A 227,087-nucleotide genomic window follows, 5' to 3' on the forward strand; every position below is an offset into this window, starting at 1 on the left:
TGAACGCCGAAGGCCATCTGCGGCTGCTGGTCGATGAAGATCAGCTGGCTGTTCTGGGGGGTCAGGACTTCGAGTTTAGACATGGTCTCTCTCCTCTTTCAGTGGTTGGCAAGCGGGGCATCGGTGCCCGGCCTTGGCCGGTATGTGGTGAACTGGTTTGGTGAGAACAGGTGTAGCCGACCGGATTTCGCTGCTGAATTGCAATAATAATTCCGATTGAATTGCGGAAAATGAAATAATTGGTGACGGCCTGCGGTCTTGTGCATACCCCGCGGTCAAGGCGGCAGCCGACCGGGCGTGGAGATGGCGGCGACCCGATTCGTCGTGTGCGGCCAAGCGGATGCCGCGTGCGGTTGTTCGATAGAGGCGCGTCGGGTTGCGCGCCATACCCGGCGTCGCGCACCGTCAAAACGCAGTGCTTCTGCGTCTTTTCCGATGTATACTTCAGGATAAGCGGGGAAAATGGAGGTAAGCCAATGAACAGGCTAACGATCATTGCCTTGTCCATGGCGTCGGCGCTGACCAGCGTTTCGCCGGCCATGGCATTTCCCACAGCAGCGGACGTCCCGAAGATCGAGACGACGCAAGCGCAAATGGTTCAGTACAGACGCTATGGTGGCGGTTACCGCGGTGGCTACCGTGGCGGTTACCGTGGCGGTTACAATCACGGGCACCACAACGGTGGCGACGACGATTGGGCTTGGGCGCTCGGCGGACTGGCCCTCGGTACGATCATCGGTGGAGCGCTGGCGCAGCCCTATTATGGCTCGGGCTACTACGATCAGGGCTATTATAATCAAGGCTATTATAACCAAGGCTATTACGGCGGCCCGACCTACTATCGCCCGCGTTATTATGCGCCACGCTATTACCGGCAGACCTATTATGGCGGCAACGCGCATACGAGCTGGTGCTATGCCCGCTACCGGTCCTACAGGGCTTACGACGACACGTTCCAGCCCTATTACGGTCCGCGGCAGATTTGCATCTCGCCCTACTGACGGGTCCTAGGTCTTCGAGAGAAGGCCAATACTTGACGAATATAGGCCTATACCCTAAATCTACACCCAACGTCAGGTTTAGGTGAGTGCCATTTGTCGTCCCTCATGCAGATCGGAGAACTGTCGGAACGTGCAGGCGTCAGCCACCGCACGATCCACTATTACGAGCGCCTCGGGCTGGTGAAGCCGGCCGAGCGTGAGGGCACGGGTTATCGCTACTATGACGAAGTCGCGGTCAAACGGCTGGAAAAGATCGCCACACTCAAGCGGCTCGGCCTGAGCCTCGACGAGATCGCCGCCGTCATCGACCTCTATTTCGAGGATGCAAGCGGCATCAGGGGTAAGGAGAGGGTGCTGGAAATCCTGCAGGCCCAGCTCGTCAACGCCAATGCCCAGCTTGATGAACTCACAGCATTCAAACGCGACCTGGAAAGCAACATTACCCGCATGCACGCGCTGATCGCGGAAGCGAAGCGGACCTAGAGCAGAGCGGGCCGGGACAATCGCGTCACCAATCTACACGTAACGTCAGGTTACATATTCCCAGACTTGACCCCAAACCAACCGAAGGAGTTTTGACATGCCTCGCATACGTCCCCTCATTGCGCTCGCTGCTCTCGGTCTCGTCTTCTGGCCGACCGCGGACGGCATTGCCTTTGCGGAAACGCAGAAGGGAAAGTCCATGACCGCGGCAACGCTTTCGGCGCAGTCTGTGGCGACCACTATCAGAACAGTCATGCCGGTCGGCTACGATGAGGTCGCTCGACGCCCTGTCACTCTGGACCGTCAAGGCGCCGAACTTGTGCGTTATCAGCGAACGGACGGCCGCAACGCGGCGCTTGGTGGCGAGCATTTCAGCACCGTCATCGCCGCGGATGGCCGGCTCAAGGGTTTCGCTCGGATCGACGTCGCTCTGGTCGGCGGTCAACTGCCGACGCGCGAGGAAACGCACGCGATCGCCATGGATTTCCTGCGCGACGCGGCGCCCGATCTCCTGCCGGTGCTGAAGATCAGCTGGATCGAACCCCATGACGAGCCGCTGCGGGTCGCCCGCAATGGGCGCACGGAAGACCTGACCCTGACGGGCATGAAGGTCAAGATGCGGAACACGGCCGATGGCCTCTGGATGTGGGTCATCGTCGGCGCGGACCGCAAGGTCATGGTGTTCGAGCGTGACATCAGCTGGATCACATTCCCGGGCCATCGCGGCACGGAGAAGTGGCTTCACGACTCGTGGCTCGTCGAAAACGGACACGATATTGACCGAAGCTGACCGTCGTCCTCCAATCAGCGGGGAGCAGTTGCCGGCAGGGCGTTCCTGATCCGGCTGCCTGAACCAGAGGGTAGCCGGCGGCGGCGATATCGGAGTTGATCCTGTGCAGGTCGCAAACGAGGTCGATGAAGAGCGCATCGCCTTTCGCATCGGCCGCCGCTTCGATGCGCTCGTGACCAAGATGCCGGCGGACGACCTCATGCTCCAGTTAAGCGCGCGAAACCGGTCTCTGATGACGATCTTTCCGTGTGTGATGTCCGCGCGGATACAACTTCGGGCTTCTTCTTCCGAAAGAATCCTTGCAAGGCGGCGCAAACCGTCTTTGTCGCGGTGCAGCCGATCGGCTGCCGCTTCGGGGGCCGCTGTTCAAGTTCGATCTGCCGACGTAGTGTCCGCGCATTGATTTGCAGGGCAGGACGGAATGACGACGATCACGATGAACGAAGCGCTCGACCGCGCCGGTACGGGACCCTATCAGTACCGCTTGATCGGCATCTTCGGCTTGGTCTGGGCGGCCGATGCTATGCAGGTTCTGGCCGTTGGTTTCACGGCAGCCTCCATCGCCACGACGTTCGGTCTGACGGTTCCGCAGGCACTGCAGACCGGTACCCTGTTCTTTCTCGGCATGCTGATCGGAGCGGTTGGTTTTGGGCGGCTTGCCGATCGCATCGGTCGGCGGCGGGTGCTGATCGTCACCGTGGCCTGCGATGCCATCTTCGGCATGCTGTCGATCTTTGCACCCAGCTTCGGCGTCCTTTTGTTCCTGCGTTTCCTTACGGGTGCTGCAGTCGGCGGTACCCTCCCGGTCGACTACGCCATGATGTCGGAGTTCCTGCCCGCCCGAAGCCGCGGTCGCTGGCTCGTCATGCTCGAAGGGTTCTGGGCCGTGGGAACGCTGATCGTGGCCGTGGCGGCATGGCTCGTTGCGCTCGCGGAACTCACGGACGCATGGCGCTACATTTTCGCGGTCACGGCCATCCCGGCGGTGCTCGGCCTCGGCCTCCGCTTCCTCGTTCCGGAGTCGCCGCTCTATCTACTTCGTGCGGGCAAGGCTGCCGAGGCAAAAGCCATCGTCAACCGGATGCTCGTCGCCAATCGTCACCCTCAGCTCGAAACGACCGTATCGATCGCGCTTCCTGCGGCCTCACCGAGTGCCGGCATCTTCTCTGGGAATCTGCGCCGCCGCAGTCTTCTGATCTTGGCCGTGTGGTTCCTCGTCTCCGTGTCCTACTACGGCGTCTTCACCTGGATGCCGCCGCGGCTCGCGGGTGAAGGCTTCGGCTTCGTCCGCGGTTATGGTTTTCTCGTTCTCATCGCCTTGGCGCAAATCCCAGGCTACGCGCTCGCCGCCTATGGCGTCGAGACATGGGGACGCCGGCCGACGCTGGTCGGCTTTTGTCTTCTCTCCGCCTTGAGCTGCCTGCTTTTCGTCGTGGCAGATGGGGCGACGATCATCGCGGCGTCGCTGCTCATCATGAGTTTTGCGCTGCTCGGCACCTGGGGCGCGCTCTACGCCTATACGCCGGAGCTCTATCCGACGGAGTCGCGAGCGACCGGAATGGGTGCGGCGGGCGGCATGGCGCGCCTCGGCGGTCTGCTCGCTCCTTCCTTGATCGGCATTCTGGTGGTCCAGAGCTTCGGGCTTGCAATCGGCACCTTTGCGGGTCTGCTGCTGGCGGCTGCGATAGCGGCCTGCCTGATCGACGCGGAAACCCGTCTTGCGTCGCTGACGTGAGAACCGCGGACGAATGCGCCAACGCTCCTACTGCATGTTTCCTTTAATCGTAGCCGGTTAAAGGAAACATGCAGCAATTCAAAGTGCTACAGCGACCTTTGCGCGTCTGATAGGACGCGCGGCGCTGTAGTGAAGAAAGCGTTAATCACAGAGGCGAGGAAATGGAAGCTCTGCCAAGGTGTTGCGGCAAGATCGGCCTGTGCACAACCGGTGGATAGAATGCGGACAACTCGGGGAGCGATGACGCCGGGCTTTCTGATCGAGAAAACCGCTCTAGCATGCACATGCGGCCGATCCCACGGTCGCTAGTGTAGCAGCTATATCATCGGGGCCGGTGCATTGCGCCGGTCCCGATCCTCTATCCAGATCTTTCTTCGGCCGCAGGCGCCGTTCCGCCATGTTGTATCACGCCGCGCTAACCGGGCGCGGGTGAGGGGCACCGCTTGGGCTTGCTCGTGTGCGGTGCACGCATAGCTGCATTGCACAATAATTGTTTTCCAGATGGTCAAAAATCAGGCATAAAGCACACAGCTGATGCACATGGCGGTTCTCCTCCCAATACCGCCGCAGCAGCTGTTCCCCTCTGGAGGTTTTTGACCTTCACACCTTATGGGCCGCGGTCTTCCGTCGGCCCTTTTTTCTTTTCTGGCTACACCGCTTTTCCCCATTCAATCCGCCCCGCAGGCGCTGTTGATGTGCCGCGCCAATTGCGTTTCGTCAAAGCGCGTTCTGTAATGCCCTCGTCCTGGAGGGGTGGAGGCAGAGCGCGTGGAACCGACACATTTGTTCGAGTTGGTGATTGGCATGTTTGTGGCGATCATCGCGCTGCACTATGTCGGCGACAGGTTCGGGTTGCCGCCTTCCGTCGCACTGCTGGCCGGCGGCGCACTGCTCGCTTTTGTGCCGGGCCTGCCGACGATCGCGGTGGACCCCGATCTGGTGCTCGTCATTTTCCTGCCGCCGCTGCTGCTCGACGGCGCATGGACGATCGCCGTCGGCCGGCTGCGCCGGCATCTGATCGGCATCGCGTCGCTGGCGATCGGCGCGGTGTTCTTCACCTGTGCCGTGGTCGCCGTGGTCACGCATCTGCTTTTCCCCTCGCTCCCCTGGGCCGCCTGCGCGGCGCTTGGGGCGATCGTGTCGCCGCCCGACGCGGTCTCGGCCCGTGCCGTGCTGCAGCGTGTGCAGCTGCCGCGGCGGCTGCAGATCCTGCTCGAAGGGGAAAGCCTGCTCAATGACGCGAGCGGGCTGGTGCTCTTCCGCTTCGCGATTGCCGCCGGCGTCACCGGGGCCTTCAGCGCGAGCGAAGCGGTCGGCAGCTTTTTCGTGCTGGCCATCGGCGGCGCCCTTGTCGGTACCGCCATCGGTACGGCCTGGGTCCTGCTTGCGCGCCGTCTTGGCGACGAATACCTCATCATCGCCGCCACGGCCCTGCTGTCCTGGACCTCGTACCTGCTTGGCGAGTTCCTGCATGTTTCAGGCGTCATTGCCACCGTCACCACCGGCCTAATCGCAAGCTGGCACCAGCACACCGTACTCACGGCGGCCACGCGCATGCGCGGCTCGTCGTTCTGGACCGTCATCGTCTTCCTGATGGAGGCCGCCGTCTTCATTCTGATCGGCCTGTCGCTTCGCGGCGTCGTCGAGCGCGGAGGCGGCTTCGATGTCGTCGCCGCCACCATGTGGTGGCCAGTCCTCGCAATTCTCGTCGCGCTCGCCGTCGCGCGCTTTGCCTGGGTGTTTGGCTCGGATTTCGCCATCCGCCTCGGCAATGCCCTTGGGATGGAGCGCTATCGGCCACTTGGCGCGCGCGCGGCAACGGTGGTCTCCTGGGCCGGCGTGCGCGGTGTGGTCACGCTGGCCTTGGCCCTCAGCATACCGGAGGGCTTCCCGGGTCGCGACTTCATCCTGGTAACGTCCTTTGCCATCATTCTGGGGACCGTGCTCGTCCAGGGCACCACGCTCGGGCGGGTGATCGCATGGGCTGGGCTCGTCGAGCCACCATCGGAAAAGGCGCGTCTCAGCATGAGCCAGGCCGAGGCGGCCATGGCACAGGCGCAACTCGTGACCATTCAGAGCCGGGCCTATGACGACGGAGGCTCCCTCATCCATCCGCAACTGCTCGACAGGTATCAGCGTCGGGCGGTGTCGATCGTCGATTATGCCGAGCGCACGGAGCACTACACGCCCATTCTTCACGCCCATTTCGACGTCGTGCTCGAAGCGGTCGCAACCGGACGGCGCGAACTCATCCGGCTTCATCGCGCCGGCGAGATCGACGACGAGACGCTGCACGAATTGGAACGGGATCTCGACCTTGAAGAATTGAGCGCGCTCGCCGCCAAGGCGTGAGAAGCGCTCCGACGGGCAGGGAACAAAGCGCGTGGGTTATTGCTGATGCTGCTTTATCTCAGGCAAACCGGATCGCGTTTCGGGCGCGGGCCTTGGCCGCTTCTTCTTCGCGGTTGCGCGGCGGCTGTGACGTTTCGAGTGAATCGAGCAGTTCCCGGGCGCAGGCCGCGATCGAGTTGACTGCGTGCTCGAAGGCCGCCTCGTTGCGCTTGGCCGGTTTGGTCGTTCCGCTCAGTTTGCGCACGAACTGCAACGCGGCGTCATGGATCTCCGCGTCCGTGGCCGGCGGCTCGAAATTGAACAGGGGTTTTATATTTCGGCACATGACGGGCTCCCAGTCCTCTTCATCTCGCTCCTGTTGAGGTCCGGATCTTAATGCCCGTTCCCCATTGGCGGAAGACCTTTGCCGTCCCTCTCCTGCAATCCGACTGTTGGGCGCCTCCTGTCAGGCGGCTCCGTCAGGAGCTCCTGCCGTTCGATGCCAAGCGCACGCCGGCCGCGCGTCCGCCGCTCGGCACCACGACGATCTGCTTGACCTTGCCTTGTTTGAAGGCGGTCAGGAAACGCGGATAGTCGGCGAAGGCGACGCAGCCATGGGATTCCGCGCGCTTGCCGCGCAGCAGATAGCTGTGGGTCAGGAAGCCGTCACGGCCGTGTTTGTTCTTTCCGTCGATCGGCAGCATGCGGATCGCCTCGACCCCATGGAAGCGCGTCTCGCGCATCTTGAGATTGTAGATGTGCGGCGGGGTCGGCCCGGTCATCTTGACACCCACGTAGCGCGGATTATCGGCCATCTTGCCGATGCCGGAATGGGCCTCGAGCACGCTGCCATCGGGCATGTAAACCTTGGCCGCGGTGATGTCGTAGACGGCGACGCCATTTCCTGCCTTCGCTCCGCTGCCGAAAATGTTGCGCAGCGCCTGGCCGAAGCCGGTGCCGGAACTGTTTTCCGTCGGATCTTCCGGCCGGGCATAGGCGAGCTTCGGCTTTGCCGGCGTTTCGCGTTCGCCGGTCTTCCCGGTCTCTTCGGTCTTTGGCGCAGCCTCGACTTCGGCCTGCTTGGCCTCAGGTTTCTCGGTTTCGGCAACAGGCTTCTGCACTTGTTCTGTGCGCGGGCGGAACTGCGGCATGGGGCCGACAGACGGCGTGTCCTCATGGCTCGGCAGTGCGGCGGTGTCGTCAGCTGCGTCCGGTTCCGGCTGTTCGGCGAGATCGTCCTCGGGCGGCGCGGTCAGCACGGCGGAAAACGCGCTGCCTTCCACTTGGCTCTGAGAGGGGGTGGCATAGGCGAGCTGGACCGCCGGCTTGTCGGCGAAACCGCCGGTCATCGGGGCGAAGCGTTCCGACGCGGGCACGCTCATCGTTGCGGCCTGGTGGGGAGATTGCGCGGAAGCGGAGGGGGCGGAATTGCTGGCGAGCTTTTCCGACGCCAATACCGCTTGCTTCACCGCCGCCGCAAGGCGCGCGCTCTTGCCGAGCATTTCGGCATCTCTCGGGAATTCGGGACCGCGCGCGAACCTCGCTTCGCTGGGCGTCAGGCTCGCGACCATGGCCGGCTGCGCCGCAGCGGCGGCGACGAGCCGCGTCGCCTGGTTGACCCTGGCGTGCTTGTCCCAGGCGCGCTCTTTTGTCTTCTCGGCCAAATGGAGTTGCGGTTTGGGCAGCAGGCGGCCCGAACCATGCGCGAAGGAACTGTTCATCGCGACCATACCGACAAGCGACCACGCAGCCGCGCCGACAAGAGCGGTGCCGCAGCAGGTGATCAGCAATGGACGCAACAGACGATTCAAAGACTGTGGGCGAATGATCTTACTCAACAACGCAAATCAACCCAGAAATTCACGCAAAAGGCCCTCAGGCCGGCGAGCGACCACCGCTGCGCGACTTCCGGATTGTCCCCTTCTTGACGACTGATGGACAAAAGATGGAGAAGTATGGTTAAATTTTGCTTTCCAGGCGGCGAAAATCAGCATTTTTTCGACGCCCGCCTCAAATCGGCGAGCGAGCCCGCTCGTAGAGGTGGCTAAGGCGCTTCAGGGCCGTCCACCGCGTGCGAGATGCTCGAACAGGCTGAGCGCGGGTGGCGTCAGCTGTCCGTCACTGCGGACGCACACCGACAGCCGGCGCACGGCCCATTTTTCGTGAAGGCGAATGACCGCTATCTGAGCGGGCCGGCGGCATCGGCGGGCCGCTTTTTCCGGCACGATGCCGATCCCCACGCCAGCGCCGGCCATGCGGCAGATATCATCGAAGGTGCGCAGTTTCACGCGCAGCTTGAGCCTGGCACCGAGCTTCGCCGCCTGCCCCTCGATGTGATCCTGCAAGGCGCCGCCCGCAAGGCCGATGAAGCGTTCATCGAGAAGATCGGCGAAGCGGACCTGCGTTCTCTCGACGATCGGATGGTCGTGCCGGGCCACCACGACGAGCCGGTCGGTTGCGAAGGGGCTGAGCGTCAAGCCGCTTGTCTCCACCGCGTCCGAAAGAATGCCGATCTCGGCGAAGCCGGCAGCGACGCTCCTTGATATCTCGATGCTTTGCCGCTCCTTCAGGTCGATGTCGATCTGCGGGTTGGTTGCCATCCAGGCGGCGAGCCTTTCAAGAATGAACTCGGTCATCGCTGCCGTGTTGGCGAGGACGCGAACGGTGGCGCGCACCCCCTTCGCATAGGCTCCCAGTTCACTGCGCATCTGCACCGTCTGGCGCATGATCATGCGCGCATGGTGGACGAGCGCCTCGCCCGCCTCCGTCGGAGTGACACCGCGTCGCCCCCTCGTGAGCAGGGTAACGTCGCCCGCTGCCTCCATGGCGCGCAGCCGTTCGCTTGCCGCCGGAAGAGAAAGCCCAACCTCCAGCGCGCCATGGGTGATGCTGCCGGCATCCACGACGGCGAGAAACAGGCGAAGATCATTGAGGTCGAAGGGCATTCTGCAAGAATAATCGACAAACAGCCTTCGGACCAGCCGAAGTCTGTGATCTGGACTTCCGCATTGTCTATGCCGCCGAACCGGTTATGCCGGTCACATGTTCGATGCGTCGTTTTCTTTTCTGTTGGCCGTGGCCGCGACATTTTTCGTCGCCGGCCTCGTCAAGGGCGTGACCGGAATGGGCCTGCCGACCGTGGCGATGGGCGTGCTGGGTGCGCTCATTTCACCGGTCGCGGCGGCAAGTCTGCTGGTTGTTCCGTCCTTCGTGACCAATGTCTGGCAGCTTCTGGCGGGACCCGGCATTCTGTCGCTCGCGCGAAGGTTCTGGCTGATGATGGTGGCGATTGTCGCCGGAACACTGCTCGGCTCCGCATGGCTGGTCGGCGGTGAAACGCGGCTGACCACCGCTGCGCTCGGGGCCGCGCTCGTCATCTATTCCGGCTACGCGCTGCTTGCTCGGCCGTTCCGTATAGCTGAGCGACAGGAACGGTGGCTCTCGCCGATTGTCGGAACGCTGACCGGCGTGATGACCGGCTGCACCGGGGTCTTCGTCATTCCAGCCGTGCCCTATCTGCAGGCCCTTGGCCTTGCGAAAGACGACCTCGTGCAGGTGTTGGGGCTTTCCTTCACCGTTTCGACCATCGCATTGGCGGCCGGGCTTGGCGCCCAGGGTATCTTTCAGGCCGAAACCCTTGCACTTTCCGTGATTGCCGTCGTCCCAGCGCTCGTTGGAATGTGGGCGGGGCAACGGTTGCGCGGCAGAGTGAGCGCGCAGGCGTTCCGCCGCGGTTTCCTGTTCTGCCTGTTCCTCCTGGGCGCGGAGATGGCTCTGAGACCCGTGTTTTGAAACCGAGGCATGGTTGAACTTGCCAGGCCCCGCGTCGCGCCGCTTATCCCGCCCCACTGCATGTTTCCTTTAATCGTAGCCGGTTAAAGGACAAAAACATGCAGCAATTCGAAGTGCTACAGCGACCTTTGCGCGTCTGATAAGACGCGCGGCGCTGTAGTCGGCAACCGGTAGATTTCGGTCTGTTCCGTCCGACCGGAAAGGCAGTGTTTGCCAAGCGGCGCGAGGTCGGAGCGGCCTTCGGTCAGGAAATCGACGGTTTCACCGCTCAGGAGCACGACGATCTCTTCGCTCGGAGCCACCGACTTGCCGAGCTGCTCCATGCGGTTGCACACATTCACCGCATCGCCGACGATCGTATAGGCGGACCGCCCGCTCATGCCGATATTGCCGGAGACGACCGGACCGGAATGGACGCCGATGCGCACTCTGAGGGGAGCTAGCCCCTGCCGGCGCCGGTCCGCATTGTCCTTGGCGACCGCAAGCGCAATGGCGCGGGCCGCGCGCATGGCGCGATCGGCATGATCCGGCTGGTCGTCCGGAGCACCCCAGAACGCCATCACGCAATCGCCGATGAACTTGTCGATCGTGCCGCCCTCGTCCTCGATGCATTGGCCGAGCAGATCGAAATGCCTGTTCAGGAGTGCGGCGACTTCGGCAGCGGTGGTCTTTTCGGCCGTGGCGGTGAAATCGACCACGTCGGTAAACATGATGGTCACCGTTCGCTGCGTCGAGACGAGATCTCCGCTTCCCAGCAGATGGCGCACCAGTTTCTTCGGCACGTAGGTTTCGAGCCAGCGCAGCCCAGTCAACATCGTATTGTAGGCGCGCGCCTGTTCGTTCAACTCCGTGAACAGGCTGCCGGGCAGGGGGTGAAGAGCCGCGAAGTCGAGCATGCCAACGGCACGGACCTCTCGCGCCATGCTGGTGACCGGGCGAACGATCAGGCGACTGACCACCCATGCGATGACGATCGCCGCGAGAAGCACCACGAGACCGGCTACGCCGGCACGCAGCAGGTCGGAAATCGGCTTCTCCAGCGATTCGATCGGTACCTCGACGCCGACGATCAGAGGAGCGGGTGCGTAGCCGCTGACCTCGCGGGTGAGAATGACACGACCCTTGTCCCCCACCTCCACGACACGTGCTTCCAGCGCCGAGTCGTGGAAGGTTTCGGGTTCGCCGTCCCACAATGCGGCAAGGAACGGATCGCCAAGTTCGCCAAGCTTCGGCAGCCGGTGCTCTGCGGACAGGAGCGGATGGCCCGATGCCATCATCGGATGGGCGAGCACTTGGTCGCGGCCGTAAAGGACGAAGGGTGTGGTTCCGGGATTCGAGACGGCGATCTGGCGCAGGAAGTCTGAAATGGCATCGACCGTGATCGTTGCCCTGAAGACGCCGGAAAACTGGTCGCCGGCGCTTGCCGGCTGCTGCAGGTTTGTGACCGACGTGCGTATCGCCGGATCTGGAACGAAGTAGACCGGCCCCCATTCGGCCTTGCCGCTACGGCGCGCCTCGTCGATCTCCGTACGCTCGTTGTCGGTCCTGATCGTGTCGGCGAAGGAAAAGACGCCCTTGGAGCCTTGAGTCACACCGAAGATTTCGCCATTTGGCTTGACGAAGGAGAGCACGCGCACCTGCGGGGTCGCCGCGAGCGCGCCGGTCATCACCCGCTCCAGGGCCAGCGTGTCGGTCGGATCGAGGCGCCCGGCCCCGACTTCCTTTGCCAGGAACGCCAGCTGGTCCTCAACCGGGGCGAAGCGGCTGCCGATTTTCGTCTGGACCGCGTCGAGGCCAAGATGGGCCGATTGGGCGAGCAATTCGCGCGTCGAACCGGCCGACATGTACCAGACGACGGAGAGGATGACGGCGGCTGTCAGTGCCACCAGTGCCGCCATCACGATCGCCAGCGTGCGCGACAGGGAGATGGTTCGCTTTCGTGTGTCGGCGTCGGTCGGCCCGGTTGTCTGCAAAAGACATGCCCCAAGTTGGAAACGGCGCCACATACGTCGTGGCGCGCGTAAGGATGATAGTTCTTCTAACGATTCCTGCCCTTTTTCCAAGCAGACCGGGGTCCGGTTCGGTAGGCGAAGGCTGCGACGTGATGTGCATCGCAATCGAGCGCTTTTGTGACGCCGGCGCGGAAAGTAGTCACGCCTGACGGCCGGCACGCCCCGGTTCCAGGGCGTTGCGGCGGGACGCGGTCACTGATCCTCGGCGAGCCGCCGGCTGATGGGCGCGAACTCCGGTGTCGACTTACGCGGCGTCGTGTCGCGCTCATTGGCTTCCATCTGCTGCCAATATTTCCAGCCGACGGTCTTCGAGCCGAGCTCGTAGTCCATGCCATCCCAGGCATCTTCCCGGAAGCTGTAGAAGGCCCAGTGCAGATCGTCCTTGTCGAGCGCGGTCAACACGTGCTCGAGATAGGTATTGCAGCCCGACCAGCGGCGCATGCAGCCAAATTCGCCGGCGACGAGGCGGTTGAGCGGCACGCCCTTGTCCTTGGCCCATTGTACAGGCTTTGCGAGATAAGCGGCCACCCGCGCCCTGTCCCAGGTCTCATCGCCTTCGCCAAAGGGCACCTTGCCCGGGTAGGCATAGGGCTTGTCGCGCCTCATGTTCGGCGCGCTCGTTGCCGCGTAGGGCTCGTACATATGAAAGCTATAGAGCACCTTCTGGTCCGTGAGCCCCGATGGCCAGTAGGAAAACGCATCGGCCGCCGCATACCAGCCGGCATCCGCCATGATGGGGGTCGCCGGATCGACCTCGCGGATCGCAGCGATGACCGTTTCGTAGAAGGCTTTGAGATCCGAGGCGCTGCCTTGCTTGCCGTCGTACCAGGCCTGCATCGCCTGCGGATCGGCGTGCTCGGCAAGGCCATTGTTCTTTTCCGGTGCCGGCTCGTTGACGATGTTGTAGGCGGCGACGGCCGGGTGGGCCTTCAGTTCGCGCGCCAGATCCCGCCAGAAGCTTGCCGTCTGGTCCCACCAGGCCTTGTCCCGCCAAAGCCGGCCGTCGAACTTGTTGCAGTTGTTCTGGGCCCAGCGCATGCCCGGCAGCGACAGCGGCGCGATCACAACCTTGAGGCCCGCCTTGTCGGCGTCGTCGAGCGCCTGCCTGAGCGTCTTCAGATCGGCGGCAGGGATACCGTCGTATTTGTCCGCATCGCCGATCAGGTAGTCGCGTTCGGCCGGTTTCCATTTGTCGTAGGAGAGGCGCACCCAGGTGGCGCCGTAGCCTGCCAGCGCCTTGAAATAGGCCTCGTCCGGCGGCAGCCGGTTGAAGCTGTTGCCGCCATGCTGGGGCTTGTCCCAGAACGTCATGAGATCGGCTGCATTGGCCGAGCCGGCGAGGCTGAATGCGAAGAGGGTGGCGGCAATCAGGCGCATGAATCGGTCCTTCGGGCTCTGGTTTAAGTGCCGCTAACCTACTGGCGGATCGCATCGCCGGTGTTCCCCAGGGAACAGTGCCAGATTTTGTCGGCTTGCAACGGTTCGATCGTATGCTCGTCCCGCGGCGTGACATGGGTGGGGCGCGAGATTACGGGCGGCTGAATGTTTCGGCGAGAAAATCAAGAAACGCCCGGATCTTCGGCGCGACGTGCTGTCGGGACGGATAGATGGCGTAGAGCGTGGTTTCGACCGTCTCCCAGTCGGAGAGTACGCGTTGCAGTCGACCGCTCTTCAGGTCGTCTTCGACATAGGGACGGGGTATCAGGCTGACACCGAAGCCGGCGCGCAGCGCATCGCGCACGGCAAGGCTTGATGTCACCGAATAGCGAGCCTTTACGGCCACCTTCTCCGTTCGGCTGCCCTTGCGAAACTCCCATAAGTCCGCATGGCCGGAGAGACTGAAGCGGACACAGTTGTGCGACTTCAAGTCGGCAGGCTCCAGGGGTTCGCCATGGGCCTCGAAATAGGCGGGTGCGGCGCAGACGACGTGCGGCATGCCCGCGAGTTTCCTGGCGATCAGACTCGAATCCTCCAGCTTGTCGCTGCCGCGAATGGCGAGATCGAATCCCTCCCGGACGATATCGACGCGCCTGTCATCGAGATGCAGGTCGAGCTTGAGGTCCGGGTAGCGGGACAGGAACTCGGGGATGACGAATGAAAGCCGCATTAGCGTCACGGTCATCGGAGCGGCGACGCGCAACGTCCCGCCCGGCGTCTGCCGGGCGGGCGAGAGTGCTGCGTCGGCATCCTTCAATGCATCCAGTCCGCGCACGACATGCTCGAGATAGAGTTTCCCCTCGTCGGTCAGCGCCATGCGTCGCGTGGTCCGGTTGATGAGCCGCGCGCCGACGCTGGCTTCGAGTTCGGCAACGTTCTTGCTGATCGCGGCCGGCGATAGGCTGAGCTTGCGCCCGGCCTCTGCGAAGCTGCCGAGTTCGGCCACATGGCGGAAGACCCGGAGGGCGGTGTAGCGGTCCACGATAATTTTCCATTGGTGAATTATGTCTTGTGATACGGCCATATTATCAATGGAAGGTGAATTCAATACGGTCGGTCCGACAGACATTCGATCGGATCGGAAGAATGACACATCCCATGATCGCCCTCATCGAACAGCGCGTGTCCGCCAATCGGTTCGATGCGACCCATGAACTGGCAGACGCGGAAATCGAACAGCTGGTGCGTCTCGCGACCCGCGCACCGACGGCCTACAATCTTCAGAACTGGCGGTTCATCGCCGTGCGCACGCCGGAAGGAAAAGCCAGGCTGCGCAATGTGGCGCACGGGCAAGCCAAGGTCTCGGAAGCTGCCGTGACCTTCATTGTCTGCGGCCTGCTGCCCGATTACCAGACGCTGCCTGCAAGGCTGCGCCTTTTCGTCGAGACCGGCTACATGCCAACCGAAATGGTCTCCGGTTGGCAGGAGGCGGTGCGCGCCCAATATGCCGATGCCAAGGTTGCCCGCGACGAGGCCATGCGTTCGGCCAGTCTCGGCGCCGCGACCTTGATCTATGCCGCCGAGGCTTTGGGATTGGCGACGGGCCCTTTGGGCGGGTTCGATGCCGAGGGCGTCGCCCGGGAGTTCAACCTTGGGCCGGGCGAATTGCCGGCAATGCTTCTCGCGGTTGGCCGTGCCGTTCCCGGAAACTGGCCGCAAAAGCCCCGCAGGCCGCTTGGCGAGGTTCTTCACTTCTCATGAAAACAGGCGTTTCCGATATCGCCCTGACGGCGATTGCTCCCGTCATCTGGGGCAGCACCTATATCGTTGCCACCGAGTTTCTGCAGGGCTTCTCGCCGCTGACGGTCGCCCTGTTGCGGGCATTGCCGGCCGGGTTGCTACTCCTCCTGATCGTCCGGCGATTGCCGCACGGCATCTGGTGGTTTCGCGCCATTGCACTCGGCGCTCTCAACATCTCGATCTTTCTGAGCATGCTGTTCGTCGCGGCCTACCGCCTTCCCGGCGGCGTCGCGGCAACTGTCGCGGCGGTCCAGCCTTTGATCGTCGTTTTCATAGCAGCGCTCCTCCTGAAGGCGCCGATCCGTCCGGTGTCCCTCGTCGCGGCCATTGTCGGCATTATCGGCGTCGCGCTGCTGGTGTTGACGCAAGCCGCGCTGGACGAGATCGGCATTGCCGCAGGCCTCGCCGGCGCCGTTTCCATGGCCTTCGGCAACGTCCTGGCGCGAAAGTGGAAGTCGCCGGAATCGCTGCTCACATCCACGGCATGGCAGCTGGCGGCCGGTGGCTTGCTCCTCGTCCCCGTGGCCCTTGCCTTCGAGCCGGCGGTGCCATTCTCGACCGTTCCCAACCTGCTTGCTCTCGCCTGGCTGAGCCTGATCGGCGCGGCGCTGACCTATGTTCTTTGGTTTCGCGGCATCGCACGGCTGGAATCGGCGGCAGTGTCAGCACTTCTCTTCCTGAGCCCGCTGACGGCTGTCCTGCTCGGGTGGGTGTTCCTGGGGCAGTCTTTGAGTGTGCTCCAGATTGTCGGCGTCCTTTTGGTCATCGGCAGCATCTGGCTCAGCCAACGCGTTTCCGCTCGATCGTAAACGGCGCGTTGGAAAGCGACGATCCCGGCCTATACTCCCTGGCGTGCGGAGGGGCGGGTGTCGTGAAAATCGGAGTGTTCGGTGCCGGCGCGGTCGGCGGTTTTGTCGGCGGATGCCTTTTGGCCGGTGGAGCAGAGGTGATCTTTGTCGGCCGGGCGGCGCGCGGTGCCGCTTGGCGAAAGGACGGGTTGCGCCTGTCCGACCTGGATGGGCGTGACGATTTCGTCGCGCCCGAGCGGATCGTTTACTCCGACACGGCTTCCTCCCTGGCGGATTGCGATCTCGTCCTCCTGACGGTCAAATCCGGGCAGACGGGCGGTGCCGCGACCGAGCTCTCTTCGGTGCTGCGCTCCGGCATCCCGGTCCTCAGTCTGCAGAACGGTGTGAGCAACAGCGTCACCCTGCAGACCTTGCTGCCGTCCGCAAGGATCCTGCGGGGCATGGTTCCCTTCAACGTGACGACCCCCGGCCCCGCCCATCTGCATCGTGCGACGGAAGGCAATATAGCCGTCGCGGATGACCCGGTTACGGCCGCCGCCGCACCGTTCTTCACGGCTGCGGGACTGCCTCTCGACCTGCGTCGTGACATGGAAGAGGTGCAATGGGCGAAGCTGCTGATGAACCTCAACAACGCAATCAATGCGCTCTCCGGATTGCCCTTGCGCGCGCAGCTCCAGACACGGGGCTTTCGTCTTTGCCTGGCGCTCGCCCAGCGGGAGGCATTGGCGCTGCTCGCCGCTGAGGGACGCCTTCGGCCGGCGCGCCTGACACCGCTGCCACCGGGTTGGTTGCCGTCCGTTCTCAGCCTGCCGGATGCCCTGTTCCGTGCCATTGCCGGTCGCATGCTGAAGATCGACGCCACGGCGCGCTCCTCGATGGCCGACGACCTTGCCGCCGGCCGCTTCCCCGAAGTGGATTGGATCAACGGTGCGGTCGTCGCGCTCGCCGCCAAGCTCGGCCGTCGGGCGCCGGTGAATGAGCGGCTTTGCACGCTGGTCAAAGACGCGGCCGCCTCCAGGCGCAAGACATGGGAGGCAGATGCGCTGCTTGCCGAGCTCAGGCAGAACGTGCGCTCAGGATAGAAGGGTACCGGCTTGCGTCTCGTGGGCGCCGGATGTTTTCACACAAAGCCGCTTGTCGCGCGTTAAAACTTGAGAGCGTCGCCCGGGAACCGGCCCCGTCAATTCAGCAATCGGACCAGCGCCAGCGCAACCCCCGGGGAAACCGTGACGATGACCAGCCTGATGAGGTCGGCGATCACGAACGGCATCACGCCTCGGTAAGTCTGCGCTATCGGCACGTCGGTCGCCAACTTGTTGATGATGAAGACATTGAGGCCGATCGGCGGGGCGGAGAGGCCAATGCCGACGACGATCAGGACGAGAATGCCGAACCAGATGGCGACGTCGTCCGGCGGCATGCCGAGGTCGAGCGTCATGACGATCGGGATGAAGACGGGAAGGGTCAGCAGGATCATCGCCAGCTCGTCCATGACGGCGCCGAGCACGATGTAGATCAGCAGCATGCCGCACACGACGGCGTAGGGCGGCAGCCCGGACTCCCCGATCATCGAGGCAAGCATCATCGGCATTTGGGTCAGCGCCAGGAACGCGCCGAAGACCTCCGCCCCGAGAAGGATCAGGAAGATCATCCCGCTGGTTTCAGCCGTCTGTAGCAGCGCGTTCTTCAAGGCGGCGGGGCTCAATGTCCGTTGCAGCAGGCCGATCGCGAGCGTCACCGCGGCACCGACCGCAGCACCTTCGGTCGGCGTAAACACTTCCCCATAGATGCCGCCGACGACCGTGACCGCAACGGCGGCGGCCGGAACGACGGCGAAATCGGCGGCGAGCAGAAGCAGGCCGAAGATTGCCAGCAATATCGCGCCGACGGTTCCGAGCGAACCCAACAGCCAGCCGACAGTACCGCCGACAAGCAAGACCAGCCCCCCCGGCCGCGCCCAGAACGGACGGAGCGTCTTTGCGACCTCGACGACCGTCACCGGCGGCGCGAGATGGGGCTTGCGCCGAACGACCACGGCGATGGCGATCAGATAGAACGCCGCTGCCAGCAATCCCGGCACCAGGGCGGCCTGGAACAGCTTGGCGATGTTCTGCTCGGCGGTGATCGCATAGATCACCAGAATGACCGAGGGCGGAATGAGGATGCCGAGCGTGCCGCCGGCAGCGATCGTCCCGGTGCCAAGCCCGGCATCGACCCGCGCCCGGCGCAGTTCCGGCAGTGCCGCGCGCCCGAAGGTTGCGGTCGTTGCGACCGAAGAGCCGCAGATCGCGCCGAAGCCCGTGCAGGCCGCGATCACCGCCATCGGCATTCCGCCCTTGAACCGTCCGAGCCTCCGCTCGGCCACCCGGAACATGGTCGCGGCGATACCCGATTGTTCGGCAAGCGCGCCCATCAGGATGAAGAGGGGAATGACGGACAGCGTGTAGCTGGCAAACTGGCTGTAGGTGTTGGTCTGCAGGTAATAGACCAGAGCGTGCGGTCCGGAGAGACAGGCATAGCCGGCGGCGCCGACCGCGAGCATGGCGAGCGCGATCGGCATTCTGATGGCGATCAGGACCAGCATGGCGGCGAAGCCCAGGCAGGCAATGGCAAAACCGCTCATCGAGGAGCTCCGATCTTGAGAATGGCCACGGACAGCCCGATGACGGATGCGAGCGCCGCCAGCGCGGCGCAGGTCAGATAGACCGGCCAGATCGGCCAGGGCAGCTGGATCAGAGTCGTTCCGTACAGACGCGCCTCCAGACCGCCGGTGAGAAGGCCCCAGGCGAAGAATGCCAGGCAGGCGGCCAGCACGAGGTCCCAGGCACCGTCGATGACCCGCGTGACGCGTGACGGAAGAGCGAGCGTAAAGGTATCGACGGCAATGTGTCCGTTGCGCGCCTGGGTGTAGCCGAGGAACGAAAAGACCGCGACACCGATCGCGACCTCCACCAGTTCGTAGTCGGCCGGCACCGGCCGATTGAAGAGCCAGCGGCCGAGGACGCTGATCGTCACCAATGCGGCTGCGAGGCAGACGAGCGTTCCGCCTATGAGTGCCAATCCGGCCGCGAGGCGCTCGACCCCGCGTCGGCGCGGCACATTCACCACGCCCTCGTGCATTGCTTGTTCCGTCATCCTGGCCTCGAGCTCTTGAACGGTCCGATGCGCCCGGGTTCAGGCGCCTACTGCATAATTCCTTAAATCGGCATCGCTTTAAGGACAAAATTATGCAGCAAATCTAAAGTGTTACAGCGGCCGTAGCGCGTCTTAAACGACGCGCGGCGCTGTAAGGCTGGCAGCGCCTTTCAGGCGTTCGCGTATTTCTGAACGAGCCCCTGGGCGGCATCGATCAGCGCCTGGCCGTCGAGGTCCTTGGCTTTCATGTCCTCGATCCATTTGTCGTGGACGGGCTTGGTCGCCGCGACCCACGTCGCCTTCTCATCCTCGCTGATGGCACTGATCGTTCCGCTTCCGGATGCTTCGATCGCGGCACGGACTTCGGCGCCGACGCTGTCCCACATTTCGCCGGCCCTCTTGGCGAAGGTCATGCCGCTGTTGGCGTCGAGCACAGCCTTCAGATCGGCCGGCAGCGCCTCATACTTGCTCTTGTTCATCGCCAGGAAGAACGTCGCCGTATAAAGCGTCGGGGAACCCGGGATTTCCGTATGGAACTTGGTAAGCTCGTTCACCTTGATGGAGGGCACCACTTCCCAGGGGATGACGCAGCCGTCGATCGCGCGCTGGGCCAGCGCTTCCGGCACCTGCGGGATGGGCATTCCGACCGGGGTCGCGCCCAGCGCTGCCAATGCCTCACCGGCAAGGCGGGTCGGATTCCGTAGTTTCAGGCCGACCAGATCGGCACCGGACTTCACTTCCTTGTTGGTGTGGATCAATCCGTGGTCGTGAGCCCAGAAGCACAGCAATTGCGTGTCGGCGGTTTCCTTCAGGACATGCGTCTGCCCGTATTCCTGGCACGCCTGGGCGTTGACGATCGCTTCCTTCGCCGCAACGAAAGGAAGTTCGAAAACCTCGGTGGAGGGGAAGCGCCCGGGCGTGTTGCCGGGTAGGGTCCAGACGATATCGACGACGCCGTTGGCCGCCTGATCGTAAAGCTGCGGCGGCTTTCCGCCGAGCTGCATGGCCGGAAAGATATCGACCTTGATCGCGCCCTTGCTCTGCTCCTCCAAGGTTTTCGCCCATGGAGTCAACAGCCGCTGGTGGACGTTCGATGCCGGTGGAAGGAAGTGGTGCAGCTTCAGCGTGACTGCGCTCTGGGCGCGCGCAGCACCTGTTCGCAGGACGAGAGGCGCCGCAAGCATGGCGCCAGCGGCTTTAATAAGGCTCCGTCGGTTCAGTATCATAGATCCCTCCCAATGATCCGTTTCGATCCACCCGGAAACAGGGCATGCCTGTGTCGCTTCACGTCAACTCAAATGACGGCGATCCGACGGTGATGCAGGCCCTCCTCGGTGGCTTGAATGTTCCTCGCTCCTCATCGGGAACATTCAATCCATTAACATGTTAAGTTTATTTTGAAAAGACTGTCAAGCGACGTCGCGCGATGGGTCCGGGCGCTGATCGGGCCGTCCACGCCGCGGCTCTGGGCTTGCACCTTGGCTATCGAAGAGCAGCCGATCGCGGTCTGGTCGAGGACGCGAATTGTCCCCCACGCCGCTCGGCGTGGAGGACAATTCTCTGTGGGATCGACCCGTTGATCTACCTCTCGAGAGGGCGTCTCAATCGTCGTCGGACGAGGAGTTCGACGACGAATTCGAGGAAGAGTTCGAGGAGGAGTTGCTGGAGCTGTTCGAACTGGAGTTGCTCGACGAATTGGAACTGCTGTTCGAGCTGGAGTTCCGCGAGGAGTTCGACGAGCTATTGGAACTGCGGTTGGAACTCCAGCTTCCGCGTCCATCGTCGTTCCGGCTGTAGCGCGCGTGGCTTGATTTGCCGTTGCCGGTCGCCTTCTGCAGGAAGCGGGTGACCGGGTCGTCGGCGATGGCAGGTGCAGGTGCTGCCGCGCCAACCACCAGGAATGCACTCAGAACTGCGAGAACCTTTTTCATGATGTTTCTCCATTGCGGGGACAGTCTCGTTGACTGCAAGGGAGGAACGTCGGACGAACGTGGTTATTCCCAAGAAAACAAAATTATTTCAATGTTATAGCTCGTGAACATTCGGGCATGGAGTGCCGCCGCCGTTGCGTGGCGCAGCGGCGTCGAAACGTCGTCGGCAGGCTGGGGTTACCGCTGTGCACGGACGAACTTTCTGTACCAGCCGTCCGAAGCGAGCGTCTTGCGCAGGATCGTCTTGCGGACCGTGCCCTCCGTCTCATTTTCGCTGCGAATATCCGCGTCGAGATCGGAAGCATCGCGGCGGAACGGAATCACCTGAACGATGGGCGTTCCGCGTTCCAGCACATGCAGGCCGTCCTCGCCCGTGGCGAAGAATGGGAAGTGGATTTCCGATTGGTAGCTGTCCGTATTGATGATCGGCGGCCATTTTGTTCTGTTCGCCTATCTCGCGCCCTATATCACCGACCGCGTCGGTCTCGGCCAAACGGAACTCGTTCTGGCATTTGTCGCCTTCGGCGTGGCAGGTGTCAGCGGAGGCTATCTTGGTGGCTGGCTGGCGGATTCCGCGACACTGCGCCGGGCGATCGTCATCACGCCTCTCGCCTATCTGCTGGCCCTGCTGATGATGCCGGCTGCCTCATCGACGCCCTGGACCTTCATTGCCGCCATGATGGTGTGGGGCTGCATCAGCTGGATGATCTCGCCGGTGGTGCAGAGTTTCCTGCTGGCGGCAGGACCCGATACGGCGGAAGCAGGGATCGGCCTCAATCTGTCCGCCATGCATGTCGGTGTCGCCCTCGGTACGGCCCTCGGTGGGCTCACGCTGGCGGCCGTGCCGCCGCAAGCGCTGCCGCTGGCGGGAGCCGCACGACCGGCCTTGTTCCGAGCAAACCGAGCCCGGTTGTTAGCCGGGCAAAGGGACCGGCAGGAGGTTCCGAAATTTCAAGGAAAAATTGAAGTTCCGCCCTTGAACCGCGAAAATCGAGATCCCATTTCTCCGCCAACCCGCTGGTCCGGGCCCTCTGGCGAGAGCTTCGGCACTCTTGCGATGTCGGACCTTATTCCGACACCATGTGCCGTATGAGGACCGTCTGTGGACCTTTCCTTCATGTCTGTGGAGTGGCTGGGAACGCCGCTCTGGATGTGGGCGAGCTTTTTCGCCCTCGTCATCGCCATCCTGTCGTTCGACCTTGGGATTCTCCATAAGGAGAACAAGGAGATCGGCGTTCGCGAGAGCGTCAAGCTTTCCTCTTTCTACATCGCGCTCGGCCTGACCTTCGGCGGCTTCGTGTGGTGGTACCTAGGCTCCGAATCCGGACTCGCCTATATGACGGGCTTCGTGGTCGAAAAGACGCTGGCGCTCGATAACGTCTTCGTCATCGCCCTGATCTTTTCCTTCTTCGCCGTGCCCCGCATTTATCAGCACCGGGTCCTCTTCTGGGGCATTCTCGGCGTCATCGTGCTGCGCGCGATCATGATCGGCGTCGGCGCGACGCTGGTCGCTGAGTTCGCCTGGGTTCTCTATATCTTCGCGGCGTTCCTCATCATCACCGGTATCAAGATGCTGGTCATGAAGGAGGCCGAGCCCGACGTTTCGAACAATATGCTGGTCCGCTTCATGCGCAACCGCTTCAACGTCACTGAAGACCATCATGGCGAGCGCTTCTTCGTGAAGCTCGTAAACCCGAAGACCGGCAAGATGACCTGGTTCATAACGCCCCTCTTCATGGCGCTGGTCATGGTCGAAGTCGCGGACGTGATCTTCGCTGTCGACTCGGTTCCCGCGATCTTCGCGATCACCACCGACCCCTTCATCGTCTATACGTCGAACATCTTCGCGATCCTCGGCCTGCGCGCCCTCTATTTTGCCCTTGCCGCGATGATCCATCGCTTCCGCTACCTGAAGCCTGCGCTCGCCGTCGTCCTGATCTTCATCGGCTCGAAGATCTTCGTCGCCGACCTGTTGGGGCTTGAGAAATTCCCGGCGGCGCTCTCGCTCGGCGTCACCTTCGCGATCATTGCCGCCGGCGTGGTCTGGAGCCTCGTGAAGACGCGCGAAGAACAACAGCCCGCTTAACACCGCTTCGGTAAGTCCAAGAACAGCGAAGGCGGCGCTCCGTGAGGGGCGCCGCCTTTTTCTATGGGAGTGGCAAAGACCGGTGAATGAGGTCAGTCACGGTCCGAATTCATGGATCCGCAGTGTGACGGTGCCTTCCAGAGTTTCGCCGGGCGCCAGTCTGGCGAGACCGCCGCTCTCGGGCTGGCGATGTGCGTTGGGCCGATGGCTCATCGGCTCGAAGCAGAAGAAGTCGGCGTCGGTGGAGGGAGAGTAGAGGACGAAGAAGCGAAAGCTCTCGTCTGCATCGAGCGAAAGCGCAAGGCCGGTTTCCGGCCACTCGATGCGCATCTTTCGATCCCAGCCTTCGAAGGCATTGTTCAGCCAGCCAGGCGGAAGTGGCGTGCCGGAGGTAAAGTCCAGATCCCGAGGAACTGACTTCATCGCGCCCGGCAGGTGGTTCTCCCGTTCCGTCCAGTAACGGCCGGCATAGGCAAAAAGGCGCATTCCCGGCGTGCGCGGAAAATAGGGATGGAGGCCCAATCCATAGGGGAGCGCCTGCGCGGCCCGGTTGGTGACAGTGAGCGTAAGGGTCAGCTTCGCACCGTCGATCGTCATCGTCTGCACCGCCTCATAGGCGAAGGGCGTGGCCGCGTTTGCCTCCTGCCGGTAATGCAGCGCAAGCGAATGACGGTCCTGGTGAAGGATCGACCAACGCCGAAGCCAGCCGTCGCCGTGGAGCACCAGCGGGTCGGACGTATTGGGGGTGAGCGTGTAATCGCGACCTTCGAAGTGGAAGCCATTATCCTCGATGCGGTTACCGAAGGGCACCAGCGGAAAACACGCTTCGGCGCCGAACACCTGGGAGGCGAGACCCGGCGCCGACGTCGGCGCGAGCACCGGGATGCCGCGCCAGCGGGCCGAGAGGATGGCGCCGCCGAGCGGACTCACCTCGACGGTGAGCCCTTCGTCATTCTCGAAGACGAGGATGTCTTCCGCCATTTGCTAGCTGCGGCGGCCGGCGGCGGCCGAGCGGAGATTGTCGAGCAGCACGGCGAGCAGAAGGATCAGACCGCGCACGACATATTGGTAGAAGGCCTGGATGTTGAGTAGGTTCATGACGTTTTCGGCGATGCCCATGATCAGCACGCCGACGATAACGCCGGTCATCGCCGCACGGCCGCCCGCAAGCGAAACGCCGCCGAGTACGCAGGCCGAGATGACCGAGAGTTCGAGACCCGTTGCCGCATTCGGCTGGCCCGAGGTGATGCGCGAGGCGAGCAGCACACCGGCGACGGCGCAGACGAGGCCCTGCAGCGCGAAGATCCAGATGCGCATGTTCGAAACATTGACGCCGGCGAGCCGCGAAGCCTCGGGGTTGCCGCCGATCGCCAGCGTGTTCTTGCCGAAGACGGTGCGGTTCAAGACGAAGCCGAAGACGAGGAAGAACGCGCCCATCACCCAGATCGGCGTCGGGATGCCGAGGAACTTCGACAGCGCCAGCTGGTAGAAGCTTGGATCGTTGATGCCGACGGCGCGGCCGTCGGACGCGATCAGCGCGAAACCGCGCACGATCTGCATGGTGGCAAGCGTCGTGATCAGTGCGTTGATGCGGAAGTGGGCGATGACAACGCCATTGACGAGACCGACAAACCCACCGCACAGCAGCGCGGCAACGAGGCCGATAAGGATCGAGCCCGAAGCGTTCGACGCCATGACGGCGGCCATGCCGGAAAAGGCGACGGTGGAGCCGACCGAGAGATCGAAGTCGCGCGAGGCGAGGCAGAACATCATCGTGCAGGCGACGATGCCAATGGTGACGACCGATTGCAGCAGGCCCAGCATGTTGCGCTCGGTCAGGAAGTTCGGAACTGTCAGCGCCACGATCGCAAACGCAACGGCGAAGATGACGACGAGACCCTGTTCGCCGAGAAGAAGTTTTTTCAAGGAAGTCATGACGGCTGAGCCTGCTCGGTTGGAACATCGGGAAGGGCGGCGGCGAGGATGCCGCGTTCGTCGAAATCTTCGCGCGCGATATCGGCGGCGATCCGGCCCTGGCACATGACGAGGATGCGGTCGGTGATGCCCATCACCTCGGGCAGCTCGCTGGAAATGACGACGATCGCCATGCCCTGAGCCGCGAGTTCGTAGAGGATCTCGTAGATCTCGGATTTCGCGCCGACATCGATGCCGCGTGTCGGTTCGTCGATGATTAGGACCCTTACGCCCTGTTCGGACAGCCAGCGGCCAAGGATGACCTTCTGCTGGTTGCCGCCGGAGAGATTGATGATGTCCTGCTTGCGCGATGGCGTGCGCACCCGAAGCTTGGCGATGAAGCGGTCGGCGAGCTCCGCTTCTTTCTTCAGGTCGAGGATGCCGAATGGCGAGAAGTGCCGGCGCGACGAGATCGCCATGTTCTCTTCAATGCTGCGCCCCTGGACGATACCGTCGAACTTGCGGTCCTCCGGGCACAGCACCATGCCGGCGCGGATCGATCGCGGCGGGCTGTCGGCTGGCACGATTGCGCCGTCGATGGTGACCGTGCCGCCGTAGCGCACGTCAGCTCCGTAGACGAGCCGGGTCATCTCGCTGCGGCCGGCGCCGATCAAGCCGAAGAAGCCGAGAATCTCGCCGCGCCGGACGGAAAAGCTCAAGGGCGTTTTCAGTTTCGGGCCAGAGATGTTTTCGACGCGCAGGCGCTCAGTCCCGAGCTGACGGGCCCGCCAGCCCCAGATGTTGGAGATCTCGCGACCAACCATTTCAGCGATGATCTGATCGCGTGTCACCTTGGAAATATCGGGATGATGGGCGGCAAGCTTGCCGTCGCGCAGCACCGTCAGGCTGTCGCAGAGCCGGAAGATCTCGTCGAGACGGTGGGACACGTAAAGGATCACCGTGCCGTTCGAACGCAGGCGCTCGATGAGCGCAAAGAGGATTTCGCTTTCACGCGACGACAGCGACGATGTCGGCTCGTCGAGCGCGATGACGCGCGCGTCGAGCATGACCGCCTTGGCGATCTCGACCATCTGACGTTCGCCGATCGAAAGCGAGGCGATCTTGGCCGACGGATCGACGTCGATGCCGATTTCGGAGAGTTTCTCGCCGACAACGCGGATCAGCTGGCGGCGATCGATCACCCCACCCTTGCCGGGGAAGTGGCCGAGCCAGAGGTTTTCTGCAACCGTCAGCTCAGGAACGAGCTGCAATTCCTGATGGATGACGATCACGCCGGCACGAAAGGCGTCGCGCACGGAACGATAGCTCTGCGCCGCGCCGTCGATGCGGATCTCTCCCTGGTCGGCCGCCTGGTCGCCGGACAGCAATCGGATGAGCGTCGACTTGCCAGCGCCGTTCTCGCCCATGAGCCCATGGACGGCACCCTTGCGCACGGAAAACGAAACGTCCGACAGCGCCTGGACGCCGGGATAGCCCTTGGAGATCGACTGGAATTGAAGAAAGTCTTGCATGTGCGGCTCCGATACGGAACGCCCGGCGGGATCAGCCGCCGGGCCGATGGTGTCGCAAGCAGCGATTACTCGATGCCGAGGTCCTTGCGCACGGCTTCGTAATTGTCGCGCAGCGCCAGTTGGCCGGCGGTCAGGGTCAGCTTTTCCGGCTCCTTGCCGTTGGCGATCCACTCAAACATGTTGAGCGCGGTTTCATAGCCGTGACGCTTCGGCGAGATGATGACGGTGCCGAAGAAGCCAGTGGCTGCGGGCTTCTTGAACTCGTTGATCGCCGAATCCGCACCTCCGATGCCGACGCCGATCATGCTGTCGGCGGAGATGCCAACCGTTTCGGTTGCGCGCACGGCGCCGAGCACCGCTTCGTCATTGAGGCCGATCGCGACCCATTTCTTGATGCCGGCATTCTTGTTGAGCACGATCGTCGAGGCGTTCAGTGCTGCCTCCGTATCGGTCTTTGCCTGCGGCGCGTCGAAGATGTTGGCTTCCGGGAAGCCGTTGGCCTTGAGCACCGAGAGCGCGCCCTCGACACGATCGACCGCCGTCGGCAGCTGGTCGTAGGAAACGCGGATCGCGCCGACATCCTTCATGTCCCAGCCACGCTTCTTGACCTCGTCGACGATCGCCTGGCCCACGGCCTCGCCGATCTTCGTCGCCGAAATGCCCATATGCGGGACGTCTTCGATCGGGCTGCCATCGGCGTTGACCAGCCGGTCGTCGACGGTCATCAGCTTGAGCTCGTTGGCGGCGGCCTTGGCGACGATGCCGGGGCCGAGCTTGACGTCAGGCGTGCAGACGATGAAGCCCTGCGCACCCTGGGCGCCGAGGTTGTCGATCGCCGATTGCACCTTCTCGCCGTCTTCGGCGCCGATCTTCACCAGCGTGAAGCCTTTTTCCTTGGCGGCGACGTCGGCGAACTTCCATTCGTCCTGGAACCACGGTTCTTCCGGCTGCTTGACGATGAAGCCGATCTTGACGTCGGCAGCAAACGCTGAGGTTGCCGTGAGCACGGCGACGGTACCAGCCAGAATGGCTGCCTTGATAAAGCGCATGATCTCTCTCCCTGGTGAACTGCCTCCTGCAGTGAGCATTTGTGTATGATGAATCATCATATTCGTCAATTGCCTTTGTATGATGAATGCGATAGTGATGTATAACGATAGCAACGTGCTTTGGCGCGTTGTCGCGTCCCGGCGTCTGCGCTAAGCAACGGTCGGGAGACGCGCGGGGAGGAGATGGTGGTGGAACAGCACGAACAGGGAAGCGGCATGGAGGAGCGCGGGCAGCGCCGCCCACGCGTCCAGAAGAACGTGACGCGAGCGATCGCCTCGGACATTTGCGCCGACGTCTTTCCGGTCGGCTCGTTCCTGCCGCGCGAAAACGACCTTTGCGAACGCTATGGCGTCAGCCGAACCGTCATCCGCGAAACCTTGAAGGTGCTGGAATCGAAGGGCATGGTGCGTGGTCGCTCGCGGGTCGGAACCGTCGTCTGCAACAAGGACGAGTGGAACATCCTCGATTCGCAGGTTCTTGAATGGATCGGCGAGCGCATCTTCGAATTCGACCTGTTGAACTGCATTCTGGAGGCCCGCCGGGCGATCGAGCCGGCGGCGGCGGAGTTTGCCGCCGAACGGGCCACGGTCCAGGAGATCGCCGATCTCGAGCGCGCCTGGCAGGCGATGCGTGACGGCGAACGCGATCTCGTCGGCTTCACCGATGCCGACGTCGCCTTTCACACCTGTCTGCTCAAGGCCAGCCACAACCAGGTTTTTCTGCAACTCGTCGGCATCATCCAGGCGGCGCTGAAGTTCTCGCTGCATGCTTCCAACGAGGTTGCCGAGCGCCGCGACGAGGCGATCGACATCCATGGCGAACTGGTCGAGGCGCTGCGCCTGCGCGACAAGGCGCGGGCGCGCGACTGTTCCACGCGCATGCTGGATCTTGCGGCGCGCGACCTCAAGGTCGCCGTCGAACGTCACCGGCCCGCCCTTTCGGCGCGCTGAAACCTTCCTCAGGCGGCAGTCGCCGCCTTGCTCCACCCGGCGGATATCGCACCATGAAGATCACCAAGCTCACCACCTATATCGTTCCGCCACGCTGGCTGTTTCTGAAGATCGAAACCGACGAGGGCATCGTCGGCTGGGGCGAGCCGGTCGTCGAAGGCCGTGCCCTGACGGTGGAAGCGGCGGTCAACGAGCTCTCGGACTACCTAATCGGCAAGGATCCGCTGCTGATCGAGGACCATTGGCAGGTCATGTATCGTGGCGGCTTCTACCGCGGCGGGGCGGTCCACATGTCAGCACTTGCCGGCATCGACCAGGCGCTCTGGGACATCAAGGGCAAGGCCTACGGTCAGCCGATCCATGCGCTGCTTGGCGGCCAGGTGCGCGACCGCATCAAGGTCTATTCCTGGATCGGCGGCGACCGTCCGTCCGACGTCGCCAACAATGCGCGCGATGTCGTTGCCCGCGGCTTCAAGGCGATCAAGCTCAATGGTTGCGAGGAGATGCAGATCGTCGACACCTGGGAGAAGGTGGAAAAGGCGGTTGAGATCATCGCGACGATCCGCGAGGCGATCGGTCCGCATATCGGCATCGGCGTCGATTTCCACGGCCGCGTGCACCGGCCGATGGCCAAGGTGCTGGCCAAGGAATTGCAGCCCTTCAACCTGATGTTCATCGAAGAACCGGTGCTTTCGGAAAACCGAGAGGCACTGAAGGAAATCGCCAACCATTGCTCGACGCCGATCGCGCTTGGTGAGCGGCTCTATTCGCGCTGGGATTTCAAGTCCGTGCTTTCGGATGGTTATGTCGACATCCTGCAGCCCGACCTTTCGCACGCCGGCGGCATCACCGAGTGCCGCAAGATCGCGGCGATGGCGGAGGCCTACGACGTGGCGCTGGCGCCGCATTGCCCGCTGGGACCGATCGCGCTTGCCGCCTGCCTTCAGGTCGACGCCGTCAGCTACAACGCCTTCATCCAGGAGCAGAGCCTCGGCATCCACTACAACACCGGCAATGACATTCTCGACTACATCTCGAACAAGGAAGTGTTCCACTACGCGGATGGGTTCGTCTCGATCCCGCAGGGACCTGGCCTCGGCATCGAGGTGGATGAGCAATATGTCATCGAGCGGGCGAAGGAAGGCCATCGCTGGCGCAACCCGATTTGGCGCCATGCCGACGGCAGCGTCGCCGAGTGGTGAGGAGGGCGGAGATGGCGGGTCGTCTTGAGGGAAAACGCGTCGTCGTGACCGGCGCGGCACAGGGGATCGGCCTTGCCATTGCCGAGACCTTCCTTGCGGAAGGAGCGAGCCTGTTTCTTCTCGACCGCGACGGCGATCTGCTGGCGAGAGAGGCTGAGCGGCTTCGTGCCGCCGGCGGAACGGTCGGCCACACGACGGCCGACATCTCGGATGCGGAAGCGATCGAACAAGCGGTCGCTGCGGCCGCCCGCGAGGTCGGCCAGCCGAATGCGCTCGTCAACAATGCCGGCGTCAACGTGTTCTTCGAGCCGCTGAAACTCTCGGACGCCGACTGGCAGCGCTGCTTCGACATCAACCTCAAGGGCGCCTGGAACTGCAGCAAGGCCGTGCTGCCCGGCATGATCGCGGCCGGCGGCGGCGTCATTCTCAACATCGCCTCGACCCACGCCTTCACCATCATCCCGCACACTTTCCCCTATCCCGTCGCCAAGCATGCGCTTCTGGGCATGACCAAGGCTCTGGGGCTGGAATATGCCGGGCAGGGCGTGCGTGTGAATGCGCTGGCACCAGGCTACGTGCGGACGCAGAAGGCCGTGGAATACTGGAACTCGTTTCCCGACCCGGCCGCGGCGGAAGCGGAAACGATGAAGCTGCATCCCGGCGGTCGCATCGCGACGCCGGAGGAAATCGCCAAGGCCGCCCTCTTCATGATTTCGGACGAGTGCCCCTTCATGAACGCCACCTGCCTGACGGTCGATGGCGGGGTCAGCGTGCTACATCATCCCGCCTGACGGGGCCAGGTGGCGGCTGATTGCTACCGCGCGCTCCATTTCATAAGCTGGAGCCTGAATCGGCAATGGATCGAGCCCCGATGAGATACCCAGGACGGAGACTGCCTTTCACCGTAGAAGTCGGCAACCCCGCGGAGCCTTCGCCGCTGTCCGTGTCACATCTAACACAGGGCGGCATCGTTCTTATCGGAGGCGGGCGGTCATCGCGTACGCATGAACTCCGCCAAGAGATTGCCTTTGTTGACGAAGGCAAATTATGAGAGAACGAAGACCTCTATTCCAAGCTGATCGATCTCAATTCGAAAGGGATCCCATTTCAATCTCAACCGAAGGAGATGGAATCGCCGGATCTGCTAATGGCCTGGTGGCAAGAGATCGGAAAGTTCGAAGGGAGCTTCAGGGAGATTTCGTGGCGTAGTCCAGATCGGTGGCTCATCACAACTATTGAGCCTCCAGTCAGTGGAATCCGTGGCTGGTCTGGCCCCAAACCTTTCGGACATTGAGTTTTGGTCAAAGCCTATCGCGTGCCAGCAAGACGGCGCCTTGCTCGAACGAACATCTTTCAGGCCGTCCACGACCCTGACAGGGACGCCTCAGTAGCTTCCATCATCGGCATTTTCGCGACTTGCAAAGGAAGACCGCTTAGGCGAGCGGGCCGTGGTATACATCGTTCCTTGCCGGTCCTGCCAGCATCGTGAACCCCATCCTCACTTCCACATGGAACGCATCCGGGCGCCGACATCGATGCGGATCTGCTTGGCGCTGCGTTCGCCGGCGGCCGCCGACATCTTCGGCCAGTTCGTCGTCTCGAAGAACTGCAGCAGCGTCGCCGGAATGAAGCGGGTCCGCGATGCATAGACGTGTCGGTCGCCCTGGCTGTTCTGGCCGTAGGTGAAGAACCTTTGTGGCGTCACCAGTGCCAGGTGGTCGCGCGCCCGCGTCATGCCGACATAGAGCAGCCGCCGCTCCTCTTCGAGCTCGGCTGTCGTACCGACACCAAGATCGGATGGGATGCAGCCGTCGACGACATTGAGCATGAAGACCGAGCGCCATTCCTGTCCCTTGGCAGAATGAATGGTCGACAGGATCAGATAGTCCTCGTCGAGCAGGGGCACGCCCGCCTGGTCGCTGGTGGCATCGGGCGGATCGAGCGTCAGTTCGGTCAGGAAACGCTCGCGGTTCTGGTAGCCGCCGGCAATCTGCTCGAGCTGCACGAGATCGGCCTTGCGTGTTTCGGGGTCTTCGTGAATGCGGTCGAGGTGCGGTTCGTACCAGGCGCGCGCCGTCGCGATTTCTCCCGGCCATCCCGTGTCGACCTTGCGCAGAGCGGAAACGAGATCGACGAAGTTGGCCCAATCCTCTCCGGTCTTGGGTGGCGCCGGGATTTCCGCGAGCGCTGCGAGCGGTTCGGGATCGGCGGCGATCGCGTCGAGGATCTTGCCTGCCGTCTGCGGACCGATCCCGGGCAGCATCTGCAGCAGCCGGAAGCCGGCGACACGGTCACGCGGGTTCTGCGCGAACCGCAAGGTTGCCAGCAGATCCTTGACATGGGCGCTGTCGAGGAACTTGAGACCGCCGAATTTCACAAAGGGAATGTTGCGACGGGTGAGCTCGACTTCGAGGGTGCCGCTGTGGTTGGCGGAGCGAAACAGCACCGCTTGCTGCTTCAGCGCTATGCCGACCTCGCGGTTGGCGAGAACCTGCTCCACGATATAGGCGGCCTGGTCCGCCTCGTCCTTGACGGTGACAAGCTGTGGGCGCTGCTCCGACTGCCTGTCCGTCCAGAGGTTCTTGGTGAACCGTTCCCGCGCAAGCCCGATGACGCCGTTGGCGGCAGCGAGGATCGGCTGGGTCGAGCGATAGTTTTGATCGAGCGTGATGACGTCGGCCGGCTCCGGCGAAAACGCGTTCGGGAAATCGAGGATGTTGCGGACCGTCGCGGCCCGGAAGGAATAGATCGACTGGGCGTCGTCTCCGACGACGGTCAAACCATGGCCCTCGGGCTTGAGCGACAGCAGGATCGAGGCCTGAAGGCGGTTCGTGTCCTGATATTCGTCGACCAGGATATGATCGAAACGGCTGCTGATATCCTGCGCCAGCTCCGCGTCGGAAACCATCTGGGCCCAGTAGAGCAGGAGATCGTCGTAATCGAGCACGTTCTGCGCCTGCTTTGCCTCTACATAGCCGGCAAACAGTTCCTTCAGTTGCTGTTCCCAGCTCACGGCCCAGGGATACGCGGTCTTCAAGACGTCGATGATCGAGCTTTCCGAGTTCACGACGCGCGAATAGATCGCAAGGCACGTGCCCTTTGTCGGGAAGCGGCTTTCCATCTTGGAGAAGCCGAGCTCATGGCGGACGAGGTTCATGAGATCGGCGCTGTCTTCGCGATCATGGATGGTGAAATCCGCGCCAAGGCCGATCTGTTCGGCATAGATCCGCAGGATCCGCGCGCCGATCCCGTGGAACGTGCCGGCCCAGGAAAGCGCGTCCGTCATGACGGCGGCATTGTCGCCGAGCACCTGGCGGCAGATGCGTCCGACCCGGCGCATCATCTCAGCGGCGGCACGGCGGGAAAAGGTCATCAGCAGAATGCGGCGCGGATCGGCACCATTGACGATCAGATGCCCCACCCTGTGGGCGAGCGTGTTCGTCTTGCCCGAGCCGGCACCCGCGATAATCAGCAGAGGGCCGCCGGCCTGGCCTTGCGGCAATCCCACACCATGCACCACCGCCTGGCGCTGGCGGTCATTCAGTTTTTCGAGATAGGCGGCGCTCATACGTGTCCAGGCGTTGTCAGCAAGATTCCCAAAATCTTCGTTCCGTTTCATCTCCTTGAAAGAATTCACGGATTCCGCTTCACGGTCTCATACTCTTCGCGCGAAGCAGATGACTCGGAACAAAAATGGAACGTATCAGTTTCGATTGCCGCTGGAAACCCGGCAGGCCGGGCTTTCACCAGGCTGCTATGCCGCAGAAATATCCGGAACATCGAGGAGCGGAGCCGTGGACGGCCGGAATTTCGATTCAAGAGGGAGATCCGGGGCTATTGGTCACCGTGTTCGAAAACCTTCGACTTGGCCCTCGGGCGCCGAACAAGCCAACCCGTCGATGTTTAGATTGCCCGGGCCACGACCTGCGCAGCGACCGACACCAACAAGGTTGCCAGAGCGACGGCCGTGCCAAATCGTGCGATCTTCATGCGGCGCCCGCGTGCGCCATTCCAATCATAACCCATCGTGCTCTCCCATGGGCATCATGCCATGGGCCCGATGGTGAGCAAACTTCGTAACGGGGGAGTAAATTTAAGACTGCTACTTCTGCGGGCGGATCTCGTGCCCTTGATAGGTGATAGGCAGCATCTCCCGCGCGCCGCCCGCGCAGGAGATGATCGAGCGCGGTTACACGCTCTTGCGCGTGACGAAGCGGGTTTCCAAATAGGCTTCGATCGCCTCGGAGCCGCCCTCCGTTCCGTAGCCGGAATCCTTGATGCCGCCGAAGGGCACTTCAGGCAGTGCCAGGCCGAGATGGTTGATCGAGATCATTCCGCTCTCGACTTCGTTTGCGAGGCGATGGGCGCTTCGCTCGGAGCCGGTGAAGGCGTAGGCCGCAAGTCCGAACGGCAGGCGGTTGGCCTCGTTGATCGCCTCATCGAGCTCGTTGAAGCGGTTGATGATGGAAACGGGGCCGAAGGGTTCGTCGTTCATGATGCGGGCGCTGAGCGGCACGTCGGCAAGCACCGTCGGCTCGAAGAAATAGCCCCGGTTGCCGATGCGATGGCCGCCGGTTGCCAACCGGCCGCCATGCTCCACGGCGTCGGCGACCAGGCTTTCGATCGCCGGGATGCGCCGCTCGTTGGCAAGCGGCCCCATGTCGATGCCAGTCTCAAGGCCGTTGCCGACCTTGATCTTCCGCGACGCGGCGACAAAACCTTCAAGGAACTGGTCTGCCACCCGTTCCTGCACCAGGAAGCGGGTCGGCGACACGCAGACCTGGCCGGCGTTGCGATACTTGCTGCCGGACATGATCGCGACGGCCTGCTCGATGTCGGCGTCCTCGGTGACGATGACCGGGGCGTGGCCGCCGAGTTCCATCGTCGCGCGCTTCATGTGCTGGCCGGCGAGTGCTGCCAGCATCTTGCCGACCGGGGTCGAGCCGGTGAAGGACATCTTGCGGATTACCGGATGCGAGATCAGATACTCCGAGATGACCGCCGGCACGCCATAGACGAGGTTGACGACGCCTGCGGGAATGCCAGCATCGACGAAGCACCGGATCAGTTCGGCCGGCGATGCCGGTGTTTCCTCGGGCGCCTTGACGATGATCGAGCATCCCGTGGTCAGTGCGGCGGACAGCTTGCGTACGACCTGGTTGATCGGGAAATTCCAGGGCGTGAAAGCGGCGACCGGGCCGACGGGCAGCTTGACGGTCATCTGGGTGACATCGGGCGTGCGCGGCGGAATGATCTGGCCATAGGCGCGCTTTCCTTCCTCGGCAAACCACTCGATGATTTCGGCGGCGCTGAGGATTTCGCCCTTGGACTGGGCCAGCGGCTTGCCCTGTTCCCGCGTCATCAGCCAGGCGATGTCGCCGGCACGCTCGCGCAGCAGCGCCGCTGCCGTTCGCATGACCTTTGCCCGGTCGAAAGCCGAGGTCGCCCCCCAGACCTGGAAGCCTTTTTGGGCGGCGTTCAGCGCTTCATCCAGATCCGCCACTTCTGCCCAGGCCACCTGGCCAATCGTTTCCTCGGTGGACGGGTCGATGACGGGAATAGTCTTGCCCGCGCGCGCCGGCCGCCAGGTGCCGTCGATATGAAGGAGGATATCCGGATACTGGGTCATGGGGGAACCTTTGAAGATTGACGTCTATCGCTTCGAGTGCAGGACGCCCCGGTGGGGAAGTGTGAAGGAGCGCGATGCCGATCAGTTGGGCGCTTCCGCCGACAATATCAAGACGCGATTTGTCAGGAATACGCGTGTCGACCCGGATGCCCTGCGGCGGCTGGCGATAAGGCCGACCCGGGATGAAGACCTCCGACCATCGGACCAGACGGTGAACGTCGGTCCTTCTAAGAGACGGACATCACGGCCGCGTCAGCAGCATCGAGATGCCCTGTCCGACGCCGATGCACATGGTGGCGATCGCACGCTTCGCACCTTGCTGCTCAAGCTCCAGTGCTGCCGTCAGCGCGAGGCGTGCCCCTGACATGCCAAGCGGATGGCCGAGCGCGATGGCGCCGCCATTCGGATTGACGTGGGGCGCATCGTCGGCCAGCCCGAGCTGCCGCATGCAGGCGAGCGCCTGTGCTGCGAAGGCTTCGTTCAGTTCGACGATATCGATGTCGCCAATTGTGAGGTTCAGGCGCTCCAGGAGCTTGCGGGTCGAAAAGATAGGGCCAATGCCCATGATGCGTGGCGGAACCCCTGCCGTCGCCATCCCGTCGACCCGGGCGAGCGGTTGGAGGCCATAGCGTTCGACCGCGCGGCGCGAGGCAAGGATGAGAGCGGCTGCGCCGTCGTTGACGCCAGAGGCATTGCCGGCGGTAACCGAGCCGTTGGCGCCGAAGGGCGTCGACAGGCTGGCAAGCTTCTCGATCGTCGTTTCGCGCGGGTGTTCGTCGTGCTCGACGCGCGTCGTCTCGCCCTTGCGCCCCTTGATCGCATAGGGGGCGATTTCGCGCGCGAAACGCCCGCTCTTCTGCGCAGCCGCCGCGCGAGCCTGGCTGCGCAGCGCAAAGCCGTCCTGGTCTTCGCGCGAGATCGAAAACTCGACCGCAACGTTTTCTGCGGTCTCCGGCATGGAGTCGATGCCGTATTGGGTTTTCATGACAGGATTGACGAAGCGCCAGCCGATCGTCGTGTCATGGATTTCGGTGCCACGCTGGAACGGGCTTTCGGCCTTGGGCATGACGAAGGGCGCGCGCGACATGCTTTCGACGCCGCCGGCGACGATGATCTCGGCTTCACCCAGCCGGATCGCGCGGGCGGCATAGCCGACGGCGTCTAGCCCGGAACCGCACAGCCGGTTGATCGTCGTTCCGGCAACCGTGTCCGGTAGCCCGGCGAGCAAGGCGGCCATGCGGGCGACATTGCGGTTGTCCTCGCCCGCCTGGTTGGCGCAGCCAAGAACAACCTCATCGATCGCCTCAATCGGAACGGACGAAACGCGCGCCAGTGCCTCGCGGATTACGTGGGCCGCGAGATCGTCCGGACGTGCGCTCGACAGAGCGCCGCCATAGCGACCGATGGGCGTGCGGACGCCGCCGACGATGAAGGCTTCACCCATGGGATTTGTCCTTGCCTTGCTCGGCTGTGAACATCGGCCCGCCCTTGTGCGCGGGAAAGCCGTAGCCGTTGATCATCACCAGATCGATGTCGCCGGGACGTGCCGCGATTCCTTCGGCCAGCAGGGCCGTTCCCTCGTCGGCCATCGCTTTCAGAAGCCGGCTCACGATCTCGTCCGCGGTGAAATCGCGCGGCGTGATGTTCTTCACCGCTCTTGCGGCTTCGATGACCGCAGTGACCTCGGGATCGACGGCCCGTTTGCCATCGGAATAGGCGTACCAACCACGGCCGCTCTTGCGACCGAGACGCCCCGCTTCGCAAAGCCTGTCGGCGATTTCGACATAGCGTGCGGCAGGATCCCGCGTCGCCGCCTGTCGCTTGCGGCGCGCCCAGGCGATCTCGAGCCCGGCCATATCGTTGACGGCGAAGATCCCCATCGGAAAGCCATAGGCCTCGAGCGCGGCATCGATCTCCTCCGGCAGTGCTCCATCCTCCAGCATGAACTCTGCCTCGCGGCGATAGGCGGAGAAAATGCGGTTGCCGATGAAGCCTTCGGTGACGCCTGAAACGACGGGCAGCTTGCCGAGACGTTTGACGAAGGCAAGCGCACTTGCCAGCACGTCCGGTGTGGTCTTGGTGCAGTTGACGACTTCGACAAGCCGCATGACGTTGGCGGGCGAGAAGAAGTGCAAGCCTACGACCCGCGACGGAGCGGCTGTCGCGGCGGCAATCGCATCGGGATCGAGGTAGCTCGTGTTGGTCGCGAGGATGGCGCCGGGTGCGACGATGCCGTCGAGCCTCTGAAACAGCTCTGTCTTAACCTGGAGATCGTCGAAGACCGCTTCGATGACGAGGTCGGCATTCGCGAGATCTCCGGCTTCGGCGGTCGTCTGCAGCCGCGCCAGGCAGCCGTCGCGGCCGGCCGCAGTCAGCCGTCCGGAGCGCAGGGTCTTGTCGAGCGTCTCGGCGACCCGTGCCCGCCCACTGGCGGCGGCTTCTTCCGTCTGCTCCAGCGCGACCACGCGATAGCCGGAGGTGAGGGCGGAGACGGCGATGCCGGAACCCATCAACCCGGTGCCGACGACACCGACGGTCTCGATCCGGCGCGGCAATACCTTGTCGAGCCCCTCGACCTTGCCGGCGGCTCGCTCGGCAAAGAAAACATGCCTGAGCGCAGCGGACTCGGTGGAATCGCGCAAGCGCAGGAAGGTCGCGCGCTCCTCGGTCAGTCCTTGTTTCAGGTCGAGCTCGCCGGCTGCCTTGACGAGACGAACGGCCTCCCCGGGGGCGGCCTGGCCGCGCGCCTTCGCCAGAACTTTTGCTTCCGCCGTGCTGACGGAAGCGGCGTCTGCCGCCGGAACGGCGATCATGCCCGTCCGGCGGAGCGGCTTGCCGGTCTGTTCCTCCACGAAAGCCAGTGCGGCACCTACGGGATCGGCGGCAACGCTGTCGGCAAGGCCAAGCGTCACGGCTTCGGCGGCCTTGACGGCACGCCCGGTTCCGATGAGGTCGATCGCCGCGACGATACCGATCAGACGCGGAAGGCGCTGCGTCCCGCCCGCGCCCGGGACGAGGCCGAGTTTGACTTCGGGGAGGCCGAATGATGCCTTCTCGCCGGCGATACGGCCGTGGCAGGCGAGCGCCACTTCGCAGCCGCCGCCAAGCGCCGCGCCGTTGACGGCAGCGACGACCGGCTTCTCAAACGCCTCGATGCGGTCGATCACGTCCGGAAGCGTCGGTTCGACCGCCGGCTTGCCGAACTCCCTGATGTCGGCGCCACCAATGAAGGTGCTGCCGGCGCCCGTGATGACCACGCCCCTAATCGTGGGGAGACTGGCCGCATGGTCGAGCGCCGCCACCAGGCCGGAGCGCACATGCGAAGAGAGCGCATTGACGGGCGCATTGTCGATGGTGACGACGAGTACGTCGTCTTCAACAAGTGCGGAAACGCTCTCCGAAAATCGGACCTCGGACATGGTGGCAGCCTCAGTCGGGGATGACGGCCGTGGCCTGGATCTCGATCTTGGCGCGGTCCTCGACGAGCGCCACGACCTGCATCGCCGCCATGGCCGGGAAATGCCGGCCGATGATGTCGCGATAGGCCTGGCCGATGCCGCGCAGATTGCCGATATATTCCTGCTTGTCGGTGAAGTACCAGGTCATCGTGGTGATGTGTTGCGGCTCCGCGCCGCCGGCGGCGAGCACAGCGACGACGTTCTTCAGCGTCTGGCGCACTTGCTCGACGAAATCGTCGGTCTCGAACTCGGATTGCGCGTTCCAGCCGATCTGGCCGCCGACAAAAACAGTGCGGCCCGTTGCAGCCACGCCGTTGGCATAGCCGATGGGTTTTGCCCAACCTTCAGGTTGCAGGATGGTGTGCATGGGTCGTCTCCAGATGTTGTGTCAGCGCAGCACGGATATCATCCGGCCACGCGTGAGAAGCGTGATTGTCGAGCGAGGTGGCAACGACCCGCTGGTTCGCCGTCCAGAGCAAGGCATCTCTTGCCGAGACCGTATGCTCCATGTCGAGCGACGAGCGGCCGATACCTCTGACCACGAGGGTGAAATCAAGTTCGTCGCCCTGAAAGCCCGGGCGAATGAAGGTGAGATCGAGGCGCACTGTCGGCACGCCGATCCGCCGCTCGTCGTTCATCGTCTTCCAGGGAAAGCCGAGCGACGCGAAGAAGTCCTCCGTCACCCCGACAAGGATGTTGAGGTAGGACGGGAAGTAGGCGATCCCTGAGGGGTCGCAGTCTCCGAAGCGCAGCGGTCTCTTGGTCGTGAACATCGACGCCGGACCTCAGTTGGCGAAGGCGGCGATGCCGGTGATGGCACGGCCAAGGATCAGCGCGTGGATGTCATGCGTGCCCTCATAGGTGTTGACCACTTCGAGGTTGACGAGGTGACGAGCCACCGGAAATTCGTCCGAAATGCCGTTGCCGCCGAGCATGTCGCGGGCGGTTCTGGCGATTTCCAGCGCCTTGCCGCAGGAATTGCGCTTGAGGATCGAGGTCAGCTCGACCGGCGGGTTGCCTTCGTCCTTCATGCGGCCGAGGCGCAGGCAGCCCTGCAGGCCAAGGGCAATTTCCGTCGCCATGTCCGCGAGCTTCTTCTGGATCAACTGGTTGGCGGCAAGCGGTCGGCCGAACTGCTTGCGGTCGATCACGTATTGCCGCGCCGTCGCGTAGCAGGACTCAGCCGCACCAAGGGCGCCCCAGGCGATGCCGAAGCGCGCGGAGTTGAGGCAGGTGAAGGGACCTTTCAGCCCGGTCACATCGGGCAGCATGTTTTCTTCCGGCACGAAGACCTCGTCCATGACGATCTGGCCGGTAATCGATGCCCTCAAGCCCACCTTGCCGTGGATCGCCGGTGCGCTGAGCCCCTTCCATCCCTTTTCGAGAATGAAGCCGCGGATCAGACCATCTGATGTCTTCGCCCAGACGACGAAGACATCTGCGATCGGCGCATTCGAGATCCAGGTCTTGGAGCCGGAAAGCAGATAGCCGCCATCGACCTTGGTGGCCTTGGTGATCATCGAGCCGGGATCGGAACCATGATCGGGCTCGGTGAGGCCGAAGCAGCCGATTTTCGTGCCGGCAATCAGTCCCGGCAGGTATTTGCGTTTCTGGTCCTCGCTGCCGAAGGTATAGATCGGCACGATCACCAGCGACGACTGGACGCTCATCATCGAACGGTAGCCGCTGTCGACCCGCTCGATCTCGCGGGCGATCAGGCCGTAGGAGACGTAATTCAGTCCGGCCCCGCCATATTCCTCGGAGACCATCGGGCCAAGCAGACCGAGCTCGCCCATCTCGGCAAAGATCGACGGGTCGGTCTTTTCATGGCGGAAGGCCTCCTGCACACGGGGCGCAAGCCGGTCTTCGGCATAGCCCTCGGCGGTGTGCCGCACCATGCGTTCTTCTTCGGTCAACTGCGCATCCAGGTTGAATGGATCCTGCCAGTCGAATGACGCCTTCGAACCATGCATGTTCGACATCCCCCTCGTTATCGTCCCGTGCCTTTCATCAGCTCGCGGCCGATGATGAGCTTTTGAACCTCGGTCGCGCCCTCGTAGATCCGCAATGCCCGGATCTCGCGATAGAGCCGCTCGGTGATTTCGCCGACGCGCACGCCGCGGCCGCCGAAGAGCTGCAGCGCCTGGTCGATGACCCATTGTGCATTCTCGGTCGCCGTCATCTTGGCCATGGCCGCTTCCCGCGTGGTCGGCCGCTTCTGCACGTCGCGCTGCCATGCCGTGCGGCAGGTCAGAAGGGCGGCTGCGTCGATCGCAGTCGCCATCTCGCCGAGCGTGCTTTGTGCCGTTGGCAGATCGGCAAGGGTCGCGCCGAACATCTTGCGGTTCTTTGCATGCGCCAAGGCCTCGTCGAGCGCCCGGCGGGCAAAGCCGATCGCGGCGGCAGCGACGGACGGGCGGAAGATGTCGAGCGTGCGCATGGCGATCTTGAAGCCTTCGCCCGGACTGCCGAGAAGCTGTGCGGCCGGGATGCGGCAATTGTCGAAGCGAAGCCGAGCAAGCGGATGCGGCGCAATGGTCTCGATGCGCTCGGCGATCGTGAAACCCGGCGTATCGGCAAAGACCACGAAGGCGGAAATGCCGCGTGTGCCGGGCGCCTCGCCGGTGCGGGCAAAGACGGTGTAGACGTCGGCGATGCCGCCGTTCGAAATCCAGGTCTTTTCGCCATCGAGGACGAAGTGATCGCCGTCCCGCCGCGCGGAACAGGCCATCGCCGCGACGTCCGAGCCCGCGTCGGGTTCGGACAGCGCAAAGGCGGAGATCCACTCGCCGCGGGCGACCTTGGGCAGAACGGCCTGCTTTAGCGCCTCGGAGCCAGAAAGGCTGATCGCGCCGGTGCCAAGTCCCTGCATGGCGAAGGCGAAGTCGGCAAGGCCGTCGGTATAGGCAAGCGTCTCGCGGATGAGGCAGAGCGACCGGCTATCGATCTCCTCGCTGGCACCGCCAAATGCCTTCGGCACGCAATGGCGAAGCACGCCTGCGGCGCCAAGGACGCTGACGAGGTGTTTGCAGGCAGCATCGACATTTGCATGATCGATTTCGCCGAGGCCGCCACGGGATACGAAGTCATCCAGCTCCGCGGCAAGCGCACGATGGCCATCGTCGAAGAACGGCCAGTCGAGATGGTCGCGGGTTGGTGGGCGCAAAGCCGTGTCATGGGAACTCATGCTCAATTCCCTTTGAATTCCGGCTTCGCCTTGGCGGCAAAGGCCTCGAAGGCGCGGCGGAAATCGCCGGTCGCCATGCAGATCGCCTGGGCCTGGGCTTCCGATTCGATCAGCTGGTCGATGCCCATCGCCCATTCCTGGTCGAGCATCTTCTTGGTCATCGCATGGGCGAACCAGGGGCCATCAGCGATGGTTCGTGCGAACTTCTGCGCTTCTGCAAGCAGGGACGGACGCTCGTGCAGGGCGTTGTAGAAGCCCCAGGCGTGGCCCTCGGTCGCGGTCATGACCCGGCCGGTGAAGAGCAGTTCGGCGGCGCGGCCCTGGCCGATGATGCGGGGAAGAATGCCGCAGGCGCCCATGTCAGCACCCGCGAGCCCAACGCGCGTGAAGAGAAAGGCCGTCTTCGCTTCGGGCGTCGCGACGCGGAAATCTGAAGCCATCGCCAAGATAGCCCCGGCGCCGGCGCAGATGCCGTCGACGGCCGCGATCACGGGCTGGGGGCAGGCACGGATCTGGCGCACCAGTTCGCCGGTCATGCGGGTGAAATCCAAGAGATCCGGCATCGACATGCGCGTCAGCGGCTCGATGATCTCGAAGACGTCGCCGCCGGAGGAGAAGTTGTCGCCGGCGCCGGTCAGCACCACGGCGCGCACGTCGCTGGCGCGGGCAAGCGACCGGAAGAGATCGCAAAGCTCCTCGTAGCTCTCGAAGGTCAGCGGGTTCTTCTTTTCCGGACGGTTGAGCGTGATTGTTGCGACCCGGCCGTCCGCGTCCGTTTCGAACAGGAAGTGCTTGGCCTTGTGGCCCTCAAAGGCGCGCTTCTTGGTCTGCATCGGGTTTGTCATCTCTATCCTCCGAGAACTTCGCCGCCGGCAACAGCGATCGCCTGGCCGGTGATTGCGGTCGACTTCTCCGACACCAGCCAGGAGACGGTGTCTGCCACCTCATCCGGGGTCACCAGGCGCCCTTGCGGATTGGAACGGGCAAGGCTGGCGCGCGCTTCGTCACGCGAGCGGCCGGTCTTTTCGCTGATGGTATTGACGGCGCCGTCGATCAGCGGCGTGTCGGTGAAGCCCGGGCAGACGGCATTGACGGTCACGTCGGTGCGGGCAAGCTCGAGCGCCAGCGCACGCGTCAGGCCGATGACGCCGTGCTTCGAGGCGCAATAGGCGGAAACATAGGCATAGCCGGTGAGGCCCGCTGTGCTCGCAACGTTGACGATGCGGCCGTTGCCGGCGCGGCGCACGGAGGCAAGGGCCGCCTGCGTCACCAGAAAGACGCCCGTCAGATTGATGGTCAAGACCCGCTGCCACAGCGCGAAGTCGGTTTTCTCGAATGGCGCCGAGGGCGCTTCGCCGGCGCAATTGACGAGAACGGCGATGTCTCCGGCCTCCGCAATCGCGGCTACGATACCGCGTTCGACGGCCTCCGGATCGGTCACGTCGAACCCGGCGCACACGTGTGCTTCGCCGCCTGATGAGACGATTTCCGTTCGCACGGTTTCAAGCGGACCGGCGCGTCGCCCGGCCAGGCTGACGACATGGCCGTCGGCGGCAAGCGCCAGCGCGATCGCCTTGCCGATTCCGCTTCCCGCGCCTGTGACAAGGGCGTGCCTCTTGCTCATGGCTTGCCCGCCGTCGTTGCCGCACGCGCCAGATTGTTCACATATTGCGCGCGGGCGGAGTGGTACTGCTTCGGCCAGGGCTGATCGTCATAGCCGATCTTTGCCGCTTCATGCATGACGAAGGATGGGTCGGCCAGATGCGGGCGGGCAATCGCGCAGAGGTCGGCGCGACCGGCAGCGATGATGGAGTTGGCGTGGTCGGCCTCGGATATGGCCCCGACGGCGATGGTCGCAACCTGGATCTCGTTGCGGATCTTGTCGGAAAACGGTGTCTGGAACAGGCGGCCGTAGACCGGCTTTTCTTCCTTCACCACCTGACCGGAGGAGCAGTCGATCATGTCGGCGCCGGCCTCCTTGAACAGGCGGGCAAAGATTGCCGCGTCCTCGGGCGTGTTGCCGCCCTCGTGCCAGTCATGCGTCGACAGGCGCACCGACATCGGCCTGTCCTCGGGCCACGCATTGCGAACCGCATGGAACACTTCGAGGGGGAAACGGGCGCGGGCCGCATGGTCGCCGCCATACTCGTCCGTGCGACGATTGGTGAGCGGCGACAGGAAACTCGACAGCAGGTAGCCGTGCGCCACGTGCAGTTCGAGGATGTCGAAGCCAAGATCGCGGGCGCGCTCTGTGGCCTGCACGAAGTCGGCGACGACGCGGCCCATATCCGCCCGCGTCATTTCGCGCGGCGTGTCCGAATGCTTGAGGTAGGGCAGGGCTGAGGCCGAAATCAGCGGCCAGGCGCCTTCGCTCAGGGGCTGGTCGATGCCTTCCCAGGGCACCCTGGTCGCACCCTTGCGCCCCGCGTGGCCGAGCTGGATGCCGATTTTCGCCGGCGTCTGGTGGTGTACGAAGTCGACAATGCGCTTGAAGGCCAACGCCTGCTCGTCGTTCCAGAGGCCAAGGCACCCGGGCGTGATGCGGGCATCGGCCGATACGCAGGTCATTTCCGGAAAAACGAGAGCGGCGCCCCCCATGGCGCGCGCGCCCAGATGCACCAGGTGAAAATCGTTCGGCACGCCATCGGTCGCCGAATACATCGCCATCGGCGAAACGACGATGCGGTTCTTCAGCGTCAGGCCGCGGAGCTTGAACGGCGTGAACATCGGAGGCGGGACCGTGCCGTTTGCGGCCGGCTCGACGCCGGCGCGTTCGGCGAACCAGCGCTCGAAGCCTTCGAGCCAGTCCTTGTCGCGCAGGCGGAGGTTCTCATGGCTGATGCGCTGCGAGCGGGTCAGCATCGAATACATGAACTGCTCGGGCTCCAGCGTGTCGGCATAACGCGTGCCGACGACTTCGAACCACTCCATGGCATTGCGGGCCGCGTTCTGGATGCGGGCGACATCGACCCGGCGCACTTCCTCGTAAGCGCTAAGCACCGCGGGAATATTGGCCTTGTCGTGGCCGAGAATGTCGAATTGGCGGGTGAGCTCGATGGCGTCGTCGATCGCAAGCTTGGTGCCTGAGCCGATGGCGAAATGGGCCGTATGGGCGCTGTCGCCCATCAGAACGACGTGGCTGCGGCCGTTGAAGTGGCTCCACTTCTCGCAGATCAGCCGACCGAAATTCAGCCAGGCCGAGCCACGCAAATGGCGCGCATTGGTCATCAGCTTGTGGCCGTCGAGGGTCCCGGCAAAGAGCTTCTCGCAGAACGCGATCGACTGATCCTGGTCCATCTGGTCGAGGCCATGGGCCCTAAAGACGTCATCGGTGGTCTCGACAATGAAGGTCGAGGTGTTTTCGTCGAAACGGTAGATGTGCGCCTGGAACCAGCCATGTTCGGTGCGCTGGAAATCGAAGGTGAAGGCGTCGAACTGCTTGTTCGTGCCGAGCCAGACATAGCGGTTCGGCCGAACGACCATATCGGGCTGGAAGACGTCGGCGTATCTGTTGCGGATCTTGGAATTGACGCCATCGGAGGCGATGATCAGATCCGCGTCGGCGAACTGCTCGTCGCTCTCGACATCCTGCTCGAACACCAGTTCGACGCCGAGTTCGAGGCAGCGCTCCTGAAGGATGTTGAGCATCTTCTTGCGGCCGATGCCGACGAAGCCGTGGCCGGTCGTCCTGATCTTGCGACCCTTGAAGACCAGTTCGATATCGTCCCAATGGTTGAAGGAGATCTCGATCGCCTCGGCCGTCTCCGGATCCCATTGGCGCATCGATTGCATGGTTGCGTCCGAGAAGACGACGCCCCAGCCGAAGGTGTCGAAGGCGCGGTTCCGCTCGACCACGGTTACGTGGTGTTGCGGGTGCTGGCGCTTCATCAGCAGCGCGAAATAGAGCCCGGCTGGCCCGCCACCGATACAGACGATCCGCATGTCGTTCTCCTCCCGAGTTCCGGCTGCGTGTGTCGCTGTCGAGATGCCGTTGGCCGTCATCCCGGACTGCTGGGAACAAGGTGGACTCGTTCGGGAGAAATTTCAAGCTTAAAATTGTTTTGGGTGGACGTGATGCCTATACGCGCGTTCAGACGACGGCGCGTGGTCATCACGCCGCTCTATGCTCTTGCGAAAAGGGAAGAGGTCTTGCGCCTCAGGAGTTGCGGGCCAGGGAAGCGATAACGGACCGCTTGAGCTTGGCAAGCTCGTCCATCAGTACGCCACCGTCCTGCGGTGAAACACCCGCGAACAAGTCGGAGATCCAATCGGCATGGGTTGCTGCCATCTTCTCGAATTCGGCGCGGCCGAAGGGGGTCAACGCGATGACCTGCACGCGGCGATCCGTCGGGAGCGTCGTGCGGCTGATGTGGCCGCTCTCGGTCAAGCGCTCCACCAGCACCGTAATGTTGCCGGGCGAAACCATCATGCGCTTCGAAACTTCACCCAGCACCATGCCATCGGGGGCGCGTTCGAGCTGGGCCATCAGGTCGAAGCGCGGCAAGGTCGAATCGAATTCTTCCCGGAGCCGGCGACGGATCTCGCTCTCGACCAGCGTCGAACAGGTCAGCAGGCGCAGCCAGAGCCTGAGCTCGGCGCGGTGATCGCCTGGAGCTTCGAGCGCCTTGGTCTCGCCATCCACCCATTCCGGCGAAGTATCGAACTTGTCTTCACCCATCATTGCAAACGCCCGCTTCTTTTCCTGCGCCTTGGCAGGCACTTCCCTGTCTCTTTGCTTTTAGAGACGTTTCCGGCTCTTGGACAGGCTGTCACGCGCCGTCATTTGGACGCATGCCGCGGCAACGGCGGTGAACGGCCGCTATCTTCGGACTGGTCGTAGACATTGACCGTAAAGCCGATGTGGTCGGTCATCAGCTTTCGGGCGCGGTCGACGTCGCGGTCGAATGCGGCCTCCATCAATTCCGTATGATGCTCTATCGCCATCGCGTCTTGCAAGGCGGCGACTGCTTCCTCGTAGCCCTCGCTCATCCCCGCGGCAGCGCGCAGTGTGGGGGCAAGGCTCAGGAAACGGTGGTGGCGGCGGAGCTGGTCGGAGATCGTCGCCTGGAAGCGAGAAAGCCAGCTCGATCTCGCCGCACCGATCAGGGCGGTGTGGAAGGCGGCATGCTTCTCGTCCCACTCGTCGATCTCGCTTTCGGAGACGTTTTCGACGGCAATCTTGCAGCGCGACAAGCGATAGTGGGCGGTGACGACGGCGGACTCCCATGCGCTGTCGCCATTTTCGATCGACTCGACGAGCAGCGGAAGTTCGACGACCAGTCGCGCCCGGGTGAGGTCGTCGAGCGCCTCTCGCGAGACCGGCGCGACGGCAAAGCCGCGATTGCTGATCGCGGTGACAAGACCCTCCGCTTCCAGCCGCGACAGCGCTTCGCGCAGAGGCGTCCAGCCGATCCCGTAGCTTTCGCGCAGCGCGCTCAGCTTCATCGGCGCGCCGGGCTGCAGCCGCGTCGCCAGAATGTCGCGGCGAAGCAACCGGTAGGCCGATTCGGTTTTGGTCGACTGTTCGTGGTCTTGCATCAAGTTCCCTTAACGCCCGCATCGGATCGACACAAATATATATAGTTCTGCGGCTCAGTTGAAAATATATATATTTGTTTGACAAGACCTCCGACCGTCGCCATCATCCACGCACGCCGCCGAGGAGGGCGGTAACGCTCGTCAAATTCTGGGAGGGATTATGAGCAGGCTTAAGAGCACTTGGCTTTCGGGGTTGGTCGTCGCCGGCGCAATGGCGTGGGGACTGGGAACGGCTGCCGCTGATCCGATCCGCATCGGCATCGCCAATTTCGGCGAACATCCGCAATTGAGCGCGTCGATCGCCGGCTTCAAGAAGGCGCTGGCCGAAAACGGCTTCGTCGAAGGCACCGACGTCGTCTACACCGAGAGCCACACCAATTTCGACGCCTCGCTCGTTCCGCAGATGATTGCCAAGCTGCAGGCCGAACAGCCGAAACTGATCTATACGATCACCACGCCGGTCTCGCAGATCGCCAAGAAGGCGCTCGCCGGCTCCGGCATTCCGGTCGTCTTCTCCGCCGTCACCGATCCGGTGGCCGCAAAGCTGGTTCCGTCCTGGGAGGCCGGTGACGAGGGCATGACCGGTGCGACGGACCTTCAGGATGTGGCCGCCGTGATGGCCTTTACCCGCAAGCTGCTGCCGGATGCCAAGCGCTTCGGCGTGCCCTACAATCCGGGCGAGGCGAACGACACGGCGCTGCTCGACAAGATCAAGGAAGCCGCACCCGCCGCCGGCTTCGAGGTCGTCGCCGTCGGCGTCGACAACGTCAACGACATCCAGCAGCGCATCGCTTCCTTCGCCGGCAAGGCCGACGTGATCTACACGCCTGCATCCAATCTGCTGCAGCCGGCCATCGGCGCCGTTTCTGCGGCGGCACGCCAGGCAGAGATCCCGATCGTCAACTCCGACGACGGCGCCGTCCGCGATGGTGTCGTGCCGGCAAGCTTTGCCGTCAACTACGAGCAGGTCGGTGTCAATGCCGGCAAGATCGCTGCGGAGATCCTCAAGGGCAAGGACCCGAAGACGATCGCACCGTCGCGCCCGAGCTATGAAGACCACGCGCCGCTGATCTCGAAAAAGGCAACGGCCGCCTTCGGCATCGAAGTGCCGGCATCGCTCGCCACCGACTGCAGCTGCGTCGTCGACTGATCTCCAATTGGTCTCAACAGTGACGGCGCCAGGAGTGCCGTCACTCCACGGATAGGGGGAGCCAATGCTGGAAATCAGATCGGCCCGCAAGGTTTTCTACAAGGGGCAGGCAGACGAGAAGGTCGCGCTCGACGGCCTCAAACTCAGCCTCGCCACAGGCGAATTCGGTGTCGTCATCGGCTCGAACGGCGCCGGCAAGAGCAGCATGCTCAACGCCATCTCTGGCGCGCTCGTGCTCGATAGCGGCCAGGTCGTCATCAATGGCGACGACGTGACGGCCATGCCCGTCCACAAGCGTGCCATGCGGCTTGCCCGCGTATTTCAGGACCCGATGCGCGGCACCGCCGCCAGCATGACGGTGGCGGAAAACATGCTGCTCGCCGAACTGCGCAGCAACAAGCGCACCCTGCGCCGCGGGCTCAATGCGACGCGGCTTGCCACCTACAAGGAACGGCTGTCGCTGCTGGGCCTTGGTCTCGAAAACCGTCTCGACACACGGGTGGAGCTTCTGTCCGGCGGACAGCGGCAGTCGCTGTCGCTGATCATGGCGGTCGGCGGTGAGCCGGAGCTGCTGCTGCTCGACGAGCATACCGCAGCACTTGATCCGCGCACCGCCGATATCGTCATGCAGGCGACGATCCGCGCGGTCGAGGCCCTGAAGCTGACGACGCTGATGGTGACACACAACATGCAGCATGCGGTGGATTTCGGCCACAAGGTGATCATGCTCGATGCCGGGCGGGTGCGTCTCGAAATCGATGGCAAGGAAAAGGCGCAGACGACCGTGCCGGATCTGATCGGCCATTTCTCCGTCAAAACCGACCGCATGTTCCTGGCGAGCTGACGATCATGGATATTCTTCAAAACACCATCGCGAGCTTCGTCTCGCTCGTTCCCGTCACCCTGGCGCAGAGCCTGATCCTCGCTTTCGTCGTGCTCGGGATCATGATCCCGTTCCGCATGCTGAGCTTCCCGGATCTGACCAGCGAAGGCGCGTTTCCGCTCGGCGGCTGCGTCTGCGGCGTGTTGATGGCGGCGGGCATGTCGCCGCTCGCCGCGATCGCCATCGCGCTCGTCGCCGGCTTCGTCGCCGGCTGCTGCACGGCTTTCATCCATCTCAGGTTCCGGATCCACACCCTGCTTGCCGGCATCCTGATGATGACGATGCTTTATTCGATCAATCTCAGGATCATGGGCCGGTCGAACCTCTCGGTCTTCGGCGCAACGACGGTTTTTGACTGGGCGCCGGGACTGCAGCCGGGATTCCCGGCCAGCAAGATCGTCGTTGCCGGTTTGATCGCGCTCGTCGTCTTCATCCTGCTCTACCATTTCTTCCGCACTGAGAAGGGCACCGCGGTCCGCGCCGTCGGCGCCAACCCTGATATGGCGGAAGCGCAAGGCATCAACGTCTGGCTGGCGACGATCGGCGGCGTCGGTCTTGCAGGCGCGTTTTCCGCAGGCAGCGGCGCGCTGATGGTGCAGTCGCAGGGCTTTGCCGACGTCAACATGGGCCTCGGCATCCTGATCAACGGCCTTGCGGCGCTGATGATCGGCGAGGCGATCGTCGGCAAGCAAAGCGTGCTGCGCCAGCTCGCGGCCCCCTTTGTCGGTGCGATCGTCTACTATCAGCTCGTCTCCTTCTGCCTGGCAGCCGGTATGCCCCCGCCGGACCTGAAACTTGCGACCGGCCTGTTCGTTCTCGCCATGCTGGCTCTTCCGAGCCTCAAGCGAAGCCGCGGACCGGCACCCGCCCGCGAAACCGTTCGCGAATAGATGAGGACCACCTTCATGAATGCAGTTCCTGATTTTGCTGCGATCGAGGCGATGGATGCCGCCGATGTGCTGCGTCCGATGCGCGAGCGGTTCATCCTGCCGCCGAACCTCATCTATCTCGACGGCAACTCGCTTGGCGTCGCCTCGACCGCCGCTTTCGACGAACTTCGAAAGGCCGCGACCGAGGAATGGGGCCAGGATCTCATCCGCAGCTGGAACACGGCCGGGTGGTTCGAGATGCCGCTGGCGCTCGGCGACCGGGTCGGGCGCTTGATCGGGGCGGCCGCCGGCCAGACTGTCGTTTGCGATACGACGTCGATCAACATCTACAAGGCCCTGCATGCGGCCATGGCGCTCCGCCCTGATCGTTCTGTCATCGTCAGCGAAGGCGGCAGCTTCCCGACGGATCTCTACATGGCCGAAGGCGTGGTTTCGACGCGTCCCGGCGCCTCGCTGCGCCTCGAAGGTGTCGATGCGCCCGACATCGAGGACCTGATCGACGGCAGCGTTGCCGTGGTTCTCGTCAATCACGTGAACTACAAGTCCGGCGAGTTGCGCGACATGGCGGCGCTGACGCGCAAGGCGCACGAGCATGGCGCGCTGGTCATCTGGGACCTCTGCCATACGGCCGGCGCCCTGCCTGTTGATCTCGACGGCGCCAACGTCGATTTCGCCGTCGGCTGCACCTACAAGTACCTGAACGGCGGCCCCGGCGCGCCCGCCTTCATCTATGCCGCGACCCGTCACCACGGCGATATCCGCCAACCGCTCACCGGCTGGTGGGGTCATGCCCGCCCCTTCGCCTTCGAAAAGCGCTATGCGGCCGGCGAGGGCATCCGTCGTTTCCTCTGCGGCACGCAGCCGATCCTGTCGCTGCGGGCGCTGAAGGGCGCGCTCGATGTCTGGGACGAGGTCGACATGGCGCACCTGCGCGAAAAGAGCATCCGGCTCACCGATCTCTTCATCACGCTCGTCGAGGCGAAGTGCGGCGCTTACGGGTTGGAGCTCGAGAGCCCGCGCGACGGGACAAAACGCGGCAGCCAGGTGTCGTTCAGCCATCCGAACAGCTACGAGATCATGCAGGCGCTCATTGCCCGCGGCGTCATCGGCGATTTCCGTGCGCCGACGACGATGCGTTTCGGCTTCACGCCGCTCTATGTGAGTTATGCCGACGTTTGGAGGGCGGTCGAGATTCTGGAAGAGATCCTCAGCACCGGCGCCTGGCAGGACGCGCGCTTTGCTGTCCGGGCCGCCGTGACCTGATTGATGGCACCTAAGAACTGCGGGCGGCATTTCGCCCGCAGCGTCTTGTTCAGACGCTGACTGAAGTCGCCGCCCGCAGCGGATTCGTTCAGAGCCGCTGTGCCCGAAGGTGAGAGGACGGCTAACGGGGGACTTTCGCAATGACGACTGCAGCACGGCGCCCGACACTGGATGAAATTGCCGAGGCTCGCGGCCGCATCGCGCCCCACTTCGCGCGAACCCCGCTGGTGCGGCTCGACCTCGGCGTTCCCGACCGGCAGATCTTCCTGAAACTCGAGACCCTTTCACCGATCGGCGCCTTCAAGCTCCGTCCCGCCTTGAACGCCGTATTGTCACGCGATCCGGCCGATCTGCAAAACGGCGTGGCGGTCACCAGTTCCGGCAACATGGCTTACGGCATGGCCTGGGCCGCGCGTCTCATCGGCGTGCCGATGGTTGCCTACATGTACCACGGCGCGCCGCAGACCAAGATCGACGGCGTGCGCGAGCTTGGCGGCGAGGTGCGCTTCGTCACCCAGGAGACTTGGTGGGACTACATTACCGATGCGGCCCGTCCGGATGCGCCGGAACTGCTGATCAATCCGGTGACCGACCAAGCGGTGCTCGCCGGCAACGGCTCCATCGGCATGGAAATCATCGAGGACCTGCCCGATGTCGACGTGGTGCTCACCTCCTATGGCGGCGGCAGCATGACGACTGGGGTCGCAAGCGCCGTCAAGGCCATTTCCGACCGTTGCCGTGTCTTCGCGGTCGAGGATGACAGCGCCGCTCCGGTTTCGGCCGCACTTGCGGCCGGACGGATCGTGACGATCGAGACCCGCCCGTCGTTCATCAAGAGCATCGGAGCGCCATCGCTGGTGCCGCAGCTTTGGCCGGTCGCACGGGACCTGATCGATGGGGCGATCGCCGTCAGCCCCGCAGATGTGACCGATGCGATGCGGCTCCTGTTCAGGAAGGCCAAGATCGTTGCGGAGGGCGCAGGGGCTGCCTCGCTCGCCGCCGCGATCGCGCGGCCGGATCTCAAAGGAAACATTGTCTGCGTCATTTCGGGCGGCAACATCGACGCGGCTGCCTATTCGACGGTACTGGGCGGCGGCATTCCCTCGGCCTGAACGGCAATCTCAGACGCCGAGATAACGGTCCTGAAGCGCCGGTGTCAGCGCTGCCGGCGATCCTTCGAACACCGTCGCACCCTTTTCCAGGACGAAGCAGCGGTCGGCGACGGGCAGCAATTCCGAAAGCGTCTTGTCGACAACGAGGATCGATTGGCCGGCCGCCTTCAGTGTGCGGATCGCCGACCAGATGTCCTGCCGGATCACCGGTGCCAGCCCCTCGGTTGCTTCGTCGAGAATGAGCAGGCTGGGATTGGTCATCAGCGCCCGGCCGATGGCAAGCATCTGCTGCTCACCGCCCGAAAGCGTGTTGGCATATTGGTCGCGTCGTTCGCCGAGGCGGGGAAAGAGGGAGACAACCTTCTCGAATGTCCACTCGCTGCCGCGGGCCGTGGCAACCAGGTTCTCCATGACGGTGAGATTGGGGAAGCAGCGCCGCCCTTCGGGCACGAGGCCGAGGCCGAGTTTCGCTATCCGGTGCGGTCGCATGCCCGAGATCGCCTTGCCGGCGAAGCTGATCGCGCCTGAGCGCGGGCGCACGAGGCCGAGGATCGAGTTGATCGTCGTCGTCTTGCCCATGCCGTTGCGGCCCATGAGCGCGACCACTTCGCCCTCCCGCACATCGAGATTGACGCCGAAGAGCGCCTGCGATGCGCCGTAGAAGGTTTCGAGACCTTTCAGTTCGAGCAGGCTCACGCGGCTTCTCCCAGATAGGCGCGGCGAACGTCCGGATCGCTGCGGATTTCATCGACAGTGCCGGTTGCGATGATGCGACCATAAACGAGCACAGATATACGATCCGCAAGCGCAAAGACCGCGTCCATGTCGTGTTCCACCAAGAGCATCGGCGCTTCGTAGCGCAAGCCGTCGAGGAACGTCGTCAGCCGCTTCGAGCCTTCCGGCCCCATGCCGGCCATCGGTTCATCGAAGAGAAACGCCTTCGGCGAAAGCGCCAGCGCGATGGCGATTTCGAGTTGCCGGCGTTCGCCATGCGAGAGTTCCGCCGCCGGCACATGGGCGCGGGCGGCGAGGTCCACACGCTCGAGCATTGCCATTGCCGGCTCGGTCAGGTCCCTATCGCTGGTGACCTGGCGGAAGAAACGGAAGCTGCTGCCTTGCCGCGCCTGCACCGCCAGCATGACGTTGCGAAGCGCTGAGAACTCCTGCGCCAGCGAGGAAATCTGGAAGCTGCGTGCCAGACCGAGCCTGGCGCGGGCGGCCATGTCGAGCCCGCCGATATCCTCGCCGAGAAAGCGGATGCTGCCGCTGTCGGCCTTGAGCGAACCGGCGATCTGGTGGATCAGCGTGCTTTTTCCCGCACCGTTCGGACCGATCAGCGCATGGATCTGTCCCGGTTGAAGCTCGAGGCTGACCCCGTCGGTCGCCTTGAGCGCGCCGAAGGATTTGCGGAGATCGCGGATTTCGAGAACAGGCTCAGACATGGCGCGGCTTTCCGGAGAGGAGCCCCAGCAATCCGCCGCGGGCAAAAAGCACGATACCGAGCAGGATGAGGCCGAGGAAGAACTGCCAGCGCTCGGTGATGCCGCCGAGCACATATTCGAAGAAGACGAAGATCATCGCGCCGGCAACGGGCCCGAACAGCCGCCCCTTGCCGCCGAGGATGATCAGCACGATCAGTTCGCCCGACATGTGCCAGGAGAGCATCGAGGGGCCAACGAAGCGGTTGAGGTCGGCATAGAGCGCGCCGGCAAATCCGGTGATCATGGCCGAGGCGGCAAAGGCGACGAGCCTGATATTGAAGGGTGCGATGCCGACTGCGGCAAGGCGCGTTCCGTTTTGCCTGGCTGCCTGCAGCGCGCTGCCGAAGCGCGAACCCTCGACCACGCGGAACAGGAGAAGTGCGGCCATGAGTGCAGCGTAGCAAATGAGGAAATAGGGCAGGGGCTTGGCGGTGTTGACGCCGGGAAAGGCGTTGCGCATCGACATCGACAGGCCATCTTCGCCGCCATAGGCCGGCCAGGAGATCGCGAAATAGTAGATCATCTGCGCGAAGGCGAGCGTGATCATGATGAAATAGACGCCTGATGTGCGCAGGCTGATCGCGCCGATCGGTAGCGCGATGAGGCCGGCGACCGCCACGGCCGCTATCCAGATGAGCGGCATCGACGTTGTCGCCGGAATGCCGGCAAACAGCGGCTCGCCATTGAAGGCGTGGGTGGCGAGGATGCCGGCGACATAGCCGCCAAGGCCGAAGAAGGCTGCGTGGCCGAAGGACAGCAGCCCGCCGAGCCCGAGCGCCAGGTTGAGGCCGACGGCGGCAAGCGCCAGGACGACGACGCGGGTCGCGAGCGTCACATAGAAGGGTTCGCCCATGCCGGCGGCCAGAAGCGGTGCGCCGAGAAGCAGAAGGGCAAGCAGCAGGTTGACGGTGGTTTCGCGGCTCATCTTGACCTCACGACTGTGCCGCAAACAGGCCGCTCGGCCTGAAGGCGAGGATGAGGGCCATGACCACATAGATCAGCATCGAGGCGAGCGCCGCGCCAATCGTAGTCGCCTGCGATGCGGGCATGGTGAGCGCCAGAACCGAGGGGAGCAGGAAGCGGCCCATCGTGTCGACAACGCCGACAATCACCGCGCCGACGAGCGCGCCCTTGATGGAGCCGATGCCGCCGATAACGATGACGACGAAGGCGAGGATGAGCACTGGCTCGCCCATTCCGACCTGCACGGACTGCAGCGCACCGACGAGGGCGCCAGCAAGCCCGGCGAGTGCTGCGCCGAGCGCGAAGACGACCGTATAAAGCGTGCCGATGTCGACGCCGAGCGCGCCGATCATCTCGCGGTCGGATTCGCCCGCGCGGATACGCATGCCAAGCCGCGTCCTGGCGATCAGCAGATAGAGAGCGATGGCAACCGCGATGCCGACGCCGATGATCGCCAGGCGGTAGAGCTGGTATTGGCCGCCGCCCGGGAGCGGCACCGCGCCCTGCAGCAAGGGCGGTATGTCGAGGTAAAGCGGAAAGGAGCCAAAGAGCCAGCGTGCGCCTTCGGACAGGATCAGGATCAGCGCGAAGGTGGCGAGCACCTGGTCGAGATGGTCACGATCATAGAGCCTGCGGATGACGGCAACCTCGATAATCGCGCCGACACCGGCGGCGGCGGCAAGGCTGGCGATCAGGCCGATCCAGAAGGAGCCGGTCGCGGCAGCGACCGTCGCGCAGGCGAAGGCGCCGATCATGTAGAGCGAGCCGTGGGCAAGGTTGATCAGGCCCATGACCCCGAAAATCAGGGTCAGGCCAGCGGCCATCAGAAACAGCATCACACCGAGCTGGAGCCCGTTGAGCAGTTGTTCGATCAGGAGTGCGGTGAACAAGAGACCGGTCCAAGCTTCATATCAGGAGGACATGGATCATCGACCGGATGCCGGCATCAGGGCCGGGCACCCGGGCGATAACAGGTGCCGAGGCACTACATGCCGCACTTGTCGGCGTAGGCGTCCTTGTGGTCTTCGAAGGCCGTGGCGATGATCTTGTTGGTCAACACGCCATCGTCTTCCTTCACCACCTCACGAACGTAGATGTTCTGGATCGGGTGGTTGTTGTTGTTGAAGGTGAACTTGCCGCGCACCGACTTGAAATCGGCCGCCTTGAGCGCCACGCGGAAGGCGTCCTTGTCCTTGACATCAGCCTTCGAAAGGGCGGCGAGGATCAGGTTTGCCGTATCCCAGCTTTGCGCGGCATAGATCGAGGGCAGGCGCTTGTACTCGGCCTTGAACGCTTCGACGAACTTCTTGTTGGCTTCGTTGTCGAGATCCTTGGACCAGGTCGCGGAGTTCTTGACGCCAAGCGCCGCGTCGCCGATCGCCGGCAGGACGTCCTGGCTGAAGGAGAAGCCCGGGCCCATGACCGGGATGTTCACGCCCGACTGGGCATATTGCTTCATGAAGGCGATGCCCATGCCGCCGGGCAGGAAGAAATAGACTGTGTCGGCGCCGGAGGCGCGGATCTGGGCGATTTCGGCGGCATAGTCCGTCTGGCCGACCTGCGTGTAGATCTCGCCGGCAAGAGCGCCCTTGTAGTAGCGCTTGAAGCCGGTCAGCGCGTCCTTGCCGGCCGGATAGTTGGGCGCCAGGATGAAGGCGTTCTTGTAGTCCTTGTTGGCGTATTGCCCCATCGCCTCATGGAAATTGTCGTTCTGGTAGGCGACGTTGAAATAGTTCGGGTTGCAGTTCGCACCGGCCAGTGCCGAAGGACCGGCATTCGGTGAGAGATAGATCACGTCCTGCGCGACCGCGTTCGGCACGACCGCCATCGCGAGATTCGACCAGATGATGCCCGTCATCAGGTCGACTTTGTCGCCCTGGATCATCTTCTCGGCGATCTGAACCGCAAGTTCCGGCTTCTGGGCATCGTCCTCGATCACCAGCTCCACGTCCTTGTTGCCCGATTGCTTGATCGCCAGCGTGAATGCGTCGCGCATGTCGATGCCGAGGCCGGCGCCGCCGCCCGAAAGCGTGGTAATGACGCCGATCTTCACCGGCTCGGCATGGGCAAGGCTCGACGTTGCAAGCGAGAGGCCAAAAAGGCTCGCTGCCAGAATGCGGTTCATGCTGTTCTCCTCCTAATAGGTTCCCTTATGAGTTGTGTTCTATCAGAGACCCGTGCGCACGTGCCAGAGCTCGGGGAAGAGTTCGACTTCGAGCATCTTCTTGAGATAGGACGCGCCGGATGTGCCCCCGGTTCCGCGCTTCATGCCGATGATGCGCTCGACCGTCGTGACGTGGTTGAAGCGCCATCGGCGGAAATAGTCCTCGAAATCGACCAGCTTCTCGGCGAGTTCATAGAGCATCCAGTAGCGTTCGGGATCGCGGTAGACCGTCTGCCAGGCGGCAAAAACCTTGTCGCTTTCCACGCGCGTTTCGCGCCAATCGGTCTTGCTCGCTTCGTCCCCGATATCGAAGCCGTTGCGCGAAAGAAGCCGGATCGCTTCGTCGTAGAGCGACGGCGCGGCCAGGATCGCCTCGAGCTTTTCCATGATGTCGGGACGGTGCGCATGCGGGCCGAGCATGGAGACGTTGCGGTTGCCGGCGAGAAATTCGATCGCCCGGTATTGCCACGACTGGAAGCCGGAGGATTGGCCGAGCGATTCGCGGAACGTGGTGTATTCGCTGGGCGTCATCGTGCGCAGCACGTCCCAGGCGCTGTTCAACTGCTCGAAGATGCGTGCGACCCGCGTCAGCATCTTGAACGCCGGTTCCAGCCGGTCGTCACGGATCGAGCGCACCGCCGCGTTGATCTCGTGCAGCGCCAGCTTCATCCAGAGCTCCGACGTCTGATGCTGGATGATGAACAACATCTCGTCGTGGGCCTTCGAGAGCGGCTCCTGTGCGTCCAGCACCTTCTCCAGCATCAGGTAGTCGCTGTAGGACATGCGTCCCTTGAACGACATCTGGGCGCCTTCTTTCGAAGGATCGTATGATTTGCTCATGTTCTTAGTTCTCCGAGCGCAATCGGAACCGCTGGATCTTGCCCGTGGCTGTCTTCGGCAGGCTGTCCAGGAATTTGACCGATCGCGGATATTTGTAAGGCGCGATCGTCGCCTTCACATGATCCTGCAGGCGCTTGATCGTCGCGTCGTCGGCCGAGACGCCTGAAATCAGCACGACATAGGCTTCGACGATCTGGCCGCGTTCGGCATCGGGGGCACCGACGACGGCGCATTCCGCGACTTCCGGGTGCGAGATCAACGCCGCCTCGACCTCGGGGCCGGCGATGTTGTAGCCGGCGGTAACGATCATGTCGTCCGAGCGGGCGGCGAAATGGAAGAAGCCGTCTTCGTCCTGGTAGAAGGCGTCGCCGGTCAGGTTCCAGCCGTCGCGGACATAATCGCGCTGGCGGGCGTCGGCCATATAGCGGCAGCCGGTCGGGCCGCGCACTGCGAGCTTTCCGACCGTGCCGCGGGGAACCTCTTGCATCTCATCGTCGACGATCCGCGCTTCGTAGCCACCGACCGGCTTGCCGGTCGAGGCGGCCTTGCGGTCTTCGAAGCGGTTGGAAATGAAGATGTGCAGCATCTCGGTCGCGCCGATGCCGTCGAGGATCGGCTTGCCGGTTTTTTCCGTCCACTCCTCGAAGACGGGCCCCGGCAGCGTTTCACCCGCCGAGATCGCTACCCGGAGCGACGAAAGGTCGGCGCCGTTGTCCATCGCCTTCATCATCGCCCGATAGGCGGTGGGAGCGGTGAACGAGATCGTTGCTTTGTACTTCTCGATGATCTCCACCATGTTGGCGGGCGTTGCGTGCTCAAGCAGCGTTGCCGCCGCGCCGAAACGCAAGGGGAAGATCGCAAGGCCGCCAAGACCGAAGGTGAAGGCGAGCGGCGGCGAGCCGACGAAGATATCGTCCGGCGTGACGCCCAGCACTTCTCTCGCATAGCCATCGGCAATCACCAGGAGATCGCGGTGGAAGTGCATGGTTGCCTTCGGGACCCCCGTCGTGCCCGAGGTGAAACCGAGAAGGGCGACGTCGTCACGACCGGTGTGTACCGCTTCGAAGACCACAGACTTGTCGAGCGCAATCCGGTCGAGTTCGGCGTCGTGGTTTGCTGTCCCGTCGAAGCCGATGACCTGCTTCAGGTAGTGACTGTCCTTGGCGCAGGCGATCATCTCGTCCATCAGACGTGTGTCGCAGAGCGCCAGGCTGACCTCTGCCTTGTCGACGATCTTGGTCAGTTCGCCTGCACGGAGCATCGGCATCGTATTGACGACGACGGCGCCGGCTTTGGTGGCCGCCAGCCAGCAGGCGACCATGGCCGGATTGTTGGCGGAGCGGATGAGCACACGGTGGCCGGGCTTCACGCCGTAGTTTTCGACGAGGGCATGGGCGAGCCTGTTCGTCCAGTCGGACAGCTCCTTGTAGGTTCGCCGGCGCCCGTTGCCGATCAGCGCGGTATGGTCGCCAAAACCCTTGGCGACCATGGCGTCCGTCAATTCGACGGCGGCGTTGAGACGGTCCGGGTAGTCGAAGCCTTCGAGAAGGAATTCCGGCCATTCTTCCGGTGGCGGCAGATGGTCGCGGGTGAACGTATCGACGTGCGAAGTCGGTCCAAGCATGTGGCGGCTGTTCCCTTGTTCAGATTCTGCCCGTTGCCCAGGCATTTTCAAAGCCGGCTAAAGTTCTTGTAGTCGCGCGGAGCTCTGCCGTACGAACGGACGCCAAGCCTCGCCGCATCGTCGTCGATGGGGGCATGCCGTCGCCAGGGCGGCTCCAGTGATCGTGATGGGCACAGCGAGACCTCCACTTCTCGGCTGAACATGGGGCAGCATCGCACCAGTCCAAAATTATTTCAAGCCTAAAGTTTTTTTGAATGACGCATTGCGTTTCTCGATGGGGCAGGCGATTTCTATGCCTGGGGAGACATCGAAGGGAGGATTGCATCGATGCTGGAACACCGTGTTTCCGATTGGAACGACGCCTATGCCAATGGCGTGAACATTGCGCGGGGCGACCGGTGGCCGCAGGCATGGGTTGGGCCGGCGGAGACATTCCGCAACGCGCTTTCGGCATCAGGGCTGGCGAAGCTCGACCTTGCCTATGGCGAGCGATCCAGAAATCGCATGGACCTGTTCTTCCCCGATGGCGCGGCCAAAGGCCTTGTCGTCTTCGTGCACGGTGGATTCTGGCTGCAGCTCGACAAGAGCTTCTGGTCGCATCTCGCCGCAGGCGCTGTCGCCAGCGGTTACGCCGTCGCGATGCCATCCTACACGCTCTGCCCGGAGATCCGTATCGCCGGGATCGTCGAGGAGGTCGCCGCGGCAATCGGTGAGGCAGCAAAGCTGGTCGAAGGGCCGCTGATGCTGACGGGTCATTCGGCTGGCGGCCATCTCGTCAGCCGGATGATCACGGCGACCGCGCCGCTTTCGCCGGATGTCCAGGGGCGGATCCGCAACGTCGTCTCGATCTCGGGCGTGCATGATCTGCGACCGATCATGTCGACCGGGATGAACGAGAAGCTTGCGATTGACGAGGCGGAGGCTCTTTCGCAAAGCCCGGCGCTGCTGCGGCCGATGCGAGATGCCCGCATCACCTGCTGGGTCGGCGGCGGCGAGCGCGCGGAGTTCCTGCGCCAGAATGCCCTGCTTGCCAATATCTGGACGGGACTGGGTGCAACCACGGCCGCCATCGTCGAACCGGACAGGCACCACTTCAACGTCATCGACGGCCTTGCCGACGCCGGGCATCCGCTGACGCGAACCCTGCTTTCGGTGTGAGCGCGGTGCTGGACCGAGGGGTCGGGTGGTTGCGAAGACCGGGTCACCCTGCCGGCCCTCCCCCGCGATGTCACCAAGGGGCGCCATAACACCCTAGGGTTATTGGCATCGCCCTCGGTTTCCCCGACGCTTCCGGTCTGTTCGTTGGAGGAGGGGAACATGACACAAAACATTAAACTCGTTCGAACCCTTGGTCTGTGGTCGGTGGTGCTGTTCGGGCTTGCCTATATGACGCCGATGATCGTGTTCGGCACGTTCGGGGCGCTGGCCTCGGCAAGCCAGGGCACGACGGCGATGGCCTATTTCATCGCGGCGCTCGCGATTTTCCTGACGGCTGCGAGCTATGGGATCATGGCGAAGGTCTATCCGGTCGCCGGATCCGCCTACACCTACGCCCGCAAGTCGCTGAATTCCGGTGCGGGCTTCCTCGTCGGCTGGGCCGTCCTGCTCGACTATTTCTTCCTGCCGATGGTGATCTGGCTGATCGGCGCCGCCTACCTGGGCTCCGCCTTCCCGGCCGTTCCGGCCTGGCTGTGGATCGTCGGCTTCATTGTGCTGACGACAGCCGTAAACGTCATCGGCATCGCTTTCGCCAACCGGGTGAACGTCGTCCTGATGCTGGTGCAGCTCACCGTGCTGATTGCCTTCGTCGCGCTGGCAGCGCGCTATGTGGTTGCCATCAATGGCGTCGGTGGGCTTGCGTCGGCGCGGCCATTCTTTGAAGCGAATGTGCCGTTCAGCGCTTCGGTTGCCGGTGCGGCAATCGCGGCCTATTCTTTCCTGGGTTTCGATGCCGTCTCGACACTCACGGAGGAGACGCGTGACCCAACCCGCACGATGCCGAAGGCGATCATGATCATCGCTGTGATCGGCGGGATCATCTTCACCGGTTCGGCCTATGTGACGCAGCTCGCCCATCCCGGCGGCGAATTTACCTCTGTCGATTCCGCTGCGTCGGAGATCGCTCTGATGATCGGCGGCGACCTGTTCGTGACCCTGTTCCTCGCCACGCTCGTTGTTGCCCAGTTCACCTCGGGGCTTGCGGCACAGGCGAGCGTCGGTCGGCTGCTTTTCGCCATGGGCCGCGACGGGGTGTTGCCGATGGGGATCTTCGGCAAGCTGCATGAGAAATGGCGCACGCCGGTGTTCAACCTCGTGCTCGTCGGCATCGTCGGCCTGCTTGCGCTTACGCTCGACGTGACCACCTCGACGTCCTTCATCAATTTCGGCGCATTCCTCGCCTTCACCGCCGTCAATGTCTCGGTGATCGCACTCTATCTGCAGGGCAATGCAATCGTGCGGCCGCTGGGCGCGCTGCTGGGGCTTGTCGTTCCGGTTGTCGGTGCGGTCTGTGACCTATTCCTGCTTTGGAATCTCGATGGCCACGCCAAGCTTCTGGGTATCATCTGGCTGGCCATTGGGGTGTGCTACCTCGCCTACCTCACCCGGTTCTTCCAGTCAGCACCGCCGGAAGTCGAGTTCGTCGAATGATCAGCGGCGGCTGAGGAAGAGATGGAAGAGCTCCGCCTGGCTGGAAATGGAGAGCTTGGCATAGGCCTGGCGACGATGGACCTTGACCGTATTCGGCGAGAGGCCGAGCGTCGCGGCGATGGAATAGGTCGAGTGACCCTTGAGGATCAGGGTCACGATCTCCAGCTCCCGTTTCGAAAGCAACGGGTGGCTGATCGTCGCTGCGGCATCGTCCTCATCACGCGGCGGGTCGAACCGCGCGCGCCAGTGCCGTTCGGCGAGCGCCCGCACGATCGGCGCAGCGCTTTCCAGCCGGCCGATGTCACGGCGGGAGAAGCCGGGCACGTCACCGATGCGCGAGAGCGACAGCACCGCATCGACATGCGGAAGCTTCAGAATGAAGCCGATCTCGTCGACGATCCCGGTCGCCTGGTAGTGGCGGCGGAAGTATTCCGTCTCGGTGAAACGGTCCGGCGCCAACCGCCGCATCACCAGGACGCCGCCGTCGCGTTTTGCGTTGCGGACGGCATCGTAGAACGGGTCGAGGATATAGGCGCCGTCAAGGTAGTGATCCACGATGGTGAGGCGGTCGCCGACGATGCGCTCGTTGTGGAGATCGAAGGCCTTGCCGCCTGGCGAATAGGCAAAGCCGTTCATCATCTCGAAGGCGACGAGTTGCCGAAGCGCGCGCTCCAGGGTTTCCGGGAAACCGGGCTCGCCGAGGTTCGATATGGCCTCTGCGAGCCCGGCGTTCCAAGCATCGATATAGGCGCTCGCTCCGCCGGATGTTGCTGCCACGTCCATTCCCCACCTGTCGAAGACAAGACCTAGCACGGAGTCCGCAGTCATGCAGACGGTTTCTCGCGCCCTTGCGCCCACGCATCCGCTCGACCTTCCCGCAACGGAGATCGCTGCCGGCATCCGCGCCCGCCATTTTTCCGCCGAAGCGGTCGTTGCCGAATCGCTCCGCCGCGCGAAAGTCGTCAATCAGGCGCTGAACGCATTCACGCTGCTGCGGGAGGAGGCCGCAATCGCATCGGCGCGGGCGGCTGACGAACGCGTCGCAACTGGTGGCGACACGCCCACTCTTCTCGGCGTCCCCTTCGCCGCCAAGGATCTGACACCGACCAAGGGCGATCTCACCACGCTCGGCTCCTGGACGCGTGGGAATTGGATTCCAACGGAGACGGCGCTGTGCATCGGGCGGCTGGAGGCTGCCGGCGCGATCCTGATCGGCAAGACGACGACGCCGGAGTTCGCCCATTCCAGTTTCACATCGAGCCCACGCTGGGGCGTAACCCGCAACCCCTGGAACCCGGAGCGAACCTCCGGCGGCTCCTCCGGCGGCTCCGCGGTCGCCGTCGCGACCGGCGTGGTTCCCTTCGCCGAAGGCACGGACATGGGCGGGTCGGTGCGCATTCCCGCGGCACTTTCGGGTGCCGTCGGCCTCAAACCCAGCCTTGGTCGAATTCCCATGACCATCCTGCCGAGCGTATTCGATAACATATCCCATTTCGGCCCGCTGGCGCGGACCGTCAGCGACGCCATCGCCTTCATGGCCGCAACTGCCGGCCCGGATGATGCGGATATCGCCTCGTTGCCGCTCTCCTTCGCGGCCGACCGGGCAAGAGCAGGCTCACTTGTGGGCCGACGCTTCGCCCTTTCGCTGGATCTTGGCTACTACAGCGTCGATGCCTCCGTGCAAGCCGCGATCCTTGCGGCGGTCGAGCAGCTTCGTGCGGCTGGCGCCACGGTGGAACCCGTGGACATCGGCTGGTCCCGCGCCGTCAACGACCAATGGTACGATCTCTGGTGCGTGTTCATGGCCGCATTTTTCGGTGACGCGATCGATGGCTACCAGGAGCGCATGGACCCGATCGTCGTCGAGCTCATCGAACGCGGACTTGGCATGAATGCCACAGTCCACAAACGGGTGGAACTGCTCCGGACCGCGATGTGGCGTGATCTCGCCGTCATCCTTGCCCGCTACGATGCGCTGCTCTGCCCGACATGCGCGGTCACGGCCCCCTCGACTGACGCGGACGACAACGACTACATTGCCGACACGCAGGACGGGCGTTTTCGCGGGTTGGACATGACCTGCCCGTTCAACCTGCTGCCGCAGTGTCCAGCCCTGTCGGTGCCGGTCGGTCTCGCCAATGATGGCCTGCCAGTCGGCCTGCAGATCGTCGGCCGCCGCTATGCCGATGAAGAGGTGCTGTCGCTTGGCGGCGCGATCGAGAGCGTGTTGCAGGCTTCGGGTTTTGCGGTCGGCCGGGCGGAACGGTGGCGCTGGTAACGTGCGCGCCGCCTACGATCGGCTGGCTCCGCCCCCTCAAAGCAGCAGGAGCTTCTTCAGCACCGAAAAGACTTCCACGGCTTGCTTTTCGGCGATGTCTCATCGGGCGATGAGCTGGAAATAATTAATCAAAATCAATTGCTTGATTATTGTTGCGCCGGCGTGTTCCGCGAATGCGAAGCTCGGTATCGAAGAATCCGCCGATCGCCCGAGAGGTGCTCACCTCGCACTGCCCGGCCAACGAGCCACACCATGAGCGGGTGTCAGCGAATGAAGATCAGCGCCATGCCGAGGACGACGAGGGCAGCACCGGTCCAGGCGCCGGCGGCAGGCCGTTCGCCCGTCCTCAGCCACAGCATCGGCAGGATCATCACTGGCGAGGTCGCCGACAATGTCGATACGATGCCCACCTTGCCGCCCGAGAGCGCGAAGAGCAGCAGCGTCATCCCCATGCCAAGAGCGAGGACCCCGGTCAACGCGGTCATTGCGGCAACCTTCAGGGTCAGCGGCGCCCTCGGCTTGACCGATGGAATGGGCAGCTGGATCAGGATGCTCAGGCAGAAGGCCGCAATGCCGACGCGCAGCATGGAGGCGACAAAAGGATCGATGCCGGCGGCCATGACCGGTCGCACGATAATCGAGCCGATCGCCTGGCCGGTGGCGGCGCCGAGCCCAAGCAAGACGCCGATCCAAAGCGGCCCCTTGACCTTTTCCCATTCGTGCATCTGCGCCCGGCGCTTGCCGAAGAGAATGGCGAGGAACACGCCGGTGGCCGTCAGCGCGATGCCTCCAACCGCGGTTGGTGACAGCGCTTCGCCAAGCACCAGCCAGCCGAGCAAGGCGGCGATCGGCGCGTTGAGGGCGAAGAGGATGCCGGAGCGGCGCGGGCCGAGCCGGTTGAGCGCGGCAAAGAGCAGCGTGTCGCCGATGAAAATGCCGATCAAGCCGGACAAAAGCAGCGGCGTGACGCTTGTCGCATCCAGCTCACGCCACGCCCCAGTGGCGAGCACATAGATTGCCAGAAGTCCCGTGACGAAGATCTGCCGAAGACGGTTGAAGGCGGGTGCGCCGAGATGGCCGGCCGGTCCGGCCGAGATCAACCCCGTCAGGGCCCAGCAGGTCGCGGCCCCCAGCGCGGCGAGTTCATGAATTGGCATGATATTCCGATCGGTAGACTGCGGCCCCGAAGGAGCTCTCCTCGGCCTTCGTTAAAGCTTGAGCGAGCGGCATTCGTCCAGCGCTTTTTCAGCCGCATCAACAGGGCGCTTCGCGCCGGGCGGCGGATAGTGCAGCAGCGCTCATCATGGTCGTCTGGTGCCCACAGGCGATATGTCCATGGGGCCACGCGCCGACGTTGATTCCGAATGAATTTTTCAGCACTTTTCGCCAGGCGATTGGAACGCCTGAAGGCGCCTGCCGTTAGGTTGGACATCAAAGGAATCCGCCATGAAAAAGCTCCTGATTGCCCTTCTGGTCTTCGGCGCGCTCGCGGCCGCTGGTGGCCTGAGCCTCGGCTATCTGTCGCGACGGGAGGCAACGGTGCCGATTGAAAAGACCTACGGTCCCGATCCGGTTCTGGTCGAACCAAAGGTGGAGCTCGTGCCATCCGTCAGTGTCGCGGAAGCCACGCCCTGGCCTGCAGGCATGATGCCATCGGCCGCGCCAGGCCTTGCCGCTAAGGAATTTGCGGGCGGCTTCGATCATCCCCGCTGGCTTCACGTGCTGCCGAATGGCGATGTGCTGGTCGCAGAAAGCAATGCGCCACCCCAACCCGACCCCGGCTTTTCGGTGCGGGCCTTTGCTGCTCAGCTCATCCAGGGCAGGGCCGGCGCCCGAAGTGAGAGCGCCAATCGCATATCGTTGTTGCGCGACGCGGACGGTGACGGTGTGGCGGAAACGAAAACGCCCTTCATCACCGGGCTCAATTCACCGTTCGGCATGACATTGGTTGGCGGCAAGCTCTACGTAGCCAATGCCGATGCGATCGTGGCCTTTCCCTATCAGCAAGGCGCGACCGAGATTACGGCACCCGCGGAGAAGATCGTCAACCTGCCGGCAGGCCGCAACCACCACTGGACGAAGGACGTCATCGCCAGCCTGGACGGGACCAAGCTTTATGTCACGGTCGGCTCCAATTCCAACGTCGGCGAAAACGGCATGGAAGAGGAAAGGGGACGCGCCGCCGTGCACGAGATCGACCTTTCCACCCGGCAGATGCGGCCGTTCGCATCCGGACTTCGCAATCCCAACGGCCTCTCATGGCAGCCGGATAGCGGTGAGCTGTGGGTTGCCGTCAACGAGCGCGACGAGCTCGGGCCCGATCTCGTTCCCGATTACATGACCTCCGTCAAGGACGGCGCCTTCTACGGCTGGCCCTATAGCTGGTACGGGCAGCATGTCGACGAGCGGGTGAAGCCGCAGAAACCCGAACTGGTGGCGCGCGCGATCAAGCCGGACTATGCGCTCGGCCCCCACACCGCCTCGCTGGGCCTGACCTTCAACACCGGCGACCTGTTCGGCCCGGAGATGAAGAATGGCGCCTTCGTAGGCCAGCATGGCTCGTGGAACCGGATCCCGCGCAGCGGCTACAAGGTCATCTTCGTGCCTTTCAGCAACGGCAAGCCGTCCGGCCCGCCGCGGGATATCCTGACGGGTTTCCTGACCGACGACGGCAAGGCGCTCGGCCGTCCGGTCGGCGTCGCCAGCGCCCGTGATGGCGCGCTGCTCGTCGCCGACGATGTCGGCAACAAGGTGTGGCGGGTCGCGCCTGCGCGGTGAGCGATCTCGCGGTGCAGGGGCATTGGGGCTTTTGTGCAACTATTTGGTTGCGCATCTGTCCGATCCCTATACTTGCAACCAAGTCGTTGCACGAAAGGAAAGCATCATGAGCTCATTCGATCGTATCGAGAAGGCAATCTTGCTGCGCGCGCCCATTGAGCGCGTCTGGCGGGCGATAACCGATGTCTCGGAATTCGGGCAGTGGTTCGGCGTAAAGCTGAACGAGCCGTTTGCTCCGGGGCGGGCGATAACCGGCTCATTCAAGGGAGAGTTCAACGCGCAGGATATCGCCAAGTACCAGGCTTCGATCGGTCTGGAGCCGGCACCGATCCGCCAACCCGAGCCGAATGCCGTTTTTTGCACCGTCGAGGAAATGGATGCGCCGCGGCTTTTCAGCTTTCGCTGGATACCCTATGGCCTCGATGCCGAATGCGATCCCGCGCGGGAACCGACGACACTCGTGGAATTCCGGCTGGAAGCCGTTGCCGGGGACACACGGCTGACCGTCACGGAATCCGGTTTCGAAGGCGTGCCGGCGCATCGGCGCAAGCGCGCATTTCTCATGAATGATGGTGGCTGGAGCGCCCAGATTGAAAACATCAAGCGCCATGTCGAACACGCCTGAACGGGAACTGGCGGGCGTCTTCGCCGCACTCGGTGATACGACCCGTCTTGCGCTGATCACGCGGCTTTTGGCGGCCGGTGCCCTGACGGCAACCGCGCTGTCCGAGGGGCAGGCAATCACCCGGCAGGCGATCGTGAAGCACCTGCAGGTGTTGGTAGCGGCAAGGCTGGTGGTGCATGAGCGTCACGGCAAGGAGGTCCTCTACGCGGTCGATCCGCGCCGTCTCGAAGAGGCGCGCGCGTTCCTGACGGCGATCGCAGAGGGCTGGGACAAGGCGCTTGGCCGGCTCAAGTCGCTTGTCGAGGCGCCGTGACGCGAGACACCCAACCGCGCTGGGCCGCTCGGCTGCGGTTCGATGGTTGCCGACGGCCTTAGCCTTGGATACTTTTTCGCGGACGGACCGCCTGCCGACACGCGCGGCGAGCGCCTTGCCTCGGTGCGCGAAGGCTATTTCGCGCCGATCAAGGTCGAGAGCCCCCACTCGGGTCGCTCCTCGCACTTGCCCGTGATCGGTCCAATCGGCCGCTCCAGCAGGCTTGAAATCGAAACGCCCCGCTACAGTTGTTTCCTTTTGGTCACCGGGCGTGGGACCAATTTCACAAGCGGATTCGTGATCGCAGCCTTTGGCGGTGGTCCCGGTAGATCGCTGGCCGGGACCCGGAGTGCAGACATGAGGCAGAGTTCGTCCGGCGTCGATAGCTCCTGGATCAAGAAGGCGGATGAACTGGCGGCTCTGTTTCAGTTCACGGATGCGCTCTATCGTGCCAATTCGCTCGCCGACATTTTCGATGCCACGTTCGATGCGATCGAGCGAGCGTTGCGCTGCAGCCGCGCCTCCATCCTGCTTTTCGACCCTGCGGGGGTGATGCGTTTCGTCGCGTCACGCGGGCTCTCGGAAAGCTATCGCCGGGCCGTCGACGGTCACTCGCCGTGGAGGCCCGGTGACCGCGAAGCCACCCCGATTTTCGTCAGCGACATAGAACTTGCCGAAGAGCCCCAGGCGCTCAAGGACACCATAAGGGGCGAGGGGATCCGCGCGCTCGCCTTTATTCCCTTGACCGCCAACGGCGTGGTCATTGGAAAGTTCATGACCTATCGCGAAGTCGTGCACGTCTTCACGGAGGAGGAGGCCGTCCTTTCGCTGACAATCGCTCGGCAACTGGGCTTCAGCATCGAGCGCAGACGGACCGAGGAGGCGCACCAGCGTGCCGAGGAGGGACTTCGCCGCAGCAACGAGCGGCTGCGGATCATCCTCGACAGCGCCAGCGAGTATGCGATCATTACGCTAGACGGTGCCGGACGGATCGCAAGCTGGAACAGTGGGGCCGAACGGCTGCTTGGCTATCGCGACACCGAGATCCTCGGTCAGCCGGGCGGCATTTTCTTCAGTCCGCACGACCGCGCGTCGGATGTCCCCGAACAGGAAATGCGAACCGCGCGCGAGGAGGGCCGCGCGACCAACGAACGCTGGCACTATCGCAAGGATGGATCCCGTTTCTGGGGCTCCGGCGTCATGCTTCCCGTCGAGGAGAGCGGACAGGACCGCTATCTCAAGATCTTCCGGGATCGAACCAAGGAGCGCAGGGCGGATAAGCGCCAGAAGCTGCTGATCGGTGAGCTCAACCATCGTGTGAAGAACACGCTGGCGACCGTGCAGTCCCTTGCCGAACAGACATTGAAAAGTGCCGATGAGCCGGAAGCCTTTGCCGAAGCGTTCAACGGCCGACTGCTTGCTCTTGCCGGGGCACACGACCTGCTGACCCGCGAGGCATGGCAGGCGGTGTACCTGAACGACATCGCCCAGGCGGTTCTCGCAGCCTGGATCGAAGACGGGCGCGTGGCTCTCCACGGGCCTGCGATCCGCATCAGCCCGAAACAGGCCCTGCCGCTTTCGATGGCGTTCAACGAATTGCTGACCAATGCGATCAAATACGGTTCTCTATCGAGCCCCGGTGGCCGTGTTGCGCTGTCATGGCAATGTAGAGACGTGTGCACGGTCCGGTGGGAAGAGCGCGGAGGACCGCTGGCATCGCCGCCTCAGCGGCAGGGTTTTGGGCTGCGCGTTCTCAACCGCGGCCTCGCCAACGAACTGGGACACCCCGTCGATCTCCGGTTCGAGCCGGAAGGTGTCACCTGCACGATCGGGATGGACTTCGTCGACGGTGAGCGCGCCGGCATGGACCAGAAGGAGGAATGACCATGTCTGGGATGTTGGCGGGACGCCGGATACTTGTCGTTGAAGACGAGATGCTGGTGGCCATGTCGATCGAGGACACCTTGGTCGATGCCGGCGGCGAAGTGATTGGTCCTGCGCCAACCGTCGGGCGGGCATTGGGGTTGCTGCAGGAGGAGACGAAAATCGATGCCGTCGTGCTGGACATGAATCTCCAGGGGCACAGCGGGCTCCCGGTCGCCGACGCATGCGATGAAAGATCGATCCCCTTTCTCATATTGAGCGGCTATGGCGACACGGCCCTGAACGGCACGCACCATGCGGCCCCGATCCTTTCCAAGCCCTTCGCGAGTGCGGTGCTGGTGGAGACGCTCAAGACGCTTTTCGGAGGCAACCGCGCGTGACGGGCCCGGGTCGTACCCGGTTGGTGACACCTGCATCGATTGCGTACAGCCGGGATAAGGAACCGCATTTCATCTCGCGGAGTTTGTTCGTTGGACCCAAATGCATCGGGTGGTCCAATGTGTCGGGTGGATTGTGATCATGAACGCGGAACGCTGGATTCATATTTGCGTCGACATGCAGCGAATGTTCAACGAGGAGACGCCGTGGCAGGTGGATTGGATGGCGACGATCTCCGACCAGGTGGTGGCAGTCGCGAGCCGCTTTCCTGATCGCACCATTTTCACCCGGTTCGTCCCGCCACATTCGCCGGCAGAAATGCCGGGCAGGTGGCGATCCTACTATGAAAAATGGCCGATGATGACCGCGACACGGCTCGATCCGGGACTGGTTGATCTCCTTCCTCCCTTGCAGCGCCTGGTGCCGCCCGCCCGTGTTCTCGACAAACGCACCTATTCCCCCTGGCTAAGCGGCAAGCTGGAAAGCCTGCTCGCTCATCAGGACGTCGGAACGATCGTGGTGACTGGCGGCGAGACGGATGTCTGCGTGCTGGCGACCGCGCTCGGAGCGATCGATCTTGGCTACAGGGTGATCTTGTTGAAGGACGCCGTCTGCAGCTCGGTCGATCTGACGCACAACGCCGCGCTCGACCTTCTCGGCAATCGCTTTTCGGCTCAGCTGGAGATCGCGACGACCGATGAGTGGCTTGCGCAGGCGCGGACCTAGAGCGCCGTGCGTTCAAGTGAACGCACAAAGGATGCTCTAGACGCCGCATTTCAAGCCATGCTTGGTTCCCTCTCCGGCGATGCCCGGCTGGCCATCAGACCCATGAGACCGACGCCGATGATCGCTGCCGCATAGATATCGGTCGTGAGCTGGTAGCCCACCGCCTTCGCCAGAAAGCCGGCCAGAATCGCCGGCAGACTGAACGCCAGATAGCTCTGGATGTAGATGGTGGACAGCAGCCCGGCCCGCTCCTCGGCTTTTGCCAGCGGCATGACCGAGCCGAGCGTGGCGAGGAAGCTCGTACCGAAACCCATGCCGGTGAGAAGCGTGCCGACGATCAGGACGGGCACATAGGCGAGATGGGTTCCGGCGACCACGGTCAACATGCCGAAGGTCGTGCTCAAGACGCCGAAGGTCAGGTTCGCCTGAGGGCTGCGGGCACGGCGAAGGAAGACGCCGAACGCGCCGGCGGCCATCAGCGCCGCGACCACGGCGCCCCCAGTGAGCGGGTTCTTGCTTCCCGTGGTGGCGGCGACAAGCGAGGGCATGAGCGAGAGGTAAAAACCCCCAAGCGCCCAGTTCGCGATGTTTACGGGGGTGACGAGCGCCAGCGGCCGTTTGGCGCGCTGCGGAATGGCAATCCGCGGCATGAGCGAGGACAGTGCTCCGGGGCGACGCGATCCGGTCTCAGGGATCAGCCAGATCGCCGCCGCCTGGACTATGAAGCCGACGAACAGCAGCACATAGATGAGATGCAGCGGAAAGGGGCCATATTGGATCAGCGCGCTGGTGCCGAGCGCCCCGACGGCCAGGCCGATCAACGGTGAGAGTGAGTTGACCAGCTGTCCTCGGGCGTGGTCGACATCGACGAGCGCCGCGCCGATCGAAGCGCCGGCAACGCCGGTCGCAAGGCCCTGCACGATGCGTGCTGCGATCAGCCAGCCGGTTCCGTCGGCAAGGACGAACAGGGCCATTGCCGCCATCTCGACGAGCAGCGCTGCGAAAATCACCGGCTTGCGCCCGAGATGATCCGAGATCGAACCGGCGACCAGCAATGCCACGAGAAGTGCGAAGGCATAGACCGCGAAAATAACGGTCATCTCCACCGGGCTGGCGGCGAAGTTCTCCTGGTAGAAGCGGTAAAGCGGGGTTGGGGCCGAGGAGGCGCCGAAGAATGTCGCGAGCGTGACGGCGTAGAAGGCAATGGGACTTGCCGGGCGAGCGCTCTCTCTGGATTCGGAGGATGAAGACATCTATATAACCCTTAAAGCTAAATCGTAGCGTTTGGCAGATTTAGGTACGCTTCGCGCTAAAAGCAAATTATTTGCTTTTATGTTGCTGTGAGAATTTCTGAAGCATCGGCCGCGCGGCCGAAGAAAGACGGGGTTGGAGCGAATGGCGACAAGGGAAGGTCCGCGGCCGGGCGGACGAAGCGCCCGGGTTCAGGCATCGGTTCACAAGGCCGTGCAGACCTTGCTGGCAACGCTCGAGCGCACCGAGGTCACAGTTCCGCTGATCGCGGCGGAAGCGGGCGTCACGCCTTCGACCATCTATCGCCGTTGGGGCGACCTGCAGGAACTGCTCGCCGACGTCGCGGTCGAGCGGTTGCGTCCCGACATGGTGCCGGTCGACACCGGAAGTTTTGGCAGTGACCTGATGGCCTGGGCCGAGCAATATGCCGAGGAAATGTCCTCGGGGCCGGGTCGTGAAATGATCCGTGACGTGCTTGCGGCCCAGGATGGCAGCGGTGCCTACCAGTGCTGCAACTTCACCAGGCAGCAAATCGAAGTGATCGCCGAACGCGCCGAGGAGCGTGGTGAAATCTTTCCGGATGTCGAGACCGTCATGGACGGCGTCGTCGCGCCGATCATGTATCGGATCCTCTTTGGCGGTGCGCCGGACGCGGCCCATGTCGAGCGTCTGGTGACGGCGTCGCTGGCGGCGAAACCGGCGCTGTGAGGGCGCCCGATCGAGCGCTCACCCATCGAACCCGTTAGGCCGTCTTGCGGCAAGCGACCGTCAATCGAGGCCGTCTGCCGCTACTTCACTGCGCCATGGGCCAGTCCGCTGACCAGATAGCGCTGCATGAACAGCGCGATCAGGTAGACCGGGGCGATGCCCGCGAGCGAGGCTGCGGCCATCTGGCCGAAATTCACCAGCCTGTCGCCCTGGAAAAGAGAAATGCCGACCGGCAGCGTTCGCGTGGCATCCGAGAAGGTGAAGGCCGAGGCGAAGAGGAACTCGTTGTAGGACAACACCGTGACGATGATGAAGGTCGCCACGATGCCGGGCGCAATGATCGGCATCACGATCTGCAGCAGAATGCGTAGCGGCCCCGCCCCGTCGATGGCGGCCGCCTGCTCGATCTCGAGCGGCATCCGGCGCAGGAACGGTGTCAGCAGCCAGAAGGCGACGGGCACGTTGGCAAGCCCGTAGATCAGAACCAGGCCAGCGCGCGTGTCGAGCAGGCCGCTCGTCTTCAAGAGGAAGAACAGCGGGATGAGTGCCACGATCGGTGGCGCCATGTAGCTTGAGAGCGTCACGTCCGAAAGCCATTTGCCGCCGATCTTCAACCGCAGGACCGCGTAGGCCGAAGGCAGCGTGAGCGCGATGGTGAGCAGCCCCGCCAGCAGCGACACGGTTACGGAATTCACGATGAAGCCGATGACGTTGGCCGCCTCGAAGGCCGCCGGCCAGTTGGCAAGGGTCGGCGCCGTCGGCCAGAAGGAGCCGTTCAACACGTCGTCCTTCGTCTTCAGGGAAACGGCGATGAGATAAAGGATGGGCAAAGCGAAGAAGCCGACGATCGGCGCCGTTGCCAGACCCAGCCAGAGATGGCGTCCGGCGAGGCTCATAGTTCGCGCCTTTCGAAACGCTGGTGCAGGCGCACGACCGGCAGCGTCGCCAGACCGATGACCAGCGCATAGACGATCGTCTCGGCGGCCGCCCGACCGACATCGAACTGCTCGATCGCCCGCCTGTAGATCGAAAATCCGGCCGATGTCGTTGCAAAACCCGGACCGCCGAAGGTGAGGATGTAGACGAGGTCGAAGAGCTTGAACGAGAGGATCAGCTTCAGGAGATAGATCGACGAGAGCGGTGCGGCGACGAGCGGTAGCGTGATGTGCCAGAAGCGCTGCCAGCCATTCGCCCCATCGACGAGTGCGGCCTCGCGCACACCCTCGGGGATCGTCGAAAGCGCCGCGAAGCACAGGATGACGATGAAGGGCGTCCATTGCCAGAGATCGGCGACGGCGATCGCCAGCCAGGCCAATAGGGGATGGCCGAGGAAAGAGATCGGCTGGGAGATCACGCCGTAGTTGATCAATGTGCCGTTCAAAAGCCCGCCCGCCGGCGCGAAGATCAGCTTCCAGGCGATGCCGACCATGACGGGCGGCGTCATCAACGGCAGCAACACAAGGCTCATCAGGAAGCGGCCGCCTTTCAGCAGCGACGTGAAGAGCAGCGCGATCAGGAAACCGAGTGCAAGCTGCAGCAGCGACGTCGAAAGCGCATAGGCGACACTTCTGCCGATTGCCGAAAGGAAGATCGGATCCTGAAGCGCCGTTGCGAAATGCTTGACACCGACGAAGCCGCGAAACGGTTTTCCGAGCGTGCTCTTGCTGAAGGCGAGCCCCAGCAGGAAAACCGTCGGGTAGAGCGTCGTGACGGCCAGAGCGAACACGACGGGAGCAATCCACAATACACGGCCGAGACGCGCTGCAAGGACGCCTCGTCGCGCGGAATGGCGCTCGGTGTCCGACCCAAGAGCATCGAGGGTGAAGGCGGTCATGCGGCCTCTGCCAGAGCCGGCCTCGTCGGCCCACTGCCAGCCCGCGTGGCGACCAGCATGTCCTCGATGTCATCGAGGTCACCGGGCGTGAGCGCGACGGTTGCCGCTTCGATCCAGCCGTCGATATGCGTTGGCTGACGTGCCCCAATGATCGCCCCGGTCACACCGGGCCAGGAGAGCGCCCAGGCGGCAGCGATCGCGGCAATGGTCGTCTCGTGCCGCGCCGCGATGGGCCTCAGTCCCTCGGCGAAAGCAAGATTGCGGTGGAGCGCCTCGCCGGAAAACTCCTCGTCGCGCGACCGCCAGTCGTTCGTCGGAAGCGCCCGGGCGCGGGCCGGCGTGAAAGCGCCAGTAAGCAGGCCCGACTGCAGCGGACTATAGGCGATGACGCCGCTGCCATGCGCACGCACCCAGGGCAGGTCGTTCTCGGCGAACGTGCGTTTGATCGCGGAAAAAGGTGGCTGCACCACGTCGACGGGAGCGACCGTGGCAGCGCGCTCCAGCAATTGCCGGTCGTGGTTCGAAAGCCCGATGGCCCGGACCTTGCCCTCTTTCTTGAGGTCGGCAAAGGTTGCCCAATAGTCTTCGACCAGTGTGCCGTCGTTGGTCGGCCAATGCATCTGGTAAAGGTCGATGACCTCGACGCCGAGCCGCTTCAGCGAAGCCTCCACCTCGCGGCGCAGCGATTTGGCATTGCCGATGCGGGCCGGAAGGGCGTTGCGATTGTCCGGATCCCATACCAGCCCGGCCTTGGTGAAGATCAGCGGGCGCTCGGATTTCGGGATTGTCGAGAGCGCTTCACGAACGATCTCCTCGGAATGACCGAGACCGTAGACCGGGGCCGTATCGATCCAGTTGATGCCGCGCTGCACCGCATGACGGATAGCTGCAATAGACTGGCTGTCGTCCTGGCTTCCCCAGCCCCATCCCCAATCGGGGCCGCCGATCGCCCAGGCGCCGAAGCCGACGGGTGTGATGTCGAAGCCGGTGCGGCCGAGCCTGCGCTTCGGCAAGGATTTTTCGCTCATGATCTTTCGCCTTTTTAAGAAAAATGGCGGGGCGGCGCCGGGAGGAAGCGAGCACGCCCCGCAAGCAATCAGCCGTTGGTCTCGATGATTTCGGTCCAGGCCTGGTGGGCATCGGCGATCGCCTGTTCTGCGCTCTTGGTGCCGGCGAGCGCCAGCGCCAGCTCGTCGGTCAGCGCGTTTTCGAGTTTCGGCGCATAGACGGCCGTCGGCCAGGCGAGGCTGTTTTCCAAGGCGCCGTCGTCGAGCAGCGGCTGTACGAGCGGCTGGAACGCCCTGAACTTCTCCGACTTCAGGCCGGACTGGCGGTCCGGATCGATGCCCGAGCCGGTCAGCGCCAGCAGCTGCTCGTGATAATCCCTGCTGGTGGCAAGCTTGATCAGGTCCCATGCGATATCCTTGTTCTTGGATCCGCTGGTGATCGCAAAGCCGAAGCCGGCGTTGAAGGCGAGGCGCGGCGTCTTGTTGCTGCCGCCGGTCGGAATGCGGGCCACGCCCCATTTGTCGACGATCTTCGAGCCCTTGGGATCCTGGGCATAGCCGCCAAGGTCGGTCCAGAAATCGATCTGCGCCGCCTTGCCGTTGAGAAAGGCGGGCAGCCCCTCTTCGAAGCGCGTTTCGAGTGGGGTCGGCAGTGCATGGGGTACAGAGGCGAGCAGCGACTTCAAGGCCTCGACGGCCTCGGTGCTGTCGAGCGCGGAAGTGCCGTCCGGTTTCAGGAAGTCGCCGCCGAAGCCGGTCAGGCGGTTGGCATAGGTCGAGAGGATGATGACCGGGATCTTGGCGCCCAGGACGGCCGCGCCATAGGTGCCGTTCTTCGCCTCGGCCTCGGTGATCACCTTGGCGTTCTCGTTGTATTCGTCCCAGGTGGAGGGTGCCTTCAGGCCGTAGCGGTCGAAGAGTTCGCGGTTGTAGAACAGCAGGTGGCTGTCGCCATCATAGGGCAGGCCATAGCGGCGGCCGTCATGGAGCGTGTACTGGTCGTAAATGGTCTGGATGAAATCTTCCGGTTGGATCTCGGCCTTGTCACGCTCGATGAGATCGGTCACGTCCTCGATCACGCCGTCCTCGGCAAGCTGACCCTTGTAGGTGTAGAAATAGTCGATGACGTCGAACTGGTTGGCGCCCGATTGCACGTCGAGCGTCGCCTTGACGCTGACCTGGTCGTAAGGCACCGCCGTGACGTTGACCTTGGCGCCGGTCAGCCTCTCGAAGTCCTCGGCAATCTTCTTGCCGGTGACGACATGCGGCTGGATGATCAGCAGATTGATCGTGCGCCCGGCGTACTTGTTGCCGGATGCAAGGGCCGTCGACGAGGCAAGTGGGGCGATGAAGGGCAGGGTGCCCGCGGCGGCAAGCGATTTCAGCACGCTGCGGCGGCGATAGGCCTGGCCGAAAATGGAACTGGACATGGGATCCTCCGTCGAGATCTGAGTTCTGGCGGTCGGAGATGGCGTGCGCCAATCCGCTGGCCGGTGGTCTGCGCCGTGCGACCTTGCTTCAGCATCATGGGGGAGAACCGGAATGTGATATACATATAATACATGTATTTTATGGATTATATGGGAACGATTTTCCTGCGGTGAGCCGCCGGTCGGGGTAGGAATTTCTCAGCCGACCCGATCGCCGCACCAATGCTGTTGGAGAGCCGACAGACGCTCCCGTCGGCGCGTTGGGCGATGCGGGAACGGAGCGCGCCAAACCGTGGAGGCGGCGGAGGAAGCCGATTGGGCCTACCGCATGTGTCCTTTAATCGTAGCCGATTAAAGGACAAAAACATGCAGCAATTCAAAGTGCTACAGCGACCTTTGCGCGTCTGATAAGACGCGCAGCGCTGTGGGCGATCAGACGCTCAGGGCCCAATCGCATCGGTCATACCTCGAATACGTCCTCGAACGATTCCGGGAAGCTCTGACGGGCGACCTTCTCGTTGATGATGAGCAACGCTTCATAGGACACGGGATCGAAATCCTTGTCGACCGGCAGCACCTCGCGTCCGAACAGGAGGTTCAGCCGGGCGGCATCGAGATTGCCGCGCTCGAAAGGTTCCGCACCGAAATGATGCCAGAGGGCGTGGAGGAAGGCCGCATCGATGCGGTGCGCCCCAGATCCCGGCCGCGCATGGCGAGGCAGCGCCTTGATCGGCGTTGCCCCCTTGGGATTGGCCCGACGGATGACGAACTGGATGCCCGTGCCCGGCATGGCGTAGGGAAAACCCCGATGTTTCGTCATATCAGCCAGCTTGGCCATTCTGTTCTCCTTACGCGGTCTGCTTCTCGACGATCTTGTCCTCAGTCTTCGTGTCGAAGTCGGAGGCGTCGTGACGCTCATGCAATTGCTCGGCCGGATCGCCGCTCAGCCGGTTGACCATGCGGCCGCGCTTGACCGCCGGGCGAGCGGCAATTTCGGCCGTCCAGCGCTGGACGTGCTCGTAGCTCTGGACCTCGAGGAAGGTGCCGGCGTCGCCATAGACCTGACCAAGGGCCAGGTTGCCATACCAGGGCCAGGTCGCCATGTCGGCGATGGTGTATTCGGAGCCGGCCAGGAACCGGTGGTCGGCAAGATGACGGTCGAGCACGTCGAGCTGGCGCTTCACTTCCATGGCGTAGCGATCGATGGCGTATTTGATCTGCATCGGCGCATAGGCATAGAAATGACCGAAGCCGCCGCCGAGGAAGGGTGCCGAGCCCATCTGCCAGAACAGCCAGTTCAAGGTTTCCGTGCGGGCGCGAAGCTCGCTCGGCAGGAAGGCGCCGAATTTTTCGGCGAGATAGGTGAGGATGGAGGCCGACTCGAAGACGCGGACCGGCTCGCCGCCGCCCTTCGGCTGATGGTCCGTCAGCGCCGGGATCTTGGAGTTGGGGTTGACGTCGACGAAGCCGGAACCGAACTGGTCGCCATTGCCGATACGGATCGGCCAGGCGTCATATTCGGCGCCCGAATGGCCCGCCGCCAGAAGCTCTTCGAGCATGATCGTGACTTTCACGCCATTCGGAGTCGCGAGCGAATAGAGCTGCAGCGGGTGCTTGCCGACCGGCAGGTCCTTGTCGTGCGTCGGTCCGGCGATCGGGCGGTTGATGCTGGCAAACGCGCCGCCGTTGCCTTTGTCCCAGGTCCAGACCTTGGGAACTTGGTAGCCGGCAGGGAAATTGTCAGCGGGGGATTTTTCGGTCATGAAATCTGTCCTTGTCGTCTAAAGGCATATCCAACGGGCAAGCAACATCACAAACATCCGATGTCGGCCAGCTGCTTCGCGCAGTTCTATACCGTCCTTTCGGTGCCTGCCAGAAAAACGGTTTCGCTTCATCGCCATGCGCTAGCAAGCAAGTTTCGGAGACGTGCGACTTTTTCGGCATGCGCATGTCCGCTTTGGCCAGCAAGAACGCCAGCGGCAGATCGCCCGCCGCGACGGAGCGTCAACCGCGCCTTGCCGCTTCGATCGCGGCCACGTCGATTTTCCGCATGTCCATCATGGCTTCGAACGCGCGCTTCGCCTCGCCGCCGCCGGCCGCCAACGCTTCCGTCAGGACCCGGGGCGTGATCTGCCAGGAAATCCCCCATTTGTCCTTGCACCAGCCGCACGCGCTCTCCTCGCCGCCATTGTTGACGATGGCGTTCCAGTAGCGGTCAGTCTCTTCCTGATCGTCGGTGGCGATCTGGAACGAGAAGGCCTCGTTGTGCTTGAACATCGGCCCCCCGTTGAGGCCGAGACAGGCGACGCCGGCAACGGTGAACTCGACCGTCAACACGTCGCCCTCCTTGCCGGACGGGTAGTCGCCGGGCGCCCGGTGCACCGCGGTCAGACGGCTGTCCGGGAAGACCTCTGCGTAGAACCGCGCAGCGGCTTCTGCGTCCTTGTCATACCAGAGGCAGATCGTGTTCTTTGCCATAGCCTTGTTCCTTTCGCGTTGAAGGCTTGCGGCCCTCTCCATGGGGTCTCATACGAAATAGGTAGCAGCCCGGTTTTCTCCAGCCCGAAAGTGCTAGTGCGCTTTGCTGAGCGCAGATGATGACGACGCCACCGCTTGCGGCTTCTACGCGTCGGTTCGACAGCGTACGATCTGATTTCCGTTCGTCGCAAGATCTATCGTCTACATATGTGAACGATAAGTCTATTTTCGGCAGTCTACAGAGGTAGCGTCCATGCGGATATATCCGTGGCATCAACCATGGAGAAACCGACATGCACACTACCTCCGAACCGATCTTCACCGCGGGCTTTCCGCTCGGTAGTTCCGCCGGACTGGTCACCGCGTTCGAATGGCTCGGCCAACCCTACCGCCTCACCCGCGTCGACATGCTCGGTGAAATGCGCACCGAGGCCTATCAGCGGCTGAACGGTCGGGTCGAAACGCCCGTGTTGGTCACCGACGAAGGGCGCGTCCTCACGGAAACGATGGCGATCGCGCTTTGGCTTGAGGGGCGCGACCACGAGCGCCGCATCAGCTTCGCACCCGGATCGTACGAAGCCGACCGGATGCATCAGCTCATCGCTTTCCTCAACACCGGCTTCACCGGCGCATTCTTCCCGCTCTGGGTGGCGCTGGAGGCGGAAGAGGCTACGGAGGACTATCGCCAAACGCTCCGCGTCTTCGGCCGGGAGTTTGTCGCCAAGCGCCATGCGCAGCTCGAGGCGATGATGGACGACAGCAACTATCTGCTGGGTGACCGGCCGACGCTGGCCGATGCGGTATTCGCTGGCGTCGCGCGCTGGGTGGATTTTCACGAGGCGATCGAGCCTGAGGACTATGAGCGGAACTACCCGCGCATCCATGCGCTGCGTAAACGCATCGAGGCTGATGCTGCATTCCGCTTCGCATTGGCGATCGAAGACGGCGAGCCTGCCGCCGGCAATGGTTCGATGAAAGGTCTCGTTCGGCTTGAGGACGTATTGCGTTTGACGGGCGCGCTTGCGGACTGAGTCGCCGGAGTGTCGCGCGCCGATGGTCGCGGCGCGCAACCTGCCACGCTGTCAGAGGCGCCGCGCGAAATCGATGATCGCGTCGCTCACGAGGTCCGGACGCTCCTGCGGGAGCCAATGGCCGCTGCCGGGCACGACGACCTTGCCCAGGAGTTGGGGGACGAGCGCGGGCATCGCATCGATGATATCCAGCATCCCCGGTATGCTGAGCCCGGTGTCCCGCTCGCCGATCATGAACAGGGCCGGTACATCGACCTTCACGCCGGCGAGCGACGCTTGCAGTTGCCAGTTGCGATCCAGGTTGCGGTAGTAGTTCAGGCCACCGCGAAAACCGGAGTGGGCGAAAGCCTGCGCATAGGCGTCGAGGTCGGCAGCAGTCAGCCAGTCCGGAATTTGTTGCGGATCGGGAAGGGCTGCGAGCAGTCCGTCGCGCCGCGAGACCATCCCGAATGGATTTGGCGTTTGGTCTCCGGCTTGCCGCGGGCCGGCGTTTCCCGAAGCGGCAAAGAGGATCTTCTGAAGCGTCTGTCGTATGTCCCGCTCCAGTTCCGCCTCAGCAACACCAGGCTCCTGGAAGTAGAGTGTGTAAAGCTGCGCCTCGGCGGTCTGCGGGAAGATGCGGGTTGGCGGTATGGGCGGCTGGGCCATCATCGGCACGCTGATCGCGACCACGCCGCGGAAGCGGTCCGGCCGCATCTGCGCCGCTTGCCACGCGACCGTCGCGCCCCAGTCGTTGCCGACGATGAGGGCGGTCTCTGCGCCGAGCGCGTCCAAGAGCGCGACCATATCCCCGACGAGATGAAACAGGGTGTATTCGTCGATCGCCGAGGGGCATTCCGTATACCCATATCCGCGCATGTCCGGCGCTACCGCGCGAAATCCGGCCTTGGCCAGCGCCGCGATCTGATGACGCCAGGCGTGGGCCGTTTCCGGAAAGCCGTGACAGAAGAGGACGAGTGGCCCCTCTCCCTGTTCGACGACATTCATCCGGATCGTTCTCGTTTTGATGGTGCGAGCAGGCATTTTCGGTCCTTCCGCTCTTTATATCGTGCCACAGATGGAGCTCGGCGCGGCGCTGGACGGCCACGCAGCCGACAACAGCGCGGCCAACATCGTTCGTCTTCGCATTCCTGGGTTCTTGATTCTGTAATTATCTAAGTTACAGAATTGGGTGAGGTCAAGTATGCGTAACAATAATAGTTACGCTTTAGGGGTTGCATATGAAACGAGACAGCCGGCTGGCGCGGATGATCCATGTGCTCATCCATATGGGGCTCCTGGGTGGAAGGGAGACGTCGGAAACCATCGCCAAGATGCTGAACACCAATCCGGTGGTCGTGCGCCGCACGATGGCAGCTTTGAAGCGCAAGGGGGTGGTGGATTCCGAGGGAGGGCGAGGTGGCGGATGGCTGCTGCTGCGGTCGCTGGACGACCTGACGGTCCTGGACATCCAGAAAGCGCTCGACGAAGGCGAGGTTTTGTCCGCCGGCGTTTCGGACGATCATCCCACCTGTCCGGTGGAGCGGGCAGCGAATGCCGCCCTGGTGCAAGCCTTCGACAAGGCGGAGAGCACTCTGCTGGGCGAGTTCGCAACGCTCAGGCTATCGATCATCGCGGAGCATGCCCTGTCGGCCGATAGGCACGTGATCCCGCCCCAAGATGGAAGAGATGATGACGGAAAACGGCGCTGAGAACCTGTGCTTCGTATGGCGCGGCGACTTCACGAATGCCGAGTTGAATGCCCTGCATGCCGAGTGCTTCGAGCACGCGCTTGCCGCTGACGATTGGTGGAAACAGGTGAATATCTTCAGCCTCGGCTGGGTTTGCCTGCGTCTCTCGAGCAAGCTTGCCGGTTTCGTCAATGTCGCCTGGGATGGCGGTGTGCACGCTTTTCTGCTCGACACCATGGTCTCCGCGCCGTGGCGGCGAAAGGGTTACGCGCGACGGCTCGTCGAAGAGGCGGTGGCAAATGCAAGGCTGTCGGGTTGCGCGTGGCTGCATGTCGACTTTGAGCCGCATCTTCGTGACTTTTACCTTGAGGCCTGCAGCTTCGTTCCCACCGATGCCGGCCTGATCCGTCTTCGCTAGGAATCGCTAATGCGAGCCCTGATCGGGCTTCCGTTGCGAATTAAAGATGAGTAAAGAAGGAAGGAATTAGGTTGAGGCTCAGCCTCTGATTTCCCCGAGCATTGGGCAATTGATGACGTTCCAGCCACGGATGCAGAACAAGATCTCCGGCTTCAAGGTCCTGGGCGGTTTGCGCCGCCGGGAATGGAACGGGATCATCGCCGACGTCTGGGACGTCGAATGCGAGGCGCGGGCGGGCGGTCACTATGTGTCGGATGATCCGCGCATGTTCATCGTGCTCGATGCGCAGGGTGGGAGCCGCTGCAACGTCAAGCTTTCGCCCGGTGGCCCCGGGACGGTGCAGAACTATCGCGAACAAGGGCTTTCCTACATCCCGGCGGGCATGGAAATCTGGGCCGATGTCGTTGACGTGCAGTATATCCGCCATCTCGATCTGCACTTCAATCTCGATGTCCTCAGCCGACGGCTGATGGAGGATCTCGACGCCAGCCGTTGCGACGCACCCAGGCTGATGTTTCATGATGAGCGTTTCCTGCAGCTCGCGCGGCTCATCGCTGCGGAGTGCCTCAACCCGCAGCCGTTGCATGATCTCTATGGGGACGGCCTTACGGTCGCGCTGTTCATCGACCTGATGAAGCTCAACCGCGCCGATCCGCGCAAGCGCAGTCCGCTTGCTGCCTGGCAGATGCGCCGCGTGGCCGACTACATCGAAGAGAACTTCGGCCGCAACATCCGGCTCGAGGAGCTGGCGGCGCTTGCCGGGTTGTCGCAGTCGCATTTCAGCCATGCCTTCAAGGCCTCCACCGGCATGGCGCCGCATCAGTGGCAGACGAATGCGCGCGTCGAACGGGCCAAGCAACTCCTGCTCGGGAACGACGCGTCGCTGACGGCGATTGCCGTCGAGACCGGGTTTTCCGATCAGGCGCATTTCACCCGGGTCTTCCGCAAGGTCGTCGGCACAACGCCGGCGCAATGGCGACGAAGCCGATTGGCCTGAGCAAATCGCCTCGGGGTGCGGGCGATTGTTCGCTGTGAATAGCCCAGGATCGTTCAATTGTCGCCGATCGCTCCAAGCGTCGGCATAATAGTTGATATAAATACTCATCTTATCTGAGGTTTACTTTTAAAACGCTGCATATCGCCCGGGGATTGGCGCGATGGCGGCTCGGGGCGATGAAGAGATGATGGTGAGTGGCAGGGCGGCAGATTTCGCCGAATGGCTGGCAGGTGGGATAGCGGGCATTGCAATTCTGGCAGCGGGTGCCGCGATCGCGCAGGACGCGCCGGCGACCCGGCTGGAAAAGATCGAGGTCCAGGCTGGAGCGACCGCAGACGAGGCAACCGGTCCGGTCGAGGGCTATGTCGCCAAGGCGACGACCACCGGCTCGAAGTCTGCCACCCCGATCAACGAAATCCCTCAGTCGGTATCGGTCATCGGCCGCGACGAGCTGGACGATCGCGGCGTCGTCAACAAGATCGACGAGGCGCTTCGCTATACGCCCGGCGTGATGGCCGAGCCCTTCGGCGTCGATCCGGATACCGACTGGTTCTACATCCGCGGATTCGATGCCACGCAGACCGGCGTCTTCCTCGATGGCCTCAATCTCTTCTCCTATGGGTTCGGCGGTTTCCAGATCGATCCCTTCATGCTGGAGCGCGTCGAGGTGCTGAAGGGGCCGGCGTCGGTGCTCTATGGCGGCGCCAATCCCGGCGGCATCGTCAGCCTCATCAGCAAGCGACCGCTGGAGGAGACCTCCACCTATGTGGAGACCGGCATCAACAACAATGGCAATGCCTTCCTTGGCATCGATGTGAACCGTCCATTGGACGATGCCATCAACTACCGCGTCACCGGCAAGGTCTCCGGCGGCAACAACTACACCGACCACTCGGAAGACCTGCGCGGCTTCATCCTGCCGCAGATCACCTACGAGCCCGACGATGCGACCAGCCTGACGGTCTACGGCCTGCTACAGGGCCTTGATCAGGTCCATACCGGTGGCGGCTTCCTGCCCTATGTCGGTACGGTCGTCGATGCACCGTTCGGCAAGATCGATCGCAAGGCCTTCTTCGGCGAACCGGCAATCGATACCGGCACCTATGTACAGCAGATGCTCGGCTACGAGTTCAAGCACGAGTTCGATAGCGGCTGGCAGTTCAGCCAGAACCTGCGCTACGGCCACCTCTACAAGCATGAGAACGGCCCGTACACCTACGGCTATTACGATCCGAGCCTGCCGTTCCCGGTTTCGCCGACGCCCGCCACTCCGGACAATCTGCTCTATCGCCTGGGCTTCGAGGCGACCTCCAAGGTCGATACGTTCAGTGTCGACAATCGTCTCGAGGGCGAATTCGAGACCGGCGCGCTCGATCATACGCTGCTGGTCGGGCTGGACTACAAGCTCTTCCGCCTGGACCACGTGCAGGCATCGTCGGCGGGAACACCGATCAGCGCCACGGATCCGGTCTACGGCGCACCGCAACCGGCCAACGCCATCTATATCAACCAGGTGATCACCCAGCAGCAGCTTGGCGTCTACGCGCAGGACCAGATCCGCTTCGGCGACGGTTGGCTCGTCACGCTCAATGGCCGATACGACTATGTCGACACCAGGACCGACAACGGCCCCACCTTCTGGGTTCCGACGCAGAATTCGAGCTTCGATTACAGCGAAGGCGCCGTCAGCGGCCGCGCCGGACTTGCCTATGAATTCGACAATGGGCTCACCCCCTATGTCAGCGTCGCGACCTTCTTCAATCCGATCGTGGCGGTAACGGCGACCGGCAACACCAAGCCCGAGGAGGGCGAACAATTCGAAGCCGGGGTCAAGTACGAGCCGGCCTTCTTCGATGGCGTGCTGACGGCGTCGATCTACCAGCTGACCAAACGCAATGCTCTCGTCACCGACCTGTTGACGAGCATTTCCACCCAGACGGGAGAGGTGCGCTCCCGTGGCATCGAGTTCGAGGGCAAGGTCAATCTCAACGAAAGCTGGAAGCTGATCGCGGGCCTCGATTTCATGGATATCGAGGTGACCGAGGACGCGAACCGGGCGCTGGTGGGCAAATCGCCCTATCTCGTCCCCGATGCGCAGGCCTCGCTATGGATCGATTACACCGTGCAACAGGGTGCGCTCGAGGGCATGAGCCTCGGTGCCGGTGTTCGCTACCGCGGCGAAAGCTGGGCGGACAAGGAGAACACGGCGAACGTGCCCTCCTCGACCGTGTTCGATGCCGGGCTGCGCTATGAAAAGGATGGCTGGGGTGCCGCTCTCAACGTCACCAACCTTTTCGACAAGGAATATGTGAGCGGTTGCAGCGGCGTGCTCGTCTGCGGATATGGCGACGCCCGGACCGTCACGCTCAAGCTCAGCAAGACATGGTAGTTTGAACCCATGGGCGGGGCCGGAGCGTACCAGCCCTGCGCCACTTTGGGGACGGGCTGAACGTCGTTTCTGCACTTCCACCACTGTCCAGGGACTCCGCCCGGCTGCCTCAAGAGGCGCCATTGCCCTCCAGCCGAACCAGCCGCTCCGCACCGATCCGGTAGCGGCGCAAGACCGTGGCCGGATCCTCCGCATCGAGCCGCCAGCAGATGCGGTAGACCTCGAGCGTTTCGGCATCCATTAAACCGCGCTGGTAAAAGAACATCGCGGCCGCGTATCGGGCGCGGCCGGACCATTCCTGGCCGGCCGGCAGCCTGATCATCTCCCAGTGCCGTTTCGTCTCATCGTCCATGCTCCTACTCTCAGAACCGCCCGGGCGGATTGGCCGAGCGGCGGTCGAGCCTGACGAAGGGTCTTGCGACGACACGAGCCCGTTTCATCAGCTTCTGATACTGCAACTCGCGCAGTGCATAGATCTCCACCCAGAGATGATCGACGGTCCGGCTGCCATAGGGGCGCGCAAGGGTGGCGATGGCGATGTTACGCTTGGCGAGCGGCGACCAGATCGCCGCCGTGTCCAGGCCGACTTCCTTCTTGCCGCGGTGATAGACGATAGCACCCTCGGCCGGGATGTTGCCCTCGATCTCAAGGCCGACGAGAATGTGCTTCAGCGTGTTCTTCTCGCGCGCGCGGAAGATCGCGTCGCGCCCGTTGAAGAAAGGCTTTTCCGCATCCACCAGCCAGTCGAGACCGATCTCGTCCGGCAAACGTTCGCGATCGGCCCGAAGTGCGGCCTCGGCGGTGATGAAGTCGGCATTGGCGACGATGAACCCGGCTTCGATGCGGGCACGGTTGAGTGCGTCATACCCGTTCGCCTTCAGGCCGAAGCCGGTGCCGGCTGCCCACAGCCGATCCCAAAGGCTCAGTGCCGGCTTGGAATCGACGAAGAGTTCGTAGCCGAGATCGCCGGTAAAGCCGGTGCGCGAGATGGTCACCGTGCCATCGAGGTGGGGGAAGGCGGCGAGCTGAAACGGTTTCAGTTTCTCCACGTCTGCAAAGCCCGCCGCTTCCAGAACGGCAAAGGATGTTGGGCCCTGCGGCGCCACCGCTGCGATCTCGCTCGTCTCCTCGGCGATCTCGACCGAAAAGCCAGCGGCGCTGTCGAAGCCGCTACGATCTGTTCGTCGCGGAAGTCGTTGCAGCCTGGGCCGATGATCGCGTGTTTCGCGATGGGCACTGGATGTTCGAGACCGCTGACCCGGCCTTGCGCAGCCTGCCCTATGTCGCGGGCGGGCATTTCCACGCGATCGGCGAGGCGATCGACGTCTCCCCGAAGTAGTTGGTCTCTCGCCTACCTGCTCCAAGTCCGCGGACGGACCGACCTGGAAAACGGGTTTCCGCAAAGCATTTGACAAACACATAGCCAATTGGCTATATGTCATCTCATAGCCAATCGGGTATGAGACATGTCGCAGTTACAGGATGCGGTATTTCGGGCGCTTGCAGATCCCACACGTCGCGGGCTCTTCGAACACCTCTGCCGCCAAGGAGATACGACGGTCGTCGGATTGTTGGCCGATGCCGGGGTTTCGCAGCCGGTCGTGTCCAAACATCTGAAGATCCTGAAGGCGGCAGGGCTCGTGCACGATCGGCATGAAGGCCGTTACACCTATTACAGCGCCAAGCGCGAAGCTCTTGCCACCCTGGTCGATTGGACGACCGAGATGGCCAGCTTCTGGCAGGAGCGTTTCGATGATCTCGATGATTTACTAAAGAGAATGGACCAATGAACGAAACAACCGAAACAACACGCTCTGTCGTGGTCGAACGCGAATTTTCTCATGCGCCGGAAAAGATCTGGCGCGCGCTGACCCAGCCCCATCTGATTGCCGAATGGCTGATGCGGAACGATTTCGTGCCCGAAGTGGGCCGTCGCTTCACGCTCTCAGCCGACTGGGGACAGGTCGATTGCGAAGTCGAAACGATCGAGAAGGACCGCTCGCTCGCCTATCGCTGGGACACAAAAGATCTCACCAGCGTCGTCACCTGGACACTCGTTCCCACCAACGGCGGCACCAGTCTGCGCATGGAGCAGCGCGGCTTCAAGGCGGATCAGAAGTCTTACTACCAGGGCGCAACCGTCGGGTGGCGACGCTTTATCGACCAGCTGGCCGAAGTTGTCGCAAAGCTCGACTGACCATCTCCCGGCTTCAGGACCCTTTCTCAAACAACGAGGTGCCAGAAATGACCGCTCTCATCCGAACAATCCATCGCTGGACGTCGGTGCTTTTCTCCCTGGCCGTTGCGGCGATCTTTGCCGGCATGGCTCTGACGACGCTTCCCGAATGGGTCTATCTCATGCCACTGCCGCCGCTTGCCGTGCTTGTGCCGACCGGCCTCTATCTCTTCGCGCTTCCCTATATGGGCACACAGCGGGGCAGGGTTCAGGCGGCCGAGTAGGGGCGGCAGCCTGCCAGTTTATCCGGCCGGAAGAGCCGGGCTGGCGAAGCGCTTTCGGTACTCTGCCGGCGTCACGCCGACATGGCGCATGAAGGCACGGCGCAGCGTATCGGCATCGGCAAAGCCGCATTGCGCCGCGACCTGCTTGGGGGCTTCGTGTCCCTGTTCGAGAAGGCGGCGGGCGGCATTGACCCGCGCCTCCTCGACCAGGTCGCCGGCGTGATGCCGACCTCGCTACGGAAGAGCCGGGAGAAATGGCGCGGGCTGAGATCCATCCGGCTGGCGAGGCTTGCAACGCTGTGATCGTGCGCGGGATTGGCCGCGATCCAGCGCTGCACACCACGCCGGGCGTGCCCGAGCACATGCATCCGGTCGTGGCGCTCGTGACCGCCGTTGTCGAGATGGACGTGCTCGGTCTCACCTACAAGCAATATTCCGACGCCGAGCGCGAAGCGGTCGTCAATGCCTTCCCGCGCACGCCTGATTTCAAGGAGGATATCATCCAGGCCTTCTACGATGGCATCAAGCACAAGCCGGAAACCACCTTCGGCAACGTCAAGGCCGATGTCATCGCCGACAAGGAGCCGCACTTCCATCGCGGCAACTTCTGCAACGTGATCCGCTGCTCGCATTGGCACGACTGAGGCGTCCTTTGCGCGGGGATGCCACATGTCCTGAGGCAGCCCCGCGCCTGTCAGCCTACTCCAAAAGACAATCAATCAACGCTCGTGTTGCGGAAGAGAGATGGCGATGCGGCGGGTAGATGAGGGAGAAGGGCCGCGACCGGGCGCCCAGTTCAGGAAGAAGTTCGACCAGGCTCCCCCGCGCCAGGCGATCGCGCACGACGAAGTCGTAGGTCTGGCATACGCCAAGGCCCGCTTCCGCCAGGGACACGGTGCCGAGGACATCATCCTCGACATGAACCGGACCCTGCGGCACCCAGTCGATGTCATTCCCATCGACCCGGAACAGCCACGGACCGGGACGTCCGGTTCTCGGCATGATGAACGGCAGGCACGTATGTGCCGTAAGATCGTCGATCGATTGCGGCAGTCCGCGCCGCGCCACATAGGCGGGAGATGCCACCAACCTTAGCGGTGCGTCCTCGAGTTTTCGCCCGATCATGCCGCTATCGGGAAGTTGACCAAGTCGTATGGCGAGGTCGTAGCCTTCCGCGACGAGATCGACATTGCGGTTGGCAACCGACAGTTCGACGACGACCGACGGGTGCTTCAGCGCGAAGCGCGTCAACTTCTCCGGCAGGCGGAAATGGCCGTAGGTGGTGGAAACGCTGATGCGGACCCGGCCTGCGAGAATGCCCTCACCCTGAACGGCCCGCTCGGCCTGATCGATCGTCTCGAAGGCCGAGCGGACCTGTTCCAGATAGGTGCGTCCCGCTTCTGTAAGACTGATGCGTCGCGTCGTTCGCCGCACCAACTGCGTGCCGAGCTTCGTTTCCAGCCGGGTGATCGCCCGGCTCAGCACTGAAGGCGTCGTGCCAAGCGCCACGGCCCCGGCCGTTATTGACCCCCTGTCCATGACCGTGATGAAAGCCTCGACGTCGGCGAGGTGATCGAAGCGGCGCATTTTTGCCTTTCAAGACCAAATCATTTCCTTCTGAGCGAATTTATCGCCGAATGTGGGGATAATAAATAGGCGCTATCAGCAACGCTCGCGACGTCGGGCCCACTCCAAAAAGGAAGTGATGATGACGAAAACAACCTCGACAGCCGGAAAACCGGTGCTTTTCGTTCTCACCAGCCATGGCACCAAGGGAGACGGCGGCCAGCCGACCGGCTTCTATCTCGGTGAAGTCACCCACCCGCTGGCCGTGCTCGACGCGACCGGGATCTCCGTTGAATTCGCGTCGATCAAAGGGGGTGAGCCGCCGGTCGACGGTCTCGATCTCGAAGACAAGGTCAATCGACGCTTCTGGAACGACGAGGCGTTTCGCGCCGCGATCCGCACGACCGCCAAGCTCGATGAGGTCGACCCCTCGCGCTACGCTGCGATCTTTTTTGCCGGCGGCCACGGCGCCATGTGGGATCTGCCGCAAAGCGATGCGGTCGACCGGGTGACCCGTTCGATCTTCGAGGCCGGCGGTGCTGTTGCGGCGGTGTGCCATGGCCCGGCGGCGCTCGTAAACGTCAAGCTTTCCGACGGCAGATACCTGGTGTCCGGTCGCGATGTCAGCGCCTTCACCGATTCAGAAGAACGCGCCGTCGGTCTCGACAAGACCGTGCCCTTCCTGCTCGCCACCATGCTCGTCGAGCGCGGCGCGCGGCATCACCCGGCGCCGGACTGGACGTCGAAGGTGGTCGTCGATGGCCGATTGATCACCGGCCAGAATCCGCAGTCCGCCACAGGCGTCGGCGAGGCCCTGCGCGACGTTCTCGTCGCCTGAAGCACCCCAGTTGCAGGAGGCCGTGAGACCTCCATTCGGAGACTTAGAGATGAAAATGCTGATGAACCTGGCGGCCACGATGGCAATCGTCCTCGGCGCCACGCACGCGCATGCCGGCAATATCCTGGTCGTGCTTTCGGATGAAAACAGCCTGGACCTCAAGGATGGCAAGGTTTTCGAGACCGGCTTCTACCTCAACGAATTGATGCAGCCGGTAAAGGCGTTCCTGGACGCCGGTCATGAGGTGACCTTTGCGACGCCGAAGGGCATGGCCCCCAGCGTCGACCGCACGTCTATCGACAGGATGTATTTCGGCGGCGATGAAACGGCGATGCGGGAAAGCGAAGCGCTGCTCGGCAAGCTCAAGATCACCTCGCGGGCCGAGACACCGGTTGTCAGTCTGTCGCGGGTGGAACAGATCGGCTACGACCATTTCGATGCCGTCTACGTTCCGGGCGGGCATGCGCCGATGCAGGATTTGCTTGTCGACGAGGACCTCGGCCGCCTGCTTCGGCATTTCCACGCGAGCGGCAAGACGACCGCTTTGATGTGCCACGGGCCGATCGCGCTTCTGTCGACACTGTCCGAACCGGTTGCGTTTACCGGCGAGCTGGCAGCGGGCCGACAGGCCGTCGCCGATACGGGCTGGATCTATACCGGCTATCGGATGACCGTCTTCAGCAATGGCGAGGAGGAAATGGCCAAGCCGCTGCTGAAGGGCGGCGAGATGAAGTTCTATCCGCAGGATGCGCTAACCCTCGCCGGCGGCGCAATCGCCAACGGTGATGCGCCCTTCCAGCCGAACATGGTCGTCGATCGCGAACTGATCACCGGTCAGAATCCGGCGAGCGCCACGGAGGTCGCGGCAGAGATCCTGAAGCACGTGCAATAGACTCTTATTGTCGGGGTGGCTCTCGGGGCTCGCTTAGATTTCGTTTGCGAATTAAGTCTATGCAATGCATAGGTTTTTGATCGCCTTCACGAGGTTGCTCCGAGGTCGCCCATGCCCATCGCAAGTCTTGCCATGTATGTCAGTCCGGCGCCGCTGAAGGACGCGACGCGGCAGTTCTGGGAGGCGCTGGCGGACCGCCTTCGCGCCGTGGGGGTCGATGTGCCCACGGCTCTGCAGGAGGATATGCTTTATGACGAGGCCTGGCTTCGTCCCGACCTCCTGTTCGGCCAGACCTGCGGCTATCCCTACGTCCAGCGCCTGCGCGGTCAGGTGCAACTGGTGGCGACGCCGGTTTACGGCCTGCCGGGCTGCGATGGTCCGCTCAAATGCAGCTTCATCATCGTCAACGCCAAGTCCCCAGCGCGCTCGATCGAAGATCTGCGGGGGGCACGTGCGGCGATCAATGATCCCGGCAGCAATTCCGGCTATAACCTGTTCCGCGCCTCTGTGGCACCCCATGCGATCGACGGCCGGTTCTTCTCGTCGGTGCTTCAGACCGGCGGCCATGTGGCGAGCATCGACGCGGTTTCCAGCGGGGTCGCCGACATCGCGGCGATCGACTGCGTGACCTTCGGCAACACCTTGCGCTTCGACCCGGATCGCGTCGCCGGCGTGCGCATCCTGGCGGAGACAAAAAAGGGTCCGGGATTGCCCTTCATCACCGCAGCATCGACGCCGGCAAAGGACCTCGTGCTGCTGCGCCGCGTGCTTGCGGAAACCATCGCCGATCCAGCGCTTGCGGAGATCTGCGATACGCTTTCGCTGCGCGGGATCAGCCTGCTGGGAGACAGCGATTACGAGGCCCTGGCGGCGCTTGATCGCGACGCTGCCGGTCAGGGGTACCCGACGATCGCCTGACGGTTCATCGGTAGCTTTTCATGGCGACCAGTTGCGAACATAAGACATTCGAGCAATAGAACATAAATTACATAGAATAAATATTTTACAGAGATGGCGTTCGGCGCAAGCAGTATTCCCGTTTGCGTGGCTTCGCCGCAAAGCCATGCGGCGCGTTCCCATTGGTCGGCTTTTTATATTGGCGATTGAAATCTATCGCCTTTTCCGGCCGGAGACTCCATGTCGAATGATGCGCTGCCCCCACAATCGAACCTAACTGCAATCGCCCGCGTCGAATGGCAGACCGTCGCGCTGGCCGTGGTCATCTATGGTGGCTTTCTCGCTCTGACCTGGTTCTGGCAGTCGCTTCCCGTTGTCCTCGTGATCGGTCTTGGCGGCTGGCTGATTGCCTGGCACGGGTCGCTGCAGCATGAGGTCATTCACGGGCACCCGACACGCAATCAGCGCATCAACGACGCGATCGGATGGCCGCCGCTGTCTCTCTGGCTGCCCTATGCGATCTATCTGGAAGGCCACCTCGTCCACCATCGCGACGAACATCTGACCGATCCGATCGAGGATCCGGAGTCCTCCTATTTCACCCGGGCAGCCTGGGAAGGCATGGGCAAGGTGGGGCGGAAGCTTGCAGAGTGGAATACGACATTGCTCGGCCGGCTGACGCTCGGGCCGCTGGTCATGATCCTGAGCTTCCTCGCACAGGAACTGGTGCTGATCGTGGGGGGTGACCGGGAGCGGACAAGGATCTGGCTCGCGAACGGGGCCGGCGTTGCCGTCGTGCTCGTCTGGGTTCTCGCGGTCTGCGGCATGCCGCTCTGGCTCTACCTCTTCGGCTTCGTCTATGTCGGTGCCGCGCTGACCAGGCTTCGCTCCTATGCAGAGCACCGGTACGCCGGCCATCACGAGAAACGGACGGCGATCGTCGAAGACACGCCGCTCTTCGGTCTCCTGTTTCTCTACAACAACCTGCATGTGCTGCATCACCAGCGGCCGGGTATTCCCTGGTATCAGATCCCGGCGCTCTATCGCCAGCACAGGCGTGCGCTGCTGGCGATCAACGGCGGCCTCGTCTATCGCGGCTATCGCGATGTGGCCCGTCGCTTCCTTCTGAAGCCGCATGATGATCCGCGCCATCCGCAACATCTCTGACGTTACGGATGCGCGCCGTCATCCGCGAAGGTCTGCGCGAAGTCCTAGGCGCCTCGCGCGTGGCGCGCCCGGTGATGGGCGACGAAGGCGCGCACGGCCGCCGAGCCTTCGACCTTGCGGTAGGCGACCGCGAGGTCCGACGTGACGCGGCTTCGCGCCAGTGAAACATAGCGCACGCCGGGAAGCTGCAGGCATTGCAGCGACTGCGGCACGAGCGCGATGCCGAGCCCCACGGCGACCATACTCATGATGGTGGTGAAATCACGGCCTGTTGCACTGACCTTTGGCGCCAGCCCGGCGTCCTTGCAGGCGTCGAGCGTATTGGAGTGGAAGCCGACATCGGCGGGTTGGCGCGGCGTTATGAAGGTCTGATCCGAGAGCGCTGCGAGATCGATCGCATGCTGGGCGGCGAGGGGATGGGCCTCCGGCAGCGCCACGACCAGCGGCTCGCGCAACACGGTGGTCGTCGTCAGGCCGGCCGGGATCGGCGCCGGCGGGCGGATGTAGCCGAAGTCGAGTTCGCCCTCCGAGATCATCGTGAGCTGCTGGCGCATTTCGATCTCGACGAGCTGAAGCTCGATATCGGGAAATTCCTGTCGGAAAGCAGTCAGAGATTCCGTCAGCACGCCCGAATAGGCGGCCGAAGCGACATAGCCGATCGAGATTCTGCCCGTCTGGCCCCGGCCGACCCGCTGCAGTTCGGACAGGGCGAGGTCGGCCTGGGCGACGATCTTTCGGGCCTCATCAAACAGCAATTGCCCCGACAGTGTCAGCTGCACGGAACGTTTCGCGCGATTGAGCAGCGGGATGCCGACCAGGCTTTCCAGATTGAGGATCTGCTGGCTGAGGCCGGGCTGGGCAATGCCGAGCTGGGCGGCGGCCCGCTCGAAATTCTTTTCCTCCACGAGAGCGATGAAATAGCGCAGGTGGCGAAGTTCGAAGGTCGCGGCGCGTGGCGATTTTGGAGCCGACATGGGGCCTCGCAATGCAATAACTGAAAACGATGCTGTGCACCGATATGATAACTGAAAGTTCTGAAAAATCCCGTGCCGAGTTATTGGAATGCAGGAAAATTTGGCTATAGAAAGATGACAAAATTACTCCAGATTGAGTGCGCAAATGCCACGCGCGCAGAGGCTTTCGTCATCCCATGTCCCGCATTCATTGGCTGCTGTTAACGTCCGTCGCTTTCGTGGGGTCCGCCGGACAGAACGCAGTGGCGCAGCAGCAGACCGAGACCAAGCTTGAGGCGATCGTCGCGAAAGGCGACAGGGAGGCCGGCGGTCCCGTCGAGGGCTACGTGGCGAAATCGAGCCGCACCGCTTCGAAGTCCGGCGCGCCTCTGCTCGAGACGCAGCAGTCGGTGTCCGTCATCACGCATGACCAGATCGAGGCGCAGGGTGCCCAGACCGTGGGGCAGGCGCTGAATTACACGCCCGGAGTGCTGGGACAGCCCTTCGGTGCCGACCCCCGCTTCGACGCGCCGATCATCCGCGGTTTCGACGGTCGCCAGGCCCAGTTCCTGAACGGACTCAGGATGATGCGTACCCCCGGCGCCCCGGCCGTCGAAATCTACGGACTCGAAAACATCGACGTTCTGCGCGGGCCCGCTTCGGTCATGTACGGCCAGGGCAATCCGGGCGGCATCATCAACATGATCAGCAAGCGGCCGGTCTTCGAGAATTTCGGCGAAGTCGGCGTGCAGGGCGGAAGCTACGAGACCTTTGGCGGCTTCTTCGATTTCGGCGGTACGCTGGGCGAGGAGTCGGATTTTGCATACCGGCTGACCGGTCTTGGCAAGAACGCCGCTGCCCAGGTCGATGAACTGGACAACGATCGCTATTTCATCGCGCCGGCGCTCACTTGGCAGCCGGATGAGGATACCAAGCTGACGATCCTTGCGAGCGTCCAGCACGACAACCCCGGCACGCCCTCGGGCCTGCCGCCGCAATACACGCTGAACGCCACCGACTTTCGCCTGCCGCGCGATTTCTATGTCGGCGACGAATCCTTCGACCGCTCCAGCCGCACGCTTGCAAACCTCGGATACGAACTCGAGCATCGCCTGAGCGAGAACTGGATCTTCCGGCAGAACTTCCGCTACACCGACTTCGACTGGGACTATCAGTCGCTTGGCATGTCGACGCTTGGTCTTGCCGCAGACGGCCGGACACTCCGCCGAAACGCGACCTTGCAGGACGAGGCGCTCAACACCGTCAATATCGACAACAATCTGCAAGGCGCGTTCTCGACCGGCGATGTCGACCATACGCTGCTCTTTGGCCTCGATTATCGCTACTTCGACAACAATGTGCGGACCCGCTTCTTCCAGGCGACACCGCTCGACGTGCGCTCGCCAAGCTATGGCGGACCGATCCGGCTGATCGCGCCGACGCTCGATACGACTGTCGATAGCGAGCTTTCTCAGCTTGGTGTCTACGTGCAGGACGAACTGGCGCTCGGAGGCTGGCGCGCAACGTTGGGTCTCAGGCAGGATTGGACCAGCAGTTCGGGAACGTCGCTCAATGGACTGACACGCGTTTCCCGTCCGCTCGACCAAGACGATCATGAGCTGACCGGTAGGGCCGGCCTCAGCTATATCTTCGACAACGGCATTGCGCCCTATGTCAGCTACTCGACGTCCTTCGAGCCGGTGATCGGCGCGGCTCCGGACGGCAGGCCTTTCGAGCCGACTTCGGGCGAGCAGGTCGAACTCGGCGTGAAATACGAACCAGCGGATTGGAACGGCTTCTTCACGGCGGCCGTCTACGACCTCAAGCAGAAGAATGTGCTGCGCACCATCGCCGGCATTTCGTCGCAGATCGGTGAGGTCAATGTCCGCGGCCTGGAACTCGAAGGCGTTGCGAGCATAACGCAAGGGCTCGATTTGCGGGCGGCCTACACCTACACGGATGCCCGCATTGCTGCGGGCGCCGACGACGGCAATCGCGTCGAAAACGTGCCGGAGCACATGGCGAGCCTCTGGGCGAACTACACCTTCCAGGAGGACACGGCGCTCGAAGGTCTCGGCGTCGGGGCGGGCGTGCGCTATGTGGGCCAGCGCTACGGCAACAGCGCCAACACTTTCGACCTGGACTCGGTCGTACTCGCCGATTTCGCGCTCTCCTATAAGAAGAATGGTTACAAGGCGTCGCTCAACGTTCAAAATCTCTTCGACAAGGACTATGTCGCAAGCTGCAGTTCCTTCGGCTGCTACTACGGCGACGGCCGCACGTTCATGGGGAAGCTGACCTATAGCTGGTAGCGAATTGAGAGAGCGGGCATTGGGTCCTTTTGTCAGTCGCCGGGAACTGCTTCTCGGTGCGGCGCTTTTGCTCGCCGCGCCTGAGGCCAGGGCCGGCGCGCCCTTGCGCATCGCCGCGATCGACTGGGCGATGCTGGAGACGCTGTGCGCGCTCGGCCTTACTCCGGTTGCCGCGACGGAGCTCATTCAGTTTCGAAGCGATGCCGTCGAGCCCGCATTGCCCGCGGATGTCGTCGATCTCGGTCTGCGTGGTTCGCCCAACTTCGAGCTGCTCCACCTGCTCAGGCCCGACCTGATCCTGATCTCGCCGTTCTATGTGCGCCACGAGGCGGCGCTCGGCCGGATCGCGCCGCTCTTCTCCCTGCCATTCTACGTGCGGGGTGAGCCGCCTTTCGAAAAGGCGCTCGCAGCGGTGAAGGCGCTCGGCGAGCGTCTCGGACGCTCCGACAGGGCGGAGGCGCTGCTGAAGGAGATAGCCGGCGAAATCGAAGGTTTCAGGCAGACGGTCGCTCCCTTCGCGAACAGGTCCACCTATATCGTCAACATCGGCGACGCGCGGCATGTCCGCGTCTTTGGTTTCGACAGCATGTTCGGTGACATGCTCGCCCGGCTCGGGCTGCCGAATGCCTGGACGGATCGTTCGCGCTTCACCTTTGCCGCACCCGTCCCGATCGAAAACCTGGCGGCTGATCCCGATGCGCGCATCGTCATCGTTTCCGAGGTGCCCGTCGAGGCGCGCAGCGGCCTTCGAACCAGCATCATCTGGAATTCGCTGGAGCCGGTCCGCAAGGGACGGGTCATCCAGCTCGCCAACGTCAACCCCTATGGTGGTGTTACCGCGGGCCTGCGGTTTGCGCGCCTCTTTGTCGAGGCGATGCTTGCGGGGGACCAGCGCGGATGACGATGCGGGCATGGTCCTTCCTGTCGGCCAGCCTGCTCGCCGGCCTCATGCTCTTCGCGCTGGCGGCATCGAGCCAGGTCCCGTTTGCGCAATGGGGAGACCTGTTGGCCCCTCCCGCCGAGCTCACGCTCGACAAGATCATCCTGGCCTATAGCCTGTTCCCGAGGGCGGCGGTCGCACTGGTCGCGGGCGCAGCCCTCGGTCTTTCCGGCGCGCTTCTCCAGCAATTGTTGCGCAATCCGCTTGCCGACCCCTCGACCCTCGGTATCTCGGCGGGCGCTCAGCTGGCGATCGTCGCGGCGACGCTCTATGCGCCTGAGATCGTCGATGGCCACCGAACTTTGGTCGCGCTCGCCGGCGCCGCCGGGGCAGCGGCGATCGTCTTTGCGCTCGGTTGGCGTCGGGCTTTTGAGCCGGTGACGATGGTGGTCTCCGGCCTGCTTGTGGGGGTGACAGCCGCGGCCTTGTCCGCTGCGATGACGCTCGCGCGGGGCGAGTACCTCATGTCGCTCGTGACCTGGAACGGCGGGTCGCTCAGCCAGCAGGACTGGTCAGTGTTCCAAAGCCTTGGCCTGGAGCTGGTGCTCCTTGGCCTGCTTGCCGGCCTGTTGATCCGCCCGTTGCTGGTGTTGGGGCTTGGCGATACGAGTGCCCGCAGCCTGGGCGTCAATCTCGGCGGCATCCGCTTTGCGATTGCCGCAATCGCCACGGCGCTTGCCGGCTTCGTCGCCTCGGCGGTTGGCCTGGTGAGCTTCGTCGGCCTTGCCGCCCCGGCCTTCGTGCGCGCCTGCGGCGCCCGCCGCCCAGCGGCGATCGTCGCGCTGTCGCCGCTTGCGGGTGCGCTTTTCCTGTGGCTCTGCGACGGCATCGTGCAAACCGTCGCGCGTGCCTCGAGCGAGAATTTTCCGACCGGTGCGGTTACCGCACTCGTCGGCGGTCCTTTGCTTCTCTGGCTTCTGCCTCGGGTGCGAAGCATGGAAGTGCCGCACGAGGCGCGGGAAAGCGTTCATCGCGGTAACCTGAAAACAGCATTTGCCGCTTTTCTGGTTCTCGTGCCGGTCCTTGTCGCGATCGCATTCCTCGTCGGCCCGTCCGGGCATGGCTGGAAGATCCTGAGCTGGACGGAAACGCTCGACCTCGCACCACTCAGATGGCCTCGGCTCCTGGCGTCTGCCGCGGCAGGCGGCCTGCTGGCCGTGACCGGCGCGATCCTCCAACGTATGACCGGCAATGCGATGGCCAGCCCCGAGGTCGTCGGCATCAGCGGCGGTGCCGGCCTTGGCTTTGCCGCAGCGCTGACCCTCGCGCCGGATGGCGGCACGGCCGTGGTCTTCACTGGCGCCGGGCTCGGTGCGCTTCTCGCGATGCTGGCGGTACTCCTCTTCGCCAGCCGCCGGCATCTGCCGCCGGAGAAGCTGCTGCTTGCGGGCGTGGCGGTCGGTTCCTTCAGTTCGGCCGTCCTGTCGGCGCTGCTGGCAATCGGCGATCAGCGGTCATGGCAAATTCTCTCCTGGCTCGGCGGTTCGGCATCCACGGCAACGCCGGCGACTGCGATATTCCTCGGCCTTCTCTCTCTGCTCGTCGTTGCCGCGGCACTGCTGTTGAGCCGCTGGCTGACGATCCTGCCCTTCGGGCCGTCGATCGCCCTGTCGCTCGGCCTGTCGGTGCGGTTGAGCCGCGTGCTTCTCCTGCTTCTCTCGGGTGTTGCGACCGGTGCGGCGTCCCTGCTTGTCGGGCCCTTGAGTTTTGTCGGGCTGGTCGCGCCGCATATCGTCCTGCGCGCCGGTCTCGTCACGGCGCCGCAGCATTTGGCGGGCTCGTTCCTGCTCGGCTCGATCCTGATGGCCCTTGCCGATTTCGGCGCCCGCACGGCGACCTTCCCCTACGAGCTGCCGCTCGGCCTTTTCGCTGCACTCGTCGGCGCGCCCTACCTCATCTGGCTTCTGGGGCGGCAGAGATGATGGTGAACCAGCTTCCGGCGCTTCCGATTCCGTTCGCGGATGCAGCCCTGAGCCACGCCGTGCCGGCTGAAGAGGATGATCTCGTCAGCCTGGACAGCATTCTCGAGCCAGGGCCGGTTGCGAACGCGCTGGATGGCCTGTTGCGGCGGTGGGGGCCGGGCGATCGCCGGGCCGCGGCGTCGCTATGGACGCAGGGTTATTTCGGCCGGCTGCTCAGACCCGTTATCGCCTATGGCCTCATTCACGACATCTGGTTTTCGATGACGTTGCCGGACGTTCAGGTCGGCCTGTCCGATATGGCAACGCCCGTCCGGTTTGTCCTGAAACGTGCGGCTCCCGCTCTGCTCAGCGCGCACCTGCGGCGGATTGTCGAAGACAATGTAAGGCCCTTGATCGTTCGAATGGCGAAAGTGACGGCCACGTCCGAACGGGTGCACTGGAGCAATGCGTCCTTCGCGTTTTGCCGCGCCCGCCGTCATGTTCATGATCTGTGGCCACAGGAGGCCATGCCGGCCGATGTCGCGGCGCGCTTGCGCGAGACGGAGGCGCTGATGGCTGCGGACCATCCCCTTTTTCGTCTGACGCAGACGATCCCGGATGCCGCGGGCGGTGGCTGTCTTCAGCGCAAGGTCTGCTGCATCCGCTACAAGCTCGACGGCCTGAAGAAATGCGGCACAGCCTGCCCGATCAATGCCTCGACCTTTTGCCGTCAATGATATCTATCGATGAGACGAACAGCAGGTCCAGCGATCCTGCCCGGAACGAAAAGATGCAGAACCACGCGACTGAAACTCCGCCCATCGCCCGCGACCAGGCCGTTCTGTCGCTTCATGACGTGAGCTTTGCGATCGATGGGCGCAACCTGCTGCACCCGCTGACGCTGGAGATCCCGGCCGGGCATTCCATCGCGCTGATCGGCCATAATGGTTCCGGCAAATCGACGCTTCTCAAGCTGATGGGGCGACAGCTCGCGCCGACCACGGGGCGTATCGATTTCGAGGGAAAGCCGCTTGCGGGTTGGGGAACGCGGGCCTTTGCCCGCCGGCTCGGCTATCTGCCGCAGAATACGCCGCCAGCACCCGGCATGCTGGCACGGGAACTGGTCGCACTCGGCCGCTATCCCTGGCACGGCGCGCTCGGCCGCTTCGGGGCGGCCGACAAGGCGAAGGTCGAAGAGGCGATCGAGGTCACCGGCATCGACCCGTTCGTCAACCGGGAGGTCGACAGTCTTTCAGGTGGGGAACGCCAGCGCGTTTGGCTTGCCATGCTCGTCGCCCAGGATGCCACCTGCCTGCTGCTCGACGAGCCGATCTCCGCCCTCGACATCGGCCACCAGCTGGAGGTGCTGGCACTGACCCGAGATCTGTGCCGGGACAAGGGCATCACCATCATCTCGGTACTGCACGAGATCAATATGGCCGCGCGCTTCTGCGACCGCATCGTGGCGCTCCATTCCGGCCGCCTGATCGCGGAGGGCGCGCCCGACGATGTGATGACGCCGGAAGAACTGGCGCGGATCTACGACGTGCAGATGGATGTTCTGGAACAGCCCGTCAGCGGACGCCGCGTGGCGCTGGCGCGATAGCCGCACGGGCACGGTACCAGCCGATAGCCCGATCGGGAGCCCTTGTGTTCTTCCACTGACAGAGGTCCCGTTTGCTCGAACGGCAAGGACGGGCTTCACCGTCTCAAGCGATCAACAGCCGCAGATCCCCAATAACAACCCGGCATTTGGCACCAAGGCGCCAACGCCCCTGACGCGCAGTTGACATGAGTCAATGCGACAGCTTCGTCCATCGGGCCTGAAACAGGCATCCCAGGTGTGGCTGATCGGGAGGCGAGTCGCGCCGACCGACAGAGCGCTTGCTCGGCGGCGGCGCGTCATTCCGCATCGCGGGAGGCGTCAGGCGGGAATGAATTTTCCGTCGTAGCGCACGCGAAAATTCCGGCGTTGAGCATCTTCCTGGAAGCAGACAAACACCAGTTCGAGATCGTGCGTGCTGCTGCGTCTGCCAAGCAGGCTCAACGTGATGACGATGACGCCGCCATAGGTGCGTGTAAGGTTGATGGCAGCGCGCCGGATTTCATTGGTGCCGGCATCGTCCCGGTCTTCCCGTCGCTCGTACACCTGCCAGAAACGCGCGCTTTCCCAGGCCGATCGCAGGGCTTCGGTTATCTCGGCCTTGAACTCGTCTACCGACCGTCCCTTGCTCCATGAAACGGTCCGCTCGGTGTGATCGCCAAAGATATCGAGATAGCCGTCATAATCATCCGGGTCGGAAAAACACTGCTCGATCATTCCGAATGCCACGTCGTCGGAAATTGCTGCCTTAAAGAAAATCGTCATCGAATCGCAATCCTGCCTTGAGCGCCTATGTTGTCAAAGCGTCGGCGGCGTATCCAGCCCCTCGGCGTCTGATCGCCGCCGGACGAACAACTATCGTCTCGCTGCAGTGGCTTGGACGGGTCGATCACATCGCTCCGGCAGCCGATCCCGCGTACATGATTGTTGCCTTATATTCGGGCTCCATGCTATCGTCGGTTTCATTATTGGCTGACGCAACTTTCATTCCTCTTTCGCCGTCCGGCGCACGATCTCAGCAATGGATGCGAAAGAACTGTTTGTTTTGATAGTCATATTTGCAGCATGAAATTTGCGGGGGGGCCGCGCACCGCGCTGATGCGAAAAGGGATCGGGCGAGATCTCTCCGTCCTGGAGCGCCGGCGCGGGGACACTCGGGAGAGGTACACTTCTTTGTTCGGCATGGCATTTCCACGAGAAGTATTCTCGCGTTCGGTGGTCATTGTCTGTCTGTTGGTTGGGCTTTTGGCCTCCGCCGCGACGGTTCGCGCGGCGCCGGCCGGCGGCGCTGACATGCAGTTCTTCGTGGTTCGCAGTGGTCAGCCAGGATGCGAGCCAACCTGTCCGGAGTGGATATCGGCTGAGGGGACGATCGTCCGCGAAAGCCCGGCGCGTTTCAAAAAGCTGCTCAAAACCATCGGCAACCGCCGCCTGCCGATCGTGGTGACGTCACCCGGGGGAGACGTCGATGCTGCGCTGGCGCTCGGGCGGCTCATCAGAGCGCGAAAGCTTGAAGTGGCGGTCGGCAAAACGCGCTTCATCGGTTGCCAGCCGCAGCAGAAGGATTGCCGCGAAAACGACGGCAAGGGCGCCCGCTATATCGGTACCGCCTATTCGGGCGGAGCCTACTGCAATTCGGCCTGTCCGCTGATGTTCGCCGGCGGAACCCGCCGAGTGGCCGGGCAATGGGCCTATCTCGGCGTTCACCAGATCACCACTGTCTTCGTTCAGACCCAGACGCGGTATCGGGAGGAGTATCGTATCGTCAACGGCAAGAAGAAGGTGACCAGCAAGAAGGTCGTCAGCCGCAAGAATGTCGTCAGCCGCAAGATCTACGAGATGACCAAGGCGCAGGAGCGCGAGTTGACCGCCTACCTCGCGGAAATGGGCATCGGCCGCACGGTTATCGATCTGATGAAGATCACGCCCGCCTCCGATATGCGCAAGATCGAACCCGTCGCGATGACCGAGATGAAATTGATCACGCAACTGGGCGGGGTCGAATTGCTGACCTCGGTCGAGACCTGCAGAACGGTACCGGCGTCCGCCAATTGTCGGGTTTTCGTCATGTCGGACCTGAAGCGTTAGACCAGGGGATTTGGGTTGGAGACCGGAATGCGAATATGGAGTTCTCCCGTCGGCGCAGCCACGCCCCGCTTGCGGCGGGCTGTGCTGCTGATCTGTCTGCTGGCCGCAAGCCTGTTGATGGAGCGGCCGGCAAAGGCGGCAGAGCAGGAGATGCGGTTTGTCGTCGTGCGCTCCAACCAGGCCGGTTGCGAGCCGACATGTCCGGAATGGATTTCCGCCGCAGGCACCATCGGTCCGAAGACGCCGGCCCTGCTGAAGGCAACCTTGAAGACGCTCGCAGGCCGCAAGCTGCCATTGGTCCTGCGATCGCCCGGTGGCGACATGGCGGCTGCGATGGCACTCGGCCGCCTCATCCGCAAAAGCAAGCTGAGCGTGGCGGTGGGCACGACCGTTTTCTTCGGATGTCAGCGCGATCAGAAGAACTGTACCGCAAACGACGACAAGGGGGCCGACTATATCGGCAAGGCCGTTTCGCTTGGAGCCTGCGCACAGGCCTGTACGCTCGTCCTTGCATCCGGCCATCGACGGCTCGCGGGAGAAGGGACGATCGTCGAAGACATTCCGATGGTGGCTGGAAACGAAGCCAGCAGCAAAAAGCTGGCGGCCTACTATGATGAAATGGGCGTGCGCTACCAGATGCTAGCCGAGGGCCCGCGCGATGCGGCTGGCAATCCCGGTCTCTGGCAATTGTTCAAGGCCCTTCTGCTGACGAACACGCTGGCAGTGGACCAACTGGTCGATGCGCAGATTTGCAAAAGCACGCCTGCGCCCGACAATTGCCGCGTCTTCACCACGATGGATCTGGAGTAGCTGCGCTCCAAATATTTGTCGGCCAGTCTCGGCCGTCGATCCGTCTCTCGCCAAGATCACCAAGCGGTGCATGCGGGCCTCCATGCAGGCAAGGAGCGATGGTGGGTTGAGGTGGCAGCAAGCAATGGCTATGTGGTGCGCTCCGTATTCAACGAACCATAGGGCCAATCGGGATGATCCCAGAGTTTCTCGTTACCCATTCCGGTGGCTTCCATGCCGACGAACTGCTGTCCACCGTCATCCTCACACGGCTTTTCCCGCAGGCGCGTCTGATCCGCAGTCGGGCTGCGGAATGGATCAGGCCCGGTGCAGATCGCATCGTCTACGATGTGGGCGGCCAGTATGACCCGGCTGCCGGCATTTTCGATCATCATCAGCGCGGCGCGCCTTTAAGAGAAGACGGCCAGCCCTACAGTTCGTTCGGACTGATCTGGAAGCACTATGGCCGCGACTATCTGGCCGCTTCAGGCGTTCCTGAAGACCATATTGAGGCGGTCCATACGGCCTTCGACGCACGCTTCGTGCTTCCGGTCGACCTGGTGGACAATGGCGCGCTCGACCCTTCCGTTGCCGGACCGCTTGCCGGGCTGATGCTGCCGGCGCTTTTGGAAACCTTGAAGCCGGTGTTCGACGAGGCCGGCCAGGAGGCTGACGATCGCGGCTTTCAGGCGGCGCTCGCGATTGCCCGTACGCTCGTCGAGGCCGGCGTAGCGCAGCGCGCCGCCAAGCTCAGAGCCGAGGCACTCGTCCTTCAGCAAATCGCCCTTGCCGGGGATGGTCGAGTTCTCGAGCTGCCGATGGGCATGCCCTTCCGTCCGGCCGTCGTGAAGTCCGGCGCCGATCACCTGCTGTTCGTCGTTCACCCCCGCGACAAAGACTGGTGCCTGACGGGCATCCGCAAGGCCGATGAGGGCTTTGAGCTTCGCGCAGATCTGCCCGCCGCCTGGGCCGGCCTGACCAACGGCGAGTTGGAAGCGGCTTGCGGCGTCGCGGGCGCAAGCTTCTGCCACAATGGCCGCTTCATTGCAGCTGCTGCAACGCGCGAAGCTGCCCTTGCCATGGCCGAGCTGGCCGTTGTGGAGGCTACTTCGCCCGCCATGGAAACCAAGGCGTAAGCCAGGACCTGATTCGGGCACTTTCGCCTGTTCCGGCGCTGACCGGAATCGGCTGCATCATGGTCCGACCGCGGCGCGGTCGGCCGCTTGAGTGAGCTTCCCGCTAGCTTTTGGCGAGCCCGCTACCCGCGGCCCTGATGAAATCGACGAAGGCGCGCAGCGCCGCCGGCATTTGCCGTCGGCTGGGGTAATATAGATAGAGGCCGCCGTAGTAGGGGCACCAGTCCTCGAGCACCCGAACAAGTTTCCCCTCGTCTATCAGCGACAGCACCTGATCCTCGAAGGTGAAGGTCACGCCGGCGCCCGCAAGGGCCGCGTCCACCATCATGTCCTGATCGTCGACGATCAGCGGGCCGCTCACTTCGACCTGAAGTTCCACGCCGCCGCGCTCAAACTCCCATGCGTAAAGTCGGCCGCTGCCGAAGCGCAGTCCGACACAGGGGAGTTCCCTCAGGTGATCGGGAGCGGTTGGTTTTGGAAAGCGCTCGAAGAAGGAAGGCGTTGCCACAATCGCGGTGCGCTGGCGCGGCCCGATCGGGACGGCAATCATATCCTGCGCGATGACCTCGCCGAAACGAACGCCGGCGTCGAAACCCTCCGATACCATGTCGACGAGGTCGTTGTCGGTGACGATCTCAATGCTTATTTTCGGGTAGGTTTCGAGAAAACGCGCGACCAAAGGGAGAAGCACCATCTTCGCGGAGGCTCGCGCCGCATTGAGTTTCAAGCGCCCGACAGGTGTGCCCCGGAAGTTGTTGAGGTCGTCGAGCGCATCCTCGATGTCGCGGAAGGCGGGTGCGACACGCGCGAGCAGGAGTTCCCCTGCTTCCGTCAACGCGACGCTGCGGGTCGTTCGGTTGAAGAGGCGGAGATCGAGCCGTTCTTCAAGGGCCTTCAGGGCATGGCTGAGTGCCGATGGCGTGCAGCCCATTTCGTCGGCGGCGCGGCGGAAGCTTCGGTGCCGGGCCAAAGCCAGGAAGGAGGAGAGGTCGGAAGGCGATACGGTTCTCATTGATGAAACTTACTCATCAGATCAAGGAGAATCCAGTCGATTATCTCAGCAGATATGACGCGGTAAAACCTTCTCAGCCGCCGACGATGGAGCGGCGAAACAAACAGGAGGTTCACATGCATACATGGTTCGTTACCGGGGCATCCCGTGGATTTGGCGCCCTCATCGTTGAGAAGGCGCTCGCCAAGGGCGATCAGGTCGTCGCGACGGCGCGCAATCCGAAGGCGATCGCCGAGCGTTTCGGCGAACAACCCAACCTTCTGGTCGTAGCGCTCGATGTTACCGACGAGTCCCAGGCGCATCAGGCCGTCGGGCAGGCGATCACCCGCTTTGGCCGGATCGATGTTCTGGTCAACAATGCCGGCTACGGACTGCTCGGTGCGGTCGAAGAGGCAAGCGGCGCCGAGATCGAGGCCCTCTATCGCACCAACGTCTTCGGCCTGCTGGCCGTCACCCGTGCCGTGCTGCCGCATATGCGCCGCCAGCGTTCGGGACGCATCCTGAACTTCTCGTCGATCGGCGGCTATCGCAGCGGCGCTGGCTTCGGGGTCTATTGCTCGACGAAGTTTGCAGTCGAAGGCTTGACCGAAGCGCTTGCGGACGAGCTTGCCCCGCTCGGGATCCATGCAACGGCGATCGAACCCGGCTACTTCCGCACCGACTTCCTCGACTCGACCTCACTCGGCATCAGCCCGATCGAGATCGACGACTATGCGGAAACGGCCGGCGTCGTTCGCAGCAAGGCGAAGGAGATCAGCCACAACCAGCCGGGCAATCCCGACAGACTGGCAGAGGTCGTAATCTCGCTCGCTGACGCCGAAAATCCGCCGGTGCGGTTGCCGCTTGGCAGCGACACGGTGGCAGCGATCGAAGCCAAGCACGCGTCGGACGCAGAAATCCTTGCCCAATGGCGAGCCGTGTCCCTCTCGACCGACTTTGAACCGGCCGCATAAACGACGAGGAGCGGCGGTCGGCCGCTCCCTCAGAGGCCCCGCCATGGTGCGGGGCTTCTCGTTGGCTGGGCCAACCTCGGTCCGCGCTGGCGGTCTTGACCGGTCGCCGCTGTCGGAGCGGTCTCAACCGTTCAACGCCGCGCCTTCCTCCGCAGGCTTCGATCTCGTAGGTCTCGTCGCCAGCCAGAAGAGCAGCGAGGCAAGGCTGATCGCCGCGCCCATCAGGCAGACGCCGTTCCATCCCGCATGCGCATAGGCGACCGTGGAGAGAGAGGATCCGATTGCGCTGCCGAGCGAATAGAAGAGCATGTAGGCTGCCGTCAGTCGGTTCTGGGCTTCCGGACGGACGCGATAGATCAAGGCCTGGTTGGTCACGTGGACCGCCTGGAGCCCGAAGTCGAGGACGAGCACACCGGCGATCAGCCACAGGATCGAGTGATCCAGCAAGGAGATCGGCAGCCATGCGATGAGCATGAGCGCGAGTGCAATCCCGGTCATCGTCTGGCCGAACCCACGATCGGCCCAATGGCCTGCTCGCGAAGCGGCCAGCGCTCCGGCGATCCCTGCCAAGCCGAAAAGGCCGACCTCGGTATGCGACATGGAGAAAGGCGGCGCACTCAGCGGCAGAACAAGCGGCGTGAGCAGGGTCGTCACGTTCGCGAAGATCAGCATGGCGATCACGCCGCGGGTGCGGAGCACCGGCTCTTCCCAGATCAGCTTGAAGGTGGAGCCGACAAGGCGGGGGTAGCTGAGCTTGCTCGTTTCCCGTCTCTGGTGCGGCAGCAACCTGTACAGCAGGCCGGCGATTAAGAGCGTTGCGACACAGGATGCAAGATAGACCGATCGCCAGCCGGAGAGATCCGTCAGAAGGCCTGCGACGGTGCGTGCGGACAGGATGCCGATCACGATGCCGCTGGTGACAAACCCGACCACCCGGCCACGTTCCGATGGTTGGGCCAGGCTGGCCGCATAGGCGACCAGGGCCTGTGTCAGGACGGCAAGCATGCCGACGGCTGCGATCGAAGCCATCAGCATTTCGGCGTTGGCCGAGAGGGCCACGAAGCTGAGCGCGACCACGGAAAGCAGGGATTGAATGATGATGACCTTGCGGCGATCGAAAAGGTCGCCAAGAGGAACAAGCAGGACCAGGCCGAGCGCGTAGCCGATCTGCGTCGCGCCGACGATCAAACCGGCGCTGGTCTGCGAAAGGTCGAGATCGGCCGCCATCACATCCAGCAGGGGGTGGGCAAAATAGGCGTTGGCGACCGCAAGGCCAGAGGTGAGGGCAAAGAGTGTCATCATCGGGTGCGTCAACGGTGATGCCGTGGCATCTCCGGCGTTTGGGCGCACAGCGTCGTTTGCGGCGTCGATCGACGCCGCAGCAGCTCTACCATCCATTGGACTTCTTCCTTATTTCGGTTTAATAATGAAACCAAATTTATGGATACCAATTTGGTTTCATAATGCAACCAAAATCTCGTGATACGTGAGAGGGGAGAGTTCGCATGGTGGCGCGCAGAAGCCTCAAGGGAGACTACTGCCCCAGCGCGCGATCTCTGGACGCGATCGGCGACTGGTGGTCGCTGCTGATCGTGCGCGATGCGTTCGACGGGCTGAGACGCTTCAGCGACTTTCAGAAAAGCCTCGGCATTGCCAAGAACATCCTGACGGAGCGCCTGCGCACGCTCGTCGACCGCGGCATTCTGGAGACGGTTCCCGTCGGCGAGACGAAAGCGAGGGTCGAGTATCAATTGACGGCGATGGGCCGGGATCTCTTTCCTGTCATGGTCGCCTTGCGCCAGTTCGGCGAAAGGCACCTCTTTCAGCCCGGCGAGGAGCATTCCCTGCTGGTCGAAAAGCAAACTGGACTGCCCGTGAAGCTCGACATCCGCACACAGGATGGCAGGCCGATCGAGGCCGACGAGACGGTCCTGATCAAGGTGCCCGAAGACTGACCGTGCCTGCAACGCCCGGCGCAGGCGAACCGATCTAACTTTAGACGAATATTCAGTTTTCTCTGCTAGTTTGCTGGAGTCCTTCCGCAGCCGGGGAAATTGGTAATGGGCGTTGTCACGCTAGACCAGGTAGAGAACCAGATCGCGCGCGGCTTTCGTTATCTGCAATTCTCCCCGGAGATCGAGGCGCTGTTCCGCAAGGAATATGTGGCCGAGCGTGTGCGGCTCGCGGTGATCTGGGGCGTGATCGGCGTCTTCATTTACGATTTGGTCTATTTCGGCGATCGCACGATGCTGCCCGATGTGTTCACCGAGCTGCTCGTCGCCCGTTTCCTGGTTTTCACGCCTTTCGTCATCGGCTGTATCCTGGCCGTGCGCCGTTGGCCGAATGCGCTTCTCTACGACATTCTGGCGGTGGCGATCGCGGTGCTGGGCGTCACCTTGCCGATGGCGGCGGCCACGCAAAGCACCAGTCCCTACCTCTTCGTCTATCAGAACGGCAATTCCGCCGCCTTCCTGTTCTTCGTCATCGCGCTGCGGCCGCGCTTCTTTGCCGTCGTGATCGGGCTCGCGCTGATGTGCGCTTCCCATTTCACCACCACGCGCCTGACCGGCGCCTTCGACGATGTCACCTATTCCGGCATCATCACCTTCTATCTGACGCTGTCGATCTTCCTGGCGGTCAGCGCCTATTTTCTGGAGCAGAAGGACAGGCAGAATTTTCTCAACCAGCTGCGAGGCAGCCTTCTCTACCGCCAGCTTGAGCGCAATGCCGAGCGGGATGAACTGACAGGACTGTTGAACCGCCGTTCGCTGGCACGGATTGGCGAGATGCTGTGGGACGACGCGCCTCGCCTGGCGCCGGTGTCGGCAATCCTGCTGGACATCGACCACTTCAAGCGGTTCAACGACGTTCACGGCCATATCGAAGGCGATGCCTGCATCCGTGCCGTCTCGCAATGCATGCGTGACACGGTCGATGAAGCCTCCTTCGTCTTCCGCTTCGGCGGCGAGGAGATGCTGGTGCTGGTGGCGGATCGGGAGCCGCTGCAGGCGTTGGCGATGGCCGAGCGTATCCGCACGGCAATCGAACGGCTCGCCATTGCACATCGAGGACTTGGCAATGGGTGCGTGACGGCAAGCCTGGGCGTCGCTTCGGCGCTTGCGACTGAGACGACGCTTGAAAAGCTGCTGCAAAAAGCAGACGCGGCTCTCTACGAGGCGAAGCACATGGGTCGCAATACCGTCGCGCTGGCAAGCGCGCCGAAGGCCGGCGCGCAAGTTGCCTGAAACACTCAGCCAATGATCGCCTTCGGCTCGAGAAAGGCTTCGAGGCCGAAGGGCCCGAATTCGCGACCGATGCCGGAATGCTTGAAGCCGCCGAAGGGAGCCTGTGCATCCGCCGGCGCCTCGTTGAGGACCACGCGACCGGCCTCCAGTTGGCCGGCCACGCGGCGCATGCGTTCCACATCGGTGCCGAGAACGTAGGATTGCAGGCCATAGTCCGTGTTGTTGGCGATGGCGACAGCCTCGTCTTCGTCGCGATAGGAAAGAACGCTGAGCACAGGGCCGAAGATTTCTTCCCGCGCGATCCGCATGTCGTTGGTGACATCGGTGAAAACGGTGGGGCGGACGAACCAGCCACGATCGAGCCCTTCCGGGCGACCTTCGCCGCCTGCCAGCAACTTTGCGCCTTCCTCCTGACCGAGACGAATATAGGACTGGACGCGCTGCCATTGTCTGGCGCTGACCATCGGGCCGATATCCGAGGCCGGGTCGCTCGAAGGGCCGACCTTCAATGCCGAGACGGCGGTGGCGAGACGCGAGGTCACTTCCGCAAGCCTCCGCTCCGACACCAGAAGCCGGGTGCCGGCAATGCAGGCCTGGCCGCTGTTGCGGAAGGCGGAAGCAAGCACGTGCGGAATGGCGTGGTCGAGATCGGCATCGTCGAGCAGGATCTGCGGCCCCTTGCCGCCGAGCTCCAACGTTACGCGCTTGAAGCTTTCCGCCGCGGTTCGAAGGATCGTCCGTCCGGTCGTGGTCGAGCCGGTAAAGGTGATCTTGGCGATACCCGGGTTCTGGCTGAGCTCGGCGCCGACGACATGCCCGTAGCCGTTGACGACGTTGAGCACGCCGCGCGGCAGACCGGCTTCGTGCAGCGCTTCCAGCAGAGTCTGGGTCTGGATGGCGCTCATTTCCGACGGCTTGATCACGATCGTCGTGCTGGCCGCAATTGCGGTGGCGAGCTTGGTGCAGATGAAGCCGATGTTGCTGTTCCAGGGGGTGATGGCGGCGGCAACCCCAACCGGTTCCATGACGACCGCAGCGTTGCCGATCTGCCGGGTAAAGGCATAATCGGCCACGGTCTTCGCGGCGACCTCGAAAACGTGCGAAGCATGCGGCACCGAGAAAGCGAGGAAGGACTGCGGTGCGCCGTACTCGGTCGCCATGGCCTCATGGAGGGCATCGGCGTGCGCCGCGACCGCGTCGCGCAGCGCTTGCAGCATGGCGATGCGCTCGGCCGGTGTCGTGCGCCGCATGGCCGGGAAGGCGCGCTTGGCGGCTGCGATCGCGGCGCGGGCGTCTTCCGCATCGCCGAGGCGAACCTCGCCGATCTTCTCTTCGGTGGCGGGATTGAAAAGCTCGAAGCGCTCGCTGCCCTCAGGGGTCACGAAAGCGCCATCGACATAGATCTGCTCGACCATCTTCATCGTTCGGTTTCCTGTTGCGATGAAGGGGATATGCGCCGGAAGGGTCGCTAGGATAAGATCATCAATCATAGACAGGTTGATGAGGAAAATAGCGCAATGAGACCCAGTCTGTCCGAACTCGAGGCGGTGACGACGATCGCGCGGCTCGGCGGCTTCCGGGCCGCTGCCCGTGAACTCGGCGTTTCGTCCTCCGCGCTCAGCCATGCCGTGTCGGCGCTTGAAGAGCGGCTGGACGTCCGCCTCTTCAACCGGACGACCCGGTCGGTGGCGCTCACAGCGGCGGGCGAGGCCTTCGTCGCCGAGGTCCTGCCGGCTCTCGCCGCGATCGACGGTGCCGTGGAGAGGGTGACGGAATCCCGGGCGCGGCCGACCGGGACGCTTCGGCTGAACACCTCGCCCGGTGCGGCGCGCATGGTGCTGCAGCCGCTGCTGATGGAATATCTCCGGCGCTTTCCGGAAATGGCGGTCGAGGTGGCGACAGACAACGCCCTGGTGGACATCGTCGCCCTCGGCTTCGATGCCGGCTTCCGGCTGACGGACGCGGTGCCGCCGGACATGATCGCAGTGCCGATCACACGCCAGTCGCGGATGATCGTCGTCGGATCGCCGGACTATTTCCGGGAGAGGGCAGCACCGATGCGACCGACCGACCTCATGAACCACACTTGCATTCGGGCGCGCATGGCGAGCGGCCGGATTTATCACTGGGAGTTCTCCCGTCATGGCGAGAGCGTGGCAATTGATGTGCCCGGACGGCTCATTCTGGACGAGAGCGGGCTGATGCTCGAGGCGGTACTGTGTGGCGCAGGGCTGGCCTATCTCTCCGACTATGCGGTCCAGGAGCACGTCGCCGCCGGACGGCTGGTGCAGGTTCTCGATGATTGGACGCCACCCTATGACGGCCTTTCCCTCTATTTCTCCGGCCGGCGACACGTGCCGGCAAAGCTCAGGGCGCTGATCGAGCTCGTCAGAGAGTTGCGTGTCGAGGGCGGGGAGATTGGTGGCGCCCTTCAGTCGCGACACCAAAAGTGAGACGAACCGGACAGGTTGGGCGCTCGACTGCCGTTTCGTTGGCCATGGCGAGAAACCGGAAAAACCGCCATGTTCGCCATCCCTGCCGCATCCGGTTGACACGGTTCGCGCTCAGATGGGTAATCGTCCTCGGAGCGAAAAGTTCCGCTTCTGCAACGGGATACGGTCTCCGGCCAAGGACGCCAGGCGCGGCGGCAACGCGTCGCTGCAATTGGCTGGAAAAATAACATGACTATTACAGACAAGTTTATTTACGCGTGCTAAGAGACTTCGCGTTCGTTTGGCCACCCGGTCCACCGATCGCGTCGCGGCAAGCAGTGCGAACGACGCTGGACGCCACATCAAAGTTGTTTTGCTCGGATCAGACGCCTTGGTCGACATGGAAACGCGCCATCAGGTCTATTTCGCCAATCGTACCGCTTTGGTCGCCTATGCGACGCGCATCGTCGGGTCGCGTGAGACTGCCGAAGACATCGTGCAGGAGGCGTTCATCCGCTTCGCGCCGGCCAATACCGACAATGGTTCCCAGGGCCTCTCGCCTGCCTATCTCTACAGGATCGTCCGCAATCTGTGCCTCGATCTTCTCAAGCGCCGGAAGATAGAGGTGCGTGAGGAACAGGACGAGCCGCCGTTCTGGTCGATGCCGATCGAGATGCCGACGCCCGAAGACATCGCCGTGGTGACCGACGAGATCCGGCGCATTTCCGGCGTCCTCGACGATCTTCCCACGGACGTTCGCGTTGCCCTTGAGATGCACCGCTTCGGTGGATACACCCTGGAAGAAATCGCCGCCCACCTGAATATCTCGGTCGCAACCGCACATCGCTATGTTCGCACCGCCATGATGCGGGTGGCGACAACTCTGGCGGGCGATGCCTCATAGAATTTTGGGCCGGCGTGAAAAAAAATCCGAAGCAATTCGTCTTTGTGGCAGACCGAATGATTCCGCTACTGCATGTTTGCTTCAATCATACCCGATTAAAGGATGAAAACATGCAGTAATTCAAAGTGCTACAGCGACCTTTGCGCGTCTGATAGGACGCGCGGCGCTGTAGTGTCTCGTCGAACCCGTAACCAGCAGGCAGAGCTTTGACCAAGGACAACCACATACCGGAGGCGTTGCTCGAAGAAGCCATGGACTGGTTTCTCGAACTGAAGGCGCGTCCGAACTGTCGGGAGACCGAAGTCGGATTCCGGACCTGGTTGGGCAGGTCGGAACTGCATGCCCGGTCCTGGGAGACGGCGTTGAAGACCTGGCAGCTACTGGGAGAAATGCCGCCGGTTCATGAGCTTCTTTGGCGCGGCGCGGCGCCATTGGTTTCGTCGGCGGCAACCACCGGCCAGCCGAAGCGCTGGGCGGCCAGAACCTTAGTCGTCGGCACGGCAGTCATGGCGCTCGCCGCCTGCCTGGTGCTGTTCGTCTCGCTCCCGTCGCTGTTGGTGCGGTGGCAGGCCGATCACGTGACCGAAACCGCGCAGAGCAGGACGATCACGCTGGAGGACGGAACGACTATCCAAATGGGCGGCGGCAGCGCCATCGCCACCGAGATCAACACTGCGGCCCGGCACGTCCGCCTTCTCAAGGGCGAGGCCTATTTCGATGTCGCGCGCGACCCGTCGCGTCCCTTCGTCGTCGATGCCGGCGGCGTGGAGGTTTCGGTTCTCGGCACCTCTTTTGACGTGCAGCTTGCGAGTACGGAAACGACGGTCGAGCTCGCCCACGGCACGGTGGCCGTTTCGTATAGCGGGGAAAACCATAAGCAGAATTTCGAACTCGCGCCGGGAGAAATGGCGACGGTGGCGCATGCGACGGGTGCTGTCACCCGAAGCGCGATCGCGGCCGAAGAGATCGGCGCCTGGCGCAGCGGCAAGATGTTCGTCAACAACGTCACCGTTGCCGCTGCCGCCGAGCGGCTGCAACGTTACCATTCCGCCTGGATCTCCATCCCGCAATCCGAACTCGCGGCGCGACGGGTAACGGGCGTCTATGATCTCACGGATCCCGATCACGCTCTTCAGGCATTGGTTCAGCCGTTTGGTGGCAAGGTGCGCGAGGTGACATCCTATGGCCGCGTTCTGACGCGATTTTAATTTGGACTCAAAAATTCAAGAAAAAATCGCGGACCGGTGAAAAAAAATCCGGAGCCCGTCGTCTTTGGTCCGAAGCGCCTGCCCGAGAGGCAGCGTGCTGATCATCGAGACGGGGGTAAAATGAGTTCGCCGAAATGCCGCAAGGGACATCTTTCCTGCAATGCAGGATATAGCCATGCAGGTCTGCGCCTGCTGACAACGACGGCGATCGTCGGGCTTTCCTCCCTTGCCTTCATGCCCCTTTCCGTCGCCTCCGCCCAAGAGACGACGTCGCGTGTCAGCACCGCCCGCACGTTCAACATTCCGTCGCAACCGCTGGCGAGGGCATTGAATGCCTTTGGCCGGCAATCCGGCCAGCAGGTGACCCTGGCTGCAGCGACGTCCGAGGGCATTCGTTCGACCGCCGTCAACGGCACGCTGGAGCCGCAGCAGGCCCTGGCGCAGTTGCTCTCAGGCACGGGCATCTCCTACAGGGTATCGGGCGGAACGGCGCTGATCGGCTCGGCGACGGCGGCCGGCAGCGGTGACGGCGTGGATGCTTCCGGCGCCACCGTCCTCGACCCGATTTCCGCCTTTGGCAGTGGACCGCTCGGCGCCGGCGAGCTCGTCATCTCGTCGGAGGACCTGAAGCTGAAGAACCCTGCCAACATTGCCGACGTCTTTTCAGGGGAGCCGGGCATCGCCGTTGGCAGCTCCTTGCCGATGTCGCAGAAGGTCTATGTCCATGGCATCGAGGAAACGAGCCTTGCCGTGACCATGGACGGCGGCCGCCAGAACAACAAGGTCTTCCATCACAATGGCACGAACCTCATCGATCCGGGCCTCCTGAAGGCCGTCAGCGTCGATGCCGGTGTTGCCCCGGCCGATGCAGGCCCGGGAGCGCTCGCCGGTGCGATCGCCTATGAAACGATTGATCCGCGCGACCTGTTGGATGCCGATAGCTTCGGTGGCTTCGTCACGTCGAGCTACAATTTCAACAGCGACACGGTGACCACGGGGCTCTCCGCCTATGGCATGCATGAAGGGCTTGAGTTCCTGGGCTACTTCAACTTCGGCAAGGGCAACGATTTCACCGCCGGCAACGGCAAGGAGGTCGAAGGCACGAGCACCAATCTGCTGAGCGGCCTCGGCAAGCTCGCCTACGAGTTCGAGAGCGGCGACCGCTTCGAGATCAGCCACGACCGTATCAACGACGATGCACCCCGGCCGTTCCGCGCCAATGTGGGTTCGATTTCGAACCCCAAACCGTGGGAGCCACGCATCCGCGACTATACGCTCGACCGGCAGAACACCGTGTTCACCTATACCGACAGCACGCCGGAGGGGTGGTGGGACCCGAAGCTCCTGCTTGCCTACAGCAAGACAGAGGTCGATCTGCCGATCTTCCCGAAGCCGGGACCGGGCGTTCCGAAGACCTATGACGCTGTCGGCACGTCGGATAGTTTCAATGGCAAGTTTGAGAACAAGTTCTCTTTCGACATCGGCAATGTGATTGCCGGCATCGACTTCTACAGCGACAAGGCGGAGCTTGAGGATCTCTACGATCCCGGTACCGAGAAGGCGCGCAATGTCGGCATTTACGCGCAGGCGAGGCTAGAACCCTGGGAGAGGACACGCCTTTCCTTTGGCGCGAGAGGGGATAACCAGCACTTTACCGGAACGACGGGCGAGAAATGGACCAACTCGGGCTTCAGCGGTAACGTCTCGGGCGAATACGATCTCATCGAAGATCTCTTGATCGCCAAGGCCGGCTATTCGCATGTCTGGGCGGGTATTCCGCTTGCCGAGAACTTCATCATCAATCCCAACTGGGACTATGGCAACGGTCCGAAGCCGGTAACGGCCGACAATTACATCTTGGGATTGGAGGCCAACTACAACGGCTTCATCGTCGAGGGCAGTGTCTTCGAGACCGATCTCGATGATGCGCGCGCACCGCGCTTCCGGGCAGACCTCGGCATCGCCGCCCATGATGTTCGCTCGCGCGGATTCGAAATCGGTGGCGGCTACAATTGGGGTGATGGCTATTTCAAGGTGAAATACGCCAATATCGACGTCGAGATCGACGGCAAGCCTGCCGATTCCGACCTCGGCACCTATCTCGCAGCACCCGCTGGCCAGATCATCACGCTCCAAGCGATCCACACGCTGGCCGACTGGGGTGTCACCTTCGGTGCCGACGCCGAGATTGCGCTCGACTACGACGACGTCGCCGCCGGCAGCAAGCCCCTCGAGGGCTACGAGGTCTTCAACGCCTTTGTCGAGTATGTACCGCCGAAACGGCCGAACCTGACGCTGCGGGCCGAACTCAAGAACATCTTCGACGAAACCTACTCGGATCGGGCGACCTACGGCCAGGAGTTCGGGAACGTGACGCCGCTCTACGAACCCGGCCGTTCCTTCATCCTGACCGCCCGAGCGACCTTCTAGGCCGACGGTCCGCAATCGTGGCTGCCGTGTCCTCCCCGCGGCAGTCGCCTCAAGACGCGACGGCGGCCACCCAAGGGCCGCCCGAGCCAGTGAAAGCCGAAACAGGAGTTCCAGATGCAAGAAGCGACCACCCACTTTGCAACGGACGACGGCCAGAAATACCTGACGCAGCTCTGCAAGCACTTCGCCCACAAGATCGACGTCGAGCAGACGAGCGATCGCGCCGAACTCCGGTTTTCCTGCGGGACCGGTTATCTCCAGGCCACATCGGATGGCCTGAGCATCCGCGCCCGGTCGCCCGACGACGCCGATCTCGCTGATACGAAATCGGTCATCGAAAGCCATCTTCTGCGCTTCGCATTTCGCGAGGAGCCGGGATCGCTCCACTGGCAGGCCGTCGGCTGAGCGCCACGGGCTGACAACGCTCTCACTAAGAAAATTCAATGTGTTGGTCGAAAACGCCCAACGCCATTGCGCGGCTATGCGTGTCGCGTGCCGAGGATCGACAGGATGCAATCGTCTAGGCAAATCGCAGAAATCGCCACCTTTCAAAGCTTCGCCAACTGCTACCTGCGCGAAGTGAACCCGGGAATCCGGGTCGTGCACCGCACCGCCGGCGGCGCTTTCGACTGCGTGGAATGGTCGCTCCCGAGGCAGCACATGATCCTGCGCATCGAGGTGACGTCGCCGTCCCTTTGCGGCCCGCATCACTTCGGCCGGGTCTGGGGCAGGGGCGTTTCCGACGGGACATGGCGCCAGATCGAACTGATATCGGCGCTGCATATCCTCATCCACGAGTGCTACCGCCAGGGCGATGAAAACCAGGCGGATGCCTTGCGCGGCTTCGAACTCGAACTGCTGATGCGGGTGCTCGAAAGCTATCAGAAGACCGCACTCTATATCGACAAGGCGGAGCCCGAGCCGGCAGAGGGCGGCCATTTCATCGAGGCGGAGCAGTCGCTCGTCTTTGGTCACTGGCAGCATCCGACGCCGAAGAGCCGGCAGGGCATGACCTACTGGCAGCAGGAATCTTACGCACCGGAACTGCGCGGTGCGTTCAAGCTGCACTATTTCGCCGCCAAGGCGGATTGTGTGCGGCACGCGTCCGCCCGTTCGAAGGCGGCCCATGAGATTGTCCGTTCGCTGGTGGGGCCGGACGCAGAGAGCATCGCGCTCGGGAGCGACGAGCACCTGCTGCCGATGCACCCGCTCCAGGCGGAAGCGCTGCTGCTCGATCCCGATATTCAGGCTATGCTTGCCGAAGGGAAGCTGCGCCACCTCGGTCCAGTGGGCCCCGTTTTCACGGCGACCTCATCGGTGCGCACGGTCTATGACGCCGATGCCGACTGGATGCTCAAGTTCTCCCTGCCTGTCCGCATCACCAACTCGGTGCGTCTCAATCGGCGCCAGGAGCTCGAGGCGGGCGTCGCCATGGCGAAGCTCATCGATCGCATCGGCTTTGCCGCGCGGTCCCCAAATTTCCGGATCATCCAGGACCCCGCCTACATCACGCTCGACCTGCCCGGCCGGAGCGAAAGCGGCTTCGAAGTCATCCTGCGGGAGAACCCGTTTTCGGGCGCGAAGGGCAGGGGCGTTGTGACGGTTGCCGCCCTGACGGCCGATCCACTTCCGGGACAGATTTCCCGCCTGGAGCGCCTCGTCCGAGCCCTCGCCGCGCGCACGGGTGAAAGCCTGCTGGGCGCGGCCCTCCTGTGGTTCCGACGTTATCTCGATTGCGCCGTCGAGCCTTTGATCCGTCTTTATGACGACTATGGCATCGCGCTCGAGGCGCACCAGCAGAACAGTCTGCTGGACATCGCTAACGGTTATCCCTCTGCCAGCTATTATCGCGACAACCAGGGCTTCTATCTCTCCGAACGCTATCGCAGCCTGATCGTCGGCCATGTTCCCGAGACGCAAACGATCGCCTCACTCTATTTTGCCGACAGCGAAATCCGCGACCGCTTCGCCTACTACCTGATCGTCAATCAGGTCTTCTCGGTCGTCAGTCGCATGGGGCATGACGGCGTCTGCGACGAGAGCCTGCTCTTGCGCGAACTGCGCCTGCATCTCGAAGGTTATCCCGCCCGCATGACCGGAGCCGGCCGCGACTTCGCGCGTCATGTCCTCGACCTGCCGACGATTGCCTCCAAGGCCAATCTGACGACCCGCCTCTATGACGTGGACGAGCTGCAATCCAATCACGCGCCGACGCTGTACCGCCCCGTGCCAAACCCGCTCAGGGCATCGGCCGTCCTGACAGCGCCGAGGACCAATCATGCCATTGCCTCTTGATCTCAAGGGACGACCGGAGGAGCGGGTGCTTCGCCAGTTCGTCGCGGCGCTGCTGTTCGAGGGCATCGTCGATGTCAGTGAGCACGTCCAAGGGGATGCGGTCGATTTTCAATGGTCGCTCGGCGGCCGGGACTACCGTTGCCGCGGCGCCATTGGCCCCTTCGGACGGCTTCGCCTGGTGCCGGATTCCGTAGAGATGCGCGAAGACACGGACAGCTGGGCCGCGCCGCCGCTGGCGCAACTGGTTTCCGCCTTGCCGGGCACCGGTCCGACACGCGGAAAGCTGCTCGACGAGCTCACGCAGACGATCGCCTTCTGCCAGTGGAACGAACGTCACCTCTCTGCGCGGTCGCGGCGCACGATGTCCTTCGCCGAACTCGAAGGCGCACTTGATGAAGGGCATCCGTACCATCCCTGCTTCAAGGCGCGCACCGGCTTTTCCTTCGCCGACCATGCGGCCTACGGACCGGAAACGGGCCGGGCATTTCAGCTCGTCTGGCTGCTGGTGGCGCGCCAGCATCTTCGCGACGAAATCCCTGATGCGGCCACTTTCTGGCGGGCGGAACTCGGGCCTGAAGCCTGGTCTGATTTGCAGGCGAGGCAGCAACAGTTGGGCCTCTCGCCAGAAGATTTCGGGCTCGTGCCCCTGCACCCCTGGCAGTGGCGCCAGCTGCGTGAGAGTCAGCTCGCCGGCTGGATCGCATCGGGGTACGTCCATTGCCTGGGGCCGGCCGGCGACCGCTACACCGCATCGCAGTCGGTACGCTCGCTGCTGAACCAGGACAGGCCTCTTGCGGCAAGCGTCAAGCTGCCGCTCAACATCGTCAACACCTCGTCGCGGCGGACGCTCGAGCCGCATTCGGTCTGCACAGCGCCGGTGATCTCGCGCTGGATTGCCGGGATCGTCGGGAACGATCCGGCCTTTGGCGAACGCTACCCGCTCACGATCCTGCAGGAATATGCCGGGATTATCGCCGATCGCGACGGACCTTTGGCGGGCCAAGTAGCGGCGATCTGGCGCGAGAGCGCTGAAGCCACCCTTGCAACGGGCGAGGCTGTCGTTCCCTTCAATGCCCTGATGATGGTCGAGGCGGACGGACGCCCGTTCGCCGACGACTGGATCCGCCGCTTCGGCCTCATGCCGTGGATCAACCGGTTGATCGAGATCGCCGTCCTTCCGGTCTGGCATCTGCTCGTCCATCATGGCCTGGCGGTCGAGGCCCACGGACAGAATATGCTGCTCGTTCATCGCCACGGCTGGCCGGTCAGGCTCATCCTGCGCGATTTCCACGAGAGCATCGAGTTCTCGCCGGACTTTCTGCGCGAGCCGGAAAAGGCGCCGGACTTCCTGGCGCTGAACCCGGCCTACCGTGATGCCGAGCCGGACCAATTCTACTGGACGGACAATCTGGATTCGCTGCGCGAATTGGTGATGGACACGCTGTTCGTCTACAACCTCAGCGAAATCTCCCATTTGCTCGACCACTGCTACGACCTGCCGGAAACGCTTTTCTGGCAGCGGGTCCAAAACGTGCTTGCGTCCTACGAGAGCGAGCATGGGGCGACCGAGCGGCTGAGCCAACTCTGCTGCGGCCAACCCCGCATTCTCACCGAATCCCTGATGACGAGGAAGCTCCTCGCGGCGAAGCCCGAATACCACCACACGGTGCCGAACAGCTTGGCCGCGAAAGCGCTTCAACGAAGGAGAAAGTCATGATCCGCATCGATGACAGGCTCTACGACGAGGCCTATTTCAGCGAAACATCGGCACGATTGGCCGCCGAGATCGGCCTTTCTGACCGTGACACCGGCCGCTACGCCGTTTGCTTTGCCGAGACGGTCGACTGGCTGTCGCTGTTCTTCGCGATCCGTAAGGCGGGTGCGAGCGTGCTGCCGATCCACCCCGGAACGCCCTATCCGGCCGCACGCAAGCTCGCGATCGGCGCCGGTTGCGACCGGCTGTTCTACAACAGCCTGACGGCCGAAGTTCTCGGGGAATCAGAGGACGCTTCGCCGCAGGGCACGCTGCTGCAGATGAGTTCCGGCACGACAGGCGCGCCGAAGTGCATCGCGCGCAGCTGGCAGCAGATCGACGCCGAAATCGAAAGCTATGTTCGCACGTTCCGCGAGCCGGAGGACATGACGCCGGTCATCGCCTGCCCGACCACCCATTCCTACGGGCTGATCTGCGGCATTCTGGTGGCGCTGAAGCGCGGCCAGACGCCCGTGATCGTCGACACCGGGAACCCGAAATATCTGCTGAAGGTGCTGCGCGAAACGGAGCGGCCGTTGCTCTATTCGTCGCCGGCGATCCTGCACACCTTGGCGCGGCTTCTGCCCCAGGGCGAACAGATCCACGCGACGATGACGTCCGGCACCCTGCTCCCCGATCCATGGTTTGCCGATATCCGCGCCAAGAGCCGGTTCATGTTCCAGCAGTATGGCTGCTCCGAATCCGGCTGCATCGCCATCAATCCGGATGTCGCCGCCGCTGGCGACATGGGCTTCGTTCTGCCGCATCTTTTCGCGGAAACGGGCAGCAGTGTCGAAGACGCCGGAGAGATTGTCGTCAGGAATGGCGATGGCGCGCCGATCCACACGCGTGATCTCGGCTATCGCCGCGCCGACGGCATGTTGGTCTTCGTCTCGCGTTTGGACGACATGATCAATGTCTCCGGCCTCAACGTCTATCCGAAGGACGTGGAGGATGCCGTCATGGCCATGCCCGTGATCACCGATGCGGTCGCCTTCCGCAAGAGCGACCGTTTTGCCGGGGAGCGCGTCGCTCTGCTCTTCAGCGCCGAGGTACAGGTGGCGCCGCAGGCGGTACGCGAATGGTGCAGCCGCCATCTCGCCGGCCACCAGTTGCCAATGGAGATCCTGCAGGTCGATGCCGTTCCGCGTCAGGCGAACGGCAAGATCAGCCGGCGGGACGTGGCGGCCCGCCATTTGGCAGGCGAGTTCAACAGGCCGATGGCGGGAGCTGCATCATGAGCGAGAACGAAATCCTGGCGGCAATCGAGACCGCCCTCACCGAAAAGATGGCACATGGGCACATGGAGGGGTTCGGCCCGGATGCCCGTCTCAACGAAGACCTCTATCTCGATTCCGTCCTGATCCTGGAGATATTCCTCAATCTCGAGCTCGAATACGGACTTTCGGTGCCGGAAGAGGCGATCGCAAAACAGGAGATCGAGACGGTCGGCGATCTCGTCTCGCTCTATCTGCCGAAAACGACGGCGACCGTCGTTCCGGCCTTTCCGCTCACAGGCGGGACGACCGACGAGGGTGTCCATGGCGAGGCCTACTACGACATCAAGGTCCATTGCTTCGTCAGCTGCGTTTCCGATGGCCTGAAGCGAAACGGGCTCGATCAACGGCCGTTCTATTTCGGCGTCTGGGACGCGAAGTTTGCGGTCAGCGACCGCTTCGAGCTTCTCTATCACGCACCCGACATTACCCAGGAATTCTTCCGCGGCTGGTTCGAGCGGCTCTACGGTGTCTCCGTCGTCGAATGGTACGATCCGGAGCGCACCAAGCTCGACAACCTCGCAGTGCTGCTCGGTCTTCTGAAACAGCGAAGCGAAACCGGCTCGGTCATGGTCATGCTCGACATGTTCCATCTGCCGGAGCGGGAGAACAAGTTCAACCAGAACCCGTTTCCGCATTACCTCATGCTGCAGGAGACCGCCGATCCCGAAACCTGGTTCGTGCATGATCCGGACTATCGCTGGGAAGGCGAGATCGCCAAGGAAAAGGTCATTCACGCGATCCTGCAGCCGACAGTCGGCGGCGGCTATGTCTTCGATAATGCCGAAGCGCGCGCGCCGTACGGGGAAGACCTGAAAGCCTATTTCGAAGCGTGCTTCGTTCGTGACCGGAACCCGCTGGTCGATGCCGTCCGCGAAATCGTCGCCGCGCACCTCGACGAACGAGACGGGCTCATGCTCTCGAATCTTGGCGCCGCGGTGCGCGAACTGCCCGTCATCACCATCCGCAAGTACGCCTATGAGCACGGCTTTGCCTTCTACTGGCGGGCGCTGAAGCTTCCGTCGGCCGAATTCGAGGGGTGGTGCGCGGAAATCGAGGCGCTGGTTCAGGCGCTGAAGACCCTGCACTACGCCTGCATGAAGCTGGCCCAGGCGGGCGATCGCGCCCTGGCCGGAGCAGTCTTCGAGCGCCTCGACGAAGCGGACCGGTTGGAGACGAAGCTTAAGGCAAAGCTCGCCGAGGTCTTCGATCTCTGGTCCGACCTCGTCCTTCCCGCAGAAGTTCCCCCATTGAAGAGGGTCGCACGATGAGAGTTTCGCTCTGCACCATCACCTTCCGGCATCATCTCATCTCGCTCGACGAGATCGCCACCTGGGCCGAGGCGAACGATTTCCAGGGCATCGAACTCTGGGGCGCGCATGCGCGCAACCTCGCGCCCCGGGTGGACCGGAACGCCGAATGGCTCGACGGCTACGGCCTGTCCGTGCCGATGATCAGCGACTACTTGCCGCTTGATGGCGATACGGAAGCGTTGCGGCACAAGACGGTGGAGCTTTGCAGGCTTGCGCGCCGTTGGCGCACCCGCAAGATCCGCACCTTCGCCGGAAGCCGTGGCAGTCTGGCCGTCGAGGCGGACGAGCGGCGGCAGATCGTCGTTCGGCTGAAGGAGATCTGCGAGATTACCGCCAGCTACGGCATTCACCTGCTTGCCGAGACGCACCCGAAGACACTGGCCGACACGGCGGCCTCGACCATGCAATTGATCGAAGAGGTCGACCATTCCCATTTCGCTGTTAATTTCGACACGCTGCATGTTTGGGAGGGTGGTGACGATCCGGTCACGGTTCACCGGGCCATGAGGCCGCATATCCGCCACTACCACCTGAAGAACATTGTCGACCGGGCGGATCTCACCGTCTTCGAACCGGCCAATGTCTATGCCGCCGCCGGCAGCCGGCGCGGCATGACACCCTTGTTCGAGGGAACCGTCGACTACGATCGATTCCTCCGGGAGATTTCCGCCGATCCGCTGGCCGATGCATCGCTGGAGTGGTTCGGCAACGATTGCCTCGACACTCTGAGGCGCGACCGCAGGCGGGTGCGCCAGGCGATGGACGGACGCGAGCGTGCACTCCGAACAGCGAACATCTAACGACACGTAAAGAGGGCCTTTGTGGCGGATCGCAGCGATCCGCCACAAAGGTAATGCGTCAGTCGGAAAGCGTGGCCGCGGCCTTCTCGATCAGCGCGGCGACAGCCGCCGGCTGGGACATGAAGACTGCGTGGCTGGCTTTGACTTCGACCGGTTCGCTCCCGGCGCGCTTCGCCATCTCCCGCATGAGATCGGGATGAATGGCCCGGTCGTCGGTGGCGATCAGCGCCCAGCTCCTCTTGCTCTTCCACGCCGGTGCCGTGATCTTGGTCTCGAAGGCGACCTTCGCGGGGAAGACCTGGGATTGCGCCATGAAGCGAGCCTCGTCCGCGGGGATATCGGCGGCAAAATCCTGAGCGAAAGCCTTCGGGTCGAGGTAGAGATAACCGTCCTTCGTCGCCGCGATGCTCTTGGTTGCCGCGGGTGTCCGGGCGGCGAGGTCGAGCAGGGTCTCGCCTGCATCCGGCTGGAACGCCGCCACATAGACGAGGCCCGCGACGTTGTCGGCGCTTCCCGCTTCGGTCACCACCATGCCGCCATAGCTGTGGCCGACAAGAATGGACGGACCGGCCTGCAGGTCGAGGATGCGCTTGGTTGCAGTGACATCGTCGCCAAGCGAGGTCATCGGCGGCTGGACGACGGAGACGTTGAAACCCTTGGCACTCAAGAGGTCGAAGACCTTGCGCCAGCCAGAGCCATCGGCAAGTGCCCCGTGCACGATGACGACGTTCCTGATGGGATCGGCAAAAGCCTGCCCGAGCGGGGCAACCACCATTGCCAAGAGAGTGGCTGCCAGAATTCTTATTGTTCGCATTTGGAAAATCCTTTCCTGCTGGGTGCGGTTTCCCCTGGTACGGCGTCTTTTCCGGGACGGCGACGCTTCTCGGTTTTTGGAAGACGCAGGCGACCGCTCGCTGCCGGACAGGCAACGCGGGGCCATTCGTCTTCAATGGTGTTGGTGTTCAGCCGGCGCTACGGAAAGAGGAGTGCCTCTTGCCCGGCGGTCCGCCGCCCCGCGGTCAGCGCCATGACCGATGCGGCGATGGCGCTGCGGTCGAGACGGAAATGCCGGTAGAGATCGCCGATCGTCCCGGTCTGGCCGAAATGTTCGACGCCATGCGGGATCGTCCGGTGGCCGCCAACGGCACCGAGCCAGGAAAGCGTCGCCGGATGGCCGTCGATGACGGTGACGATGGCGCAATGGCCCGGCAGGGGATCGAGCAGTCGTTCGATATGGCTTCGCGCCTGCGGATTGCCGCGGGCACGTTCGCGCTGCGCCGCCGTCCAGCCGGCATTGAGCCGGTCAGCGGAAGTGACGGCGAGCACGCCGATGTCGCGGCGGACCTCTCCGATCATGCCGGCCGCCGCAATCGCCTCGTCGGCGACCGCCCCCTGATAGGCGATGACGACAGCACAGTTGGGCCCGGGTTTCCTCAGCCAATAGGCGCCGTCGATCGCTCCCTGGCGGAAATCGTCGTCGACCCGCTTCAGCGGCTGTTCGAGCGGCTTGGTGGTGAGCCTCAGATAGACCGAACCGCCAGTCTCGTCGCGCAGCCACGTACGTTCGTCCGGGTCGTTGTCGCCGTCGCGCTGCATGTAGTTGAAGGCCCATTCCATGATGACCGCGAGCTCGTCGGCAAAGGCGGGCTCAAAGGCCGCCAGACCATCCTGGCTGATCCCGATGAGCGGCGTGCCGATCGACTGATGCGCGCCGCCTTCGGGCGCGAGCGTCACACCTGACGGCGTGCCCACGATCATGAAGCGGGCATCCTGGTAGCAGGCGTAGTTCATCGCATCGAGGCCGCGGCAGACGAACGGGTCGTAGACCGTGCCGATCGGGATCAGCCTTCTGCCGAACAGCGAATGGCTGAGGCCGGCGGCGCCGAGCAGCAGGAAAAGATTCATCTCGGCGATGCCGAGTTCCACGTGCTGACCTTCCGGCGTGAATTCCCATTTTGCCGTCGATGCAATGCGGTGCTCGATGAACGCGTCGGCGAGAGGCTGTCGCGCGAAGAGCTTTCGCCGGTTTACCCAGGCGCCGAGGCTGGTGGTGCCGGTAACATCGGGCGACGTCGTCAGGATGCGTTCGGCGAGATCTGATTTGCCCTTGGCGAGATCGTCGAGGATCTTGCCGAAGGCCATCTGCGTCGAGATCTCCCGCTGTGTCTCCACGGCGATCTGCGGTATTTCCAGCCGGCGATCGCCATGGCGGCGCGTGCCTTCGGCAAAGAAGGGGACCGCGGCGAGGAATGCCGTGAGCGCTTCACGATCCGCCACGCCGGCGAACGGCTCCCATTCCTCGCCAGGCGCGACACCCATATGCGCCTGCCATTCGGCGAACTGGGTTGTCGTCATGAGGCCGCCGTGATTGTCCTTGTGGCCCGCGATCGGCGTGCTCCAGCCCTTGATCGTATAGGCAAGGAAGCAGGTCGGGCGGTCGTGATCGATCGCGGCGAAGGTCTCGGCCATGGTCTCGACGCAGTTGCCGCCGAGATTTTCCATCAGCGCGGAAAGCTCAGCATCGCTGCGCCGTTCGATGAGCGCCGAGACGTCGCCCTGATCGCCGAGATCGACAGTGAGCCGCTTGCGCCAGACGGCACCTCCCATGAAGGTCAGCGCCGCATACTCCTGGTTGGAGCAGCGATCGATCCAGTCGCGCAGCTTCTCGCCACCGGGCTCTGCGAAAGCGGCACGCTGCAGCACGCCATATTTCACCCGCACCACATCCCAGCCGAAGGCATCAAAGATTTTTTCGACGCGCTCGAACAGACCCTCGCGCACGATGCCATCGAGAGATTGCCTGTTATAGTCGATGATCCACCAGCAGTTCCGAAGGTCGTTCTTCCAGCCCTCCTGCAGCGTCTCGTAGACATTACCCTCGTCGAGCTCGGCATCGCCGACGAGTGCGACCATGCGGCCGATTTTGCCCTCACCCCACTGCTTGGCGCGGACGAAATCCTGGACGATCGAGGCGAGTGCCGTGATGCCGACACCGAGACCGACGGAGCCCGTCGAGAAATCGACGTCGTCGATATCCTTGGTCCGGCTCGGATAGCTCTGCGCGCCACCAAAGCCGCGAAAGTTCATGAGCTTCTCGCGCGTCTGCCGGCCCATCAGATACTGCATCGCGTGGAAGACCGGTGCCGCGTGCGGCTTCACCGCGACACGGTCTTCCGGCCGGAGCGCCGAGAAATAGAGCGCCGTCATGATCGACACGACCGAGGCGGAGCTTGCCTGGTGCCCGCCGGTCTTGATGCCGTCGATCTTCGGCCGGAGGTGGTTGGCGTGATGGATCATCCAGTGGGAGAGCCAGAGCAGGCGTTTTTCGATGGTCTTGAGATCTGTTGTGCCGGTCATCGCCGTGTTCCGCTGGAGGAGGACGAAAGGTGACAAATGGAAAACAGGACTCAGCCGTCCTTGTAGTAGTAGCTGTAGCCGTTGAGTGCCGGCGCGCCGCCGAGATGGGCGTAAAGAACGCGGGATCCCTCGGGAAAAAAGCCTTTGCGGGTGAGGTCGATCATCCCCTGCATGGATTTGCCCTCATAGACCGGATCGGTGATCATCGCTTCGGTGCGCGCAGCAAGCCGGATCGCCTCGTTGGTTTCTTCCGATGGTACGCCATAGGCGGGGTAGGCGTAATCCGGGTTGATGACGATCTCGTCCTCGCGGATCGTTCTGCCGAGGCGAACCAGCTCGGCCGTGGAATCGACGATGTTGCGCACCTGGGAGCGGGTCTGTTCGAGCGTGCCCGATGCGTCAATGCCGATCACCCGATCGGCGCGGTCCTGTGCGGCGAAGCCGACGATCATGCCCCCTTGAGTCGAGCCGGTGACGACGCAGACGACGATGTAGTCGAAGGTAAAGCCCAGTTCCCTTTCCTGTGCTGCCACCTCCTCGGCAAAGCCGACATAACCGAGCGCGCCAAATTTGTGCACCGAGGCGCCGGCCGGGATCGGGTAGGGCTTGCCACCGGCATCCTTCACCGACTGGATAGCGTCTTCCCAGCTCTTGCGGATGCCGATATCGAAGCCGTCGTCGACCAGGCGGCTGTCCGCCCCCATCAGTCGCGTCATCAGGATATTGCCGACGCGGTCGTAGATCGCATCATAGTGCGGCACCCATTTTTCCTGGATGACGACGCATTTCATGCCGATCTTAGCGGCGGTGGCCGCGACCATACGCGTGTGGTTTGACTGCACGCCGCCGATCGAAACCAGCGTATCGGCGCCCGAGGCGATCGCGTCGGGCACGATATATTCGAGCTTCCTCAGCTTGTTGCCGCCCATGGCGAGGCCGGAATTGCAGTCGTCGCGCTTGGCATAGATCTCGACCTTGCCGCCGAGTGCGGCCGACAGCCGTGGCAGATGCTCAATCGGCGTTGGGCCGAATGTGAGTGGGTAGCGTTCGAACTTCTCAAGAAGTGACATCGATCCAGGCCTCCGTGTGAAAATTGTAGGCGAAGGATAGGCGAATTCGCGTGAAAGGTGCTCTCTAAGTTGCTATTAAAATTTCTTCATGCCGAATAGAAATCCGGCATGATTTCCTCTTTCTTCAACACATGGAATAAAAAATGAAAGATTCTTCCGAAGAGGATTTCGACAGGATCGACATCAAGATCCTGCGCGCCCTGCAATCAGAGGGCCGGCTGACAAATGCTGACCTGGCCGAGCGGGTGAATGTCAGTCCGGCCACCTGCCACCGGCGGACGCAAAGGCTGTTCGACGAGGGTTACATTACCGGCGTTCGGGCGGAAATCGCACCCGCTGCCGTCGGTCTCGGCGCTTTGGTGATGGTCGGCGTGGTGCTCGACCGTTCGACGCCCGAAAGTTTTGCTGCCTTCGAAGGCGCGGTGATGGAGATGAAGGAAGTGCTCGACTGCAACCTGGTCGCCGGCGATTTCGACTATCTCCTGAAGATCCGCGTCCGCGACATGGCCGATTTCAACAAACTGCACGGCCTGAAGCTGATCGCCTTGCCCGGAGTGCGCCAGACGCGGACGTTCTTCGTGATGAAGGAAGTCAAGGAGAATGCGCGGCTGCCGTTCTGACGGCTACGGTTGGCCGCCCGCGCAGGAAGGTGCGCGCGGCTCACCTGTCTCGATCGAGAAGGATGCGGCCGGCTTGACGCAGCCCGCCTAGACCTGGACGAAATGGTCCTCGGCGATCTGCTGATAGCGCCGCACTTCCGGAACGTAATCGGGCGCGCGCAAGGGGCTCTTGAGCTCGTCGCTTGCAACATTGCGGCGCGTATGACGGCGGGTCGGATCAGCGATCGGCACGGCGGCGATCAGCTTCTTGGTATAGGGGTGCTGCGGGTTTTCGAACACCTGGGCGCGTGACCCGATCTCGACGATTTCGCCGAGATGCATGACCGCAACGCGGTGGCTGACGCGCTCGACGACGGCCATGTCGTGCGAGATGAAGAGATAGGCAAGGCCGAGGCTCGCCTGCAGATCGAGAAGCAGGTTAATGACCTGCGCCTTGATCGAGACGTCGAGTGCGGAAACGGATTCGTCGGCGACGATCACCTTCGGGTCGAGCGCCAACGCCCGGGCAATGCAGACGCGCTGGCGCTGGCCGCCGGAGAATTCATGCGGGTAGCGCGCCGCCATGTCGGGTTGCAGGCCGACGCGTTCGAGCAGGTCGGCAACCCTTTCGCGCGCCTGGCGTGGCGTGCCGAGCTTGTGTTCGAGATAGGGTTCGGCGATCGCAGCACCCACCGTCATGCGCGGATTGAGGCTTGCGAAGGGATCCTGGAAGATCATCTGCATGGTCCGGCGCATGTCGCGCAGCGCCTTGCGGTCCATGGCCAGCACGTTCTTTCCGTCAAGCACCACCGAGCCGCTTTCCGGCTCGATCAGCCGCATGATGGCACGACCGGTCGTCGATTTGCCGCAGCCGGATTCGCCGACGAGCGACAGCGTCTCGCCCGGCTGCAGGCTGAAGGAGACGTTTTCGATGGCGTGCACACGGCCCTTGAGCTTGCCGAGCAGGCCGGCGTGAATGTCGAAACGCTTGACGAGGTTCTGCACCTCGAGGATCGGCTTGCGGCCGGTCTGGACCGTATCGGTGGCTTCGGCCTTCGCGGTCGGCAGGCCGGTTGCCGCATCGATGACCGGAAAGCGCATCGGTTGGGGCTCGCCCTTCATCGCGCCGAGCATCGGCACGGCAGAAAGCAGCGCGCGGGTATAGGGGTGTTTCGCCCGGAGGAAGATGTCCTCCGTGTTGCCCGTTTCAACCGCGTCGCCGCGGAACATCACCACGGTGCGGTCGGCGATCTCGGCGACGACACCCATGTCGTGGGTGATGAACAGTACCGAGGTGCCTTCCTCCTCCTGCAGCACCTTGATCAGGTCGAGGATCTGGCCCTGGATGGTCACGTCGAGCGCGGTCGTCGGCTCGTCGGCGATCAGGAGCTTCGGGCGGCTGGCCAGCGCCATGGCGATCATCACGCGCTGGCGCATGCCGCCGGAGAACCGATGCGGGTACTCGTCGAAACGCGAGGCTGCCGAGGGAATGCGGACCTTTTCGAGCAGGCGGATGGTTTCGGCACGGGCCTCGGCCTTCGACATGGGCTTGTGGCAGAGCAGCGCCTCTGAAATCTGGTCGCCGATGGTGAACAGCGGATTGAGGCTGGTCATCGGCTCCTGGAAGATCATCGCGACGTCGTTGCCGCGCACATGGCGCATCTCGGATTCGGGCAGGTCGAGGATATTGCGCCCGCCCATCATCACCCGGCCCTCGACGCGGCTCGTCTCCTTCTGCAGGAGCCGCATGATCGACAGCGACGTGACGCTCTTGCCCGAACCGGATTCGCCGACAATCGCGACGGTCTCTCCCGGAGCCACCTGGAAGGAGATGTCGCGAACGACGGGCTTCCAGGCGCCATCGACCAGGAACGAGGTCGTCAGGTTCTCGACGGAGAGAACAGGCGTGGCCGTTTGGCCCCTGGCAAATGCGGTGTCAGTCATGTCGGCTCCTCCGCCCGTTGCTATGCGTCTTGTTGCTTTCGAATACCGCGATCAGTCCGGCCAGCGCAGCAGGCCGGCGAAACGCCGGGCGTTGCGCTCGCTGAGCGACGTCGCGATGATCTCGTTGGAGGCGCGCGCCTTATCGAGTTCCTCGGCGAGGCGGCTTGCGACCACCTTCTCCTGGCCGGGATGCAGGTTGCACGGGTCGAGGTAGAAGTAATTGTGCTCGGCCTCGTGGTCGCGAACGATGATCGGCGGCGCGCCGCGCGCCAACGCATCGGCAAGATCCCAGGCGGTGATATGGGCTTCCTGCGGGTTTATGTTGACGCGCAGGCGGTCGAGCGGGTTGTTGGTCGGGTCGGCCTCGATCACCGGTCTGATGCCGGGACGACCGCTCAACGTCTCGTGCCAGAGGTTCAGGTAGCCGGTCTCGCGCTCGCGGATGCCGGCATGGTCGCGCGTCTCCCAGGCTTCGAGGGCCGCCAACACGCCCAGCATGCTTTCCTTGCCCACCTTCATGCCGCGGCCGATGCCGAGGTTCTGCAGGAAAGTGTTTCTGACCATCTCCTTCCTGCCGGCGACGATGCCCGAGGTCGGGCCGCCGAGGAACTTGTGGCCGGAATAGAGCACGATATCGGCGCCCTGATCGAGGAAGATGCGCAGGTCATATTCCGAGGCGGCGTCGACGATGACAGGCACGCCCTTGGAATGGCAGACCTCGGCAAATTCCTTGAGGCCGATGAGCCCGTACTGCACCACGTGGTGCGAGACGACGTAGACGGCGCAGGCGGTACGCTCGTTGATTGCCCCTTCGAGATGGTAGCGATAGGCCGACGTTGCCTGGCCGACGAGCACCGGCTTGGCACCGGCAATGCGGATTGCCTGGTCGACGGGCGCGCCGTAGCTCACCACATGGCCCATCTGGATGAGGACCTCGTTCTTGAGGCCGCTGGTATCGGGCAGGCGCTCGATGGCTGCAAGGTCGCTGCCGGTCATGGTTCCCGCGACGGCAAGGCTGATGCCGGCGGAGCAGGAGGCCGTGACGAAGCCGGCTTCCGCACCGGTGAGCCGCGCGATGACGGGGCTCACCTTGCGCTGCAGGTCGTTGATCTCGACGAATTGCGGCAGTATGCCAGTCATCGCGGCAATGGCTTCCGGGACCACGATCGATGCGCCGAGGCCCGTCATCGTGCCGGAGACGTTGATAACGGGACGAAGTCCGAGAGCTTCGCGAATGTCACGGTCAGGCATAGTGGTCTCCATGTAATTTTTTGGCAGGCGTTTTTCTGGCCGGCATGACGGATAGACTATTCCGTTTTCGCGGAATATCTACCATAGTAATGAAGTATGCGTGAGGCCTTCCGCCATCTGTCGCAGCCGCCATCGAGGGCGCGTCAGCAGCGGGATCCGATACTTTCCCGGCAGTGCGCAATTCGAGCCGCGCAGGAGTTGACGAGTGGACAAGACGATGACCGGCGTCGAGCCGAACGAAGACATTGAACCGACCGGCAAGCCGCGCCGATCGCGCGTCAGCGGCATGGACCGCGCCCTGCAGGTGCTCGATTTCCTTTACGAAACGGGTTCCCCGAGCGGCGTCTACGCGATTGCCAAGGCAGTCGGCGCGCCGCTCTCGACGGCCTATGTGATTGTCGACGACATGGTCGAGAAGAACCTGCTCAGCCGCGATGCCGATGGCCTCGTTTGGCTTGGCGACCGGCTCTACCACTATGGTCTCGCCTATGCCCGTTCGCTCGATTTCCTCGGCGTTGCCACCCGCGAGATGCACGATCTCGGCCGCGAGGTTTCCGAAACGATCCAGCTTTGCGGTCGTGACGGCGACTACATGCAGGTGCTCGCCATGGCCGACGGTCCCGGCCATTTCCAGGTGACCTCGCGCGTCGGCACCCGTGTGCCGCTCAACTGGACGGCATCCGGCCGCCTGCTCGTCGGCCATCTGCCGGCCGACGAAAGGCTCGAACTTTTCCGCCGCTGCGCCCGCACCTCGCCGACCGGCCGCGCCGACATCGACCCGGCCGCACTTTCCGATCAGGCCGAGAGCGCACTTGCCGCGCGGCTGTCGATCCAGGCGGGTGAATCCGACTATGCGGTCGCCTGTGTCGCAGCGCCGATCCTCGACGACAAAGGCAATTGCGCCGCCACGATCTCGATCGTGCTGCCGGAGCAGAAAATCCTCGACGACCGGGCGTTTTACGCCGATCACGTCAGGGTTTCCGCGGAGCGGATCGAGAAGATGATGGGCTGGCGCAGCCATTGATCCGACCTCCCGTCGTTAATCGTGAAGAGCGACGATCGCCTCGATCTCGACGGTGATGTTGCCGGGTAGAGACCCGAAACCCACCGCCGAGCGCGCATGGCTGCCGGCCGCTCCAAAAACATCGATCATCAGGTCCGAGCAGCCGTTGATGACGCGCGGATGCTCGGCGAAATCCGGCACGGCATTGACCATGCCGAGGATCTTGACGATGCGCTTGACCCGTCCGAGGTCGCCCAGCGCGTCGTGCATGACGGCAAGCAGGTTGATGCCGGTCAGCCGTGCGTGGTCATAGGCGCTGTCGATGTCGACATCGCCGCCCACTTTGCCGGCATAGAGGTGACCGTCGGGCTCGCGCGGGCCCTGGCCGGAAAGATAGAGAATGTTGCCTTCGCGCACATGCGTGACGAAGTTGGCGATAGGCGGCGGTGCCGGCGGCAGGTTGATGCCGAGAGCCTGAAGCCGTTGATAGGGTGAGACGGCGGCAGGGCTGTCTTTCTGATCGAGACTGTTCACGCGATGTCCTGTCTTTCTGTATTCGGTCGCCTTCTGTCAGCGGTAGCCGAAGCCGTGGCTGTGGTCCGGGCATTCGACATGCTGCGGCTGGTAGCGGTTCGCCGCGACCACGTCGGTGCCCATGACCGCGTAGCGTGGCTCGAAGAGGCGGTTGAGATGGGCCTCGGCGCCGAGTGAATCGAAGACCCTGAGTTCGCTATCGACGAGGTCGAAGAGGGTGAATTCGGCGCGGGCGCCGACGCTCAAGAGATTGTCCATCGGCAGGCGGATCACCGAGGCGGGCGCCTGGGTCACGGCCTCGACCACCTTCTCGAATGGCATGCCGACGCTGAGCAGCTTCGACATGGTGGTGCCGAGATCCCAGACGGACTGGTTCATGCTGCGCAGGTGCACGTCGGTGGAGATCGAGAAGGGCAGGAGCCCGCGGGCGATCGCGACTTCCGCGACGCGGAAGGAGAAGGAGGCGCCGCCATGGCCGATGTCGAGGCGGATGCCTTCGCCGGCGCAGCGCTCGGCAAGCTCGAACAAGTCCTCGTCCTCAATGATGCTGGAGCCGGCCTTGCCGTTGAAGCAATGGGTGACGATGTCGCCGGGGCCGAGGATTTCGAGCACCTCGTCATAGAGCGCCGGCGGCTCGCCGACATGCACCATCATCGGGATCTTCAGGATCTTGGCGATCTTCTTGCCGAGCTTCACCGGCGTCACGCCCCAGGAACCGGTTATCACGTGGCTGGCGCGAACCTTCAGCCCGACGATGTGCTCGCGGTTCTCCTGGTAGCAGGCGATGATGCGGTCGATGTCGATCGAGCGGATGTCACTGAGCTCGCTGACGCGATTGCAGGCAACAAGGCCGATCGAGCCGAGATTGAGGAACGCCTTGATGCGCTCGCGCGAAGGCTCGATGATGTATTCGCGGAAGCCGTGGAAATTGGCTTCGCCGGCCGATCCGGCGTCGACGATGGTGGTAACCCCGCGCTCCATGCCGCAGAGTTGCGGGCGCACGGAGATGTCGGTGCCGCCGTGCCAGACATGGGCGTGCAGATCGATCCAACCGGGAGAGATCCAGGCGCCCTTGCCTTCGACGCGGCGCTCGCCGCCGGGAACTTCGAGGTTCGGGCCGAGCGCTGCGATGCGGCCTTCGCCATCGACGAGGATGTCGATCGTTTCGGCTGGCGCGGTCATACCGAAGGCGACGGGTTTCACCTGCCGGATCAGCACCGGACCAGCGCTGTTGCTTGCGTTCGTCATGACTTACAGGTCCTTTCTGAGGCGGGGGTCGAGCATGTCGCGCAGGCCGTCGCCGACCATCTGCAGTGACAGCACCGAGAGCACGATGGCGATGCCGGGGAAGAGCGTCACCCAGTCGGCCTGGCCGATGTATTGGCGACCCGAGGCGATCATCGTGCCCCAGGTGGGAATTTCCGGGCTGACGCCGACGCCGAGGAAGGAGAGGCCGGCTTCGGCAAGCATCGCATGGGCAAAGAGGAAGGTGCCCTGGACCAGGACGGGCGAGAGCAGGTTGCGCAGCACGTGGCGCGTCATGATGTGCGGGGTCGAGATTCCAAGCGCGCGCGCCGCCTCGACATAGGGAAGCTCGCGGATCACCAGTGTCGAGGCGCGCACCACGCGGGCAAGCCTGGGCGCATAGACGATGCTGAGCGCGATGATGACTGTTGTCAGCGAGGGCCCAAGGGCTGCGACCAGCGCGATAGCGAGCAGGATATCCGGAAAGGCCATCATCGCGTCGATGACGCGGGCGATCGGCGTGTCGAGCTTCGGGAAGAAGCCGGCAAGCAGCCCGAGCACGACGCCGATCACGGTTGCGAGCGTGACGACGGCCGCACCGACGAGGAGCGACAGCCGGCCGGCATAGATGGTGCGTGAGAAGACGTCGCGGCCGAACTCGTCGGTGCCGAAGAACCATTGCATGCTCGGCGGCTGCAGCCGGTTGACGATCGACAGCTTGCCCGGCGCATAGGGTGCGATCAGCGGCGCGAAGACGGCCAAGAGTACGAAGACGGTCAGCACGATTAGGCCGAAGGCAACGGTCTTGCGGTTCAAAAGCCGGCGGACGAACTTGCGGCCTTCGCTCTCGGCGGGGGCAGATACGGAAATAGCCATCAGTAGCGCACCCTTGGATCAACGAGGAGATAGAGCATGTCGATCGCGAAATTGATCAGCACGTAAAGCGCGGCGATGACGAGCAGCGCACCCTGGATGACAGGATAGTCGCGGCGAAGAACGGCGGAGACGACGAGATTGCCGACGCCGGGCAGGCCAAAGACCGTCTCGGTGACGACGGCGCCGGAGATCAGCACGGCGGCGGTCAGCCCGATGATCGTCAGGATCGGGATCAGCGCGTTCTTGAGCGCATGCTTCATCACCACCTTGCGCTCGCCAAGACCCTTGGCGCGGGCGGTGCGGATGAAATCGTCGCCGAGCACGTCGAGCATCGAGGCGCGGGTGAAGCGCAGGATCAGTGCAGAGGAGACGACGCCGAGCGCGATCGCCGGTAAGGTCAGATGATACATGCGCTCAGTAAAGGAGGAGCCGGGACCGCCATAACCGGAGACCGGGAACCAGCCGAAGCGGACAGCGAACACCTGGATCAGGATCAGCCCGAGCCAGAAGCTCGGTATGCTTGCGGCCAGCATCGCAAGCGTTGTCGCCGCCTGGTCGACGAAGGAGCCGCGCCTGTAGGCGGCGTAGATGCCGATCGGCAGCGCGATGGCGCAGGCGATCACGATCGAGAACAGCGTCAGGAAGAAGGTCGGCTCGGCGCGTTCCGCAAGCGCCGAGGTCACCGGCTGGTTGAGGAAGATCGACTGGCCGAGATCGCCCTGAAGCAGCTGCCCGATATAGTAGACATATTGCAGGCCGAGCGACTGGTCGAGGCCAAGCCGCGTGCGCAGTTCCGCAATGTCCTCCTGGGTCGCCTCCGGGCCGAGCATGACGGCGGCCGGGTCGCCGGGCGTGACGCGGACGATGACGAAGACGATCGTGACGACGATCGCCATGACGACGATCATGCCCATCAGCCGCTGGAAAATGTAGCGTAACATGGTGGCCTCGAACCTTTCCTGTGCGCCTCGCCCACTGGGGTGAATGAACAACGGCGCGCCCTTCCGGCGGACGCCAGGCCAGTGGCCGGGCGTCCGCCGAAGTCCCTGGGAGGGTGGGAGCTTACTTCTTGATCGAAGCGTTCCAGAAATACGGCCATGGCGCCGGTGACACGCCTTCAAGCGTCTTCGACTTTGCCGAGAGCGCGTTGAAGTCGCCGATCTTGATGAAAGGCACTTCTTCGAAGATCACCTTCTGCACATCGGCCCAGAGAGCCACGCGCTTGGCCGGATCGGATTCGGCGTTGAAGGCATCGACCGCCTTGGCACGCGCCGGGGTATCCCAGTTGCCGGGGGCCTTGGTCGACATCATGCCGATGAGCGCCGGTTCCGGCAGGAAGGGGCTGTGGGTGATGTAGATGTCCCAAAGCGTCGGGTCGGCGCGGCGCTGGGTCAGCGTCGCCCAGTCCACCACCTGCAGATCGACGGTGAAGCCGGCAAGCTTCAGATATTCGGCTGCGACCTGCGCCATCTTGTAATGGAACTCGTACTGGCGGCTGGTGAGGATGCGCAGCGGCTCGCCCTTGTAGCCGGCGGCTTTCAGCAGTTCGCCCGCCTTTTCCGGATCGGCGATGTTGTAGGCGCCTTCGGTGCCGGCATCGGTGCGCCAGGTGAATTGCGACGGATAAAGTGCGGCATCGAGCGCATAGAAGTCGGTGGTGCCGAAGGCGGCCGCCATCATGTCTTCCATGCTGAGCGAGGCGCGGATCGCCTTGCGCAGATCGACATTCTTGGTCATGCCGTTGCCGGAGTTCAGCACGAAGACCGGCCAGCCGAAGGGCTGCAGCATGACAGGATCGGAGGCGCTGGACCCCTTCACGCGGTCGAAGGATTCGACCGGCAGCGAATCGACATAGTCATACTGGCCGGAGACGGCGGCCTCGACGCGGGTGTTCGGGTCCGGCACCGGCACGAAGCGGATTTCATCGGCATATTGATGGCGGGCGCCGCCGTAGCCGTTGGCGTCGCCTTCCGGCGACGTGTAGGCGTCGTAGCGGGTCAGCTGGATATACTGGTCCGCCTTGCGCTCCTTCAGCTGGTAGGGGCCGGTGCCGACGAAATCGGTCATCGGTTCAGCCTGCTTTTCCGAAGGAAGCACGATCGCCGCGGAGTTGTTGAAGGCGAGCAGCGAGACGAGCGGTGCGTAAGGGGTGTTGAGCGAAATCTTCACCGTCAGCGGGTCGACCGCTTCGATACCGGCAATCGTGGTTGCCGTCTGCTTGCCGCGCGAGGCGACCTTGGTCCAGCGCTCGAGCGAGGCGACCACGTCCTTGGCATCGAGGTCGGTGCCATCATGGAACTTGACGCCGGAGCGCAGCTTGATCGTGTAGGTTTTGCCGTCGGCGCTGATCTCCGGCAGGCTGGCTGCGAGCAGCGGTGTCGGCTTCCAGTCCTTGTCGAAGGTATAGAGCGTCTCGAAGATGTGCTGCGAAACGATGCCGACGAGGTCGGCCGTCGATGCCATCGGATCAAGGGTCGGCGGCTCGCCGACCGTCGCGACATTGATGACGCCACCCTTTTCCTGGGCAAAGGCGAGGGTTGCCGATGCCACCAATGCGGTTCCAATAAGCAATGCGAGTTTAGTCGATTTCATATTTGCTCCTCCTCATATTCCATAGTTATGCTATGTCGTTCTTTATTTTGGAATATAAAAGTCCACGAAACCGGAAATGTCAATCGATTGTCGTCGTCACGTCACGCAGCTTTGCGGAAAAGTCCGTTGATGGGGGCGGGAAAGGCGCTCGTCGGAGACCGGCGTTGAGCCCCGCAATTGCCTTCTGCGCCGGGCGCTTGCGGTCGCTGGAGCTATCGCGATGGCTCGCGATTTGTTAGCTCAGAGTCCGGTTCGAAAATGGAGCGCGCAAAGTGAAGGTCATCGGCCTGATTGGCGGCATGAGCTGGGAGAGCTCGGCCGAGTACTACCGCATCATCAACGAGACGGTTCGCGGCCGCCTGGGCGGCGTGCATTCGGCAAAATCGCTGATGTGGTCGATGGATTTCGGCGAAATCGAACGGCTTCAGCATCATGGCGACTGGCCGGCGTTGACGGAGGAAATGATTGCGGCGGCGCGTCGCCTGGAAGCCGGCGGCGCCGATTTCCTGATGATCTGCACCAACACGATGCACAAGATGGCAGCCGACGTTTCGGCAGCCGTTTCCATTCCGCTGCTTCATATCGCCGACCCGACGGCGGCGAAAATCAAGGCCGCGGGCCTCCGCAAGGTCGGCCTGCTTGGAACCGCCTTCACCATGGAGCAGGATTTTTACAGGGGCCGGCTGAAGGACACCTTCGGTCTCGAGGTGCTGGTGCCGGAGGCGGACGACCGCGCCAAGGTACACGAGATCATCTATCGAGAACTCGTCGCCGGCATCGTCAAGGACAGCTCACGCGACGCCTATCGCGCCATCATTTCGCGGCTGGTCGATGCGGGTGCCGAGGCGATCATCATGGGCTGCACCGAGATCATGCTGTTGATTTCGCAGGCCGACAGCCCGGTCCCGGTGTTCGATACCACTGAGATTCATGCGCTGGCTGCGGTCGACCTCGCGCTCGAAGGCGCGTGAGAGGGCCCAATGGCCCGCTAAGCGGCCCCACGGCCGGTCTAGGATAATCATCATCGACCGGTGCAAAGTGGCACGGCCGGCTGGCCGCCGGCCGTGGTCGTAAGCCTTAGTGCAAGGTGAACTCTCGGGGCTCGCCCTGAAACAGGCTGATCAACGCGATGCCCTGCTGCAGCAGAAGTTCGGCCGCCGGCAGGTCGCCAACGACCAGGTCATCAGCACAGCTGGTGATGATGTTGGCGAGGCTGATCGAATTCTCTGCAAACCGGTCATCGCCGATCTCGTAGGCCCTCTCGGCCGTTGCTTCGAGTGCGTCTGCGACGAGCGCCATCATGTCCGAGCGCTCGTGGAGCGTCATCTTGTCCAGTGTCTTGGCGTCAAGCGTCTTGGCAGAAGTCTGCATGATTACCTTCCCTATTGTTCAAGCCGGAATTGGCCGCGCCGGCCAGTGGCCGGGGGAAAAGTCTACGACTGGGATGGAGTGCTGAAGGGAGCCGGCGTCGAACGCGGCTTCATCATTAAGATCGTGAATAGCGGCGCGGGATGCAAGGAATGGCTACTATGCGCCCTGCGCATGGGTCGGCGGATCGAAGGCGAAGAGCTGCCTTCGAGACGTACTAGACGCTCATATGGGTAGTGTTCGTCGGCTATGCCAGACTCTCGTCGACCCTCAGGCGATCGGCAGAGCATTTCTGGGCGAGCAAGTCGATGAAGGTGCGAACCGACAGCAGAAGCCCGCGCCTTGAGGGATTGCCATCGCTGTTACGCGCGGCTCGCCGCTTGCTGAGCGTCCTGCGCGCTCACGCGAGCGGCCGGCTTCAAACGGCCGGTCAAAAGCAGGCTGACGGCGAGGAAGGGCACGAGCACGCCGAGGCCGAAGCGCATGTCGCTGTGCTCGGCGATCAGGCCGATCAGTGGTGGTCCGAGCAGGAAGCCGAGCAGAGCGATGAAGGACAGGATGGCGACGCTGGCTGCGGCCGGTCGGTCCTTCTGGTCGGCGGCCGCCGTGACGGCGAGCGGGAAGCCGACGGAGACCCCGAAGCCCATGGCGGCAAAGCCGGCAAGTGCTGCCCAGGCGGCGGGGCTTGCAACGACCAGAAGCAACCCGGCAATGCTGGCGATGCCACAGGCGCGCGCAACCGCCACCGGACCGTAGCTTGCCTTCAGCCGGTCACCGGCAAAACGGCCGGCTGCCACCATGAAGGCGAAGATCGAATAGCCGAAGCCGGCGCTGGCGCTGGAGAGCCCGAAGACATCGCGCAGGAAAACGGCCGACCAGTCTGCCACAGCGCCCTCGGTCATGGTGATGCCGAAGACGAAGAAGCAGACGCCGAGAAGCGCAAAGCTCGGCAGCCGTCGCCTGGACGGCGTCGCCTCTGCAGCCGTGGCCTCGCCGGTTTGGAGGAGCGGCAGCTTTCTGGCGAAAAAGACGCTGATCGGCAGCATGACCGCGGCTGTCAGCGGCACGGCCCATTCCGGTGCGACGTGGAGCGCGGCGAAACCGACGCCGATCAGGCTGCCGGTCATGATGCCGAGGCTCCAGAAGCCGTGACAGGTGCTCATGATCAACTGTCCGAAGTGCTTCTCAATCGCATCCGCCTCGACGTTGAGGCCGAGCTCGAGCGTTGCCAGCGCCACACCGACGATGGCAAGAGCGACGAAGAGCACTTCGATGCTCGAGGCCCATGTCGGCAGCCAGACCAGCGCCAGAAAGACGACGAAGCCGTAGAGGATCGTGGCGCGGCCGCCGATCCAGGCGACGAAACGTCCGGCGAAAGGCAGCGTTAGCAAAATGCCGACGGGCATGCCGAGAAGCGCGATCGCCAGTTCGGCCGGTCCAAGGCCGAGCTTCTGCTGCACATCGGGAATGCGCGGCAGCCAAGCGCCGAAGGCGATCGGTTGAAGGAAGAAGATCAGCATGATGAGCCGTTGATTGGTCATGCGCATTGTTCCCCAGGAGGTATCGTGTCGCGCGATCCAGCCTCGGCAGCGGCGGGGCCGTCGAGCCGATGTGGTCCATGAAGCAATTCTGATATTCTGAAAATCGTTTTCAGAGCTTGTCGCGCATGACAGGTGCCGTCAAGGCTAGAAAAATCCGCCAAGTCGGAAAGTTATGTCTTTTCGGTCGAATGGGCGGAAGTGTTGCGGATGTGTCGCCACCAATTCCGCCATTGGTCTGGTCGCGATGAAAAAAATGTACACGCTGGGCAAGGTTGGGGGCGAGTGCCCCCCGCGCCGTTGCGGGACTTTCGCCTCATCGCAGCAATTTCAGGGATCCCGTCAGCGATTTGACCCACTTGGAGGCGCCGGCCAGTCCAATGCCGTCGATCGTTTCCTCCGAGAGATCACGCTCGGGGAATTGCGTTTCGTAGTCCGCATAGCTGTGCAGCGAGCGCGCAAAAGCCGGAAACGGCACGATGATGCGGTCTTCCTCTTTCGGCAGCGCCTTCAGGAGCAACGCGCCGATCGTCCTGCCGTCGGCCTGCAGGATCGGGATGGGTTGGTTGGAACTGATGTCGATCGTATTTTGATTGCTGTCGGTAAGGTGCTGATTGCCAAGAACGGGCATGGCCGCGCCGATGCCGATGGAAATCGCCGCGATCGTGTTGGCGAGATGACCCGGCGGGAGCTCCGGGTTGACGATAATGGCGAGGCGGATGTCCCGAAGCACGGTGGTCTATTCCTTCTCTGTTTCTCGACGGGGAGAATAGACCGGGCCCTGCGGTAAGTTCTTTCGGATGTTGCGGCAATTTACGAACGTGGGGTAGGTTCTACCTGTATTGACAAAGCATGAGGTAGGATGTGCCCACGACCTTGACGGCCGCCGATGTGAAGATTTTGACCGCACTGCAGAATGAAGGGCGCCTGAGCAACCAGGCGCTTTCGGAGGAAGTGGGCATGTCGACCTCACCCTGCTGGCGGCGCGTGCGCCAGCTTGAGGATGATGGCGTCATTCAGGGCTATATGGCTGTCCTGAACCGGAAGGAAATCGGCTTGGGAGTGCTCGCCTTCATCCGGGTGAAGATCGACAGCCACACGGAGGCGGAAGCCGATGCTTTCGCCGATGAAGTGATGAAGCTCGACAGCGTTGTCGCCTGCTACAGCATAGCCGGCGATGCGGACTTCCTTCTGCAGGTCGTTTCATCGGACCTCGATTCCTATTCGGATTTCGCCATGAAAGTGGTGCGGCGGCTGCCGTGCATCAAGGAAATGCAGACGACCTTCGTGCTGAAGGAGATCAAGGCCTTCAACGGTCTCCCGTTGCGCGCAACGACCGGTCAACGCTGAGCGGCCTTCCGCTGTCAGGAGGCGGACGCCATCAACGGATCTTCCTTCACTGCCTCGACAAGAAAATCGAGAACGGTTCGCACGCGCAGCGGCATGTTCCGGCGCGACGGATAGACGACGCTGATCGGCAGCCGCGCCGGGGGGAAATCCGGCATCAGGTTCACCAGCCTGCCAGCTTCGATGTCGGGGCAGGCGAGGATGTGCGACAGGATCGCCAGGCCGCTTCCCGCAAGCACCGCGCGGTGCACGGCCACCGCGTTGTTGGCGACGAGACGCGGTGCTATGCGCACAAAGATGTCGTTGGATCCATCGGAAAAGGTCCAGGAGCGTCCGTCACCGGCACGACTATAACAGATGCACTCGTGGCCCCCGATCTCGTCAGGCGATTTCGGTGTGCTCCTTCCGTCCAGATAGCCGGGTGCTGCGACGAGAAAGGCGGTCGTCCAACCGATGCGCCGGCACATCAGGCTATTATCCGTCACAGGCCCGAGGCGCACTTCGAGATCAATGCCTTCGCCGACCAGGTCCGACGGCTCTTCACGGAAGATCAACTCGACCGACAGGCCGGGATGCCGTTCGAGAAAGGCGGCGAGCCGATCGCTGACATAAAGGCCGAGGGGTGCGGGCAGGGTGAGCCGGACGCGACCGGAGACCGAGGCAGTCTCGGCACACGAGGCTTCGTTCAGGGCGTCGACCGCTTCCACCACCCGGAGCGCCATCGGGATCATGTGCTCGCCCTCGGCAGTGAGCGCCAAGGCGCTCGTCGTCCGGTGGAGAAGGCGCGTGTTCAGGTGCTCCTCGAGAGCCGATACCTGCCGCGAGACCGCCGGCTGCGTCAGGTTGAGATCGAGTGCGGCGGCGGAAAACGAGCCCGTCTCCGCCACGCGCAGGAAGGCTCTCAGCGCTGAGACAATATCCATCCGGTCCCTCAAACGTTTCGGCATAAGCCTTATGCGCCGAGTGTATGGCCATCGCGCTTTACTGTCCAGTAATTACGGATATCTTGTATCCATAAGGATATCTAGTATCCTTAATTGTGGAGAGAACCCATGACACAGCGCCTGAACTACGCACAGCATTCTCCCGAGTTCTTCAAGAAGATCTCCGACCTCAGCCTAAGCCTGAAGGACAGCGTCATCGAACAGAAGATCCGCGACCTCGTGAACATAAGGGCCTCGCAGATCAATGGCTGCGCCTTCTGCGTTGACATGCACGTGAAGGAGGCAAAGATTCACGGCGAGAGCGAACTGCGTCTCTACCACGTCGCGATCTGGCGTGAATCGAACCTCTTCATCCCGCGCGAACGCGCCGCGCTTGCCTGGGCCGAGGCGGTTACGAAACTGCCCGAAGGCGGCATTCCGGACGAACTTTACGAGCGTGTACGCGGCCAGCTTTCGGAGAAGGAGATCTCCGATCTCACCTTCTCCATCATGGTCATCAATGCCTGGAACCGCGCCAGTGTCGCCTTCAAGGCCGTGCCCGGTTCGGCCGACAAGCTCTATGGCCTCGACAAGGCCGGACTGAACTAAGCCCTGTTTCTGAGTGATCGAACAACGCGGCCAGCCGCCGCAACGATTGGAGGATCCCATGAAAATCGTCATTATCGGCGGAACGGGCCTGATCGGCTCCAAGACGGTGGAACGCCTGCGCAAGCAGGGCCAGGACGTGGTTGCCGCCTCTCCGAATACGGGCGTCAACACCATCACCGGCGAAGGTCTCGCCGAGGCGCTGTCCGGTTGCGAGGTGGTCATCGACCTCGCCAACTCGCCCTCCTTCGAGGACAAGGCGGTGCTCGAGTTCTTCGAGACCTCCGGCCGCAACCTGCTTGCGGCGGAAAAGGCTGCCGGCGTCAAACACCATATCGCGCTTTCGGTCGTCGGGACCGAGCGTCTGCAGGAAAGCGGCTATTTCCGCGGCAAGCTCGCCCAGGAAAAACTGATCAAGACCGGTGGTATCCCCTATACGATCGTGCATTCGACCCAATTCATGGAGTTTCTCGGCGGCATCGCCCAATCCGGGACTGTCGGCGACACCGTGCACCTCTCGCCGGCCTATGTGCAGCCGATCGCGTCCGACGACGTCGCCGATGCCATGGCTGCGGTCGCGCTTGCCGCCCCGGTCAACGGCACGATCGAGATCGCCGGACCGGAGCGCTCGCGCCTCAGCGATCTCGTCGCCCGCTACCTCAAGGCCAGCGGCGACAACCGCAAGGTCGAGGCCGATCGGGAGGCGCGCTACTTCGGCGCGCTGCTGCAAGACGGCTCGCTGGTCTCCGACAACAATCCCCGCCTCGGCCGGATCACCTTCGAAGAATGGTTCGCCACGGCTCCTCGCAAGTGACCACATCCGGGTGCGCCGGCGGCGCACCCCCAGCCCGCTGAAAGGACTTCCGACATGATCAAGTCTCTCATCGCCGCCACTGCGGTCACCGCCGCGTTGTTCGGCACGGCCGCTGCCGGCGACGCTGCCAAGGTCACCCTGGTCTATGAGCACGAGTTGCCGAACGCGCCGGGCAAGAGCATCAAGGGCGTTCTGGTGGAATATGGGCCCGGCGGCTCTTCGGAGGCGCACACCCATCCGAGCACCGCCTTCATCTATGCGACGGTGCTGGAAGGCTCGATCCGAAGCCAGGTCAATGATGGACCGGTCAAGGTTTACAAGGCCGGCGAGAATTTTTCGGAAATGCCCGGCGACCGTCACGGCGTCAGCGCCAACGGCAGCGAGAAAGAGCCAGCCAAGCTGCTCGCGGTCTTCGTCGTCGATACCGCCGAAAAGGAACTGACCTATCCGATGAAGTGATCCTAGCAGGACCGGGGGCACCGGCCGCACAAGCGCCCGGTCCTGCAATTTGCCTGCAATCGTTGGAGCCCAAGATGTTCGCCGACCAATTGCCGCTGCCGCTCGTGCTGATCAATCTTCTCGGCATCACCGGCATCGTTGTCTGGCACGTGCAGGGTCGCCGTCGCCCGCTCGCCAGGCTGATTGTCCAGATCCTCTTCTTCTGCGTGATGACGGCGGTTCTCCTCCTTTCCGGGATCATGCCGCATCGGAGCGACGATCAGCATCTTCAGGGAGCGCTTGCCTTCCTGGCGACGTCGGCACGGGTGCTGTGGTGGACGCACCTCGCCTGGTCGCTTATCGGCTTCGTGCGTCTCTACATCGTCCTTGAAAGGCGGCCGCAGGAGGCCCGCTTGCTGCAGGACCTCATCGTCGCCATTGTCTATCTCGGCGTGGCACTGTCTATACTGGGCTTCGTCTTCCGGGCGCCGATCGGCACGCTGGTTGCGACCTCCGGGGTGGTTGCCATCATCTTCGGTCTCGCGCTTCAAAATACGCTCGGCGACGTGTTCTCGGGTATCGCGCTGACACTGGGGCGGCCCTTTGCCATCGGCGACTGGATCGTGCTTGGCGACGGCACCGAAGGCCGTGTCATCGAGAACAACTGGCGCTCCACCTTTCTGCTCACCGGAGCGCACAATGTCGTCGTGCTGCCCAACAGCGCGCTCGCTAAGGTCGGCCTCACCAATCTCAGCCGTCCGGACGAGACGCACCAGATTGCCTTGCCGATCCGTCTTGCCGCGGATCATCCGCCACGCCGGATCGAAGAAACGATGCAGCGAGCTCTGCAAGGGTGCGGCCTGATCGTGCGCGAGCCGCCACCGGTCGTCGCCCTCAAGGCGATCGACGCCGTGGCCGTCGAGGTCGAACTGCAGTTCCGCGTCAAGAACCCGGCTGAACGGACGCCGGCACGCAACGAGGTGATCGACCGCGTTCATGAGCAATGCCGGCTAGAGGGTCTCTCGCTTGCGCCGCCGCCTCAGGCCTATTTCTACGTGCCGCCTGCCGGCACAGACCCCGGGTTTCGCTCAACCGGCGCGCTCTAGAACCCACGCGAAACTCCGTTTCAAGAGATCCGAAGGAATCTCTTGCGAGAGGATCTCGATCAGGTCGGACAGGCGCACGCTGCGCAACTTGTCGCGCCAGGCTTCGTCCGCCTCCCACATGATGCGCGCCACCGCGCACGGCGTCTCTTCGCAGTAGCCGGGCGCACGGCAGGGATTGTTGGTCCTGATATTGGTGCAGACGAAGGTTCTCGATTTGCCTTCGACCGCCTCGACGATTTCAAGAAAGGTCAGCTCGGCTGGCGCCTTTGCCAGCCGGTATCCGCCCGATGGGCCGAGGGTGGTGTGGACGAGACCGGCCTGCGAAAGGCTCTGCAGCGCCTTCGACAGATACTCCTTGGGCAGCCCGTGGAATTCCGCCAGCGCCTTGGTTGAGAGGTAGCGGCCTTCAGGCAGGCCGGCGAGAATGGCACAACAGTGCAACGCCCATTCGACTTGGCTTTTGAGGATCATGTCTTCGTCCGGCGGATGCCAATGTGCATATTAAGGATAAAAAATATCCCTATTTTTCTGCTGTGTAAACAGTGTCAAACCGATGCGGCCGGTCCCGTCTTCATGGTGCGGTACGCACGACGCGGAAAATCACGATAGGTTCGGCGATCTTGGCGCCGCGCCGCCCCTTGAGGATTTCAGCGAAAACAGCGCCGCCGCGGGAGTGCCGCCGGTGGCGGGCCCGGCGGAGAACTGAGGCGTACCGGTTACATCCATCGACCACACGGCGTTTCGGCCGGCTGTCTTTGCCGCATAAAGAGCGGCATCGGCGGCCGAAATGAGCGCATGCGAATCCTCATGGCCTTCGGCGAAGGCGACGCCGATGCTGACGGTGGCGGACAGGACGCCCTTGGCCGTGCCAAGCCGGCGCGCTTCGAGCGAGGCGCGGATACGCTCGGCAACGGCGATCGCGCCGTGACGGTCCGCGTGGGGCAGGCAGGCGGAGAATTCCTCTCCGCCGATCCGTGCGATGAAAGCGTCATCGGGCACAGCCTTGGAGATGATATCGGCAAATTCGATCAGCACCTGGTCGCCGACCGCATGCCCAAAACGATCGTTGATGGCCTTGAAGTGGTCGATGTCGAGATAGAGCAGCGCACCTTTCACCGAGCCTGCGTTGAGACGGGCGTCAAGCCGCGCGAGGAAAGCGCGACGGTTCGGCACGCCCGTCAATGCGTCGGTTTCGGAGGCGAGCTTGTAGCGTTGCTGCGTTCGTTCCTTCACCAGGGCGAAGAAGGCGAAGCCGCCGGCGAGGCTGTGAAGAAACAGCTCGAAGGTCAGAAGTTGATACCAGAGCGGCTGTGCCGTTCCCGCCGCCGTGTTGCCGGCGAGCGGCCACAACACGATCAGCGGAATGCGCGCGAGATAAAGCACGCCGTGCGTGGCGAAGACGAAGGCGACGATGTAGGAACTCGGCAACCTGCGGAAGTTGTCGGATCGGAAGATTTCAAGCGCGATCAAGGCCGAATAGGCGAAGATCAGGATCGAGTAGAGGACAATTCTGCTCGTGACGCTTTCACGGAAGAAATCGGAGAGGTAAGTCACTGCGATCCAGAGGATCGGTCCGAAAAGTGCGGAGGAGATCTTCAGCGGCTGGTTGTCGAACGCGCGCAGGCCGAGCCAGATCATCGCGAGCGCCAGCACCGCAAGCGCATTGCCGAGCGAAATGGTGACAAAGTTGTAGCCATCACCGCGCAGCGTCAGCAGGACGAAGCCGACCGCGCCGATGGAGAAGGCCGAGGACCACAGAAGCAGTTCGAGGCTCTTGCGCTCCTGCCGCCAGGCAAGGCCGAAAAAAACGGCGAAGACCACCAGCGTCGCGAACGAACTGAGCATGATCGTCGGGGTATGCAGGATGTCCACCGTCGTCTCCTGATGTTGGTGCGGAACCTTGCCCGACAACCGTAAAGCTTTCGCAAATGGCTGCGCTCTCGACGTCTGCTGGATGTCGAGCAGCCCGTAAGCGGCGGCCACCGAGGCAGGAAACGGGTTGAATTCGTAGCCCTCAGGCACGATTTTGATGGTAGAGACACAGGGAGGCTATACGGATGGGCCAGGCCGGACATCGCTACTTCATCTTCGAGACTGCGGCGGGCTTCTGCGGCATCGCCTGGAACGATGTGGGCATCACGCGATTCCAACTGCCGACCCGAGCGGCAGAGGCAACCGAGCGGCTGCTGTTGCGGCGTCTGTCGGCCGCCGAGGCTTCCCAGCCGACACCCGAAATCCAGGAGGCAGTGGAGGCCGTCCAACGCTACTTCGATGGCAAGGAGGTCGACTTCACCGGCTTTGCGGTCGATCTGGAAGGGCAGGACGAGCTTTTCCGGCGCATCTATGCTGCGACCCGCGAGTTGCGCTGGGGGCAGACAACCACCTATGGCGCGCTGGCAAAGGAACTGGGCGCTGGCCCCGAAGCCGCGCGCGACGTCGGTCAGGCGATGGCCAAGAACCCGGTATCCCTGATCATCCCCTGTCACCGGGTGCTTGCCGCCGGCGGCAAGATCGGCGGGTTCTCGGCGCCTGGCGGTTCCACCACCAAGACTCGCATGCTGGAGCTGGAAGGCATCCATCTGGGCCAGCGGCCCGAACCGATGCAACAGTCCTTCGGTTTTTAAAGACATCGAAAACCGCCAGGCCGACTGGACGCTCAACGCGCTTTTGCTCAAGCGATGGTACGCGGTTCGCTTGCGAAAGAATGCGCGCGCTGACTGGTGGTTGCGCTTTGCCGCCCTCTTTCCGAGAGCGTCTCAGGCTTGCTGCTCAATATATGTTACAACCTACCTCGGCGCTTCGAGAAATATATAGTATTTTCAATCTGTTGCTGATGCAGCCCGATCGGATTAATTCTGATTTTCTCATGACAGACTATCAGAACGGAAATATTTTAAGCTCCACAACTTGTCGCGAACGAATCCTGGGGGTGACGCATGTCCATCAGTTCAGGAACGCCGTGCCGCAAGGACCGTACGCCGACCGGGATTGTGATAGAACACCAGACGCTGGTGCGCAGCGTCATCGTTGCCGTTCTCGAATACGAACTCTCCGGTTGGAATTTTATCGATATGGTCTCGACCGACAGCCTGGACCAGGCGCTCGGGTACGACGTGCGTTTAATCGTGCTGGACCTGAGCGCTCGAAACGACGGCGGGTGCAACTTGCATGACGAGCTCGCGGAAATCCGCAAACGCTTTCCGGACGTGCCGGTTGCGGTGCTCTCGGACACGGATAACAGGACGACCGCTGCCGATGTCCTCAAGCTTGGCGTCCGCGGCTTCTTCACGACGTCCTTGCGGATCGAACTGGCGCTTGCCGGCTTGCGGCTGGTCCTTGCCGGCGGCATCTTCTGTCCAGACCCGCTTGCCGCGCTCACCGATTGTGCGGCTGCCGCGCGTCATAGCGAAAGGGTGCCGATCAGCGCCTATCGAAGCGAGTTTGCGCTCGCCGACTTCACGCCGCGCGAGGCGGACGTGCTTGCGGAGTTGCGCTGCGGCTCTTCGAACAAAGTGATTGCTGGAAAGCTCAATCTTTCCGACCATACGGTGAAAATGCATCTGCAGCACATCATGCGCAAATTGCAGGTGCAGAACCGCACCGAAGTCGTCGCCTTGCTTGCAGACCGCGGAACTGCCGGAAACGGTCATGGCGTCGCCACCAACGGCAGCAGCATCGTCAACGTGATGTCTTTTCGAGCATCTCGCTGAGCGTTGCGGCCGTCAGCATGGCTTCGGCCAGTAGCTTCTTGAGCTTTTGATTTTCCAATTCGAGCGCCTTTACGCGCTCCGCATCGAAGTTGGGGCCCCTGCTTTGCAGCGATTGCCAGCGATAGAAAGTCGGCTGGCTGATGCCATGCCGGTGGCAGACATCGGCCACGGTCGCACCGTACTGATGCTCCTTCAGGATCTCCAGGACTTCGTCATCATTGAACTTGCGTTTGCCCATCGCGGCTGTCCTTCCGGGAACCGACTGGCACATGTGATCGCGGGGCCGGATAACAGAGCCCATGTGGTACGCCCCCGGCGTTCCGCGCGGCATGCCTCAGTTCTCGCGAAATGCGGTGTTGAAACTGTCAAGCAACGGACGCAGCGCGTAAAGCGCCACGCTGCTCGTACCGGTCTCTATCATGGCCCGTACCGGCATGCCCGGTACCATCTCCACGCCCGGCATCTGGCCTAGCCGTTCATCGGTAACGCGGATCGTTGCCGCATAGTAGGTGTGGCCGGTTTGCCGGTCGACCAGATGATCGGCGGACACATAGGCGACCGTGCCCTTCAACAGCGGAACCCGCCGCTGGTTGTAAGGAATGAGATGAAGCTGTGCCTCGAGCCCGGCATGGACCTGAGCGATATCTTCCGGCTTCACCCGCGCCGCGACGACCAGTGCGCCGGCATCCGGCACGAGGTCGGCCAGCGGCTCTCCGGCGCCGATGACGCCGCCTGTCGTATGGACACGCAGATCCATGATCACTCCGTCGTCGGGTGCCCTGATCTCGGTTCTCGCCAATTGATCATCGATGGCGCTCAAACGCTCACGCAGTTGCGCCAGCTGGTTTTCCGTATCGCGCAGCGTGAGCGCGACTTCATTCAGCCGGTCGCTGCGCAGCTTGACGATATAGGACTGTGACTCGCTGATGACCTGATGGGCGCGGGATATGCGCGCGGAGACTTCGCCGATCTGACCGCCGATGTCGGCCCTTTCCCGCGCCAGGATGAGAACCCGGCTCTTTCGTTCGAGCCCCTTCGCGGTGAGCGCCGAAACCGTCTCATGCTCCTGGCGCGAGATGGCACTCCTCTCGATCAGGGACGCCTTCTGAGCGCTCAGGCCGGCGACTTCCTCCAGCACTTCCTTGATCTTCTGCTGGGTGATCACGATGTCGGACTGCATCACCTGGCGACGGGCATCGAATATGTTTTGCTGACCGTCGAGAATATCGTGGATCACCCGATAGTTGCCGGCTTGCTCCACGAGATCGGGGGGAAAGGCGACGTGATCCCAACCGTTCTGCTCGGCGGTGAGCCGCGCCTGTCGCGCCTCGGCATCCCAAAGCTGGCCGCGAAGGCTGTCCCGTTCCGAACGCGGCTTCGTGTCGTCGAGCTTGATCAGCACCTGGCCGGCGGAAACGGCGTTGCCGTTGCGCACAAGGATCCGCCTGACGATCCCGCCTTCGAGATGCTGGATGGTCTTGCGGTTCGCCTCGGTTTCAACGACGCCGGATGCGATCGCGGCGCTGCTGAGCGGGGCGAGAACCGACCAGATGCCCAGCCCAAAAACGAAGACGCCGATCAGCAGGTTTCCCGTCCATGCCACATGCCGCAGCCGCGACATCGGCGAGGCTTCTGCAAGCGTCACCAGAAGGCGATTGGTGACCGCTGTGGATGGCTGTGCGCCAGCTAAACCCTTGGCGTCGCGGGCGTAGCCATCGATTTCACGTCCGCGTCGGGTCAGGTCGGATTTGATGAGCTCCATCGTTTTCGCCCTCCCTCCTCAGGTGCCCGCTCGGGCCGGTCGCTGCAGATAGGTATCGAAGACCCAGTCGCTGTCGCCGAAGGCTTCGATTGTGCCGTTGCGCATGATCGCGATCTTGTTAGTCACCGGGAGAATGCCCATGCGGTGCGTGATGATGATGATCATCATCCCCATGGCGCGCATGCGGGCGATTGCTGCAAACAATCGGCGTTCGCCGTCATAGTCCAGACTGGAATTGGGGTCGTCGAGCACGACGAGCGCGGGATTGCCGTAAACCGCGCGCGCCAGTCCAAGCTGCTGGCGTTGGGCCCGAAGCAGGGTCGCGCCGCCATCGCCGATATCCGTCTCGTAGCCGCGCGGCAGTTGCATGATCGCATCGTGCAGCCCGACAAGCTTTGCCGCTTCGATGACCTTGCCGACGTCGGTTCCGTCGAGCCGGCCGACGACGTCCTTCACGGCACCGCCGAAGAGTTCGATGTCCTGCGGCAGGTAGCCGACATGACGCATGCCGCCGCCGAGCCGGAGGGTGGAAATATCGACGCCGCCGAGCAGGGCGCTGCCGCAGGTCGTCGGCTGAACGCCCGCAATGATGCGGCCAAGCGTCGACTTTCCGGAACCGGATGGACCGATCAGCGCAAGACAGTCGCCCGGCGCCAGCCGCAAGGTAACGGCGTTCAGTATCTGCCGGTTGTCCGCGGGAAGCATGTAGCCGACGCGGTCGAGCACAAGCCCGCCCGCTTCGGGCATCGGTATCGTGCGCGCGCTGTCCTGCGACGCGATCGATATCAGCATCGCGTTGATGCGATTGAATGCGGCATAGGCGCAGGCAACGGCGCGCCACCCGCCGATCGCGCCCTCGATCGGTGCAAGCCCGCGACCGAGCAGCAGGCTGGAGACGAAGATGATGCCGGGGTTTCCGCTTTCCTCCAGGACGAGCCAGGCCGCGGACCCCATCATCAGGATCTGCGCAAGCATGCGAACGGATTTCGAGAGCCCGAGAATGGTCTCGGTGCGTTTCATCACATCGTCTTGCGCTTGCCGTGCAGTCTCTGCGTCGCGATAGACGAGTTGGGCGGCACCGTTCTGCATGTTCATCGCGCGGATGACCTGGATGTACCGCAACGCCGTCGCGAAACGCATATGGCTGCGGGAAAGCGCCAGGTTGGCTTTCATCAATGGCTGCCGGGTCGAGAATTCCGTCACGATGGCGAGCAGCAGCAAGGTGAGCGCGGTGAACAGCCCGATGGTTCCAAGCAATGGATGGACCAGGAACAGAAGCAGCAGGAAGATCGGCGCCCAGGGAACGTCGAAAAGCAGCGAGCTGGCCGGGGCGTCGAGGAACTGGCGCAGGATCGACAGGTCCCGGTAGCAGTCGTTGGCGAGGCCCGCTTCGGTATGGGCTCCATATTCGAAGCATGCCGTCAGCACGACCGGCCGCAAGCGGTGATCGAGCCAGCTGCCGATCCGCGACAATGCGGCGCGCCGCACGATATCCAGGATCGAGCCGACCAATACCGCTGCGGCGATGATGAGCGTCAGCATGAGCAGCGTGTCGGCGCTGCGGCTCGACAGGACGCGATCGTAGATCTGCAGCAGGTAAATGGAGGGGGCCAGGAGGAACAGGTTGTAGGCGCAGCTATAGAGAAAGACCAGCAGGAACGCTCCCGTGCAGGCCTTGAGAGCCAGGACCAGATGGGTTGGAGAATGCTGCGCCCCTGTCGGATTCGTCGTCATTATCGGATCTCGATCGGATCGGCATGATCGATGCTGACGCGGTCGGCTTGGTTGCTTCAGGCTTTCCTCGCTCGGGCTCGATCCGTGGCCAATGCAACTCAAACCTCCCGGAGCGTTTCTTGCACACCGCAACACAGGTGATTGCACGCCGCAACACAGGTGAATGGAGGATCGCCGTATGACCGGCGATCCTCATCGAGATGTTCAGACGATGTCGATGATGCCGAAATTGTCGAAGCTGTCGAGAAGGCTCGACACCGTCGTGGTCGTCGTCGTGGTAGTGTTGGTCGTTTCCGAGACCGGGTTCGAATGAACCAGAGCGGCGGAAATATCGCCACCGAGGGCCGCATTGCCGCTGCCGCCAGCCCCGCCCATGCCCGAGATGATCGTCGCACCTTGGTCGGCGAGCAGGGTCGTCGTCTGCGTAGCAGTGGTGCTCGCGTCTACGTCTGCGGTGTTACCGCCACTCGTGCTGGTTTGATCGCCACTGGAGGTCGGATTACCGCCAGCGCCGCCGGCGCCGCTGTTGGCAAGCGAAGCAAGGACGGCAATCGGTACCTGGATGAGGCCGCCGCCATCAGCGCTGCCGGTTCCCCAGGCCGCACCCTGACCGACGTCATCGCCGTTGTCGACAGTGGGGATTGAGCCGATGACGGCCTGCGTCGGCGCTACGGTGACAGTGGGATTGAAGTTGATATCGCCGGAGTTGGTGCCGTCGCCACCGTTACCTGCATTCGCGTCGCCCGCAATGGGATTGGTCAGGTTAATCGTGTCTGATGTCGCGAAGGTAATAGGCATAGCGTCGCTCCTCTACTTGTTGCCCCGTAGTCTTGGACGGTTCGATGCCACAGCACACCGCCGCAGCTGGGGGTCAGCGCGAAGCTATGGTGCGCGTGATCATCGGGGGGGACCAGCCGGACATTCGGGGACGTTCCTTTGGGTAGGATCTGCCCGCGCTTCAGGTTTCGGACGGTGTCAAGCGCGCCGGCGGCGCGCGGTTTCATGGATATTGACCGTCGGTGATGGCGGCAGAACGCCATGTCTCCGTGGCGCCAGAGCATTCTCCGGGTTCGATCCGGAATGCTGCGGGTCAGCCGTGCAGGATGTCATCGATCAGCGCGGCATTGGTCTCGGCGATGTTGCCTTCGCCGCCGGCTCCGCCGATGCCACCGATCTGCAGCGTATGCTGGTCGACGAGCAGGTGGTTGAGCTGGTCCGCCTCGGCGGTGCCGCCGGCGGGTACCGCAATGTTGATCGGGTGGAAGTAGCCGATGTTGACGTCGACTGCGCTGCCGTTCGAATAGCCGTCACCGCCGCCGCCGGCGACCCCGCTTCCGGTGAAGATCGTGTCCGAGGAGAGGTTGAAACCGCCACCCTTGCCGCCGATGCCGGCGATCTGCACGCCGCCCTGGTCGAAAATCACGTTGTTCGTCTGCGTGGCGTGGGCGTCGCCGCCGGCGGCGCCGACAGCAATGTTGATCGGTGAAAACACCGCGACGTTGACGTCGACCATGCTGCCGATGAAAGTGCCATCGCCGCCATGGCCCGCATAGTTATCGCCATTGAAGATAAACGTCGCGCCCTGGGGGGCCGGGGCGGCACTGCCGGCAACATTATGGTCTCCACCGGAGCCGCCAACGCCGCCGATCTGGGTCGCGCCCTGGAGGAAAGCCGCATTGTTTGCCTGCCCGGCCGTGGAGCTCGCGCCTGGACCGGCCGCGACGGCCAGGTTCAAAGGCGCAAACACGGCTGTGTCGGTGCTGACGAGGCCGCCAAAAAAGCTGCCGTCGCCGCCGCCACCGGCCACGCTGCCGCTGCCATGGCCGCCGGCCACGTTACCGTTCCCGCCTTCGCCGCCGATGCCCGCCATCTCGGTGACGTGCTGGTTCATCAGCGCGGTATTGCCCTGGTGTGCGTCGGCGTCCGTATGCGAGCCGGCGATTGCCGCGTTCGACGGTGTGAACATCGCCAGCGTGTTGCTGCCGATGGTACCCAGGCTTGTACCGTCGCCGCCGCTTCCGGCGGAGTTCTGCGCCGGCGCTATGTCGAGTGGAAGCCACGTCGGGACCAGCGCGAGATGTCCGCCGGCAACCGTGCTCTGATTGGAGTTCGCGTTCGGTGCCTCTTCCGACAAAAGACGAGTTTCCGCCATCGCCATCACTCCCATAGACTCGATCCCTCGCAGCACGATCATTCGACGTGTGCGAGCGCGCATCGCGAGCTATTTTGAAGGCGGTTGCGGCAAAAGGTGAGCCTGCAATTCGGCTACGTCCGTTCGGGGAGGTTGCTAGCCGATCGGCTATCGTGGCCGGCTCACTTCGGCAGTGTCGCGCGCATCTGCCGCGGCGACTGGCCGAAGGTCTTGGCAAACGTCCTGGAGAAATGCCCCGCGTTTTCGAAGCCGACTTCGAGGGCGATCTCGATCAGCGAGGCATCGGTCTGGGTGAGAAGGTGCTTGGCGCGTTCCAGCCGAAACTTTCTGTAGACGAGCGCCGGTGACATCTTCGCCTTTTCCATGAACAGGCGCTCAAGCTGGCGCCGCGACAATCCGACGGAGGCCGCCAGTTCAGGGATCGAGATCGTGTTTTCGGTATGCTGCTCCATGATGATGAGGGCAGCGTTCAAACGGGGATCATTGCTCTCGATAGCGAGCGGCTTTCTCGGCTGGACATGAAGATGCGAGCGGGCCTTGTCGATCTGCAGGACTTCCAGCGCATTGCGCTCTGCCTCCCTGCTGATGTGGAGGCGCACGATGTGGGCGGCCATGTCGGCCGCACTGCTGCCGCCGGCGCAGGAGCCGCGGGTGCGGTCCAGATTGAAGAGGCGGTCCGAACGAACCTTCAGATCCGGAAAACGCTCGCGGAACGCCTGATAATGCAGCCAGCTGACGCAGACGACGTGCCCCGCCATGAGCCCCGCTTCCGCCAGAATGAAGGTGCCGGTGCACAGCCCGATCAACGGCACTTTCTTGGCGGCTGCCTTCTTCAGGAAAGCGATCGTCTCGTCGTCGATCGGGTGCTCGTTCTTGAGTAGCCCACCAACCATCACGACGTAGTCGAACTGGCCGGGATCGACGAGGTCCGATGTGGGCGCCACCTGTACCCCGCAGCTGGATGCGATCAGATGGCGGGTGTTGCCAAGCACCTGCCAATCGGCACGCACGCGGCCCGATTTATCGAGCTCGTCGCTTGCCAGCCGAAGCGTGTCGATGAAGAGAGCGAAGGCCGAGAGTGTGAACGACCGGGCGAGCACGAAACCGATCTTGAGGCGATTGGCTGCAGCATCATTGGATTTCGTGTTCATCGTCAGAACCCACTTTAAATTCGTCACGCCAATTGGTTGACGCATGCGGTCCACTTGCAGTGGCCGAAACGTCTGCCCGAGGGGCGCGGCGCAACTGCGCAAGAGTGCCGATAATAAAGCCGCAAGCCTTGCGGTTTCACCGACCGTGATCCCGATCCGTTATCCTATCTGAAATCCGCGTGCCAGGGGATCACAATCATCCACGAAGACCAAGCCGGCGCCTGATGCGCTCCACCTTTTGGATCCCGTGCCGGCTGTCACTCATTTTCGGGACGAAACGGTCCTGCGACGGGGAGCCTGACGCATGACGGCAGTCCGCAGTCTGGACGCGCTCTTACTTGTAATTGGATTTCAAAAAATATTGACATTTCAATAGAAAAAATAGTTATAAAGATAACAACAAATATCTTGGACCTGTTAGATGCTTGCCATTGTTGCTGATGACCTGACCGGCGCACTGGATGCCGCGGCCCCGTTTGCTGCGAGGGGGCTTTATGTCGAAGTCGCATTGGCGATCGAAGCAATCGGCGATGCTCTGAGAACGGGTCCGGATGTGCTCTCGATCAATCTCGGCTCGCGTGAGCTGAGCGCCGAAAATGCCAGGCAGCGTGCCGCAGCCGCTCTCGCGGCGCTTCCTTCCGGTTCGCGGATCTTCAAGAAGGTCGACTCGCGTCTGAAGGGCAACATTGCCGCCGAACTCGATGTGATGGTCTTCCACTCTGCGCTGGTGGCCCCGGCCATTCCTGCATTTGGCCGGGTGGTGACATCCGGCTGTGTTCAAGGCTTTGGGGTGGATGCGCCCATTTCCGTCGCCGAGCGGCTCGGCCGGCATGCGGCAAGAGCCTTGATCCCGGATGCATCCACCGATGCGGAAATGCGCGCCGTGCTCGAGGAGGCGGAACGGAACGGCACGGATCTGCTGATCGGGGCGCGTGGCCTGGCCGAAGCGCTTGCCGAGCGGATGAGTGGCGGAACAGAAGCACGCGCCGCCAAAGTGTCGGCCGGCCCGGCCTTGTTCGTCATCGGGTCCCGCGACCCGATTACCCTTGCCCAGATCGACGCGCTTCGCAGCGTCCTTGCTCTATCCTACCTGCCGGCGCCGAATGGCCGGCTTGTCGGGGCAAGCGTCGCTGGCGGCGCGATCACCCTCGTTCAGGCGGTGCCAGGCGAAGGGGAGGTGACGCCGGAGGCAGTTTCCGAGGCGCTTGCCGAAAGCGTTTGTCCGGGCCTTGTCGAAGCGGCAGGAACATTGCTTCTGTCCGGTGGCGCCACCGCGGAGGCGGTCTTGAAGAATATGGGCGTTCAGCGTTTTCGCCTGCTTGGCGAATGCCTGCCGGGCCTGGGCTTGGCTGAGGTCGATGGACGTTGCATCATCGCCAAGTCCGGCGGATTCGGCGCGCCGGAGACGCTGAAGGAAATCGCGGAGGCTGTCCTCCGCAAGATGGGATGACGCATGGGACTGGAGAACGGAACAGCACGCAAGAGCCTCGGCGATCTCGTCTTTGAGCGCATGCACCGTGCGATCAAGTCCGGCGCCTACAAGCCGGATGAGCGCTTGCCGACCGAGCACGATCTGGCAAGCGAGTTCGAGGTTTCCCGCCCGATCATTCGCGAAGCGCTGCGCCGGCTGCGCGAGCAGGGTTTCATCTATTCACGCCGTGGCGCTGGCAGTTTCGTTCGCGCTGTCGGCATGCGCGAGCCGCTTGGTTTCGGGCAGTTGGAGAACGTCGCCGATCTTCTGAATTGCTACGAGTTCCGCCTGACGGTCGAGCCGGCGGCGGCGGCAGCTGCGGCCGAGCGGCACGATGCCGCCAGCTTGGCCGCCATACGACAGGCGCTGGAACTGATGCGGGACGCCACCAACCGGCAATCGCACCGGGAGGATGCGGACTTCCAGTTCCATCTCGCGATCGCCCGTGCCGCCCAGAACAGCTATTTTTTCACGGCGATGGAAGCGCTGAAGGACCACATCGCCGTCGGCATGCGGTTTCACGGCGCTTCGGTCAAGCGGGAGACCACCGGGCTGACGCGCGTCTTCGCGGAGCACGAGGCGATTGCCGAAGCCATTGCCGCGCGCGAAGCCGCAAAGGCGAGACAACTCATGCAAGACCACCTCGCCGGATCCCGCGAGCGCCTGTTCCAGGCGACCAAATAGTCACCTCAAATGCGAAAACCCCGGCCGCCGCCGGGGTTTTGATTTTTGCAGTGGTCGATGGATCAGAAGGCTGCCCGGTAGACGGCGAGTACGTCTTCGACGCTCATATCGGTCGGATTGTTGTCCATCAGCCGGCGGTTGGCATGGGCCTCGCTTGCATAGAGCGGCAAGTCGTCGGCATTCGCGCCGTGGGCGGCAAGCGACATCTCGATGCCGAGGTCGCGGCAGAAGCCACGGGCGGCATCCAATAGTTCTCGGGCGGTGAGATTTTCGCCAAGACCCAAAGCCTGGGCGACTTCAGCCGTCTTGCTCACAGCAACCGGCTGGTTGAAGGCGAGCACGTGCGGAAAGATGATGGCGTTTGCCAGGCCGTGGGGCAGGCGAAGCCGCGTGCCGAGCGGATAGGCGATGGCATGGCCTGCGGCCGTGTTGACCGGGCCAAGGCAGATACCGCCATAATAGGAGGCAAGCATCATCCCTTCGCGGGCTTCGGTATCGGCGCCATCCTTGACGGCGCGGGCGAGATACTTGCCGACGAGCTTGAAGCCCATACGGGCAAAGCCGTCGATCATCGGATGGGCGCGGCGATTGGTAAACGCTTCCACGCAATGGGCCATGGCGTCGACGCCGGTGGCTGCGGTTACGGCCGAAGGCACGGAATAGGTGAGTTCCGGATCGAGAACGGCGAAATCGGCAATCATGTGCGGGCTTTCGACCGCGATCTTGTTCCCCTTGGCCGGATCGGTGATCAGCGAGCGGATCCCTGCTTCCGAGCCGGTGCCGGCGGTCGTGGCGATCTGGGCAAGGCGCGTGTTGCGGCCCAGAACCCGGTTTGGTCCGGCGACATCGGCAAGCGTCTGGTCCGAATCCCACAGCACGGCAACCAGCTTGGCGACGTCGAGGACCGAGCCGCCACCCAGACCGACGATGAGGTCCGGCTTGCTTTGACGCGCAGCGCCGAGCGCGGCGTTGAGGGTATCGACATCGGGTTCGCCCGGGATGGCGTCAAACACCGTGACGCGGCCGGAGAGCTTCAGGCGATCGACAAAACCTGCGGTGATCGGCGTTGCGATGACGAGGACCGAGCCGGCGTCAGCCGCCCAGGTGCCGACGTCTGCGATCGTGCCGGCGCCGACGGAAAGGCGGCGCGGCTGGTGAAGGGTAATGGGAGCGATGGTCATGGTGTCATCCTCGCTTGGCATCACCCGCCACGAGCTTGCGGGCATAGGCGATGGCGGAGTTCATGTTGCCGTGGTTGGCGATGCCTTTGCCGGCGATGTCGAAAGCCGTGCCGTGATCGACCGAGGTCCGGTCGATCGGCAGGTCTACCGACACGTTCACGGCGGTGTCGAAAGCGACGAGTTTCACCGGGATGTGCCCCTGGTCGTGATATTGGGCGACCACGAGATCGAAGGCGCCCGAATAGGCGCGGTGGAACACCGTGTCTGCAGAGATCGGGCCATAGGCATCGATGCCTTCCGCCCGCGCGGCCCTGACGGCGGGCGCGATCTGGTCGTCATCCTCGGTGCCGAAGAGACCGTTCTCGCCGCAATGGGGATTGATGCCGGCAACCGCGATTTTGGGTGCCGCGTAGCCGATGCGTTTCAGATGGGCGTCGCCGGCGCGGATGGTGGCGAGGACCCGCTCGGTCGTCGATCGCCGGATTGCTTCTTGCAGCGCCACATGCGTCGAAACGTGGATGACCTTGAGGCGCTCGGAGGCAAGCAGCATATAGGCTGCCTTCGAACCCGTGAGGCTGCGCAGCATCCCGGTGTGGCCGTCATAGTGATGACCGGCAAGGTTCAGTGCTTCCTTGTTGATCGGCGCCGTCACGATGCAGCCGATGACGCCGGCTTCGGCGTCGCGTACCGCCTTTTCGATAAAGCGGAAGGCTGCATCGCCGGCGACCGGGCTCAACTGTCCCCAGGGAAGCGGCGCGCCCTCGATCGGCAGATCCACGACATGTGCGGTGAGATCAATCTCGAGGCCGAGGGCGGCACGGGCCGCTTCGAGCGTGGCGAGATTGCCGTAGATCCGGATCGTGTCGCGCTCTTGCTGCGACATGTCGGCGAGGGCGCGCACCGAAATCTCGGGGCCAACGCCGCACGGGTCGCCCATGGTTATGCCGATGATGTTGCTCATGAAGGTCTCCGTTGGTCGGCGTGGTCCCAGCCAGGGGCCAGGCGGACATATTTGATGGCGCGCCGGTGGTAGGTGTAGGCGAGGTGCATGGCCCCGTCCGGTCCCTCAAGCAGCCAGGGATAGGACATCTCCTTGTTGCGGCCGTCCGTCGAGTCGTTGGAAAGGCATGTGCCGGGGCCGTCTTCGATCAGCAGCCGGACGGGAAAGGTCTTGCCGCCATCCTCGGAGAGGCAGAGTGCGACCGGCGCGCGACGGACGCCCCAGATCGGAACGCAGCCGCCCGTGGGGTCGGCGTCAGGGCGGCCGTCGTCCTCGCCGAGCTCGTCGTAAAGCGAGGCGCGCCGCTCGGCGGTGTCGGCCGCGCTGACGGGATTGCAGATCATCGCGATCCGACCGTCGGCGAGGCGCAGGGCGGCGATCGAGGAATTGTTGTTCGGGACGTCGCTTGCCTCGGGCGCGGACCAGGTTCGGCCCTCATCGAGGCTCTCGGTCCTATAGACCCAGTCGGCCTGGCGCCGGCGAAAGAGGGCGGCAAGGCGACCTTCGCCGAGTGATACCGGCGACATGTGCACGCAGCCAATGGACTGATCCAGATCTTTCAGCTGCCATGTCGCTCCCTGGTCGAGCGAGACGCTGATGGCTGCCGTATCGTGGCTTCCGTTCCACTTCTGGCCGGGGCGCTGAACGCAGCGGAAGATCGGCAGCAGCCATGCGCCGTCGCCGCGGACCACGAGCGGCGCGCGGATGAAGCAGCCACGGGGGAGGTCGAGATAGCGGCCCTCGGCCGTCGTCAGTGCCAGCGGATCGAATCGATCGCGGCGGATCTCTGCCATCCGGATCCGGCACTCATCCTGATTGCCGGAGGGTTGGGAGGTGTGGAAGAGCCACAGCCTGCCGTCGGGTGCGGTGAAGAGCACCGGGTTCTGCTCCGAATGCGCGGCGTCAAAACTCAGGCGCTGCGGCGGACCCCATTGTGTCGCGTCCTTCGGCAGGACGGAAGCAAAGATCGAGATATCCGACTTGCCTTCAAGTGTGCCGCCGAACCAGGCGCAGACGAGCGCGCCATCTGAAAGCAGATGCAGGAAGGCAGCATGGTTCTGGACCATCGGCGAAGGCAACAGTGCTTCCCAGCGTCCGGGCGACGCGGCTTGAAGCAGGCCATTCATGCTGCGGGCGATTTCTTCCGGGTCCATGGGCTCCTCCTGTGTGCTTCGAAAATCGCTGAATTTTCAAAGTTGTCAAGTTTGATAAAGTTACATATCGACCAATGTTTGCTCTATGAAGCAATTAATATATTGATTTTACATCGTTATTTATTGTGAGAATTCTGGAATGAATTTTACATCGCGAATTAATTTGACAAACTTGAGCGAAAAGTGGATGGTCTGGACAAGCCGGCGAGAGGATGCCGGGAGGAGGATCTCATGCCGGAAGTCAGCTCCCAGGGGGCCAAGATGGCGGTCATCTTCGCGGTCGGTGCCGCGATCCTGGCGGCAGTCGACGCGGTGATCGTGCGGGCGCTGAATGGTGCCGTGCATCCCTTCGTCATTGGCTTCTTCCGTGCCTTCTTCGGTGCGGTCATCCTTTTGCCTTTTGTTGTCCTGCGCCCATCCGTGCTCAAGTCGAGCCACCCCTTGCGTCAGCATGCGGTGCGTGCCGGCTTCAAGCTGCTCGCCATGGTCGCCTTCTTCGCCGCCTTCAGCTGGGGTCCGCTTGCCGACGTGACGGCCATCGCCTTCACGTCACCGATCTTCCTGCTGCTCGGCGCCGCGCTGGCTCTGGGCGAAAAGCCCGGTCCGGCCATGATCGGCGCGGTGGCGCTTGGTTTTGTGGGCGCGATGCTGATCATTGGCCCCTCGGGAGCCGGCTTCAGTCTCGCCATCCTTCTTGCGCTTACAGGCGCGGTGCTCCAGTCGACCATTCAGTTGATCCTGAAGTCGATGTCGAAGGGCGACTCGACCTCGACGCTTGTCGTCTGGAACCTTCTCTTGACCGTTCCGATAGCGCTTCTTTTCGCTCTGCCGTTCTGGGCCATGCCGGGGGCAAGGGAGATGATGCTTCTGGCACTGCAGGGCGTCGTCGGGACCGCCTGCATGGGGATGATGACTCATGCCTTTTCGCTCGCACCCGCCACGATCGTCGCGCCGGTCGATTTCCTGCGCCTGCCGCTCGTGGCGTTCGGCGGCTTCGCGCTGTTTGGGGAACAAATTGCCCTCACTACCCTTTGCGGTGGCGGGCTCATCGGTTTTGCGGCGCTGATCGCCGCGCGATCCGGAAAAGCAACGTCCGGCTCAACGAATTTCACCAGGGAGGAAATGCCGTGAAGAAACTATTTGTCCTGAGTGCGCTCATGTTGAGCTCCGCTCTTTCGCCTGCCTTTGCTGGGTCGGGCCCGATCAAGATCGTGCTGGCCGAGGAAGCGGACCTGCTCGAGCCCTGCATGGCGACGCGTTCGAACATCGGCCGCGTCATCATGCAGAATGTCAGCGAAACGCTGACCGAGCTCGATGTTCGCGGTGACAAGGGCGTGATGCCGCGCCTTGCCGAGAAATGGGAGCAGAATGAAGACGGCAGCTGGCGCTTTCACCTGCGCCAGGGTGTCAAGTTCTCCGACGGCACGACCTTCGATGCCAAGGACGTCAAGCACAGTTTCGACCGCATCATGAGCGACAAGAACACCTGCGAGTCGCGTCGTTATTTCGGTGGCATCAAGGTGACGCCCGCCGTAGTCGACGATTACACGATCGACTTCAGCGCCGATCCGGTCCAGCCGATCCTGCCGCTCTTGATGTCTCTCGTCACGATCGTGCCCGAGGAAACGCCGCTTGAGTTCATCCGCGAGCCGGTCGGTACCGGTCCCTACAAGCTCACCAACTGGACGCCGGGGCAACAGATCGTGCTGACGAGCCGCGACGACTATTGGGGTACGAAGCCTGAGGTCACGGAAGCCACATATCTGTTCCGTGCCGATCCGTCGGTGCGCGCCGCCATGGTGCAGACCGGCGAGGCCGATCTCTCGCCATCGATCTCGCAGCTCGACGCCACCAACCCGGCCACGGACTTTTCCTACCTCGACAGTGAAACTGTCTACCTGCGCATCGATCACAACATCGAGCCGCTGAACGACGTTCGCGTCCGCCGCGCGCTCAACATCGCCATCGACCGCCAGGCCTTCCTCGGTACGCTCGTTCCCGAAAGCGCGCTGCTCGCGACCGCAATCGTGCCGCCGCCGACGCTTGGCTGGAACCCCGACGTGAAGGTCTTCCCCTATGACCCGGAAGGCGCAAAGAAGCTGCTCGAGGAAGCCAAGGCTGATGGCGTGAAGGTCGATACGCCCATCACCATCATTGCCCGTTCCGCAAACTTCCCGAACGTGACCGAGATCATGGAAGCCATTCAGGCACAGCTTCAGGAAGCGGGCTTCAAGGTCGAGCTGAAGTTCGTCGAGGTTGCCGAGCACGAGCAATACTATTCGAAGCCGTTCAAGGAAGGCCGCGGCCCGCAGATCGTTGCGGCGATGCACGACAATTCCAAGGGTGATCCGTCATTCTCGATGTTCTTCAAGTATGCGACCGACGGTACGCAGTCCGGCTTTTCCGATCCGAAGGTCGATGACCTGATCAAGCGCGCGTCGGCTGCCGTGGGCGAGGAACGTGCCAAGCTCTGGTCCGAACTGATCGCCTATGTGCATGACGATGTCGTCGCCGACGTCCTGCTGTTCCACATGGTCGGCTTCTCCCGTGTTTCCGAGCGGCTTGATTTCAAGCCGACGATGGCGACCAACGGGACGCTGCAGCTCTCGGAGATCAAGATCAAGTAATCTGCCCTGGCGGACGATAGGTTCGCCAGTCACAACAGCAATCAAGGCGGTGGGATGATCCCGCCGCCGGATTCCTTCGAGGGCGCCATGCTGAAATTCGTTCGAAAACGCGCCGTGGCCAGTCTGATCTCGCTCGTCGGGCTGCTCGTCATGGTCTTCTTCCTGTCGCGGTTGACGGGTGATCCGGCCGCCTTGTTCCTGCCGGTCGAAGCCTCCGCGGAGATGAAGGCGCAGTTCCGCGAACTGCATGGCCTGAACGATCCCATGCTGGTGCAATTCGCGCGTTACGTCGGCGACGTCGTGACCGGCGATTTTGGCGAATCCCTGCGCAAGGCCCGCCCCGCTCTGGATGTCGTGCTGGAAGCCTTCACCTGGACGCTCTGGCTTGCCGTCATCACCATGACGCTCGTCGCCGGTGCTGCGATCGTCGTCGGCTCGCTTGCCGCCTTCCGCGCCGGCGGCTTCTTCGACCGGCTATCCTCGCTGATCTCGCTGGTCGGCGCTTCCGTTCCCGATTTCTGGATCGCCATCGTCGCGATCGTCGTGTTTTCGGTAAACCTCGCCTGGCTGCCGACTTCAGGCACGGGGTCTCTGCTTCATTGGATACTGCCGATCTCGGTTCTGTTCATCCGGCCCTTCGGCATAATCGTGCAGGTGGTGCGCGGTTCGATGATCGGGGCGCTCTCCTCGGCCTATGTGAAGACGGCGCGCGCCAAGGGCGTCAAATCCGGGCCGATCATCTTCGTGCATGCGCTGCGCAATGCCATGCTGCCGGTCATTACCGTCATCGGCGACCAGGCGGCGAGCCTTCTGAACGGCGCGGTGATTGTCGAAACCATCTTCGGATTTCCGGGGGTCGGCAAGTTGATGATCGATTCCATTTTGCAGCGCGATTTCAACGTCGTGCTTGCCGCCATCCTCGTCACGGCGCTGGCGATCTTCCTCATGAACCTGCTGATCGATCTGGCCTATGCGCTGCTCGATCCGCGAATCCGGCATTGAGGGGGCGACCATGACCTTGCAGACCGCCGATACCGTCCTTGCCGAGGAACCGCACTTCGCGACGCGCATGTTCCGCATGCTGCTTGCCGACAAGTTCGCACTTTGCGCTGCGATCTTCCTGATTTTCGTGCTGATCCTTGCGATCGTGGGACCGAGCTGGCTCGGCGATCTCGCGACCAAGCAGAACCTCAGAGGGCGCAATGCCGTGCCTTTCGACTGGGAGCGCGGATGGGTCTGGTGGATGGGGGCCGACGCGCTCGGCCGGCCGCTGCTTGCCCGCATCATCGTCGCCACCCAGAACACGCTGATGGTGGCCGCAGGTGCCGTCGCGCTCTCGGCGACCGTTGGCACCTTCCTCGGCCTCGTCGCCGGCTTTTCCTCGCCGCGCGTCAATCAGGTCATCATGCGGCTCGCGGACGTCATCATGTCCTTCCCGTCGCTGCTGATCGCCGTCATCGTGCTCTATATTCTCGGCTCGTCGATCCTCAACCTAATGCTGGTGCTGGCGATCACACGCATCCCGGTCTACTTGAGGACGACGCGCGCCGAAGTGCTGGAAATCCGCGAGCGCATGTTCGTGCAGGCCGCGCGCGTGATGGGCGCATCCAGCAAGCGCATCCTCTTCCGCCACATCCTGCCGGTGGTGTTGCCGACACTGACGACACTTGCCACGCTGGATTTCGCCTATGTGATGCTGGCCGAAAGCGCGCTGTCCTTCCTCGGTATCGGCATCCAGCCGCCGGAGATCACCTGGGGCCTGATGATCTCTCAGGGCCGCCAATACCTCACCAACGCATGGTGGCTCTCCTTCTGGCCCGGGCTTGCGATCATCCTCACCACCATGTCGCTGAACCTCCTGTCGAACTGGCTGCGCATCGCGCTCGATCCGGTGCAGCGCTGGCGCCTCGAAATGAAAGGTCGCAAGAATGGCTGACCATCTCCTGGAAGTCCGCGACCTTTCGGTCGAGTTCCACACCGCAGTCGGCGTCGTGAAGGCGGTCCGCAACATCTCCTACCACCTCGACCGCGGCGAGACCTTGGCGATCCTCGGTGAGAGCGGGTCGGGCAAGTCGGTCTCCTCCTCGGCGATCATGAACCTGATCGACATGCCGCCGGGGCGCATCAGCTCCGGAGAGATATTGCTCGACGGTGTCGACCTGCTGACGATGCCGGCGCAGGAAAGGCGCAAGGTCAACGGGCGCCGCATCGCCATGATCTTCCAGGATCCGCTCAGCCACCTCAATCCGGTCTATACCGTCGGCTGGCAGATCCGGGAGGCGCTCACCACCCACGGAACCGATGCCGCCAAGGCCGCGTCTGAGGCGTTGCGACTTTTGACGCGGGTCGGCATCCCCGACCCCGAGCGCTCACTGGACAAGTATCCGCACGAATTCTCGGGCGGCCAGCGTCAGCGCGTCATGATCGCCATGGCGCTGGCGCTCCGCCCGGACCTGCTGATCGCCGATGAGCCGACGACGGCGCTCGACGTCACCGTGCAGGCCGAGGTGCTCGCTTTGCTCGAGGAATTGCAGCAGGAGACCGGAATGGCGGTCCTCATCATCACCCATGATCTCGGTGTCGTCGCCGAGATTGCCGACCGCGTCGTGGTGATGGAGAAAGGCGTTCTGGTCGAGGCCGGCACGGTGAGCGAGGTCTACAAGAACCCGCAGCATCCCTATACCAAGAAGCTCATTGCCGCTGCCCCCGGCAAGGGCGAGATGCATGCACCTGCGGCTCGCGCCGAGCCTGTTCTCTCGGTCCGTGACGTGCGCAAACGTTATGGCTCCTTCGAGGCCCTGAAGGGCCTGTCCTTCGATCTCATGCCCGGCGAGACCATGGCCGTCGTAGGAGAGAGCGGCTCGGGCAAGTCGACGCTGGCGCGTATCCTGCTGCGTCTCGATGAACCGGACGGCGGTAGCGCGCTGTGGAAGGGCCGAGACCTCTTCACCATGTCGCCCGCCGAACTCTACAAGCTGCGCCGCGACCTGCAGATGGTGTTCCAGGACCCGACGCAATCGCTCAATCCGCGCATGACGGTCTACCAGCTGATTTCCGAGGCCTGGGTCATCCATCCGGATATTCTTCCCAAGGCGAAATGGCGCGAGCGCGTGGCTGAACTTCTGGTGCAGGTCGGTCTCGGTCCGGAACACATGGGCCGCTACCCGCATCAGTTCTCCGGCGGCCAGCGCCAACGCATCGCAATCGCCCGCGCCCTTGCGCTCGAGCCGCAGCTCATCATCTGCGACGAGGCCGTCTCGGCACTCGACGTCTCGGTTCAGGCCCAGGTGATCGCGCTGCTCGACAGGCTGCGCAAGGAAATGGGCATCGCCTTCATCTTCATCGCCCATGACCTGCCGGTCGTGCGCGACTTTGCCGACCACGTCATGGTCATGCAGAAAGGCAACATCGTCGAGCTCGGCACGGTGCGCGACGTGTTCGAGACGCCGCGGCAAGACTATACGCGCGCGCTGCTCGCCGCCGGCCTCGACCCCGATCCCGACGTCCAGGCTGCCCATCGCGCCGCTCGCCTTCAGCGCGCCTCCTGAGGAGGCGTCCACATAGAGGAATATCTGCATGACCAAGCAAGCTTTCGTCGCCCTCGTGACCTGCTTCAACGAGGACGAGACCATCAACTACCAGGCGACGCGCGCCCAGGTCCGCCGTCAGGTCGCGGCCGGCAACAACATCATGTGCGCTGGAACCAACGGTGATTTCACCGCACTGACCTTCGAGGAGAAGGTGCGGTTGACAGAGGAGGTGGTCGAAGAGGTCGGCGGCCGCGTCAAGGTGATCGTCAATGCCGGCATGCCGGCCACCTTCGAGACGGTGAAGCTCGCGCGCGAATTCGACCGTATCGGCGTCGACGGGATCGCTGTCATTACACCGTTCTTCATCGCCTGCACGCAGGATGGCCTTGTCCGCCATTTCTCGACCGTCGCCGACGCCGTGAAGACGCCGGTCTACCTCTATGACATCCCGGCCCGCACGCAGAACCACATCGAGCCCGACACCGCGCGCACGCTCGCCGGCCACGGCAACATTGCCGGCATCAAGGATTCCGGCGGCGCAAAGGAGACGCTGGAGGCCTATCTGCAGGTTGCCAGGGAGGTCGAAGGTTTCGAGGTCTATTCCGGCCCAGACCACCTCGTGCTCTGGGCGCTGCAGAACGGCGCGGCCGGCTGCATTTCCGGCCTCGGCAACGCCATGCCGCATGTGCTCGCCGGCATCCTGAAGGCGTTCAATGCGGGTGAGATCGGCGAAGCCGAAAAGCAGCAGGCGATCTTTACCGCTTTTCGCACCGACCTCTACGCGCTGGGTTTCGCCCCGGCCATGGTCAAGCGCGCGCTCTTCCTGCAGGACGCCTCCGTCGGCGCCAGCCGCCAGCCGGCGCTGCTTCCGAACGCAGAGCAGGACGGCCAGATCGCGGAAATCCTCCGCCGGTACGAACTTCTGGGGTGATGCCACCAGTGCCGGCGACCACACAGGCGGCCGGATCGGCGATGGAAGGCTATTCGCGCGCCGGCTACTGCAGAAGCTGGTTGAACAGTTTTCCCAGGGTGCCGCTTTCCTCGGCAGGCTGCTCCGTGCCAGCGGCTGGTTGCTGGTCGGGCTGCTGCCCCTCCGGTGCCGGCTGCTCGGTGGCAACGTCGGGTGTCACGGCTTGTTCTTCAGCCGGCGGAGCGGGTGGCGTCTCGCTGCCTTCTGTCGCCTTGCCACCGATGATCTCTTCGATGGAGAGCTGATCGCCTCCGTCTTTCGCTGGCTTGCCGATTGCGCCACCGATGATGTCGCGGATCGATCCGGCCTTTCCTTCGCCGGAGAGAAGTTCGTCGAGCTTCAGCTTCCCGGTCGGCAATCCCAGCTTCTTCAAAGCCGAGAGTGCAGCGTCCGGGTTCTTCAGCAGACCTGAGAGATCGGGATAGATACGCGGGGCAGCAAAGGAACCCTCGATCATCACAGGTACGCCAATGCCTTCGGTCGCGATATCGGCGCCCTGGCCTTCGAGTGAGGCGACGACGCGCGGATCCAGGCGGAAGTTCAGCTGATCGTTCGGAAGGTTTGCCTCACCGCTGCCGCTCATACGCACCAGCGGGCCGACCAGCTTGATATCTTCGGTGCGCGCGACGCCGTTCTCGATGGTGAAGGATGCACCGAGCTCGGTGAAGCCGGTCGCCTTGTTTTCGTTCTGCTTGAAGCCCGAAGACATCAGGCCGACGAGGTTGTTGTAGACATCGGCGACGTCGATGCCGCGGATGGCGCCGTCGGAAAAGCGGACGTTCGCCGACCCCTGAAGCGCGCGCTTGAGCGCGCCGGCCGTGGCGCCTGCGCCGGTGATGTCGAACTGGGCTTGCAGTGCGCCTTCGAGATGCTTGAAATTTGCAAGGTCGATCAAAAGCGGGGCGGCCGAAGCGCCCGCGATCGAAGCCTTCAAGGCGATCGAGGCCTCTTCTCCGGTGCCGTCAGCTCTAAGGTTTGCGGCCATCCGGCCGCCATAGAACGGGCTTTCGGGAAGGTCGAGGCTGGCCACACCCTCGGAGATCACCAGGGTGGTTGCCACCGGTCCGGCAAAGACGCGTCCATAGCCGAGCCTTTCCGTATCGACCTTGATGGATGCATCGATCGTTCGAAGCGACGACAGGTCCAGCGGCGCATCGGGAGCTGGACTGCTTGTTTTGCCCTTCGCTTGCGGCGATGCGGGGCGTGCGCCGGCGAGCCGCGCGAGGTCCAGTTCGGCGAAATGGAGCGCACTGGATATCTTGAGGGGAGTGCCCAGCTCTACGGAACCGTTGCCGGTTCCTTCGACCCCGTTGACGGACAAAGTGGCTTTTTGAAACTCGGCGCCGGAGGCGCTCGCGTTGACGTCGCCCTTGAAGGCGAATTGCTCGATGCTGTCGCCGCCGCCCTGGCCGATCCAGGCAAGAAGCGCGCGCAAATCCGCTGCGGCGAAGTTCACCTTGCCGGCATAGCTGCCCGCGAGCGCCGCCTTGCCCTCAAGGGAGAGTGTCGCTTCCGGCATGCGCAGATCGAGCTTCAGGGGCAGCTCACCCGGAACCGAGCCCGAGAGCAGTTCGCGGACCGGCAGCCGCAAATCGACATCGGCCGCTTTCCCGCGCCAGACCAGGTTGCCGGATAGGAGCACGGGCTTGGTAAGATCGTCGATCTTGACCGCCAGCTTCTTGATCGTCACTTCGCCCATCGATGCGTCGGTGACACCTGGTAGTGCGAAGGTGGCGTCGCGCAGGCCCGCAGTGCCGCTTAGGTTGACGGTTTTTCGGAACGCATCTCCGCCGAGCCCGCGGAACGCAAACCCGGTATCCATCGCAAGCGTTCCGGACAGTGACACCGATTGGCCGGCGAGGCTCGCGAGCTTGGAGATGTCGAGCCCTTTGCTTGCGACGCGTCCCTTGAACGTCGGTTCGCTCTTGCGGACGTCGGCGGTGATTTCGGCCGAAATGCCGCCGGCGTCTATGCCGAGATGTTCAAGCCGGGTCGTCAGCAGCCCATCCTTCAGCGTTGCCGTCAGCGCCACATCGGAGGCGGAAATATCGTTGACGGTAATGGCACCGACAGTGACGCTGACATCGGCATCGAAGCCGGCGAGTGCCTGCAAGCCGGCAGAGGCCGACTGCTTTTCCGATTGCCCTGCCGGTTGTGACGACCCCGAGGCGCTGGTTCCGACAAACGCGCTGAAATCCAGCTGATCGGCACTGAGGTCGGCCAGGAACCGCGGCCGGTCACCGGGAATGAACAGCGCGTCGAGGCTGAGCTCTTCGTCCCCCACTAGCAGCTTGCCGCCGCGGATCTGGTAGCTGCCGTTGCTGTTGAGCGCCACCTGCCCGCTGGCCTTGAGCTCGGTCAGGCCCGGCGCAAGCAGGGGGTCGGCTTCCACCGAGAGGCTGAGGTCGGCCGGCTTGCGTTCGAGCAGAGGGCGAAGCGGGGAGACGGAGAGAGCGACCTGGTAGCGCCGGTCTTCAAGCCGGGCACCGGCCGAAAGCGAAAGTTCGCCGTCGATATCAGGGGCCTGGAGTGTAAGGTCGAGATCGCTGACAACGTCAGCCGTCCCGGCTGCATTCTCTTGTCTCAGCGTGCCCTCGGTGATCGAAATCGTATCGATGGCACTTCGTTCGAGGAAGGCGACCAGGGCCGCGAGCGGGTCGTTCTGCTTGGCCTCGCCATTGCCGCTTTTGCCGCCGTCGCCGTCTTCCGCCGTCGACGCGTTCTCCGGTTTCTGCCGTATCACCACGACCGGCCGCGTGAGCCTGACCTCCTTGACGTGCAGGCGGTCCGACCACAGCGAGGAGAGCGTCACGGAGCCCGCGACTTCGCCAATCTCCGCCGTCACACCATCGCTTTCCGCGTCGAGCGAAACATCCTCGGCCAGAACAGCCAAATGAGGGATGACGGAGAGCCGGACGGGACCCTTCAGCGCGATCGAACTGCCCGTCGCGCTCGAGAGCTGACGGCTGAGTTCGGCGCGCATCCAGTCGCTGGAAACGAAGCTCGGCAGCACAATGAGAGAGACGACTGCGAGAACCCCGAGCGCCAGCAGGCCGAGAAAGAAACGCCGCATGTGTCTCTCCGTTGCGATAGCGATTGATTCGGTATCGTTTTCCACGCAGGCGTGTTTTGCAACTCTTGCGGCGTTATGACTTGGACGCCACGGCACTTCCCGCACCTGCGGTGACGTCCGTCGTCGTCCGTGCATCGCTATTCGTTGTCGATAGGTTTCCAGCCGCTGTCAGGTAGTTTCGCGGGCGGTGGACGAGCGTGACCAGCACGAAGGACAGGATCATCAAGAGGTACCAGGCGCCGAGCTTCTGGAGAGAGACCGGGGTCCAGCCATTGTGCTGCGAGGGATAGATCCAGGCGCGCGACCAGGTGCCGATGTTCTCGGCAAACCAGATGAACAGGGCGACCAGTAGAAAGCCGAGAAGCAACGGCATGCGGTGCCGAAACCGGAAGACGCGATAGTGCACTGTCGTGCGCAGAAACAGGGCCGCCGTGATCGCAAACAGCGCGTAGCGCAGGTCGATGACGAAGTGGTGCGTAAAGAAATTGGCATAGATCGCCAAGGCGAGCAGCATCGTCGCCCAAAGCGGCGGATAGTTGCTGTAGCGCATGTCGAGGATACGGGTCACGCGGGCGAGATAGGAGCCGACGGCGGCATACATGAAGCCCGAGAACAGCGGAACGCCGCCGATGCGAAAGATGCTTGGCTCCGGGTAGATCCAGGACCCGACCGACGTCTTGAAGATCTCCATCACCGTGCCGACGATGTGGAAGATCAGTATGACCTTGGCTTCGGCGATGGTCTCAAGCTTGAAGACGAGCAACGAAATCTGGATGACAAGGGCCGCGACGAGAAGGAAATCATAGCGGGCAAAGCCCATGTCCTCTGGCCAGAACAATTTCGTCGCGAGCATCAGGGCGAGCATGGCGCCGCCGAAAAGGCAGGCGAAGGCCTGCTTGATGCCGAACACCAGGAACTCCGTCAGGCCGCCGAGGAGGCCGGCCGCCGGCAGCCGATCGAGCAGGCGATGCGCCACAGCGTCGATGCGCGCTTCCCGGCTCGTGAAACGCCTTTCGTCCGACATTCGAGCCACCCAGTACCGCCTCCGCTTCGCCGTTGGGGACGCGATGCCGGGACAATGCGGTTGAATTAAGGATGGACGACAACTGCCGGGTGGGCGGATATGCGGCCGGCCCGTTTTATGGCATGGGCACCGTCTGTTGTTTTCAGTAGCCCTCGCGGGTTGGCCGCCTCAACGGGGGAAGGAATAGCGCTCGACGATCGACCAGATTTCGCGGTTGACCTCCTGCAGCTGCTCGATGACTTCGTTTATCCGCGAGATCTCCGCATCGTTGATCTGCTCGATCTTGCCGTATTTGATCGTGTCCTTGCTGTCGAAGATCGCCATCAGCTGGGTGCTTGCCTGGTCTCCGGTCTCGTCGAAAGAATAGATGCAGTGACTGTATTTGTTGCGAAGCTTCGCTTGCCGGCCCAGCTGCTGGGTCAGCGCGAGGATTTCCTGCCGTTGGTTCAGAGGTGTCTTGTTTGTTTTGGCCAATCGCTCGACCAGCTCGATCCGAGCCCGCGTCGTATTCAGCGTCAGGAAGATGATGATCGCGGTTTCCTTGTCCACGCGCGCAAGACCGGCGATCAGATAGATGAGCAGGCTTTCCGTGTTGGTCCAGGTGTAGTTGAGCTGTCCGATCAGGAGAAGGATGTCGTGAAATCTCGCCATGGGCACCTGCCGAGCTTGCTGTTCAAGAACCATAGTGTTTCAGAATAGCGCATTCCCGTCGTCAGTACATGCTCCCAATACGGCTATGCGGCGCACGCATTCGGTGCCGGCTCGGCCGCATACAATGAATCCGTTTAAAAGCGACTTCTAATAGGTAATACATTGGGCGGACCGGCGACGAAGCCAGTGCTACCCGGCAAGGCTAACCCGAAGTGACAGCTTACAACGCATGTCTGTTTGCGACAGACTTGCCTCCGTAATCGGCGAGCAGGACGTGTTCAGGCCTTAGAGGGCTAGTACTGCAGCGAACGGGAGAATGCCCTTTTTAGAACCTGAAACCGCTGCTCTCCACCAAGTGGAGGGAGAGGCAGCCCAATATTAAAGTGATTGCATATTAAAGCATATAGGCGCGCAAGCGCCTCGGAGAATCCGAACTTTCATCAAATCCAACCGCAGCCCGCCAATGGCCCAAATCCGCGTAAGAGAAGAATGCGGTTCGGCTATGGCGGCCTCAACTTGAGGTGATCGTCATGAGCAAGGACAAGAATATTCTGTTCCCATGGGACCCGAGCCAGGATCAAAGCCAAGACCAGGACCAGGGTCAAGGCCAGGGTCAAGGCCAACTGCAAGCTGAGCTTCAGGCCCAGCTCCAAGGCCAGGGACAAGGTCAGGGACAAGGCCAGGGACAAGGTCAGGATCAGGGCCAGGGTCAAGGACAGGATCAGGGCCAAGGCCAGGGTCAGGATCAGTCGCAATACAGCGAATCCTACAATGGCAACCTGAACGGCAACGGCAACCTGAACGGCAACGGCAACGGCAACCTGAACGGCAACGGTAACGCCAACCTGAACGGTAACGGCAACCTGAACGCCAACGGCAACCTGAACGCCAACTTCAACGAAAACAAGACCGACGTTGACGTCGACGTCGAGAGCAAGACCAAAGTCGACGTGGATGTGGACATCGACCTCGACGGCTACAAGCCGTCGGATGACGACTTCAACGACATCGATCATTCCAAGATCGACGGCATGGCGAGCACGAGCTTCAAGGACATCCTGAACGAGTCGCTCAACGGCAACAACAACACTGCCAACGTCTTCAGCCAAAACGCCATCATGTCGGATGACGACAAGGCCGAAAACATCCATAACAGCGGTAACCTGAACCAGAACGGCGATGCCTACGGCGGCAAGGCCAAGTCGGGCGACGGCATCAAGGTCGGTACTGACGGCGGCGATGGCGGCAGCGATGCCGATGCCGACGGTGGTGACGGCGGCAATGGCGGACATGCTGTCGGCGGTTTTGCCGGCGGCGGCGACGCTGATGGCGGCAAGGCTGAGAGCGACGCAGATGGCGGAGACGGCAATGGTGGCATCGCAGCCAGCGTTGGCGTCGGCGGAGAAGGCGACAGTGGTAACGCGAATGGCGGTGCTGCGACCGGTGGTAACGGTGCTGCTGGCGGTGCTGGTCTCGGCGTTGGCCTTGGTCTCGGCCTTGGCCTGGGTGTCGGCGCAGCGGCCGGCGGCGAAGGCGGCGACAGCGAAGGTGGTGACGGCGGCGAGAGCGGCGACATCGAGAGCGACGAAGCGGAAGCCGAGGACGCAGGCAACGGCGGCGACGCTGGTGGCTTCATCCTGCCGATCATCAATGTCGGCGGCGACGGCGGCGACAATGACGGCGGCAACAGCCTAGCGTTCGGTGAAACCGGCGATGCCGACGGCGGCGATGCTGACGAAGGCGGCGATGGCGGTGGTGCCCTCGGCGCAGGCCTCGGTGCAGGCGCAGGCTTCGGTGCCGGCGCAGGTGTCGGTGGTGCTGGCGGTGCCGGCGGCGCTGCTAACGCAAGTGGCGGGACTACTGGTGCCGCCTATGGTGGCGACGGCGACGGCGGCGACGCCTCTGCCGACGGCGACGGCGGTCTTGCTCTCGCAGGGGCCTGGGCTGGCGATGCAGCGGCCGGCGGTGGCTACGGCGGCGACGCCTGGGGCGGCGACGGCGGCAATGGCGGCGGCGGCGGCATTGCACAGAACGGCGACGGTGGTGCAGGCGGAAGCGCCGGCATGTGGGGCTCCTACAATGGTGACGACAGCATCGTCGAAGGGCTCTCCTCGGCAACGGCAGATGCCGTTATCGACACCAACGCCTTCAACCAGCAGATCGTTCTCGGCGCGAACCTGCAGGGCAACACCATCGATATGACAGTCGTCGGTGGTGACTTCACGACCACTGCAGTTGGCGACGACGACAATTGATCTCTAGGTGACGTCGATACGCATAGTGCGGAATCGGCAGTGAACAGGACTGCGCGGGTCCCCCCGCGCAGTCCGTCATGACCCGATGCGCTTAGGGGCACTACCGGCGACAAAAAGGAGGCCCTGACCATGTACTCCGCAAAAATCACCGAAACGATTGCCCATTTTATCGGTCTCTTCCAACTCTCGATCGAAGACGCCCGCCTGCGCGAGGCACACGAGAAGTTCGATCCCGACCGACAGGTTCACAAGGATCCGAAGGACCTTGAAACCGCGCCCGTCAAGGTGACGGCGCCCTACGACCTCGACGACTTCAATCCCGACGTTCCCTACCGGCCGCTCGATACGGACATTTATATGCCCGAGCCCTACGGATATGCCGGCTTGCCCTTCTCGGAGTACCCACACTCTGAAGGGATGTACGGTCGTCCGGAAACCGGTGGCGCCGTGCAGAACACGTCGTTCAAGTCGACCTATTTCAGCACCCCGCAAATTCAGCCGCCCGGCTCGGTCGTGGTCTACAGTCAGCAGACCGCCGAACTCTCGGACAACGACTATGTCAACATGGGCGGACACGGCCTGAAATCCGTCCTGCACATCGATAGCAGCGCGGTCATGGCCGAACTCATCGAAGGCTCGCTGCAGATTTCGCCGCTGGGCCTCGAGGATCCCGCAGGCTCTGCCAAAACCGTCGCCGGCCTGGTGACGACCACCGCTGCGACGCTCGATGCCTACTCTGCCGGCGGTGAAAGCCAGGTGGGAGGGCTGGCCGTCAGCACATTCGTCGCGAAGGCAGCAACGCTTGAAGGCGTTTATGTGAACGGCGAACTGGTGGAGACCGCGCCCGTTCTCAAGGACCATCTGCCGAACCAGGACGAAACCGAGGAAACGCCGGAACCTGAACTGACGGAGGGCCCGAAGGAGGCGAGTGGTGCCGTTGCGCATGGCGAAGGGGAGGTTGCGATCTCGGCCTCGGTCGAGCTGGATGCCGGCAGCAACACGCTGGTCAACGAGGTTGTCATCACAAACAATTGGCTGCAGTCGAATGTCCTCGCCGTTGCCGGCGACCATGTTCAGCTCAATGCCATCGTGCAAACCAATGCCTACTACGACAGCGATCTGGTAAGCTCCGCGCTTTGCGGCGGCGGCCTGGCGGCGGACAAGGCGACCGAAGCGTTCAACATAGCGTCATTCAAGCACGTCGCTTCCACGGAACCGACGAACAACGACACGGGTGTTTTCCCGAAGGCATGGGCCATTACCGAGATCAAGGGCGACCTGATGATGGTGAACTGGCTCCAGCAGTTTACGTTCATGTCCGACAACGACATGGCCATTCTGTCGGCTTCGGGCTCCAAGCTTTCGATCATCGCCGGCGACAACACCTCCGCCAATCAGGTGTCGCTGCTTGAACTGGGGTTCCGCTACGACCTGATATTCGTCGGCGGAAACGTCTTCGACGCCAACATCATCCACCAGACGAACATCCTGCTCGACAACGATATTATCGGCGCCGTCGGCGGATTCCAGATGAGTGGCAACGGATCCGTTTCGACCGGCGGAAACCTGTTGTGGAACTATGCCAATATCGTCGAGGCCGGTGGCGCCAGCGCCGTTAACCCGATGTCGGAAGGATATCTCTCGGCCTTGCAGGACCTTGCTGAAGGCAAGGACCCTTCGTCGAAGGACTTCCTGCACGATGCCGCATTTGCCGGACTGCTGGGGCTGCGTGTGCTCTATATTTCCGGCGATCTGCTCAGTCTCAACTACATTTCGCAGACCAACATCCTCGGCGACAGCGACCAGGTGACGCTGGCAATGAACGCGCTGACGGCACTTCCGGATGCGGATTGGACCATCTCGACCGGCTCGAACGCCCTCTTGAACTATGCCGGAATCGTCGATGTCGATACTGGCGGGACGATCTATGCCGGCGGTGACGTCTATTCGGACGAAGTCCTTTTCCAGGCCGAACTGATCAAGGATGAACCCTATCTTGGAAGCGAGGATCCCGACGCGCTCGTCAGTGAAGCGGTGGTCTTTCTCGGCGATGACATGTTGGCGCCGGATCCCGGGCCTCAGTCGCCCGATCACGAACCGCCTGGCCACCAGAAAAACGGGCACAAGAACCACGACGCAAAGGATAACGGAAATTCCGGCCATGGGTCGGCGCATCACGGGTCGCACTCGATCGATTCGGCAGACGCCGATCCGATGCAAAGCGTATTGGCCTGATCGGGACGCGGGAGGAAGACATGACCGACCGTGGCAACCCCTGGCAAGCGTCTACTGAGGGCGGTGGCGCCGCAGAAGGGGGGCGGCAGTCGGAGAAGCCGGATGCGGACGCTGCACGGCAGCAGTTCCTCCGCAGACTTGACCAACAGGAATACATTCTGGATCGCGCTGTAAAGGAGATCGACGGGGTGGCGGACCAACTTCGAAGAGCGGCGGCAAACGGCGCCAACGAAAACGAGAACTGGGCCAATAAGGCAGCAGTCCCGCTTCCGGGACCGGGGGCCAGGGTCGCGAGCGTCACGCCTGCTGCCATCGATGCGACCCCGACGCCGACAAACATCGCACCCGCGACAGTAAAGTCCCCGCCTGCATCAACAGCAACTGAGGCAGCCAGCGTCACACCGCGGGCCTGGCCTCCAAGAGCCGAGCCCCATTCCAGGGTCGAGACGCCTCCGAAGAACGAGACGCCAGCCAAGACGGAAACCCTGTTTGCCGTGCGCGACCGGATGTCGGTGGAACGGCAACCGTCTCAGGGCGAGCAAAAGCCGGAGCCACGCGCCGAGCGGCCCGTTATCTGGCCGACGGCCGAGATGAAGGAGAAGCGCTCGCCGTCGGGCATGGTCGTGATCGATGGCGATCGCGGCCCCGTCAAGGCCGACGAGCGATCCCCCGGCAAGGGCGGCGGCTCTTCGAGTGGCAACGGCGGCGGCGGAGGCGGAGGGGGCGTCTTCCACAAACGCCTCGGACCGGTCGATTTTTCCGCGAGCCTCAGGGCCGGCCTCAAGGCGATCCGGCAGAACCTGATGATCGTGATGATCTTCACGATCGTAACCAACATCCTCGTGCTCGCCATCCCGGTGTATCTGTTCCAGATCTCGGACAGGGTGCTTACCAGCCGCTCGCTCGACACGCTCGTGATGCTGACCGCCCTGATCGTCGGTGCGGTGCTGCTGCAGGCGATTTTCGACGGCATTCGCCGCATGATCCTGATGCGGACTGCGGTTGAGGTCGCCGCCCAGCTCGGGGCTCCGATCCTCAGCGCGGCAGCCAGGGCAGCACTCCATAGCAATGGGCGGGAGTATCAGACGCTGGGCGATCTGCAGCAGCTCCGCTCCTTCCTGGTGTCGGGCACGCTGCTTTCCTTTCTCGATGCCCCGATCGCGCCGCTCTTTGTCGTTGCGGTGTTTCTGATTCATCCGCATCTCGGCGCTATCGTCATCACATCGGCATTTCTGCTTCTGATCGTCACGCTGTTGAACCAGAGAGCGACGGCGGCTGCCTTCGGCGAAGCCACCACGTTCCAGACGAAGGCGAACCTTCATCTTGATTCGATGTCCCGCAACTCGCAGATCATCAATGCGCTGGCGATGATCCCGGAAGCCGTCCACCTCTGGGGTAAGGACATGGCCGGCTCGCTGAAAGCGCAGGTTCTGGCGCAAGACCGCAACATCGCCTTTGCGTCGCTCTCCAAGGCCGTGCGGCTGCTCACCCAGGTGACGATGCTCGGTTGGGGCGCCAATCTTGCTCTCCACGGTCAACTGACGGGTGGCATGGTGATCTGCGCCTCGATCATTGCCGGCCGGGCGCTCGGCCCGATCGAAGGCGCGATCGAGGGGTGGAGCCAGGTTATCCAGTCGCGCGCCGCCTACGGGCGCATTGCCTCGCTCCTGCAGACGTCGCCGCTCAACTTCGAGCGGTTGAAACTGCCGCGTCCGGAAGGGCGCCTCGATGTCGAACGGTTGCTCTTCGTCCCACAGGGCACCAAGCGTGTGGTTCTCAACGGCATCACCTTTGCGCTCGAACCCGGTGACTCTCTTGCCGTGATTGGCAGTTCCGGTGCTGGCAAGACGACGCTTGGCAAGATGCTCGTCGGCTCCATTCTGCCGACCTCTGGCAACGTCCGGCTCGACCTCATGGACCTGAGGAACTGGGACCAGCGTCAGTTCGGCGAAAGCATCGGCTATCTGCCGCAGGATGTGCAGCTTTTCCCCGGGACGATCAAGGCCAACATCGCTCGCATGCGCGAGGATGCAACGGACGCGGAGATCTATGCCGCTGCCAAGCTCGCCGACGTGCACGACATGATTGCCATGCTCCCGCATGGATATGAGACGGTCGTTGCCGCTGACGGCTCGCCCCTGTCGGGTGGACAAAAGCAGCGCGTGGCGCTTGCCCGTGCCTTCTTCGGCAATCCGCGCATGGTGGTTCTGGATGAGCCGAATTCCAATCTGGACACGTCGGGCGAAGCGGCGCTGACCCGGGCGCTCGCGCATGCCAAACGCGAGAAGATCACGGTCATCACCATTACCCAGCGGCCCGCTCTTCTCAACAGCGTCGACAAGGTCCTGCTCCTGGTCAACGGTACGGTTGCCCTGTTCGGCCACCGACAGGACGTTCTCAAGGCGCTTGCTGCCCGCGGCGTGAATACTGAAGGCAACCCGATCGACCAACCCCAGCTTCCGTAGGCGATGATGACGGACATAGCCAAAGTACATGATCTGACATGGTACGCAGAGGTGCCGCGCTCGATCTGGAGGCACACCATGATCGGCATAGTGTTGATGGTGGTTACGGTTGGTGGCTTCGGCCTGTGGGCCTTCACCGCCCCGCTGGCCGCGGCCATCATCGCGCAAGGCAGCTTCGTCGCAACCGGCCAGAACAAGGTGATCCAGCATTTCGAAGGTGGGATCATCAAGGACATCCTGGTCAGCGAGGGCGATCACGTGACTGTCGACCAACCGTTGGTGCTGCTGGACGAAACTGCGGCGCTCGCCAATGAGCGCCAGTTCTTTCTGCGGCGGGCACGGCTGGAGGCAATCGTCGCTCGTCTCAACGCGCAGACGCACGGTCTGAAAGAGATCGTCTTGCCCGATATCCTGACCCCGCACCTGAAAAATGACCCGGAGATCGGCCCGATCGTGCAAAGCCAGCAACTCAGCTTCCAGACCTGGAGAAGCAAGCTGGAAAGCGATCTCGGCTTGCTGAAACGCAACATCGAGAGTCTGGAATTCCGGTCGCAAGGCTTCTCGGAGCAGCTGAAATCGGTTCGGGAGCAGCGTCGGCTGCTTCAGGAGGAGTATGAAGGCAAGAAGACGCTGCTTGCGAAAGACCTGATCCGCAAGACGGAGATCAAGACCATCCAGCGGGCAATCGCCGACGCAGAAGGTCAGATCGGCAGACTGATGTCCGAAGTCTCCGAAACGGGCTCCCAGATCCTCAAGCAGGAACAGCAGGTCAACCAGACCGAACAGAGTTACCGCGAGGCTGCGCAGGACGATTTGCAGAAGGCAGAGGCTGAACTGGACACGGTGCGCGAACAGCTGCGTGGGGCCACCAATGTTCTTCGCCGCGCCACGATCAACGCACCGGTGACCGGTACGGTGATCAGGATGCACTACCACACGTCGGGCGGCGTTATCGAAAGCGGCAAGCCGATCATGGAGATCCTGCCGGCTGACGTGCCGCTGATCATCGAGGCCCAGGTGCTGCGCACCGAGATCGACAACATCAAGGTCGGCGAGAAGGCAACCGTACGGTTGACGGCTCTCAACCAGCGCACGACGCCAGTGCTGAACGGCCAGGTCTTCTATGTATCGGCCGATGCCCTGCCGGTGCAGACTCAGGAGGGGACGCGCGAGGTTTACGTCGCCCGCATCAGCCTGCCGACAAGCGAACTTGCAAGGGTCCATAACTTTGCCGTGACGCCGGGTATGCCGGCCGAAATCCTCATCCAGACGGCGGAGCGGACCTTCTTCGATTATCTCACGAAACCGATCCGCGACAGCATGGCCCGCGCCTTTATGGAAAACTGACAGAGACCCTTCGAAGGCTATTCGCCGAGACTGGCTGGGGCCGGGGCTTTCTCACTGGATTGATGACGAACTCGGGGGAGGGAGGAGGCAGCCAGCTTCTCCCTCCCCTGGTTCAGTTCGCGGCGAAGCAATAGAAGAGGCCTTCGCCGCCCGTACCCTTGAAGGCTTCGACGGTGCAGCCTCCCCGCGTCGTGTGTGACGAGTTCCAGGATTTGGCCTCGGCGGAATCGTTCAGGCCCGTACGGTCGCTGTGACCGACGATTGCCGCGCCGTCGGCGCCGCCCATCGTCCAGTTGCCACAGGTATCCGGTGCCGCAGTGCCATCGGCCTTCGAGCCGGTCAGGATGTCATGACGGTTGGGTGTGTCGCCACGCCCGTTGATGACCTCAGCCTTCTCGTTCAGCGCGGTCTGTTTGGTGAGGTTGTTCTTGTCGCTATGGAGAGAGGCCACGTCGTCGGCGATCTTCTCGCCCTTGGCGTTGTACCATGGCCCCTTGCCGATCCGGTCCTGGGCATTTTCGCCGTCGGTGGACAGATAAGCTTTCCACGTCTTGCCGGTCGAACCGGCCGCCTTTGCCAGGGTGTCGCAATAGGCGTCTGCGCCCGTAAGCCCGCCAAGATCGCCGCCCTTTCCTGGGTTCACGCTGGTGACGAAGAAACTCATGCTGGTGTCCTGGGCATGGGCCGCTCCGGAGCAGGCCAGGACGAATGCGAGAGCTGCAAGTCTGCTTCTCATTGGTCTCTCTCCCATCAGGTTTAGGGGAAGCCTAATGGTCGCGCTTGGTGGAGTAAAATCGAAATGGCGTGATGACGGGGAGGATCCTGTCTGAGGTGCGGAGATCAGAAAGCGTGTTGCGCGCGGGACGCATGGCTGGCTTGCGAAATCCCATCTACGATTTCGGCGCGATCGCTGTATATTCAAACCATCGAAGCGATGCACCTCCTCCCGCAGAGCTTCGACAGGTGAACGACCTTCTCCTCCTCCCAAAGGTCGTTTGCGAGATCAGCGCCACTCCTCCTCCCAAGGTTGCTGATCGGTCTTCTGAGAGCCTGCCGCTCCTCCCGCGGCGGGCTCTTTTGTTTTTACCTGACGGGACGCCAGCTTGCGCAGGTCGCTTTCTTCGGAAGCGGCAGCTACACCCGCTCGATCATGGCGCGGGTTCTGCCGCTCGCAAAGGCCCAGGGCTACGAGGCGGACAACCTGGTCTGTGCCGGCGACTTGCCGCACGGACGCCCGACCCCGATGAACATGTACAAGTGCTTTCTCGATCTCGACGTCTGGCCGGCGCAAACGGTGGTCAAAGTCGACGATACCGGCGTCGGCATCGACGAGGGGCGCGAGGCCGGCTGCTGGACCGTCGGGCTCAGCCTGAGCGGTAACGAGGCCGGTGTGACGCCTGATGAGCTCGCCAGGATGTCGGACGCTGAAAAGGATGCGCTTCGGGAAAAGGCGTCGGCGGCGCTGAAGAGACACCGGCCGGATTACATCATCGATACGGTCGCTGACCTCCTGCCGGTGCTCGAGGAAATCGAACAGCGGCTGGCGAAGGGAGAGCGGCCCCGGACGTGAGCGATGTTATTTGCTCGCTCTCTGGGCGCTGCGTCGTCCGCTGCATGCGCCTGGCGCGACGACGGATGATAACACGCTCCAACTCTGCGGAACAAAGCGCTGGCTAGATAGTTGAACGTCCAGGAGGTTCCAATGTCTATCCGGCACTTGAAATCCAGTGTGGAACAGAAATCGCCGCGGTGGGCGTTCCACCATGGCGCGGGGCGTCTCCGCCGGACGGAAGGTGACGGTGCACACAGCCGATCGGTCACGGAAGGAAGCCGGACGCAGATCGTCGACGCGGGTGACGGCGGCCTGGTGGCGCCGGACCTCGAAGCCACCCCCGTCCCCGATCGTAGCCGCCAACCGGCTCCTCACGACTACAGCCGTCCGGCGACGAAGATCGGCAAGCTGCTTTCCGTCGAGCCTATGCGCGATGAAGACTGTTCTGGCGGGCCGGTCTGGTTGGCCGTGCTCGGCGACAATACCAGTGAAGCCATGCGACAGTTCATGGGACTGGTACTCGCCTTCATCTTCCTGTCGGCAGTCTTCTTCTGGTTTCTTACGTAGCGCGGCAACGAGTGTCGTGTGACTGGAAGTCACCTATCTCGCCGCCACGGTTGACGACCGACGGCCACACCCTAGATAACCCGACATCCCCTCCTCCCAACTCTCGTGAGCTCATCATGCACTATAGAACCTTCGGCCGTAGCGGCCTTCGCATATCCGAGATCGGCTATGGCGCCTGGGGCATCGGCAAGAGCCAGTGGAAGGGAGCGAGCGACGACGAATCCGCTCGGGCCCTCAACCGGGCGGTCGATCTGGGCCTGAACTTTATCGATACCGCACTCGGCTACGGCCAGGGCCACAGCGAGAAACTGATCGGAGCCCTGCTGCGCGAGCGGTCGGAGACGATCCATGTCGCCACCAAGATCCCGCCGAAGAACATGCAATGGCCCGCCCGCGCCGGCACGCCGGCCGAGCAGACCTTTCCCGCCGATCATGTGATCGCCTGCACCGAGATGAGCCTGCGCAATCTCGGTGTCGAAACGATCGACGTGCAGCAGTTTCATGTCTGGTCGGACGAATGGGTCGGTCGCGGCGACTGGCTGGAGGCCGTCGAACGGCTGAAGCGCGACGGCAAGATCCGCTCCTTCGGAGTCTCGATCAATGACTACGAACCGGACAATGCGCTGAGGCTGATCGAGACCGGCGTTGTCGACAGTGTGCAGGTGATCTACAACATCTTCGAACAGGCGCCACAGGAAAAGCTGCTGCCCGCGTGCCTCGAGCACAATGTCGGCGTCATCGTCCGGGTGGCGCTGGACGAAGGCGGCCTGACGGGCCAGATCCGCGCCGATACCGTTTTCCCCGAGGGCGATTTTCGCGAGACCTATTTCCGCGGCGAACGCAAGCGCGAGGTGGAGGAGCGCACGCAGAAGATCGTCGAAGACCTGGAAATCGCACCCGATGCGCTCGCCGAAACGGCGCTGCGTTTCGTGCTCAGCCACCCGGCCGTATCGACCGTCATTCCCGGCATGCGTTCGGTTCGCAACGTCGAGCGCAACTGCGCGATCGGCGACGGCCTTGGCTTGCCGGACGCTCAACGGGCAAAGCTGAGCGCCCACCACTGGCGGCGCAACTTCTACCGGGATTGAGCGGCCCGGCGGGCATTGGCTGCCTGGCTGTTCAGACACTTGCGGGGTTGCCGGAATGAGGCCCGGTGGTGCCGCATCGACCGTGCTCAGCTGGAGGAAAGGCAATGTCGGAAACGGTCAACGTCCGCTACATGGTCGACGATGTCGAGGCGGCGATCGCCTGGTACACCACCCATCTCGGCTTTTCGGTTCTGTCGAGCTATGCGCCGGCCTTCGCGGATGTTCAGCGCGGAGCGTTGCGGCTCCTGCTCAGCGGGCCGACGAGCTCGGCGGGTAGGCCGATGCCGGATGGCGAGAAGCCGGGGCCGGGTGGCTGGAACCGCATCCATCTCATCGTCGATGACCTTAACGCCGAGGTAGAGCGGCTGCGCCGCGCCGGCGTCACGTTTCGCAACGACATCGTCACCGGTCCCGGAGGAGCGCAGATCCTTTTGATCGACCCCTCCGGAAATATCGTCGAACTGTTTCAGCCGGCGCGCCGATAACGATCGCGCCCCGCACACGTTCGTTGACGCCGCGCGTACCGTTGGAGATGCGAGAGGCGGATCTGGTCTCAGCCGGCGCTGGTGTCGACCACTTCGAAATCATGCGTGATCGTCGCGGTCTTGGCGAGCATGGCCGAGGCCGAGCAGTATTTTTCGATCGAGAGCGAGATGGCGCGTTCGACTTTGTTGACCGCCAGCCCACGTCCCTTGACGATGAAGTGCATGTGGATGCGGGTAAAGACGCGCGGTTCCGTCTCGGCGCGGTCCGCATCGAGTTCGACGATGCAATCCTCGACCGGCTCGCGGCCCTTTTCCAGGATGTGGACGACATCGTAGGCCGAGCAGCCGCCAGTGCCGATCAGCACCAATTCCATCGGGCTCGGACCCGGCGTGCGCCCTTCCTCACCGAAGGCGGTTCCCAATACGACCTTGTGGCCGCTTCCCGACTCTCCGACGAAGGTCCGGTCTTCCACCCATTTGACGCGTGCTTTCATGTGTCTCGTCCTGTTGCAGCAATGTCCGGATCATAGACCCGCGCGGCCGATGACCTCCAGTTCACATACCGTTTCGAACGATTTTCGCAAATGCCCCGCTTCCGGTAAAATGCCAAGCCTGTGCCATGTGCGCGCGAAACAGGCGAGGATTGATCGGATGAACGAGACGACCGGAAATGCGCCTGACAGTTCCGGCGCGGTCGTGCACCCGCCGATCGCCTGGGTGCTGGCCGTCGGTGGCGGCCTCGTGCTCGACCGGCTCTACCCGTTGCCGTTCGTGCCGGAGATGGTGCCTGACGTTTTGGTTGGCGGCCTCGTATTTCTGGCGGGTCTCGCGCTGCTCGTCTGGGCAGCGATGACCTTCGGGCGTGCAGGAACCGACATACCGGTTAACCGCCCGACGTCAACGATCGTCGAAGCGGGCCCCTACCGCTTCACCCGCAATCCCATCTATACCGGGATGTTCCTCGGCCTGATCGGCTTTTCCATCGCCTTCGACAGCCTGTGGCTGCTGATCCTGCTGGTCCCCTTCTACCTCGTCATCCGCTATGGCGTGGTGGCGCGCGAGGAGGCCTATCTCGAGCGCAAGTTCGGTGACGTCTATCGGGCCTACAAGACGCGCGTCAGGCGCTGGCTTTAGATCATTTCATTGTTTCATCGAAACACTGAAGTGATCTAAGTCTTTGAAATTACGCAATTCCGGACGGAAAACCAGTTCACACTTTTCCTGGAATTGCTCTCGCGGCGCGGACGAAGGACGGAGCGCTTGAAACCGCCCGGAGCGCATCGGCCAGCCGCTCGACGTCGCGCGGCAGCAGACCCGCGATGTTGATGCGACCGTTCGCCGTTCCGTAGACGCCGAAGTCCTCGCGCAGCCGGTTCATCTGGCGCTGGTCGAGCGGCAGCAGGGAGAACATGCCCTTCTGTCGGCGGAGCGCCTGGAACTTATCCGTAGCGCCGCATCCGGCGAGCGCCTCGGCGAGGTCGCTGCGGATCTCGGCGACGCGGCGGCGGCTCGCTTCCAGTTCGGCAAACCACATCCCGGGGCTTTCGAAGAGGTGCGCGGCAATCGCGGCGCCGTGCTCCGGCGGCATGGAGTAGTTGGCTCGCGTGATCCGCTCCAGCGTGGCGCGAATGTTGGCGAGCAGGCCCCGGTCAGGTGCGATCACCATCGCCGCGCCGGTACGTTCGCAATAGAGACCCATGTTCTTGGAGCAGCTTGCCGCGACGAGCGCTGTGTCGAGTTCTTGAACGAAATGCCGCAGCCCCGCGGCGTCCTCTTCGATCCCGTCGCCGAAGCCCTGATAGGCCATGTCGATCAGCGGTATCAGCCCCTTGTCTTTGCAGAGTTTGGCAAGGAGCCGCCACTGCTCCGGCGTCGGATCGATGCCGCTCGGATTGTGGCAGCAGCCGTGGAGGAGAACGACGTCTCCCTGGCGGGCCTCCCCAAGATCCGCGACGACGGCGTCAAGATCGAGGCCAGTCTCGTTCTCCTGCCAGCGGAACGACCGCACGGCGAGGCCCGCGGCCGTCATGATCGGACGGTGGTTCACATAGCCGGGGTTCGTGTTCCAGACCGTCGCGTGCGGCGAGACGAGCGCGATGAAATCCGAGAGGATCCGGAGCGCTCCGGTGCCGCCAACCGTCTGGATCGTGCACTGGCGGTCGAGCGCTTCGGCACCTTCGCCGAGAAGGAGCCTGGACATCCCGTCGTTGAATGCCGGGTTGCCGGAAAGTGCCCTGTAGGATTTGGAAACGGCGGCGGAAGCAAGGCGCGCCTCGGCTTCCCGTACCGCCCGCATGACCGGTGTTTGACCGGAGGCATCGCGATAGACGCCGACGATGAGATCGATCTTGTCGGTCCGCCGATCCTGCCGGAACGCGTTGATGAGAGCCCACAACGGATCGGGTTCGGCGACTGGCAGAGCAGCGAGCATTTGGTTTTGTTCCTGAATTAGTGGCGGTTTGCCAGGATTACGCCCGTCGTGATGACGAGGATGCCGATGGCGGTCGCGAAGGCGAGTGCCTCGCCAAGGATCGGAATGGCCATCAGGCTTGCGAGCGCAGGCGCGAGCGAGCCGATCGTCGCGCTCCTGGCTGCGCCGAGCCGCGAGATTGCGAAGGCGTAGCCGACGGTCGAGACGAGACCGACGCCGAGTCCCTGGACCAGGATGAAAGGCAGCGCCTGATGCCAGGAAAATTGTCCGATATGCGAGGTAACGGCGCCCGTCAGGAGCAGCGGGACGAGGATGACGAGCGAGCCGATGGAGAGCAGCAGACCGTTGCTGATCGCATCCACTCCGGTGCGGCGCAGCCCGATCGTATAGGCGCCCCAGATGAGGCTCGCGACAAGCAGCAGGCCGACGCCGCGGAGGGTTTCGGTGGTCACCGCATGCTGCTGCCCGGCGACGATGCCGATGACGCCGGCAAGGATCAGCGCGAGCGGCAGCCAGCGCTTTCTCGGCACGCCCTTTCGCTCCAGCAGAAGGACGAGCAAGGCGACGGAAAGCGGCGTCGTTCCGGCAACGAGTGCGCCAACATAGGCCGCGGAGGTTGCTTTGGCACCTTCCGAGACGATGAAGAAAAACGGCACGCCGCCGAGCAAGACGAGGGCCGCATCCATTGGCCTGACCTTGCGAAGCGCGGAAAGGCGCTGGGGGATGGCCGGCAGCAGGGCGACGATCGGGATCGCGAAGCGAATGAGGGCGACGTCGGCGGTGGCAAGCGGCGAGGCCCCGATCGCCCGCATGGTCAGCGCGAAACCCGCCCAGACCAGCACGACGATGGAAAGCACGATGTAGCCGACTGTCGTCGGTGTCAGCCATCCGCTTCTCGATTGCTGAAAATCTGACGTCACGTCGGTCATGCGGGGCCTCATCGCTGGGATTGCTCACATGATATGCTTCTCGCGCAGTCGATTTCTTGCTATTTCACTCGCCGTTTGCATAAAGTTTGGCAGAATCTGCCATCGGGGAGGGGCGAATGGACGAAAAGGACATGCAGATCATCTGGGCGCTGCAGAAGGACGGCCGCCTTTCCAATCAGGATCTCTCCGAGAAGGTCGCGCTGTCTCCGTCTCCGTGCCTCAGACGGCTGCGCCTGCTTGAGGAGGCGAAGATCATCAAGGGCTATACGGCGATCGTCGACGAGGAGGCCTATGGTCTGCCGATCACGGCTTTCGTCCGCATCCGGCTCGAGCGCCATTCCGAGGCTTCCGTCGCTGCCTTCGAGCGCAAGGTGAGAACGATCGACAACATCCAGGATTGTTACGTCATGACCGGCGAAGCCGACTATCTGCTGCGGGTCCTGGTGACGAGCCTCAAGGACTACGAGCAGTTCGTCCGCACGCAACTGCACAATATCGAGGGCATTGCCGCGATCGATACCAGCTTTGCCTATGGCACGGTCAAGCGCGCGACCGTCTTTCCGCGTCTGTGAGCGGCCAGCGAATGCCGCGTCTCGTCACTCCGCCCAACGTCGGAAGACAACGCTGGCATTGACGCCACCGAACCCGAAGCCGTTGGAGATGGCATAGTCGAGCGACAGCTTTCGTGCCGCGCCGGCGACAAAGTCGATACCGTCGGCAGCCGGATCCGGCGTTTCGAGATTGCGGGTCGGTGGTGCGATCTGGTCGCGCAGCGCAAGCACGGTAAAGATCGCCTCCAGACCGCCCGCCGCACCCAGCAAATGCCCGGTTGCGGATTTCGTTGCGCTGACGGCGATTTCGCCGTTGCGGCCAAAGACCGACTTGATCGCCTCGATTTCACCCTTGTCGCCGACCGGCGTCGAGGTCGCATGGGCATTGAGATGGCGGATATCGCTTGGCCGAATGCCGGCCTGGGCGATGGCGATTTCCATCGCCCGCCGGGCGCCTGCACCATCCTCCGGGCCCGAGGTGATGTGGTGGGCATCGGCCGTCGTGCCATAGCCGACGAGTTCGGCGATCGGTGTGGCGCCGCGTGCCAATGCATGCTCCAGCGCCTCGATCACGACGATGCCTGCGCCTTCGCCCATGACGAAGCCGTCACGATCGACATCGAAGGGCCGTGAAGCGCGATCGGGCGTCTCGTTGAAACCGGTCGACAGGGAACGGGCAGCGGCAAAACCGCCGAGGCTGATGGTGTTGATGCAGGCTTCCGCCCCGCCGCAAATCGCAATATCCGCCTCTTGCGCGCGGATCAGCCGGGCCGCGTCGCCGATCGCCTGGACGCCTGCGGCGCAGGCGGTCACCGGCGCGCCGATCGGCCCCTTGAAACCGTGACGGATCGAAACCTGGCCGGCGGCGAGGTTCACGAGAAACGATGGCACCGTGAAGGGCGAGAGCCGCCGGACGCCACGCTGATCGACCGTGCGGACCGCCTCCGAGATTGCCGGAAAGCCGCCGATACCGGACGCGATCACCGTGGCCGTGCGCTGCTGTTCGATCGCGGTAGCGGGCTTCCAGCCCGCTTGTCCAGTTGCCTCTTCCGCCGCGGCCAGTGCCAACAGGATGAAGCGATCCATCTTGCGCTGGTCCTTCGGCGGGATGATCCGATCGGGATCGAAGCCAGCCATCGCGTCGTCCGCAGGGGTAGGCACCGTCCCGCCGATCTTGCTGCCAAGTTCGGCGACGACTTCTTCCGGCAGACGACGAAGCCCCGAGTTTCCGGCAAGAAGCCGCGACCAGCTTGCCTCTACGCCCGCTGCCAAAGGGCTGATCGCCCCCATTCCCGTTACGACGATGCGACGCATCGGTTCTCCTGACCTCAGTTGTGCAATCCGAAAGGAAAGCCGCAGGTGTTGTTCCTGCAATTGCTCGCGGATCCGAGCTGCAAGGCGCGAACGGCCGCAGCACGGATGACCTCTCTCATGTGCATGGTCCTCAGCGTGGGCGCTCGATGGCGATTGCGGTCGCTTCGCCGCCGCCGATGCAGAGTGCTGCGACGCCGCGCGAAAGCCCTCGCCGCGCCAGTGCGTGAAGCAGGGTCACGATCAGCCGCGCGCCGGTGGCACCGATCGGATGGCCGAGCGCGCAGGCGCCGCCGTTGACGTTCAGCCGGTCGCGGGCGATGCCGAGATCCTTGGCCGCGGCCATCGCCACCACGGCGAAGGCTTCGTTGATTTCGAAGAGATCAACGTCATCGACGCTCCAGCCGGTCTTTTCCAGCAGCTTGCGGATCGCAGGAATAGGCGCCGTCGTGTACCAGGCGGGTTCCTGACTGTGCGTCGCATGCGCCTTGATTTCGGCGAGGATCGGCATGCCTTCGCGCTCGGCAATCGAGCGGCGGGTGAGGACGAGCGCCGCCGCACCATCGGCATTGGCCGAGGCGCTCGCGGCCGTGATCGTGCCATTGGCGCGAAAGGCGGGCTTCAGGTGCGGGATCTTTTCGGGCGACACCTTCCGCGGATGTTCGTCGGTATCGATGACCGTGTCTCCGCCCTTGGCAGTGACGGTGATCGGCGCGATCTCGTCGGCAAAGGCGCCGGTTTCGATCGCGGTGCGGGCGCGTGTCAGCGTCTCCACCGCATAGGCATCCTGGTCGGCACGGGTAAACCCATAGGCTTCGGCCGCTGCCTCGCCAAAATCGCCCATCGGCCGGCCGGGCTCATAGGCATCTTCCAACCCGTCGAGCATCATGTGGTCGAAGATCCGGTCATGCCCGGCGCGATAGCCGGCCCGTGCCTTGGGGAGCAGATAGGGCGCGTTCGACATCGACTCCATGCCACCGGCGACCGCGACATCGATCGATCCCGCAAGAATGAGATCATGTGCCAGCATGGTCGCCTTCATGCCGGAACCGCAGACCTTGTTGATCGTGGTGGCGCCGACGGCATCGGGTAGGCCCGCGCCGCGGGCTGCCTGCCGGGCCGGTGCCTGTCCCTGGCCAGCGGGAAGCACGCAGCCCATCAGCACCTCGTCCGGGCGATCGGGTGAGAGGTGTGCCCGTTCAAGTGCGGAACGGATGACGTGGGCGCCGAGCGCGCTCGCCTGGGCCGGCGCAAGATCGCCGAGGAAGCGGCCGAGCGGCGTGCGCACCGCCGATACGATGACGATGGGGTCGGATGTGCTGGTCATGGTCCGGTTCTTTCCGGCTGGAGGGAAACCCTGAACGTTTCGTGGGGAATCTTTGCCTGCTACTGCAGTGGCGACGCCTGCGACGCCCCTTCGTCGGCAAGCAAACTCTCGGCCGCCGCCTTCAGGAACCGGTTCGAGAGTTGCTCGTCATCGACTGCGCGCGAAAGCACCAGCGCGCCGACCATGGTCGAAAGCGCAGCGATCGACCTGTCGCGAACGTCCTCGCCTGGTTCGGGTGGAACCACCCCATCGAGAATGTCGAGATGATTGTTGATGCCGGCCTCGAAAGCCTGGCGCAAAGCAGGGCTACGGCGGGCGGCTTCCGGTGCGAGCGCGGCCAGCGCGCATCCATCCGCCTTTTCACCGCGATGCAGATCCGAGAGGTAAAAGCGGAGCAGGGCGCGAAGCGGCTTTCCGGCCGCCTTGGAGACGACGCCGGTCCAATTCGCCACGCCCCTCTCCAACGCCTTGGAAGAGGCCTGAACGATGAGGTCGTCCTTGGATTCGAATTGCTTGTAGAAACCGCCTTGGGTCAGGCCGGCGCCCTTCATCAGGTCGTTCAGACCGATGCCGTCGAAGCCTCTCTCGCGAAAGAGGCGACTTGCGACCTCGATGACCGTTCGGCGGTTTTCCTCCGCCTGTGCGCGGCTTACTCTCATTGTCTGCTCCCATCAGGCAAATGCGACAAGGAGAATATATGGCGACCACCATCTATTCGTCAAGTATAGATGGTGATCGAAATCTTAATGGCGGCTTGAGCGGCTGCGACGAGTGCGCTCAGCTATCTCGCCGAATGGCGCATGCGGCTGGCGGAGCGAAAGCTACAGGATGGTGGCCAGTCGGTGGCGATGGTCGCGCAGTCCGTCGGCTACGCCTCCGAAGCCGCCTTCAGCACCGCGTTCAAGCGCATCATGGGCCGCTCGCCACGGCAGCGCGCGAACACTGAACGTCAGGTCTCGCCGGATCAGCCGTTGCCGGCCACGCTCTGACCCTTGGCCGGAGTGCCGTCAGGTATCCGGCAGGGTGAAGACGGCGCAGGGTGCTGCGATCCCACGCAATTTATGATCGCCGAGCGGTAGGAACGGCGTGGACGCAACGTCAGCGACGGCGCCTGAGATCAATACGGACCGGCCGAGCGGCCGGCACAGCCCCTCCAGGCGACTGACCAAGTTCACCGCCGGGCCGATGGCGGTAAAATCGAGCCGGTCGGCTGCGCCGATATTGCCCCAGAGAATATCGCCGAGATGCAGCGCCACGCCGAAGGAGAGCGGCGGTAGACCCTCGGCTTGCCGTGCCGCATCGAGATGCGCCATGCCGGCGCGGGCGGCGGTCACCGCGCGCACAGCCGCGTCACAGGCGTCGGTCGGCGAACCGCTGACCGGAAAGATCGCCAGGACGCCGTCGCCGATGAATTTCAGCACCTCGCCGCCAAAGGCGTGGATCGCCCCGGCCACCCGATCGAACCAGGCGTCGAGGGCCGCGATCACCAAGGCGGGCTCCGTCGCTTCCGACAAAACCGTGAAATTGCGGAGATCGGCGTAGAACAATGCGGCGCGAATGGTCTCGCCGGTGCCGCGGGTCAGCGCCCCGGCCCGGACGCGGGCGGCACTGCGACGGCCGAGATAGGCCTCGAGCAAGGCAGCGAGCGCCGCCCGCTCGGCAAGCGCTGCCAAGGGCGCGGCCGCAAAGCGGGTGACCTGACAAAGCTTCGCGGTCTCGTCCAGGTCGAAAGGGCGGGTTCCGGCCCAGCCGAGCGTCGCTCGGTCCGTCCCCGAACCGGTTGATTGTTCCAGCACCGGGCCCAGCCCGGCCAACCAATCTCGCCCTGCACCGCCGGAGGCCGCGCCGGCAAAGCCAAGGCTCTCGATCACCACGTCGGTCTCGGCCCGCCATAGCCAGGTGCGGTGGGCGATGATCGGATGCGGCACGGCCAGGCTGAGCGCACCGCCGGCAAGCGGCAGGTCGTCGGCGACAAGCAGGCGTCCAAGCCCGGACAGGAACCGGTCCGGCTCGGGCGAGGCGCTCGCTTCATCCACGAGCCAGGCGAGGGGCGCAGACAAATCCATGGCGAAGAGGATAGCGCCGGGGCCCATTCCGGCAAGGGCCTTGCCTGCAAGGTGGCGCCACAGGGCGCGCGGGTCTATGATCGCGGCAGCCCGGGTTCCGTGCTTCACCTTTCCTGAACCGGCGGGCAGGCCCAACAGCAAAGGGAAGACCGATGCAAGAAGCCCTCGTCGTCCGCCGCGAAACGCGTATCCAGGCGCCGCCCGCCGCGGTGTTCGCCCTCCTGACCGATCCGGAAAAGATCCTCCGCTGGATGGGAACAGAGGCCGACACCAAGGCGGAGCCCGGCGGTCTCTATCTCGTCAACGTAACCGGAGCGCGTTTCGCCCGCGGCTCTTTCCGTGAGGTGGTGCCAGTGCATCGGCTCGCCTACAGCTTCGGCTGGGAAGGCAGTGACATCGTCCCGCCCGGCTCCAGCCTGATCGAGATCGACCTGATCGAACAGCCGGATGGAACGTTGCTGCGTCTCACCCACACGGGATTGCCCAATTCCGAACAATGCGCCGGCCACGCGGAAGGTTGGGCGCACTATCTGGAGCGGTTGGGACAGGTCGCGTCGGGGCGCGATCCCGGGCCCGATCCGTGGCTCGGCCGTGACGGCAGCAGCAGCTGACGATCTGTCCTGATTGCTCAGATCGGCAGTAGCGCATCCGGCTTCACGTCGCCCACCGATGCGTAGGTATGCGTCTCCCTGACACCGGGGAGCGGCAAAATCACCCGTTCGAGAAAGTCCTGGAACAGCGACATGTCGGCAATTCGCGCCTTCACCAGATAGTCGAAGCCGCCGATCACCATGTGGCATTCCAGAACTTCCGGCGCCTTTGCGATGGCCTCGGAGAACCGCTCGAAGATATGCGGAGCCGTGTGGTCGAGGCGCACCTGGATGAAGACGACGGTACCCCGACCGATCTTCTTCGGATCGAGGATTGCTCGCACCGCTTTCACATAACCCTCGCGGAAGAGGCGCTTGACGCGCTGGCTGGTACCGGTCGGCGAGAGCCCCACCCGGTTTGCCAATTCAAGCGTGGTGCGCCGGCCGTCTTCCTGGAGCAGCCTCAGCAGGTTGCGGTCGATGGCGTCGAGACCTGTGATTTCCTGATTCACGCAAACTGATCCTCGATAGAGTGCATTTCACTCAGGTTTGGCGAAATCAGTATATTTAAGCCCGTTCATACCAGCAATAGCATGCGGCTTCCGCAGTCCGATAACCGTTTTCTGGCCGGACTGATCTCGTCGTCATGGAGGCAAACGTGCGTGTTCTGTTGGTCGGGGAAGAGGCCGCAAGCAAGAGGTTGGCGATATTTGCGGGCCTGGTCTTCGTCGCGATCACCACGGTCCAGTTCGTTGCCGCCCGCTTCAGCCTGCGCGAACATCTGACGGCCGCCGATATCGTCAGTTTGCGGTTTGCGGGCGCTGCTTTCGCCTTCCTGCCGGTCGTTTGGAAGACCGGGACTGCGAGGCTGAGGGCACTCGGCTGGCGGAAGGCCGGTTTGCTGGCCCTGCTGACGGGGTTACCGTATCCGCTGATCATCAACCAGGGGCTCACCCAGGCGCCGGCCGCCCATGCCGCGGCCCTCTCTCCCGCTTTTATCGTCTTCTTTTCGTTCCTGTTCTCGCGCATTGCGTTCAAGGACAGGGTCTCCAGCCAACGGGTGATCGGCATTGCCGTGATCATGGCGGGGCTCGCGCTGTTCGTTTTTCACGCAGGCATCGGTTCCGGCGACACCTTGCGCGGCGATCTTCTTTTTGCAGGTTCGGGCATCATGTTCGCGGTCTATGCGGTGCTGGTGAGGCTCTGGTCGGTCGATGCGGTCACAGCGACCATCGCCGTGGTCTTCTTTTCCTGTCTGCCGCTGCCGCTGCTTCACATCCTGGCACCGAGCGGGCTCGGTGCCGCGTCGCTGGCAGAAATCGTAACGCAGCTAGTGATCCAGGGGTTCCTTGCCGGCGCCGCCGCCGTCGTCCTCTACACCTTCGTGGTGCGCCAGCTCGGGCCGCAGCCGGCGTCGCTGTTCATGCCGTTCATTCCGGTGACGACCGCTTTGGTCGGGATGGTGGCGCTCGGCGAAATACCGGCGCCTCTGCAATTTGCGGCAATCGCGGTCATCACGTTTGGAATGATCTTCCCGATCCTGATGCGCGCGTAGCGATTTTCCGGGTGGAAGGGATGCTTCGGCTTCCATGGGGTGCCGGAAAACGCCTACTTTTGTGCCTGCTCGGCGGGCATCGGCTTGACCGGCGCGCCGGGGAAAATCTTCTGCAAGTTTCCCGCGATCACCTGATCGCCCTCCGAAACGCCTGACGTCAGGCCGATGAGGTCGCCGCTTGTCGGGCCGAGGGTGACCAGCCGCTGCTCGACCGTGTCGCCCTTGCCGACGACATAGATGTATTTTCCAAGCTGGCTCGAGCCGAGTGCCGTTTCCGGCACCATCAGCACATTTGGTTCGTCGCGGACCTTCAGTCGCACACGGACATATTGGCCGGGAAGCAGGGACAGATCGGTATTGTCGATCGTCGCGCGCGCGATGACCGTTCCGGTATTGCCCTCGACCGTATTGTTGATGAAGCTGAGGTCGCCCCGATAGCGCGGCTCCTCGTCGCCGGGCAGAAGCACTTCCGCCTCCACCTTGCCCTTTGCCCGAGCCTTCTGGATGTCGGCGAGTTCCGTTTCGCTCGGGTTGAACGAGACATAGATCGGCGAAAGCTGCACGAGGTTGTTGAGGGGCGTTCCGGTGGTATTGCTGACGAGCGTTCCCTCGGATGCCTGGTTGCGGCCAAGCCGGCCGGCGAAGGGCGCTCGTATTTCGGTGTAGTCGAAGTTGATCTCGGCCGTGCGCACCGCCGCTCGCGACATCGCCAGCGCCGCTTCCGCCTGATGCACGGCGCTCTGGCGCTGGTCGAAACTGTCCTTGTCCAGATAGCCCGTAGTCGCGAGCTCGTTGCCGCGCGTGAGGTTGGACTGAAGATAGGCAAGCGATGCCTGGTCGCGCTCGACCTGGGCCTTCGCCTGATCGAGTTCTGCACGATAGTCGCGGGCGTCGATCCGGTAGAGAAGGTCGCCTTCCTTCACATCCGAACCGTCGGGAGCCGCCTGCGATTCGATGTAGCCGGTGACCTTGGCGCGAAGCGTCACGTTGCGGATCGCCTCGGTGCGCGCCGAATAGTCGAGATAGATCGGGATCGTCTTCTTGACCACCGCTGCGACCGGAACGGGCATCGCCTGCTGCGGCGGACCCACCGCCGCGCCGGCGTCGCCGCCTTTCAGCTCAAAGCCGCCGTTCTTGTAGTGATAGGCTGCAGCGAGGGCGGCGATCGCGACCGCTGCGGCAAGGACCAGTCTCGAACCACGCATGTCAGGCTCCAATTCCTATTCGGCCGCCTCCGGCTCGCGGCTCTGGCCGATCGGCGTCGAGGACGTACGCTCGCGCCATTGCTCGATGACCGCGTAGAACACCGGGACGAAGATGAGTGTGAGAATGGTTGCCGCCAGCATGCCGCCGAAGACGGTGGTGCCGATCGACTGGCGGCTGGCAGCACCCGCGCCTCTGGCATACATCAGCGGCAGCACGCCGAGGATGAAGGCAAAGGCCGTCATCAGGATCGGCCGCAGGCGCAGGCGCGCCGCTTCCGCCGCGGCCGCGACCACGTCAAGACCCTCCTCGCGTCGTCGTCTTGCAAACTCGACGATCAGGATGGCGTTCTTGGCGGCAAGTCCTACCAGCATCACGAAACCGATCTGCGAATAGACGTCGATCTGCATTCCGCGCAGCCACAGCGCCGAAAGCGCACCCAAAAGCGCGAGCGGCACCGACAGCAGCACCATGAACGGCATCGACCAGCTTTCATACTGGGCGGCCAGGATCAGGAAGCAGAAGACGAGCGCGAGCGCGAAGACGAGCGCGGCAATCGAGCCTGCGCGGATCTCCTGATAGGTAATGCCGGTCCACTCGAATGTGTAGTCCCGCGGCAGCGTCGTGCGGGCGACGCGCTCCATCGCCGCCACCGCCTGGCTCGAGCTGAAGCCGGGCGCTGCCGCGCCGTTGATCAGCGCTGAGGGGTAATTGTTGTAGTGCGTGATGGTCTCGGGGCCGACCGTCGGCTTGAAGGTTCCGAGCGTGTTGAGCGGAACCATTTCGCCTTCGGTGTTGCGTACATAGAGGCGGGAAAGATCTGTCGCCGACGCCCGCGCACCCTGGTCGGCCTGTAGCGTCACGCGGAAGGTGCGGCCGAAGATGTTGAAGTCGTTGACATAGAGCGAGCCGAAATAGATCTGCAGCGTGCTGAAGATGTCCGGAAGGCTGAGCCCGAGGAGTTTCGCCTTGTCGCGGTCGAGGTCGTAGTCGAATTGCGGGCTCGAGGTGCTGAAGGTGGTGAAGAGCTGGTAGGGATTGATCTCCGGCTGCTTGCGCGCCTCGGCAATCAGCGCCTGGGTCGCGTCGCTCAGCGCCTGCGCGCTGCGCCCGCCGAGATCCTCCACCTGGAATTCGAAGCCGCCGGTCGCGCCGAGCCCCTGGATCGACGGCGGATCGAAGGCGAGTACCAGCGCATCCGGGATTTGCAGCAGTTGCGGCATTACCGCCTCGCGAAGCGCCGAGGCGCCCTGTTCGGGCGGACGTTCGTCCCATGGCTTCAAGACGGCGAACTGCACGGCGGAATTCGACTGGGCGGCGAAGGACAGGAAGTTGAAGCCGACGACGGAGCCGACGAAATCGACGCCGGCGGTACCACGCAGGATCTCTTCGGATCGCCGTGCAACGGCCTCGGTGCGTTCGAGCGAGGCGCCGTCCGGTAGCTGGATGACGACGAAGAAATAGCCCTGGTCCTCGACCGGCAGGAAGGTCGACGGAATGCGCTGCCACAAGGCATAGGTGGACCCGATCGCGACGAGGAAAAGGGCAAACAGCGCCCAGCGCCAGCGCACGAGCCCCGCGACGCTGTGCGCATATCCGTGCGACAGCGCATGGAAGCCCGAATTGAACCAGCGGAAGAGGGCGAAGCGCGGCTCGCCGCGATAGCGAAGGAACGCGGCGCTCAAGGCCGGGCTCAGGGTCAGCGAATTGAAGGCGGAAAAGGCGACGGAGATCGCAACCGTCAGGGCGAACTGGTTATAAAGGCTGCCGGCGACGCCCGGAATGAAGGCGACCGGGATGAACACGGCGAGCAGCACGGCTGTCGTTGCGATGATCGGGCCGGTTACCTCCTGCATGGCCTTTTTGGTGGCGGCAAGCGGCGGCAATCCGGCCTCGAGCTGGCGCTCGACGTTCTCAACGACGACGATCGCGTCGTCGACCACCAGCCCGATGGCAAGCACCATGCCGAGCAGGCTCAGCATGTTGAGCGAGAAGCCGAAAAGATACATGACGACGAGCGTCGCGATCAGCGAGACCGGAATGGCGATCGTCGGGATGATGGTCGTGCGCAGGTTCTGCAGGAAGATGAAGACGACAAAAACGACGAGGGCAAGCGCCTCGAGCAGGGTGAAGACCACATCCTTCATCGCCGCCGAGACGAAACGCGTGGTGTCGTAGAACATGTGATAGGCGATGCCGGCGGGGAAGCGCTGCGACAGCTCGTCCATTTTCGCCTGCACGCGGCTCTGCAGGTCGAGCGCGTTGGAGCCCGGCGCCTGGAAGACGGCAAGCACGACGCTCTCCTTGCCGTTGAAGGTGACCGAGGACGAATAGAGCAGAGCGCCGAGCTCGATGCGTGCGATGTCGCGCAATCTGGTTGTCGCGCCGGTCGTCTGGTCGGCCCGAAGCACGATGTCGCCGAACTGCGAGGGATCGCTCAATCGCCCGAGCGCGTTGATCTGCATCTCGAAGGGCGTGCCTGCTGGCGCCGGCGATTGCCCGATCTTGCCGCCCGCGACCTGGATATTCTGCTCGGCGATGACGTTCTGGACGTCGACGGCGGTGATGCCGAGATTGGCCATGCGATCCGGATCGAGCCAGACGCGCATCGAATAGCGGCGCTCACCGAAAAGCTGCACGTCCCCGACGCCCGGCAGGCGCTTCAGCGGATCAAGGATCTGCAGGTAGGCGTAGTTGCTGACCGAGGCGAAATCGACCGAATTGTCCGGCGAATCCAGGCTGACGAGCACGGTGAAATTGGGGATCTGCTTGGCGATGGTGACGCCGGTCTGGTTGACGAGCGCCGGAAGCGAGGAGGCCGCCTGGGACACACGGTTCTGGACGTCGAGTGCCGCGACGTCGATCGGATAACCCACCTCGAAGGAAATGATGATGCGCGACGAGCCGTCGTTTGAACTCGTCGAGGTCATGTAGAGCATGCCCGGCACGCCGTTGATCTGCTGTTCGAGCGGCGTCGTCACCGTGTCGGCGACCACCTGCGCGCTGGCGCCCGGATAATTGGCGGCGACGACGATCTGCGGCGGCGTCACATCGGGAAACTGCGAGATCGGCAGCAGGAAATAGCAGATGCCGCCGGCAAGCGTCATGATGATCGCGATGGCCGATGCGAAGATCGGCCGGTGAATGAAGAAGTCGATCATGGCGGGATCGATCCTTTGCAGGCGCCGCAATCGTGGCGGGCGGCATAGCGGAGCATTTCGAAACCGGGCGTGCGCAAGCCCGCCGCGCGGACCTTCCGGTCAGCGACGCTCTCCTCAGCCTTCAGCCCATCGAGCATGCGCATCATAAGGCTCCAGCACGAGATCATGATGGGCCGGATCGACCCAAATCACGAGCGTTATCGAATCTTAAAAGTCTCTGCGGTGTGCGCTCTGACTAAAAGACGCCTGACGACCGCGCCCACCGACACTGCGCTAGAAATTTTTCTGCGGTTACCGCCGTCTCCGGAAGGCCTTCGCGGCAAGCGGCTACTCCTCTGTGCCGCGTTGGCGAAAATGTTACTGGTCGGTAACAGCGCTGCATGTTATCGACCAATGACAGGGCGTCAAGGGCAAGATTTTTCACGCCGACCACGCCGGGCCAATGCGATGACAACGGATTTCCGCAAGCCATCACGTCGTTCGCCGCGCGATCGCATCGTCGAGGCTGCGCGAGACCTCTTTCGCCGGCACGGCATTCGCGGAACCGGCGTCGATGCGATCGCCGATGCCGCCGACAGCAACAAGATGACGCTCTACCGCCACTTCAATTCGAAGGATGAGCTGATCGTCGAATGCCTGCGCCATGCGGGAATGGAGATGGACGGCTTCTGGCGCGAACTGGAAGACGCACATCCCGGCGACGGACTGGGGCAGCTCAGGGCCTGGGTCCGGCGGATCGCCGATCATCTCGGTGACGACAAGTGCCAATGCGAAATGATGAGCGCCGCCGTGCAACTGACCGACGAGGATCATCCCGGGCGCTCGGTGATCCGCATGTTCAAGGACGCGCAACGCGACCGCGTCGTGGAGCTCTGTCGCAGGGCTGGCGTCGCCGATGCGGAACTGCTTTGCGACACGCTGCTGCTGTTGATCGAGGGCGCGCGCGCCGCTCAGCAAAGCAGCGGTGCCGAAGGGCCGAGCGCCCGTTTTGCGGAGATCGCCGACGCGGCGATCCTGTCCTTTGCCGGCAGCGGTGCCGCTTTCAAGTAGCAGTCGTTTGCCTATCTTTCGGCCGGCCAGTCCGGGTGATGGCTGTCGATCACAAACACATGGGTGTGCCGGTGACCGCCGCCCACGCGTGTGGCACCTGCGAGATGAGGGTGACCGTCAGCAAGCTCGTGATGGACGTGCTCGATTTCGTCCGGATCCTGCGCCGGCCAGAGCCGGGCCGCCGCGACGATGGCGCCAACAGCGATGAGGCCAAGCGCTGCGAAGGTCGGCGTCAGCCCGGCCGTCGCGCCGAGCCAGCCGGCAAGCGGATAGGTGATCAGCCAGCAGGCATGCGAAAGGGCGAACTGCGCGGCAAAGAGCGCGGGCCTGTCTTCCGGCTGCGCCGAGCGGCGCAGCAGCCGGCCGGATGGTGTCTGTGCCAGCGAATAGCCGAGACCGATGGCGAGCCACAGCGGCAGCAGCGAAACGAAACTTGGGACAAGAGCGCCGATGAACAGGCCGGTGGTGAGGACCGCTGCACCCGAAAACATGGCGACGCGATCCGGTGTCCTGTCGAGCAGGCGGGGCAACAGCAGCGCTGCGATCATCGAGCCGCCGCCAAAGACGGCGAGTGCGATGGCTGTGTCAGTCTGGGTGAGCCCGAATTTGGCCTGGACCAATACCACCGTGTTGACGATGACCATCGATCCGGCAGCCGAAACCGCGAGGTTGAGCGCGAGCAGTCCCCTGAGCCGCGGCGTTGCCAGGTAGATGCGCAAGCCCCGCGTCGTCCGGTCGTAGATGCCGCGCCGTTCCGTCACCTTCGGGCTTGGAAGCGCGACTGAGACGACGAGTGCGGCGGAGGCGAGGAAGCCAACAACCGTGCCGGCAAACAGGTTGTGGAAATTGACGACGGTGAGCAGCGCTGCGGCCAGCATCGGGCTTGCGACGCTCTCGAGGTCATAGGCAAGCCGCGAGAGCGACAGGGCGCGTGTGTATTCCCTTTCATCCGGCAGCACATCCGGAATGGTTGCCTGGAACGTCGGGTTGAAGGCGGCCGACGCCGACTGCAGCACGAAGATCAGCACATAGACCTGCCAGATTTCTGTCACGAACGGCAGGAAGAGCGCAACGGCGGCGCGCACCAGATCGAGGCAGACGAGCATTGCGCGACGCGGAAGCCGCTCCGCAAAGGCGGCGGCGACCGGCGCCACGCCGACATAGGCGATCATCTTGATCGCGAGCGCCGTGCCCAGGACGGCGCCCGCCTCGGCGCCGGCCAGATCATAGGCGAGAAGCCCGAGCGCGACGGTCGCAAGGCCGGTTCCGACCAGCGCGATCACCTGCGCCAGAAACAGATGGCGGTACGTCCGGTTTGCGAGGATCTGCAGCATGATGTTTGGGCGCGCTCATTCGGTGGCGGTTGCAGTCAGGGTTGGCTTGGTCGTTCAGAGATACTTTGTGATCGCCTTGAACTCGTCGATGGAGTGGCGCTGGGCGCGCGGAAGCGCACCGATCGTGTCTTCGAGGCAATGATCCAGATGGTCCTGGATCAGGGTTCGCTTCGCCTGGCTGATCGCCTTCTCCACCGCGTGGAGTTGCTGGGCAATGTCGAGGCAGGGGCGGCCGTTCTCAATCATGGCAATGACGCTCTTCAGGTGCCCTTCGGCGCGCTTCAACCGCTTGACGATCTCGGGATGGGTATCGTGTCTGTGCTCGGTCATTTCCATAACCTATCCCCCTGGTGGGGATGTATCAAGGAGTGCTTGCCGGAGATAGCGCTGCCCCTCAGGCGCGAGTATCGCCTTGGCGCTATTCTCAACGCGCGCGAACGCAAGTGACAAGTGAAGCGGTTTTTCCGTATTGCATACAATTTGAATCCGGCAATCTTTAGAGATTTCAAGCGGAAGAAGGCCGATCTTGCTGATGAATCCCCGCTGCCGAATCCATTTTTTGATAAAATGAGCCGAGAATCGGGAGATTTCTCGCCAATTTCGATGTGCTAGACCTGGTGGTTTTTCACTCAATGTTCAAAATGCATACAATGTAAAATACGATATTGACGAAACATTGCATACATGAGACAGTCATTTTGTCTATACAAAACGGTGTGGAGGCCGCTTGTATCGACGGCGCGAGGAGCGCCCACAAGGAGGAGAAAATTCATGTCAGTGAAGAGACGTACGTTCCTGCAAGGGGCGGCCGGCGCTATCGGCTTGGCCATCGCACAGGGTGCCTTGTCGAAAATCGCCTATGCGCAGGGCGCCGCCGGCACGCTCCGGGTCGCCATCGCCAAGCCTGCCGGCAATCTCGATCCGCAAAGCCACTATGCGATCTGGGCGATCCAGGATCTGATGTTCGAGCCGCTCGTCAAATACGGCAAGGGCGGTCAGATCGAACCATGCCTGGCGACCGACTGGAAGATCGAAGACGGCGACAAGACGCTGCATCTGACGCTGCGCCAGGGCGTCACGTTTCAGGACGGCACCAAGTTCGATGCTGCCTCGTGCAAATGGAATCTCGAGCGCTGGATGGGCCTCGACCAGTTTAGTTGGATGAATTGCTCAAAACACTTCCAGTCGCTGGAGGTGGTCGACGACTACCACATCACCCTGCATTTCAAGGAGCCGGTCCTCGCGCTGATGCAGGAGCTTTCCTACACCCGGCCGACGCGCTTCCTAAGCCCCAAATCGGTTGGCGCTGATGGCAAGTTCAAGGAGCCTGTGGGCACCGGGCCGTGGCGTCAGATCAGCGCCGACGATACGCAGAGCGTCTTCGAGCATCACGAAGGTTACTGGGGCGAGTTGCCATCCTATGAACGCCTTGAAGCCAAGGTCGTCCCCGATGCACGGTCGCGGGTTGCAGCGCTGCGTGCCGGCGAGCTTGACCTGATCGGCGGCTTCTGGATCGCGCCGCTCACCCCGGAAGAAGGCAAGCAGCTCGAGGCGGCCGGCTTCAATGTCGTCGTCGATCCGGGCAATGTCACGCTGGTGATGGCCTATAATCCGGACCGCGCCGAGGCGCTCAAGGATCCGGCGGTGCGAAGGGCCGTCAGCATCGGCATCGATCGCGCGGCGATCTCCAAGGTGCTCTACCACGGCTACGCCAAGCCCGCCGGCAACATGTTCTCCAGCGCTTTGCCCTATGCTGGAACGCAGAGTGATGCACCGGTTCGCGATGCGGCGGCTGCCTCGGCCCTGCTCGAAAAGGCCGGCTGGACGGGAAGCCCCATAAGGTCCAAGGACGGCAAGCCGCTGACGCTCGAACTGGTCGTCAGCCCGGACGCCGTGCCGGGATCGCGTGTCATTGCCGAAGTCATCCAGTCGGAGATGAAGGAGATCGGCATCGACCTGGTGATCCGCTCGGTCGATCACGCCTCCAAGCACACCGACATGCTGGAACAGAAGTACGATCTCGGCTTCTTCCTGACCTATGGTGCGCCATACGATCCATTCGGCTCGATCGTGGGGCTGTGCCTGTCGACCTTCCACAATGACGTCGAGGGCAAGCTGGTCACCGATCCGACCAATCTGGATCCATTGATCAACGCGGCGATGGCGGCAACGGGGGACCAGATTCAGCCGACTATCCAGAAGGTCTACGACTGGCTCAGGGACAACGACGCGATTGCGCCGCTGGTCTACGTGCCGAGCATCTGGGCGCATTCCAAGCGGGTCCACGGCTTTTCGAGCCCGGTCACCGAATACGACATGCCCTACGAAAACGTTCTGCTGGCCGAGTAAGAGGAGAGTACCTTGATCCACTTCATCAGCAAGCGGCTGAAGCATTCCCTGGTCCTTTTGTTCATGGCGTCCCTTGTTTGCTTCACCCTCGTGGTTTCGGCACCCGGTAATGTTGCAGTCTTGATTGCCGAGCTTCGCGGGGCGGTCGCAACACCGGGTTACGTCGAACAGGTTGCCGAAGAGATAGGACTGCATAAGCCATTGCTGATGCGCTACGTGGATTGGCTGGGCGATGCGGTTCGCGGAGATTTCGGCATCTCCTACAGAACGGGAACGAACGTCAGCGCGGACCTCGCGAACCGTATGTTCGTGACGGGAACGCTGATTGCGGGCTCGGCCGTGATCGCCACCCTCATCAGCCTGGCCTTGGGGTTCCTCGGTGCCTTCTGGCCCTACAAATTGCCGGACCGCGTTTCGCGCGGTCTGGCGCTCCTCGGCGCATCGACCCCGACGTTCTTCGTCGGCGCGCTGATGATCTACGCCTTCTCCGTCACCTTCCAGCTCCTGCCATCGTTCGGTTTCAATGGTCCGAAAAGCTGGATCCTGCCATGGCTCACCGTCGCCGTTCTGCCGGCTGCCGTTCTCAGTCGTGTCGTGCGGGTGGGTCTGGAAGAGGCGATGACGAGTCCCTTCGTTCTGACCGCGAAAAGCAAGGGCCTCGGCCGCACCGCCATCTTGTTCCGTGAGGCGTTGCCGAACATCACACCCCTCTTCATCAACGCGCTCGGCACCCAGGTCGGCCTGATGACCGCGACCGCCATCATCGTCGAACCGCTGTTCGCCTGGCAGGGCTTGGGAGATTACTTCCTCGCCGGCGTGCGCTTCCGCGATTTCATGGTGGTGCAGGCGTGCCTGCTCATCTTCCTCACTTTCTTCATCATGGTGAACCTGATCGTCGATCTGGCAGTCCTGCTGACCGATCCGCGCATTCGTCGCCAATGGAGCTGACCATGAACATGCTCAATCCCATTCTGACCCGATTGAACAAGATGCCGCGCGCGGCACTGATCACCATCGGCCTCTTCGTTGCTCTCGGCACCTTCGCGCCCTGGCTTGCACCCCAGGATCCGAGCACCCAGAACCTGCTCGATGCCGGACTCGGTCCGTCCGCCGCCCACTGGCTCGGAACCGACCACCTCGGACGCGATACCTTCAGCCGGTTGATCATCGCCGCGAACACTTCGCTCGTCAGCGTGGGCTCGGTCCTCGGCGTCGCCATGACCATCGGCATCCTGCTCGGAACGATCGCCGGTTATCATCGCGGCTGGGTGGATGACCTCTTGATGCGCGTCGTCGATGTCGGTCTCTCCATTCCGAGCCTGATCATCTCGCTCGCCGTCATCGGCATCGTCGGCCCCGGATACTGGACGATGGTGCTGGCGCTGGCGCTTGCCTGGTGGCCGATGAGCGGCCGCATCAGCCGGGCGGTCGCCGTCAGCATTATGAGCAAGCCGCATATCGAGGCCTTGCGGGTGCTGGGCGCCAGCCCCTGGCGCATCTACTTCGGTCACCTTCTGCCAGGGACGATCGGTTCGGTGATGGTCTATGCGACGGCGGACGCCGGCACGGCTGCGCTCGCGGTCGCGACGCTGAGCTTCCTCGGTCTCGGCATCCAGCCGCCGACGCCGGAATGGGGGCAGATGCTCGTGGATGCGCTGCCCTATCTCGAGTCCGACCCGCGCCAGGTTCTGCTGCCGGGCCTCGCGCTCACAGCCGCCGTCATCGGCTTCAACACGCTGGGGGAATCCATCGCGCTCAACCGCATTCCGAAACCGCTCACCCGACGCATGCTCGCAATCCGTCGGGCCGAGGTCGCAAGCTGGGGCAAGGAGAATTCCGATGCATGACGAACCGCTCCTGAATGTCAGCAACCTGACGGTCAACTTGCTGACCGCGAAATCGGCGGTCCGCCCCGTCGACGGCGTCAGCTATTCGGTCCGCCAGGGCGAATGTCTCGCCATCGTCGGCGAAAGCGGTAGCGGCAAGACGGTGATGAACTTCGCGCCGCTCGGCCTGATGCCGACGGGCGTGACGACGATGCTCTCCGGCTCCGTCAAGCTCGAGGGCCGCGAGTTGATCGGCCTGCCGGAACCCGAGATCCAGAAGCTGCGCGGCAAGTCCGTCGGCTTCATCTTCCAGGACCCGATGAGCGCCCTCAACCCGGTCCGCCGGATCGGGCGGCAGATCGCCGAGATGGCCGAACTGCATCTCGGCATGACGCCGAGGGCCGCCGAGGCACGCGCGTTGGAACTCGTGAAGCTCGTCGGCATCTCCGACCCGCTGGCGCGGCTTAGGCAATATCCACACGAGCTCTCCGGCGGCTTGCGGCAACGCATCGTCATTGCCATTGCGCTTGCCGGCGAGCCGAAGCTTCTGATTGCCGACGAGCCGACGACCGCACTCGACGTGACGGTTCAGGCGCAGATCCTGCGCTTGCTCAAGGACGTGCAGCGTCGGCTGAACATGGCGATGGTGCTGATCACCCACGACATGGGCGTGGTCGCGGGTGCAGCCGACAACATCGTCGTCATGTATGCGGCGCGCGCTGCCGAATGCGGTCCGGTGGACAAAGTTCTGGTGAGCCCGCGTCACCCCTACACGCAGGGCCTGATCAACGCGATACCGCGGCGAGAGGACCCGATCGGATCGGAGTTCCGGGGGCTTCCCGGCATTCCGCCAACGCTCGGTGCACCGATCAAGGGCTGCGCTCTTGCGCCGCGCTGCGAGGTCGCCGTTCCCGCATGCGGCAACAGCCGGCCGCCGTTGGTCCGGTCGGATGACAGCGCCGTGCTCGTGGCTTGCCCCGTCGTCAATCAAGGAAAGGCTGCCGCATGACACAAGCACCTGTTCTCAAGGTCGAAAACCTGCAGACGCGCTTCAAGAGCGTTCAGCGCGGCAAATTTGTCCATGCCGTCGACGATGTCTCGATCGAACTCTATCCGGGCGAGATCGTCGGCCTGGTCGGCGAATCCGGCTGCGGCAAGTCGACCCTCGGGCGCACCATCGTCGGGCTCGAGAAGGCAAGCAGCGGCCGCGTGCTTCTCGACGGCGTCGATCTCAGCGCTCTCTCCGGAGCGGCCCTGCGCGACAGCCGCCGGGCGCTGCAATACGTCTTCCAGGATCCCTATTCGTCCCTGAACGATCGACAGACGGTGGGCGAGGCGATCGACGAAGCGCTGGTGATCGCCGGCACCCGATCGCCGGAGGAGCGGGATCGCCGCACCAAGGAGCTCCTGGACCAGGTCGGTCTGGCATCCGCGGTCAGGGACCGTCACACGCGCGAGCTTTCGGGCGGCCAGCGCCAGCGCGTGGCGATTGCCAGATCGCTCGCCGTGAACCCGCGGGTGCTAATCTGCGATGAACCGGTGAGCGCGCTCGATCTTTCGATCCGTGCGCAGGTGATGAACCTCTTCCTGCGGCTGCAGAAGGATCTGGGCGTTGCATGCCTGTTCATTGCCCATGATCTTGCGCTGGTGCGGCAGGCGGCGTCGCGTGTCTACGTCATGTATCTCGGCAAGATCGTCGAGCATGGCTCGTCGCGGGAACTCTACGATCATCCGAGCCACCCCTATTCGCAGATGCTGCTGGCGTCGGCGCCCGAGGTGGATCCGCGGATCGAAAAGAACCGCAGGGGACCGTTGATGATCGGGGAGGTGCCCAGCCCGACCAATCCGCCGTCCGGCTGCCGGTTCCGGACCCGCTGCCCTCTTGTCGTCGACGATTGTGCCAAGGCGATGCCGCCATCGCGGGTGCTTTCGCCGGGCCATACGGCGGCTTGCGCCTTCGCCGCGGATCTCCACCGCGGCAATCGAACGGCTCTCGTTCAACAGGAGATGTCGGCGGCATAGAGCCGGGAGCGGCTCGCCTCGGAGCCACCGGTCAGGACGTTGCCTGCTTCGAATCCCAAGTTCCCTCGCATCCTTTAAGCTGGGGATGCGCGCCTGCCCCGCCATCGAGCGGGGCATTTTTTTGTTCGGATAGACGTGTGGACCGCACCGCGGTGTCGCGGACCCGATCAACATGGATGGGACTAGAGCGCCGTGCGTTGAGACGAACGCACCAAGGACGCTCTCGCACTTTGATTCTAGAGCATCTTATCCGCTTTCTGTGATTCCACTTGAAAGCTGGATGCTCTAGAGGCGGACAAGCATCTTGCCGGTATAGCAGCGTCATGACCAAGGTTTTGCCACCGAACCGATTTTGACAATGAGCGCGGCAAGCGTCGCAACGAACAGCGCGTAGGCGAGCGCCGCCTGCCAGGCCCCTGCGGGCAGACCAATCAGTAGCAGCGTGTCGTTCCCACCGGGAATGAGTAGTGCACCCAGTCCCATAAGGATGCCCGCAAGCGTTCTCTTGACTATGGTCTTCACTGTCGGCCGTTTCAGCATGAATCCATGCTTCCGAAGTCTTGCGGAAACGAGGCTGCCGCCGAACATGCAGACCGAAATCACGGCTCCCGCGACAGGTATCGAAGCGATCGCTCCGACCGATGCGGTGATTGAGAACCCGGGCGCAAGAAGCGTCAGGACCGTAGAGGTGATGCCGATCGCTCCCATCGCTATCGTCAGCCGCCGGAAGTTTGACTCGGATCTGCGTGAAACGCCGAGCCTCAGAGCCATGATCGCCAACAATGCAAGCGCCAGAAGCGCCGCCTCCAGCGACGGGGGAGCACTTATCGACGGCTGATCCGAAAGCAGATCAAACACGGATTCAATATAGAGGACCGCATAGATCCCGAGAAACGTGAATGCGAATCCGATTTCGCCATTTCCGATATGCCCAACAGACCCGAACACACAAGCGCCGTTCACATAGCTGCCGATCCCAAGCAAAATGGCAGCGGGAACGAGGTAGCCGAGTGGCGACCAGCCCTCCTGCATCATCGGTGCCGTTTCGAGGATTGCGTAGACGAGGGCCGCCCAGACGGCGCATTCGACCAGAGCGATGAAACGTGCCGGCCTCTTCTCCGATACCAACTCCTTCGTGGCGATGACGGTGCAGATCGATCCACGATTCATGGCGAAGCCGAGAACAAATCCGAGCGCCCCGATCAAGGCCATACCTACCCAGATCTCCAAGCTCGTGGCGACAGGGCCCGTGCCTGATATGTTAGGGAGAAATTCACTCATGCGGCAAACGGACTCGCGTCCTGCTCCAGTTTCGGACACATCCAGAGATTCATATTGATCGCCGTCGCTGACATTTCAGCGACTCCAGCGGTGAGGTTCTCCCGCTCCGGCGGGCGCCCAATTGTGCCTCAAATCTTTTTGGGCGGACAGCACTTCGGTGGTTTCGATGAGAACGATCGCTTCGGAAGAGCGGGCGATCTCCCCGGGCGACTTCAAGCCAGACCATTGCCGTTTAGCCCGTTGCCTCCGCAGCGGAGGCGGGTTCTGCGGCGATTACTAGAGGCGCGTCGTTTAGCTGCGACTAATTTGATCTGGCTAAATGAGCAACGACAAGTACGGCCGCTATCGGAAACGCTCTGTCAACGTAAGGGAGGCGTGGGCCTTGGGGCGGTAGTCGTCTGAGAGAAGGGCGCGATTGCGCAACCTCTTGGCGCGGTGGAGCAGTGCCCCGATCTTGGCGTCGCCCGGACGGGCTGTGCTCTTCCTGTCTTTGGGAAAAGGTGTGCTCAAAATAGCGTTTAGACGCGGGCGAGGCGACGCACGAGACCGCGCCGGCCACGCTCCATGACCACCCCATGGTTCCAACGGAAGATGGGCTTCAGGATGAATGAGAGCGTGATCATCCAGGGTTTGGTGACCTTGACGATCCAGTCGTAACGGACATGGCAACGCGGGCCTTCGCCCAGCAACGTCCAGCGGCCGACGCCCTCAAGTTCGCCGAAGGCCCTGCCTTCGATGATCGACGATGGTTCGACCCTTATCGTCTCCATGTCGAAAGCCAGTTCATAGGGCAGCGCCGTCACCCATTCGAGACGACGAACCCAGCCCACCCCGCGCTCGTCCCCTTCGCGCACAAGAGAAACCCGCTTTACCGATGGCCACCATTCAGGCCAGACCTCTGGCGTACTCAGCTCCCGCCACACGTCTTCGACCGGAGCATCGATGGTCCACTGCGTAACAAGATGGAATTCGGTGAGAGACATCGCTGGTCCCTTTCAGCAGTCGGGCGGGAAACATGGCGCCACTTGCGTTCGGCTGGGCACGATGCTCGCCTGCGTGCTCGATCCGATCCGACACTCGATGGTCTCGTAAGAAGATCCGCCTGTCGGCTTGCTTCTGCAAGCTCTGCTGGATCGATGGAGGCAACTTCGAAGCCCCGGCTGCCGATGGGCGTCTGCCGGCACCGGTGTGCGTCGAGCCGAGCCGGAGCATGCGGACCGTTGGCCCGCATGCTCTTCGTTTGCGCGGAGCGCTAGGCCGCGCGGGCCGCAGCCGCGAGCGACTCAAGGTCGTCGACGATCTTGTCGCCGTTGTAGACGGTCTCGTCGAGAATGCCCTCACGCTTGGAGACGATCGTCGGCACCAGTGCCTGGCCGGCGACGTTGACCGCCGTGCGGCCCATGTCGAGGATCGGGTCGATGGCGAGCAGCAGGCCGACGCCTTCGAGCGGCAGACCGAGCGTCGAGAGCGTCAGCGTCAGCATGACGGTCGCGCCGGTGAGGCCGGCGGTGGCGGCGGAGCCGAGTACCGAGACGAAGACGATCAGCACATATTCCTGGATGCCGAGTGGCAGCCCGAAGAACTGCGCGATGAAGATCGCCGAGATGGCCGGGTAGATCGCGGCGCAGCCGTCCATTTTGGTGGTCGCGCCGAGCGGTACGGCGAAGGCGGCGTATTCGCGGGGAACGCCGAGGCTCTTTTCGGTCACCGTTTCGGTGACGGGCAGGGTGCCGACGGAAGAACGGGAGACGAAGGCGAGCTGGATCGCCGGCCAGGCGCCCGCAAAGAAGCGCGACGGCTTCAGGCCGTGGCCGATGAGCAGCGCCGGGTAGACGACGAAGAGCACGATCGCAAGGCCGATATAGACAGCCGCGGCATACCAGCCGAGCTGCGCCAGCGTTTCCCAGCCATATTGGGCGACAGCGCGGCCGAGCAGGCCGATCGTGCCGATCGGCGTCAGGCGGATGACCCACCAGAGGATCTTGCGGACGATGGCGAGCAGCGACTGGTTGAAGGCGAGGAACGGCTTGGCGGCGTCGCCGACCTTCAAGGCAGCGGCACCGACGGCGATCGAAACGACGAGGATCTGCAAGACGTTGAAATTGAGCGAGGTGGTGGCACCAGTATCGGTGACCTTGGTGCTGGCTTCGAGGCCGAGCACGTTGGCGGGCACCAGGCCCTTCAGGAAATCAAGCCACGAGCCGGAGTAGGAGGGCGCCTTGGCGGCTTCCTGCGATACGGCAGAGCCCACGCCCGGCTGAAGGATCAGGCCGAGGGCGATGCCGATGACGACGGCGATCAGCGAGGTGATCGCGAACCAGAGCAGCGTCTGCCAGACGAGTTTCGCGGCATTCTGCAGCGTCGCAAGATTGGCGATCGAGGCGACGATGGCGGTGAAGACGAGCGGCGGCACGAGGGCGCGCAGAAGCTGGACGAAGATCGAACCGATCGTCTGCAGGGTTACCGTCAGCCAGTTGGCGTTGCCGCTGGCATCGACGCCCATGTTGCGGGCGACGAGGCCGAGCAGCAGGCCGATCACCATGGCCGCGAGGACCTGGAAGCCGAACGAGGCGTAAATCGGTTTCGGGGGAGATTTGGTGGTTGCTTGGGACACGTCTTCTACTCTCATTGGATGGCGGTGGCCGCATTTTTTGGCAACGGCCGCCGCAAGTGCCCAAAAAATAGTCGAGTGCCCGATTCAGGATAAGAAACCCTTTGGCTCGAAAACCACTCAGAGTAGAATAATTTCCCCGGTGCGATTGGCTGATTGTCCAGGCACCGCCCGGGTCTCGCGGAGCGACGGTATTTCGGCCGAAGCGGTATGCGCCGCGGCGATATCGCGCGTTCCAGGCTGTGGCCACAGCCGTGGAGAGTCCTCAGGATTGCTCGGCTCACCGCGCTCGCCTCGCAACAAGTCACGGCACAACCAGCCTTTCTCTCCCAAGCTCTTAGTCCCCCGGCACACGGCGATTGATCTCGCTTTCTGCGCCTGTGTCGAAAATCTTTTCACTTGCCTCGGGCGCACGAGAAATACTCTTTCTCTATAAACATTATGGATAATGTAGCCTGTCTTTCTGGCAGCCAAGGTCGTGGGTCTGGTCGCAGACAGCCCTTCATCCGTGCCGCTGGGGCGCTTGATGCCCAAGAATTTGCAGCGAGGAAGAGGAGAGATTGAGATGACACGCAAGATCCGGCTTGGAGCATTTCTTCCCGGCGGCGGACAGCATATCGCCGCCTGGCGCCACCCCGACCAGCCAGCCGACGGTGCCACCAGTTTCGAATTTCACAAGCAACTGGCGCTGACGGCCGAACGCGGTCTGTTCGATGCCTATTTCCTGGCCGATGGGCTGGCGATCGGCTTCGGCGGGGCGCGCGAGGGCGGAAACGCCCGGGTGGCGGGCTTCGAGCCGGTGACCCTGTTTTCGGCGCTGGCGCCGCTCACCACCCATCTCGGCTTTATCGCGACCTCGTCGACGACCTATGAAGAGCCCTACACCACCGCACGCAAGTTCGCCTCGCTCGATCTCATTTCCGGCGGCCGCGCCGGATGGAATGTAGTGACGACAACGGGCGATGCGACGGCGCAGAACTTCAACCGCGAAACGCAGCTTCCGCATGCCGACCGCTATCGGCGCGCCGCCGAGCATGTCGACGTGGTCAAAAAACTGTGGGACAGCTTCGAGGACGACGCCTTCATCCGCGACAAGGAAACGGGCGTCTTCTTCGATCCGGCGAAGCTGCACGATACCGACCATCGTGGCGAACATTTCAAGGTTCGCGGCCCGCTCAACATCTCGCGCTCTCCGCAAGGGCATCCTGTCATCGTCCAGGCGGGTCAGTCCGACGACGGCCGCGGGCTGGCTGCTGCAACGGCTGAGGTGATCTTCACCGCCCATCAGCACATCGAGACGGCGCAGGAATTTTACCGTGACATCAAGGCACGTGCGCGCGGTCTGGGCCGCAACCCGGACCACGTTCTGGTCATGCCGGGCGTCTCTCCCTTCGTGGGTAAGACGGAAGCCGAGGCGCGCGAGAAATACGATCGCCTGACATCGCTTATCGTCGAGGAGGATGGCATCGGCCTGCTCAACGGCTTGACCGGCGGCACGCTCGATCTCCATGGCTACGATCTCGACGGGCCGCTGCCGCCGGCACCGCCGACCGAGGGCATGAAGAGCCGGCAGGCGCTGATCCGCCAGATCGCAGACGAAAACAACTTCAGCATTCGCCAGCTCTATCAATGGATTGCGTCGGCGCGCGGCCACTACACGATCGTCGGCTCGGCCGAGCAGATCGCCGACACCCTGCAGGAGTGGTTCGAAAACGAAGCCGCCGATGGCTTCAACATCCTGCCGCCCTGGTTCCCGACCGCGCTCGACGATTTTGTCGAGCTGGTCATCCCGGAACTGCAGCGCCGCGGGCTTTTCCGCACGGCCTATGAGGGTCGGACGCTCCGGGAAAATTTCGGCCTGCCCATTCCCGTCAACCGCTGGGCCGCCGTGCGATCGGCCGTCCAGGCAGCAGAGTGAGGTATGGTCATGTCCTACGAACACGTCAACACGTCGCTCGCAGCGAGCTTTGGTCTCGGCCGCGCTGACGGTCAGGTCTCTACAGCCGTCCCGGCCATCGTTTCCCGCTGGCGCGCCCTGCTTGGCTCGATCGTCGCACGCTATGGCGTCGTGCTCGGCTTTCTCGCCTTCTGGCAACTCTCCAGTACATTCGGCTGGGTCAATCCGGCGGTCTTTCCGCCGCTCGATGTGATCCTGTCCGCGCTCTGGGGCGGTCTTGCCAGCGGTGCGCTGCTGGATGATATCGCCATCAGCCTGCAGCGGTCGGGCATTGCCTTTGCGGCCGCCGTTGCGGTCGGCATCCCGCTTGGCCTGTTCATGGGCCAGGTGCGGCTTGTCGAACAGGCGCTCGACCCGATCCTGCAGCTCTTTCGCCAGACCTCGGCCCTGGCGCTCTATCCGGTCTTCATCCTGCTGCTCGGCCTCGGCGAGACCTCCAAGGTTTTCGTGATCTTCTGGGCGACACTGTTTCCGATCCTGCTTTCCACCATCGGCGGCGTCAAAGAGGTCGACAAGAAGCTGATCGAGATGGCCCGAACCTACGGCGCCGGACCGCTCACCGTGTTCCGCCGCGTGGTGCTGCCTGCCTCGGTGCCGGCGATCTTCGTGGGTCTGCGCCTCTCGGCCACCACGGCGCTTCTGCTGTTGATCGCCGCCGAGATGATTGGCGCCAACAAGGGCATCGGCTTCCAGGTCATGAACGCCCAATACAACTTCCAGATCCCGCTGATGTTCGCGGCGATCCTGTTGCTCGCGCTGCTCGGGCTCGCCGCCAATGCGCTGCTCGTTCTGCTCCAGCGCAACCTCTGCCGCTGGTCGCAACCCAACGCCTGATCGTCTCCCCCATTCTCTCCTTCGAAAGGATAACGCGATGACTTTCCACCCCCGCAATCTTCTTCTGTCTGCTGCAATCACCTTCGGCCTCGTCGCACCGGCGGAGGCCGCTGACGAAGTGAAGCTGCGCTACCTCGCCAGCCAGGGTGGCCTGTCGGCGCACGAGCTTGCCCAGGAACTCGGATACTTCGCCGGCACGGGGATCACGATCGAGAGCGTCGGCTATGCGACAGGCGGTCCGGCCTCGCTGATTGCCCTTGCCTCGGGCGACGTCGAGATCGGCGGTGCCGCGACGTCCGCCGTCCTGAATTCGATCATCAGCGGCAACGACTTCGTCGCCGCCTATCCCTCGAACGGCATCAACGACGAGGTGCAGTCGATCTTCTACGTGCTGGAAGACAGCCCCATCAAGAGCATCAAGGACATCGCTGGCAAGAGCATTGCCGTCAACACGCTCGGCGCCCATCTCGACTATACGATCCGCGAAGCCCTGCATTCCGTCGGGTTGCCGACAGACGCCGCCAACCAGGTCGTCGTCCCCGGTCCGCAGCTGGAGCAGGTTCTGCGCTCCGGCCAGGTGGATATTTCCGCTTTCGGCTACTGGCAGACGACCTTCGAGGGGGCAGCCCGCAAGAAGGGTGGCCTGCGTGCGATCTTCGACGACACCGACGTGCTCGGCGAGATTGCCGGCGGGTTCGTGGTGCTGCGCCGGGATTTCATCAAGGAACATCCGGAAGCCGCGAAGACCTTCGTCCTGCAGTCGGCCCGTGCGCTGGACTACGCGCGTGAACATCCGGAGGAAACCAAGGAAATCCTGGCAAAGGCATTGCAGGCGCGTGGCGAAAACCCTGACATCGCCCAATACTTCCGCGGCTACGGGGTACGGGCGGGCGGCCTGCCTGTCGAGCGTGACCTTCAGTTCTGGATCGACGTTCTGGTGCGTGAAGGCAAGCTCAAGGAAGGCCAGCTGACGCCGAAGGACGTGCTCTTCGCCGTCGACGGCGCATCGGCCAGCAACTGAGGACCGGCCATGAGCGTTGCCCAGAACCTTCGTCGCGGAGAGGTGGCGATCCGCCATCTCTCCAAGTCCTACCGCTTGAACGGCGCGCCGCTGCCCGTTCTCAAGGATATCAACCTCAATATCCGCTCGGGTGAGACGCTCGCCATCGTCGGCGCCAGCGGTTCCGGCAAGACGACTTTGCTGCGGGTTCTGGCAGGGCTCGAGGACCCGGATGCCGGAGAGGTGCTGATCGACGGCAAGCTGACGAAAGGCGTCGGTACCGACCGCGCGGTGATCTTCCAGGAGCCGCGGCTCCTGCCCTGGCTGACGGTGCTTGACAATGTCGGCTTCGGGCTGGAGACGCAGGGGCTCTCCCGCGGCGAGGCGAGGGATCGGGCAAGACGTTATGTCCAGCTTGTCGGCCTGCAACAGTTCGAAAGCGCCTATCCTCGGCAACTTTCCGGCGGCATGGCGCAGCGCGTCGGCATCGCCCGTGCGCTCGCGGTCCAGCCCGAAATCCTGCTGCTCGACGAGCCGCTCGGCGCGCTCGACGCGATGACCAAGATCAGCATGCAGCAGGAACTGGCGCGGATCTGGCGGGATGAGGATGTGACGACCGTTCTCGTCACCCATGATCTCGAGGAGGCGATCTATCTCGCCGACCGTATCCTGATCCTGCCGCGCGAGAAGGGTGGCGAACCAAGGCTGATCGAGATCGACCTGCCGCGACCACGCGATCGCAGCGCGCCCGAATTTGTCCACCACCGCGAAGAACTGCTCAATCTCTTCGGTCTGCATTAAGGCTCCGGCGGAACGGTTGCAGCGATCAGGCGTTTATCTCTCGGGCAGCATCCAACAGGAGGCGCTGGGCCTCCTGCGCGGGGCCGGATGCGGAGCCGAGACAGGAGCAACGCTATGAGAATTTCCAAAGGGATGTCATTCGCCGCAATCGTCTTTGCCTTGAGTGGGGCAGCTGGTCCGGTGCTGGCCAACGGCTTTTATACGGGTATCGACCCGCACAATCCGCCAGGCACCCAGAACAGGGTGATGTCGACGGGTCCGTATTATCTCGAGCCCGCACCTGGGCCTGTCTATGTGGAGCCGGCGCCAGGGGCGGTCTATGTCGATCCGATGCCAACAGGCAGTATCTATATGGTTCCAGCGCCGGGCTACGTCTATCGCCCGCCGGCACGCACATTGGGCGACGCCCGCCAGCGCTATACGGGTGAGTACCAGAGCGGCGGCGAGGGCGACTACTATCTCGGTGTCCAGCATCCGCCACAGGTTCCTTAAGCCCGCTGCCGCGGATCCAACCGACAATGCTTAGAGGCGACGCGTGAGATAGCGATCTGACGCGTCTGTCGGTTGGCGCGTCTCCCGAACGGGGCCGCCTATTCGGGCAGGTCCAGCAGGCGGTAGCCTTCCACGAAGTGCTGCAGCATCTTCTCGTCTCGGAACGGTTGCGAGGCGGCCCATTGGGCGATCGTGAAGTTCGGATTGTTCATCAAAAACAATTGCGCTTCGGTCCGTGCCTCGTCCAGGCGACCGAGCCGCGCCAGACTGGCAGCGAGCAGACGGCGTGATGTCGCCCGGTAGGTTTCAGGGCGACGCAAGGTTCGGACCGCGGCCTCGTAATCCCGAATTGCATATTGAGCCTGACCAAGCATCCAATAGTACCAGCCCGGTGGGTGCGGGTTGAGGCGAAGCGCCTTGTGAACATGCTCAATCGCCTGCGCCGGGCGACCGCAAAGGACGATGAGGTCGGCGCGCATCGCCCAGGCATCGGCGTGGTTCGGATCGAGCGTCAGGGCTAGGTCGAACTCGGTATCGGATTCCTCCCAACGGCGCTCGTGACCGAGAATGATGCCAAGGACCCAGCGGTTCCCGGCGTCGTGGGGGTCGCGCGTTACCGCCCTCTGTGCTTCGCTGACGGCGCGCTGCCGATAGGAACGATCGGCTGGTCCCAGAACTCCCAGCTCATCCAGAGGTTCAGCGCCAGCAGTCGATGCGCTTCCGCATAGTCCGGATCGAGTGCGAGCGCCCGCTCGAGAAGGAAGATCGCCTCTCTTGCTGCCCCTGCGGTCTGCAGACCGAGCGAGCGCGCTCGCACGCAATAGTCGTAGGCTTTCAGGTTCGATGGGCGGTTCCGGGCCGGCGCGTCGGTTAGGCGCCCGACCAGGGCTTCGACGATCCTGCTCGTCACCTCGTCCTGAACGGCGAACATATCCTCCAGGCTGCGGTCAAACCTCTCCGCCCACAGGTGATCACCCTGCAAGGCGTCGATCAGTTGGGCGTTGATGCGAACACGCCCGGCCGCCCGTCGGGCACTGCCTTCCAGCACGTAGCGAACGCCGAGTTCGCGCGCGATGCGGCGCACATCCTCATGCCGACCCTTGTAGGCGAAAACCGAATTGCTGGCGATGACGAACAGCCCGCCGGCCCTGGAGAGGTCGGTGATCAGGTCTTCGGTCAAGCCGTCGACGAAGACCTCCTGCTCCGGCTCGTTGCTCATATTGGTGAAGGGAAGGACGGCGATGGAGGGCTTGATGGGCAACGGCAAGGAGGCCTGGGCGCCGCTGCCTTGGCTCAAGGTCGCCGTGCTGATGCGATAGAGAGAAACCGGCTCGACGATGTTCTTGATCGCGTGGGGGCCAAGCGCGTCGAAATCGCAAAAGAGGCGCCGCCGCACCTGGTCGTATATGTTGCCGGAGACGTAGATTTCGCCGGGACCAGCCATGGTCTGAAGCCGCGCGGCGACAATGACGCCGTCGCCGTAGAGATCGCCGCTTTCGACGACGACATCGCCGAGATTGATGCCGACGCGCAGGAGAATTCGGCGGTCGTCGGCAAGGCCCTGATTGGCTGTTGCCATGCCCTTCTGAATATCGATCGCACAGGTGACCGCATTCACGGCGCTGGCAAACTCCACCAGCACACCATCGCCCATCGTCTTGACGATGCGGCCGTTGTGCTCGCGGACAAGGGGATCGAGAATCTGCTTGCGGCGTTCCTTCAACGTCGCAAGTGTACCGCCTTCGTCCAGTTCGACGAGGCGGCTGTAACCGACGACATCGGCAGCCACGATAGCGGCGAGACGCCGTTGAGCGCGTTCTTCAGCCATATCGCGCCCTTCCGCAGAATGGGGTGCACGGAATTGTAGGACGTCCGCCGGAAATGTCTATGAGGGAGTGCTTATGGGCTCGATCGACGGCAATCGGAGCTCCAATGGCGACAACCCTGCCTGCTTCCGTCGAGGCGGGCTGCCGGCCTCAGCGCCAGCCAAGGGCCGGCGCGACGTGCTTCAGAAACGCCTCGATCACATGGGCATTGTAGTCGACGCCGAGCTGGTTCGGGACGGTCAAAAGCAGAGTGTCGGCTTCCGCTATCGCTTCGTCCTTGGCCAGCTGCTCGATGAGCACGTCAGGCTCGGCGGCGTAGCTGCGGCCGAAGATCGCTCGTGTCTTGTCGTCGATGAAGCCGATCTTGTCCTCGTGCTGATTACCGCCGCCGAAGTAGACGCGGTCGCGATCATCCACCAGCGCGAAGATGCTGCGGCTGACGGATACGCGCGGCTCGCGCGTATGACCAGCCGCCTTCCACGCTTCCCGATAGGCGCGGATCTGGTCGGCCTGCTGGACATGGAACGGCAGGCCGGTCTCATCGTCCTTCAGCGTCGAGCTCTGCAGGTTCATGCCGAGTTTGGCGGCCCAGACGGCGGTGGCGTTCGAACTGGCGCCCCACCAGATGCGCTCTCTGAGACCATCGGAGTGCGGTTCGACGCGCAGCAGGCCGGGAGGATTGGGGAACATCGGCCGCGGGTTGGGTGCAGCGAAACCTTCGCCGCGCAGGACGTCGAGCAGAACCTCCGCATGCCGTCTTGCCATGTCGCTTTCTGTTTCGCCTTCGGCCGGCTGGTAGCCGAAGTGGCGCCAGCCGTCGATCACCTGTTCCGGCGAGCCGCGGCTGATGCCAAGCTGCAGGCGTCCGCCGGCAATGAGGTCGGCGGCACCCGCATCCTCGGCCATGTAGAGCGGGTTTTCGTAGCGCATGTCGATGACGGCGGTGCCGATCTCGATCCGGCTGGTCCTGGCGCCGACCGCCGCCAGCAGCGGGAACGGCGAGGCGAGCTGGCGGGCGAAGTGGTGGACGCGGAAATAGGCGCCGTCAGCGCCCAGTTCCTCGGCCGCGACGGCGAGCTCGATCGACTGCAGCAATGCGTCGGCCGCAGATCGCGTCTGCGACTGGGGCGAAGGTGTCCAGTGTCCGAAGGAAAGAAAACCGATCTTCTTCATGCTCGTGCCGCCTGTCGAATGAAACCGACCGCTTCATGACACGATTCCGGTTTTGGATACAGACGGCCATCGGTGACTTCGCCGTGAACGGCGGCACGCTCTGATGATGTTGCGCCGCCGTCGTGGACGGGAGTGGGGGCCGCTGATCCCAACCGCAAGAGAGCGGTCTTGCGCGTTCACTGCACTTGCAGGCGCGCCTTCATGTTCGGGTGAAAGCGGCAGTAATAGTCGAAAGTGCCGGCCCTGGTGACGGTGAGTGTCGCCGTTTTTCCAGGTGGGATCACCACGTCGAAATCACCTTTGGCGGTTGCCGTATGCGCGATGACGTCCTTGTTGTGCCACTCGATCACGTCGCCGACGGCAGCGCTGATCTCGGCGGGCGAAAAGGCGAGCTTTTCGATCGCCACCCGGATGGTTTCGGCCTGCGCTCGCGGTCCGGCCAGCATCAGGACCAGACCGCAAAGAGCACCAAGGCTCAGTTTCGAGATCACGGCGCAGCCTACTTCATCATGGCAGCGACATGCTCGGCATGTTGCTGATGGCCCTGAAACAGCTTAAGGCCGGTCTCCAGCAGATCCTTGAGTTCGGCATTCTTCGCTGACGGGATCAGCAGGGTTTCGAGCGCGCCGTTGACCTGCTTGTGGTAGGCAACCTCGTTGGCAACATAGGCCTTGTCGAAGTCGGCGCCGCTCAGTTTCGCCAGCTTTTCGCGCTCTTGCGTGGCGGCCTTCGTCAGCGCGCGGCTGGTGTCGTTGTCTTCGGGCTTCACGTCGAGCTTCTTGACGAGATCGAGGGCCTGTTTGTTCACAGCCTCGTGGTCACGCAGCATGTCGTTGGCGAAGGCTATGACCTCCTTGTCCTTGGAAATTTTGAGGGCCTGCTTGGCCGCCTCGATATCGATGACGCCGGCGGTGTAGGCGATATGGGCGATCTGCGGATCGGTGACCTTGTCTGCCGCAAGGCTTGCGGCACTGAGAAGGCAAGCGAGGGCGAGGGCTGAGGTGAGGCGGGCATACATCGGGAACTCCTTTCCGGCGGAGCGTTGCCGCCGGTCTCGGTGGATGACACCCATTGGATGGGCGCCACGGGCGGAGGTTCCCGAAAATCTTACCGGGCGAGTCCGAGCCGGCTCATGACGGCCGCCGTCAGCCGTTCGCAGCGACGACCGGCAAAGGGAAAGGCATTCATCAGAACGGGTCCGATCTTGCGGTCGACATGCTGGCGCAGGAGCTGGCGGGCCCGGTGCAGGCGGCTTCTGACCGTCTCCGGTTTGATGCCAAGCAGGGCGGCGGTTTCCTCGACGCTCATGGCTTCTATGACGCGAGCGGTGAAGACCAGGCGAAACGCTTCCGGCAAAGCGTCCGTCGCCTCTTCCACCAGACGCAGAATCTGCCGTTGGGCAAGGGCTCGCTCTGGATCCTCCGAGCTTGCCGCGTTGGGAAACGGCACGATGTCGGCGCTCGCCTGCTCGGTTGCCAGCGAAACTTCCCGTCGGGTGGACGACTTTCGCAGACGTCCGAGCGCCTCATTGAGCACCACGCGATGAAGCCAGGTGGCGAGGCTGGCGTCGCCGCGAAACGTTTCCAAGTGTTCGAAGGCGCGGAGATAGGCTTCCTGCACCACATCCTCGGCGATGCTGTCGTTGCGCACCACGGCGCGTGCGATGCGGAAGAGCCGCTGATTGTGTCGGCGCATGATGGTACGGAACGCCTCGGGATCATTGGCGATGGCGCGCTGGACCAGATCATGGTCCGTCGAATGATCGGGCTCGAGCGCGATCGGTGTTGTTTGCAAGAGAACATCCTTCATCATCCACCTCCAAACCACCGTTTGATGCGGATCCGGCAAAATCGTTCCCGATTGGTCGACGGAAAGAATATCCCTTGCAGAGGGGGACGGATATTGAAAACGAGCACCTGCTGTTTTCGGCACGTGCCACGCGTGGTTCCGCCGGCTGAGGGCGGAGAATTTGGGCACTTTTGCTAGCGAAAGTTGGGGGCAAAGCCGCGCTTCGCGCGGAGGTACGTGTCGAAGATATTTTTTTTATTGGCAAGGGAACTGTGGTTCCCGCTGGCGAGTTGGTGAAGCGGCGACCTGCGTGTGGAGGGGCGCACACCGAGGTCGCATCTTCGGACCAGGAGAGACGACTATGAAGCATCAATCGATTGAACAATTGCAAGCGCTCGCCGAAGTCCGTTCCGCTCCCGTCATGACGAGAACGGAACGGCTCCAACGTTGGGCCGAACTTTTGGAAAGCAATCCCGATCGCCGGCTGGGCACGCTTTCCGGTACCGAACGTGCGACCGCTGCCGTTCGGCAGGCCATGCAGGTCAACGGTTCCCCCATGACCGTCGCATTCGAGGATCCGCAATTGCGGTTCGCGGGTCTTGCCGATGACAGCTACGGCGAAGCAAAACGGTTCTTTGAAATATCGGACCACCAACTGCACGACATCGTCTGCGACTGCAATTTCGGCAGCTCGGTACGTGCTGCCTATGCCGCCCGGCGGGTTCGCTCGGCCATCGGCCTCTGGCCGCGACTGAAGGCGCTCTTCAGCTGAGCTAGATCGGCCTCATCCCAGGGAAGCCAGGGCGCCAGCCGGAAGCTTCCCCCCCGTCTTTGACGCGGCGAAAGGAGCCTGTTCGCCGGAGGGGTGGGCTGTGGTGAAATCGGGCAGCCCGTTGCTGCCGCGGGCCGCCGGATTTCACGCGAAACTGATCGAACTGTCTCGCCGGCGGGCGATGTCGTTTTCGAGAAGAGCGTGGTCAAGCGCGTTGTCAAGCGATCGGCGTCCGCGGCGCCGGAGAG

The 227,087-nt window shown here is 63.0% G+C and carries 206 protein-coding genes and 6 pseudogenes; 107 read left to right on the top strand and 105 right to left on the bottom strand.

The window, feature by feature from the left end:
- Nucleotides 1–83: pseudogene (locus V7S54_RS14155) on the bottom strand (hydrolase); the annotation flags it as partial.
- Between the two features lie 393 nt (nt 84–476).
- Between V7S54_RS14155 and V7S54_RS14160 the strand changes: the two are divergent.
- From V7S54_RS14160 to V7S54_RS14180, 5 genes are all read left to right on the top strand, one after another.
- On the top strand, nt 477–1,001 hold the full coding sequence (locus V7S54_RS14160; RefSeq protein ID WP_065373999.1) for a BA14K family protein: 525 nt from the start codon (nt 477–479) through the stop codon (nt 999–1,001).
- 93 nt (nt 1,002–1,094) lie between these two features.
- Entirely contained in the window at nt 1,095–1,484 is a 390-nt protein-coding gene (locus tag V7S54_RS14165; RefSeq protein ID WP_210183797.1) for a MerR family transcriptional regulator, read from the top strand.
- A gap of 97 nt (nt 1,485–1,581) precedes the next feature.
- On the top strand, nt 1,582–2,274 hold the full coding sequence (locus V7S54_RS14170; protein WP_210183796.1) for a hypothetical protein: 693 nt from the start codon (nt 1,582–1,584) through the stop codon (nt 2,272–2,274).
- A 421-nt stretch (nt 2,275–2,695) separates the two neighbouring features.
- Nucleotides 2,696–4,009 carry an MFS transporter gene (locus V7S54_RS14175; protein ID WP_065373997.1) on the top strand — a complete coding sequence of 438 codons (1,314 nt, stop codon included), beginning with the start codon at nt 2,696–2,698 and terminating at the stop codon, nt 4,007–4,009.
- A gap of 768 nt (nt 4,010–4,777) precedes the next feature.
- On the top strand, nt 4,778–6,361 hold the full coding sequence (locus tag V7S54_RS14180) for a Na+/H+ antiporter (protein ID WP_336408629.1): 1,584 nt from the start codon (nt 4,778–4,780) through the stop codon (nt 6,359–6,361).
- A gap of 58 nt (nt 6,362–6,419) precedes the next feature.
- Here the strand turns inward: V7S54_RS14180 and V7S54_RS14185 are convergent, their stop codons facing one another.
- The 3 genes from V7S54_RS14185 to V7S54_RS14195 all read right to left on the bottom strand — a co-directional run bounded on the left by V7S54_RS14185 (nt 6,420) and on the right by V7S54_RS14195 (nt 9,285).
- A complete protein-coding gene (locus V7S54_RS14185) occupies nt 6,420–6,686 on the bottom strand; it encodes a DUF2277 domain-containing protein (RefSeq protein WP_336408628.1) in 267 nt (88 codons plus the stop codon).
- 133 nt (nt 6,687–6,819) lie between these two features.
- On the bottom strand, nt 6,820–8,139 hold the full coding sequence (locus tag V7S54_RS14190; RefSeq protein ID WP_336408627.1) for a tlde1 domain-containing protein: 1,320 nt from the start codon (nt 8,137–8,139) through the stop codon (nt 6,820–6,822).
- Between the two features lie 255 nt (nt 8,140–8,394).
- Nucleotides 8,395–9,285, bottom strand: coding sequence for a LysR family transcriptional regulator (locus tag V7S54_RS14195; RefSeq protein WP_336408626.1), 891 nt, complete (start codon nt 9,283–9,285; stop codon nt 8,395–8,397).
- A gap of 97 nt (nt 9,286–9,382) precedes the next feature.
- On the opposite strand from V7S54_RS14195, the gene V7S54_RS14200 reads away from it, so the two are divergent.
- Entirely contained in the window at nt 9,383–10,132 is a 750-nt protein-coding gene (locus tag V7S54_RS14200) for a sulfite exporter TauE/SafE family protein (protein WP_336408625.1), read from the top strand.
- A gap of 116 nt (nt 10,133–10,248) precedes the next feature.
- Here the strand turns inward: V7S54_RS14200 and V7S54_RS14205 are convergent, their stop codons facing one another.
- The 3 genes from V7S54_RS14205 to V7S54_RS14215 all read right to left on the bottom strand — a co-directional run bounded on the left by V7S54_RS14205 (nt 10,249) and on the right by V7S54_RS14215 (nt 14,563).
- Nucleotides 10,249–12,105 (bottom strand): adenylate/guanylate cyclase domain-containing protein, encoded by a 1,857-nt coding sequence (locus V7S54_RS14205; RefSeq protein ID WP_336408624.1) that lies wholly within the window; start codon nt 12,103–12,105, stop codon nt 10,249–10,251.
- A 231-nt stretch (nt 12,106–12,336) separates the two neighbouring features.
- Nucleotides 12,337–13,521: a glycoside hydrolase family 5 protein gene (locus V7S54_RS14210; protein WP_336408623.1), complete on the bottom strand. Its 1,185-nt coding sequence runs from the start codon at nt 13,519–13,521 to the stop codon at nt 12,337–12,339.
- A 151-nt stretch (nt 13,522–13,672) separates the two neighbouring features.
- A complete protein-coding gene (locus V7S54_RS14215; RefSeq protein ID WP_336408622.1) occupies nt 13,673–14,563 on the bottom strand; it encodes a LysR family transcriptional regulator in 891 nt (296 codons plus the stop codon).
- 104 nt (nt 14,564–14,667) lie between these two features.
- Between V7S54_RS14215 and V7S54_RS14220 the strand changes: the two genes are divergently transcribed.
- The 3 genes from V7S54_RS14220 to V7S54_RS14230 all read left to right on the top strand — a co-directional run bounded on the left by V7S54_RS14220 (nt 14,668) and on the right by V7S54_RS14230 (nt 17,212).
- Nucleotides 14,668–15,282 (top strand): nitroreductase family protein, encoded by a 615-nt coding sequence (locus V7S54_RS14220; protein WP_336408621.1) that lies wholly within the window; start codon nt 14,668–14,670, stop codon nt 15,280–15,282.
- Nucleotides 15,279–16,130: an EamA family transporter gene (locus V7S54_RS14225; RefSeq protein WP_336408620.1), complete on the top strand. Its 852-nt coding sequence runs from the start codon at nt 15,279–15,281 to the stop codon at nt 16,128–16,130. The genes V7S54_RS14220 and V7S54_RS14225 overlap by 4 nt, the downstream gene beginning before the upstream one ends.
- 62 nt (nt 16,131–16,192) lie before the next feature.
- On the top strand, nt 16,193–17,212 hold the full coding sequence (locus V7S54_RS14230) for a 2-dehydropantoate 2-reductase (RefSeq protein ID WP_336408619.1): 1,020 nt from the start codon (nt 16,193–16,195) through the stop codon (nt 17,210–17,212).
- Between the two features lie 98 nt (nt 17,213–17,310).
- On the opposite strand, the gene V7S54_RS14235 is transcribed toward V7S54_RS14230, so the two are convergent.
- The 3 genes from V7S54_RS14235 to V7S54_RS14245 form a co-directional block, all read right to left on the bottom strand.
- Nucleotides 17,311–18,753: a TRAP transporter large permease gene (locus V7S54_RS14235; RefSeq protein WP_336408618.1), complete on the bottom strand. Its 1,443-nt coding sequence runs from the start codon at nt 18,751–18,753 to the stop codon at nt 17,311–17,313.
- The gene (locus V7S54_RS14240) at nt 18,750–19,265 is read right to left on the bottom strand and encodes a TRAP transporter small permease (protein ID WP_083203567.1); all 516 of its coding nucleotides are present in this window, start codon (nt 19,263–19,265) and stop codon (nt 18,750–18,752) included. The genes V7S54_RS14235 and V7S54_RS14240 overlap by 4 nt, the downstream gene beginning before the upstream one ends.
- A gap of 170 nt (nt 19,266–19,435) precedes the next feature.
- Complete coding sequence (locus V7S54_RS14245; protein WP_336408617.1) at nt 19,436–20,491, bottom strand: TRAP transporter substrate-binding protein; 1,056 nt, start codon at nt 20,489–20,491, stop codon at nt 19,436–19,438.
- 298 nt (nt 20,492–20,789) lie between these two features.
- Here V7S54_RS14245 and V7S54_RS14250 point away from each other — a divergent pair, with 298 nt between their 5' ends.
- Nucleotides 20,790–21,062: a hypothetical protein gene (locus V7S54_RS14250; protein WP_065373982.1), complete on the top strand. Its 273-nt coding sequence runs from the start codon at nt 20,790–20,792 to the stop codon at nt 21,060–21,062.
- Nucleotides 21,063–21,373: 311 nt separating this feature from the next.
- Here V7S54_RS14250 and V7S54_RS14255 read toward each other — a convergent pair whose 3' ends face one another.
- A complete protein-coding gene (locus V7S54_RS14255; RefSeq protein ID WP_336408616.1) occupies nt 21,374–21,550 on the bottom strand; it encodes a hypothetical protein in 177 nt (58 codons plus the stop codon).
- A 67-nt stretch (nt 21,551–21,617) separates the two neighbouring features.
- Here V7S54_RS14255 and V7S54_RS14260 point away from each other — a divergent pair, with 67 nt between their 5' ends.
- Nucleotides 21,618–22,289, top strand: coding sequence for a hypothetical protein (locus V7S54_RS14260; protein ID WP_336408615.1), 672 nt, complete (start codon nt 21,618–21,620; stop codon nt 22,287–22,289).
- A gap of 9 nt (nt 22,290–22,298) precedes the next feature.
- Entirely contained in the window at nt 22,299–23,282 is a 984-nt protein-coding gene (locus V7S54_RS14265; protein ID WP_336408614.1) for a TerC family protein, read from the top strand.
- Between the two features lie 96 nt (nt 23,283–23,378).
- Here the strand turns inward: V7S54_RS14265 and V7S54_RS14270 are convergent, their stop codons facing one another.
- From V7S54_RS14270 to V7S54_RS14285, 4 genes are all read right to left on the bottom strand, one after another.
- Nucleotides 23,379–24,263 (bottom strand): aldose 1-epimerase, encoded by an 885-nt coding sequence (locus V7S54_RS14270; RefSeq protein ID WP_336408613.1) that lies wholly within the window; start codon nt 24,261–24,263, stop codon nt 23,379–23,381.
- A 3-nt stretch (nt 24,264–24,266) separates the two neighbouring features.
- Nucleotides 24,267–25,217: an L-arabinose ABC transporter permease AraH gene (gene araH, locus V7S54_RS14275; protein ID WP_065373977.1), complete on the bottom strand. Its 951-nt coding sequence runs from the start codon at nt 25,215–25,217 to the stop codon at nt 24,267–24,269.
- A complete protein-coding gene (gene araG, locus V7S54_RS14280; protein WP_336408612.1) occupies nt 25,214–26,728 on the bottom strand; it encodes an L-arabinose ABC transporter ATP-binding protein AraG in 1,515 nt (504 codons plus the stop codon). The genes araH and araG overlap by 4 nt, the downstream gene beginning before the upstream one ends.
- A gap of 65 nt (nt 26,729–26,793) precedes the next feature.
- Nucleotides 26,794–27,777 carry an arabinose ABC transporter substrate-binding protein gene (locus V7S54_RS14285; protein WP_336408611.1) on the bottom strand — a complete coding sequence of 328 codons (984 nt, stop codon included), beginning with the start codon at nt 27,775–27,777 and terminating at the stop codon, nt 26,794–26,796.
- A gap of 216 nt (nt 27,778–27,993) precedes the next feature.
- Between V7S54_RS14285 and V7S54_RS14290 the strand changes: the two genes are divergently transcribed.
- From V7S54_RS14290 to V7S54_RS14300, 3 genes are read left to right on the top strand one after another with little or no spacing between them, the layout of a single operon-like run.
- Nucleotides 27,994–28,728, top strand: a complete 735-nt coding sequence (locus tag V7S54_RS14290) for a FadR/GntR family transcriptional regulator (protein WP_442892563.1) — start codon at nt 27,994–27,996, stop codon at nt 28,726–28,728.
- A 53-nt stretch (nt 28,729–28,781) separates the two neighbouring features.
- A complete protein-coding gene (gene dgoD / locus V7S54_RS14295; protein ID WP_336408609.1) occupies nt 28,782–29,930 on the top strand; it encodes a galactonate dehydratase in 1,149 nt (382 codons plus the stop codon).
- An 11-nt stretch (nt 29,931–29,941) separates the two neighbouring features.
- On the top strand, nt 29,942–30,721 hold the full coding sequence (locus V7S54_RS14300; RefSeq protein ID WP_065373973.1) for an SDR family oxidoreductase: 780 nt from the start codon (nt 29,942–29,944) through the stop codon (nt 30,719–30,721).
- A gap of 707 nt (nt 30,722–31,428) precedes the next feature.
- Here V7S54_RS14300 and V7S54_RS14305 read toward each other — a convergent pair.
- The 13 genes from V7S54_RS14305 to V7S54_RS14365 form a co-directional block, all read right to left on the bottom strand.
- Nucleotides 31,429–33,498: an ATP-dependent helicase gene (locus V7S54_RS14305; RefSeq protein ID WP_336408608.1), complete on the bottom strand. Its 2,070-nt coding sequence runs from the start codon at nt 33,496–33,498 to the stop codon at nt 31,429–31,431.
- 621 nt (nt 33,499–34,119) lie between these two features.
- Nucleotides 34,120–35,559: an NAD-dependent succinate-semialdehyde dehydrogenase gene (locus V7S54_RS14310; RefSeq protein WP_336408607.1), complete on the bottom strand. Its 1,440-nt coding sequence runs from the start codon at nt 35,557–35,559 to the stop codon at nt 34,120–34,122.
- 241 nt (nt 35,560–35,800) lie between these two features.
- Entirely contained in the window at nt 35,801–37,003 is a 1,203-nt protein-coding gene (gene pcaF / locus V7S54_RS14315; RefSeq protein ID WP_336408606.1) for a 3-oxoadipyl-CoA thiolase, read from the bottom strand.
- A complete protein-coding gene (locus V7S54_RS14320) occupies nt 36,996–38,978 on the bottom strand; it encodes a 3-hydroxyacyl-CoA dehydrogenase NAD-binding domain-containing protein (protein WP_336408605.1) in 1,983 nt (660 codons plus the stop codon). The genes pcaF and V7S54_RS14320 overlap by 8 nt, the downstream gene beginning before the upstream one ends.
- Before the next feature lie 10 nt (nt 38,979–38,988).
- Nucleotides 38,989–39,384, bottom strand: a complete 396-nt coding sequence (locus V7S54_RS14325) for a RidA family protein (protein ID WP_058322299.1) — start codon at nt 39,382–39,384, stop codon at nt 38,989–38,991.
- Complete coding sequence (locus V7S54_RS14330) at nt 39,362–39,790, bottom strand: acyl-CoA thioesterase (protein WP_336408604.1); 429 nt, start codon at nt 39,788–39,790, stop codon at nt 39,362–39,364. Before V7S54_RS14330 ends, V7S54_RS14325 begins: the two co-directional genes overlap by 23 nt.
- 12 nt (nt 39,791–39,802) lie before the next feature.
- Entirely contained in the window at nt 39,803–40,990 is a 1,188-nt protein-coding gene (locus tag V7S54_RS14335; RefSeq protein ID WP_336408603.1) for an acyl-CoA dehydrogenase, read from the bottom strand.
- A 17-nt stretch (nt 40,991–41,007) separates the two neighbouring features.
- Nucleotides 41,008–42,204, bottom strand: coding sequence for an acyl-CoA dehydrogenase family protein (locus V7S54_RS14340; protein ID WP_336408602.1), 1,197 nt, complete (start codon nt 42,202–42,204; stop codon nt 41,008–41,010).
- Nucleotides 42,205–42,206: 2 nt separating this feature from the next.
- The gene (locus tag V7S54_RS14345; RefSeq protein WP_336408601.1) at nt 42,207–43,049 is read right to left on the bottom strand and encodes an enoyl-CoA hydratase family protein; all 843 of its coding nucleotides are present in this window, start codon (nt 43,047–43,049) and stop codon (nt 42,207–42,209) included.
- A 2-nt stretch (nt 43,050–43,051) separates the two neighbouring features.
- On the bottom strand, nt 43,052–43,828 hold the full coding sequence (locus V7S54_RS14350) for an SDR family NAD(P)-dependent oxidoreductase (protein WP_336408600.1): 777 nt from the start codon (nt 43,826–43,828) through the stop codon (nt 43,052–43,054).
- Complete coding sequence (locus V7S54_RS14355; protein ID WP_336408599.1) at nt 43,825–46,146, bottom strand: bifunctional salicylyl-CoA 5-hydroxylase/oxidoreductase; 2,322 nt, start codon at nt 46,144–46,146, stop codon at nt 43,825–43,827. Before V7S54_RS14355 ends, V7S54_RS14350 begins: the two co-directional genes overlap by 4 nt.
- Nucleotides 46,147–46,360: 214 nt before the next feature.
- The gene (locus tag V7S54_RS14360; protein ID WP_057255541.1) at nt 46,361–46,882 is read right to left on the bottom strand and encodes a MarR family winged helix-turn-helix transcriptional regulator; all 522 of its coding nucleotides are present in this window, start codon (nt 46,880–46,882) and stop codon (nt 46,361–46,363) included.
- 101 nt (nt 46,883–46,983) lie between these two features.
- Entirely contained in the window at nt 46,984–47,742 is a 759-nt protein-coding gene (locus tag V7S54_RS14365; protein WP_336408598.1) for a GntR family transcriptional regulator, read from the bottom strand.
- Nucleotides 47,743–47,902: 160 nt separating this feature from the next.
- Between V7S54_RS14365 and V7S54_RS14370 the strand changes: the two genes are divergently transcribed.
- From V7S54_RS14370 to V7S54_RS14390, 5 genes are all read left to right on the top strand, one after another.
- Nucleotides 47,903–48,892 carry an ABC transporter substrate-binding protein gene (locus V7S54_RS14370; RefSeq protein WP_065373961.1) on the top strand — a complete coding sequence of 330 codons (990 nt, stop codon included), beginning with the start codon at nt 47,903–47,905 and terminating at the stop codon, nt 48,890–48,892.
- Nucleotides 48,893–48,956: 64 nt separating this feature from the next.
- Entirely contained in the window at nt 48,957–49,736 is a 780-nt protein-coding gene (locus V7S54_RS14375) for an ABC transporter ATP-binding protein (protein ID WP_065373960.1), read from the top strand.
- 5 nt (nt 49,737–49,741) lie between these two features.
- Nucleotides 49,742–50,665, top strand: coding sequence for an ABC transporter permease (locus tag V7S54_RS14380; RefSeq protein ID WP_336408597.1), 924 nt, complete (start codon nt 49,742–49,744; stop codon nt 50,663–50,665).
- Nucleotides 50,666–50,680: 15 nt separating this feature from the next.
- Nucleotides 50,681–51,928: a kynureninase gene (kynU, locus tag V7S54_RS14385; protein ID WP_065373958.1), complete on the top strand. Its 1,248-nt coding sequence runs from the start codon at nt 50,681–50,683 to the stop codon at nt 51,926–51,928.
- 140 nt (nt 51,929–52,068) lie between these two features.
- Entirely contained in the window at nt 52,069–53,040 is a 972-nt protein-coding gene (locus V7S54_RS14390) for a threonine ammonia-lyase (protein ID WP_336408596.1), read from the top strand.
- Between the two features lie 9 nt (nt 53,041–53,049).
- Here the strand turns inward: V7S54_RS14390 and V7S54_RS14395 are convergent, their stop codons facing one another.
- From V7S54_RS14395 to V7S54_RS14425, 7 genes are all read right to left on the bottom strand, one after another.
- The gene (locus V7S54_RS14395; protein ID WP_065373956.1) at nt 53,050–53,736 is read right to left on the bottom strand and encodes an ABC transporter ATP-binding protein; all 687 of its coding nucleotides are present in this window, start codon (nt 53,734–53,736) and stop codon (nt 53,050–53,052) included.
- On the bottom strand, nt 53,733–54,482 hold the full coding sequence (locus V7S54_RS14400; protein ID WP_065373955.1) for an ABC transporter ATP-binding protein: 750 nt from the start codon (nt 54,480–54,482) through the stop codon (nt 53,733–53,735). The genes V7S54_RS14395 and V7S54_RS14400 overlap by 4 nt, the downstream gene beginning before the upstream one ends.
- Nucleotides 54,475–55,446 (bottom strand): branched-chain amino acid ABC transporter permease, encoded by a 972-nt coding sequence (locus tag V7S54_RS14405; protein WP_336408595.1) that lies wholly within the window; start codon nt 55,444–55,446, stop codon nt 54,475–54,477. Before V7S54_RS14405 ends, V7S54_RS14400 begins: the two co-directional genes overlap by 8 nt.
- 7 nt (nt 55,447–55,453) lie before the next feature.
- Nucleotides 55,454–56,374 carry a branched-chain amino acid ABC transporter permease gene (locus tag V7S54_RS14410; protein WP_093232526.1) on the bottom strand — a complete coding sequence of 307 codons (921 nt, stop codon included), beginning with the start codon at nt 56,372–56,374 and terminating at the stop codon, nt 55,454–55,456.
- Nucleotides 56,375–56,469: 95 nt separating this feature from the next.
- Nucleotides 56,470–57,609 (bottom strand): ABC transporter substrate-binding protein, encoded by a 1,140-nt coding sequence (locus tag V7S54_RS14415; RefSeq protein WP_336408594.1) that lies wholly within the window; start codon nt 57,607–57,609, stop codon nt 56,470–56,472.
- 42 nt (nt 57,610–57,651) lie between these two features.
- Nucleotides 57,652–58,488, bottom strand: coding sequence for a tryptophan 2,3-dioxygenase (gene kynA / locus V7S54_RS14420; RefSeq protein WP_336408593.1), 837 nt, complete (start codon nt 58,486–58,488; stop codon nt 57,652–57,654).
- A gap of 4 nt (nt 58,489–58,492) precedes the next feature.
- Nucleotides 58,493–60,112, bottom strand: a complete 1,620-nt coding sequence (locus V7S54_RS14425) for a benzoate-CoA ligase family protein (protein ID WP_336408592.1) — start codon at nt 60,110–60,112, stop codon at nt 58,493–58,495.
- 327 nt (nt 60,113–60,439) lie between these two features.
- Here V7S54_RS14425 and V7S54_RS14430 point away from each other — a divergent pair, with 327 nt between their 5' ends.
- Together V7S54_RS14430 and V7S54_RS14435 are read left to right on the top strand one after the other, a co-directional pair.
- The gene (locus V7S54_RS14430; RefSeq protein WP_065373949.1) at nt 60,440–61,270 is read left to right on the top strand and encodes an alpha/beta hydrolase; all 831 of its coding nucleotides are present in this window, start codon (nt 60,440–60,442) and stop codon (nt 61,268–61,270) included.
- A 159-nt stretch (nt 61,271–61,429) separates the two neighbouring features.
- Nucleotides 61,430–62,761, top strand: a complete 1,332-nt coding sequence (locus tag V7S54_RS14435) for an APC family permease (RefSeq protein WP_336408591.1) — start codon at nt 61,430–61,432, stop codon at nt 62,759–62,761.
- Here V7S54_RS14435 and V7S54_RS14440 read toward each other — a convergent pair whose 3' ends face one another.
- Complete coding sequence (locus tag V7S54_RS14440; protein ID WP_336408590.1) at nt 62,762–63,538, bottom strand: helix-turn-helix transcriptional regulator; 777 nt, start codon at nt 63,536–63,538, stop codon at nt 62,762–62,764.
- Between the two features lie 49 nt (nt 63,539–63,587).
- Here V7S54_RS14440 and V7S54_RS14445 point away from each other — a divergent pair, with 49 nt between their 5' ends.
- On the top strand, nt 63,588–65,039 hold the full coding sequence (locus V7S54_RS14445; protein WP_336408589.1) for an amidase: 1,452 nt from the start codon (nt 63,588–63,590) through the stop codon (nt 65,037–65,039).
- A gap of 263 nt (nt 65,040–65,302) precedes the next feature.
- On the opposite strand, the gene V7S54_RS14450 is transcribed toward V7S54_RS14445, so the two are convergent.
- A complete protein-coding gene (locus tag V7S54_RS14450; RefSeq protein ID WP_065373947.1) occupies nt 65,303–66,196 on the bottom strand; it encodes a DMT family transporter in 894 nt (297 codons plus the stop codon).
- A gap of 289 nt (nt 66,197–66,485) precedes the next feature.
- Between V7S54_RS14450 and V7S54_RS14455 the strand changes: the two genes are divergently transcribed.
- The 6 genes from V7S54_RS14455 (at nt 66,486) to V7S54_RS14480 (ending at nt 71,743) form a co-directional block, all read left to right on the top strand.
- Nucleotides 66,486–67,817 (top strand): PQQ-dependent sugar dehydrogenase, encoded by a 1,332-nt coding sequence (locus V7S54_RS14455; protein WP_336408588.1) that lies wholly within the window; start codon nt 66,486–66,488, stop codon nt 67,815–67,817.
- A 106-nt stretch (nt 67,818–67,923) separates the two neighbouring features.
- A complete protein-coding gene (locus tag V7S54_RS14460; protein ID WP_336408587.1) occupies nt 67,924–68,442 on the top strand; it encodes an SRPBCC family protein in 519 nt (172 codons plus the stop codon).
- Complete coding sequence (locus tag V7S54_RS14465; RefSeq protein WP_244495734.1) at nt 68,408–68,755, top strand: ArsR/SmtB family transcription factor; 348 nt, start codon at nt 68,408–68,410, stop codon at nt 68,753–68,755. The genes V7S54_RS14460 and V7S54_RS14465 overlap by 35 nt, the downstream gene beginning before the upstream one ends.
- A gap of 357 nt (nt 68,756–69,112) precedes the next feature.
- Nucleotides 69,113–70,639 carry a sensor histidine kinase gene (locus V7S54_RS14470; RefSeq protein ID WP_336408586.1) on the top strand — a complete coding sequence of 509 codons (1,527 nt, stop codon included), beginning with the start codon at nt 69,113–69,115 and terminating at the stop codon, nt 70,637–70,639.
- Nucleotides 70,640–70,650: 11 nt separating this feature from the next.
- Nucleotides 70,651–71,019, top strand: coding sequence for a response regulator (locus tag V7S54_RS14475; RefSeq protein ID WP_268753037.1), 369 nt, complete (start codon nt 70,651–70,653; stop codon nt 71,017–71,019).
- Nucleotides 71,020–71,158: 139 nt separating this feature from the next.
- Nucleotides 71,159–71,743: a cysteine hydrolase family protein gene (locus tag V7S54_RS14480; protein ID WP_336408585.1), complete on the top strand. Its 585-nt coding sequence runs from the start codon at nt 71,159–71,161 to the stop codon at nt 71,741–71,743.
- 50 nt (nt 71,744–71,793) lie between these two features.
- Here the strand turns inward: V7S54_RS14480 and V7S54_RS14485 are convergent, their stop codons facing one another.
- Nucleotides 71,794–72,996 carry an MFS transporter gene (locus tag V7S54_RS14485; protein WP_336408584.1) on the bottom strand — a complete coding sequence of 401 codons (1,203 nt, stop codon included), beginning with the start codon at nt 72,994–72,996 and terminating at the stop codon, nt 71,794–71,796.
- A gap of 142 nt (nt 72,997–73,138) precedes the next feature.
- Between V7S54_RS14485 and V7S54_RS14490 the strand changes: the two genes are divergently transcribed.
- Nucleotides 73,139–73,702: a TetR/AcrR family transcriptional regulator gene (locus tag V7S54_RS14490; protein ID WP_336408583.1), complete on the top strand. Its 564-nt coding sequence runs from the start codon at nt 73,139–73,141 to the stop codon at nt 73,700–73,702.
- Between the two features lie 80 nt (nt 73,703–73,782).
- Here the strand turns inward: V7S54_RS14490 and V7S54_RS14495 are convergent, their stop codons facing one another.
- The 7 genes from V7S54_RS14495 to V7S54_RS14525 all read right to left on the bottom strand — a co-directional run bounded on the left by V7S54_RS14495 (nt 73,783) and on the right by V7S54_RS14525 (nt 80,451).
- A complete protein-coding gene (locus tag V7S54_RS14495) occupies nt 73,783–74,598 on the bottom strand; it encodes a carbohydrate ABC transporter permease (RefSeq protein WP_065373940.1) in 816 nt (271 codons plus the stop codon).
- Nucleotides 74,595–75,536, bottom strand: coding sequence for a carbohydrate ABC transporter permease (locus V7S54_RS14500; RefSeq protein WP_336408582.1), 942 nt, complete (start codon nt 75,534–75,536; stop codon nt 74,595–74,597). Before V7S54_RS14500 ends, V7S54_RS14495 begins: the two co-directional genes overlap by 4 nt.
- Nucleotides 75,533–76,564 carry an aldo/keto reductase gene (locus tag V7S54_RS14505; protein WP_336408581.1) on the bottom strand — a complete coding sequence of 344 codons (1,032 nt, stop codon included), beginning with the start codon at nt 76,562–76,564 and terminating at the stop codon, nt 75,533–75,535. Before V7S54_RS14505 ends, V7S54_RS14500 begins: the two co-directional genes overlap by 4 nt.
- A 68-nt stretch (nt 76,565–76,632) precedes the next feature.
- A complete protein-coding gene (locus V7S54_RS14510; RefSeq protein WP_336408580.1) occupies nt 76,633–77,973 on the bottom strand; it encodes an ABC transporter substrate-binding protein in 1,341 nt (446 codons plus the stop codon).
- A 460-nt stretch (nt 77,974–78,433) separates the two neighbouring features.
- Nucleotides 78,434–78,811, bottom strand: coding sequence for a hypothetical protein (locus tag V7S54_RS14515; protein WP_057255252.1), 378 nt, complete (start codon nt 78,809–78,811; stop codon nt 78,434–78,436).
- 10 nt (nt 78,812–78,821) lie between these two features.
- Complete coding sequence (gene yghU / locus V7S54_RS14520; RefSeq protein ID WP_336408579.1) at nt 78,822–79,736, bottom strand: glutathione-dependent disulfide-bond oxidoreductase; 915 nt, start codon at nt 79,734–79,736, stop codon at nt 78,822–78,824.
- Nucleotides 79,737–79,977: 241 nt separating this feature from the next.
- A complete protein-coding gene (locus V7S54_RS14525) occupies nt 79,978–80,451 on the bottom strand; it encodes a VOC family protein (protein WP_065373936.1) in 474 nt (157 codons plus the stop codon).
- 293 nt (nt 80,452–80,744) lie between these two features.
- On the opposite strand from V7S54_RS14525, the gene V7S54_RS14530 reads away from it, so the two are divergent.
- The gene (locus V7S54_RS14530; RefSeq protein ID WP_336408578.1) at nt 80,745–81,482 is read left to right on the top strand and encodes a glutathione S-transferase family protein; all 738 of its coding nucleotides are present in this window, start codon (nt 80,745–80,747) and stop codon (nt 81,480–81,482) included.
- Between the two features lie 51 nt (nt 81,483–81,533).
- Here V7S54_RS14530 and V7S54_RS14535 read toward each other — a convergent pair whose 3' ends face one another.
- Nucleotides 81,534–82,505 carry an alpha/beta fold hydrolase gene (locus V7S54_RS14535; protein WP_336408577.1) on the bottom strand — a complete coding sequence of 324 codons (972 nt, stop codon included), beginning with the start codon at nt 82,503–82,505 and terminating at the stop codon, nt 81,534–81,536.
- A gap of 197 nt (nt 82,506–82,702) precedes the next feature.
- On the opposite strand from V7S54_RS14535, the gene V7S54_RS14540 reads away from it, so the two are divergent.
- From V7S54_RS14540 to V7S54_RS14555, 4 genes are all read left to right on the top strand, one after another.
- Nucleotides 82,703–83,173 (top strand): Rrf2 family transcriptional regulator, encoded by a 471-nt coding sequence (locus V7S54_RS14540; RefSeq protein WP_336408576.1) that lies wholly within the window; start codon nt 82,703–82,705, stop codon nt 83,171–83,173.
- Entirely contained in the window at nt 83,154–83,570 is a 417-nt protein-coding gene (locus V7S54_RS14545) for a GNAT family N-acetyltransferase (RefSeq protein ID WP_336408575.1), read from the top strand. Before V7S54_RS14540 ends, V7S54_RS14545 begins: the two co-directional genes overlap by 20 nt.
- 112 nt (nt 83,571–83,682) lie before the next feature.
- Nucleotides 83,683–84,567 carry a helix-turn-helix domain-containing protein gene (locus V7S54_RS14550; RefSeq protein WP_065373932.1) on the top strand — a complete coding sequence of 295 codons (885 nt, stop codon included), beginning with the start codon at nt 83,683–83,685 and terminating at the stop codon, nt 84,565–84,567.
- Between the two features lie 160 nt (nt 84,568–84,727).
- Nucleotides 84,728–86,956 carry a TonB-dependent siderophore receptor gene (locus V7S54_RS14555; protein ID WP_442892559.1) on the top strand — a complete coding sequence of 743 codons (2,229 nt, stop codon included), beginning with the start codon at nt 84,728–84,730 and terminating at the stop codon, nt 86,954–86,956.
- 109 nt (nt 86,957–87,065) lie between these two features.
- On the opposite strand, the gene V7S54_RS14560 is transcribed toward V7S54_RS14555, so the two are convergent.
- On the bottom strand, nt 87,066–87,308 hold the full coding sequence (locus V7S54_RS14560) for a hypothetical protein (RefSeq protein WP_336408574.1): 243 nt from the start codon (nt 87,306–87,308) through the stop codon (nt 87,066–87,068).
- A gap of 10 nt (nt 87,309–87,318) precedes the next feature.
- A pseudogene (locus V7S54_RS14565) lies at nt 87,319–88,119 on the bottom strand (glycine cleavage T C-terminal barrel domain-containing protein); the annotation flags it as partial.
- 303 nt (nt 88,120–88,422) lie between these two features.
- Here V7S54_RS14565 and V7S54_RS14570 point away from each other — a divergent pair.
- The 3 genes from V7S54_RS14570 to V7S54_RS14580 are packed head-to-tail and all read left to right on the top strand — an operon-like array spanning nt 88,423 to nt 89,416.
- Nucleotides 88,423–88,746 carry an ArsR/SmtB family transcription factor gene (locus tag V7S54_RS14570; protein ID WP_058322340.1) on the top strand — a complete coding sequence of 108 codons (324 nt, stop codon included), beginning with the start codon at nt 88,423–88,425 and terminating at the stop codon, nt 88,744–88,746.
- Nucleotides 88,743–89,153: an SRPBCC family protein gene (locus V7S54_RS14575; RefSeq protein WP_058322341.1), complete on the top strand. Its 411-nt coding sequence runs from the start codon at nt 88,743–88,745 to the stop codon at nt 89,151–89,153. Before V7S54_RS14570 ends, V7S54_RS14575 begins: the two co-directional genes overlap by 4 nt.
- A gap of 47 nt (nt 89,154–89,200) precedes the next feature.
- Nucleotides 89,201–89,416 (top strand): hypothetical protein, encoded by a 216-nt coding sequence (locus tag V7S54_RS14580; protein ID WP_058322342.1) that lies wholly within the window; start codon nt 89,201–89,203, stop codon nt 89,414–89,416.
- Between the two features lie 18 nt (nt 89,417–89,434).
- On the opposite strand, the pseudogene V7S54_RS14585 reads toward V7S54_RS14580, so the two are convergent.
- Nucleotides 89,435–89,766 (bottom strand): annotated as a pseudogene (locus tag V7S54_RS14585) (helix-turn-helix domain-containing protein); the annotation flags it as partial.
- Between V7S54_RS14585 and V7S54_RS14590 the strand changes: the two are divergent.
- Nucleotides 89,746–90,060 (top strand): annotated as a pseudogene (locus tag V7S54_RS14590) (phosphohydrolase); the annotation flags it as partial. The pseudogenes V7S54_RS14585 and V7S54_RS14590 sit on opposite strands and share 21 nt — an antisense overlap.
- Nucleotides 90,061–90,115: 55 nt before the next feature.
- Here V7S54_RS14590 and V7S54_RS14595 read toward each other — a convergent pair.
- On the bottom strand, nt 90,116–91,003 hold the full coding sequence (locus V7S54_RS14595) for a LysR family transcriptional regulator (protein WP_336408573.1): 888 nt from the start codon (nt 91,001–91,003) through the stop codon (nt 90,116–90,118).
- A 121-nt stretch (nt 91,004–91,124) separates the two neighbouring features.
- Here V7S54_RS14595 and V7S54_RS14600 point away from each other — a divergent pair, with 121 nt between their 5' ends.
- The 4 genes from V7S54_RS14600 to V7S54_RS14615 all read left to right on the top strand — a co-directional run bounded on the left by V7S54_RS14600 (nt 91,125) and on the right by V7S54_RS14615 (nt 94,776).
- Nucleotides 91,125–91,820: a type 1 glutamine amidotransferase domain-containing protein gene (locus V7S54_RS14600; RefSeq protein ID WP_336408572.1), complete on the top strand. Its 696-nt coding sequence runs from the start codon at nt 91,125–91,127 to the stop codon at nt 91,818–91,820.
- A 49-nt stretch (nt 91,821–91,869) separates the two neighbouring features.
- Entirely contained in the window at nt 91,870–92,712 is an 843-nt protein-coding gene (locus tag V7S54_RS14605) for a type 1 glutamine amidotransferase domain-containing protein (RefSeq protein ID WP_442892560.1), read from the top strand.
- Nucleotides 92,713–92,823: 111 nt separating this feature from the next.
- A complete protein-coding gene (locus V7S54_RS14610; RefSeq protein WP_336408571.1) occupies nt 92,824–93,630 on the top strand; it encodes a phosphate/phosphite/phosphonate ABC transporter substrate-binding protein in 807 nt (268 codons plus the stop codon).
- A 219-nt stretch (nt 93,631–93,849) separates the two neighbouring features.
- The gene (locus V7S54_RS14615) at nt 93,850–94,776 is read left to right on the top strand and encodes a fatty acid desaturase (RefSeq protein ID WP_336408570.1); all 927 of its coding nucleotides are present in this window, start codon (nt 93,850–93,852) and stop codon (nt 94,774–94,776) included.
- 44 nt (nt 94,777–94,820) lie between these two features.
- Here the strand turns inward: V7S54_RS14615 and V7S54_RS14620 are convergent, their stop codons facing one another.
- Nucleotides 94,821–95,750, bottom strand: coding sequence for a LysR family transcriptional regulator (locus tag V7S54_RS14620; RefSeq protein WP_336408569.1), 930 nt, complete (start codon nt 95,748–95,750; stop codon nt 94,821–94,823).
- 176 nt (nt 95,751–95,926) lie between these two features.
- On the opposite strand from V7S54_RS14620, the gene V7S54_RS14625 reads away from it, so the two are divergent.
- The 5 genes from V7S54_RS14625 to V7S54_RS14645 are packed head-to-tail and all read left to right on the top strand — an operon-like array spanning nt 95,927 to nt 102,488.
- Complete coding sequence (locus V7S54_RS14625; RefSeq protein ID WP_336408568.1) at nt 95,927–98,041, top strand: TonB-dependent siderophore receptor; 2,115 nt, start codon at nt 95,927–95,929, stop codon at nt 98,039–98,041.
- 19 nt (nt 98,042–98,060) lie between these two features.
- Nucleotides 98,061–98,942: an iron-siderophore ABC transporter substrate-binding protein gene (locus V7S54_RS14630; protein ID WP_336408567.1), complete on the top strand. Its 882-nt coding sequence runs from the start codon at nt 98,061–98,063 to the stop codon at nt 98,940–98,942.
- Nucleotides 98,939–100,903 (top strand): Fe(3+)-hydroxamate ABC transporter permease FhuB, encoded by a 1,965-nt coding sequence (gene fhuB / locus V7S54_RS14635; RefSeq protein ID WP_336408566.1) that lies wholly within the window; start codon nt 98,939–98,941, stop codon nt 100,901–100,903. The genes V7S54_RS14630 and fhuB overlap by 4 nt, the downstream gene beginning before the upstream one ends.
- Before the next feature lie 2 nt (nt 100,904–100,905).
- Nucleotides 100,906–101,619: a siderophore-iron reductase FhuF gene (fhuF, locus tag V7S54_RS14640; RefSeq protein ID WP_336408565.1), complete on the top strand. Its 714-nt coding sequence runs from the start codon at nt 100,906–100,908 to the stop codon at nt 101,617–101,619.
- A gap of 53 nt (nt 101,620–101,672) precedes the next feature.
- The gene (locus tag V7S54_RS14645) at nt 101,673–102,488 is read left to right on the top strand and encodes an ATP-binding cassette domain-containing protein (RefSeq protein ID WP_336408564.1); all 816 of its coding nucleotides are present in this window, start codon (nt 101,673–101,675) and stop codon (nt 102,486–102,488) included.
- Between the two features lie 318 nt (nt 102,489–102,806).
- On the opposite strand, the gene V7S54_RS14650 is transcribed toward V7S54_RS14645, so the two are convergent.
- On the bottom strand, nt 102,807–103,250 hold the full coding sequence (locus V7S54_RS14650) for a hypothetical protein (RefSeq protein WP_065373917.1): 444 nt from the start codon (nt 103,248–103,250) through the stop codon (nt 102,807–102,809).
- A gap of 159 nt (nt 103,251–103,409) precedes the next feature.
- On the opposite strand from V7S54_RS14650, the gene V7S54_RS14655 reads away from it, so the two are divergent.
- From V7S54_RS14655 to V7S54_RS14665, 3 genes are all read left to right on the top strand, one after another.
- Complete coding sequence (locus V7S54_RS14655; RefSeq protein ID WP_336408563.1) at nt 103,410–104,573, top strand: hypothetical protein; 1,164 nt, start codon at nt 103,410–103,412, stop codon at nt 104,571–104,573.
- Nucleotides 104,574–104,600: 27 nt separating this feature from the next.
- On the top strand, nt 104,601–105,383 hold the full coding sequence (locus V7S54_RS14660) for a hypothetical protein (protein ID WP_336408562.1): 783 nt from the start codon (nt 104,601–104,603) through the stop codon (nt 105,381–105,383).
- A 173-nt stretch (nt 105,384–105,556) separates the two neighbouring features.
- Nucleotides 105,557–106,498 carry an MYG1 family protein gene (locus V7S54_RS14665; RefSeq protein ID WP_336408561.1) on the top strand — a complete coding sequence of 314 codons (942 nt, stop codon included), beginning with the start codon at nt 105,557–105,559 and terminating at the stop codon, nt 106,496–106,498.
- A 103-nt stretch (nt 106,499–106,601) separates the two neighbouring features.
- Here V7S54_RS14665 and V7S54_RS14670 read toward each other — a convergent pair whose 3' ends face one another.
- Entirely contained in the window at nt 106,602–107,510 is a 909-nt protein-coding gene (locus V7S54_RS14670) for a LysR family transcriptional regulator (protein ID WP_336408560.1), read from the bottom strand.
- 116 nt (nt 107,511–107,626) lie between these two features.
- Here V7S54_RS14670 and V7S54_RS14675 point away from each other — a divergent pair, with 116 nt between their 5' ends.
- Entirely contained in the window at nt 107,627–108,463 is an 837-nt protein-coding gene (locus V7S54_RS14675) for an oxidoreductase (protein ID WP_336408559.1), read from the top strand.
- A gap of 123 nt (nt 108,464–108,586) precedes the next feature.
- Here V7S54_RS14675 and V7S54_RS14680 read toward each other — a convergent pair whose 3' ends face one another.
- Nucleotides 108,587–109,861, bottom strand: a complete 1,275-nt coding sequence (locus V7S54_RS14680) for an MFS transporter (RefSeq protein WP_065373914.1) — start codon at nt 109,859–109,861, stop codon at nt 108,587–108,589.
- 107 nt (nt 109,862–109,968) lie between these two features.
- Here V7S54_RS14680 and V7S54_RS14685 point away from each other — a divergent pair, with 107 nt between their 5' ends.
- Together V7S54_RS14685 and V7S54_RS14690 are read left to right on the top strand one after the other, a co-directional pair.
- Nucleotides 109,969–110,418 (top strand): winged helix-turn-helix transcriptional regulator, encoded by a 450-nt coding sequence (locus V7S54_RS14685; RefSeq protein WP_065373913.1) that lies wholly within the window; start codon nt 109,969–109,971, stop codon nt 110,416–110,418.
- Between the two features lie 105 nt (nt 110,419–110,523).
- Complete coding sequence (locus V7S54_RS14690; protein WP_065373912.1) at nt 110,524–111,708, top strand: GGDEF domain-containing protein; 1,185 nt, start codon at nt 110,524–110,526, stop codon at nt 111,706–111,708.
- A 5-nt stretch (nt 111,709–111,713) separates the two neighbouring features.
- Here the strand turns inward: V7S54_RS14690 and V7S54_RS14695 are convergent, their stop codons facing one another.
- On the bottom strand, nt 111,714–113,129 hold the full coding sequence (locus V7S54_RS14695) for an aldehyde dehydrogenase family protein (RefSeq protein ID WP_336408558.1): 1,416 nt from the start codon (nt 113,127–113,129) through the stop codon (nt 111,714–111,716).
- A 96-nt stretch (nt 113,130–113,225) separates the two neighbouring features.
- On the opposite strand from V7S54_RS14695, the gene V7S54_RS14700 reads away from it, so the two are divergent.
- The 10 genes from V7S54_RS14700 to V7S54_RS14745 all read left to right on the top strand — a co-directional run bounded on the left by V7S54_RS14700 (nt 113,226) and on the right by V7S54_RS14745 (nt 126,120).
- Nucleotides 113,226–114,161 (top strand): LysR family transcriptional regulator, encoded by a 936-nt coding sequence (locus V7S54_RS14700; RefSeq protein WP_336408557.1) that lies wholly within the window; start codon nt 113,226–113,228, stop codon nt 114,159–114,161.
- A 379-nt stretch (nt 114,162–114,540) separates the two neighbouring features.
- A complete protein-coding gene (locus tag V7S54_RS14705; protein WP_336408634.1) occupies nt 114,541–115,044 on the top strand; it encodes an RNA polymerase sigma factor in 504 nt (167 codons plus the stop codon).
- Between the two features lie 206 nt (nt 115,045–115,250).
- Nucleotides 115,251–116,252 carry a FecR family protein gene (locus V7S54_RS14710; RefSeq protein WP_336408556.1) on the top strand — a complete coding sequence of 334 codons (1,002 nt, stop codon included), beginning with the start codon at nt 115,251–115,253 and terminating at the stop codon, nt 116,250–116,252.
- 120 nt (nt 116,253–116,372) lie between these two features.
- A complete protein-coding gene (locus V7S54_RS14715) occupies nt 116,373–118,682 on the top strand; it encodes a TonB-dependent receptor (protein WP_336408555.1) in 2,310 nt (769 codons plus the stop codon).
- Nucleotides 118,683–118,796: 114 nt separating this feature from the next.
- On the top strand, nt 118,797–119,087 hold the full coding sequence (locus tag V7S54_RS14720) for a DUF2218 domain-containing protein (protein WP_336408554.1): 291 nt from the start codon (nt 118,797–118,799) through the stop codon (nt 119,085–119,087).
- 105 nt (nt 119,088–119,192) lie between these two features.
- Complete coding sequence (locus tag V7S54_RS14725) at nt 119,193–120,977, top strand: IucA/IucC family protein (protein WP_336408553.1); 1,785 nt, start codon at nt 119,193–119,195, stop codon at nt 120,975–120,977.
- Nucleotides 120,961–122,694 (top strand): IucA/IucC family protein, encoded by a 1,734-nt coding sequence (locus V7S54_RS14730; protein WP_336408552.1) that lies wholly within the window; start codon nt 120,961–120,963, stop codon nt 122,692–122,694. The genes V7S54_RS14725 and V7S54_RS14730 overlap by 17 nt, the downstream gene beginning before the upstream one ends.
- The gene (locus tag V7S54_RS14735; RefSeq protein ID WP_336408551.1) at nt 122,691–123,971 is read left to right on the top strand and encodes an AMP-binding protein; all 1,281 of its coding nucleotides are present in this window, start codon (nt 122,691–122,693) and stop codon (nt 123,969–123,971) included. The genes V7S54_RS14730 and V7S54_RS14735 overlap by 4 nt, the downstream gene beginning before the upstream one ends.
- Nucleotides 123,968–125,278: a DUF6005 family protein gene (locus V7S54_RS14740; protein WP_336408550.1), complete on the top strand. Its 1,311-nt coding sequence runs from the start codon at nt 123,968–123,970 to the stop codon at nt 125,276–125,278. The genes V7S54_RS14735 and V7S54_RS14740 overlap by 4 nt, the downstream gene beginning before the upstream one ends.
- Nucleotides 125,275–126,120, top strand: a complete 846-nt coding sequence (locus tag V7S54_RS14745; protein WP_336408549.1) for a sugar phosphate isomerase/epimerase family protein — start codon at nt 125,275–125,277, stop codon at nt 126,118–126,120. The genes V7S54_RS14740 and V7S54_RS14745 overlap by 4 nt, the downstream gene beginning before the upstream one ends.
- A 58-nt stretch (nt 126,121–126,178) precedes the next feature.
- Here the strand turns inward: V7S54_RS14745 and V7S54_RS14750 are convergent, their stop codons facing one another.
- From V7S54_RS14750 to V7S54_RS14760, 3 genes are all read right to left on the bottom strand, one after another.
- Nucleotides 126,179–126,895, bottom strand: a complete 717-nt coding sequence (locus V7S54_RS14750) for an alpha/beta fold hydrolase (RefSeq protein WP_336408633.1) — start codon at nt 126,893–126,895, stop codon at nt 126,179–126,181.
- Nucleotides 126,896–127,092: 197 nt separating this feature from the next.
- Complete coding sequence (locus tag V7S54_RS14755) at nt 127,093–129,477, bottom strand: 1-deoxy-D-xylulose-5-phosphate synthase N-terminal domain-containing protein (protein WP_336408548.1); 2,385 nt, start codon at nt 129,475–129,477, stop codon at nt 127,093–127,095.
- Nucleotides 129,478–129,527: 50 nt separating this feature from the next.
- The gene (locus V7S54_RS14760) at nt 129,528–130,547 is read right to left on the bottom strand and encodes a 1-aminocyclopropane-1-carboxylate deaminase (RefSeq protein WP_336408547.1); all 1,020 of its coding nucleotides are present in this window, start codon (nt 130,545–130,547) and stop codon (nt 129,528–129,530) included.
- A gap of 143 nt (nt 130,548–130,690) precedes the next feature.
- Between V7S54_RS14760 and V7S54_RS14765 the strand changes: the two genes are divergently transcribed.
- Nucleotides 130,691–131,167: an Lrp/AsnC family transcriptional regulator gene (locus V7S54_RS14765; protein WP_336408546.1), complete on the top strand. Its 477-nt coding sequence runs from the start codon at nt 130,691–130,693 to the stop codon at nt 131,165–131,167.
- Nucleotides 131,168–131,254: 87 nt separating this feature from the next.
- Here V7S54_RS14765 and V7S54_RS14770 read toward each other — a convergent pair whose 3' ends face one another.
- On the bottom strand, nt 131,255–133,090 hold the full coding sequence (locus V7S54_RS14770) for an ABC transporter ATP-binding protein (protein ID WP_336408545.1): 1,836 nt from the start codon (nt 133,088–133,090) through the stop codon (nt 131,255–131,257).
- 51 nt (nt 133,091–133,141) lie between these two features.
- Nucleotides 133,142–134,341: an aminotransferase class V-fold PLP-dependent enzyme gene (locus tag V7S54_RS14775; protein ID WP_336408544.1), complete on the bottom strand. Its 1,200-nt coding sequence runs from the start codon at nt 134,339–134,341 to the stop codon at nt 133,142–133,144.
- A gap of 217 nt (nt 134,342–134,558) precedes the next feature.
- On the opposite strand from V7S54_RS14775, the gene V7S54_RS14780 reads away from it, so the two are divergent.
- Nucleotides 134,559–135,365, top strand: coding sequence for an IclR family transcriptional regulator (locus V7S54_RS14780; RefSeq protein WP_336408632.1), 807 nt, complete (start codon nt 134,559–134,561; stop codon nt 135,363–135,365).
- A gap of 15 nt (nt 135,366–135,380) precedes the next feature.
- Here V7S54_RS14780 and V7S54_RS14785 read toward each other — a convergent pair whose 3' ends face one another.
- From V7S54_RS14785 to V7S54_RS14805, 5 genes are all read right to left on the bottom strand, one after another.
- Nucleotides 135,381–135,878, bottom strand: a complete 498-nt coding sequence (locus tag V7S54_RS14785; RefSeq protein WP_336408543.1) for a RidA family protein — start codon at nt 135,876–135,878, stop codon at nt 135,381–135,383.
- Between the two features lie 36 nt (nt 135,879–135,914).
- Nucleotides 135,915–137,126 carry an amidohydrolase/deacetylase family metallohydrolase gene (locus V7S54_RS14790; protein WP_065373897.1) on the bottom strand — a complete coding sequence of 404 codons (1,212 nt, stop codon included), beginning with the start codon at nt 137,124–137,126 and terminating at the stop codon, nt 135,915–135,917.
- A 3-nt stretch (nt 137,127–137,129) separates the two neighbouring features.
- Nucleotides 137,130–137,999 (bottom strand): ABC transporter permease, encoded by an 870-nt coding sequence (locus V7S54_RS14795; RefSeq protein ID WP_336408542.1) that lies wholly within the window; start codon nt 137,997–137,999, stop codon nt 137,130–137,132.
- Nucleotides 137,999–138,940, bottom strand: a complete 942-nt coding sequence (locus V7S54_RS14800) for an ABC transporter permease (protein ID WP_058322111.1) — start codon at nt 138,938–138,940, stop codon at nt 137,999–138,001. Before V7S54_RS14800 ends, V7S54_RS14795 begins: the two co-directional genes overlap by 1 nt.
- Nucleotides 138,941–139,061: 121 nt before the next feature.
- A complete protein-coding gene (locus V7S54_RS14805) occupies nt 139,062–140,591 on the bottom strand; it encodes an ABC transporter substrate-binding protein (protein WP_336408541.1) in 1,530 nt (509 codons plus the stop codon).
- A gap of 272 nt (nt 140,592–140,863) precedes the next feature.
- Here V7S54_RS14805 and V7S54_RS14810 point away from each other — a divergent pair, with 272 nt between their 5' ends.
- A complete protein-coding gene (locus tag V7S54_RS14810) occupies nt 140,864–141,562 on the top strand; it encodes an aspartate/glutamate racemase family protein (RefSeq protein WP_336408540.1) in 699 nt (232 codons plus the stop codon).
- A gap of 106 nt (nt 141,563–141,668) precedes the next feature.
- Here the strand turns inward: V7S54_RS14810 and V7S54_RS14815 are convergent, their stop codons facing one another.
- The 3 genes from V7S54_RS14815 to V7S54_RS14825 all read right to left on the bottom strand — a co-directional run bounded on the left by V7S54_RS14815 (nt 141,669) and on the right by V7S54_RS14825 (nt 144,230).
- Nucleotides 141,669–141,962, bottom strand: coding sequence for a hypothetical protein (locus V7S54_RS14815; RefSeq protein WP_336408539.1), 294 nt, complete (start codon nt 141,960–141,962; stop codon nt 141,669–141,671).
- Between the two features lie 359 nt (nt 141,963–142,321).
- The gene (locus V7S54_RS14820; RefSeq protein WP_336408538.1) at nt 142,322–143,500 is read right to left on the bottom strand and encodes an MFS transporter; all 1,179 of its coding nucleotides are present in this window, start codon (nt 143,498–143,500) and stop codon (nt 142,322–142,324) included.
- Between the two features lie 313 nt (nt 143,501–143,813).
- On the bottom strand, nt 143,814–144,230 hold the full coding sequence (locus V7S54_RS14825) for a DUF2000 domain-containing protein (protein ID WP_336408537.1): 417 nt from the start codon (nt 144,228–144,230) through the stop codon (nt 143,814–143,816).
- Nucleotides 144,231–144,361: 131 nt separating this feature from the next.
- Between V7S54_RS14825 and V7S54_RS14830 the strand changes: the two genes are divergently transcribed.
- Nucleotides 144,362–144,847, top strand: a complete 486-nt coding sequence (locus tag V7S54_RS14830; protein WP_336408536.1) for an Lrp/AsnC family transcriptional regulator — start codon at nt 144,362–144,364, stop codon at nt 144,845–144,847.
- 14 nt (nt 144,848–144,861) lie between these two features.
- On the opposite strand, the gene V7S54_RS14835 is transcribed toward V7S54_RS14830, so the two are convergent.
- The gene (locus V7S54_RS14835; protein WP_336408535.1) at nt 144,862–145,767 is read right to left on the bottom strand and encodes a LysR family transcriptional regulator; all 906 of its coding nucleotides are present in this window, start codon (nt 145,765–145,767) and stop codon (nt 144,862–144,864) included.
- A gap of 129 nt (nt 145,768–145,896) precedes the next feature.
- Between V7S54_RS14835 and V7S54_RS14840 the strand changes: the two genes are divergently transcribed.
- The 4 genes from V7S54_RS14840 to V7S54_RS14855 all read left to right on the top strand — a co-directional run bounded on the left by V7S54_RS14840 (nt 145,897) and on the right by V7S54_RS14855 (nt 148,731).
- Nucleotides 145,897–146,376, top strand: coding sequence for a carboxymuconolactone decarboxylase family protein (locus tag V7S54_RS14840; RefSeq protein ID WP_065373888.1), 480 nt, complete (start codon nt 145,897–145,899; stop codon nt 146,374–146,376).
- A 58-nt stretch (nt 146,377–146,434) separates the two neighbouring features.
- Nucleotides 146,435–147,187, top strand: coding sequence for an SDR family oxidoreductase (locus tag V7S54_RS14845; protein ID WP_336408534.1), 753 nt, complete (start codon nt 146,435–146,437; stop codon nt 147,185–147,187).
- Between the two features lie 54 nt (nt 147,188–147,241).
- Nucleotides 147,242–147,646 (top strand): cupin domain-containing protein, encoded by a 405-nt coding sequence (locus V7S54_RS14850; protein WP_065373887.1) that lies wholly within the window; start codon nt 147,242–147,244, stop codon nt 147,644–147,646.
- 74 nt (nt 147,647–147,720) lie between these two features.
- A complete protein-coding gene (locus tag V7S54_RS14855; RefSeq protein ID WP_336408533.1) occupies nt 147,721–148,731 on the top strand; it encodes a mechanosensitive ion channel family protein in 1,011 nt (336 codons plus the stop codon).
- On the opposite strand, the gene V7S54_RS14860 is transcribed toward V7S54_RS14855, so the two are convergent.
- Both V7S54_RS14860 and V7S54_RS14865 read right to left on the bottom strand, forming a co-directional pair.
- Nucleotides 148,714–149,202, bottom strand: a complete 489-nt coding sequence (locus tag V7S54_RS14860) for an RrF2 family transcriptional regulator (RefSeq protein ID WP_336408532.1) — start codon at nt 149,200–149,202, stop codon at nt 148,714–148,716. The genes V7S54_RS14855 and V7S54_RS14860 overlap by 18 nt on opposite strands.
- 129 nt (nt 149,203–149,331) lie before the next feature.
- A complete protein-coding gene (locus V7S54_RS14865) occupies nt 149,332–150,603 on the bottom strand; it encodes a GGDEF domain-containing protein (RefSeq protein WP_336408531.1) in 1,272 nt (423 codons plus the stop codon).
- Nucleotides 150,604–150,788: 185 nt separating this feature from the next.
- Here V7S54_RS14865 and V7S54_RS14870 point away from each other — a divergent pair, with 185 nt between their 5' ends.
- Together V7S54_RS14870 and V7S54_RS14875 are read left to right on the top strand one after the other, a co-directional pair.
- Nucleotides 150,789–151,355: a methylated-DNA--[protein]-cysteine S-methyltransferase gene (locus tag V7S54_RS14870; RefSeq protein ID WP_336408530.1), complete on the top strand. Its 567-nt coding sequence runs from the start codon at nt 150,789–150,791 to the stop codon at nt 151,353–151,355.
- A 312-nt stretch (nt 151,356–151,667) separates the two neighbouring features.
- On the top strand, nt 151,668–152,441 hold the full coding sequence (locus tag V7S54_RS14875; RefSeq protein WP_065373882.1) for a response regulator transcription factor: 774 nt from the start codon (nt 151,668–151,670) through the stop codon (nt 152,439–152,441).
- On the opposite strand, the gene V7S54_RS14880 is transcribed toward V7S54_RS14875, so the two are convergent.
- The 6 genes from V7S54_RS14880 to V7S54_RS14905 all read right to left on the bottom strand — a co-directional run bounded on the left by V7S54_RS14880 (nt 152,410) and on the right by V7S54_RS14905 (nt 159,240).
- The gene (locus V7S54_RS14880; RefSeq protein WP_058322126.1) at nt 152,410–152,679 is read right to left on the bottom strand and encodes a transposase; all 270 of its coding nucleotides are present in this window, start codon (nt 152,677–152,679) and stop codon (nt 152,410–152,412) included. The genes V7S54_RS14875 and V7S54_RS14880 overlap by 32 nt on opposite strands.
- A 96-nt stretch (nt 152,680–152,775) precedes the next feature.
- Nucleotides 152,776–154,203, bottom strand: a complete 1,428-nt coding sequence (locus V7S54_RS14885) for an HlyD family type I secretion periplasmic adaptor subunit (protein ID WP_336408529.1) — start codon at nt 154,201–154,203, stop codon at nt 152,776–152,778.
- A gap of 18 nt (nt 154,204–154,221) precedes the next feature.
- Entirely contained in the window at nt 154,222–155,937 is a 1,716-nt protein-coding gene (locus V7S54_RS14890; RefSeq protein ID WP_336408528.1) for a type I secretion system permease/ATPase, read from the bottom strand.
- Between the two features lie 204 nt (nt 155,938–156,141).
- On the bottom strand, nt 156,142–156,735 hold the full coding sequence (locus V7S54_RS14895) for a PE-PGRS family protein (protein WP_336408527.1): 594 nt from the start codon (nt 156,733–156,735) through the stop codon (nt 156,142–156,144).
- Between the two features lie 292 nt (nt 156,736–157,027).
- Nucleotides 157,028–158,089, bottom strand: a complete 1,062-nt coding sequence (locus tag V7S54_RS14900) for a hypothetical protein (RefSeq protein ID WP_065373878.1) — start codon at nt 158,087–158,089, stop codon at nt 157,028–157,030.
- 161 nt (nt 158,090–158,250) lie between these two features.
- The gene (locus V7S54_RS14905) at nt 158,251–159,240 is read right to left on the bottom strand and encodes a GlxA family transcriptional regulator (protein WP_336408526.1); all 990 of its coding nucleotides are present in this window, start codon (nt 159,238–159,240) and stop codon (nt 158,251–158,253) included.
- A 421-nt stretch (nt 159,241–159,661) separates the two neighbouring features.
- Here V7S54_RS14905 and V7S54_RS14910 point away from each other — a divergent pair, with 421 nt between their 5' ends.
- Both V7S54_RS14910 and V7S54_RS14915 read left to right on the top strand, forming a co-directional pair.
- Entirely contained in the window at nt 159,662–160,690 is a 1,029-nt protein-coding gene (locus V7S54_RS14910; RefSeq protein WP_336408525.1) for a four-carbon acid sugar kinase family protein, read from the top strand.
- A gap of 3 nt (nt 160,691–160,693) precedes the next feature.
- Entirely contained in the window at nt 160,694–161,395 is a 702-nt protein-coding gene (locus V7S54_RS14915) for a FadR/GntR family transcriptional regulator (protein ID WP_065373875.1), read from the top strand.
- Nucleotides 161,396–161,457: 62 nt separating this feature from the next.
- Here V7S54_RS14915 and V7S54_RS14920 read toward each other — a convergent pair whose 3' ends face one another.
- Genes V7S54_RS14920 through V7S54_RS14930 form a run of 3 tightly spaced genes read right to left on the bottom strand, consistent with a single transcriptional unit; the run spans nt 161,458 to nt 164,730 of the window.
- Nucleotides 161,458–162,576 (bottom strand): iron-containing alcohol dehydrogenase, encoded by a 1,119-nt coding sequence (locus V7S54_RS14920; protein ID WP_336408524.1) that lies wholly within the window; start codon nt 162,574–162,576, stop codon nt 161,458–161,460.
- A 4-nt stretch (nt 162,577–162,580) separates the two neighbouring features.
- Complete coding sequence (gene pdxA / locus V7S54_RS14925) at nt 162,581–163,537, bottom strand: 4-hydroxythreonine-4-phosphate dehydrogenase PdxA (RefSeq protein WP_065373873.1); 957 nt, start codon at nt 163,535–163,537, stop codon at nt 162,581–162,583.
- Entirely contained in the window at nt 163,534–164,730 is a 1,197-nt protein-coding gene (locus V7S54_RS14930) for a sialidase family protein (RefSeq protein ID WP_336408523.1), read from the bottom strand. The genes pdxA and V7S54_RS14930 overlap by 4 nt, the downstream gene beginning before the upstream one ends.
- A 231-nt stretch (nt 164,731–164,961) precedes the next feature.
- Here V7S54_RS14930 and V7S54_RS14935 point away from each other — a divergent pair, with 231 nt between their 5' ends.
- From V7S54_RS14935 to V7S54_RS14960, 6 genes are all read left to right on the top strand, one after another.
- Nucleotides 164,962–165,861 (top strand): DMT family transporter, encoded by a 900-nt coding sequence (locus V7S54_RS14935; RefSeq protein ID WP_336408522.1) that lies wholly within the window; start codon nt 164,962–164,964, stop codon nt 165,859–165,861.
- Between the two features lie 26 nt (nt 165,862–165,887).
- Complete coding sequence (locus V7S54_RS14940; RefSeq protein WP_442892564.1) at nt 165,888–167,357, top strand: ABC transporter substrate-binding protein; 1,470 nt, start codon at nt 165,888–165,890, stop codon at nt 167,355–167,357.
- An 87-nt stretch (nt 167,358–167,444) separates the two neighbouring features.
- Nucleotides 167,445–168,359, top strand: a complete 915-nt coding sequence (locus tag V7S54_RS14945) for an ABC transporter permease (RefSeq protein ID WP_058323048.1) — start codon at nt 167,445–167,447, stop codon at nt 168,357–168,359.
- A gap of 10 nt (nt 168,360–168,369) precedes the next feature.
- Nucleotides 168,370–169,293 carry an ABC transporter permease gene (locus tag V7S54_RS14950; protein WP_336408520.1) on the top strand — a complete coding sequence of 308 codons (924 nt, stop codon included), beginning with the start codon at nt 168,370–168,372 and terminating at the stop codon, nt 169,291–169,293.
- Nucleotides 169,286–170,905 (top strand): ABC transporter ATP-binding protein, encoded by a 1,620-nt coding sequence (locus tag V7S54_RS14955; RefSeq protein ID WP_336408519.1) that lies wholly within the window; start codon nt 169,286–169,288, stop codon nt 170,903–170,905. Before V7S54_RS14950 ends, V7S54_RS14955 begins: the two co-directional genes overlap by 8 nt.
- A gap of 28 nt (nt 170,906–170,933) precedes the next feature.
- Nucleotides 170,934–171,818, top strand: a complete 885-nt coding sequence (locus V7S54_RS14960) for a dihydrodipicolinate synthase family protein (RefSeq protein WP_336408518.1) — start codon at nt 170,934–170,936, stop codon at nt 171,816–171,818.
- Between the two features lie 64 nt (nt 171,819–171,882).
- On the opposite strand, the gene V7S54_RS14965 is transcribed toward V7S54_RS14960, so the two are convergent.
- From V7S54_RS14965 to V7S54_RS14975, 3 genes are all read right to left on the bottom strand, one after another.
- Complete coding sequence (locus tag V7S54_RS14965) at nt 171,883–174,930, bottom strand: AsmA family protein (protein WP_336408517.1); 3,048 nt, start codon at nt 174,928–174,930, stop codon at nt 171,883–171,885.
- A gap of 73 nt (nt 174,931–175,003) precedes the next feature.
- Nucleotides 175,004–175,954 carry a DUF817 domain-containing protein gene (locus V7S54_RS14970; RefSeq protein ID WP_336408516.1) on the bottom strand — a complete coding sequence of 317 codons (951 nt, stop codon included), beginning with the start codon at nt 175,952–175,954 and terminating at the stop codon, nt 175,004–175,006.
- 168 nt (nt 175,955–176,122) lie between these two features.
- The gene (locus V7S54_RS14975) at nt 176,123–176,605 is read right to left on the bottom strand and encodes a hypothetical protein (protein ID WP_065374007.1); all 483 of its coding nucleotides are present in this window, start codon (nt 176,603–176,605) and stop codon (nt 176,123–176,125) included.
- Between the two features lie 530 nt (nt 176,606–177,135).
- Here V7S54_RS14975 and V7S54_RS14980 point away from each other — a divergent pair.
- From V7S54_RS14980 to V7S54_RS14995, 4 genes are all read left to right on the top strand, one after another.
- A complete protein-coding gene (locus V7S54_RS14980; RefSeq protein WP_336408515.1) occupies nt 177,136–178,860 on the top strand; it encodes a hypothetical protein in 1,725 nt (574 codons plus the stop codon).
- 129 nt (nt 178,861–178,989) lie between these two features.
- Complete coding sequence (locus tag V7S54_RS14985; protein WP_336408514.1) at nt 178,990–181,095, top strand: type I secretion protein; 2,106 nt, start codon at nt 178,990–178,992, stop codon at nt 181,093–181,095.
- 20 nt (nt 181,096–181,115) lie between these two features.
- Complete coding sequence (locus V7S54_RS14990; protein ID WP_083203554.1) at nt 181,116–183,560, top strand: type I secretion system permease/ATPase; 2,445 nt, start codon at nt 181,116–181,118, stop codon at nt 183,558–183,560.
- Between the two features lie 6 nt (nt 183,561–183,566).
- A complete protein-coding gene (locus V7S54_RS14995; RefSeq protein ID WP_065374006.1) occupies nt 183,567–184,907 on the top strand; it encodes an HlyD family type I secretion periplasmic adaptor subunit in 1,341 nt (446 codons plus the stop codon).
- Nucleotides 184,908–185,019: 112 nt separating this feature from the next.
- Here the strand turns inward: V7S54_RS14995 and V7S54_RS15000 are convergent, their stop codons facing one another.
- Nucleotides 185,020–185,643 (bottom strand): hypothetical protein, encoded by a 624-nt coding sequence (locus tag V7S54_RS15000; protein WP_065373864.1) that lies wholly within the window; start codon nt 185,641–185,643, stop codon nt 185,020–185,022.
- A gap of 291 nt (nt 185,644–185,934) precedes the next feature.
- On the opposite strand from V7S54_RS15000, the gene V7S54_RS15005 reads away from it, so the two are divergent.
- The 4 genes from V7S54_RS15005 (at nt 185,935) to V7S54_RS15020 (ending at nt 188,599) form a co-directional block, all read left to right on the top strand.
- Nucleotides 185,935–186,477 carry a hypothetical protein gene (locus V7S54_RS15005; RefSeq protein ID WP_176707544.1) on the top strand — a complete coding sequence of 181 codons (543 nt, stop codon included), beginning with the start codon at nt 185,935–185,937 and terminating at the stop codon, nt 186,475–186,477.
- 132 nt (nt 186,478–186,609) lie between these two features.
- Entirely contained in the window at nt 186,610–187,026 is a 417-nt protein-coding gene (locus tag V7S54_RS15010) for a hypothetical protein (protein ID WP_141679358.1), read from the top strand.
- A gap of 116 nt (nt 187,027–187,142) precedes the next feature.
- Complete coding sequence (locus V7S54_RS15015) at nt 187,143–188,114, top strand: aldo/keto reductase (protein ID WP_065373862.1); 972 nt, start codon at nt 187,143–187,145, stop codon at nt 188,112–188,114.
- A gap of 104 nt (nt 188,115–188,218) precedes the next feature.
- The gene (locus tag V7S54_RS15020; RefSeq protein ID WP_065373861.1) at nt 188,219–188,599 is read left to right on the top strand and encodes a VOC family protein; all 381 of its coding nucleotides are present in this window, start codon (nt 188,219–188,221) and stop codon (nt 188,597–188,599) included.
- Nucleotides 188,600–188,667: 68 nt separating this feature from the next.
- Here V7S54_RS15020 and V7S54_RS15025 read toward each other — a convergent pair whose 3' ends face one another.
- Nucleotides 188,668–189,093, bottom strand: coding sequence for an OsmC family protein (locus tag V7S54_RS15025; RefSeq protein WP_065373860.1), 426 nt, complete (start codon nt 189,091–189,093; stop codon nt 188,668–188,670).
- A gap of 157 nt (nt 189,094–189,250) precedes the next feature.
- Here V7S54_RS15025 and V7S54_RS15030 point away from each other — a divergent pair, with 157 nt between their 5' ends.
- The gene (locus tag V7S54_RS15030) at nt 189,251–189,733 is read left to right on the top strand and encodes a methyltransferase family protein (RefSeq protein WP_065373859.1); all 483 of its coding nucleotides are present in this window, start codon (nt 189,251–189,253) and stop codon (nt 189,731–189,733) included.
- Between the two features lie 76 nt (nt 189,734–189,809).
- Here the strand turns inward: V7S54_RS15030 and V7S54_RS15035 are convergent, their stop codons facing one another.
- Nucleotides 189,810–191,030 (bottom strand): amino acid aminotransferase, encoded by a 1,221-nt coding sequence (locus tag V7S54_RS15035; protein ID WP_065373858.1) that lies wholly within the window; start codon nt 191,028–191,030, stop codon nt 189,810–189,812.
- Between the two features lie 17 nt (nt 191,031–191,047).
- Nucleotides 191,048–191,959: a DMT family transporter gene (locus V7S54_RS15040; protein ID WP_065373857.1), complete on the bottom strand. Its 912-nt coding sequence runs from the start codon at nt 191,957–191,959 to the stop codon at nt 191,048–191,050.
- Between the two features lie 116 nt (nt 191,960–192,075).
- On the opposite strand from V7S54_RS15040, the gene V7S54_RS15045 reads away from it, so the two are divergent.
- On the top strand, nt 192,076–192,531 hold the full coding sequence (locus V7S54_RS15045) for an Lrp/AsnC family transcriptional regulator (RefSeq protein WP_057255347.1): 456 nt from the start codon (nt 192,076–192,078) through the stop codon (nt 192,529–192,531).
- A gap of 24 nt (nt 192,532–192,555) precedes the next feature.
- Here the strand turns inward: V7S54_RS15045 and fabF are convergent, their stop codons facing one another.
- The 3 genes from fabF to V7S54_RS15060 all read right to left on the bottom strand — a co-directional run bounded on the left by fabF (nt 192,556) and on the right by V7S54_RS15060 (nt 195,807).
- Nucleotides 192,556–193,824: a beta-ketoacyl-ACP synthase II gene (gene fabF / locus V7S54_RS15050; protein ID WP_336408513.1), complete on the bottom strand. Its 1,269-nt coding sequence runs from the start codon at nt 193,822–193,824 to the stop codon at nt 192,556–192,558.
- 130 nt (nt 193,825–193,954) lie between these two features.
- Complete coding sequence (locus V7S54_RS15055) at nt 193,955–195,148, bottom strand: acetyl-CoA C-acyltransferase (RefSeq protein ID WP_065373854.1); 1,194 nt, start codon at nt 195,146–195,148, stop codon at nt 193,955–193,957.
- A gap of 59 nt (nt 195,149–195,207) precedes the next feature.
- Complete coding sequence (locus V7S54_RS15060) at nt 195,208–195,807, bottom strand: TetR/AcrR family transcriptional regulator (RefSeq protein WP_336408512.1); 600 nt, start codon at nt 195,805–195,807, stop codon at nt 195,208–195,210.
- Nucleotides 195,808–195,927: 120 nt separating this feature from the next.
- Here V7S54_RS15060 and V7S54_RS15065 point away from each other — a divergent pair.
- Nucleotides 195,928–196,137: pseudogene (locus tag V7S54_RS15065) on the top strand (helix-turn-helix domain-containing protein); the annotation flags it as partial.
- Between the two features lie 18 nt (nt 196,138–196,155).
- Here V7S54_RS15065 and V7S54_RS15070 read toward each other — a convergent pair.
- Complete coding sequence (locus V7S54_RS15070) at nt 196,156–197,214, bottom strand: adenylate/guanylate cyclase domain-containing protein (protein WP_065374005.1); 1,059 nt, start codon at nt 197,212–197,214, stop codon at nt 196,156–196,158.
- Between the two features lie 152 nt (nt 197,215–197,366).
- Between V7S54_RS15070 and V7S54_RS15075 the strand changes: the two genes are divergently transcribed.
- Nucleotides 197,367–197,825: an SRPBCC family protein gene (locus tag V7S54_RS15075; protein ID WP_057255354.1), complete on the top strand. Its 459-nt coding sequence runs from the start codon at nt 197,367–197,369 to the stop codon at nt 197,823–197,825.
- 17 nt (nt 197,826–197,842) lie between these two features.
- Here the strand turns inward: V7S54_RS15075 and V7S54_RS15080 are convergent, their stop codons facing one another.
- Entirely contained in the window at nt 197,843–198,304 is a 462-nt protein-coding gene (locus V7S54_RS15080) for an Lrp/AsnC family transcriptional regulator (protein WP_141679366.1), read from the bottom strand.
- Nucleotides 198,305–198,462: 158 nt separating this feature from the next.
- On the opposite strand from V7S54_RS15080, the gene V7S54_RS15085 reads away from it, so the two are divergent.
- Entirely contained in the window at nt 198,463–199,359 is an 897-nt protein-coding gene (locus V7S54_RS15085) for a DMT family transporter (RefSeq protein WP_336408511.1), read from the top strand.
- 53 nt (nt 199,360–199,412) lie between these two features.
- On the opposite strand, the gene V7S54_RS15090 is transcribed toward V7S54_RS15085, so the two are convergent.
- Genes V7S54_RS15090 through V7S54_RS15100 form a run of 3 tightly spaced genes read right to left on the bottom strand, consistent with a single transcriptional unit; the run spans nt 199,413 to nt 203,866 of the window.
- Nucleotides 199,413–200,564, bottom strand: a complete 1,152-nt coding sequence (locus V7S54_RS15090; protein WP_336408510.1) for an efflux RND transporter periplasmic adaptor subunit — start codon at nt 200,562–200,564, stop codon at nt 199,413–199,415.
- Between the two features lie 15 nt (nt 200,565–200,579).
- A complete protein-coding gene (locus V7S54_RS15095) occupies nt 200,580–203,723 on the bottom strand; it encodes an efflux RND transporter permease subunit (RefSeq protein ID WP_336408509.1) in 3,144 nt (1,047 codons plus the stop codon).
- Nucleotides 203,720–203,866 carry a hypothetical protein gene (locus V7S54_RS15100; RefSeq protein WP_176707543.1) on the bottom strand — a complete coding sequence of 49 codons (147 nt, stop codon included), beginning with the start codon at nt 203,864–203,866 and terminating at the stop codon, nt 203,720–203,722. The genes V7S54_RS15095 and V7S54_RS15100 overlap by 4 nt, the downstream gene beginning before the upstream one ends.
- A 25-nt stretch (nt 203,867–203,891) precedes the next feature.
- Between V7S54_RS15100 and V7S54_RS15105 the strand changes: the two genes are divergently transcribed.
- Complete coding sequence (locus V7S54_RS15105; RefSeq protein ID WP_336408508.1) at nt 203,892–204,773, top strand: TetR/AcrR family transcriptional regulator; 882 nt, start codon at nt 203,892–203,894, stop codon at nt 204,771–204,773.
- A gap of 11 nt (nt 204,774–204,784) precedes the next feature.
- On the opposite strand, the gene V7S54_RS15110 is transcribed toward V7S54_RS15105, so the two are convergent.
- Both V7S54_RS15110 and V7S54_RS15115 read right to left on the bottom strand, forming a co-directional pair.
- On the bottom strand, nt 204,785–206,107 hold the full coding sequence (locus V7S54_RS15110) for an MFS transporter (RefSeq protein WP_336408507.1): 1,323 nt from the start codon (nt 206,105–206,107) through the stop codon (nt 204,785–204,787).
- 54 nt (nt 206,108–206,161) lie between these two features.
- Entirely contained in the window at nt 206,162–206,437 is a 276-nt protein-coding gene (locus V7S54_RS15115) for a metal-sensing transcriptional repressor (protein WP_336408506.1), read from the bottom strand.
- Nucleotides 206,438–206,878: 441 nt separating this feature from the next.
- On the opposite strand from V7S54_RS15115, the gene V7S54_RS15120 reads away from it, so the two are divergent.
- Genes V7S54_RS15120 through V7S54_RS15140 form a run of 5 tightly spaced genes read left to right on the top strand, consistent with a single transcriptional unit; the run spans nt 206,879 to nt 212,304 of the window.
- A complete protein-coding gene (locus V7S54_RS15120) occupies nt 206,879–208,456 on the top strand; it encodes a nickel ABC transporter substrate-binding protein (protein WP_336408505.1) in 1,578 nt (525 codons plus the stop codon).
- A gap of 12 nt (nt 208,457–208,468) precedes the next feature.
- Nucleotides 208,469–209,404, top strand: a complete 936-nt coding sequence (locus tag V7S54_RS15125; protein WP_336408504.1) for an ABC transporter permease — start codon at nt 208,469–208,471, stop codon at nt 209,402–209,404.
- A complete protein-coding gene (locus V7S54_RS15130; protein ID WP_336408503.1) occupies nt 209,395–210,303 on the top strand; it encodes an ABC transporter permease in 909 nt (302 codons plus the stop codon). The genes V7S54_RS15125 and V7S54_RS15130 overlap by 10 nt, the downstream gene beginning before the upstream one ends.
- Nucleotides 210,296–211,291, top strand: coding sequence for an ABC transporter ATP-binding protein (locus V7S54_RS15135; protein ID WP_336408502.1), 996 nt, complete (start codon nt 210,296–210,298; stop codon nt 211,289–211,291). Before V7S54_RS15130 ends, V7S54_RS15135 begins: the two co-directional genes overlap by 8 nt.
- The gene (locus V7S54_RS15140; RefSeq protein WP_113477781.1) at nt 211,288–212,304 is read left to right on the top strand and encodes an oligopeptide/dipeptide ABC transporter ATP-binding protein; all 1,017 of its coding nucleotides are present in this window, start codon (nt 211,288–211,290) and stop codon (nt 212,302–212,304) included. Before V7S54_RS15135 ends, V7S54_RS15140 begins: the two co-directional genes overlap by 4 nt.
- 321 nt (nt 212,305–212,625) lie before the next feature.
- On the opposite strand, the gene V7S54_RS15145 is transcribed toward V7S54_RS15140, so the two are convergent.
- The 3 genes from V7S54_RS15145 to V7S54_RS15155 all read right to left on the bottom strand — a co-directional run bounded on the left by V7S54_RS15145 (nt 212,626) and on the right by V7S54_RS15155 (nt 216,199).
- Nucleotides 212,626–213,516, bottom strand: coding sequence for a YeeE/YedE thiosulfate transporter family protein (locus tag V7S54_RS15145; RefSeq protein ID WP_336556965.1), 891 nt, complete (start codon nt 213,514–213,516; stop codon nt 212,626–212,628).
- A 587-nt stretch (nt 213,517–214,103) separates the two neighbouring features.
- Nucleotides 214,104–214,568: an SRPBCC family protein gene (locus V7S54_RS15150; protein ID WP_336408500.1), complete on the bottom strand. Its 465-nt coding sequence runs from the start codon at nt 214,566–214,568 to the stop codon at nt 214,104–214,106.
- A 269-nt stretch (nt 214,569–214,837) separates the two neighbouring features.
- Nucleotides 214,838–216,199, bottom strand: a complete 1,362-nt coding sequence (locus tag V7S54_RS15155; protein WP_336408499.1) for a dicarboxylate/amino acid:cation symporter — start codon at nt 216,197–216,199, stop codon at nt 214,838–214,840.
- A gap of 562 nt (nt 216,200–216,761) precedes the next feature.
- Between V7S54_RS15155 and V7S54_RS15160 the strand changes: the two genes are divergently transcribed.
- From V7S54_RS15160 to V7S54_RS15180, 5 genes are all read left to right on the top strand, one after another.
- Nucleotides 216,762–218,114 (top strand): LLM class flavin-dependent oxidoreductase, encoded by a 1,353-nt coding sequence (locus V7S54_RS15160; protein WP_336408498.1) that lies wholly within the window; start codon nt 216,762–216,764, stop codon nt 218,112–218,114.
- A gap of 9 nt (nt 218,115–218,123) precedes the next feature.
- The gene (locus V7S54_RS15165; RefSeq protein WP_065373835.1) at nt 218,124–218,987 is read left to right on the top strand and encodes an ABC transporter permease; all 864 of its coding nucleotides are present in this window, start codon (nt 218,124–218,126) and stop codon (nt 218,985–218,987) included.
- 37 nt (nt 218,988–219,024) lie between these two features.
- Complete coding sequence (locus V7S54_RS15170; RefSeq protein WP_336408497.1) at nt 219,025–220,008, top strand: ABC transporter substrate-binding protein; 984 nt, start codon at nt 219,025–219,027, stop codon at nt 220,006–220,008.
- 9 nt (nt 220,009–220,017) lie between these two features.
- Complete coding sequence (locus V7S54_RS15175; RefSeq protein ID WP_336408496.1) at nt 220,018–220,788, top strand: ABC transporter ATP-binding protein; 771 nt, start codon at nt 220,018–220,020, stop codon at nt 220,786–220,788.
- Between the two features lie 114 nt (nt 220,789–220,902).
- Nucleotides 220,903–221,280 (top strand): hypothetical protein, encoded by a 378-nt coding sequence (locus V7S54_RS15180; protein ID WP_336408495.1) that lies wholly within the window; start codon nt 220,903–220,905, stop codon nt 221,278–221,280.
- A gap of 98 nt (nt 221,281–221,378) precedes the next feature.
- Here the strand turns inward: V7S54_RS15180 and V7S54_RS15185 are convergent.
- From V7S54_RS15185 to V7S54_RS15205, 5 genes and pseudogenes are all read right to left on the bottom strand, one after another.
- A pseudogene (locus V7S54_RS15185) lies at nt 221,379–223,108 on the bottom strand (adenylate/guanylate cyclase domain-containing protein).
- A gap of 148 nt (nt 223,109–223,256) precedes the next feature.
- The gene (locus tag V7S54_RS15190) at nt 223,257–224,279 is read right to left on the bottom strand and encodes an LLM class flavin-dependent oxidoreductase (protein ID WP_336408494.1); all 1,023 of its coding nucleotides are present in this window, start codon (nt 224,277–224,279) and stop codon (nt 223,257–223,259) included.
- A gap of 176 nt (nt 224,280–224,455) precedes the next feature.
- Nucleotides 224,456–224,725, bottom strand: a complete 270-nt coding sequence (locus V7S54_RS15195; protein ID WP_336408631.1) for a cupredoxin domain-containing protein — start codon at nt 224,723–224,725, stop codon at nt 224,456–224,458.
- Between the two features lie 53 nt (nt 224,726–224,778).
- Nucleotides 224,779–225,297 carry a DUF4142 domain-containing protein gene (locus V7S54_RS15200; protein WP_336408493.1) on the bottom strand — a complete coding sequence of 173 codons (519 nt, stop codon included), beginning with the start codon at nt 225,295–225,297 and terminating at the stop codon, nt 224,779–224,781.
- 89 nt (nt 225,298–225,386) lie between these two features.
- On the bottom strand, nt 225,387–226,091 hold the full coding sequence (locus V7S54_RS15205) for an RNA polymerase sigma factor (protein ID WP_442892561.1): 705 nt from the start codon (nt 226,089–226,091) through the stop codon (nt 225,387–225,389).
- A gap of 337 nt (nt 226,092–226,428) precedes the next feature.
- Here V7S54_RS15205 and V7S54_RS15210 point away from each other — a divergent pair, with 337 nt between their 5' ends.
- Nucleotides 226,429–226,839, top strand: a complete 411-nt coding sequence (locus V7S54_RS15210; RefSeq protein WP_065373827.1) for a hypothetical protein — start codon at nt 226,429–226,431, stop codon at nt 226,837–226,839.
- The last annotated feature ends 248 nt before the right edge of the window (nt 226,840–227,087 follow it).

The organism is Ensifer sp. CCNWLY38, assembly GCF_037120565.1.
GTDB lineage: Bacteria > Pseudomonadota > Alphaproteobacteria > Rhizobiales > Rhizobiaceae > Ensifer > Ensifer adhaerens_H.

Bases quoted from the DNA above. Each gene is read 5' to 3' on its own strand.
- V7S54_RS14675 (WP_336408559.1), top strand. From the start codon at position 107,627: ATGCATACATGGTTCGTTACCGGGGCATCCCGTGGATTTGGCGCCCTC.
- V7S54_RS14485 (WP_336408584.1), bottom strand. From the start codon at position 72,996: ATGTCTTCATCCTCCGAATCCAGAGAGAGCGCTCGCCCGGCAAGTCCC.
- V7S54_RS14545 (WP_336408575.1), top strand. From the start codon at position 83,154: ATGACGGAAAACGGCGCTGAGAACCTGTGCTTCGTATGGCGCGGCGAC.
- V7S54_RS15190 (WP_336408494.1), bottom strand. From the start codon at position 224,279: ATGAAGAAGATCGGTTTTCTTTCCTTCGGACACTGGACACCTTCGCCC.
- V7S54_RS14575 (WP_058322341.1), top strand. From the start codon at position 88,743: ATGAACGAAACAACCGAAACAACACGCTCTGTCGTGGTCGAACGCGAA.
- V7S54_RS15010 (WP_141679358.1), top strand. From the start codon at position 186,610: ATGTCTATCCGGCACTTGAAATCCAGTGTGGAACAGAAATCGCCGCGG.
- V7S54_RS15015 (WP_065373862.1), top strand. From the start codon at position 187,143: ATGCACTATAGAACCTTCGGCCGTAGCGGCCTTCGCATATCCGAGATC.
- V7S54_RS14755 (WP_336408548.1), bottom strand. From the start codon at position 129,477: ATGACCGGCACAACAGATCTCAAGACCATCGAAAAACGCCTGCTCTGG.
- V7S54_RS14930 (WP_336408523.1), bottom strand. From the start codon at position 164,730: ATGGACCCGGAAGAAATCGCCCGCAGCATGAATGGCCTGCTTCAAGCC.
- V7S54_RS14555 (WP_442892559.1), top strand. From the start codon at position 84,728: ATGGCGGCTCGGGGCGATGAAGAGATGATGGTGAGTGGCAGGGCGGCA.
- V7S54_RS14550 (WP_065373932.1), top strand. From the start codon at position 83,683: ATGACGTTCCAGCCACGGATGCAGAACAAGATCTCCGGCTTCAAGGTC.
- V7S54_RS14475 (WP_268753037.1), top strand. From the start codon at position 70,651: ATGTTGGCGGGACGCCGGATACTTGTCGTTGAAGACGAGATGCTGGTG.
- V7S54_RS14510 (WP_336408580.1), bottom strand. From the start codon at position 77,973: ATGTCCAGTTCCATTTTCGGCCAGGCCTATCGCCGCCGCAGCGTGCTG.
- V7S54_RS14795 (WP_336408542.1), bottom strand. From the start codon at position 137,999: ATGGCTATTTCCGTATCTGCCCCCGCCGAGAGCGAAGGCCGCAAGTTC.
- V7S54_RS14695 (WP_336408558.1), bottom strand. From the start codon at position 113,129: ATGAAGATGGTCGAGCAGATCTATGTCGATGGCGCTTTCGTGACCCCT.
- V7S54_RS14560 (WP_336408574.1), bottom strand. From the start codon at position 87,308: ATGGACGATGAGACGAAACGGCACTGGGAGATGATCAGGCTGCCGGCC.
- V7S54_RS14955 (WP_336408519.1), top strand. From the start codon at position 169,286: ATGGCTGACCATCTCCTGGAAGTCCGCGACCTTTCGGTCGAGTTCCAC.
- V7S54_RS14240 (WP_083203567.1), bottom strand. From the start codon at position 19,265: ATGACGGAACAAGCAATGCACGAGGGCGTGGTGAATGTGCCGCGCCGA.
- V7S54_RS15130 (WP_336408503.1), top strand. From the start codon at position 209,395: ATGGAGCTGACCATGAACATGCTCAATCCCATTCTGACCCGATTGAAC.
- V7S54_RS14625 (WP_336408568.1), top strand. From the start codon at position 95,927: ATGTCCCGCATTCATTGGCTGCTGTTAACGTCCGTCGCTTTCGTGGGG.
- V7S54_RS14490 (WP_336408583.1), top strand. From the start codon at position 73,139: ATGGCGACAAGGGAAGGTCCGCGGCCGGGCGGACGAAGCGCCCGGGTT.
- V7S54_RS14880 (WP_058322126.1), bottom strand. From the start codon at position 152,679: ATGGGCAAACGCAAGTTCAATGATGACGAAGTCCTGGAGATCCTGAAG.
- pdxA (WP_065373873.1), bottom strand. From the start codon at position 163,537: ATGAGCAACATCATCGGCATAACCATGGGCGACCCGTGCGGCGTTGGC.
- V7S54_RS14920 (WP_336408524.1), bottom strand. From the start codon at position 162,576: ATGACCATCGCTCCCATTACCCTTCACCAGCCGCGCCGCCTTTCCGTC.
- V7S54_RS14665 (WP_336408561.1), top strand. From the start codon at position 105,557: ATGATCCCAGAGTTTCTCGTTACCCATTCCGGTGGCTTCCATGCCGAC.
- V7S54_RS14960 (WP_336408518.1), top strand. From the start codon at position 170,934: ATGACCAAGCAAGCTTTCGTCGCCCTCGTGACCTGCTTCAACGAGGAC.
- V7S54_RS14840 (WP_065373888.1), top strand. From the start codon at position 145,897: ATGACACAGCGCCTGAACTACGCACAGCATTCTCCCGAGTTCTTCAAG.
- V7S54_RS14745 (WP_336408549.1), top strand. From the start codon at position 125,275: ATGAGAGTTTCGCTCTGCACCATCACCTTCCGGCATCATCTCATCTCG.
- V7S54_RS14905 (WP_336408526.1), bottom strand. From the start codon at position 159,240: ATGAACACGAAATCCAATGATGCTGCAGCCAATCGCCTCAAGATCGGT.
- V7S54_RS14685 (WP_065373913.1), top strand. From the start codon at position 109,969: ATGGTGGCGCGCAGAAGCCTCAAGGGAGACTACTGCCCCAGCGCGCGA.
- V7S54_RS14570 (WP_058322340.1), top strand. From the start codon at position 88,423: ATGTCGCAGTTACAGGATGCGGTATTTCGGGCGCTTGCAGATCCCACA.
- V7S54_RS15195 (WP_336408631.1), bottom strand. From the start codon at position 224,725: ATGCTGGCCGGACCGCGAGCGCAGGCCGAAACCATCCGGGTGGCGATC.
- V7S54_RS14220 (WP_336408621.1), top strand. From the start codon at position 14,668: ATGACACATCCCATGATCGCCCTCATCGAACAGCGCGTGTCCGCCAAT.
- araH (WP_065373977.1), bottom strand. From the start codon at position 25,217: ATGACTTCCTTGAAAAAACTTCTTCTCGGCGAACAGGGTCTCGTCGTC.
- V7S54_RS14815 (WP_336408539.1), bottom strand. From the start codon at position 141,962: ATGCAGACTTCTGCCAAGACGCTTGACGCCAAGACACTGGACAAGATG.
- V7S54_RS14855 (WP_336408533.1), top strand. From the start codon at position 147,721: ATGTTCGCCGACCAATTGCCGCTGCCGCTCGTGCTGATCAATCTTCTC.
- V7S54_RS14375 (WP_065373960.1), top strand. From the start codon at position 48,957: ATGCTGGAAATCAGATCGGCCCGCAAGGTTTTCTACAAGGGGCAGGCA.
- V7S54_RS15140 (WP_113477781.1), top strand. From the start codon at position 211,288: ATGACACAAGCACCTGTTCTCAAGGTCGAAAACCTGCAGACGCGCTTC.
- V7S54_RS14500 (WP_336408582.1), bottom strand. From the start codon at position 75,536: ATGACCGCCTTCACCCTCGATGCTCTTGGGTCGGACACCGAGCGCCAT.
- V7S54_RS14620 (WP_336408569.1), bottom strand. From the start codon at position 95,750: ATGTCGGCTCCAAAATCGCCACGCGCCGCGACCTTCGAACTTCGCCAC.
- V7S54_RS14660 (WP_336408562.1), top strand. From the start codon at position 104,601: ATGCGAATATGGAGTTCTCCCGTCGGCGCAGCCACGCCCCGCTTGCGG.
- V7S54_RS14595 (WP_336408573.1), bottom strand. From the start codon at position 91,003: ATGCGCCGCTTCGATCACCTCGCCGACGTCGAGGCTTTCATCACGGTC.
- V7S54_RS14910 (WP_336408525.1), top strand. From the start codon at position 159,662: ATGCTTGCCATTGTTGCTGATGACCTGACCGGCGCACTGGATGCCGCG.
- fhuB (WP_336408566.1), top strand. From the start codon at position 98,939: ATGACGATGCGGGCATGGTCCTTCCTGTCGGCCAGCCTGCTCGCCGGC.
- V7S54_RS14615 (WP_336408570.1), top strand. From the start codon at position 93,850: ATGTCGAATGATGCGCTGCCCCCACAATCGAACCTAACTGCAATCGCC.
- V7S54_RS14170 (WP_210183796.1), top strand. From the start codon at position 1,582: ATGCCTCGCATACGTCCCCTCATTGCGCTCGCTGCTCTCGGTCTCGTC.
- V7S54_RS14300 (WP_065373973.1), top strand. From the start codon at position 29,942: ATGGCGGGTCGTCTTGAGGGAAAACGCGTCGTCGTGACCGGCGCGGCA.
- V7S54_RS14540 (WP_336408576.1), top strand. From the start codon at position 82,703: ATGAAACGAGACAGCCGGCTGGCGCGGATGATCCATGTGCTCATCCAT.
- V7S54_RS15020 (WP_065373861.1), top strand. From the start codon at position 188,219: ATGTCGGAAACGGTCAACGTCCGCTACATGGTCGACGATGTCGAGGCG.
- V7S54_RS15105 (WP_336408508.1), top strand. From the start codon at position 203,892: ATGGGCCGGATCGACCCAAATCACGAGCGTTATCGAATCTTAAAAGTC.
- V7S54_RS14705 (WP_336408634.1), top strand. From the start codon at position 114,541: ATGGAAACGCGCCATCAGGTCTATTTCGCCAATCGTACCGCTTTGGTC.
- V7S54_RS15205 (WP_442892561.1), bottom strand. From the start codon at position 226,091: ATGATGAAGGATGTTCTCTTGCAAACAACACCGATCGCGCTCGAGCCC.
- V7S54_RS15035 (WP_065373858.1), bottom strand. From the start codon at position 191,030: ATGCTCGCTGCTCTGCCAGTCGCCGAACCCGATCCGTTGTGGGCTCTC.
- V7S54_RS15150 (WP_336408500.1), bottom strand. From the start codon at position 214,568: ATGTCTCTCACCGAATTCCATCTTGTTACGCAGTGGACCATCGATGCT.
- V7S54_RS14850 (WP_065373887.1), top strand. From the start codon at position 147,242: ATGATCAAGTCTCTCATCGCCGCCACTGCGGTCACCGCCGCGTTGTTC.
- V7S54_RS14995 (WP_065374006.1), top strand. From the start codon at position 183,567: ATGACGGACATAGCCAAAGTACATGATCTGACATGGTACGCAGAGGTG.
- yghU (WP_336408579.1), bottom strand. From the start codon at position 79,736: ATGACCGAAAAATCCCCCGCTGACAATTTCCCTGCCGGCTACCAAGTT.
- V7S54_RS15070 (WP_065374005.1), bottom strand. From the start codon at position 197,214: ATGGATTTGTCTGCGCCCCTCGCCTGGCTCGTGGATGAAGCGAGCGCC.
- V7S54_RS14310 (WP_336408607.1), bottom strand. From the start codon at position 35,559: ATGACCCAGTATCCGGATATCCTCCTTCATATCGACGGCACCTGGCGG.
- V7S54_RS14965 (WP_336408517.1), bottom strand. From the start codon at position 174,930: ATGCGGCGTTTCTTTCTCGGCCTGCTGGCGCTCGGGGTTCTCGCAGTC.
- V7S54_RS14790 (WP_065373897.1), bottom strand. From the start codon at position 137,126: ATGACGAACGCAAGCAACAGCGCTGGTCCGGTGCTGATCCGGCAGGTG.
- V7S54_RS14285 (WP_336408611.1), bottom strand. From the start codon at position 27,777: ATGCGCTTTATCAAGGCAGCCATTCTGGCTGGTACCGTCGCCGTGCTC.
- V7S54_RS14425 (WP_336408592.1), bottom strand. From the start codon at position 60,112: ATGCTTGGACCGACTTCGCACGTCGATACGTTCACCCGCGACCATCTG.
- V7S54_RS14515 (WP_057255252.1), bottom strand. From the start codon at position 78,811: ATGGCCAAGCTGGCTGATATGACGAAACATCGGGGTTTTCCCTACGCC.
- V7S54_RS14650 (WP_065373917.1), bottom strand. From the start codon at position 103,250: ATGACGATTTTCTTTAAGGCAGCAATTTCCGACGACGTGGCATTCGGA.
- V7S54_RS14390 (WP_336408596.1), top strand. From the start codon at position 52,069: ATGACGACTGCAGCACGGCGCCCGACACTGGATGAAATTGCCGAGGCT.
- V7S54_RS14645 (WP_336408564.1), top strand. From the start codon at position 101,673: ATGCAGAACCACGCGACTGAAACTCCGCCCATCGCCCGCGACCAGGCC.
- V7S54_RS14290 (WP_442892563.1), top strand. From the start codon at position 27,994: ATGGAGGAGCGCGGGCAGCGCCGCCCACGCGTCCAGAAGAACGTGACG.
- V7S54_RS14725 (WP_336408553.1), top strand. From the start codon at position 119,193: ATGCAATCGTCTAGGCAAATCGCAGAAATCGCCACCTTTCAAAGCTTC.
- V7S54_RS14605 (WP_442892560.1), top strand. From the start codon at position 91,870: ATGAAAATGCTGATGAACCTGGCGGCCACGATGGCAATCGTCCTCGGC.
- V7S54_RS14345 (WP_336408601.1), bottom strand. From the start codon at position 43,049: ATGACAAACCCGATGCAGACCAAGAAGCGCGCCTTTGAGGGCCACAAG.
- V7S54_RS14460 (WP_336408587.1), top strand. From the start codon at position 67,924: ATGAGCTCATTCGATCGTATCGAGAAGGCAATCTTGCTGCGCGCGCCC.
- V7S54_RS15200 (WP_336408493.1), bottom strand. From the start codon at position 225,297: ATGTATGCCCGCCTCACCTCAGCCCTCGCCCTCGCTTGCCTTCTCAGT.
- V7S54_RS15175 (WP_336408496.1), top strand. From the start codon at position 220,018: ATGAGCGTTGCCCAGAACCTTCGTCGCGGAGAGGTGGCGATCCGCCAT.
- V7S54_RS14940 (WP_442892564.1), top strand. From the start codon at position 165,888: ATGTTGAGCTCCGCTCTTTCGCCTGCCTTTGCTGGGTCGGGCCCGATC.
- V7S54_RS15170 (WP_336408497.1), top strand. From the start codon at position 219,025: ATGACTTTCCACCCCCGCAATCTTCTTCTGTCTGCTGCAATCACCTTC.
- V7S54_RS14235 (WP_336408618.1), bottom strand. From the start codon at position 18,753: ATGAGCGGTTTTGCCATTGCCTGCCTGGGCTTCGCCGCCATGCTGGTC.
- V7S54_RS15045 (WP_057255347.1), top strand. From the start codon at position 192,076: ATGGACGAAAAGGACATGCAGATCATCTGGGCGCTGCAGAAGGACGGC.
- V7S54_RS14860 (WP_336408532.1), bottom strand. From the start codon at position 149,202: ATGATCCTCAAAAGCCAAGTCGAATGGGCGTTGCACTGTTGTGCCATT.
- V7S54_RS14835 (WP_336408535.1), bottom strand. From the start codon at position 145,767: ATGGATATTGTCTCAGCGCTGAGAGCCTTCCTGCGCGTGGCGGAGACG.
- V7S54_RS15165 (WP_065373835.1), top strand. From the start codon at position 218,124: ATGTCCTACGAACACGTCAACACGTCGCTCGCAGCGAGCTTTGGTCTC.
- V7S54_RS14480 (WP_336408585.1), top strand. From the start codon at position 71,159: ATGAACGCGGAACGCTGGATTCATATTTGCGTCGACATGCAGCGAATG.
- V7S54_RS15100 (WP_176707543.1), bottom strand. From the start codon at position 203,866: ATGCGCATGCTCGATGGGCTGAAGGCTGAGGAGAGCGTCGCTGACCGG.
- V7S54_RS14450 (WP_065373947.1), bottom strand. From the start codon at position 66,196: ATGCCAATTCATGAACTCGCCGCGCTGGGGGCCGCGACCTGCTGGGCC.
- V7S54_RS14800 (WP_058322111.1), bottom strand. From the start codon at position 138,940: ATGTTACGCTACATTTTCCAGCGGCTGATGGGCATGATCGTCGTCATG.
- V7S54_RS15160 (WP_336408498.1), top strand. From the start codon at position 216,762: ATGACACGCAAGATCCGGCTTGGAGCATTTCTTCCCGGCGGCGGACAG.
- V7S54_RS15120 (WP_336408505.1), top strand. From the start codon at position 206,879: ATGTCAGTGAAGAGACGTACGTTCCTGCAAGGGGCGGCCGGCGCTATC.
- V7S54_RS14245 (WP_336408617.1), bottom strand. From the start codon at position 20,491: ATGATACTGAACCGACGGAGCCTTATTAAAGCCGCTGGCGCCATGCTT.
- V7S54_RS15040 (WP_065373857.1), bottom strand. From the start codon at position 191,959: ATGACCGACGTGACGTCAGATTTTCAGCAATCGAGAAGCGGATGGCTG.
- V7S54_RS15075 (WP_057255354.1), top strand. From the start codon at position 197,367: ATGCAAGAAGCCCTCGTCGTCCGCCGCGAAACGCGTATCCAGGCGCCG.
- V7S54_RS14845 (WP_336408534.1), top strand. From the start codon at position 146,435: ATGAAAATCGTCATTATCGGCGGAACGGGCCTGATCGGCTCCAAGACG.
- V7S54_RS14985 (WP_336408514.1), top strand. From the start codon at position 178,990: ATGTACTCCGCAAAAATCACCGAAACGATTGCCCATTTTATCGGTCTC.
- V7S54_RS14890 (WP_336408528.1), bottom strand. From the start codon at position 155,937: ATGACGACGAATCCGACAGGGGCGCAGCATTCTCCAACCCATCTGGTC.
- V7S54_RS14430 (WP_065373949.1), top strand. From the start codon at position 60,440: ATGCTGGAACACCGTGTTTCCGATTGGAACGACGCCTATGCCAATGGC.
- araG (WP_336408612.1), bottom strand. From the start codon at position 26,728: ATGCAAGACTTTCTTCAATTCCAGTCGATCTCCAAGGGCTATCCCGGC.
- V7S54_RS14975 (WP_065374007.1), bottom strand. From the start codon at position 176,605: ATGGCGAGATTTCACGACATCCTTCTCCTGATCGGACAGCTCAACTAC.
- V7S54_RS14435 (WP_336408591.1), top strand. From the start codon at position 61,430: ATGACACAAAACATTAAACTCGTTCGAACCCTTGGTCTGTGGTCGGTG.
- V7S54_RS14775 (WP_336408544.1), bottom strand. From the start codon at position 134,341: ATGCCTGACCGTGACATTCGCGAAGCTCTCGGACTTCGTCCCGTTATC.
- V7S54_RS14260 (WP_336408615.1), top strand. From the start codon at position 21,618: ATGATCGGCGGCCATTTTGTTCTGTTCGCCTATCTCGCGCCCTATATC.
- V7S54_RS14750 (WP_336408633.1), bottom strand. From the start codon at position 126,895: ATGGTGGTTGCCCCGCTCGGGCAGGCTTTTGCCGATCCCATCAGGAAC.
- V7S54_RS14195 (WP_336408626.1), bottom strand. From the start codon at position 9,285: ATGCCCTTCGACCTCAATGATCTTCGCCTGTTTCTCGCCGTCGTGGAT.
- V7S54_RS14525 (WP_065373936.1), bottom strand. From the start codon at position 80,451: ATGGCAAAGAACACGATCTGCCTCTGGTATGACAAGGACGCAGAAGCC.
- V7S54_RS14355 (WP_336408599.1), bottom strand. From the start codon at position 46,146: ATGCGGATCGTCTGTATCGGTGGCGGGCCAGCCGGGCTCTATTTCGCG.
- fabF (WP_336408513.1), bottom strand. From the start codon at position 193,824: ATGCGTCGCATCGTCGTAACGGGAATGGGGGCGATCAGCCCTTTGGCA.
- V7S54_RS14530 (WP_336408578.1), top strand. From the start codon at position 80,745: ATGCACACTACCTCCGAACCGATCTTCACCGCGGGCTTTCCGCTCGGT.
- V7S54_RS14610 (WP_336408571.1), top strand. From the start codon at position 92,824: ATGCCCATCGCAAGTCTTGCCATGTATGTCAGTCCGGCGCCGCTGAAG.
- V7S54_RS14735 (WP_336408551.1), top strand. From the start codon at position 122,691: ATGATCCGCATCGATGACAGGCTCTACGACGAGGCCTATTTCAGCGAA.
- V7S54_RS15095 (WP_336408509.1), bottom strand. From the start codon at position 203,723: ATGATCGACTTCTTCATTCACCGGCCGATCTTCGCATCGGCCATCGCG.
- V7S54_RS15115 (WP_336408506.1), bottom strand. From the start codon at position 206,437: ATGACCGAGCACAGACACGATACCCATCCCGAGATCGTCAAGCGGTTG.
- V7S54_RS14380 (WP_336408597.1), top strand. From the start codon at position 49,742: ATGGATATTCTTCAAAACACCATCGCGAGCTTCGTCTCGCTCGTTCCC.
- V7S54_RS14915 (WP_065373875.1), top strand. From the start codon at position 160,694: ATGGGACTGGAGAACGGAACAGCACGCAAGAGCCTCGGCGATCTCGTC.
- V7S54_RS14350 (WP_336408600.1), bottom strand. From the start codon at position 43,828: ATGAGCAAGAGGCACGCCCTTGTCACAGGCGCGGGAAGCGGAATCGGC.
- V7S54_RS14360 (WP_057255541.1), bottom strand. From the start codon at position 46,882: ATGGGTGAAGACAAGTTCGATACTTCGCCGGAATGGGTGGATGGCGAG.
- V7S54_RS14680 (WP_065373914.1), bottom strand. From the start codon at position 109,861: ATGGATGGTAGAGCTGCTGCGGCGTCGATCGACGCCGCAAACGACGCT.
- V7S54_RS14335 (WP_336408603.1), bottom strand. From the start codon at position 40,990: ATGCATGGTTCGAAGGCGTCATTCGACTGGCAGGATCCATTCAACCTG.
- V7S54_RS14470 (WP_336408586.1), top strand. From the start codon at position 69,113: ATGAGGCAGAGTTCGTCCGGCGTCGATAGCTCCTGGATCAAGAAGGCG.
- V7S54_RS15090 (WP_336408510.1), bottom strand. From the start codon at position 200,564: ATGCGTGGTTCGAGACTGGTCCTTGCCGCAGCGGTCGCGATCGCCGCC.
- V7S54_RS14185 (WP_336408628.1), bottom strand. From the start codon at position 6,686: ATGTGCCGAAATATAAAACCCCTGTTCAATTTCGAGCCGCCGGCCACG.
- V7S54_RS14700 (WP_336408557.1), top strand. From the start codon at position 113,226: ATGAGACCCAGTCTGTCCGAACTCGAGGCGGTGACGACGATCGCGCGG.
- V7S54_RS14780 (WP_336408632.1), top strand. From the start codon at position 134,559: ATGACCGGCGTCGAGCCGAACGAAGACATTGAACCGACCGGCAAGCCG.
- V7S54_RS14495 (WP_065373940.1), bottom strand. From the start codon at position 74,598: ATGAGCCTCGCCGGACGCCATCTCTGGCTGGGTCTGGCAACGGCGCCG.
- V7S54_RS14670 (WP_336408560.1), bottom strand. From the start codon at position 107,510: ATGAGAACCGTATCGCCTTCCGACCTCTCCTCCTTCCTGGCTTTGGCC.
- V7S54_RS15000 (WP_065373864.1), bottom strand. From the start codon at position 185,643: ATGAGAAGCAGACTTGCAGCTCTCGCATTCGTCCTGGCCTGCTCCGGA.
- V7S54_RS15180 (WP_336408495.1), top strand. From the start codon at position 220,903: ATGAGAATTTCCAAAGGGATGTCATTCGCCGCAATCGTCTTTGCCTTG.
- V7S54_RS15135 (WP_336408502.1), top strand. From the start codon at position 210,296: ATGCATGACGAACCGCTCCTGAATGTCAGCAACCTGACGGTCAACTTG.
- V7S54_RS14400 (WP_065373955.1), bottom strand. From the start codon at position 54,482: ATGTCTGAGCCTGTTCTCGAAATCCGCGATCTCCGCAAATCCTTCGGC.
- V7S54_RS14445 (WP_336408589.1), top strand. From the start codon at position 63,588: ATGCAGACGGTTTCTCGCGCCCTTGCGCCCACGCATCCGCTCGACCTT.
- V7S54_RS14505 (WP_336408581.1), bottom strand. From the start codon at position 76,564: ATGAGCGAAAAATCCTTGCCGAAGCGCAGGCTCGGCCGCACCGGCTTC.
- V7S54_RS14980 (WP_336408515.1), top strand. From the start codon at position 177,136: ATGAGCAAGGACAAGAATATTCTGTTCCCATGGGACCCGAGCCAGGAT.
- V7S54_RS14210 (WP_336408623.1), bottom strand. From the start codon at position 13,521: ATGCGCCTGATTGCCGCCACCCTCTTCGCATTCAGCCTCGCCGGCTCG.
- V7S54_RS14320 (WP_336408605.1), bottom strand. From the start codon at position 38,978: ATGTCCGAGGTCCGATTTTCGGAGAGCGTTTCCGCACTTGTTGAAGAC.
- V7S54_RS14225 (WP_336408620.1), top strand. From the start codon at position 15,279: ATGAAAACAGGCGTTTCCGATATCGCCCTGACGGCGATTGCTCCCGTC.
- V7S54_RS15025 (WP_065373860.1), bottom strand. From the start codon at position 189,093: ATGAAAGCACGCGTCAAATGGGTGGAAGACCGGACCTTCGTCGGAGAG.
- V7S54_RS14770 (WP_336408545.1), bottom strand. From the start codon at position 133,090: ATGACTGACACCGCATTTGCCAGGGGCCAAACGGCCACGCCTGTTCTC.
- V7S54_RS14600 (WP_336408572.1), top strand. From the start codon at position 91,125: ATGACGAAAACAACCTCGACAGCCGGAAAACCGGTGCTTTTCGTTCTC.
- V7S54_RS14415 (WP_336408594.1), bottom strand. From the start codon at position 57,609: ATGAACCGCATTCTGGCAGCGAGCCTTTTTGGCCTCTCGCTTGCAACG.
- V7S54_RS14340 (WP_336408602.1), bottom strand. From the start codon at position 42,204: ATGAGTTCCCATGACACGGCTTTGCGCCCACCAACCCGCGACCATCTC.
- V7S54_RS14870 (WP_336408530.1), top strand. From the start codon at position 150,789: ATGGGCCAGGCCGGACATCGCTACTTCATCTTCGAGACTGCGGCGGGC.
- pcaF (WP_336408606.1), bottom strand. From the start codon at position 37,003: ATGGGTGAAGCCTTCATCGTCGGCGGCGTCCGCACGCCCATCGGTCGC.
- V7S54_RS14270 (WP_336408613.1), bottom strand. From the start codon at position 24,263: ATGGCGGAAGACATCCTCGTCTTCGAGAATGACGAAGGGCTCACCGTC.
- V7S54_RS14160 (WP_065373999.1), top strand. From the start codon at position 477: ATGAACAGGCTAACGATCATTGCCTTGTCCATGGCGTCGGCGCTGACC.
- V7S54_RS14885 (WP_336408529.1), bottom strand. From the start codon at position 154,203: ATGGAGCTCATCAAATCCGACCTGACCCGACGCGGACGTGAAATCGAT.
- V7S54_RS14820 (WP_336408538.1), bottom strand. From the start codon at position 143,500: ATGACCAATCAACGGCTCATCATGCTGATCTTCTTCCTTCAACCGATC.
- kynA (WP_336408593.1), bottom strand. From the start codon at position 58,488: ATGAGCAAATCATACGATCCTTCGAAAGAAGGCGCCCAGATGTCGTTC.
- V7S54_RS14580 (WP_058322342.1), top strand. From the start codon at position 89,201: ATGACCGCTCTCATCCGAACAATCCATCGCTGGACGTCGGTGCTTTTC.
- V7S54_RS15145 (WP_336556965.1), bottom strand. From the start codon at position 213,516: ATGGCCTTGATCGGGGCGCTCGGATTTGTTCTCGGCTTCGCCATGAAT.
- V7S54_RS14370 (WP_065373961.1), top strand. From the start codon at position 47,903: ATGAGCAGGCTTAAGAGCACTTGGCTTTCGGGGTTGGTCGTCGCCGGC.
- V7S54_RS14330 (WP_336408604.1), bottom strand. From the start codon at position 39,790: ATGTTCACGACCAAGAGACCGCTGCGCTTCGGAGACTGCGACCCCTCA.
- V7S54_RS14325 (WP_058322299.1), bottom strand. From the start codon at position 39,384: ATGCACACCATCCTGCAACCTGAAGGTTGGGCAAAACCCATCGGCTAT.
- V7S54_RS14715 (WP_336408555.1), top strand. From the start codon at position 116,373: ATGAGTTCGCCGAAATGCCGCAAGGGACATCTTTCCTGCAATGCAGGA.
- V7S54_RS14730 (WP_336408552.1), top strand. From the start codon at position 120,961: ATGCCATTGCCTCTTGATCTCAAGGGACGACCGGAGGAGCGGGTGCTT.
- V7S54_RS14935 (WP_336408522.1), top strand. From the start codon at position 164,962: ATGCCGGAAGTCAGCTCCCAGGGGGCCAAGATGGCGGTCATCTTCGCG.
- V7S54_RS15110 (WP_336408507.1), bottom strand. From the start codon at position 206,107: ATGCTGCAGATCCTCGCAAACCGGACGTACCGCCATCTGTTTCTGGCG.
- V7S54_RS14305 (WP_336408608.1), bottom strand. From the start codon at position 33,498: ATGAGCGCCGCCTATCTCGAAAAACTGAATGACCGCCAGCGCCAGGCG.
- V7S54_RS14895 (WP_336408527.1), bottom strand. From the start codon at position 156,735: ATGCCTATTACCTTCGCGACATCAGACACGATTAACCTGACCAATCCC.
- V7S54_RS14200 (WP_336408625.1), top strand. From the start codon at position 9,383: ATGTTCGATGCGTCGTTTTCTTTTCTGTTGGCCGTGGCCGCGACATTT.
- V7S54_RS15060 (WP_336408512.1), bottom strand. From the start codon at position 195,807: ATGAGAGTAAGCCGCGCACAGGCGGAGGAAAACCGCCGAACGGTCATC.
- V7S54_RS14900 (WP_065373878.1), bottom strand. From the start codon at position 158,089: ATGGCGGAAACTCGTCTTTTGTCGGAAGAGGCACCGAACGCGAACTCC.
- V7S54_RS14455 (WP_336408588.1), top strand. From the start codon at position 66,486: ATGAAAAAGCTCCTGATTGCCCTTCTGGTCTTCGGCGCGCTCGCGGCC.
- V7S54_RS14740 (WP_336408550.1), top strand. From the start codon at position 123,968: ATGAGCGAGAACGAAATCCTGGCGGCAATCGAGACCGCCCTCACCGAA.
- V7S54_RS14175 (WP_065373997.1), top strand. From the start codon at position 2,696: ATGACGACGATCACGATGAACGAAGCGCTCGACCGCGCCGGTACGGGA.
- V7S54_RS14990 (WP_083203554.1), top strand. From the start codon at position 181,116: ATGACCGACCGTGGCAACCCCTGGCAAGCGTCTACTGAGGGCGGTGGC.
- V7S54_RS14765 (WP_336408546.1), top strand. From the start codon at position 130,691: ATGAAAGATTCTTCCGAAGAGGATTTCGACAGGATCGACATCAAGATC.
- V7S54_RS14805 (WP_336408541.1), bottom strand. From the start codon at position 140,591: ATGAAATCGACTAAACTCGCATTGCTTATTGGAACCGCATTGGTGGCA.
- V7S54_RS14875 (WP_065373882.1), top strand. From the start codon at position 151,668: ATGTCCATCAGTTCAGGAACGCCGTGCCGCAAGGACCGTACGCCGACC.
- V7S54_RS15210 (WP_065373827.1), top strand. From the start codon at position 226,429: ATGAAGCATCAATCGATTGAACAATTGCAAGCGCTCGCCGAAGTCCGT.
- V7S54_RS14405 (WP_336408595.1), bottom strand. From the start codon at position 55,446: ATGAGCCGCGAAACCACCGTCAACCTGCTGCTTGCCCTTCTGCTTCTC.
- V7S54_RS15030 (WP_065373859.1), top strand. From the start codon at position 189,251: ATGAACGAGACGACCGGAAATGCGCCTGACAGTTCCGGCGCGGTCGTG.
- V7S54_RS14950 (WP_336408520.1), top strand. From the start codon at position 168,370: ATGACCTTGCAGACCGCCGATACCGTCCTTGCCGAGGAACCGCACTTC.
- V7S54_RS14760 (WP_336408547.1), bottom strand. From the start codon at position 130,547: ATGTCACTTCTTGAGAAGTTCGAACGCTACCCACTCACATTCGGCCCA.
- V7S54_RS15055 (WP_065373854.1), bottom strand. From the start codon at position 195,148: ATGACCAGCACATCCGACCCCATCGTCATCGTATCGGCGGTGCGCACG.
- dgoD (WP_336408609.1), top strand. From the start codon at position 28,782: ATGAAGATCACCAAGCTCACCACCTATATCGTTCCGCCACGCTGGCTG.
- kynU (WP_065373958.1), top strand. From the start codon at position 50,681: ATGAATGCAGTTCCTGATTTTGCTGCGATCGAGGCGATGGATGCCGCC.
- V7S54_RS14365 (WP_336408598.1), bottom strand. From the start codon at position 47,742: ATGCAAGACCACGAACAGTCGACCAAAACCGAATCGGCCTACCGGTTG.
- V7S54_RS14690 (WP_065373912.1), top strand. From the start codon at position 110,524: ATGGGCGTTGTCACGCTAGACCAGGTAGAGAACCAGATCGCGCGCGGC.
- V7S54_RS14720 (WP_336408554.1), top strand. From the start codon at position 118,797: ATGCAAGAAGCGACCACCCACTTTGCAACGGACGACGGCCAGAAATAC.
- V7S54_RS14945 (WP_058323048.1), top strand. From the start codon at position 167,445: ATGCTGAAATTCGTTCGAAAACGCGCCGTGGCCAGTCTGATCTCGCTC.
- V7S54_RS14535 (WP_336408577.1), bottom strand. From the start codon at position 82,505: ATGCCTGCTCGCACCATCAAAACGAGAACGATCCGGATGAATGTCGTC.
- V7S54_RS14970 (WP_336408516.1), bottom strand. From the start codon at position 175,954: ATGTCGGACGAAAGGCGTTTCACGAGCCGGGAAGCGCGCATCGACGCT.